Raw genomic sequence first — 230686 nt, 5'->3', positions numbered from 1 at the left:
GCCTTAGATGGTTTCAATTCTTTCTTCGTTTTGAAATATTCACGTTGTTTTGCCTTTTCATCGAATATTAACTTCTGATGATCCAAATCTTCAGCACACTTTTCCACTTTCCATACATCCTCGATGATCGTATCTTTTTCATAATCTGGAATAACGACGATACGTGGAATATACGGAACTGGCTGTGCCGCTGAACGACTCACACCTAAGGCTGCTTCCCACTTATGGATATTGGTGAGTGGTGGCATTTTACGGAGTGTAATGCGTCGATACAGATCAGCAACATATTTTTCTTGGATAAATTCCGTTCGCTGTGTACGTCCCATGGCAGGTGACTTGATCGAACGGACATACTTCCTTCCATTATAGTAGATGCCCTCTCGTAACATACGTTCATACAAAGCAAGTTGAGATGGATCGTCTTCGTCAATTTGATCAGCTTTGAGCATAAAGATGACTTCGGTAGCATCGCTGGAAGGATCACGTTCTGCTACGACTCGCTTGAGTTGGTCGAGATAGATGCTGTTTGATACAGTGATAGTGCGAGTGCTGGATTGTGGAGCACAAAGTTGGTCGCCTGCAATGGTGATCTCGTTAAAGTGGAACAGTTTGATTTGGTATTGATTTCGTGTTGGATTACTGGACAAGTTTTAACCTCCTGTTTAATGGATTGGGTTATATGGTTGTGAACGTTCCATTCTGATGCTTCTCGTTTTCTGTAATTAATGGAAACTGATGTTCGTATATATTATAACGAATATACGTTCGTATTGCAAGAGTTATGTTCAGAGAATTGTTTATAAAAGAGGAGTAACTTTCAAAGACAATAGGAATAAAAACTATCACAATATTTTCTGAAACTAATCAGCACTATACCTATGTGCACCTATAACAACGTGAAGGACACCACGAAAAGACCCAGCATAGCAGCTGAGCCTTTTTACTTATTATAAATAACTTTAATTTAATTATATTTCCCTTGGCATTTTCGAACCATTACGAGAGCTATAATCTCATTTTCGTTTCTTGGGGTCAAATATATCATATAGCAATGATATCATCTGTTTGAGCAATATTGATATCATTACAAATACATTCTTCAACTCCTAAATCATCGGACAACGAGCTGGATGATCTAAGACCTAATTGCTTCAACAGGCATTCGGCAATAGCTTGCCCCAATAAAGGAGGTACTGCATTTCCTACTTGTTGATATTGGGAATTCTTTGATCCGTAGAATACAAAGCTATTTGGGAAAGATTGCAACCTAGCAGCTTCTCTTATACTCAACGCTCTGTCCAATGTTGGATGAATCCACATAGATTTCCGTACATTGAGCACAGTCCCTGATGGCTGATCATATCGCAAACGAAGATAAATCGTATTTTGTGTTCTTTCAGGAAGAGAGTACGTAGATTTCAGTGACTTGTCGAGTTTATGAAAATTGTCCCCTTGTGCCAATGCCTTAAATCTTTTCATGGCCTCTTCTCCCGTGTCTGTAACTACATGATTAGCAATTGAGTCTCTGTTATTGAGGAGATTTGCCAATTTTGATCCCCCTAAAAAAACATTCTGAATTTGAGGGGCATTTGCTTGAATTGATGGTTCTAACTTTTCCAAATCTTCAATTGCATCTCTGACAGTAAAATAACTTTCCGCTTTAAATATAGGAGATGGTAACTCGACCCCACTTTCTCCTACTTTTTCTGATTTGATACCGATAAGGATAAAACGTTCCCTCGTTTGAGGAACGCCAAAATTAGCAGCATTCAATATTGCTTTCCTTGTTTGATACCCAAGAGCTTTAAATTTATGTTCAAGATAATCTTTAACAGTAAAAGTATCCACAGAGGCAACTGTACGGATTTCAGATGATTGAATCTCAAACTCAATACGATTCTCTTCCAATTCATGTATACGTTCAAACGCTTGTTCAACTTCAATAAGTGTTTTTAACCTTTCAAAATATTCCAAATAATTCCGTCTTTCATTTACATATCCTAGGATTATTTCTCTGGTCTCACCGTAAAAAGCTTCCCAATTACGATTCCCAAAACCTTGATGGAAGCCATCCCAGTTTTCCAAAAGTTTATGCAATTTATCTTTTTTCTCTTCAACGTACTTTGTTGCTCGTTTTTCTGTCCGCGAAAACTTTATTAAAGTGCTGAGCATAGCATATCCTTCTTCAGCCATTCGAAACCTATCTATTGGAACGTTATTTTCAACTACACCTATAACTAGAGCCGTCGCTTCTTCACCTGAGCATAAAACAACTTTTTCCTTTTTAGTGGGTATTCCCAATATATGAACCTCTTCTCTATTACCAATACCAACAAAGAAAAAGTGTTTGCTGGATTCCAATGTTTTTACATTTTCAAGAACAAATGCAGTTGGATCCAATTCCTCAATGGCTCGAACATACTCCTGAACCAACTGATTATTACCGCTGATTAAACTTGATTTCTGCCTGTTTGCATTTGAAAATCCTTGGCATGGCGGTCCACCGATAACAACATCTATATTGCTGTATTTTTCTTTAATTTCCTGCTTAAAGGAGATAGTTGTTGCATCCTTTTGGAGGACTTCCACACCTTCGTGATTTTCAGTATATGTCCTTGCCGCGTGCTTGTCATATTCTACTGCTGCTTTAAAATCAAACTGGCCTGTTCTCATAAATCCAAGGCTCAGCCCACCTGCACCAGCAAATAAATCCACTGTATTAAGTTTCATTTTCATCGTCCTCCTCATTCGAAGCAATTTGTAGCCCTTGACGCTTGAGCAGGAGGTTCCAACACTCTTCACGCTTGCACCATTGGGTAATATTAGTTCCTTCTACAATCGGACTTGTAATATGTCCCCATACTTTTAGAGCCAAATCTTGAATCGTCAACTCAAGTTTCTCATCAATATCTTGCTTCGCCCATATTTTATCCAAGTCGATCCCATCATCAAAAAGACGATATGCTAGAGCAATTGTATATGCCACTACATTGGCCTTATAATCTCCCAATTGCAAGCTTTTAACGATTTTATCGCATCTATCAAAAAGAATTACATTTGCCACCATATGCTTATAATACTTTTCATTGGGAAATGGAGCTTTCCCAGTCTCGACTAATTCCATAAACTTCACAAAATTGGTTTCTGATCCTTTGCTGACAACATGCGGCTTTTGCATTGCACACATCATGCATTTTGCAGCAAGTGTTTTGGTGACAACGAAACTCTTAGGATTCTCACTCCTAAATTTCTTTTTCCGAGTCTCTGTGTTTTGCCTACTGAGTTCAACAAGATATTGTCCTCGAGCACGTTCATAGAACCAGCGAACTCGCTGCCTTGAAGGAACCCATATCCTCCGTGACAACTTCTCCATTTCAACCTGCCAAGGATTATTGGCGCTAAAATCCGACATTGTAATTTTGTTCTGACTATTGGCATGCTTGGATATATACGAGATTATTCGATCTTTGTTTTGATTGGATTTTAGAATTGTCAATTTTATAGGTACAAATACCTGACTTAAATCCAGCTTTTTTTTGTATGCATTAGCGAGAGATGCTGTGGTTTGTCCCCCATTAACAATCTGCCAGCCGTGCAATGCATGCACTGAAACAGCGCCATGATTTAATTCATCAGCTTCTATCCATGTTGCAACCGTTGAAATCCCATTGTTGTATGCCATAAACATTTCCGGTTGGTCTCGAACTGTATCTCGAATGCCCTTGTTGATCGCATTCTTTGCTTGAAGAAACGAACGCACATTTCGCTCGATTAATTGCTGCCCATGTTCATCATATATTCTTGCCAGCAAGTTCCCAGGTATTATTCCAACATAACAGTCATACTGTTGATTCTCTGCCTGCATTTTCATCATGCAAATGCTAAAGTCGTATTGATCACGCAAATGAATGACGTTTTCTGCTGTGTTGCCTGTCTGTCCAACAAGTCTGAAGATTCTGTCTATGTCCCATACATCATATGAAAAAAGTGTATCCTCGTCTTTTACATCCGGTGGAGGCTCAATATTGACAACAGCATTCGAGATAAGATAGATGCGGACTGTTGAAATAAAAGACTGCCATTCATAAATCATCTGTGCTAATGTATAGGCACTGTCTGTCTCCTCCATTTCTTTATACATGCCCATTTTAGCATTTCTATAGAAACGACGCACCATTTTAAACATTCGATTCGCATCATTCCTGCTCACTTTCACAAGGCTATTGCTCCGTTCCCATTTAACAACAAGCAAACTGAGAGTTGCATTTTTCTCATCAAAGGCATGAGCGCTTACTTTCATTGCTTGTCGGCTGGAGTTGGTTTTTTGGTATGGACTAAGCTGCATGTCAACGATAATTTGCTCCTCTTCCAAATAACCGCACAGTATGCTCTCTACAGCCTCTTCCGTCGTCCGAAAACGCCCATATTCATGTTCTTCTCTTGCATCTTCAGAAATCATCGCATGAAAATCTTCTAGTATCATGCGGTGGCCTCCTTCGCATGATGCTTGACTATCTGCCAAAATTGCAGTTCATCCATTTTATAGTCGAAACAAGCTCCTATGTCTAATGAATAAGAAATATCGCCCAGGCCAATAGGCATATCTTCACTCAAAATACGTGGAAATCCTTCCTGTACGTTAAAAAAAGCGTATTCTTTAACTATATATTTAGTTGTATAACTATCAATATAAGGATTGCCAAGCCCAGATCCGAATATTTTATCTCGAAACAAACCGTACACTGCTTCATCTTTATTTATATACTCCTCGATGCTCTTTATTACATCTCGTAAAGTTTCTCCTGATGAATCGTTTGGTTGAACTGCTATAAAGCCAAGCACAAGAGTGCCTCCCGCAAGCCGATCACTAAGTTGCACTTCATTACTAATGTAAACTTTGTAGGGCATTTTTGAAGCTGTTGTCTTTATTTCAACGCCCATGTTTTGTAAAGAAAAATCGAATACATTCTGGTAAGGTCCTTTCCAAAAACCTATCGTCTGCATTCCAATGTCATTTTGCAGCATACTGCGTATCATCCAGAGTTCTCCATACAAACCTATCTGCTCTTCCTGCGATAATTTAATGCTTCCACGAAACGAAAAAAATCGGCTCCAGCGTTCTAATGCAGAAGAAAGCTCTTTGCGCAGATGAGATCTTTCAATGCCTAGAAGGCAAGAACATAAATCATCAACAACAGCAAAGTACACTTCGTCATCGCTCTCCTCGTTTTGTTCAATACGGACATAATTTCCTTCCATGCCTACATTGTCAAAACCAGTAAAGTCGATGGAAATCCCTTTCCAAGCTGGATATTTGTTTCCTTTGGTCACATCTTCAGGAGTGCATTGCAAAAATAAAATATGTTTTCCGTCTGATTTCTTTACGGCAAATATAGCCAATATATCTTGGCTTAATTTCATTTGTCGGGATAGGAGTGAATCGCTTCCAGACCATTTTTTTGAAAGGAACTCCTGATCTAATACATAAAAGATCTCATGAGCTGAAATTATATTTATGCTCACTCCTGCTCATCCTCCTCTTCCAAGACACGAAAGACATTATTAACTTTATAGTTCACAGGAGTCGAATGGTGGCTTGGCGGGAAAACTAAACCAATGCCCATCGGAATAATGTCATCTGGTAAACTCGCGAAAACACTATCATCAGAATTCTCAATAGGATATATTAACATCAATCCTCTATGTGGTTGAGCTTTTCTCAATTCACTACGTATATACACAGCAGACTCCCAATCAGATCCCAAACTGTCCATAATAACTTTTGAACGTTTCCCCTTTTTACGAGTTGCTTGAGCTCTCAACTCAACGACCCTTTCCATTTGAGCATCATTAAAGTCCAAATATTCATGGTCCTGTGAAAGCAATCGTCCAAAAGCCTTTGCCCCTCTGTTTTCACCTTTGGCTCTTCTTACTGCCCTCTCTATTGGCAGCCCTCCAATCTCAAATCCCTTGCTTTGAAACTTATCATTTTCATCCGCATTGATCAGACATATTGTCCATTCTGTTAATCCTCCATGCTTAATCTGCTTCCTAATATACTCCCTCAAACGAAAACTATTTGCTCTCGGCGCATTATGTGCAGTTTTATATTCAGACAAGAAATCGCAGATATTAGAACCATCAACCAGTTCCCAAAAGTAGTGCTTAGGTAAATTGGCATTATTCACGTATTTCTCAGGACGTTTTCTGTAAAGATAATTTTTATCAGGAGCGCCAAGTTGCCGGATAAAATGATCTACTGCATTTTGATTCTCTCTGAAAAAGTCTTCATTATTTTCAAATTTTGTAGTTTCACTCACGCTGTTACTGTAATCCTCCTGTCTATCATAAGCTGACTGCATCTTATTTGTTGCGGCAATAAACAGGTCTGGATGTGTTCGAACTTTGAGTCCATATTCTTTAGGCAATGCGCTGCGCTGATCCATATTGAACAATTCGCCGCGTAATTCTTCAGTCGCAACCGCAATATGTGCAAACCATTCAGCTAAGGTTGAAGTGGTATACAGTCTGCACAAATCAAGATAGCCGGGTCTATAGCCAAACCATCTGCCCATTTGCATCAATGTATCATAGAATGTAGAAGCTCGAAGAAAATAACTTATAGATAGCCCTTCTAAAGTCAACCCCCGTGAAAGCTTGTCTCCACCTACAGCTATCACAATTCGCCCATTCGGGTAATCCTTGTACTTCAATTCATCATCACTAACTCCGTTGACCTCAAGAACTTCAAGCTTGTCCAAAATATTCGAAATTCCACTCAATATCACCGGCCATTCTGGCATATCGCATTCACCAGCCAGATCAAAAAAGTATTTACGCAAATGGAAGGTTGTTTCAACAAAATCATCTTCCCATAATTTTTTCAGCCGAGTCTCAAAAGAAAAGGGATCTGCTGGATCTTCGTATCTTAGATGATTTCGGATATCCTTGATTTTTCTACCTACAAGATCTTTGATCTCACCATGAATATTGGTAAACCGTGCCGCATGAATAAGCATCGACATGTGCTCATTCTCTTGTTTTCGAGCTAAACGAATTGATGACGAAATTAAAAAAGCACCAATAGCATCTACCAATGTTTCAGGCAGGCGTTCAGGGATATGACCATTTTTCGTTTTTGCAGGAACGAATAATGGATCATATTGCACTTTTCTAATCAATCGCATGGTCTCACCATCAGCACGGTTAAGGCCAAAAAACTCTGCTGGACCAATATAGTTGCTAGGTTTTGGGAGACAAAGAATAAAATCTTTTGGGAACAGTTCCTTTCCATAATGTTCTGTTTCTGCCTCATCATGAATGAAAATATTAGCATAGGGTGTAGCCGTGTACCCCACATACGCTTTGTTAGAAAACAAATTGTAAATTCTTCTAATTTCAGCGTTGACACGGGAAGGCTCATATTGAGGCAAAATGTTGCCATTAGCATCACTTATCGCTCTTGTGTTGACGGATGCTTGATCGGCCTCATCGTCAATCATCAGCATTGAAATATTGGCAATTACCGCTTTTCCTTGCTTAAGTAAATGGTCTTTTGTCAAATTTCCTGTTCTAAAAAATTGATATAGATTCTTTAAAATAGTTGCGTTTTTCTTGACAATAAATACAGACGGACGTCCACCTAATAATTGAATTTTATTTGCTTGACTCTTCTTGAAATCTCCTTTTTTACTCCTGTCAGTGTACATATTTACCATGAGTTGCTCAGAAAACGTTAGCTGACCCACCCCTACTTGTTCTCTAAACATGCCATTTTTTATTGCCAGCTCAATACTCGAATCACATCCAAACACTTCTTCATCTAAACGCGACTGGGTCTGCATTCGAAGACTATCATGCATACCAGCAAGCACAATGATAAGCTGGAACCCAGCATCAAGAGCCTTGTTAATTAAGCCAGTATAATGAGCTGTTTTACCTGATTGAACATATCCTAATACAAGACCCCGGCGGTCATTCAATAGTGAACTTTGTTTTGGATCATCAATTGCATCAAGAATTTTATCAGTCGTTTCATCTAAGCTGTCTATAATTGACGGACTCCATTTTTTTTCGTTTGTTAAATACCTCCGCCAACGATTCCAATGTCCCAAAGAATTTTCATTTTTCTGTTCCGTCCACCATTTATGCTTCTCTTTCTGCTGCTCCTCTCCTTGAAGCATCAAGTAATCTGAAACCTCTTGTGTTATAAATAACCGGAGATGCTCCTTAAGCCATTCAGCATCAACATCCTTACCACCCGGCAAGTTGGTTTTTACAAATTGAACAGTTTGAGTAACTGCCGTTTCAAATTCCACTTCTTTTTCTTTTAGGGACCAGCAGTATTCGACAGCAATTCTAGCAACTGCATCTCTATCCATAAGCGACTCCTTTCAGTGCTTGAGTTTTCCTTTAATAACCTCCGATAACCCTTCATATATGCTAATCTGAAGCACTTTGCCTAGTGCTTCAGACGAGCTATAGCCCACATTCATCAAGTCATTGTAAAATTTCATCGCGCTATTAACTAGTTCCTCTGAATAATTCATCTCATTTGAAAAGGGTCTCATCAGAGATACATTCATTGGTGCGAACCCCTCGACCAAGCTAAAATACACATTCAGCTTCTTTAAAGAGTCTTCAGGCAACTCTGAGCATACATCTTTTAGCAGTGCATAATGGCGATTCAGCTTAAAATACGTTCTTCCTCGAATGGATGCCTGCTCCCATATTGCCTCATTATCCTCTGTTTTGTTTTTTTGATTAATGGTCGCCCCTCTGAAAAAATAAACCTTGCGCGATGCTTCCTGAGTTGTTCTAGCGATTCGCCGGATACTCTCTCTAAGCACTGATGGCGGTGCCGCTGAGGATTTCTTAACATCAATTTTCCATTCAAAATCCATATCTCCTGTTAAATCCAACTGAATTCTAGCGAGCTGACCCGGCTCATTTTTTCGCAGCATTTTGAACCATGTGCCTGGAACAATCAGACGCTTATTTCTATATACATAGAACCCCTGCTGCTCCATCCATCCACTGATTCCACCAATTTCTTCATATTCTGACAATGACATTTTAGAATGATGCGGCAAGATGAACCCATGTACCCGAATGCTCCCCCCATTACATTCCAAATACTCCTCTCTAAACTCTTGGGTTGCGAGTGATTGCCGCATAAATGGATCCCATGGCTCAATTCTTTTTCCATTTATAAAAATATGTAATGCTTGTGCACCAATTAAGAATCTATGGAATACCATGGATAAATGTTTCTCCATCTCAGCAATCCGTTGCCAAAAACGACTAATGGACTGATTACTGTAATTCTCAGTGATTAGTCTATCTAGCTTCTCCATCACCACAATTGTACCTTGTTTATAATTACTTAATCGATTTAAAGCATGCTGCCAAGCTAACGTTAAACTATCATCAAACAGCTCCCAACGGTTTGAAATCATAATATTGTCTATATCCCAGACCCTAACACTCATCGCACTCGTAGCAAGTTTGCTTCCTACAGTCAATCGTTTACATAATGAAAAAGCTGCCGTTTTTAAACCCATGCCAAATCGTCCTAAATCATCCCGATCTCTTGAATCCATTGGGTTTTTCGAACCAATTTTCATTGCCTGGTGCAAATCTTCTTCATTCATTCCATACCCATTATCACATACACTTATATAAGCAAATTCATTACTCCATTTGACGTCAATGTAAATCTCGGTTGCCTTAGCAGTGATGCTATTATCGACAATATCAGCAATCGCAGATTCTAAAGTGTAACCTACTGATCTCAAGGAAAGTACTAGCGGAGCTGCATCGGGAATTGCAGTCTTTATATTCATCGTTGCTCCTTTCATAATACGACTTATTTATTTACTAATAGATAATATAGCTGAGATTTAAACAATATTCGACATGTGGGGCTTTGTTACCTTTTAAAAATACAATTCCTGACCGTTTAAGTTAGATTTAAATGTATACAATTACAACGTTCAAGTTAGAAGCGATTTCAGATTCTTTCTTGTACAAAATATGCGTAGACTTCACTTAATTTTTACTTAATAGTGTATTTATCTAAAATACGAGAAATAATGATTCTTTACTCGTGATTGCTACCAGTGAAAATACCAGTCTAGCTTGATTTTAGACAAATTATGCTGGTTTATGATAATACAATAAAAAAATACCCATAACAATATGGGCATTTTTAAAAAAGCAATATATTCGCTTGCCATGAGTCCTCTTTCCGAAGTATCTACTCATGCCTCTTCAACGTATCATCCCGATATATTACTACCACGCACTCCACGTGTGTCGAGACAGTGGAAGGGATATATTCCTTTTTATTATATATATTACCTATCATATCAAAAGCCACTCCTTCTCACAACACCCCCATTTTCCAGATGATACCTGTTTTCCCTTCACTTCTATCGATCCCACTAGTTCCATATGAGCCTGTATTTAATTTACCCGAATCCTTAATCACAATTAAATTAGCCCCGTTCCTAACTTTGGAAGGCAATTGCTCAAAATTACTGTCAGCTTTCTCTCTTCCCATGTCTCTCCCTTCCAATAATACACATTGAAAATCCCCCAATGAATGGGTCATTCTGTAAACTAAATCTCTCTTTTAACCGATAAATACATATGCTGGGTTGTTTATTAAATATCACCTCTAAACCTTTATAGCGCACAAACCTTGTAATACATATCTATCTTGACTGACAGTTGTACTCATCTGCGTATTCTTTAATCAGAAGCAATTTCAAGATGACGTGCTTTACTTGGAAATACCCATCGCATCTAGAAAGGAGTCTTGAACTCACTTGAGCGTATTATCAGATGGGATCGGATATGAAAGCCTACGCTTTTATGGTCCCTTTCAGCCACTACACATTGAACTACTTCAAATAACACGTGCCATCAACGATCATGCCTATTTACACATCAGTGGCATGCTCTCCGAAGAACAGGGAGCGGCTTGTATTGGTCAAAATATGGAGCAAGAGCCGATTGTGATTCGTCAGTTGAATGATCAGGGACAATCGCTGAGAAGGCTGTTCCATGGGATTGTTACACGTATGTCCGTACACTGCGTACGAGGCGTGTATACGTTTGAATTGGAGGCCGCTTCTCATTCATATCAGATGGATATTAAACGTAAAAGACGCTCCTATCAAGATATTCACCGTACCTATGATGATCTGGTCACTGCGCTGGTTCGAAAATATCAATACGGAGATGCCATTGATACGGTAAGCAACCATGCCAAACTGGAGACATTTGTTTTACAATATGAGGAGACGGATTGGGCGTTTTTAAAACGCCTCGCTTCTCGCTTTGGTTCCGTACTTGTGCCAGAGGTAACCGCAGCCTCGCCCAAGGTTTTCTTCGGGATGCCCGAAGGCAAGCAGCATAAGGTGGAGCGAGATGTATTTTATCGAGTTCGGAAAACGTTTCATGAGTTGGATGCGGAAAAGCCCGGAAAACGTGCTAGCTCGTATGTCACCTATATGATCGAAAGTCTGCAATACTATGCGCTGGGCGACCTCATCACGTTACCCATTGGACAAGGCAAAGAACTGGTCGTGGTTCGGGCAGTGACCACATTAACGGATGGCTTACTGCGTACCCGCTATGACCTTCAAGCCGAGCAGGATATCCACTATGCCCGGTATGAAAACGATCAGGCCACCGGGATTTCGCTGACAGGGACGGTGCTGAAGGTACAACAGGATTTTGTACAGCTTCAACTGGACATTGACCCGAAGCAAGATCCTGCCAAAGCGTACTGGTTTCCCGTAGCCACCCGTTATGTCGCTGAAGAACATAGTGGCTGGTACGATATGCCTGAGATCGGGGAAAAGGTGGAATTGTATCTGCCTACACATCGCGAACAGGATGCCTATGTCACGGATTCACTGCGACAACAACGCCACACAAATGGTCAGCCGAATGTGAAGGTATGGCAACATGTGCAAGGTAGCGGCGTAGAAATGTCTGAGCATGAGCTGACTCTATCCACCTCCGGTGAATTTTCCATTACACTGCATGAAAGTAGCGGCATTACCATCGACAGTCCGGGGAATGTGCAGATTCAGGGTGGTCACGTGAAGCTCGATGCTGGGCAGGAACTTTCGCTCGAAGCTGGAACGGCGCTGTATCTAAAAGGCGGGTCCAGCAGCATGGTACTGGATGGTGAGACGGATACCAAAGCTCCGGTGATTTATCAGGAAGGTACGGTGAAAGCACCTGTTTTCGTAGCCGACCTCCCTCCTGTGCCTGAGCCACCATTGATGAGCATCAAAGCATACGAGGCGGCGCAAGCTCCATCAGCTACTAAGACATCAAGCAGCACTCCTACCGCCAAAGTGACAAGTCCGGCTGCACTTCAACAGGCCAACTCTTTGTTGGGTACGGTGTCCAAGCTATTAGGCTCCATTCCAGTGATGGGAAAAGTGGCTGGCGTTGTTGCGGGAGCTTTAGGTGGACCTGCGGCGGGTGTCATTCTGAAAGCAACCGCAATGATCCCTGTTCGGAGCAAAGGAACTGCTACGATTGGAGGCGGAAAGGGGATCGGTATTCATCCGTTGAAACACTTGGCTGGTCTAGCACTCCAAGGATTGATTAACCAGTATGAACATGATCAAGCGAGACAAGCCTACTATAGCAAGTGGATTCTTGGGAAAGTGTTTACGAGTGCACGTCATATAGCGCATTCCGGTGGCCCACTGGAACTGGTTCAAAACCTGCTGAAAGAGTCTAATGCCATGGTTCATGCGTATCAGCAGATTCCTATAGATCTGAGACAAAGCTGGAGAGCCAATTATGACAGCTACATGGCAGCTGAAAAAGCCAAAGTATCCTATAATTTTGATGAGTATGATAAAGAATTTATGGGTACTATGTGGGTCCTCAGTAAAAATGGAGTTACCGATCAGAAAGCAGCCCAAGCCACTCTTGCCTATAACGAAGCTATTAAAAATGGAGAAATCAAATTACATCACGAACCAGAAAATGTGGATATTTTCGTAGAACAGATTAAAGCAGCTAAAGAAGGAAAGAACTATTGGACAGGCGAAGAAATACCAAAATGGCAGGCAAATGCTATTATTATTAGCAGTGTATTTTCTGAATTTCAGATGGTTGGAAGTTTATACGGCGCTAAATTTGGTAGGAATATAAAGATACCTTCTAAATCAATTAAAGCTCCAGTATCTATCGTTGAAGAACCAGGAATCGTAAAGCCTCCGCCTTCTAAACCTATTGAACCACCCAAAACTGAAGGAACGATTAATGGTAAACCTAAGTTACCTTCTGATAAAAAATTACTTGATGCTGTTACTGATTGGTCAAGCATGCAAAAAAAGCTTGCTCCTTCAAAAAGGAAAATGGATAATTTCAATACAGCTGCTGTAGCTTATGACGCAAAAACAGGGAAGTATTATTATGGAATGAATAAAGGTATACAACTTAGTGGAGATAAAAAGAATACAGTGTTATTTGGAAGCAAAGACAAAGCAGGATTATTGCCAAAAGATTCTCTTAATGAATATGCAGTGGGAAATTGCGCAGAAGTAGATGCAGTGAATCAAGCGCTAAATCAAAAGGCTAATGTGAATGATTTATATATATATACTATTAAAACAACTCCACACGAATTTGGAGCAGCAAAAATAGCTTGCGAAAACTGCACATTTACTTTTAAAGGAAATGTTGCTGACGCACTCACCGGATGGTATAAAGGAGACTAACGATTATGAACATGGAAAAATTTAAACATACTTCAATGAGGGGTAGAGTTGCATATGGTGTTAGCTGTTTTGAGAACGCTATTATAGCCTTGAAATATGATGTTAATGATTGGAAGATCGTTTTGAATTATTTATGGGAATTCACTAATATACAATACTTGGATGATTGGAATGATATAGTCGTTGAATTAATTCCTGAGAATTTAACAGAATTCAAAACATACGAAGAGGAAGAGTTTGAGAAGTTGAGTAAAGATGAATTCATATATTTGTATAGCTTATATCAAAATATTGATGGATCAGTCGACGCCTTACTGCGAGGTATTTATGACCTTGGTATCAGTCATGCGTACACTGTAATCGAAGGATACGGCGAAAGCAGTTTGAAATCTTTGGAGAAAATTGTAAAGCTCATGATAGATTACAATTTTCCATTGCCAAGTATCGAACCATTTCTAAAATTTTCTATAGAAGAAAATAAAGGATGGGGTGACAAGTTTGATGGCACAAAATTATCTAAAATTCTTTAACATAGAAATTGATTAGTTTAAGTGTACCTAAACAGTAAAATTCCAGAAGCTTATTCCAACTTAAATCTATGAGTAGGGATAAGCTTTTTTTTCTAAAGATCTAGCTGAATTGTATACACACAGTTAGCCCTATAACAGATTTTACAAAAATATTGTCGTGATCACGATCACGGTTTAGACTGTAAATTTAAGTTAAAATACAAACAATTTTAAATTTTATTTCATCTAAAACCAAAGATACTGTGATGGATCACAAAGAAAAAACAAGGAAGTGTACAAAGATGAAAAGAACTGATTTACCTCTTGTCTATTCATGTTCTGGATGTTCCTCCGCAGCACAAACCGCTAACATGATCGCTATACAAATGGATCGAGAAAAAGTCGCTGAAATGTCCTGCATTGCTGGGGTTGGTGGTGATGTCAAACCCCTTGTCAGAACAGCAAAATCGGGACGTGACATCATTGCAATTGACGGCTGTCCCTTGTCCTGTTGCAAGAGTTGCTTAGCAAGGCATGAAGTTCAACCCAAACACTATTTCCTGCTGTCTGACTTTGACGTACCCAAGATAATAGGAGAAGATCCTAACCCCGATCATTATAGGAATGCTTACACACAAATCTTAGAACAAATTGGACAATAATTCTTAGTCAAAATTAAGGTGTGTATCGAAAGATGGCTCACCCATTTTTTTATTCCTTTGAGGTGTTGGTACAATATACAGTAAAAGTATAGTTGGCTCTTATTAACAATATAAGTAAATTAGTTTTTACTGGTGGCTCCTATCGCATCTTTAAGGGGCACCAGTATTTTTTTACTCCCAGTTTAATGCAGAGTCATTTTTTAAATTTTTAAGTAGCTCATTTGCAACATCTGGCAAAGCGTTTTCGAACACTTTTCTTACAAGTACTATACATTTATTCTCTTTTTTTAATTATTTTCAGATAACTAAGGTTCCCCCTCCTATATTACAAGCTCCCCCGCTCCTTGCTGCCTTGTAAAATTACTCGTCGTTACCATCCAAGCAACACAGCAACTATGTACCTGCTTACCAGCCTTGAGTTGGAGTAGTATACCATTCTCAACATCACGTTTCCAGCATTTGCACTGAACGGCGATTTTATAGCTCTCTTTGCCTTTGAGAATTACTTTGCGTAATAGCGAAGAGCCTAAAAATAAACGTAATGATGAAATCGGTGAATATCACAATATGACAACAGATGTTATATTATACTTGATTGAAGTTAAGCAAAGGAGATGCTTATAATGAATCAAGAACCAAGTCAGCAATTAGGTGAGATTATTGAGCAGTTCATACATTCATTTATAGCAGAAAATAACAATATTCGATCCCGAAAAGTAATCAACACTGCAGATGGGGATACAATAGCTCATTTAAGGGGAATTGGTTTTCCGAAAAAAGGAAGACCGATACAAGAGGTCGTCGATGAAATGAGGAAAAACGTCTATCCTCACCAAACCTTCATGCAACACCCTCGCTTTTTCGCATTGGTTCCTGGTCCAATGTCTCTTTACTCGTGGTTAGGAGATATCATGACCAGCGCTTATAATACCCATGCCGGAAGCTGGATGCTGAGTTCGAGCGCAAGCCTTTTAGAGGGGGAAGTGATCCGGTGGATGTGTGACCAAGCAGGATATCCCAATACTGCTGGAGGCTTATTTCTGTCGGGCGGATCGCTGTCGAATTTGACCGCTTTAGCGGCTGCACGCAATGCAAGGTTATCCGAGCAGGAATATGCCATTGGAACTGCTTATGTTTCAGATCAAACTCATTCATCGGTCGCCAAAGGGTTACGCATCCTCGGATTCCGTGGTGATCAAATCAGAAAGATTCCAAGTGATAAAAATTTTCGTATGGATGTTTCAGCCTTAGAAAAAAAAGTAATGGATGATCAGGCGGCTGGCATGAAGCCTTTTGCGATCATTGCCACGGCAGGCACAACCAATACGGGAAGCATTGACCCGTTGAACGAAATTGCTGACCTATGTGAAAAACATAACATTTGGTTACACGTGGATGGAGCTTACGGTGCATCGATTTTGGCTTCTTCGAAATATAAGCCCCTTTTGAGCGGGATATCGCGTTCAGATAGCATCACCTGGGATGCACATAAATGGTTAATGCAGACATACTCCTGTAGCGTAGTTTTAGCCAAAGAAAATCAACAGCTTAGAAACTGCTTCAGCACACATCCAGAATATTTGAAAGATGCCGAGACTAATGAAGAATATATTAATTATTGGGATCTGGGCCCTGAATTAACGCGGCCTGCTCGAAGTTTGAAACTATGGGTGACACTACAGGCTTTAGGAACTAATGCTGTCGGTGAAGCCATAGAGCATGGAGTTCAACTCGCAGAATGGGCTGAAGATGAAATCAAAAAACATCATCATTGGGAAATTGTATCCCCCGCACAGTTAGCGATTGTTAATTTTCGATATGCGCCAACTGGATTATCTGAGCAAGAATTAGATTCACTCAATAAAAAGATCTCCCAAGAAATGATGACAAACGGATACGCCTCTGTGCTTACGACACAACTTAATGGAAAAACTGTTCTCCGAATCTGTGCAATTCACCCAGACACTACGGAACATGAGATAAGGAATACAATTCAGCTTTTATCGAATATAGCACGCTCATTGAATGAGACAAAAGCCTTTTTGTGATGAAAAATTGTGAAATGAAATGCTACACTTTCTGTAAATGAATAAAAATGCTCAACATCACACAAATAAGAGGGGCTCGCCGCCCCTCTTTACTGTTTCCTAAACATCTTCCAAATTATTTGCCATTGTGCAATGCAGTAACAATGAACAGCACTCAACCCTGAAACGTTTTTTGGATGCAGAAATATATTCAAGTTGCTCTTAAACTCTCGTACATCAATGCTTTTCATATCGCTATATTACTACCCCGCATTCCACATGTGTCGAGACGATGGTAAGGATATACCCCCTATTACCACCTGAATTTTCATAAAGCAACCTGTTCTGAGAAAGAACCAATGTAGTATACATTCGAGATGATGGAGAGATTCTTGCAAACAAGCCCGAATTATTGGAGCAGTGGTCTAATGCAGAGCAAGTAGGAGAAAATTTATTTAAAACTAAAGAAGGACAAACTATCACTGCTCCAAAGCAAACATGCGACCTAACACAACCTATCTCAATTCACGGAGGGTGAAAAATGAAACGAAAATATTTTTATAGAACGGCTGTATTATCCCTTGCAGTTCTTGTGAGTTCTATATTTGGAACCTCTTCTTATAACGCTAATGCAGCACCGATTAATCACTCTATTCATGTCAATGGAACCTCTTTGCTCAAAGTGAATGATTATGACGTTTTGTACTGCACGCCGATTGGTCCCTACGTTAATGAAGAAAAACGTCTCATGGTTCCGCTTCGTTCCGTTGCCGAGCTTCTTGGCGCAAAAGTTGATTATAACGGTAAACTTCAGGAAGCAAAAATCAGGTGGAGGTCAAATGAAATTGTGTTTCAAAAGGGAGCGAAAACATATAAACTGAACGGTACTCCAGCACAGATGGACACTCAGCCCGAAGTGATTCAGGATGCCTTTGTCATTCCGCTTGGGGTATTAGTGAGAAGTATGAATATCCCGTTTGAGTACATGAACAACAAAGTAATTTTAAAAGATCTTGCTTTTGACCAAAGCAAGATTTTTCAAAAAGTAATAGAACTGGATCGAGGAAGATCCATTGTTGACAATCCTTCTGCACTGGATATTCAAAATTTCAATCTTGTGGAAGAGAAAAACTCAGCAAGCGAAACCAGAGGGAGTATCACAGTGAGTGGGTTAAATCGGACAGGCTCCACGATTAAAGAAGGGAAAGAAGATTTGCACATCATTGGCTTCTTTAATCAAACGGTGGAAATGGATGCAGATTTCGCGTCTGTAGATATCCCGGATCGAAAACGTCCAAAAGTTAATCAGGAAGGTCGCGTGTCTCAAAGTCTGTCGTATCTTAAAATAAATGACCCTTTGCAGTATATACTAGCTGCCGGAAGAACATTACAAACGAAGAATGAACGAAAATAGTAATATTCCATTGGACTGAGGCCTTTTAGTTTTGCCTGCAACCTCATTATTTTAAATAATAGATGTATAGGCTTCAATATCCTTCTTCAGTTCCTCAAAGGTCCACCCTATGCCTTGAATTTTTCATATCTACATTAGGTCTACAATTAAAAGTGATTAAAAGCAAAAACCCACTCAGTGAGCGGGTTTCAGTATAGAGACGTGGAGAGTTGAACCCCTGTTCAAAACTTTCTCTGCTATTCATTAAAACATTGCTCCTCAAGCCTTATGTACCAGACTTAAGGAGCAATTAGTTTGTTACCCATTCCCAAGCAATCAAGTATTATTTCTTAATGTCAACATGTAATGTTCCATTGATCTTAGTTGTATTTACTGTAGCCCCCAGAACTTCTGAAACAAATCTAAGAGGAACCATAACCCGATTTGGATATGGCGGCATAATGGGAGCACTCGGCATCATCTTTTCTTCATCGTTCATGTATGCAACTTTGTGCCACCAGAATTTCTATTACATCATTTTAGCAGATAGTCACTTTAACACTTTTCATCAAAAAAAGTTATTGCATTTATTCTCCACTAAAGCTTTTAGCCCATTCGGCAACCCTACGACTACTTTCTTCTTCTGACAAATCCTCGATTCTGGTCATAATAGACCATCTTACTCCGCAAGGATCCAATATACTTCCGAATCGATCACCTGAAACAAAGTTTGTAACTGGTTCCCTTACTTTCGCTCCTCTTGCTACCGCATTTTCAATGACCTGATCAGCATTCATGACGTAAATTCCGAAAGAATAACACGCATTCTCTTCATCTGGCGGCAAGACCAATTGATATGCCGGATTCGCTGCTCCCAGCTGCAAAAAACCATTTCCAAAATCTAATTCAGCATGAACAATTATTTTATTGCCATTCTCATCAGGATATTCAGTAATATCCTTAACCCTTGCATTGAAAACCGTTTTATAGAACTCTATTGCTTCCGAAGGATTCTTCACGGTAATAAAAGGGGTAATAGATGTAAAGCCGTTGGGCATCCCCTTCTTTGTATATTTACCTGACACTCCCATATATTCTCTGCTTTCAGTCATTTTGACTCCTCCTTTAAATGATCGTAATAGTTCAATTTTATGCTTATACCTTCATTGGATTGAATTCATCAACTCATAGTAATATTTGGATTCACGAGTTTTGTTAAGACTATACCAGGCTTCTAATGTTTTTGAAGAAAACACACTCAGAGCTTTTAAGACATGTACAGAAAACTCCAACGGAGCTGTTCCAGATGCAGTGATCAGTTTTCCATCCGTTACAGCAGACTCCACTTTGTAATAATTTTCGCCCGTGTAGTTGGGACAGATCATTTTAAGGTATTCCAGATCATTGCTTGTATGCCAACGTGAATTCAGCAATCCTGCCTGGGCAAGTCCCATGGTAGCACCACAAATCGCTGCAACCCATATCCCTTCCTCTAAACACCTCTCAGCTATTTTTAAGATGGGTTGGTGAATGGTTTCTGTCCATGTATCTCCACCGGGTAAAATCAATGTATCTGTGCTTTCAATTTTGCACTCATCCAGTTTGATATCTGGCAGGATTTTCAATCCGCCCATTGTAGTTACAGGGGTCTTTTCCATTCCCACGGTAACTATTTTGGATGGGACCAGCCCCTTTTTATAATATCTCCCCGAGTTCAGTTCGGCAGTTAAGTAACCGATCTCCCAATCTGCCATGGTGTCAAACACATAAAGATATACTGTATTATTCATTTGCAAATTCTCCTCATTTTATAATTCATCGAGTGATACCAATCATCCTTCGGTAATCAATGATTATCATCATTATAAAAAAGCTTCACTGACATCTGCTGTCAGTGAAGCTTTTAACGTTGATAATATTCCATTAACTCCGACGCAACAGCAACAAGTTTTCCCTTCAAACTCTGTGGTTCGATGACTTGAATGGATTTCCCATAGGGTAAGAGTAAATAAGGGACATATGTATGAAGTGATTTTTCCTCAAGCAAAAAGATGGCTTGATTGGATGTCCGCTCTTTCAGATGATGCCCCAAAAACCAATGCAGACATAAGTCATCCAATGCCTCTGACCTGCCTCCGATAGTTAAAGAAATTAAACTGTCCTTGCCCACTAAATCAGGTAATAGATTTTGCATAAAAAATTCACGGGCTGAAAAAGCTTCAGAACGCTTAAATATGATTGGAGTACGCTTGATTTGTAGAATTCGATCTGCCCGAAAGCAACGGATCTCATTTCTTAGGTGACAAAATGCAACAGTATACCATTTATTGTTCCAGTAGACCATTCCATAGGGGTCTATCACCCTATTCTTGGGTTGTTCTTCATGGCTTGTGCGATAATCCATTTCTACAGAGAATTCGTTGGCTACAGCCTGCTCTAATTCCGCCAATACCGGCTGAAGAGAAGGGTCTCCCATGCGGTTAATAACTTCAAATCCGGCTAAATGACGGCTAAGTATACTTTCCTGCTCTTGATTCGAATACATTTTCAATTTTGATGTCGCATTGTCTAATGCCTCACTCAAAGGGTATCCAGCTTCTTTTGCAAAAATAGCAGCATGAAGTAGTGCTTTTTTTTCTTCAATATCAAATAGTAAAGGTGCTCTGATAAAATTATTCAGCAGGCTATACCCGCCATTATGCCCCGCGTCAGATATTATAGGCACTCCACTGGCACATAGTGCATCAATATAACGATAAACTGTCCTTATATTTATTTCTAACTTTTCGGATATTTGTTTTGCAGTCATTTTCACACCCGAATTCAGCATCCATAGAATGGCCAGCATATTATCGTTTTTTGGCATAACATGAACCCTCATCTTTCATTTAAGCTCAATCTTATATATATCTTTTTATACTCCCTCTTACCACCTATTATATACTTTTTTCCACCTTATACTTCCCTCTCATATCTTCTAATTCCAGATTTACACATAGTAAATACCACTTCCAATGGTTCATTCTGTAAACTAAATCTCTCTTTTAACCGATAAATACATATGCTGGGTTGTTTATTAAATATCACCTCTTATTTCTTAATATCAAACAATCCCCTTAATACATTACATATCTATCTTGACTCACAGTTTGTACTCATCTGCGGCTTCTATAATTCAGAAGCGAATTCAAGATGACGTGCTTTACTTGGAAATACCCATCGCATCTAGAAAGGAGTCATGAACTCACTTGAGCGTTTTATCAGATGGGATCGGATATGAAAGCCTACGCTTTTATGGTCCCTTTCAGCCATTACACATCGAACAACTTCAAATAACACGTGCCATTAATGATCATGCCTTTTTACATATCAGTGGCATGCTCTCCGAAGAACAAGGAGCTGTATGCATCGGACAGGATATGGAGCAAGAGCCCATTGTGATCCGTCAGTTGAATGATCAGGGACAATCGCTGAGAAGGCTGTTCCATGGGATTGTTACGCATATGTCCGTACACTGCGTGCGAGGCGTGTATACGTTTGAACTGGAGGCCTCTTCCCATTCGTACCAAATGGATATTAAGCGTAAAAGGCGCTCCTATCAAGATATTCACCGCACCTATGATGATCTGGTCACTGCGCTGATTCGAAAATATCAGTACGGAGATGCCATTGATACAGTAAGCAACTATGCCAAACTGGAGACTTTTGTTTTACAATATGAGGAGACAGATTGGGCGTTTTTAAAACGTCTCGCTTCTCGCTTTGGCTCCGTACTTGTGCCAGAGGTAACCGCAGCCTCGCCCAAGGTTTTCTTCGGGATGCCCGAAGGCAAGCAGCATAAGGTGGAGCGAGATGTATTTTATCGAGTACGAAAAACGTTTCATGAACTGGATACGGAAAAGCCAGGCGAACGTGCTGGCTCGTATATCACCTATATGATCGAAAGCCTGCAATACTATGCGCTGGGCGACCTCATCACGTTACCCATTGGACAAGGTAAAGAACTGGTCGTGGTTCGAGCCGTGACCACATTAACGGATGGCTTACTGCGTACTCGCTATGATCTTCAAGCCGAACAGGATATCCGATATGCCCGTTATGAAAACGATCAGGCTACCGGGATTTCGTTGACAGGAACGGTACTGAAGGTACAGCAGGATTTTGTACAACTTCAACTGGACATCGACCCGAAACAAGATCCTGCCAAAGCCTACTCGTTTCCCGTAGCCACCCGTTATGTCGCGGAAGAACACAGTGGCTGGTACGATATGCCTGAGATTGGGGAACAGGTGGAGTTGTATCTGCCTACCCACCGCGAACAAGATGCCTATGTAACGGATTCACTGCGACAACAACGCCACACAAATGGACAGTCGAATGTGAAGGTATGGCAACATGTACAAGGTAGCGGCGTAGAAATGTCTGAGCATGAACTAACTCTATCCACCTCCGGTGAATTTTCCATTACACTGCATGAAGGTAACGGCATTACGATCGACAGTCCGGGGAATGTGCAGATTCAGGGTGGTCACGTGAAGCTCGATGCAGGCGAGGAACTTTCGCTCGAAGCTGGAACGGCGCTGTATCTAAAAGGCGGAGCCAGCAGCATGGTACTGGATGGTGAGACGGATACCAAAGCTCCGGTGATATATCAGGAAGGTACGGTGAAAGCTCCTGTTTTCGTGGCCGACCTCCCTCCTGTGCCTGAGCCACCATTGATGAGCATCAAAGCATACGAGGCGGCGCAAGCTCCATCGACAGCTAAGACATCATCAAGCAGCACTCCTACCGCCAAAGTAACAAGTCCGGCTGCACTTCAACAGGCCAACTCTTTGTTGGGTACGGTATCCAAGCTATTAGGCTCCATTCCAGTGATGGGAAAAGTGGCTGGTGTTGTTGCGGGAGCGCTAAGTGGACCTGCGGCGGGTGTGATTCTGAAAGCAACCGCAGTGATCCCTGTTCGGAGCAAAGGAACCCCTACGATTGGAGGCGGTAAGGGGAACGGCATTCATCCGTTGAAACACTTGGCTGGTTTAGCAGTGCAAGGGTTGATTACTCAATACGAGCATGAGCAAGCGAGACATGCCTACTATAGCAAATGGATTCTAGGAAAAGTGTATACAAGCGCACGTCATATAGCCCATTCCGGTGGCCCATTAGAGCTGATTCAAAACTTGCTGTCAGCATCAAAAACTATGGTTCATGCCTATCAACAGGTACCTAAAAGTGTTAAAGATAGAATGCTGAGGGAATATAAAGAACAAGAAAAAGCTAGAACTGAAGCTGCCCTTAAAGCAAAAAAAGAAGCTGCGCCACCAGAGCTGACAGAAGAAGACTACGAAAGAATCTGGCAGGATTATCTTAGGGCAGCATATACCGAAGACTTTACACCCAAACTTAAACCGGGGAGTTATCGAGGAGAAGATGGTCTTGTACGTACTCGTGACGGTAAACCGGATCGCCAATACTATAGTGAATGGAAACATAATTATCCCGGCGATTTCTTCATGCTAACTAGGAAGCAAGGAGTATCTGAAGAAGAGAAGAAATGGATGTTCTATGCTATTATCACAGAAAACCCTCTTATGTTTGGTGGTCGAGGGGGGATAGACCATACTAAAGAATTAAAGGGGATACTTTCAAAACTGGGTAGAGGAAAAGGGTTCTTTAATATTTCTTCTGGAGTAAGTGCAAAAGTAAGAGTCCAGGAATTATTAGCGAGACAACAAATAGAAGCTAGAGAAAACATAGCTAACCCAAAAAATAACCAAACTCTTGAAACCAAAGGCTACAAACCACAACCAAATGAAAGGTTAACAACGAAAAACCAATATAAACAACAGGATCAACAGGCAAGGAAAACGCTACGAGAGACTGCCTCCAAGGCAACTAGAGAAGAAAATAGTAAAATTCAAAAGAAGGTCATATATAATGTAGCTAAGAGTACAAATACAAGAAAATCCTCAAATATAAAAGAATATTTAAAAAAGGAAAAAGAAATTGTTAAATCGCAGGACACTAAGGAGACGTCACAAGCTCCTAATGCTAGAGTCAATTATAAATCAGGTTATGATGATCATTTAATTGAAGTGAAAGGGTTTAAAGCAAAACCAACTATAGGAATAAAAGGTGGCCACAACCTTGAAAACTTTGAGCGGTATATTTTAGACAACTTTGGCGATCAAGTTAAGAATATTAATCAAGCTGCGATAAAAACGCCACATCCAGATATTCCGGGAATTTATGAGGTTAAATACAAACTCCCTGTTTATGACGGAATGAGCTTAGCTAATGGTGGAAAAGGAAACTTTACTGGTCAGTGGAAAGAGTATAAGAATCCAAAAACTGTATACGATCCGAAACTACTCTCTGATGAACAGATGCTTAAGTTGGGGAGAGAGGCAATGGAAGAGGGAATTCAAAATAATAAAATAAAAATAGACACACGACCAAATGCTGTTTCTGATGAAATTGTTGGATATGCTGAAGTTGACGGTAAAAAACTGGAATTTATAGGTTACAGGGATAAAGCTACTGGAGAAATAACAAACTTTTTTCCTGTGATTCCGAAAAATTAATTAATAGATAGGGAATGAATAAGATGGATGATGAAATATATTATGTAGAAGATGTTCAGGAAAAAATTAAGAATATGGAGGCATACTACGGTACTTTAGGGGACGGTTATTTTTTAGAAGCTCTAAATGAATTTACAAAGGGTAAAGGATTTGGTATTGGTTATACTAGCTGCTATTTTGCTACTGAATGCACTCCAAATGATGAAGAGTACTTTGGAGATAGTGGAGTAAATTTCACAACAACTCCGCCAGTAACTAGTGTAGAAGTGTATGCAATTGTGGATTATGAGATGTTTTTTGAGTATTTAGTTAAGGTAGCTCAGGAGTATCTTTCAAGACATTCCCAGAATGTCGCTAAAGTTGAAAGTTGTTTAGCTCAAATCAAGGAGAAGTTAAATTTATACGCTTAAAACAATAGGATGTTTACACACCCAACAACAAGATCGCACAATACAACAAACCAAACACTAAAAACTTAACACAAACTTGATAGCCTTTTTAAAAGCACAGTCCCACTTGAGATACGAGTAGGAATGTGCCTTTTTATGCTAAAAATAAGCAGTCAATTAGCAGAATAAGTCCCAATTCCTATATAAATAATACAGCTTTGCTATCCCCCTATCAGAGTTACCAACCACATCATAATCTCTGATGGATTCACAATTGGTCGGCATCATAAATATCAACATGTTTGCTCATCATTTATTTTCTGAAAAAGCTTAAATTTCTGGATTTTCTATTTTGATTTATGTATTTCCCATCGACTCAAACTAGACTCGCATAAAAAAGCACCTCCTAGCATTCATCGGACAAACCAAGAGGTTTGTTCCAATGTCTACACTAGGGGGCACTCTTCTAATCTGGGGAATTTGTTTTATCCCTTAACCGACCCGGCCGCGATCCCTTCCACAATTCGGTCACTCATGATGAGAAACACGAGCAAAATGGGCAAAATGCTGATCATCAACGTAGCTCCGATAGCTCCCCAGTCGGTCGTATATTGTCCAATAAAGTTTTGGACGCCTACAGTCAGTGTTTTGTTTTCGTCCGAGCTGATGAACGTATTGACGAAAATAAACTCATTCCAGTTATAGATCATGTTAATAATAGATGTCGTTGCCATGACGGGGGTTGTCATGGGCAGTATGATCCGAAAGAACATCCGGTTGACGGAGCAGCCGTCCATAACGGCCGCTTCTTCCACTTCACGGGGCAAAGCGTAATAGAAGCCCAGCAAGATCATCATCGTTGTCGGTAGATTAAAAGCAACATACGACAGGATGATGGAGAGTGAAGTGTCTGTTAAATGCAGTTTGAGAAACATACTGAACAGCGGGATCAAGGTGGAATGGACTGGAATCATCAGTCCGACCATAAAGAGTCCGAGAACCAACTGACTTCCTTTCCACCGCATACGCGTAATGGCAAACGTTACAAAGCTGGCTAGCAGCACCGTCAGCGCCACGGATATGACCGTAATCCACACACTATTGAAGAAATACCGCCCGATATTGCCGCTGGTCCACACATTCATATAGTTCTCCCAATGCGGCTGGGACGGGAGTGCAAACGGCGGAAGGTTAAACACTTCCTGATTATTTTTAAGCGAGAACAGCATCAGCCACACCAGCGGTAAAAGCTGCGTCACCGCCAAGATGATTAAAATGATATACAAAGCGGCATAACCGACCCGAGTTAACATTTTGCCGCGGCTAGCGACTCCAAGCGGATAGTTGGCGGCTGCCTGGGTTTTCATATCCGTTCCTCCCTCTTCCTGTCCTTTGTTACCCTCATCTGTTTGCAAGACTGGATTATGAATACTGGATGGTTTCACTTGTGGCCGTAACCTTACGGATCAGCCACGTAGCGATCAGACAGATGAGCAGCAGGGCAAAGGCTGTAGCGCTGCCGTATCCAAAATCAAAGCTGCGGAATGCCTGGTGGTACATGTAAGAGGCCATCACTTCACTGGCTCCATTCGGTCCACCGTCCGTCATGACGTAGATAAGATCAAAATATTTGAGCGAACCGACAATGGACAATATGATCGTAACGTTAATCACCTCGCGCAGCAGGGGCAATTTGATACGAGTCGCAATCTGCCAGGCACTGGCCCCGTCGATCCGGGCAGCCTCCATCAGCGTTTCAGGAATGTTTTTCAGCCCGGCATAATAGATCAGGATATAAAAGCCTGCATATTGCCAAATAATCGGAATGAACAAGGCAAACAGCACCAAGGACGGATTAGCTAACCATTCAGGCGGATTATGGACTCCGACCGACGCCAGTATGGAATTGAACACTCCGTTCGTTGGATGATACATTTTGAGCCACAGCTGTGCGATCGCTACAGATGACAACAGCATGGGAATCAGATAAATTTTCCGCAGCAGATTCGCTCCCTTGATTTTTCCTGACAAAATCATCGCAATGACCAGATAACCGATCAGACTGATGCCTGAAAACAAGGCCAACAGCAGCGAATGCCAGGCACTTTGCCAGAATGCACTGTCTGTGAGCAAATGTTGATAATTGTCCAGTCCCACAAAAGTCATAGAGCCGATTCCATTCCACTGATTCAGGCCGTAATAGCCGGTCAGTACGATGGGTACATATATTACGGCGAATAACAGCAGCAGAGAAGGCAATACATATAGAGCAATGACAAGCTTATTGGACATGACCTTTTCCACGTTCGGGCCTCCTTAGGTGTTCAATTTCAATTTCCTTTCTCGATGGCAGCCTTATGCTGCTCGGCAAATTGTTGCGGTGTCACCGCTTTACCAAACAACGCCTGAATCATGTTCAAATGCACCTGCGCTGCATTCGGCTTCATCTGTACATCAGCGAACAAGGTAATACTGCTGGCTTGATTCAGTCCGTTCAGCAAATCGACATACAGCTTGGGCAATTTTTCTTTGGAGGTGTCCACTTTCGTCGCCGGAATTACGCCCGCCTGTGTGACCGATTGTTCTCCCCATTTGACTACGAAGTATTCAACGAACGCTTTGGCCTCTTCTTTTACCTTGGAATTTTCCGAAACGAACAAGCCTACTCCCGGACCTCCTACCCAACTGTTCTCGTTCCCCTTGCCGCCTGCAACCATCGGAAATTTAAAGAAGCCAATTTGATCTTTAAATGCTTGCGGGATTGCGGGATTGGTCGTAAAATTCGGCAATTCCCAAGTAGCCATTAAATACATAGCCGCTTTGTCGTTCATAAACTCGGATTTTCCCTCATCATTGGACAAGCCGTTAAATCCTTTGTTAAAGGCATTCATATCCACAAGCGTCTGGACTTCGGAGGCCGCCTGAATTAAACCAGGGTCATCGAACGATCCTGAGCCGTCAATCGCTTTTTTCAGCGTTTCGTTACCTGCTATACGGTCCGCCAGATACATGTACCAGAGTGAGCCGGTCCAGCGGTCTTTATTGCCCAATGCAATCGGTGCAACTCCATGATCCGTAAGTGTTTTCACAACCTGCTTAAACTCGTCAAATGTCGCAGGTACCTTCAAGTTGTATTTTTGGAATATGGCTTTGTTGTAATAAATAGGTGTTATGTTCAATTCAATCGGAAGCGCATACGTTTTGCCATTAAGCGCATAAGCTTCGGTCGTTCCTGGTACAAATTTGTCCTTCAGCTTGGAACCATTCAACAGGTCATCCATCGGTGTAAATAATCCACCTTTAACGTATGGCTCCATAAAGCCCGCTGCCCAGGTGATTCCGATATCCGGCAATTCATTGGAAGCTGACAGCACTTTGAGTTTGTTTTTATATTGTTCATTTTCCAGCACTTCCTGCTGAATGACGACATTCGGATGATCCTTTTGGTATTGATCTATAATCTGAGTCACAAGCTTGCTCTGCTGTGCCGAGCTTCCCTCTGGCCACAGGTGCATCATTTTGAGTGTAACCTTTCCCCCTTCTCCACTGGAACCGCCTTGACCATCCTTACCAGCACCGCAACCGGATAGCACCAGCATGAATGACAGCAGCAGGGTCAACCCAGCAAACCATTTTTGATGTGAGCGCTTACGTAAACCATACTTGTTGGACATCGTTAGACCTCCGTTTGTTGTATTTATATTTTTTTGTAACCGTTATCATTTGTAAGTTTAGCACTCCATTCCTGCTTCCAACAGGGTACGCTCATTGGGTATAATTCCACTTTTATTGGGTTTGATCTGCCTATACGTCAGTCGATATTCTCCGGCCCTGTACGCATCTGCTGCCTGTAGCGGCTGGGACTTACCCCCTCGGTCGCTTTGAATACTTTAATAAAATATTTATCTGTTCGGTAGCCTGATCGCTCGCCGATTTGGGCAATCGTTAACTGGGTATGCAACAGCAACTCCTTAGCCCGTTGGATCCGTAGCCGATGCAGATATTCGCTGAAGGACAAACCACTTTGCTCCTTGAATAAAACACTAAAATAGCTGGCATTCAGGTGTGAATGCGCGGCAGTCTGCGCCATCGTAATGGATTCGTGAAGATGCTCCGCCATATAGGTGAAGGCACGTCGTACCGGATCACTAAGAGTAGTTGCCTGGAGATCAAGCTCTAGCAGAACAGGGTCAGCCAGCTTGTCCAGCTTCTCGTACCGCTGCCGCTCCTCTTCCAGCCGAAGCGCTTCATTGACCGCATTCAACAGCTCCTGCTTATCAATCGGTTTGAGCAAATAATTGACGGCTCCCAGACGAAGAGCCTGCTGGACATAATCAAACTCCGCATAACCCGAGATGACAATGATCGCTGGTCGTCGTGAATCCCGTTCCAGAGAGCGGATTAAATCCAGCCCACTGAATTCCGGCAACCGGACATCCGTAATCAACAGATGAACTGTCTCCGCTCGCAGTATATTTAATGCTTCCAAACCATTATCGAATGTCACAATCCGGTATTTCCCGGCGGCCCATTGCTCCAATGTCTGGTGAATCCCCTGACGTGTTCGCTGTTCATCGTCTACAATGACAATGGTTTTGGATGAAACACTCATTCCTACCGCCCTCCATATTCATCAGGAATTTCAAAAGTGACCACAGTTCCTTCCTGCTCAGCACTATGTATCAGCACACCGTCCGTTGGATAAGATGCGCTGTCATAATAAAGAGCAAGCCTGCGCTGCACATTCACTAGTCCCATACCAGTTCCCTTGCTCTGGCAGGCTGCTCCCCCCATCAACGCTGTACGCACAGCTGCAAGTTCTTCCAGTGTCATTCCAGGTCCGTTATCTATGACCGCGATCTTGGTCCAACCCGATCTGGTCGAAGGAGTGACACTGATTTCAACGCGGCCGTTGCCGATGCGATTTTCGACACCATGCAAAATGGCATTCTCTAGAATAGGCTGGATCAACAGTTTAGGAAGCGGAATTCTGGCTGCCTCCGAAGGCATATGAATTTGCCAACTCAGACGTTCACCCAGACGCATCTCCATCAGTTCCAGATAACGACGGATTTGCGCCATTTCTTCCCCGAGTGTCACCCAAGAGTCATGGTGAGCCGGTTCGATAACATAACGAAACAGCCGCGACATGGACACCATCAGCCCGGCAAGCTCCTCCTCTCCCTTCTCCTGTAGCGACCAGTTGAAAGCATCTAGCGTATTAAAAAGAAAATGCGGATTGATCTGCGCCTGCAGAGCTTTAAGCTCGGTTTGGCTTTGTAAAACCTCTTTCTCGCAAATAACACGGATCAATTCATTGATATCGACAATCATTGTGTTGTACTCTGCGTTCAATTCTCGCAGCTCGACCGCTGCTGCCGGTTCTGGATTCAGGGCCAATGCCCCTTCCCGTGAACGACGCATCGCCTGAATCAAGTGACCTATCGGTCTGGTAATCAACGTAGACAACATAAAGGACATGAACAGGAATAGCACGGCACCAAGAGACGCAGAAATGATAAGTGTAGTCCGTAAAACCGTAATTCCGTCTGTGACGACACTAACCGGAATCAGGATCAGCAGCGACCAGCCCGTCCGCTCCGACTGCTGAACTGCCTTCACATATTCCCGCTCCCCAATATGAACCGTCTGTGTCTTGCTATGCAGTACACCTGACAAATCCGTCTGGTTCATTGGTTCACCCGACAGCAGCTGGCCTTGTCGATCTACAAGCAGCATAGTTTCATCCGCTTCTTCATTGACCGCTGTCGCACCATTCAGCCCAAAATAACTTCGCTCCATACGGGTAATCAAGTACCCTCCACGTGAGAACCAGCGATCCACCAGGCTCACCTGCCGAATTGCCAGCAGTGACCGGGAGTCTTCGGGATCAATGCCGATCCAGACCAGTCTTCCTTTCATCTGATTCGCTTCCCGGATGTCTGCCTGTCCAATACGTTCCTCCAGACTGCCCTCTCTAATCGGAAACAACATCTTTCCTTCGGCGGTATACAGCTCCAGTGAGCCGACACTCGGCATATATGCCTGATAGCTATGCATCACTTGCAGTAGTGATTGACGCTGTCCGAAATTCACCTTGACCCCGTTGCGCTCCTCCAGCAGAATATGCTGAACAGACGGGTGATTCGCGACCTGCTCCGTCAAGCTATCCATCTGGCCGATTAATGCATCCAGCCTACCGCTTGCTTGTACCGCAGTCTGACCAATATGCCGCTCGGCACTGTCTTTTAACAGGTGAGACACATTGAGATAAATGAACGCCCCCGCCACACTCATCATAATGAGCATCACCAGTATAAATCCGATAAAAATCTGATTACGTAATGTGTTTAATGGCTGAAACCTTGACCTTGAACGCATAAGCCTTCTCCCCCTGAACCATCGCAGAAAAATGGGTGATGATAACGCTTTCCTTTTCCTATTCTATCGCATCGTTCGTCTTTGTTGGCATATTTTCAGCAGAGATTAATCAAAATGGGCAGGAATGCTATGAAATAGAAAGGTCGTAGGGTAAACGAAAAAATGACTCCCGACAAATGCAGGAGCCATCTACTGACCAGTTACACCGAAGCTTCTTTCAAATCATCCAAACTAAGGTACCGTCCAGGCCCGAAGCTTGTATATGAAATGGGTATCCTATTGGAGCGCAGCCAAAATGCGGTCGCACAGCTCCATCGTTTTCACGTTATCCCGTCCACTTGAATCAGGCATCCGTCCTTCTTGGCAGCAGTTCATGAAATGTGCGATTTCACCAACAAAACCGCGCAAGTACAAATCACGGTATCCACCCGACATCGCGGAGGCTGACGGTGTCAGAACCGTATCGTTTTCCGCAAGGGATTTCCAAGGAAGCTCTGTATGACTCTCCGACTTGTGAATGATCAGTGTATTCACTTCATCCGCGTTCGCAAAACCGTGATCAAAGGTTACCGTGAACCCTTCACTCTCGCGTGTCCATGCTGTCATACCTGCGAAGTATAGGCTACCCACTACACCATTTTCAAATTTCAGGGCAATCGTATGGGAAATACACTCGCCGTTATCGTTCGCAAATCCGGTAACCTGCGCCACTTCTCCGAACAAATAACGTACCAGATCGACCATATGAACCGCCGCTAGCTTCATGAAATCTTCGCCGGTTTTACAAAACAGGGTACTGTCCACGAGGAATTTCGCCTGAAACGAGCGTGCGGCTCCAAGCGAGCCACCCTCAATCAATTCTTTTAATTTTATGTATACAGGCGCGTAGCGCTTCATGAAACCGACCATCAGCACGACACCCGCTGCTTCTGCCGCATCTGCAATTTGGGCCGCCTCCTCGGCATTCCAGCCCAGTGGCTTGTCTACAAAAACATGTTTTCCAGCCTTAATGCAGTCCAGTACGAGCGAAGGATGATCTGCCGCTTGTGCAATCACGACAACTCCATCACAGTCTTCCTGCTCCAGCATAGCCTTGTAATTGTCATAAGGTGTGCCACTGCTTCCAAACCGCTGGAGTGCCGTCTTCGATCTGCTTAGATCTCTAGTCGCAATCGCCTGAATTTCAGCACCTGCCCCAATAACAGCAGGATATATATTCGTTGAAGCGTGAAAGCCAGCCCCGATAAAACACAGCTTCGCCTTGCTCATGTTAGTCCCTCCCATGTACACACTAAAATAATCCGATCCCATCGTACCATATTGCCGAAGTATATATACAGTGGCATAAAGATAAAGGACATGATTCTTAAGGAGAACAAGATAAAAAAACCTTAACAAAGATAATCCCTTATCCTTGTTAAGGCTCTGTCTGTATCACCAGCAACAATCCTTAAAAATACATTCAATTACAGGGTTCAGACATTACCTTGTAGATAACGAAGCCCATTTTCGCTCCAGCCACTGATCAAATTCAGCACCCTTGTCACCTTCATAGATGTCATAAATATCGACTCTCATCTTGTGCAGCTTCTCGCGAAAATCGTTATAGGTATGGTCGGCTGGTAAGCTTTTTTTAATCCGCACCAGAATCTTCGTCAGGCCCTTAACAAGCTCACCCTCTTTGCGCACAGGCGGCTGTACATTCTCGCCCCATTCCTGAAGTCTGCGGTAAGCGGCTTCCTGAACGGCATATACCGTATCATTATTCAAACGGTGTGTCAGCAAGTCAATCGTCTGCTGGTTCTTCCATGCACCCAGATCATTTACCGCGGCTAGGCGTGTTTTCCAATCGGAGGTTCGGTTTGCAGCTACTTTAAGCTGCTCATATACATCTGCAAATTCTTGCTGAGTTTCGTTGTTTTCCAAAATCATCTCATCCTTTTCTAAAAATCACTATATTACTGTTCATCACGATTGCCGTTTGTTAAATATAACATACTTGCAGGTCTTCTTCTAAAAAAAGATAAAAAGAAATGTATCGGACATAACATGGTCAGAAGGCATTCATTCGCCTCTGTTGTCTGCCGCTGAAAGGCATCGTAAATTCCTCCAGATATCGGGGTAGATAAACCGTATTTTGAAAGGGGAATTTACAGAAAATCTGCACGTGCTGGTGTAAATGCATCTAGCAGAATACCGCCATCCTCCAGTGGGATACAGCCATGAAGAGTATCGGATGGAAAATGGATGCTGTCTCCTTCTTTGACAGTCTGCACTTCCTTTGTTTCGCCATTATCGATCATGAACTTAAAGCTTCCCTTTATTACATAAGTGACTTGTTCATGGACATGCTTATGCAACAGGATCTCCCCTGTTTGGGCTTTAGCAAACATCACTTTGACATACATAAGCTGGTCACTGTGGGCCAGCACTTTCCGGGTGGTATTACTGTCAACGATATCAATTTGAATATCTTGATCGTTAAAAAACATGGATAATTCCTCCTCTTTTTAAGGCACAAATGATTTAGATAAGTTATTTTGGAAAAACTCATAAATCGATTTAGTTTAAAACCAGCGAAAAATAAGCCAAAGTACTCCAGAAAGAGTAGTAAAGTCGGGATCGGCGAACGTTACCCCTTCGGCACCCAAAAAAGAAAAGAGCGGCAAGGTGAGAGCCGGCAGCAGACAGAGCAAGAATCCATTAAGACAACTGGAAATAACAGCTCCTCTGAAACCACCGCTGGAATTGCCGAATATCGCGGCTGCACCACCAGCGAGGAAGCAGGCCATGATCCCTGGCACAATGACAGGCAATCCGATAAACGGGAAAAGAAAGACGCAGGCAACGCCTGTGAAGAAGCTGACCAAGAAGCCTACCAACGCGGAATTGGGTGATTTGTCGAACAGTACCAGAACATCCACACCAGGGATTGCTCCAGGTGCAAACACTTGGGAGAAACCTTTGAAAGCGGGTACAATTTCAGTTGTGAACAGCTTAACACCTGCTTTTGCGATATACAAGCCGGCAGCAAAAATAGCTGACTGTTCGAGGATGAAGACGATATATTCTTTGCCATCCGATAATTTGCTGACATAATCAGAACCAGCAACCAGTCCAGATACCAGTAAAAGCACAAGCATCGTCAAGGTCGTTGCAACATTGGGGTCGCGCAAAAAACTGATGCGGTCATTAATTTTTACATTTTCGGTGTCATTTTCACGGTTGCCAAAAACTTTCCCTAAATAGGTACCTAGAATGTAAGAGGTCATGGAAGCATGAGCAATCGTATATTCATCCGATTTAATAATGTTTTTGCTGGCATTCCGGAGTAGGTAAGGAAACACCGCCATATAGCTCCCAATTACCAAAGAACCGACGATAATCGTAGTTAGCGAACTGAGACCCAGACCTTTCATAACGGCTGTAGCGGCAAAGCTCATAAACAAAATCAAGTGAAGAGACAAATAAATGTACTTGAACTTGGTCAGGCGTGCAAGCACGATGTTAAGGATCATGGAAAAGAGCAGAATGAGTGCAGCATCCGCCCCGATCTGATCAATGGTCAGTGCCATAATGGCTTCATTGCTTGGTACGACACCTTTAAGGTTGAAGGCATAAGAAAAAATTTGGCTGAAGTTAGTGAGAACGCCACCTAAAATTCCGCCGCCGACCTTGATCATGGTGAAGCCCATAAAAGAAAGGGTAGTTCCCGTAATGATCTCTGATACTTTCTTCCTCTGGAATATAAGGCCGAGTAATGTCACAATCGCGATAATGATGGATGGCTCCCTGATAATGCTCATAAACATTTCCATAGTGATCTCCGACTTTCTTTTATTTATTTTCCATTCTTACTAAATCGATTTAGTAATACTCGAAAAAAATTTCCCTCTCGGGAATGTAAAAAGAAGTAGAATCATTTTTTTGTGAATTAAATCACAACTTATTCCATACATTATTCGTTTAAGTTTCCATTCCTCCCCTCTCTTCAATCGCAATCATCACTAAAATCAGGACATACATAAATGAAAGGGTATTCATGACTCGAATCATAAGATCATTATAGCTCTTTATTTTCTTTTTACAATAGAATTTATAAAAACGTTTTCAAAAAGATGAAAAGGACTTATTCAATCATTCAGTTCAGTTTTTGGACAGATTCTCTGTGGTTAATGACCGGATTCATTCGGATGATTTCTGACAGATCCTCATGATCCTGTTCTTTTTGATCAATTTTCTCCAGCAGTAGCCTGGCACTTCTTTTCCCCATTTCAAAACTCGGCTGGGAAACGGTTGTGATCGGCGGATTATAAAAAGATGCAAAGGATACATCATCTATGCCAATCAAGGAAAAATCATTAGGTATGGTCAGATGATTATTTTTTGCATAAATCAGCACCTGCTCCAAAATCATGTCATTCGTAGCAATGATTGCGGTGGGCGGATGCTCCATATGGAATAGTTGTCCAATCAGATTAGGCATTTCATCCAACCTGCCGCTTTTGATATAGTTTTCATTCACTGATATGTCATGTTTGCCCAACGTATTTCGATAACCTGACAGCCGCTCACTTCGTGTGGTGATCGCTTTTTTGCCTAAGGGGAACGTGATAATCCCAATGTTGTTATGACCATGCTCAATGAGTGCTTCAACCGCAAGCTCGCTGGCCTTTTCATTATTCAACAGCACTGTGTCTACACTGATTTCATCGATTTTTCGGTCCACAAACACGAAAGGATAGCCATTCTTGGCAAGGGAAACATATAATTTCTTGTTCTCTTCCGTCGGGAAAATGATAAGTCCATCCACTTGCCGAGCAATCATCGACTGGACATACTTTTTCTCTTTGAGCGAATCATCATCGGTATTGCAGACAATGACCTGGACATTTTCCAGTTGGCATTCATCTTCAATTGCACGCACGACTTCTGTTGTAAATCTCGATAAAATGGTTGAAGAAATAACCCCCACAATGAAGGTCTTCTTCTGCTTGAGACTACGTGCCACCTCATTAGGTATATAACTGAGATCCTCAATCGCTTGCTCGATCTTCTTCTTAGTGTTTTCACTCATATAGTTGTATCTCTTTTGCAGAAACTGCGAAACTGTACTCTTCGACACCCCGGCACGTTCTGCAACTTCCTTCATCGTTGTTACCATAATTACCCTCCTTTCTTTTTCTGCATGTCAGGCGTATTAATTTTCAAATATATATATTCTGCAACCTGTATGTAAAGTGAATTTCACTTTATTATATACCTTCTTTTACAGCAGGAAAATATAATAAATGAGGAGTTAGAGCGTGCCCTCCACCTCATATATAACCGCCCCCACAAATGCTGGACACTTAGCTTAACCATCCGTTGTTACGAATCTATTGAATTCGAACGAAATCTTAGAAATATACGAATTTTATGAACTTGTTTGATGGAAGATTTGAACATAAAATGAGAATGTAATCGGTTACAATTTCTTTTAAATAAAGGAGGAAGCAGAATTATGAAGAAAAAAGGACTGAAAAAAACATTTTTCATCATTACCTCCCTCGTAATGGGCTTCACACTGTATGGCTATACTCCCGCTTCAGTAGATGCAGCCAGTGTGAAAGGATATTATCACACCCAAGGAAACAAGATTGTAGACGAATCCGGGAAAGAAGCGGCATTTAACGGCCTGAACTGGTTCGGTCTGGAAACTCCTAATTACACCTTGCATGGACTGTGGAGCCGCTCAATGGACGACATGCTGGATCAGGTGAAGAAAGAAGGCTACAATCTGATTCGTCTGCCTTACAGCAATCAGTTATTCGATTCCAGTTCCCGTCCAGACAGTATTGATTATCACAAAAACCCTGACCTGGTCGGATTAACTCCGATTCAAATTATGGACAAGCTGATCGAAAAAGCTGGACAACGCGGTATTCAGATTATCCTTGACCGTCACCGTCCAAGCTCAGGTGGGCAATCCGAGCTGTGGTACACATCCCAGTACCCTGAGTCTCGCTGGATTAGCGACTGGAAAATGTTGGCTGATCGTTATAAAAACAACCCTACCGTCATTGGTGCGGATTTACACAATGAGCCACACGGTCAAGCAAGCTGGGGCACAGGCAATGCCTCCACAGACTGGCGTCTGGCGGCACAACGTGCAGGGAATGCGATTCTGTCCGTGAATCCGAATTGGCTGATTCTCGTAGAAGGTGTAGACCACAATGTACAAGGCAACAATAGCCAATACTGGTGGGGTGGCAACCTCACAGGTGTAGCCAACTATCCTGTCGTTCTGGACGTACCGAACCGTGTCGTATATTCTCCTCATGATTACGGCCCTGGTGTGTCTTCGCAGCCATGGTTCAACGACCCGGCCTTCCCGTCCAACCTGCCAGCGATCTGGGATCAAACCTGGGGCTACATCAGCAAGCAAAACATAGCTCCGGTGCTGGTCGGTGAATTCGGCGGTCGTAATGTTGATTTGTCTACTACTGAGGGGAAATGGCAAAATGCACTCGTAGACTATATTGGTGCCAACAACCTGTACTTTACGTACTGGTCCCTGAATCCGAATAGCGGCGACACAGGCGGTCTGCTGCTGGACGACTGGGTTACCTGGAATCGTCCGAAGCAGGATATGCTGAGCCGGATTATGAAGCCTGTTGTTTTCGTAGCAGAACAAGCGAAAGCAACCGCCGAATAGGCACAGGGCTTCACTTCACTTATTGAAAAAGCCGATTTTCCTCCTTCAGGCCAGATTATGCTGGGCTATGAAGATGTGGAGAAACGGCTTTTTTTTGTGATACCTGCAAACCTCCAGGATTACACTCCACGTGTGTACATGTTTTCCTCCCCTTCTTGACGCCTTCTATCCAGTTTTATACATTGTAAATTTCCCATCGAATGGGTCATTTTGTAAACTAAATCTCTCTTTTAACCGATAAATACATATGTTGGATTTGAACTCAGGAAGGAAGATTTCATGTGATTGTTTGGAAGGGTTTTGGTATTTTAAACATCGTTGTTCCAGGGATTTTATTTGTTATAGTCGGGAGTTTAGTATCCGCTCTAGGGCTTGACTCCATAGATTCCCGGCTACCGATGGCTTTTGTGTTCATTGTGTCGGGGGTTATTATCTGGTACTTGGGAAAAGCGCTTAACGCCGACTCGGACAAAGTGCTAGTTGATATGGAAACGGGGCAACGCTATCGAATGGGAACCCAGCACAGTCTGTTTTTTATCCCTATGCATTATTGGGGCCCTGCCGGTCTAGCGATCGGATTTATTTTAATCGTTGCATCGATATTTATATAACGTTGATTTCAAAACATGAGCTATCCCGAACACCACAATGCGAGTCAGTTGCTCCCATTGTGGTCTTTTTCCTTTTCGCAGGTCAATTATGATCAGATACCACCATGATTTACCTGTAGGCCAATGAATTTGGGGCAGGCAGGTGAAAACCTAGCTCATATTTCGCCCCAGCTGCTCCACCTTGCTCAGCCAATCGTTGCGCTGCTGATCCGATAATTTATTCATGAGATCAATCGCAGTAGAATGCACCGGTTTGACACCACATAGATGCAGCGTGGAATCCTTCATCATCCGATGTCCAGGCTGTCCCTGGAAAAATCGGTAGTACCAATGCGGACCGTCCATCGTTGTAATGAGGCGGGCCGTTCTTCCTTTTAGAAGCTTGTCAGGCAGGGGTTTTCCTTTTTGATACTTAAACGCAAATCCCGGCATAAAGGTACGGTCAATGAATCCTTTCATTAATGCAGGCAAGCTGCCCCACCAGATCGGAAAGACAAAAACGAGATGTTCTGCCCATTTAATCGACTCCTGTGCTTGGATCAAATCAGGTTCCAGCGGTAATTTATTACGATATCCACCTAGTAGATTTGGATTAAAGTCCAACGCGGATAGCTGCAACAAACGAACCTCCGCCCCTGCAGCCTTCGCTCCTTTTACATAGGATTGAGCCAGCGCTTCCCCATAACTGCCAGCGACCGGATTCCCTTGAATCACCAATATTTTTTTAGACATATAAACCACTTCCTACCTTCATATTATGATTTTAGTTAGAAGACACTAACTTTATATTTAAAAAGAAAAGGTCACTACTGACCTTTACTTAATAAAGCAGTTAAACGTTGTTTGACCTCTGCTGCAAATGGAACCAACTGCTGTGGAAGTTCACCTTCCAGGCTGGAGACGGACAAGCGTGTAATGGCTCCAATGATGAGCACACCGGATAGCAGAGCATCCTGCTTCGGCAGTTCACCTTGTTGAATCCCCTGTTCGATGAATTCAGTCAACGCCTCCAGCGGCTGACGCACATTCTGGCTCTGGCTTGCTTCAACATACAGCTCATGATGTTGTGATAGTAGAAGCAAACCATACTGGTCCTCATCATGCATATCCAGCACTTCATCCACCAGTTGATGGAAACGACTAACGAAGTTCCCACTCTGCTTGCGATAGAAGTCAATTAATGTGGTGTAGCTATTACAATACTGCCCGAATACTTCCAAGGCCATCGCATCTTTACTCTTAAAATGCTTATAAATCGCGGCATCCGTCACACCAGCAGCCTCTCCAATTTCTTTGACTGAAATCCCGTCAATTCCTTTGGTTGCAAATAAGCACATTGCTGCCTGCAGAATATCTTTCTTTTTGCTGTCTACATGTGTTTTCTTATTCATAAGCTTATAGTAAGTGATAACTAACTAAAATGCAAATTATATTTATGCAGGCTCATTCTGTCTTCATACTTTCATTTGAAATATATTGAATTAAACCTAAAAACCATGTTTTATAAGCGATTAATCATAAATACCCTAAATAATACGTGCATCATCCCATTTTATTCATATAAAAAAGATATGTAACCGAATAAAACGGGCGCTAGGATAGGTGGGACTAATTATGCTTGAGGTGCATGCAGTCACCCAGCAGGGAAAAGACTCAGGCAGTCTTGGATATGGAGCGACGAGTACATTTCCCCGCTGCAAAAAGTCGTACAAGCCATCCATGACCAAGGCCCCAAAGCCGATCTTCAGCTTTGGCGTGTCGGGCGCAAAGGCTCGTTGCCCCAAGAAACAGCTGTATCTGCCTCTGGGTTGCCTCACCGCAAACAGTATCATCCACTGGATCGCACACTAAATTGGACAATTTCCACAATAATAGGTGTGCCGGAGAGAATTGCCTCTCCTTCGTTAAGGCGAATCGTCAGCGATAAAGGTGTCAGGCTGTACAATGTGCTTTCTTGTATCATTCCATTAATGTATAGATTGGCATAGCTGTTGCTTCCGACATTAAAACGCTGAAAGGCCTCATGTACACCATCTACAGAAAATTGATCCGCCATAATCGTGATTGAAGATTCAATTGTAGCAGGTGCAAGATAAAAATACCGCTCAGCCGTAGGAACAATTTCAATATTTGAAATGTCAGCTGCCGGGCCGGTTGGCCCTGTTATACCTCGGGCTCCAGTAGGACCAGCTATGCCCTGCGCTCCAGTAGGGCCGGGTACTCCTGTTGCACCTGGACTTCCTTGGACTCCAGCCGGACCTGGCACTCCTGGCACTCCTGGCGCTCCCCGCGTTCCTGCTGGACCCTGTATTCCTGGTATTCCTTGGACTCCCGGTGTTCCCGCAGTTCCCGATATACCTTGGGCTCCTGCTAAACCTGGAATACCTTGTACCCCTGTCAAACCGGGAATGCCTTGTGCTCCTGCCGAACCCGGTGCAGCTCGCTTTCCCGTCTGGCTCATGCTCCTCCTCCGCTTGCTAGGAGTATTTCTGCACCTCCGTTGCATGATTAGCTTTGGATGCTTTTTGGCATGGAACCCCGTTTTTGTTCTACCTTTGAATGAATAACTTGTTTTACACTTTTTACGTTTGTTGATCTTGTAATGTACGGTCCTCTTTCCTAGCCTCCTTAGTGATGAATCGCGTCTCCTCATACCAGCCGTATACACCTCCTTCTCACATGCTTATTTATGTAGTGTATGCACATCCCCCTTTAGGGTTTTAGGCATTTGTAACCTTCAGATTCCAAGTATTCGCTTCCATCTATATTTGTAGCAAAATAGGGCCTTCTCCATTTACCCTATTATTAATAGAAAGGTTAATATGCCGTTTCCGAATAGGTTGAACAATCATTTATTGATTAAGAGCCAGCGAATGCAAATGGCTCATTACCAGTAAAGAAAGGAGATGAGAACTATGCCAATCATAAAACCTGTGTTTACAGCAGTAGCTACTGCTCCCGTATCAACGGGTGGCGCCATAGCCACGACCGTAGCCCCAGCCACGACTCGCTTTTTTGCAACGATTACAGCTGGAATGATCGGAACAACAGAAACAACCGTTCCTGCTGCAAGCTTTGTAGATGACGCCGATGCTCCAGTTGTTGCTTTGCCGACATTAGCAGCTACTGATTCTTCTAATTTTTATATTAACGGAGTTATTCAGCAGAGCTCCTTATTCACCCTCACCACAGCAAGTCTGGTCATTGCCTCCGTAGATATTACACCAGGTGTCCCAGTTGTTATAGAAATAACAGATTTTAGCGGCACAACTTCCATTATCGCGACTCAGCCTACCATCTCTGCGCCTACCGTCACTATTATCACTTAACACTTTTCATATTTTTGATTCAAGTTGGACTGAACGGTCATTCACGCTGTACATTACCCCGTATAAGCTAGAAAAGACCGATTCAGATGTCGATATCTGAATCGGTCTTTTAGATTATATAATCGTTTTCAAATGACTGGATACTGTATGATTAAGGCAAAATAGCAAAGGAGCGCACCGGAAATCCAGGGGAATCTTGAATGCTCGGAACGATATTATATATGACCGCGCCCGTCGGGGGCAGCTTGTCCAAATTCGTCAGCACCTCAACTTGATACCGATCCTGCTCCAATATGTAATATTCCCCTACCAGCTTGCCAGCTTTGCGATAAGCTACAGAGGAATCGGTATCTAGCGTTTCATGCCCAATGGCAGCCACATTCCGTTCTTCTACCAAAAAGCGCAGCGCCTCCAGCGACCAGCCCGGGCAGTGTGCATCTCCGGCGTCGTCCTTGTTCGAGAAGGCATCTGAATCAGGCCAACGTTTGCTCCAATCACTGCGAAAAGCGACAAAGGACTGATCAGCAATGCGTCCATGCTCTTTCTCAAAGTCCAAAATATCCGCAACCGTAAGTTCATAGTCAGAATTGGCTGCAACGGCTGCTGAACGGTCAATGACAACTAGCGGCAAAACCAGCTCCTTCAACGAAAGCTCATGCAAGTAACGTTTGCCCTTCACAAAATGAACGGGTGCATCAATATGAGTCCCATACTGACCGGGAAAGCAGTATTGTTTTACAAAAAAGCCATCATCGTGGGTAAACAGGGTATCCACCTGAACATTATCGAATACTGGAAAATGAGGGATTTCAGGATAAAAAGCGTGGGACAAATCCACCCACTCTTTTTGCTTCAACAACTTCAAGATATCTGCTAAATGCTCTGCCATGATGCCCATTCCTCCTCAGCTTTATTACAAGCCATTTTACCTGAGGATTCTGCAAAAATCTATAAATCGATCTGCTCTTCTAATATATAGAAAGAAATCTATTTTGTGCGACGGTATGGACGAAGAAGCTGCCATCCCAGTCTACGATGAAATGAGCAATTTATTAACATTTGATATTCATGAATGGCCTGTATCAGGCAAGAACTCCTCCAGCGACTTTTTAAGCCTCCCTAGAGATCGGTTAAGCGCGAGCCAGCTTCCCGTCTATTCAAATGCTGATCAGCTCTATCTTGTACAACAGCAAAAAAAAGACGTTTCCAGTTTATACTGGAAACGTCCTCTCGTGCCGATCTGAGCATCAACAAAATTGTACCTCTCTCTAATACTGACAGCCTCATACTTTCCATTCCTAGCACGTATATTTTCGCAAAAACGAACGAATACTGTTAATTTTCAATGTGCTATTTTATTCAACTCCTGTGCTTTTTGCGGGCTGTCTGCACCTTTACCGTTCATTAATTTGAAACTATCCCAAAAGGGGAACCTCTACTTAAATCAAGCTCTTTTGCTTCGGTTTCTCATTCGTGTAACGACTACGATCAAGAGTAAGGGAAGAACATATGCCAGATTATCGAATAAGGTCCAAGCCATGTATCCGTCCTCGTTGAAGGACGCCTGATCATGGTACATGGTAACTGAAAGAAGCAAGCAGATATATGCTATCGGAAACGTTAAAATACGGTAATTTTTTACTCTAAAAAATCGCGAAAATAAATTCGTCAATATAAATACCATGATCGAGGTTTTCATGTACGAACCGGCAATTAATGAAAATCCGATTACAGGCTCAATTCTTTCGATAATCTCCTGTATATAGATTAATCTGGCCAGCTGATACATGGAATAATTCATCTCGCCTGCTAAAGGTCCTAGAGCCAGAATGGTGCAAATAATAGATGCAATTAATGTGACTCCGTTCATTATAATAGCAAAGTACATATATTTTCCGAGCATTCGCTCTTCGCCTTTACGTGCAAACGGAAGAAGTGAAGAGTACAATACGACTTCTGCGAATGGAAACCCATAGGTGATATAGGCTCCATGAAGAATCGGTTTCATTCCGTCCGGCATGATCGGCAGTAAAAATTCTGGATGGTAGTTGGCAGAAGCCAAGACCAAAACCAATAAAATAAACCCATACATCATAATCAATAAAATGAAAAACATTCGGGCCATAACTTCAATTCCAGCCCGGGCTGTCAGTGCAGCCGTCACAAAAAACAAGGTATGGACAACAGTTACAGGCGTTTTTGTCATTATAGTACTATTGAAAAAACCGCCAACTTCAATAATTATGGCGGCGTTCTGCCAGAACAGGGCACAAGTAAAAGGAATGATCATTAAGAGGGTCAACCATTTTCCCAGCGCTTTACGGCTGTATTCGACGAAGAGCAATCCGGGATATTGGCTGTGCAAATAAAGGACGCAGGCCAATAGACACATCCCCATTACCCAAGCTATTAATAAGGAAATCCATGCTCCGTTTTTAGCAGCGCCGATTACTGAAGCAGGGATCAGAACGATGGCCGATCCCGTCATTCCGGCAAGAAACAACACCGCTGTCTGGAGCGCACTGATACTCTCTTGATTTTTCATGAGATTCCTCCGCTGATATGAAGTGAGTTCAGGTCGGGAGCCTGAACCATGCGACGATGCGTTTGGCCGGAGCGAGAAGAAAGAAATCAATAAGCTCGTCAAGATTTGGCCACGGGAGATTCGTAATATAGAGTAAGCCAAGATAGGCTATAGGCAGCATAAGCGATAGATACAGGATACGTGCTCTGCGATTTGTCCGTTTCCACTTTGGAATATCAGTGATCAGCATTGCAGCATTACAAATCATAAAAAACAAAAATTTAGCAAACATGGCTATCTCCTTTTCTAAAATGGTACTCCTATCCCCATTCCCGTACTCACAATATTAACTTCAACGGCTACATTAAACTCAGCCTTGGCAAACCGTTCGTTCCAGGTTGGCTTCCAGCGTTTCCATAATGCCGAATTTTTTTGAAAAATCTGATTGCCGATTCCTATTGCATCTAATCGTTCCTTCTGAAGAAGGGAAATCGTTTCCCTCAATTTCTCCTTAATCTCGGCTTCGAGTCTGCCTTTAAATTTATTTTGCTCCTCTCTGGTCATCACGGAAGAGCTATGCAGCTCGCCGATTGCCCCTATGATTTTGATATGTACACGAGCAACGACATCCTCTCCTTCGATAAAAGGTACTATCTTCGTTTTTAAGGAGATAACCTGGAGGCTTTCTTTGGTTTTCTTTTTTTCAGACTCTGCATCCTTATCCGCAATATCGATAACTCCGCTTTTGAATTTTCCAAGCAGCATCAATAATGGTTGGGTATTTGTCGGGCTGATAACACTTTTTACCAGCTTTCCTTCTTTAAGCAGCGCAACTCCGGCAATGGAAATCTCATCGAGGGGCTTGTCTTTGAACACATTAGGAAGCGTTGTGACTCCGGTTTCGTTTTTTAGTTGAATCGCCAGATCAAGTAACGGAACTCTGGAAGTTTTGGCAGAAAACCGTGCTGTCGTTTCTTCAATTTTCCGTAATTGCTGACCTATGGTGTTCTCAATATACGGCTTGGTTTCTAAATAGTCGCTTGCTTTCCCCCGAGCAATCAGGACAAGTATGGTTTTTCTAGTTTCAGGATCTCTCATGAAAAAATCAAGAACGTCTTCTAAACCTCGTTGTCGGGACATTTCTTCCCCGATGATAAGAATGCGCATGTGATCCAATTTTGCCCTTCTACCAAGGTGGATGGGAATGTCTTTTATCGCTTCATTCATGTTATCTCCTTTTGTTAGGATATTAAATGCTTTTGAGGACTGCTTGGGGGCTCCTCCCATCTCCTGCGAACCCGAGGGATTGTAAAAATGGGTAGTGAGATATATTTCTTCACTTTGGTCCAGGTCAACCGCTATCGCTTGTGCATACCCGAATTCCACCAGCTCCGCCTTGTCCCAGCAGCCCGCGAGCAGGATGACAGCCAATATACAGAAACCAATGGATATTCGCGTTCTCATGTTTTCCCCCCTTTTCTTTTATGCAAATGGCGGTTTCGCGGTTGGTGAAGCAGTATTTTTCGCGGGGCAACAATGAATACATCGCGCAATTGATTGATTCTAAGCGGCCCCAGTGGTGCAAAATAGGGTTGACCCAAAGAGCGCAAGCAAACTAAATGCAAAAATATGAGGAGAAGTCCGAACATAATTCCAAGTCCTCCCAAAGTGCTAGCAAGGATCATTAAAGGGAATCGCAGCATGCGGATCGATATGGCCATACTGTATTGAGGCAGTGTAAACGATGCGATACCGGTCAGAGCGACGACTATGACCATTACCGGCGAAGCAATCTTGGCTTGAATCGCAGCTTGACCGATGACAAGCGCTCCGACAATGCTTACAGCAGAGCCTATCGGACGGGGCAACCTGATTCCAGCTTCCCTAAGAAGCTCGAAAAAAACCTCCATAATCAGTGCTTCCACGAAAGCGGGAAACGGAATCCCTTCTCTCGTATCCAGAATGGCTAGAAGCAGAACGGTCGGAATCATCTCAGAATGGAAGGTTGATAAGGCAATATATATGCTTGGAAGCAGGAGTGCCATCACGAATGCACCAAATCTTAGTATACGTATCAGCGAAGCGAAGATGGTTTGCTGATAGTAATCCTCACTGGAGGCGAGGAACTCAAAAAAAATTCCCGGACATATCAATATTGTTGGAGTTCCATTCACCATTACGATAATCTTTCCATCCAACAGGGCAGACACAACGGTATCTGGCCGTTCCGTGTAGCGCACCTGAGGAAAAGGAGAATAGACAGAGTCGCTGATCCATTCTTCCAAATAAGATGTTTCAAGAATCTCTTCCGTGTCGATGTCTGCAATTTTTTGTTTAAACTCTAATAGCGATTCAGGATTGACGGCCCCATCCAAATATCCGTAAGCAATTTTTCTCTGACTTATTTCTCCTACCGTGAAATACTCAAATTTAAGTTTGGCTGATTTGAGCAAGCCACGAATGATGCCTATATTCACATTCAGTTCTTCAATTGTACTTATATGAGGCCCTTGAACGACCGGTTCTGTGATCGGCTCACTAACTTGTCTAAAGGGAAGCCCACTAGCAGCATAGCTAATTGCTTCCTCCCAATGATCAAAGAATATAACTATGGCTCCACTTAATATCTGTTCATTAACTTGATCAATGTCTTTCAACAGCTTGGGAGAATGGCCAGTTATTCCATGTTTTTTGAAGAAACGCATCACAGCTTTGGGAGTGACCGCCTCCGCCGAGCCAGCTTCATAAGTGATTAGATCCTCCATAGCAGATTTCATGTATTTTAAATGTTCATTTTGAATCATTGTCTCAAAGTAAACAGAAAGAGCATTATGTTCAAAACTCGAACCATAACTCCAAGGTATGAGAACAAGATCGGTACAATCGGAAAAGCTGTCCTGAATTTGTTTTAAATTTTCGGCCAAGCATTTCGATATCATCACCGTTCCCACCTCTTAGCTATCCTTTATTTAAACTATTTTTAATGTGCTGATTAGTATCTCTTTAAGATGAATCTTTTATGCAAGGCTATATCTAGTTTCTCACGAACAAATCAGCCTCTCCATATGGCAAACCCCGCGATAAATGGGTGAGGGGAACACTCCATTTTTTCTATGGCCACAGGGTCGTTCTCAACATCTCCATAGATCCGTCTCTCCAGATGAGGTCTTAAATTTTGGCACCATGCTATCATCACCGACAAGTGTACCGTCAATGTCGATAAACACAAATGACATGATTGTTGTTATGTACTACATTTACACCGTAATTAGTGTAACGCATTACAGGTCAAATCTTTTTTTGAGAAACTGATACGTTTTAAAAAAAAGCCGCCAATATGGCGACTTCCTATATGACTAAAACCTGCTTGGAGTGTAATTGCTGTTTTTTAAATACTCGATTACGAATTTGTCTAAAAATAAAAACAGATTTTCATTCATCACTTTGTAGTCACTATTTCTCAGTAGTTCTGGCTGCTGAATGAATCTGTGGCTACTACGTTCAGATAGTCCGGCTTCCGAATTCTCGATTAGAAGCTCTACCAATTCATGTTTAAACTCCATATGGCATTGAAAACCGTAGACAAGCTTCCCGTATTCTCTATAATCTGCCTCGGACAAGCTTCACTGTAGGCTATTATTTTGCAATTTTCAGTTAATCCAGGCTTATCATTTATGCCAGTGTCCAACAATACTAGTATTGTCAAAATAGGCAAATTTATCATTGCATTTTCCTTCATCTGTGAAGATTATGAAAAAAAATCCTGCTTCTAACTTTTTCAGTGTACGATTGTACGGTTATGTGTTATCCAATGTTTTTAACATTCCGCTTCGGGCGTTGTAAGATCCAACACATACTTTCTGAAAGTACAATATTCGCTAGCTCCATCAGGGTTTTTATTTCAAAGGTTGGTTGAATTGCAGATGTGTTTATTTTCCCGGTAGGGTTGAACCAACAGCTATCAATTCCGTTATTGTTCCCTCCCTGAATATCCTAAGTCAGTGAATCACCGATCATGAGAGCCTTCCTTTTATCCGAAATGACCCGCTTTGTAAATACATAATCAAAAATAGCAGCTTGTGGCTTTTGGTAACCTACTTCTTCCGAAATAATCACCTGTTCAAACACATCACGCAGTGTTTGATCTCCCAGCTATTATACAGAAGCTGGTCGTGCCATCAAGATACGATCAAGAATTGAAATCGTTAACATTCTGATAAAAATACAAAAACAATTCCATATATTCATATATACATTTCCTATTCCGTGTGATTGTTAACGTTTTCATTATTACATATACGTCTTGATTGGAAAAAGAAGGGGTCTATTGAATTATATAAAAAATTCGACAAAAATTTTAGTATGTAACTTTTATTATATTAACAAATACTGGAACAGAAAGTATGATAGAAAATGTAGAAACCACAGGAGCACCCGGGACTCCCTTCGTTCATCTACTCCATTAATCCAATATACGGAGGTATTTTATGAAAAAGAGATTTTCACTCGGAATCGCAGCGGCTCTACTGTTCACTACTCTGGCTCCTATAGGTGCACCTGCTCATGCAGCCAGCGATATTGGCAAGGAGACGCTCGGCAGCAAAAACGGATGGGCAGCCTTTTCTACAGGCACAACAGGTGGAGCTACGGCGACTACCTCCAATATTTTCACCGTAACGAATCGCAAGCAACTTGTCGATGCTTTGGGCAAAAACAGCAATAGTACGCCTAAAATCATTTATGTCAAAGGCACGATCAACGCCAACGTCGATGACAATAATAAACCGTTAGGATTGAACGACTACAAGGACTCTAAATATGAGTTTGACGCCTACCTCAAAGCGTATGACCCGTCCACATGGGGTAAAAAGGCCCCGTCTGGCACATTGGAAAAGGCACGTGAGGCTTCACAAAAAAATCAGGCCAGTCGTGTCGTCATTGAAATTCCGTCCAATACTACGATTGTCGGTCTGGGAAGCGACGCGGTCATTAATGGCGCAAACTTCCAACTAAAAAAAGGGACAGACAACGTTATTATCCGTAATATCGAATTCCAGGATGCCTACGATTATTTTCCTCAGTGGGACCCAACGGACGGCAGTACAGGCAATTGGAATTCGGAATATGACAGCATTACAGTTAACGGCGCCACACATGTATGGGTAGACCACAATACCTTCAATGATGGGTCTCACCCCGATAGCCAAAATGGCACCTTTTACGGCCAAGAATACCAGCATCATGATGGACTTCTCGATGTGATTAACCAAGGCGATCTGGTTACGGTTTCTTACAATCATTTTTACGATCATGATAAATCATCGATTATTGGCAACAGTGACAGTAAAACAGCAGATGAAGGGGCTTTACGTGTAACTCTGCATCACAACTATTATGAAAACACGGTACAACGCACACCACGCGTGCGGTATGGACAAGTCCATCTGTACAACAATTACTATACTGGTGATGTAAAACGCTCCGAATATCCTTCACTATATATATGGGGCGCAGGTAAATCCTCCAAAATCTTCGCCGAAAACAATGTCATTGACGTTGCTGGTTTAACTGCAGCTAAAATCGTGACTGTCTTTGGAGGAACTGCCCTGTCAGATACGGGCACAATCCTGAATGGACAAGCTGTTAACGCAGGCTCCAGCGCGGGTCTTAGCTCCTCTGTAGGCTGGAAACCATCGCTGAACGATAAAATCTCCCCATCCGCCAGTGTGAAGGCAGAAGTCACTTCCCAAGCCGGTTCCGGTAAGCTGTAAACACTGCCCGCTAACACAAATAACCACAGGCGCATACAACCTGCGATTTTACACCAAAAAGGCTGTTTCCTCCGTAGAATGATTCCACACGGAGAGAACAGCCCTTTTTTTATTTTTCATTTGTTTAATTACAATTATAAAACGCCTTAACTGCCGTATTGTTCTACCAAAACCGGCTTTTCAAATGCGTTATCCAGCTTGCGAAGTTTAGCCTTTACCGCTTCTGGTGGCTCAACCGCAGGCGCATCTGGATGCAGCAACCATGATTTCACAAAGTGCGTATCGGATAATTGAAAGAGTGGAGGCTCTTTCTCAAAGTCAATTTTCATAGCATAAGAACTGCGGGCTGCAAAAGCATCCCCTACAGGTGGGTGAAGCAGATCCGGAGGTGTTCCCGGAATAGCTGCCAGCTTCTGACCATGGCTGTCCAAACTTGGCATAGAAGCGAGAAGGCCCCATGTATATGGATGTTTCGGGTTATAGAAAATTTCATTAACCGTACCTGTTTCCACGATTTGTCCTGCGTACATAACGGCAACGCGATCAGCCATCTTCGCCACAACACCGAGGTCATGAGTAATAAAGATGATGGAAGTATCGATCTTTTTCTGAAGATCCTTCATTAGCTCCAAAATTTGAGCTTGAATCGTTACGTCCAACGCAGTCGTCGGCTCATCGGCAATCAGAAGTTTCGGATTAGCAGCCAATGCCATCGCAATGACGACACGTTGACGCATACCGCCACTAAATTCATGCGGATATTGGTTAAAACGCTGTTCAGGATGTGGAATACCTACCAGATTCAGCAACTCAATACCCCGCTTGCGAGCAGCATCCTTGGATATTTTTTCATGCTTGAAAAGCACTTCCGTGATCTGCTTGCCCACTTTCATCGTCGGGTTAAGCGAAGTCATTGGGTCCTGAGAAATCAGACCAATTTCCTTACCACGAATTTTTTGCATCTGCTTCTCTGTTTTATTAATCAGCTCTTGTCCGTCAAACATAATTTGACCCTTTTGATAAATGCCCGGAGGGGTCGGAATCAACTTCATAACAGCTTGTGAGGTTACGCTTTTGCCTGAGCCGGATTCGCCCACAATCGCCAGCGTCTCTCCTTTATTGACATGAAAGTTTACGCCACGAATGGCCTGCACTAGTCCCTGACGGGTCTTGAAAGATATCGTTAAGTCCTTCACTTCCAAAAGGCGGTTCATCTCATCACTCTTTCATTTATTATTCATCACTATTATTGACCACTATCTAAAAAAACGACGTCCATGAGTCAAGGTATATACGATTAATTTTACTCAGTTTAGTACCTACCAGTCAAGCTATATCTAAAATATCATCAAAAACCTTTCACACCATGTTATATAAATGGAATGTTTGTCCGAAAAAACGATCATTTTTAACCATTTCTGTACTCATTTATAACATGCGCTGGATATAGCTGAAGCGTGCTCCACCCCATGGCGAACGTGTGCAGAGTAGTTCTCCGTTCAATCGGGTAGCAATTTGACGACAAATAGCCAATCCAAGACCTGTGGCACCATTCGAGCCCGCATAGAATCTTCCAAATACCTCGGCTGCCTCTTGTTCAGTCAGCCCTTCCCCATCATCATCCACATGCATAACCCATACAACCTCCGGTGTTGTCCCTGTCTCCAAATGAATGACAACCTCCGTAGAGGTGTGCCGAACTGCATTTTGCAACAAATTCAATATCATACGGAACAATTGCTCGGCCGGAACGGCCACATGCAGGCCCTCTCCCTCCACTCGAAGCGAGATAGAACGTTCAGCAGCCACCGGCATTAATAGATGAACAGCATCCTCCGCCATGCTTCTAAGATCAACCAGAGAGACAGGCCATTCTTCATTCAGCGCCTCCAACCTCGATAGCTGCAGCAGCTTTTCCACCATATCAATTAACCGCTGGGACTGCACTTTGATGATACTCAGCCCCTCGTCCTGGGATACCACTTGATCCTGAATGGCATATACATAGCCTTGAATCGACATTAACGGTGTCCTTAGCTCGTGAGATACATTTTGCAGGAATTCAATTTGACCGTGGTGATGGTGCTGAATACGGGCGGACATGGAATGAAAGGTGCTGATCAGCTCGCCAATCTCACTTTTATCCGCCTGCGGAAAATCACTATCCTGCGGCTGATTCGGTTCGTAGTTGCCTACCGCCTCCTTCAATCGTTTGAGCGGACGCACCAGACGTGAGACAACCATCAGACCAATGACGAGAATCACCAAAAAACCCGCGATGATAGACAGTAATGTGGTTCTCATTAACGGTACATACAGTGCTCGTAAAGAAGATAAGGGTGAGTATACAAAAATACGAAAAGGTTGTCCGGGCAATTCTTCATTCGTAAACAGTACCTTTTTACCTTGAAGCACAGCCACCCCTTCATGTGTAGCGGTCAGATCCTGGGCAGACGGATGAACCGATGCAAAAAATCCTTGGCGGATCAAAAGCAAACGCTCTATCTTTTTGCCTTCCATTCCAGAGACGCTTGAGTCGATGATGCGGTTATCCGTGCTTAAAATAAAGTAATCAGCAGATAAAAGCACGCCCTTGATAACATAGTTAAATTCAGCATTATCCAGTCGATCAAAGCCTCCGTCGCTCATAATATGGACGGCTTTGCGTGCCTGCTCATGAAGCTTGGATTTGGCCTGATTCACCAGAATGTCGTCGATAAGCCTGATGAATAAGACCACCGTAATACAGACGGTAATAAGCATGGCGATGGTCAGGGAAAGCAGTATTTTAGCTCTCATCGTACGCATGGCTACAACTCCTGAACTGTTGCTTTATATCCGAAGCCCCATACGGTGTTAATGACGAGCGTAGAGTGATATTCAGCTAACTTTTTACGAATCCGCTTGACCAAATCATCCACGACTCTCACATCACCTATAAAATCATAGCTCCACACCTGCTGAATCAGATGTTCCCTGCCGAAAGGTCTTTCCAGATGATTCGCAAGAAACAGCAGCAGGTCGAATTCACGTGAGGTCAAATTTAGCTCTTGTCCGTCCACTGTGACTTTACGAAAGTCAGCAAAAATACACAGATTGCCCGCATGGCATATATCTGCGCTTTCTGCCGCTTGCCTATCGTCTGATGCAGACATTCCGGCCTTGCTCAGTCTCAGCATCGCTTTGACCCTTCCTACCAACTCCCTTGGATTAAAGGGCTTAGTCAAAAAATCACTGCATCCCAGCTCCAGCCCGTGAATACGGTCGTTTTCTTCTCCACGGGCAGAGATCATAATGATCGGCATTTCCGTAAACTCACGAAGCTGAGTCAGTAGAGAAAGCCCATCAATGCCAGGCATCATAATATCAAGAACGAGACAATCCGGACGGTTCGTACGGATATGCTCTACCAGTGTTTTACCACTGGAAAAGGAAGTGACCTCGTAGGATTCTTTTTTCAAATATTCAGATATTAATTGCAGAATGAACACATCGTCATCCACTACTACTATTTTTGTCATGACCTTAACCCCTTGCCGTTGTTCTGGATGCTTCCATCCTCTCTTTAAGCTTAACAGAAGCCCAGCAGAATAGACAAAAGACGGGTATACCGTTCCCGGTCCCGTCTTTCTTATCATGAATCGCTGCTGTATATGCCAGGCGAGCTGAATGCTAACTACATATCAGTCTTATTTCTTGGTTGTTACTGTTTTTGGAGCTGTTTTGACTGTTTTTGGAGCTGCTTTGGCTGGAACTGCTTTTTTAACTGGAGCTTTGTGGGTCACTTTTTTAGCTACGACATGATGTGCACGAGTTTTATGAGTTGTTGCTTTGTGTTTAACAACATTATGTTTTTTTGCATGATGTTTAACTGTACGGTGCTGCACTTTCACTGCTTTTGTTTTGTGGCTTGCCACTTTTTTCGCAACGGATTTTTTGGCAGGGGCTTTCTTCGCTTTGGTTGTTGTTTTATGAGCTGTTGTAGCTTTTTTAACGGGTGCTTTCACCACAGGTGTTTTCGTCACAGGTGATTTTGCCGGTGTTTTGGTCGGAGTCGTAACCGCAGGAGCTTTGATTGCTGGTGCAGTGCTCGCTGGAGTCGTTGTTGCTGTAGCGGCGAATGCGCTGCTTGCTCCTCCCAATACACTTACTACGGTTAATACGGCTGCTGCATTTTTAGTCCATTTTTTCATGATTGAATCACCTCTCCTTTAAAGTATCTTTAGCTTATCAGGAGAATTCGGGATAATTGTGGAGCAAATGTGTGAAAAGTATATGAAAAAGCGTGCAGCCCTGTATTTAGAAAATACATGAGTCTGCACGCTATGAGTTTTACAATAACCATCTTCACTAACCAATGGCGATCCAGGAAATAATACCGTAGTTATGCGCGGTTTCGTTCCACTTGGTTACGACGATCACTGCTCCATTCGGCGTCTGAGATTTCAGCGTCGCATGAAAGAGAGGGTGGTTCGTCATCGCTACCAACGTGTAGTCCGGGTTTACAAAAGGCTCCCCGAATACAATGGTCACTTCCGTCTCTCCTTCACTGCCTTTCAAAAGAAACGGCGCTCTGCCAAACTGCTGCAATGCTGGCTGATTCGCACAAGTACGGACCGGAGTGATGCTCAAATGCTCCGGCTTCACTGCGTTCAGCTCCAGCTCACGTGAGCCTACCGAGCCTTCCACCAGATGATGACCTTCAATGCTCTGCTCTGCCACATGATGGCTTTGTACCGCAGCCGCTTGCAGATGCTCTGGTCCCACGGCTTCTGGGCTCAGCACCTCGCTGTCGACGGCCTGAGCTTTCAGATGGCTGCGAGATACACTGTTTGCCTGAAGTCTGTCGCCACTGACGCCTTCCTCTGGCAAAAGTCCCGAGAGATGTATATCTGTGGACAGCTGAGCCAGTGTCACCGAGCCCGGCTTTAGGTGATGCGAATCAATAACTTCCTCTCCAATGTGGTGGCTTGCAATAGCCTCCTCAGCCACATGGCGGGACTGTACCGTTCCATCTGCCAGCTTGCTGGACGTCACCGCTCCTTCCTGTATAGCATCCTCAGCCACCGCCTGCCAGCCTACATGCTGGGGCTGAATAGCCCCTGCTTGCAGATGCTCCGACTGGACTGAATCCAGCGCGATATGCCTAGACTGCACCACGCCCTCTGCCAGTGCGGACCCTTGGATCGCCCCATCGGCCAAATGCTGAGCGTGTACGGCATGCTCCGTCAAATGGACGGAGTTTACGCTGGCTTCTGCCAGATTCGAAGCACGCACCGCCCGAAGCGCAAGCTTCTCAGCGTTCACGCTGCCTGCCTGGAGCGCGTGAACCGATATACTCCCTGGCGCAATATGCCGAGTCATCACTGCCGAAGCCTGCAAATGGGCAGAGGTGACGGATTCCGGAGCCAGATGGCTCGACTGGACGGCCTCTTCTGCCAAATGATTGGCTTGCACAGCTTCGTCCGTAATATGCCACGGCTGGACCGAATGAGGAGATATTTTGGCAGCAGTCACGCCATCATCCGCCAGTTTGCCGGACGTAACCGACTCATCCTGCAAAGCATCAGTTGATATTGCTTGGGATGCGATATGCACACCCTGAATGGTTCCAAGGTGTAGATGGTGCGGCTGAATGGACTCCGGTGCGATATGCACGGACTTCACTGCCCCCTCTGCCAGCGCTCTGTCCTGTACTGCGCCAGGTGCCAAATGTCGGGGGTGTACGGCATGCTCAGACAACTGTGAAGGACCGACGCTTCCTTCCGCGAGATTCGTCGCTTGCACCGAGCGTGCCGCCAGCTTTTCCGAGGTGATGCTTTCTGCTTGAAGCGCACGACCTGACACACTGTCAACGGCCAGATGTCTCGCAAACACCGAGGAAGCCTGTAAATGATCAGAGGTGACGGATTCCGGAGCCAAATGGTTCGACTGGATGGCCTCTTCTGCCAAATGATTGGCTTGCACCGCTTCGTCTGTAATGTGCCACGGCTGGACCGAGTGGGCAGACAGCTTGGCGGCAGTCACGCTCTCATCCGCCAATTTGTCGGACGTAACAGATTCATTCTGCAAAGCATCGGTCGATATCGCCTGTGAGGCGATATGCACACCCTGAATGGTTCCCATTTGCAGATGATGCGACTGGATGGACTCCGGTGCGATATGCACGGACTTTACTACCCCTTCTGCTAGCGCTCTGTCCTGTACTGCGCCAGGTGCCAAATGCCGGGGGTGTACGGCATGCTCAGACAACTGTGAAGGACCGACGCTTCCTTCCGCGAGATTCGTCGCTTGCACCGAGCGTGCCGCCAGCTTTTCCGTGGTGATGCTTTCTGCTTGAAGCGCACGACCTGACACACTGTCAACGGCCAGATGTCTCGCAAACACCGAGGAAGCCTGTAAATGATCAGAGGTGACGGATTCCGAGGCCAAATGGTTCGACTGGACGGCCTCTTCTGCCAAATGATTGGCTTGCACCGCTTCGTCTGTAATGTGCCACGGCTGGACCGAGTGGGCAGACAGCTTGGCGGCAGTCACGCCCTCATCCGCCAATTTGTCGGACGTAACGGACTCATCCTGCAAAGCATCGGTCGATATCGCCTGTGAGGCGATATGCACACCCTGAATGGTCCCCGTTTGCAGATGATGCGACTGGATGGACTCCGGTGCGATATGCACAGACTTTACTGCCCCTTCTGCCAGCGCTCTGTCCTGTACTGCGCCGGGTGCCAAATGCCGGGGGTGTATCGCCTGCGTGGACAGATGTGAAGGGCCGACGCTTCCTTCCGCGAGATTTAACGCTCGCACCGAGTGTGCCGCCAGCTTTTCCGAGGTGACGCTTTCTGCTTGAAGCGCACTACTGGATACGCTATCCGAGGCCAGATGGCTCGCAAGCACCGCCGAAGCCTGCAAATGGGCAGAGCTGACGGATTCCAGGGCCAAATGGTTGGACTGGACAGCCTCTTCTGCCAAATGATTGGCTTGCACCGCTTCGTCTGTGATGTGCCACGACTGGACTGAGTGGGCAGACAGTTTGGCGGCAGTCACGCCTTCATTCGCCAATTTGTCGGACGTAACGGACTCATTCTGCAAAGCATCGGTCGATATCGCCTGTGAGGAGATATGCAAATCCTGAATGGTTCCCGTTTGCAGATGATGCGACTGGATGGACTCCGGTGCGATATGCACGGATTTCACTGCCCCTTCTGCCAGCGCTCTGTCCTGTACTGCACCCGTTGCCAAGTGCCGGGTGTGTATCGCTTGCGTGGACAGATGTGGAGGGCCAACGCTGCCTTCCGCGAGATGCGTCGCTTGCACCGAGTGTGCCGCCAGCTTTTCTGAGGTGATGCTTTCTGCTTGAAGCGCACTACTGGATACGCTATCCGGGGCCAGATGGCTCGCAAGCACCGCTGAAGCCTGCAAATGGGCAGAGGTGACCGATTCCTGGGCCAGATGATTGGACTGAACGGCTTCTTCTGCCAAATGTTTGGCTTGCACCGCTTCGTCTGTAATGTGCCACGGCTGGACCGAGTGGGCAGACAGCTTGGCGGCAGTCACGCCCTTATCCGCCAGTTTGTCGGACGTAACGGACTCATCCTGCAAAGCATCGGTCGATATGGACTGTGATGCGATGTGCTCTCCCTGAATGGTTCCAATTTGCAGATGATGTGGCTGGATGGATTCCGGTGCGATGTGCACGGACTTCACTGCACCCTCTGCCAGTGCTCTATCCTGTACTGCTCCAGCTGCCAGATGCCGAGTGTGCACCGTTTGCGCAGAAAGATGTGAAGGGCCGATGCTGCCTTCCGCGAGGTTCATTCCTTGTACCGAGCGCGCTGCCAGCTTTTCCGAGGTGACGCTTTCCGCTTGAAGCGCACGACCTGACACACTATCCGGGGCCAAATGTCTCGTGAGCACCGAGGAAGCCTGTAGATGCACCGAGGTGACCGCTCCTGCAGCCAGATGTGCCGAATCCACGGCCGCCACAGCCAAATGGTTGCTTTGTACAGCTTCGTCCATAATATGTCCGGACTGCACGGCATGGGCAGACAGTTTCGTGGGAGTTACGCTTCCCTCCGACAGTTTGGCAGAGGTGACCGATTCATCCTGTAAGGCCGGAGTCGCTATAGCCTGCAATGCGATATGCTCTCCCTGAATGACCCCGCTTTGCAAGTGCTCCGATTGGATGGATTCGGGCGCAAGATGTGCAGACTTCACAGCATTCTGGGCTAATTCCGTCTCCTGTACTGCTCCTGCTGCCAAATGCCGAGTGTGTACGGCTTGCGCAGCCAAATGTCCGGGACCCACGCTATTTTCCGCCAGATTGGGAGCCTGCACAGCACGGGCCGCTAGCTTCTCAGAGGTGACACTTTCCGACTGAAGCGCATGACCGGATACACTGTCGGGGGCGAGGTGTTTGGTTTGGACCGATGCAGATTGCAAATGATTAGAGGTGACTGATTCCGGAGCGAGATGATTCGCCTCCACCGCTTCAACAGCCAGATGGTTACTCTGCACCGCTTTATCCGTAATATGCCACGGCTGCACGGAGCGAGCAGACAGCTTAGAGGAAGTAACACTACCCTCAGCTAACTTAGGAGCCGTAATCGCCAAATCATTGATTTTATCCGTGGCCACACTTTCCGGCGATAGTTTCAGCGAAGTAACAGCATGATCCTGCAAATGATGGGAGTACACCGCTCCGCTGGCCAAATGCGCGGTTTGAACAGCGCCTTCACCTAGTATGTCCGCGGTAACGGACTGTTCTTGCAAAGCCGAGGTTCCAACACTGTCTTCCCCAAGATGTTTGCTCAAAACAGAACTCTGGGCCAGATGGGTCGAATCGACGGATTGAGCCTGCAATGCCTTTCCACCCACACTGTTGTCGGCAAGGTGGTTTTCACGAATTCCCCCCGTTGCAATGTGTACGTGTGTAATGGCTTGAGAGGCAATCTTATTTCCGGTTACCGCCCCTTTGCCAATTTTAGGTTCTGTCACTGCTTCGTCAGCGATTTTGTCAGACTTAATCGCGCTCGAAGCAATGTGATTTTCCTTGACAGCCTGATTCGCCACATGGTGTTCCAGAACTGCTCCCTTCCCTAATTTCTCGCTCGTCACAGCCCCGGAATGCAAATGTTGCTCCGTAACCGCCTCCGATGCAATATGATTCTTTCGAATGATTTCGGACTGGAGATGCAAGGAAGAAACTGCCTCCGGAGAAATTTGTGGACCTTGTATGGCTGCTGTAGCAATATGTCTGGTAAGTACCGCCTCATCGGCAATTTTGTGTGGTAATATGCTCTGATCCGATATCTTGGATGAAGTGACGGATTGATCGACAATTTGCAATGAGCCTACAGACTGATCTGCCAGTTTATTGGACTGAATACTCCGATCCGCCAGATGGCGGGCTGTCACTTGGCCCGTTCCAAGCTGCTCTTCCCCAATGCAGCCAGGACTCAGATGCTTTCTTTCAATCGCTCCAGCCTGAATGTGTACACTGGTAACTGCCTCCGACTCCAGATGACGCCCGCTGACAACGCCTTCCTCCAACTGTTCCTTGCCCACAATTCCATTGGATAGCTGCTTGCGATTAATCGAACCGGGGGCCAGATGCCTTGCATGAACGGCATGCTCTGTCAGGTGTGCGCTCTCAATGCTGCCAGCTTGGATTTTAGCCGCATCCACAGCCCCATCCCGCAGTTTGGAAGTGGTCACAGATTGATCGCCCAGCTTGGAGCTATCGACAGCTTCATTAGCCAAATTGTTCGATTGAATCGTACCACTGCGAATTTTATCAGATGTAACCGCCTGATCTTGAAGCATATCTGAAGACACGATCCATTGCTTGAAGTGACGGCTCTCAATGGAGCCATTCGCAATATGATCGCCGCTGATAATCTTATCAGCCAGCTTTTCTGGAGTGATGCTACCATCTCGAAGTTTTTCACCACCGATAGAGCGATCCTGCAATTTACTACCTGCCACCGATGCGTCCGACAGATGTTCCACCGTAATGGAGTCCGGGGCAATCTTCGAAGAAGTCACAGCACCGTCGGCTATCTTAATCGTTTGAACGGCATAATCCGCCAGAGATTCCGTGTGGATACTCTCTTGCTTCAGCTTGCTGGAATCTATGGAAGCGGGAGCGATCTTCTCACCCGTTACAGCGAGATCGCTCAAATCGTCTGTATAAATGAAAGCGTTGTTTACATGCGGAGCCTTCTTATTGCTCAAAATTTCCTCCACATCAATTGGATCAGGTTCTGGTTCTGGTTCTGGCTCCGGCTCTGCTTCTAGCTCTGGGGGTTCCTCCATCGACACTTGAGTCTCCTCTGCATCCGCAAATTCAACCTCCGTCTCATGCGAAGCCTCGACTTCAGGTTCGACAACAGTCTGTAGCTCCGGCTCCTCTTTGGTTGGGGGAGGCGGAGAAGCAACTTGATGAAGTCTTGCTTCTGTCTCCCTCTCCGCAGGCTGTGGCTTCACGCGATGTATCATACTTAATTCATTCATATCCGGGTCAATTACACTATAGAGCGGCTTTTTGTTTCTTATGGTTTTGCGGCTCTTATTCTTCAAGCAGCTCTCTCCCTTCTCATATTTATCGTTACAGCATCATATGCAGGCACTTAGGCACTTGCCACCCCGTGCAAGGATACACTTTTGGGTAAAAAGGATACTTACTAAAATCCACGTTTGAAAAAAAATAGTTAAAAGTTAAAATAGTAAGGGGGAAGATCGCTACAAGAAGAGAGGAATTACAATAACATGATTATCAAACCAAGAACACGTGGCTTTATCTGCACCACTGCTCATCCGGTGGGCTGTGCCCAACATGTTCAGGAGCAAATTGACTATGTACAGGCCCGTCCTGCTATCCAAGGACCCCGTAATGTACTTGTGATCGGGGCATCTGCCGGATATGGGTTGGCCTCTCGCATTACTGCCGCCTTCGGTGCGCGTGCCAATACAATTGGTGTATATCGCCCTAGTAATGCTACCGCCACACGTACAGCATCGGCAGGCTGGTACAATTCTGCTGCATTTGAAAAAGCTGCTCAGGAAGCTGGGCTTAAATCCTTAAGCGTAACAGGCGATGCCTTCTCGGATGAGGTCAAATCCAAAACGGTGGAAGCCATTCGCGAAGAACTGGGACAAGTCGATCTGGTGATTTACAGTGTCGCTTCAGGTCGTCGTACAAATCCCCGCACAGGCGAAACGTTTAATTCCGTGCTCAAACCTATTGGTAAGCCTTACACAAACAAGACCGTTAACTTCCACACCGGGGAAGTCAGCAGCGTGACGCTTGAACCCGCAACAGAAGAAGAAGTACAAGCAACTGTAGAGGTTATGGGTGGTGAGGACTGGAAATTGTGGATTAACGCCTTGCGTGAAGGCGGTGTATTGGCTGATACTGCAACAACCTTTTCCTTTTCGTATATTGGTTCAGATATTACGCAAGCCATCTACAGAGAAGGCAGTATCGGAAGTGCAAAGGATCATTTGGAGGAGACAGCACATCAGCTGAACGATCAGCTGAAAGTTACAGGCGGACGCGCCTTCGTCGCAGTCACCAAAGGACTCGTTACCCAATCTAGCTCCGCTATCCCTGTCGTTCCTCTGTATATTTCTGCTTTATATAAGATAATGAAGGAAAAAGGGCTGCATGAAGGGTGCGTAGAACAGAGCTACCGCCTGTTTGCTGAGCGTCTGTACGCACCAGAAACTCCTGTAGATGAAGAAGGACGTATTCGTATTGATGATTGGGAACTGCGCGAAGACGTACAGGCAGAGGTTGAGAAGATATGGGAGGCGCTGACGACCAACAATATCTACGAATTGTCAGATCTTGAAGGATATCGTCACGAATTTTTCCAACTGTTCGGCTTTGAGTTTGAGGGCGTAGACTATGATGCTGACATCGATCCCATCGTAAATATTCCTAACGTGCGCTAAGTCTTTTCATATCGTCATTATGTCAGAAAAACAAAAAAAGCTGTTCTCCAGCAGAGAAACATTTCGTTCTGCATGGAGGACAGCTTTTGTTTTTTAATTAAAAGGGACACTTGTGTCCGCTTCGAACTGCAAAAAGAAGCAAACATTGCAATTTTAAAATTCATTTGATATTGTACAAGTAGGCATAGCAAAGTCCCTCTTCCTAACAAGAGGGTAAACACAGTTGGACAAGTCCTACCTTGACTGACCGTGATTATATTTGCTCAGCCCACCACATCCATATAAGGAGGTGTACAACATGGCAAAAGACGTTCTGTGTGAAGTCAATTCATGTACGCACTGGGCCCAAGAGAATAAATGCAGCGCTAGCTCCATTTACATCGTAAGCAACAGACCTGAAGACACTCACAAGTCTGAAGAAACAGACTGCAAAACCTTCGAAGCCAAGTAAATCTTTGATTTCAAGCCTAGTTTTATAATGAAGGAGCCCATGCCCGGGTTCCTTCTTTCTTATGATATTCTAACAAGAATGATAATTATTATCAAGTCCTTTTTCGGTACAGAAAAACGCTATTCGCTTGTATACAATCATTTCTCTGCTACTTTATAAATCCAAGCCGAAAAGGACACTGCTGTTCTCTCTAAAGACAAAAAAAAGAAGCGTCGCTCTGAACGATTCGCTTCTTGTGCTTGATCTTCTGTAATTGTTCTTGCTTGGTCGGCTTCATTCGTATGTGCTGTGAAATCTCGCCATAATGGTCATTCGTTTTGCGGCTTTGTGCCGCGCAATAGATTCCAGCGCGTTTTGCCTTGCTCAACGCTTTTTGTGTTTGAGTACGTGCCATATGGCTTCACTCTCCTTCATTGGACTCCTTTTATCATAGCATCCAATCGTCAAATCGTGAATGGTTTGTCTGACTCAAGCATTCTTCAATTGATTAAATGTCTGAAAAAATATCCGGATCGCCACTGGAGGCCGCTACAATAAAAACAATAACTATAAAAATGATGATCAGTGTATAAATCAGTGTACCGATAATACTACATACCAATCCAGCAATGGCCATACCTCTGCCTTGCTCGCCATGACGGTTAATTTCCTTCAGGGAAAGGCTGGACAAAATAATACCCACAATTCCGATAATCAACCCAATATAGGGAATGACAACAGATAAAATCCCGAGCACCATCGAGGCAACAGCTTTACTATTTGTAGGTGGAACTACTGGGGGCGGGTTAAATGGGGCGTTATAATCGTTCGTCTCCTGAAAAGGATCGGAAGATCGAGGCTCCTTGTACAAATCACTCATCTGTTAAATTCAACTCCAATACGAAAAATAGCAATTATATAAGTTCTAGGGTACCACAATCTTACAAATCAGGACAGTACTTATTTCGAATTTTTAAATTAGAACGTTAAAAAGAAGAAACCTAGCGATATTAGCACTTTTTGAGGTAACCGGGCATACAGTATTGTACCTGTTACAGATCAATTGCGCTCCATGAGAGCATCCTGCCAAGGAGGTCGGAGCTATGCTATATCGTGCAACATCCCGCAGAAAGGGCTCGCCTCACAAACGTTTAAATGCAAACACACTTAGGATAATTTCCACTGCCATGCTGCCATTTTACAAAGCTATTGCAACTCGCCGTGCGTTTGCAGTTCAATGGTCACGAGCTGTCGTTCAGGGCAATTTGGATCGGATGAAATCCCTTCTCTGCTCAGTAGCACCATTTGCCGCCAAACAAGGCTTAGGCACGAATGGCATCGGCTACTTTATTTCCTTTTTAGCTCAGCCACCGATGCTCTATTATACGAATGGAACGACGATTCCACCGGGGACTGTGCAGTTTACGTTTGAGCCGAGAGTTCATCGCGCCATTGCAAAAGCCGTTTTTCCGCTGTATCGCGAATTGGCACGCAATCCATGTTTTGCTTCTGCCTTTGCCAAAGCGATCAACAGACAAGACCAGCGTGCAGTTCATGTCATGATCCGTAGTTTGATTCCATCCTCTGCGCTGAAATCTGTACAAATTGAGGATGATGGCTTTGCATTGCTTTTTAAGTATCCCTTTAGTAAGTACCCATATCGCAATCTGCTCTTTCGGGAGTTCACTTAAAAAGGTCGCTACTAGCGTTCTTGCTTGAGTTCTCCAATGAGCTCTTTCCCCAGTTGTATAGCCATATCTGTCAGCACTCGGATTTCATCCTTGGTTGCATGATCCAAATGTGCCCCGCAGCAAATGGCAAAATTGCCTGCAAACTCTTTTCGCAAGCGAACTGCAATTTCTTCGGTAATATAAAACTCCTTGTGATTTTGCAATTGCACAGTTTGAATAGGCTCGAGTCTGGCCCCTGCTGTAATCGTTCCCAAATGAGGCTGATCACCGCCTGAAATGAGTACAATGATATCTTCCCCCATAAAATAGGCATCCAGCACAAGACGGATACGTCCGCTTTCTTTTTGCAAATGAATCAATAGGATCCTCTCCTGCTAAAAAATATTATTCAGGATTTTGCAAAATTCGATTCCAGTCGCTCCAAAGTGCAATATATAGACGAACTAGACCATTTCGATCTATATATCGTTTATTGAAAATCGCTTATTAGATTTTTGCAAAATCCTCTATTGTGAAACGATTCACTTTATAGAGTTCTACTCATTGTACCGCTTCTTGAACGGTTCGACAATTTAAAAATGGCCCACAGCAGCCTCTATAAACCGTGGCTTGCTGTGGGCCTTCATTGTTATTCTAAAAGAAGCATTTCCTTTCCTACTGGCTGCTAACGGATCGTGATCGTATGCACAGTCTTACCACTTGCGCCGTCATTATCCGTCACCGTTAGCTCTACGGTATACGTTCCAGCTGTGGTGAATTTATGCTTCACCTTGGAACCGACCGCCGTATCGCCATCGCCAAAATTCCAGCTGTAACTAACGATCTCACCGTCTACATCACGGGAAGCTTTGGCGTTAAATTGTACATTTTTGTTCTTCTTAGCTGATTCATTAGCCTGAATAATGGCTACCGGCTTCTCATTGGATGGATTCGGATCAGGGTTCTGTCCTCCACCATTGGCTACATACAATCTTCCCGGTGCCTCCGTCTCCACTTCATTTCCCGCTGCATCCCTTACCCGGATCACGATGACTCCGCCTTCCAGATTCAGAGAAGATGAAGTGAAATAAGTACCTTCATAGTGGCCTGACGAAGTTTCATTTAATGGAATATCGTTGCGGCCCAAAGTGGACAGGTTGAAAGGCAGCTCCACATGGAAGGACGCCTCCAAACCGGATGCACTGTCAAAGGATACTCGTACCGGCTGCCCTGGAGTAATACGCACATCCTCAGCAGGGCTAATGTTTTCAAGCTTCGGCAGAGCTGTATCGACATACACCGAGCGCGTAACACTTGTTTCGTTTTCGGCAAGATCCTTGGCCGTCACCGTAATTTGATTTTCACCTTCGTTGATAAGCAACCGCTTGTTAAAGCTGCCGTCACTTCCAAATTCAGCGGGCTCACCATTAATCGTCAATTCGGTGAGGAACTCGTCATACACGGTACCGACTACACTGACTACACCCGCGTTTGTACGGGCCCCTTCATCAGGTGAAGTCAGGATCAGACCCGGTTTAGTCTGATCGAGTGTCACAACCACCGTTTCGGAACGATCCGTTAATTTGCCGTATACCGCTGCTTGAACACTTAGCGGATTAGCTCCTGGTTGAAGATCAACCGACAAACTGAAGTGGCGATCCTTCACTTTCGTTGTGCCAGCCAGCTCCTTACCGTTAAAGAGCTGAATATCGGCTCCTTCTGCCGGGGAAGTTCCTGTTACGGTAATCGACTCTTCCTGCGTATACGTAGCCTTCGTAGGAGTCGTAATCGTTGGAGCATTCACCGGATATCTGACGATAGCCCGGATCATGTAATTCCCTTCCTCCTCAGGTGATTGGCTCCATGCGCCGCTTACACCTTGCCAGCTGCGAAGTGCATTCGGGCCACTCTCATCTGTAGCAAGACCCGGCGACTGTGTGCCTACAGCAGACTGTGTATATACGATGTAGAAGTCACCTTGAACCGTCACCGGCTCTGGAAGCTGCACCGTCGTCCATTGTGACTCGTCCCGCACGGCAGTCCCGTCGAATGGACCAGCCAATAATCGTCCAGGCGCTCCTGCCGCACCGGAGGCGTCATAGACAGAATATTGGAATGCCGTTCCTCCCGGATTCGGGAAGGCAGAGTTCCAGAACAAAAGCGATGCTCCTGTCACTTGAGCCACTTCCGACTCAGGCGTCATTCTGACTGCCCATGAATTGCCTGCCGCGTTAAAGGCTCTAGCATTTTCTCCTGTCCCGTCATCGTAGGCAATGCCTCCCTGGAACCCGATGAAAGGTTTCAACGTGACATTCGCTTCCACACTACCGTTCGCAGGAGCAGTAACGGATACACTGTCACTATAATAATTCTCAGCTGAAATGGACAATGTGTATGTTCCTTCCAGCACGTCCAGCGTAAATTCTCCAGCCTCATTCGTCTCTACCGGAGCAATACGCGCATCCTCCAGCACCAACACTTTCGCTTTTTGGATCGGTTCACCGGATTGCTTGTCGGTAATGACCCCGTGAATCGTACCGTGAGGTACGGCCTGAAGACTAAAGTTTGCTCTGATGACTTTGTTATTCTCAATCGTGACTGCTTTCGTTTGAGGCACATAACCATAGGCTTCAGCCTTCAGCGTATAGTCGCCCGCTACATGGGTGAAGCTGTATTTGCCCGTGGTCGGATCCGTTTTCACCGAACGTCCGGTTTCCAATACCGTAACCGTAGCGCTGGCTGGAAGACTGTCGAGCCCGACACGTCCACTATCCACCGTTGTTTCTGCCGGCTTCACTTTCTCCTGGAATTCACTCTTTTCAGTGCTTGTAATTTTGTACAGCGGGAATTGTTCTTCCGCTTTTTCCAGCTTGATATTCGACTCAGGTACGATGTCCTTGGTCACTGTCGTAGCTGGAATGCCCAGCACACGGAAATCGTCAATGTACCAGCCGTTCTTGTTCACACTGTTATCCGATTTCAAACGGAAGCGAATTTGAATCTCATTGCCGGTGTAGCTATCCAGATTGTAATAAACTGGAGTCCACTTTTTCCCGTTCGTGTTGTGAGAGAACTTGCCCAGCTCGCTCCACGTGTCGCCATTGTTTTTGGACACTTCCACATAACCGTAATCATAGCCGGCCTCAATTTCAAACCAGTGATTGAAGGTCAGTGTTGCGTTGCGTACAGCCTGCAAATTAATTTTGGGAGAAACCAGCGAAAATTCAGCTCCGTTCTCATAATTGCTATCAAGATCGGTTGCCCACACATTGGGTCTGGACGCTGCGCTCTCTGGTCCTACTTCCTTGGGAATGCCGCGTTCCCACTCATCCTTGGTACCGGAATGAGTCCAGCCATTATCCGAGCTGCCGTCAAAATGATCGCTATACAGCGTATCCGGCACGTCTACTCTCAGAGAAGCCTCATTCGACTTGATTCCTTCATTGCCACTATAATCCTCAGCCGCCACTGCATAATGATAGGTTGCTCCACCGACCGTGATGGTATCTGTGAGTGTCAGTGCTGAGGTTGTACCGATGGAAGTATAATTTTTGCCTGATTGGGTAGAACGATACACCTTGTACTGCTTTACATCCTCATCGGAGGAAGCATTCCATGCTAGTGTAACGTTGCCCACAGTATCTGCTTCAGCAGTCAAATTGCTCGGCGCAGCAGGTGCAACGGTGTCTGGCTCCTGAATCGACAGATCGTCAATATACCAGCCATCTTTCACAACCGTATTGTCACTCGTAAAGTTGAACAGGAGGTATACCTTTTGACCCGCGAATGCCCGCAAATCAAGATATTGTGTTTTCCAGCCGTTGCTGGTGCCGGTAAACGATAATACCTGCTCAAACGCATTCTGATTGTTTGTGGTTGCTACGTACACTTTGCCGAAATCAGAATTGTTTTCAAGATCGTACCAATGCTTGAAGCTGACCAGTGCCCCTTTTGAGCTCTCGGTCAGATCAATCGGAGGGGCCATAAAATAACTGTTGGAGTTGGCCTGATATTGGCCTTCGAGATTAGTCGCGATGACCTTTGTACCCGAATGTGCGTTTTTAGGGCCGCTTGTCGGAGTTCCCCATTTCCAAACACTGCCCTGTCCACCGATATTAATACCGGCAATGTCTTTTTCGAAGTCTTGTGTGTAGCCTGGTTTTACGCCTTTGGAGATTTTAACCTTGTATACTTCAGTTTCAAATCCATTATTACCATAATCATTTACACGAATATAGTATTCCAGACCAGCGCTGTCCACCAAAAAAGTCGGGATAGACGCTTGATATGTACCATCTTTGCTGTCGCCGGAGGTCCGTTCTAACGGAATATATACATAGTTTGACGTACCTGCTGTTTTGGCAAATGCCTCAACGGCTGTCACGCCGACATCATCCGTTACATGAGCAGTCAGAGGTATATCAATACCCTCGAATGCCGCTGCGGGCGGTGTATGCTCGAGAACAGGTGCTTCCAGATCGTCGCCCCCCGTTACAACTTTACCAGACACGGAGCCCAGACCTTGCATGACCGAACCGACTGCATCCAGCGCATTAATAACACCATGTCCGTAGCCATTATTTGGCGAAGTAGGATATGTGCTGTCCGTGCGCGGTGTAGCTGTGTTCATCAAAATTTCCTCAAGCTGATCTACGGTAAGCGAATGATTCGCTTGCAGCAACAGAGCTGCAAGGCCCGCAACATGAGGTCCCGCCATGGAAGTACCGTTATACCCGCCTTTATAGGCGCCACCAGCGACAGATGACCGGATATTAACACCCGGTGCGGAAACTTCTGGCTTCACCTCACCATAGGGTGATGGTCCTAACAATGAGAAGCTGGCCAGATTATCATTGCTATCCGTGGCTCCAGTAGCGAAGGATTCCGGATAGTTTGCCGGATTGGCTACCGAGGCAGGTCCGCCCGGATTGGAAAGAGAGGTATTACCTGCGGAGAATTCGGGGAAGATTTGAGCATCCCGCCATGCCTGAACCACAGGCCGGAACCATTCATCAAGACCCGGTCCACCTCCCCACGAGTTGTTCACTACGTCTGGAGCAAGCTCGGGATGAAGATTCCCTTGGGCATCTTTTGGCGCAAGCAGCCATTGACCGCCATCCAGTATAATTGCATCCGTCGTTTCCGGATTAAAAATCCGAACCGCAATCCACTTCGCACCAGGAGCAACGCCAACTCGGTTCGTTCCGTTTTCCTCAGAGCCGACCATCGTGCCCATCGTATGTGTACCATGGGAATCGTCTTCCTGATCGACCGGAAGCGTCGCATGACTATGCGGATCGTACCAGCTCAGCTCGGGATTCACGACATTGCCTGCCGCGTCCAAACCCCGCCATTTACGATGAAGGGCCGGATGTGTATAATCTACACCTGTATCCAGATTGGCAACCACGATTCCGGTTCCGTCAATTCCCTTTTCCCACACTTGTGGTGCGTTAATATGGGATATGTTCCATTCCACCGTAGATGGGTCTACAGCGTTCTTACCTGCATTGCCAGGCTTAGCCGATGTTTTGCCATCGTCCTTCTCCAGCTCTACAGCCTTCTCTACCGTTGCAGACTTCGCCGTTGCTGCTGTGGCTGTTTCAGCCGTTTTGGCATTTGCTCCCTCTGCTTGCTTGTCAACCGTCACCTTTTGCAGATAACGCGTTTCATTCGGCAAGACTTTATCGACCTCAGGCAACTGCGAAATATGATCCAGCACCTCCTTGGTGCTTGTTACAGCCAATGCATTCACAATAAAAAAGCTTTTATATTCCTTCACTCCGCCGCTCTCTGATTGCTTATCCAAATAATTTTCAAGCCCATATTGGGTTCTTGAAGCCGTTTCACGCAGAGAACTGATCACATGGCTGCGCGCAGCCATTTTGGCAGCGGAAGGTGTTATTTTCTCAAGTGAGGCCTTTTGGAGTGCATTTTTGGAAACCTTGTTGGTGTCTACCTGTTCTTTTAATTTGACCAGATAGGTAACATAGTTATTCTCCTCAAACTGTTTGGTCAGTTTCGGGGATACCTTCGCGGTCGTGACCTTGTGCGAGGCGGATTTCAGCTCCAGCTTGGAGCCATCCGGTGTGTTATTCGCCAAAGCAGGTTGAACAAAGGAAAAGGCCATTAGCAAAGATAGTCCGATAGATAGTGGTTTCTTGAATCGTTTAGGTTTAATCAATTACTTCTCCACTCCTTTTACTAGGTTTAATGTTTCTGGAATAACCTGTACAGAGTAAGACCTCATACCTTACACATCAAACACACGGGTTGCGCAACACGATGTGGTTGGCGACCACCTCCTTCATAGAATATAGAGGCACAAAAATATTTGGCTGTTCATAGGTGTTGGTACTTCATAGGTGAGTTTACAATCCCAATAGGAAGCGATGAAATTCAGTAGAAACCAAGGAGAAAAAGCAGGAGAACTTCGAAGAAAAACATGTTATATCATTACAGTTTATATTAAAAATTGATATATAATCATATATTATGGAATAGTATAAAGTTATCAAAACAGATATACAAGTCATTTTTTTGCATTTTTCTTGAAATTCTATGACTTTTATATTCTTTTATGTACGAAAAGCCCTTTTTTGCGGCTACGTAATAGTGCATTACACGGTTAACAGGTGTATGCAATCTCTGTACGAGCCGCTCAAAGGGATTTTGGGGGTCTTTCTTAATCCTATCTTTCGCTCTATATCTTGTTCATTGGAAGTCGCCTATGGGATTTTTGCAAAATCCTCACTTAAGTACGGAGTTCACCGCAGCAAGCGCGTCGATCAGACCATATCCGTAACCATTGTTCGGTGAAGTCCGATACTGGCTATCTGTCAGCGGCGTCGCTGTTTTTGAAATAACATCCTCCAGTTGATCCACAGTCAAAGATGGTTTGGCCTGAAGCAGTAATGCTGCTAATCCAGCAGTATGCGGGCCTGCCATGGAGGTACCGTTCCATCCCCCCTCATACACTCCGCCCGGTACAGAAGAACGGATGTTGACACCAGGAGCCGAGATTTCAGGCTTCACTTCGCCATAAGGAGAAGGACCGCGCAGCGAGAAGCTGGCCAGCTTGTTGTTAACGTCGGTGGCTCCTGTCGCATAGGCTTCCGGCAGATTTGCCGGATTGGCTACAGACCCAGGTCCGCCCGGATTGGACAATGTTGTGTTGCCTGCGGAGAACTCAGGGAAAATCTGAGCCGCTCTCCACGCCTTGGTGACTGGTCGATACCATTCATCCAGGCCAGGTCCACCGCCCCAAGAGTTATTCACCACATCCGGTGCAAGCTCAGGGTGCTTTTTACCGTTTTTATCTACAGGAGCAAGAATCCACTGTCCACCGTCCAGTAAGATGGAGTCGGTCGTATCTGGATTGAATACTCGAACCGCAATCCATTTGGCGCCAGGGGCAACACCGATTTCATTCGTACCGTTGCTGTCCGAGCCAACGCTCGTACCCATTGTATGTGTACCATGTCCATTTGAATCAGTCGGCAGCGATGCTCCATCAACCGCATCATACCAGCTCAGTTCTGGATTAACGACCTGACCGGAAGCGTTCAGACCACGCCATTTTCTTTTCAACGCCGGGTGAGTATATTCAACGCCTGTATCCAGATTGGCGACTACAATGCCTTTGCCGTCGATGCCTTTGGCCCAAACCTGTGGTGCTTTGATTTTAGAGATATTCCACTCGACACGGCTTGGCGTTACCGCATCCTTATACACGGATTCTTCCACCGATTTTTGCGCATTCTCTTCCGTCACAGCCGTATCTACAGCGGCCTGATCTGCAACCGCTTGGTCAGCTGTAGATTCCTCAACTACGGGCTGGGCATCCTTATCTATTTCTACCTTTTGCAGTTCCCGCTTTTCATCCGGTAAAATTTTGTCGATCTCAGGAAGTGTGGCGAGATTATCCATGACCTCTTTGGTGCTGGTTACCGCAAATGCGTTCACGATAAAGTAACTCTTGTACTTTTTGACGTTTCCGTTATTGACTTCCTTCTTTAAGTATTCCTCCACGGATTGTTGCGTTTTTTCTGCTGTATCCATGAGAGAGTTCACAACCGTTGTACGTACAGAAAGCTTAGCAGCAGCGGGTGAAATCTGCTCTGCAGAGGCCTTTTGGAAAGCATGCTTGGCAACTGACTCCGTATCCACCTGATCTTTTAATTTAACCAGATAGGTGACATACTCACTGGCACTGAATTGTTGGTTCAGCTTGGCAGAAACCTTGGCGGAAATCGTCGATCCTCCTGCTGAGGTGGTTGTGCTGGAATCACCATATACCGGAGAAATCAGAGAAAAAGCAAGAAGAGCAGTAAAACTGACCGACAGCGTCTTTTTGATATTTTTCGACTTAATCAATACCTTCCATCTCCCTTTACTTGGTTTTTTAATTCTCAAGGACAGCCTCCGAGTAGCTACGTCAAAAGCTCACAAAATAGCCTCTGGTACTCACCTCCTTTAAAAAATATAGATTCCGCTGGGGTGAAATCCATAGGTCATCATTCTGAGGTGAATAACCCTTGGTGCAGACCGCAAAGAACGAGCATCGGGTAGGAACAGGTGGACAAGTTTGAAAATAGTAAGTGAAAAAAATGAAGAAAAAGGTAGGGTAAGAAACTAGAAGTGATCGAGGAGGTTGATAAGCAAATATTAAAATACAATTTAAAACAAAAGAATGAAACATATGGTATCTTTTGAATCTAGTATAGTGTCATAAAATCAGATATTCAAGCATTTTTTTGAATTTTATTCCTTTTTTTTCTTTAAGAAGAGAAAAATCTCTTCCATTTTCGAAGCAAATGCAAGTCTTCATTGTGCACTTGGTTTCGGAGATTAGAAGAGATTTTTCGGCATTCAGCAACAAATTTAAAAGAGTGTTATCTGCCGCTATTTACTGGTAAGGGAACCGAAATGGCTCCGTCTGGAAAGGAAGATTTGGTTTGCTGCGATCTGCGGCACAGACTCGTACATTCTCGGAAAGCCATTTGCCTGCATCCACAGCAATGATCCTGATTCACCAGCGCAAGTGCAGCCGTAAGGGCCTCTCCTGTATGTTCGAAAAAATGCTTTTGTCCAATCATGTCGTAGCATCCGGTTTTCTGTAGTAATGCCAGCGGTTGAGGCTGGAGTCCGGAAACAAGCACCGTCCCGCCAGACTTCCGGTATTTCTGAATTAATGCGGTAAAGTTACCTTCTCCCGTCATATCCATAAAAGGGACCTTTCCCATACGCAACAACAAAATCCCTTGTAGGTGGTCAGTCTGACCTCCCACACCTGAGTTTTCCAATACCGAAGCTGCACCGAAAAATAGAGGGCCTTCCACATTGTAAATAGCCACCTGTGGACAATCATGCTGATCTGTGACCATATGCGCGCCTACTTTTTCATGTTTTACAGAAGGATCAGGAAGTACCTTGTCTACTGAAAGTGTATTGCTCATACGTTTAACAAACAATACAACCGCCAGAATTAAACCCACCTCCACAGCCGTTGTCAGCGTCGTAAAAACCGTCAGCAAAAAGGTGACAACCAGTACGATAGAATCCGCTGTCCGCGTTTTGAGAATGTGCGCAAAATGCTTGCGCTCACTCATATTCCACGCTACTACCATCAGCACCGGAGCCATACTGGCCAACGGAATATTAGATGCATAAGGTGCAAAAAGCACCAGAATGAGGAGCACCACGAACCCATGTACGATGCCTGACATAGGAGAAACAGCACCGTTACGGATATTTGTGGCAGTGCGGGCAATTGCACCTGTCGCAGGAATACCGCCGAACAGCGGTGTCAGCAAATTAGCAATCCCTTGTCCAACCAGTTCACGATTGCTGTTATGCCGAGCTCCCGTCATACCGTCAGCTACCACCGCTGAAAGCAGAGATTCAATAGCTCCCAGCATTGCAATAACAAGTGCTGGCGGCAAGAGTTTCACGATCAAATCCCACGTCATCACAGGAATATGTAGCTCAGGTAAAGATGCTGGAATTGCGCCATACGCAGATCCAATGGTAGCCACCTGCCCTGGAAAAAGTAAAGCTGCCACCAGCGTTGACAAGAGTAGGCCAACCAGTGAGCCGGGTATCTTGGGCCATTTTTTTGGCACCAAAATAAGCGCGGCAAGACAGATACAAGCCGTCAGGATACTATATACATTCAGTGAAGGAAGTCGATGGATGAGCTCTGCCATGGAAGGCAGAAAAGTTTCATGCCGCTCTACCCCGCGCAAGCCGAGAAAGTTAGCAATCTGACCGCTGAATATCGTCACGGCAATTCCGGCCGTAAAGCCAATTGTTACTGGCTTGGGAATAAACTTAATCAGTGCCCCCAGCCTTAGCACACCCATTAAAATGAGCATAATGCCCGCCATAAAACCGGCTATGAGTAGGTTCTCATAACCGTATTGCATGACAATAGCCAGCAAAATCGGAATAAATGCACCAGTAGGTCCTCCGATCTGGAATTTGGACCCTCCCAGCAGCGAAACCAAAATCCCCGCAACAATGGTCGTATACAGCCCATATTCCGGCTTTACTCCTGATGCAATGGCAAACGCCATACCGAGCGGAATCGCCACAATTGCTACAATACTTCCGGAAATTAGATCCTTTCGCAAAGCCCCTGCGTTATAGCCTTCGAACCTTCCTATCCACTTCATTCCTATAACCCTTCTTTTCTGTAATAGCATTACTTCTCGTTACGTATACCTTCCAGCAACGAGATAGCTTCGACCAAATGATTGTCAAAAATCCGCCGCGCCACCGCAAGCAGCTCCGTCAAAAGCGGATCACGTAGTGAATATACAACCGATGTACCTTCCTTGAAGCTGTTCACCAAATTTTTGGCCCGTAAAACGGCCAATTGCTGCGATACGGCAGAACCTTCGGAACCGAGCGCAGTCTGCAGCTCGTTCACATTCCGTTCCCCTTCACTCAGCACCTCCAAAATGCGGATGCGCAGAGGGTGAGCCAATGCTTTGAAAAAGTCGGCCTTAAATTTCTGGAGATCTCCTTCCATGCCTGCTCCGTCCCCCTCACAGAATTGTCCTATAAACGATCAACAATATCTGAATATTTGAATATTCAGTACAATAACAGCTTTGGGCCAATTGAACTATGATGTTACTCACACTTCACCATGAGTAAAGTCACATTCTCCCACACTTCTACCTTTCAGGGGTTGACAGCTTCCACAGGTTTCCATTAACATAGCAATTAACTTTAAGAAAAGGGGGCCGACAGACATGACCGAGCTTTATATGATAACGACAGACAGGCAGCACGATACAACCACATATTTGAGTTTTTGTCTCATCGGCCCCGTTCGGGCGACATGATGGGCGATATCACGCTGTCTGACGGCGTGATTAGCCAGGCTTTTTTATTTTCTTATGCTATTGGAAGAACAAGTTATTTTACGTATTTATGATGTGTTGATCATAAAATGTAATGACACTTTCGGTGCAGGAAGCCGTAGACGACAAGTCTGCGGTTTTTTTTGTTTTTTAAATCTTTTTATGCAAGTATTTATGAATTTACATGAAGAAGGGAACTACCCATTTATATGAATATACAACATACAACCAACTCGTCCTTGCATGAAGGACCATACAGCCATCTGATGAAGCTTCCAGCAGGTGATCTAACCGTATATGCTTCTCAGCAACTTTTCTCCTCCCTGGATTACAAGGTGTTCGAGATGGCTAATAACAATTTACAAATTCCTGGTATCCGCTATATGGGATACACACCAGATGTACATGTAGGCGTCGGAACCTGCATCGGTACGACTGCTGTATGGGGAATGGAGGACGGCTATGTATCCCCCTCCATCGTCGGCAGTGATATTGGCTGCGGCATGCGCGTACACCTGACCAATTTGCACAAGGATGCTTTGAAGGAAACCAAGCTACGCCGCAAGCTGGTCAAAACCCTCGACAAATACTTGCCCATGGAAGCCCACCAGCGCGGGCATTATTCGGATATCCGACTGGAGCATATTGTACGCAAGGGTCTACACGGCTTACCCAACAAATATATTCCGGACAGCTACACTCCTAAGAAATCCACCTCACTCACCCATGTAGAGCACAGTAAGTTCTCCTTTGACGAGGAGGTGCTGAATCTTGTCGAAGACCGTACATGGCATCGGGCTCACCGACAGCTCGGCACACTGGGTGGAGGCAATCATTTCGTCGAAATTCAGGCGATTGAAATCGCGGAGGAAAACCGCGAAACAGCTGAAGCGTGGGGTATGTTCGACGGTCAGGTGGCTGTGATGATTCATTCTGGATCGCGGGCTTGGGGTGGAGCAGTCAGCCAGGCCAGTTCATCTGCTATTGCCAAGACGATGAGCCGTCTCGGACTCGGTACCTCTGACCCGAGACTGGTATTCGCACCGCTGGACCATCCCGAGGCTGCACATTATGTCGATATGATGTATTCGGCGCTGAATTATGCCGTGGTAAACCGACATCTCATCGCATACTCGGTGCGTGAAGCCTTCCGCGATGTCTTTGGTACAAAGTGCGAGTTGCGTACTTTGTATGATCTAATGCACAATTATGCTTGGGAGGAATCCCATCCGGATCACGGCAGCGTGTTTGTGCATCGTAAAGGTGCTACGCGTGCTCTTCCAGCAGGACACCCTGACAATCCGCGGCCTTATCAGGCGACAGGGCATCCGGCCCTGATCCCCGGCTCTATGGGGACAGCCTCTTATATTATGGTAGGTTTACCGGGCGGTCAGGATAACTTCCACTCCATTTGTCATGGAGCAGGCCGTATTCGTTCGCGTTCTGCGACCAAACGACTCGTCAGTGTGGACGATTTTGCAGGGGCCCTGGGTGTAGGGACAGACGACGAAATTGTGGTCAATCAGGCATCACTGGAAAGCATTATCGACGAATCTCCGCTAGCCTACAAAAATGTAGATGAGATTATCGAAAGTGTCACCGGGGCAGGACTCGCAGCAGTTGTAGCCAAATGCAAGCCGCTAGCCGCCCTGAAAGGAGCCAAATAATTTGAGTATAGACATCCCAGCTATTTACGAATTTGATGAACGTACAGATGGACGCATTACCGGTTATGCCGCTTATGCCCGTCTGATCGACGGTATCAGTGAAGCACTCTATAACCGCTACGGCGTAAAATACGTGCTGTATGCCAGCGATGATCCCAATATTGAGTATTGGGATTTACTGGAGGAGGACATTCGTGCAGGCAGTCCCGATCTGGAGCATGTAGCACGGGTCTTCGATCGTCTGGAGGAACGCACCATCCAGTATGACGATGACGGGCCGACTCCTGAATATGGCGTGCATCTGTCGATGCGTAATAATGTATTCGCCTATCCCAAGTGGGGCATCGCGCTGGCGCGAGTTCCCTTTTTCCGTGAGAATGGCGTGTACAATGAAGATTACGTATTTGCGATAGGCGACCAAGAGCTGCAAGGCTTCCTCGCGGGAGTACGCGGTCGTGAACGTAAGCAGAATATGAAGCGTGTCACCGTTTTTACCGACACAAGCCGTGGGCTTTCTCGGCAGGCAGAGCCGATAACCCGCGCAATTACGCGGGATGACGTGATTTTGAAAGCGGAAATCAAACGGGATATTTTCCGATCACTTGATCAGTTTTTTGAAGCGGATCGTACCTTCTATCAGACTTATAACATTCCTTACAAGCGTGGTATTCTGCTATACGGCCATCCGGGCAACGGTAAAACAACACTTGTAAAATCAATTGCCAGCAGTGTACCGGGTCCGGCAGCCTACTGGCAAATTACGGAGTATACAACCAGTGAATCGGTCAAAGAGGTGTTCGAGGCGGCTACTCGCCTGGCTCCGATGGTACTGGTTATTGAGGACATTGATTCCATGCCTCAGGAGGTGCGTTCTTTTTTCCTGAATACCCTCGACGGTGCTACATCCAAGGAGGGCATCTTCCTGATCGGAACGACCAATTATCCCGAAAAAATCGACCCAGGTCTGATGAACCGGGCAGGGCGTTTCGACCGGGCTTATGAAATCAGTTTGCCTGACGAAGCGCTGCGACTGGCGTATCTCAAGCTGCGCAACTTCCTTGTTTTTGCAGGGGAAACAGGTACACAGAAGGCGGCAGCCATGACTGACGGGTTTTCGCTGGCACAGCTCGGAGAACTGTATGTCAGCACTGCTCTGGAGTGGCATGAGCAGGGAAAAGCCGATATTGAACTGATTATCAAAGGTATGCGAGGCGAGCTCGATAAGAGCCGTAAGCAGGACTGGTTAAAAAATGTGGCCGAAGGACGAGTCGGGTTCTTCTGAGTTATCCTTTCATTGCCTTATCAAGAAATTTATGTTACGTTTATAAATAATAAAGTATCGAAAGGGTGACCTTAAGCCAATGATCTACTAATCCTATTCCACCGAAGAAAAAAATCGTAATCTTACGAATTTTCTGGATAGGATTAGTGTAGGCTTTGGGTATTCACGATAAGAGCATTGCTTCTTTGACGGGAGCAGTGTATCTTCTTGTTCGCACGTCTACCTCCTATCCAGAAACCAATGGATAAGGAGGTTTTTTGCATGAAAAGAATACTTGGAATCCTAATGATTAATATCTTCATCGTTATGGTGGGCGTTGGTTTAATTACCCCCATCCTGCCAGAACTGATCATTGAGTTTGGAGCCAGTGGACGGGCGATCGGTTTATTGGTAGCAGCCTATGGCATGACACAATTCCTGCTCTCTCCCCTGACTGGACAGCTGTCTGATCGATATGGGAGAAAGGCATTCATCGTCGTAGGTGTCATTGTTTTTGCTGTGGCTAAATTTATCTTTGCTATTGGAGATGAGCTGTGGATGCTGTATACCTCAAGACTTCTGGAAGGAATGGCAGCAGCCCTGATTGTTCCACCCATGATGGCATATGTAGCGGATATTACAACAACCGAAGAACGCGCCAAAGGAAATAGCCTGCTAGCCGCAGCCATGTCATTCGGATTTGTTATTGGACCTGGACTGGGTGGTCTTCTTGCAGGATATGGAACGAGAGTGCCGCTTTACGCAGCGACAGGTGCTGCTATGGTTGCTGTAATTTTTTCAGTGTTTTGTTTGCCTGAAAGTTTATCGAAAGAGCAAATGAAAGCAGCACGGGCAAGAATGATTCAGAAAGAATCTATTTACAAACAATACGCGAGATCGTTGAAGTCAAAATATACGATGCTCTTTGTACTTGTCCTGGTGATGACCTTTGGACTCGCTAATTTTGAATCTGTTCTTGGTTTATATGTAACGAACCGCTTCCAATTCTCACCTCAAAATATTGCTGTCATTCTGACCGCAGGTGCTGTGATCGGAGTCGGTATGCAAGCATTAGTTGTTGCTAAAATAATCAATAAGTTTGGTGAACAAAGGGTGATCAAAGGATCGCTTCTTTTCACCTCAGTTGCTTATATTTTATTTCTCTTAGCCAAGGATTTTTGGAGTATCTTCCTTGTCACTTCCCTTATTTTCTTTGCCACAGCTATGCTTCGTCCAGCTCTTAATACACAATTATCGAAGATGGCCGGGAATGAGCAAGGATATGTAGCGGGTATGAATAATGCCTATATGAGTGTCGGGAATATTTTAGGCCCTACTCTAGCGGGATTTTTATTTGATGCAAATCTGTTCGCTCCATTCATAGCAGGCTGTTGTATTCTGTTGATTACTTTTTTACTTACATTAAAATTGAAATAAAAGAGGACAACTGATGAGCAAAAGGCAGCTACGGGTGCGAGGCTTATTTTTCAATGCCCGGCTGTAGCTGCCTTTTTATTCAGTCTAAACGCTTATTTTAATAAATACTGTAATTCCCTTTATTCCGCTTCCCCGCTCAGACGATTCAAAAACTGAATAGCCCGTGGACTGGTGGGCTGCTCCAGAACCTCATGCGGCGTACCCTGCTCAACGATTACACCCTGATCCATCAAAATCACATGGTCCGCGACCTCAGCTGCAAATTTCATTTCATGGGTGACAATGACCATGGTCATTCCTTCGGCGGCCAGTTGCTTCATGACCTTAAGCACCTCGCCTACCAACTCGGGGTCAAGCGCAGAGGTCGGCTCGTCAAACAATAGTACCTCAGGTTCGACCGCCATTGCCCGGGCAATACCGACCCGTTGCTGCTGTCCTCCCGATAACTGATGCGGATAGGATTCCGCTTTATCAGCCAACCCCACTTTTTTAAGCAACTCCAATGCACGTTTGCGCGCCTCATCCTTGCTCTTTTTCTGAACCGTGACTTGGCCCTCCATCACATTTTGTACTGCTGTCATATGCGGGAAGAGATTGTAGGCTTGAAATACCATCCCTGTCCGCTTGCGCAGCGCCAAAATGTTTTCTTGCCGGAGCTTCGTTCCTTTCGCAAAATTCAGTACAATATCCCCTACTTGAATCTCTCCTTGGTCAGGAATTTCCAGCAAATTCAAGCAGCGTAAAAGCGTTGTTTTACCAGAACCTGAAGGACCGATGATAACAAGCACTTTCCCCTTACCCAACGTCACGTCAACACCCTTAAGCACTTCCAGCGAGCCGAACGATTTGTGTATATTCCGAATTTGGATCACCGGTACAATCTCCTTTATCTGACGGAAAAACGGCCTAGTCGCTTCTCCAGGTAATTTTGCAGCACAGTCAAAATGGTGCTAAACAGTAGGTAAATAATCCCCGCCTCGGTATACACCAATAGCGGTTCGTATGTGGTAGCTACAATCTGGTTAGCCGTTCTGAACATTTCCACATAGGTGATGGTCGCAGCCAGTGAGGTATCCTTCACTAAGCTGATGAATGAATTAGCCAACGGAGGTACGGACACACGGGATGCTTGCGGAAGCACGATACGCCGCAATACTTGCCAGCGCGTCATACCCAGAGAGTATCCCGCCTCCCATTGGCCTTCCTGAATGGATATGATAGCCGCACGCATAATTTCAGAGCTATAAGCCCCTACGCTGAGGGTAAAGCCGATCACTGAAGCAATAAACGGGTCCAGTGTAATACCCACGGAAGGTAAACCATAGAAAATAATATACAATTGCACCAGCAAAGGAGTTCCTCGAATCACCCATACATAGAAGCCGAAAATCAGCTTGAGTATTCTCCATTTGGACAGCCGGGCCAACGCTGTAATCAGCGCCAGCACGAGTCCCAGAGCAAAGGAGATAAGCGTGAGCGGAATCGTAAAAGAAACCCCTGCTTTTAGCAGAGGCAATAATGAATCGATAATGATTTGTATTTGACGATCATCCATTGTACAGACATCCTTTGAAAAGATAGGTTTGGGAAGATTCGGTTCGACTTGGCGAACGTTGGTCTTCATTTATTATTTGGATACGTCAGCTCCAAAATATTTCTCGGAAATTTTCAGGTACGTACCATCAGCCTTCATATCAGCCAGCGCTTTGTTTACTTCCTTGATCAAATCTTCGCTGCCTTTATTGAATACAGCTGCGCTGTGTGAAGCATCTGGAGATTCGTCCACCTTTTTGATGGGTGCGTCAGGCTTTTGCTTTTTCAGATCAAGATAGGATAATCCATCATTGACGGTCGCATCCACCCGTTTGGAAGTGAGGAGGTCGATAGCTTGGTTGAATCCCTCTGTTGCCACAATTTCCGCACCGTTGCTTTTCGCGATTTGAGTCAGGTTACTGGTCAGGGACTGCCCAGCCTTTTTTCCTTTTAGATCAGCAAATTTCTGGATGTCTGTATTGTCTTCGCTTACGATCAGAACTGCCTTGGAGACAATGTACGGATCGGAAAAATCATATTTTTGCTTGCGCTCATCTGTAATGGATACTTCATTGAACACCGTGTCAAACCGCTTGGAGTTCAACCCTGCGAATATGCCGTCCCATTGCGTCTCGATAAACTCCGGTTGTACCCCCAGGCGTTTACTCACTTCAGTCGCAATATCGACATCGAAGCCTGTCAGTTTACCAGCAGCATCATGGTAGGTAAACGGAGCATAGGTACCTTCCGTGCCAATTCTTAGCTTGCCGCTCGCTTTTACAGATTCAAGAGTAGCTGTAGCAGTAGTATCTGCTTTTCCATTATTAGATCCGTTATCTCCGGTAGATGCATTATTGGTACTGGCGCCTTTATCGTTGTTACCGCAGGCCGAAACCAGCAATGCCATCACGATGAGTACAATCGGCAAAAAACTAAATTTTTTCATGGTATCCACACTCTTTCCCTTTTTCTTGATAACCTAGCACGCGGCTGGTCATTGAATAGTACATCATTCATTTTCACGCGTCAATGCTTTTATCCAATAATCCCTATGCAAAAGGTAAGTTATATATCTTTGCAGCCTAAAGTTATTCTAGGTTGACTCTTTCATTGGCAGGCTATTCATTACAACTCCCCTCACAGCAACTTTTTCTGTACCCTTACGTTAGAGATTTCGTATAATAGGTTTTAATATGCAGTTTAGAAATATACCGGAGTGTGATCATGGATACCCAAAATTCAACCTTATCCTCTACATCACCTGAAGGAAGTCACTCGGCCTGGGCTACCTTCACTTCACCTTTAAAACAATCCAAAGCGTTCACCCTGTTGTGGCTTGGACATTGGATCGCAATGTTGGGGAGCTCAGTCACCACAGTCATTTTGCCACTGGTTATCTATTCCCTAACAGGCTCAACTACTATCATGGGACTGGCGATGACTGTTTATATGCTGCCTAACGTACTTATTCTGCCTTTCGCAGGAATGATCGTGGACAGAATTGACCGAATTCGTCTCCTTCTGTTTACGAATATCGCCCGGTTTGGACTGATGTTCATTGCGGCGGTGCTGATGTTTACAGGCGGGATGAAATTGCCGGTTCTATTCGTTGGCCTAGCGTTGTACGGATTGATGGACGGCATCTTTAATCCTGCTTATTCTGCATTACGCGCACAGGTGTTCACACCGGACATACGTAATGCAGCTAACGCGCTTAGTCAGATCAGTATACAAGCCGTCCGTCTATTTGGCCCTCCGTTAGGAGGCTTCATTGTATCTTTTTCCTCACCGGGTGTCGGCTTTGGACTGGATTCCATCGCCTATCTGATATCTTTTGCCTGTTTTTGGATGCTGAGCGCTCATTTGGCCTCCATCATCGGCAAAGGTCAGGTAGATCCAGAACAGCAAGATCAGGGTGGACAGCATTTTCTCAAGGATTTTATCGCAGGCTTTATCATTCTCAAAAGCCACCCCTGGCTATGGATTACGATTCTTGCCTTTTCCTTCATTAATATTTGTTATTCAGGCATTATCGCTGTACTCATTCCGTGGCTGTTCAAGGTTCATCATGGCTACAATCCAGTCGTATACGGCATTGCGATGGCAAGTAGCGGCATTGGCGCCATGCTGGGGGCCTTTGTGTATGGCTCACGTAAGCATTGGAAGCATCGCGGCCTGCTCGCTTACTTAGGAGCTTTTGTCAGCGGCCTTGCTTTACTACTGTTGTCCGTAGTCACTTGGATGCCAGGACTGATTATGAGCATGATGCTCGAAGGATTTGGCATTATGATATTTGCGATTATCTGGGAGACAAGCCTTCAGGAATTAGTCCCAGCCGAGTCTTTTGGACGTGTAGCTAGTCTGGATCTAATGTTTTCCTTTGCCCTGCTCCCTGTCGGCTATCTGGCCGTAGGTGCTGTAGCGGATAAGCTTGGTGGTATGTTCACAATTGGCATGTTTGCAACCATCGGCATGTGTATCGTGCTTGGCGTTCTAAGTGTTCCTCATATCAGACGTTTTCAATAGGAAAAATTCGTCACTTTTCCTCAAAAAAAGCTGCTCCCACAGGTTCATTTTCGAACCTTGCGGAAGCAGCTTCTTTCCATTTTTATCCTTGTGCCCCATAGGGACTAGTTTATTCAATGATTCGTAATGTTAGCCTCTACTCCGTCCAACGGAACGGAAGATCAAGCTTACAATCACGACCAGCACAATCGCACCAATTAATGCAGGAACGATGTAGAACGATCCGATTTCCGGACCCCAGTTTCCCAGAATCAAGCTACCCAACCATGCGCCGATAAAACCAGCGATGATGTTACCTATCACGCCACCCGGAACATCACGACCTGCAATAATTCCTGCCAACCAACCAATAATACCACCAACAATCAATGCCCATAACCAACTCATTTTGCGTCACCTCGTTTAAGTTTTTATCGTTGTGTTCTATTATTAACCACTCGAACTCCTTTTGAACACACAAAAGACGATTGGTTAATATTACCACAGAACGGAACACTGATTTAGGGACTTGATACCATCTTACGTGCCTCTACGACTATTTATACCCCTTGTGTGAAAAGTGTGTCTAATATGCGTTCATCCTTGTATTCCTGCTTTTTTTGTGCCATCCTCACATTATGGCTTCATTAATGTCACTTCATGCATAAGTTACAAAAATAACAGATTTTAAGGAGTGACCCCAACTGGAGTGTCGAGTAGGATGTGCCGCGTGCTGTATTGCCATTACGATTTCTTCCCCTATTCCCGGCATGCCAGATGGAAAACCAGCTGGTGTTCCTTGCCCTCAGCTCACTTCCGATTACCGTTGCCGATTGTTTGGCAAACCTGAGCGCCCAGTTGTATGCAGTGGATTCCATGCTGATGAGGATACGTGTGGAAGCACTAATGAAAGAGCATTTGAACTGCTGAGAGAGCTGGAGGAGTCAACTTTACCGGGTAAAGCTTAAGGAGAAGTTCATTCTATATGAAGGAGAATTTTAATTATGAATGTTATTGAAAAAAGAATTGCCGAATTAAAGCAATATCGGCCCGATCTTACCGCCCCGAAGGATATCGATTTATTCTGGGCCAAAACATTGGAAGAAGTACACACCAAACCTGTACGTGCGTTCAAAGCTCCCGTAGAAACACCTTATCCTCATATCCTTGCCTACCGGGTTACTTTTGAGGGTGTCGATGATACGCCTCTGCATGCCTGGTATGTACGCCCCCGATTTGCCGGAGATCAAAAGCTGCCGTGTATCGTTCTGTTTCATGGCTATACAGGCGGAAAAGGCTATCCTGAAGATTATTCCTCTTGGCTCATGCTTGGCTTTGCTGTATTGGCAGTAGATGTACGTGGTCAGGCAGGAGAAACGGGAGACCGTCTGGGTGATCCTCACGGTACGGTTAAAGGCTGGGTAACGAAAGGAATATTGGACAAGGATACCTGCTACTACAAAACGATTACAACTGATGCCCTTAGAGCCGTAGATTGGGTAGCGGAGCAGTCGGATGTCGATTCGGCTAAAATCGCAATCAGTGGCGCCAGCCAGGGCGGCGGACTTTCATTAATGGTGGCTGCGCTCAGCGATAAAGCTGCTATTACGGTAGCGGATATCCCCAATATGTGTCATATGGATTTTGGTATGATGAATTCTACCAGTTCACTGACGGAAGCAGCTGAATTCGTCAACCGATTTCCGGAGCATTTGGAGCAGGTACTACATACATTAAGTTATTTTGACGTGATGAATCTTGCTCATCGCATTCGTACCCCGATCATGGTATCGGTAGGGTTCAAGGATACTGTGTGTATGCCAGAAACGATTTTCGCCGCTTATAACCGTATTGAATCACCGAAAACGATTGAAATTTATCCGTTTACCGGACATTGGGTTGAAGGCTTTCAAAGACGCAAAACGGCAGAATTTTTAGTTCAGTATTTTTCATAATTCCTCCGGTGCACAAAAAAAGAACACCACGCATCAAACTGCGTAATGTTCTTTTCTACTGCATCGGGGTCAGTCCCGCTTACGCTAGACAAACTCTTCGGCACTTCACACGAAAAAATCTTCTAAGATTACGATGCAGCTCGCTGTTCTGCTGCCGAATCCCCTGTCCATTTTCGCACCCAAACAAAATCCATAATCATCAGACCAAACGGGATGAAGGAGGCAAACATAATAAAAAGAGGCCGCCGTATAGACCAGTGCAGTGCTGTTTTTCCATAGATTAAAGCAACGAGGAGCAACAAAAAGCTCACCCGGTATATGTTACCAATCACCATAACCGCCTGGGTCATGCCCGCAGCTTGCAGCGGCTGGTGGGTGAATAGTATCGCCAAATAAGCTATAGCTTGAAGCCAAAGCATGAGTCGGACACGCCCCAAAGGTGTTCTTAACACAAATTCAATCCCCTCTCCATAAGCAAGGATGTTCTCTCATCCTTTACACATCCTTTATTATAACGAAAAGGTCCCCAAACTCCAACCTATCCATTTTTGAGTTTTGACCTAATGAGTTGTGTCTGATACAGTTGTGTAAGAGGTGATTGCAAAATGCTTAAACTGGGTATACTGGACCAGTCTCATATTCCTGAAGGCGGTAATGCTCAGGATGCATTATCCAATACAACAGATTTAGCGCGTGAAGCTGATCAACTGGGATATAGCCGTTATTGGGTATCCGAACATCATGCGTCCAAAACACTAGCGCACTCCAGCCCTGAGGTGCTGATTGCGCATTTGGCTGCTCACACATCACGCATTCGTGTAGGTTCAGGCGGTATTATGCTGCCACACTACAGCGCGTATAAAGTCGCCGAAAACTTCCGCTTGCTGGAGGCACTCCATCCAGGACGCATCGACCTGGGAATAGGGCGTGCTCCCGGTGGTTTACCGCTGGCTACTCGTGCTCTGCAGGAAGGCAAGTACCAATCTGTCGAACAATATCCACAGCAGATTCTCGATTTAATCGACTACTTCCATGATTCGGTGCCTGACAATCATCGATTTGCCGGTCTTCATGCCTCCCCGATGATATCGACCGTCCCTGAATTATGGTTGCTTGGCTCCAGCGGAGAAAGCGCTAGATTGGCTGCGATGATGGGTGCCTCCTATGCCTTTGCCCAATTTTTCGGGACTCCAGGTGGTGTAGAAGCTACCGCACGTTACCACGAGCAATTCCAGCCTTCGATCCTGGGTGATAAGCCCCATTCCATGGCGGCAGTTACGGTGGCCTGCGCGGAAACCGAAGAAGAAGCTGAACAACTGGCGTCCAGTGCTAGTTTGTATTTCCTTTTGCTTATGCAAGGTAAAGAAATGAGTTCTCTTCCGTCGGTGAAAACAGCAATGTCCTATCCGTACACGGAGTTGGATCGTGAGCGGCTGCGTCAATCCGCAGCATGGCGTGTTGTTGGTACCCCTGAACAGTGTAAGGAACAGCTGCTAAGACTGGCTGAGCAGTATCGTACCGATGAGTTGCTGATCGTTTCATCCATACATGACTTTGATAAACGTGTTCAGTCCTACCGTCTGCTGGCCAAAGCTTTTGATTTGGTATAGACACAGTTGAACGGAGGCTGAGCTTCAGAAACATAAAAACCCCCGCCTGCCTATAATGGCAACAGCGGGGGTTTGTCGTAGAGAAGGGTCCATTGGAACCAACCCCTCTGCACTATAGAAGTAATTCAAGCACCACAAAAGTCGAATATCATATGGTACTTTAGTAGTATATACACCGAAACTAAAGTGTCAGTCGTTACCTTCTAAAGTTCCAGTCCTCATATACAAAAGGCGCATACTCTATACTCCAAACCTTGGCAAGATTGCACCCAAAAGTCCCATATCTTTACTCATTCCGATAAAGTTAGTAACGATTAAATTCTAAGGCTCTATCCCCCAAACCAGCTTACCCTGCTGATATACAGTACCATGGTCCCAGTCTGCGAATGCTGTTTGGGTAGCACCATAGGAGTAATCGTTGGTCTCATCAAAATTGCTCCAATTTGCAGCATGAATCCGGGGTTGAATTTCTCCGCTTTCCCCTCCGGGCTGAATCGTTCCCGCTCCATCTGTGAAAGAGATCTCCATATATTTATCAGCCTTAGCCTTTGGATTCGGCAATGTTACAAATGTTGCTTTTACCTTTTCATTGCCAATCCTGGCCCAGTCTACAAAAAACTGCTGAGCTTGTTTGCTTTCATCTGTGTAATAGTAGCGAATTTTTAGATCACTCAACTTCACAGCTGTTTTCCCTGTATTTTTGATATTAAATTCAGGACGGATTGCGTTATCCTTGGCGTTCGTGTCACCGGTGCGATACTGAAGCACAATCCCTTGATCGTTACTGCCTGGTGTACTTCCTCCGTTACCGTTATCGCCGCCGTTGTTGCCACCACCGTTATTACCGCCAGTGTTGCCGCCATCTCCGCCGTTATTCCCACCGTTGTTTCCGCCTCCACCATTGTTGCTGGAGCCTTCCAGAATCGCCTGTTTTACGAATTTGCCGGAAGCGGATAATTGTGAATCAGGCCATCCTCCCTTACGGTCAGCACCAGGCAACAGCGCAGCAGAGGTCTCATTTTTATCTGCCAGCGACCAGTTAGCCCAACTGATTCCACGGCTTGCCAGAAAATCAGTCCATACTTTGGATTCATTCAGGAACGGACCACCGTTACCCGAAGCATCGCTTGTACCCCACTCGGTAGCAAATATGCCCACGCCTTTGTTCAGCGCATAATCGACCCGATCGCGCAAGTACTGTCCATGCGTACCCGCATAGAAATGTACGGTATACATTGTATTCTTGTCTGGAAGTGGATGGTCTGCTGCATCATGTACATCCTGACTCCATGTGCCTGTTCCTACAATAATAATATTGTCCGGGTCCTTAGCACGAATAACCTGAGATACCTCAGACGCATAAGGTCGGATTTGATTGTTCCAGTTCACATTCCCATTCGGCTCATTGGCAAGCTCATAGATTACATTAGGCAAATGGCCGTACTGAGTCGAAAATTCATTAAAGAAAGCTTTGGCTTCATTTTTATGAATGTTCGGATCGCCATCTGAGAGAATGTGCCAGTCAATTATGACGTACAAGCCCAGTTTCTGTGCTGCCTCAATCGCTTCCTTCACTTTATTTTTCAAAGAAGGATTGGCGATATAACCATCTTCTTCAGTGTACAGTGCAACCCGGAATACGGAAATGCCCCAATCGTCCCGTAGCCATTTCATAGAGTCCTGATTTACCAGATCCCCAAACCATTGGACGCCGTGAGAGCTAATACCTTTGAGTTGTACAGGTTTACCGTTTTTATCCACCAGTTTGCCATTCTTTACTGAAAGTTGTCCGTAACGTTCCACAGGGGTCGTCCCAGCAGCCTCTGCTGTTTGCGTATTCCAGTTGAATCCGTTCGTTAACGTTAACAGTAATACTGCTGTTAGCATCACTGCTACTCTTTTTGCGATCCTTGGCAGGATCCATTGCCCATTCATCATTTACACATTCCTTCCTTTTTATAAAGTAGATGAGACTTATCAGTACGTTGTTCTCCGCTCTTTTGCCCCCTCCTTCATACAACAAGAGGATCAGGTCCAAACATAGATGTCACTTACCTGTATATGGATGATACTACTATTATAGTTAGTTTCATGTTACATTTCGACTTTATGATAGAAAATGAACAGGAAGTCACGGTTTTGGGATGTGTTCTGCTTAGTTGACTACTATAGAGTACTAAAGGGACAAAAGACTCATTTTCCAAATGCAAAATTTGGAGAATTTTAGTTGTTTAATAAAAAAAGACTGCTTCCCGATGCTTTAGCTCGGTATAGCAGTCTTATAGATGATCTTATATGTGATCGAATAATGTTACAAATATCGTCTTAACGTATGATCTCCCTATTACCCCTGAGCGGTTGCTTGAGGCTCTTTGGTCGTCTGATCTTCCTTCATATCGCCGCCATCCGTCGCTTGATCTGTCAGTACAGTCTCAGATGAGTTACCTATTACCTTGTCTATAAGTTGCAGCCAAGGTTCTTCACTACCTCCACAGCTCTCAATATCACCGAGCAGGGACTCTAGCGTGGTTCCTTCTTCTGGCAAATCAATAACTAAACTGTCTTCGTCAACTTGGATGGTGCAGCAGGTTTTCATTGTAAATCCCTCGCTTAATTCATATTTGAGCATGCAGTAAGCTAGCTCAGATGGGATGAACTCCCATGGATTCCGGGATAAGCCCTTTGAATCCGTCTGAAATTATAAACCTAATGCACATCAATTGCAATGAACAAAACTTGAATTTTTAAGAATTAGCGAGTATTACAGAATGGATATCTAAACGAAGTGTTCGCTACAGTAATTTTGGATATATAGAGAATCATTTCAAACACTCAGCGAGCTCCGTAAATATCACCCCAAGCGCATAAGCCCCCGCATCTGGATAACCGAGGCTTCTCTCTCCGACCGTTCCGGCACGACCCATGCGCGCCACGATGTCTTCCGTCTTTTTGGCCCCTGATACAGCGGCTTGAGCACCACTTACAAAGGCTGCCTTCACATCAAAATCTAATTTTACGCTCTCCAACCAGCTATCCGCACATGGCACTAATGCATCTATAAGCGTTTTATCGCCAACGACGGCTCCTCTGCCGAAAGAACGTTCGCCTGTTGATTGTATGCCTTGCACCGCAGCCTGCATCATATCCGCGAATTCGGAAACGGTGAGTTCGGTTCGTTCGCCCGCAGATCGTGCCGCGGCGCGAAATGCTGAACCCCAGATCGGACCCGAAGCGCCACCGCAATATTCCATGATGACGAGCGAGCATGAATGAAGAAAGGCTCCCATCGTCAAAGAATCTTGATTCAGGATGTCTCTCCATTCCCGTTTCAGCTGACGAAATCCCTTAGCAACGCTCATGCCAAAGTCGCCGTCGCCTGCATGAGAGTCAAGATCGCAGAAAGGTACCTCATTCTTGATGATAACCTCGCTCATCTTATCGACTAAATAGATAAGATTGTTCAACGTAACTTTGTTGTTCTCAATAACCGCGAAGGCAGGGTCCGTTTCCACCTCAAAGGATACTTGCCGCTTTTCGTCTGCTACAGTTGAAATATCCGTGAATACGACATGATCAACAGGTCCAGCCACCTTGAACGCAGGTGCGTTGCTTTCATGGGAAAGGAGCGTTTTCAGTTCGTTGTCCAGCTTCATGATGGAAACCGAGATGCCTGCCATATCGATACTCGTCATATAATTGTTGACAAAAGTGCGATCGATCGTGATCCCCTTCGCTGCTAGTTCGCGAGTGACCGAATGATTGAAGAGGTACAGTTCTTGCAGAGGGGTGCCGCCGAAACCATTGATCAACAGGGCGATTTCTCCGCCGAATCCAGTTTCAATCTGCATGTCTCGAAGGAGATCGGTTACCATTCTGCCTGCCAACGTATCCGCATCCGTCAGCTTCTCACGGCTGGTCCCAGGCTCGCCGTGAATGCCGACGCCGTACTCGATTTCATCATGCCCGAGCTCTAATGTTGGCGTACCCTTCGCCGGCACGGTACACGAAGTCAATGCGAATCCGATACTGCGTACATTCGCAGCGGCTTTCTCGGCCACTGCTTTAACTTCCGCCAGACTCCGGCCCTCTTCCGCCGCTGCACCCGCAATCTTATGGACGAGTACCGTTCCCGCCACCCCGCGCCGTCCGACTGTATATAGGCTGTCTTCTACAGCGATGTCGTCTTCAACCTTTACATAGTCCACTTCCAGACCGTCTTCAGTGGCCAGATGGGCGCCGTTTCTAAAGTTCATAATATCGCCGCTGTAATTTTTAATAATCAGCAGCGCACCTTTTTTCCCGGTTGTCGCTCGGATGGCCTGATATACTTGAATTTGTGAGGGAGAGGCGAAGACATCACCGCAGACCGCGGCATCGAGCATCCCTTTGCCAACAAAGCCGGCGTGGGCGGGCTCATGACCACTGCCACCGCCGCTGATGAGCGTTACTTTCTCCGCGTTCAATTCCTTTTTTTTGAGCACTTTGTATTTTGGCAGAAATTCCAGCTCGGGATGCGCGAGCGCAATACCGCTGCACATCTCAAGGACCAAATTTTCCGCACGGTTGATGACCTTTTTCATGCTACTTTACCTCCGCTTTGTACTGGCTCCCGATACGGTCGGCCGCAGCGATTGCCGCTGCAACCTGCTCCACTGTGACCGAAAACGGCATGGAATGAATCGATTCCTCCAGAATGCAGGCCTTTGCAGCTACTTCCATGAGTTCTTCCTGGCTGATATGATCGACGCCAATATCAGCCAAGCAGACCGGTAAACCGACGGCTAAACAGAAATCAAGTACCTGATGTAATTCTTCCGTCGGTGCGTTTTCGAGCACCAGCTGTGCGATCGTGCCGAATGCAACTTTCTCTCCATGATAATAATGATGCGTGCCTTCCAAAATCGTGAGTCCATCATGAATCGCATGGGCCGCCGCAAGTCCGCCGCTCTCGAAGCCGAGGCCTGAGAGTAAAATATTAGTTTCAATGATATTTTCGAGTGCTTGCGTAACTTGGTTTTCATCACATGCCGCTTTTGCTTTGGTACCGTCTTTCAACAGCATTTCATAACATAGCGTTGCAAGTGCAATCGCCGCATTCGTACCTACTGCTGGCGCACACTGTCCTTCGCGTACTCCGTTAGGCAGTCCGGCATTGACCCTGGAGTAAGAACGGGAGGTCGCACGGGCTTCAAAGTAAGTCGACAGTGCATCACCCATGCCTGATACGAGGAATCGGGTTGGTGCATTGGCAATTACGGTGGTGTCGACTAATACGACACTCGGACTTTGCTTAAAATAGGCGTAATCGTCGAAAGCGCCTTCCGGGGTGTAAAGAACGGCCGAGTGACTTGTCGGTGCATCCGTCGCAGCAATCGTCGGACAGATGATAAGCGCTTCCCCTTGGGCCACGCATTTCGCCGCGTCGATCGCTTTCCCACCGCCGAGACCTACGATACAATCGCATCCATTCGCAGTAGCAATTTCCTGAAGTCTAGACACTTCCTGTCTGGAACACTCACCCATAAAACCGCTTTCAATAAAGGTTACGTTATATTTACCCAAAGTGGAATCAAGCTTATCTTTTACCCGCGCCACATCGTCAGGATGCGCAATCAGTAAAGCGGATTTGCCGAAAGTGCTCACATAGTAACCCAAATTCAACAATTCGTTTTCACCTTGTACATATTTGCTTGGGCTGATAAAAGCTTTTCTCATCTATAATTCCTCCTTATGATTGTGTTGGCTTCGTTCTGATTAAAACTATAACCGAACCATGTAAACTTTACATTGGAGGAATCAAGGAATATATTATAATCTACAATCGTATTTTTTTGCACTGAAGATCACAAATTGTACTTTTTTGTTATCGCTTACAGGATAATTTACCATTAAGGGATGAGAATCTTGATACGTGAACATTTGAGCATCCAGAAAATCTTTGATTTGAAAAAGTGGGAGCAGTTGCAGGATTCATTAGCATCCGTTACCAAATTAGCCATTCTCACCGTCGATTATAAAGGGAATCCCGTAACTAGCCACAGCCAATGCCAATCGTTCTGCAAGAAGGTTCGCCAGGATGAGAGTCTCCTTCCCTACTGCCAAAAATGTGACTCTCGCGGTGGACTTGAAGCGGTGCGTTCCAACAAACCTTATATTTATCTCTGTCATTATGACATCGTCGACATCGCGGTACCGATCATTATTGACGATAAGTACATCGGCGCCGTCATGGCAGGTCAGGTCCGCTTAGCCGATCCTTCGAGCGCCTTACAGCTGGAGCAAATCCTCACGTCAAAAAATGAAAAACTGTACAGTTCCAAATGGGAGGAACTTAAGAACGACTACGCCGATCTGCCATCCATGACCTATCAGGAAATTCAGACGATCTCCAACATGTTATCCTTATTGTGTAATTATATTGTTGAAGAAGCCATGAACAAAAATCTTCTCGCAGAAATGTTCGAGAAGGCGTCAGCCACACAGTCCACTATGCAGTTGTCCGAGATCCTTCCTGGCTACTCGCTGGAGCATATCGAAAGCCTTAAGAAAGAAATGAATAATTTCTTAGCAGATGCCTATCTGAATTCCTCAGGAGATGTGGATATTCCGTGCGGAAATCCCGTACTAAAACCCGCCTTTGAATATATTTTTGAGCACAAGGGTGAAACTTTTTCTCTCAAAGCCATGGCTGACTTGTGCCACATTAGCCCAAGCTATTTTAGTCGGCTGTTTGCCAAGGAAACGGGGGAGAACTTTTCCAGCTATCTTTCCCGCCTGAAGATTAAATGGGCGAAGCAATTGCTTGAAGCTACAGATATTCCTGTATCTCAGATCAGTAGCGAGCTCGGCTTCAATGAGCCGGGATATTTCATTAAAATATTCAAAAAATATGAAGGCACAACGCCCGCGGTGTACCGAAAGTATTACAAGGGATAAAATAAACGAAAAACAGATGATTCACGGGTCTAAGGTCACCATGATCATCTGTTCATGTAAATTAGTTCTGCTCAGCTACTTATGTCCTGGTGTGCTTCTCAAGCTGCAAGAGATGGTGATTTGCGCTCAATCACCATCCCCTTTTTATCAGCAATTTTATGTTGGAGTGTTCTTTTTCTTTACTGTAGTGTTTCAGACTGATCCTGAGCGTTCGTTTCATTGTGCACGGATTCCGATTTTTTCTTGCGAAATAATTTGGCGAAAAACTTGCCTATTACACCAAACATACCTGCACAAGCAGCACCAATAAGTATGATAACCTTAATTCCCGCGCCCTTAAAAAAAGCAATACTTGAGATTGGCAAAATTACTTTTACTATCGCCATTTCTTCTCCATGTAGTTCCTTTCCATTTTTATTTTGGGTATACAGAAAAAAAGCCTATTCCCCCATTGATTCAAAACGGAATAAGCTTTAAAAGTTTATTAAAACTGAAGTTATTTATTGCTTAGTTGACTTTGTTAAATACTTAGCTTCATTCCTCACTAATTACCTTTACTTCTTTACTCTCACATAAATTATTCATAGCTTCATATATATTATTGCCAAATTTCCAAATATAATAATCGTCCATGATACCGTATACTTTTCCTGTCTTAGACATAAACATAGTTGCATTATCGTCATATGCCAATCCGATTACAACTAGCTCTTCTCCAATTATCGTTTCATACCTGCGATAGTGTTTCCTTTCGATTCCTTCCCTTAAAAATTCAGGACCTATCTGAAAGTCATCTGATTCGTCACTAGGCACTGAATACTCTAGTCCTCCGAAATGTTCAAATGCCTCTTTAGCAGGATCAAATACTTCAAATCCTTTTTTTTCTAAAAAGTTTATTGTTGAGCTGGTCTCTACTTTTCTTTCAGAATACCAACCAGCATCTTTTAAAACATTAATAGTTCTTTGCGAAAAAGTCATATGTTAACCTCACTCAGTTTATTTATCATTTAAATTACCATTATCAACCACAAAGTCCTTGAATGTTTCCTTGCATTTTTTAAGTATCTAGTGCTTCATAAATGTTATCTCCGAACTCTAAAATGAATATTCATTTTCCCTACATAAAACACTATAATTAGAAATAAATATTATTAATTTTGTACTATGCGCCTTGTCTAACTACAAGTTTTGTTTATACTGTATATTTACTGACAACTCTCGCAGCAACACTCTAAAAGCCTCAGTCTATGAAAGTATGCCTTTATCCATTTTCGCAACTTTCGCTACTAAATTGTAATCGATTATTTCTCTGCTACTTCTAGCTTTTGATACGGTTTGCAAAAAAAGACTTACCTCAACTCAAATTTCGAGTGGAGTAAGTCTGTGGCTAAGTTATTAGCTTTTATTAATCGTATTAATTCAGTATATTCTACTTTCGTGGTAGTACGTAGGCTATTTTATATTTGATCTACAGTACTATAAATTAATCCTCAGGAAATAAATTAGGGAATTTATCTTGGTCTAGATATTCCTTGTTAAAATAAACTTCTAACATTTCATAAAAATCGAAACCTATAAAAACAATATACATAAATTCATATGAACCAGCAAAATAAAATTTATCTGAGTCTGAAATATAAATATCGAGTGTACTTCTAGGAAAGAAACCTAAAGGTGTCAACTTCTCACCAATTATTTCTTCAAATTCTTTTAACTCTTCGAATGTTACCTCGCCTTCACTTGGATCAAGTATTAAAGATGTATAATAATTCGAGCCTTTGGATGGTAATTTCAAATTTATACCTCCAAATTCCCCCAATATATTTAATGCTAAGGGATTTGGCGTAATATTGTACTTTTGATACATGTCCTTATAAAGTGATATATCAATTTTCCTTCCTTCATACCAACCATTTTCCTTGAAGTATTTTTTAATCTTTTCGCTCTTAAAAATGTTTCCCTCCATTATTTATTTTTTCCTTAAATACAATTCAAATAAATAATCCATAGTGCCAAATCCTCTAGATTTAATTCTTTTATCAACAGATGATTAGTTGCATTAAACTCAACACAGTTCTTATCTATCTACGCAATAGGTTAGATACAGGAATTTTACCGTGTTCTTTAATTGTTTGCTTTCCCAACCCTTTCTGTCCCGATTTCCCACTAAATCTAATATCAATGCTACCTATTTTTCTATCGACGGTAACAGCTTGCTATCTTTAGAGCACTACTTTGAATCTTTATGAACTTTGACAAGACCTTTTTAGCAAGCTAATCCGCTTCTTCTTGCGTAAACTTATAACTCATGACCTTATTGTAATTCTTCTGCATATCTGTCTGTGGAAGTCGTACGCTGTCCATCTTATTAACGTGTGGAACCGATGGAACAGAGGCTCTGTTGTCCATTTAAATTTCTGACCCAGTTAGCTGCCGGTCTGCTCCAGCTTGTTTACATCTTTGCCAAAGCTCGCTCCGAGGCTGGGACAGATCACTTGTCTAACTTTAGCGATATCACTATTTCCTTCACTGTAGTGACACCATTTATGGTCGTGTTGTGACTGTAATCGGAGCTACCGTTGACATTGCGCCATCTCCTCACCACCCCCAAGGTAGCAGCTAGAGTAAAAAAAAAAGCCCTAAAGGGAATTTTGGACTTTAGAGAGTCCTATTCCATATTAGGGACTTACTATATTTTAGAATTAATCTGGCTTGAAGAGTGAATTTACAAACTCGCTAAAACTTTGGGATACTAATTTAATAAATTCTTGCTTTAACCCGTTGTCCTCCTCAATATAATCCAAATCGCAGAAATAGACTGTTCCTTGGTCCTCTCCATTTATAGAAAGACATATAAGACTATCTGCAGGATCTACACCAAAAGGGATAAAATTAGAAGGAATTATTTTCCCAATATTATATTTTTCATAGTAATATTCTAAATTATTCTCCGTTTCTTTACTTAGTGGAAGAAATAACATAATTGACGATGTTATTGTCTTATCTTTTGTTTCAAATCTTCTTCGAACAGTCTTACCTCCATTATGACACAGTAAAAAATTCTTATAATCATTTGGCAAGATAAGATTAAACGTTTCTTCAAAAGTTTCTAATTCTTGATTTTTAATTGGTTTAAATGAAAATTCAAATTCTATATTCATAAAATCCCACCCACTATTCTATAGAATACAATTTATCAAGTAACTCCGTAAAAGTATCACAGACAGGTGTTATAGCTTCTTCCCCTATCTCTTCATGATCAAAGAATATAATTAACGGAACTTCTTTATTAAAGCGATAATCAAAACCAAGTAAGTTGCCAAATGGGTCTCTCCCAAAAGGAATAATTCCTTTGGTGAAAGAATCCTGTGCAAACTCACGAAACATTGTAATATTTAGCTCGCTATTGGTAAAGCTAATCAAATCATTAAATACTCCTTGTGCGCCGTTATCATAATCAAAGTTATTAGGTACGGGATAACCACCATTAAAATTTTTAACGCATTCCTTATAATCTTGAGGGAAAGTCACTTGAAAAAGTTGCTCAGTTGCAGCTATAGTAGCGTCATCGACTGGCCCCTCTGCAAAAAGCCATTTTTTCAATCCCATATTAACATCTCCAGTATTTTATTTTTCAGTTTCCCCGTTCTACCTGGTTTTCCGCCACCCCAAACCGCTCTTCCACCGGTATGTCCTGCAGCTTGATGTTCAAAATAATCAACTACTTGCATTTTTCCTGGATCTTGATGATGATGCCAAGTTAAAGTTTTTGGAACTTTGCCTTCTTTTAATAAGGCTAATTCATCTGCGCTGAATTTTTCAGCAAGTTTTGGATTTTTAGCTATATCATCATATAGCTTTTTTGAAAGATATTCAAATTGTACACTATCCGGCTCTAAGTAATATTTTTCAGGTAAAGAAAGATCATATTTTGAATCAAACATAGGGAAGCCTTCTTTATCATACGCAACTAGGTAATTATTACCATTTTTTACAGAAGTAAAAGTGTAAGAGGTTGTACCATCCTCATTGCGAACTTTCTTTTTATAGTTTCTTGGCGTGTTAGGTTTCCTAGTATATGGAGGTTGCTTTCTAGCTGCTTCTTCCATAGCCTTCTCATAAGCTTCTTGCTGTTTAGCTTGGGATACTTTCCCCGTTCCCTCAACCTTTTTCGCCGCGCTCTCTTCCATTTCCTTCATGACCTTGTTGTAATTCTTCTGCACATCCGTCTGTGGAAGTGGTCCGCTGTCCATCTTATTAACGTGCGGAACTGGCGCTCCGTTGGCTGTGGCCAACTTCCCGGGGCTGAGGCCGTCTGCCATTTTACTTAGTTGCTCATTGAACTTCTGACCCAGTTTACTGCCGGACTGCTCCAGCTTGGTTACAGCTTTGCCAAAGCCTGCCCCGACTGCATCTACACCTTTGCTAATCCATTGCGGTGTAACCTTGCTGCCTACCTTTTCCGCGAATCCGCCGATGGCCTTGCCTACTTTGGAATCCAGTACGCCCACGGTGACAAAGCCCAGTCCTGCGTCCTTTGCTACTGAGCCCCAGTTGATCTTCTCACCACTTAGCACCTGACTCGCCAGATTTTCCGCGGCATTTGTCACACCACCGATCGCTGCTTTTCTTAGCAACGTTCCTCCTACACCGAGTGGACCAAAGATCGCTCCAGACACTGCCCCGATCCCCGCTTCTTTTAAGCCGGTCAGGGCATAGTCACTAAAGTCGCTCACTTCCCCTCGGGCGATATCCGATGCCGCCAAACTCGCTACGCCCAAGCCGCCTGCAAGCAGTGCTCCTCCGGCTACCGCCGCAATGACCACCGTACCCGCTCCAAGCGTCGCTACCGTAATGGCTGCTACCACGGCTACGGCTGCCACAACCGCCAAACCGCCCAAAATATTCATCCCCAGCTTGCCCCAGTTAAACGGTTCAGGGGGTGGCGGCGGTGGAGGTGGCTCACCTTCCTTCGGTTCATCATCAAACGGCGGGTATGCAGTTCGGTCGCTACCGTCCGCCCAGACGTTTCCTCCCAACACGTGGTATTCGTTTTCTACCGAAAGCCCCGTGCTTCCTCCCGTCTGATACGCCATGACCTGACTGGTTCCGTCAATAATGATTTTCTTCGGCGTATTCAGAATGATTTCCTGCTCTGCTTCTAACGATAACTTCTTGGGACTAGTTATTTCAATCCCAGTAGCATCGTCCAGACTCATTTGCAATGTCCCACCCGGATCACCCATGATATGGATGCGACCCGGTGCCATTTTCAGCTCACTTCCATGCTCCGTACCGAAATATCGATCATTGGGATTACTCGTTTTCGCACAACCGTCTCCATTTGTACGAACCGCACCCAAAATCATTGCTCTGGAACCAGACGCATCTGGAAAATACAGGCTTGCCTGTGTTCCCACCTTCGGCATACTGTACATCGCACTTCCCGTTGGGGGAGCGAACGGGTACCAATGCGGCTCAGATACCCCGTCATCCTTATCAATCGCCAGCCGAAGCTTCACTTCCTCTCCCCGTACCGCCAGAACCTCTCCTTCCAGAGAAATTCCGATTGTTTTGGGATTGGGGATGAAATCGCTGCGAATACCCTCCGCGCGGGCCAACACATAACTGAATAGCAAATGCCCCTTTTCCATGCGGCTTCGCAATTCAGTTACAATCATTGATTTCTGGCGAAATTGCACCTCGTCTCCAAGAGCATACCGTTCTCCGCTTTCGATCTCGTATTTGAAAAAGTCGGTATCATGTAGCCCGGCTGACGTTCCGCCTGCCCGCTGATAGCCCTTTAAATCTTTAATTGCCGTATAAGGCGTATCCTTCCGAATCGTTCGCTGGGTGCCAGCTGGCATGCCGAAATACAGCTTCGGCGCTGCGGACTCCCATATGTCGCTGACCACCACTGTATGTAAACGGCTCGCCATCCGTTTCATAAGCTCCCAGTCGGTTTCATCATATTGTAAAATGGCTTCGCCTACCGACTGCTCTCCGGTCTGGAACAAGACATCACTTTGCTCATAGCCTTGAGCAAGCTTATGCACTAACTGTCTATATGTTTGTTTTTCCTCAGGAAAAGACCGCTTTCTTTTGACAATATCCAGCTCAAATGAGCCACTGATTCCTTCCAGTGTAAGTGTATATACTCCATTATGGTTCTCAACTTCCACCGTATGGACGACACCCTTAAACAAGCTGATTTCTTCTTGTCCATTCTGCGCATACACATGTAGCTGATCCTCTGAGGTCGCATCTAGCGCAGCCGTGGCATGACTCGACTCCTTACAAATGCCTGTGAGTGTAATACGCCCATGCTCACTCGGCTTCCACTCGATCTGAACATCCTTTAAGACCTGAATGGGGTAGGGGGAATCTATTCGAATCTGATCATATCCTATCATGTTTTCAAACCTCCCTTCCAGCTACTCCTCCTGCTGGCCATTCGTATGAAATTCGATAAATCCATGATATAAACAAGTCTGAAATGAAGAGGTCGTCAAGGCTGGCTGGCCTTCCACCTTTGTCTGTTCTTTTGTGTTTTTCCACTTATCCGTCAGCATCGGCAGGCATGGCTTTCCAGAAATAGTGGAGCCATCTTCGGCGATCAGATAAATAGTTTCGGCACTCGGCTGTTCCGGACTATTACAAATTCCAAAATGAGGAACATTTTCAGGAGAATAATCTCCTTCATTCATCATGGGTTTACCATTAACAAAAGCCCCGTGGCTGTTCGGCAAGTTGATCTTTCGAGGATGGGTCCCGCAAGTGCAACGCATACAGGCCCCCCGTACGACATAATACTCATTGTCTGACATGTGCCCTTTCCCTCCCTATTTCACCTCGACTTGCTCCAAAGCGATCCCTGTGTAATCACGCCGCAATATACTTTCCGCCACGTCTAAACGGACGATGATCATCGGGATAGCACTCTCCTGGATTGTAAATATCTTGTGGCTCCGAATAGCATCTGCTTGTAATACCAGCTTTCGAAACACACTTTGATCCAAATTCCATTCACTTTCCGGATGTACAGCTGTGAGCCGCTCCACAAAAGGAATATAGTAATTCTTCTGTATCCTCTGTTCGATCTGAGTAAGTATCGTTAATTTCATAGGCATCTCCGGCACATAGGCCTGGACAAGACGCTTTAAAGCATCTGAAATAAGAGGAATGGGACCTTCTAAATAATCAATAAAAATACTTTCTGCATCTGCCTTCACGTGAAACATCAATGGCTTGACAATATCCTCCGGCTGCAAATCATACAGCTTCCACGGATCAATCGTTTCCATCACCTTTTGTAGCGTAGGAACATTGGTATACCGCACATCCTGCTTTAAGAGGAAATAATCCATGAAGATTCCCCCTCTCGTGTCTCGGCTCCCTCACTATGCGTAAAACGGCACAATATTTCGCTATCATCTCGATACTCTCCGGCAAATATCGTGCATATGTCAGCTTTCGGCAACCTTTCTAGTGAAGGGGAAGCAACGAAGGCGGGCATCTGACTTTTCAGAAACTCAACGGTGAGCAGATGGTATTTAACCGCTTCAATTTGTTGAATTTGCTCAATATCCATCGTCGTAATCTTACGGGCATAATCGGACTTGAGCTTTTCCAGCTTAGCCATGCGATTGAACAGAGGCTCGAAAACAAAGTTTGCCGACCATTCCACAGCGCATTCAGCCTCATCCAGAAACCAATTCTCATCATAGGCATCTATACGATAAACCGCTCTATTTTTCATAACACGGGTTCTGAGCAAGGAGATATAAATATATCGAATATCCCCCTTGCGACCTTGCTCGTGCTGAAGGGTAGCGAGCTGGCATAGCGACTCTAAAGCTGCTAAAAGCTCCTCTTCAATGGCTTGCTGCCGTGCCAGAAAGTTGTTTTCAATAAGTGCCAAATCATGTAGCCATTCCGTAAATACGTGCTTTTCCAGCAAATCCTGCAACGCAGCATCCCGATCCATGAGCTTCATTCAATGTTCACCTTACCCCCGGTAAATCTCACATCGTCCATGATGTCGAGTTTGGCTCCGGATTGAATAAAACTTACGCCTTCTTTCCCCTCCATAATAATTTTCGCTCCCCCTGTAATTTGGATATCTTCCTGAGCAGACAGGGTTATTTTTTTGTTACTATTAATTTCAATCCCGCCTTCATCCGTGAGACGCATGAGCATTTGCCCACTGTTGATAATTTCTACTGCACCAGGCTTGAAAACGACTTGTTTGCCGTACTTGGTGCTGATACTTTTGACCGCAGGATCACTCCTTTTAACCGGATCAGAGGAGGCAAGATCGACAGAACTGGCGGCAAAAGCATGCTGCTCCCGTTCATCCGGAAAGTACAGACGAATTTGATCCCCTGCTTCTGGCATAACATACCAGCCGCTGCCATCAGGAGAAGAATAAACCGTAGAATAGGGAAACCACATAGCCCCGGATGCAGTCGAGTCTTGATCAATTTCCAGCTTGATTTTCACTTTTTCTTTGGAAATATCAATCACCTTGCCAAACAGAGAGGCTCCTGACAGATCATAGGCATAGACGGTTGGGCATTTTAACCCATGTGCATCTCGTAAAATGTAACGATTCACGATCAGATTTCCTTCTGTGGTCGTTTCCGCCTTGGCTATGTAAAGAGTTCTTTTATGAAAAATGACGGAACTACCGAGTTCTAGCACTTTGTTGCTGGTCACTTCATAGCTCAAGCTGTTAGACTCGCCATATTCCGGCAGTCCGTTGCGGGACATGAGCTTGTGCTCCTTCAAGTCTTTTTTTATGGAATAGTTATGTTCGTTCAGCGGTTGAGGGGCACTAGAATGGGGGACACCAATCACATATTTCAGTCCTTGTTGCATCGTAATTGGAATTAAAGCAGCATGTAGCCGAGAAGCAATTCTTTTGACAAAAGCCCAGTCCGTTTCATTGTATTGCACTAATAATTCACCGATAGCTGCGCCATGAGAAGCCTCATCAATCACTTCTGCATCAGTATATGAACTTGTAACATGCGAAAACAGTTTGTTATACGACTCTCCTGTTTTTTGGAATGAACGACGTTTTGGGCGAATATCCATCATTAAGGTTTCACTGCTAGCCTCAATCGTAAGCTCGCGTACTCCGTTTACAGCTTTTACAGCAATATTCGTGACGATTCCCTGAAAAAACCGGATCTCCTTGCCTTCACTTTTTAAGAAGACTTCAATGTGCTCATCTTCATCCGCTTTTTCTACGTATTGATCCAGCTTGTCCTCCGAAACAATTCCACGTATGCAGAAGCTCACATGTTCGTTTAACTGTTTAATGAGATGGATACTTAATACACGCTGAAACTGATAAGGGGCCACCTGAACATCTGCTGTGGTGTAAATGGGGTTACTCATTCATATCCCTCCTTTTCTGCCTCGTCAACCGTTTGAATGGTACGAATCATCTGCAGGGCGACATCCCGCCATTCAGCATACTGCTTATACGGACAACAAAATGTTCCCATGACCGTCTTTCCTTCCAGCTCAAAGTAGAACATATTGTGGTAGATGGGCTGGTCCAGCGCAGGACTTTTAAAGTCAAAATAGCCAATCTGCTTACCATGTATCTCTTCTATTTTTTCTTCATAAAATACGTGGGCAGGATTCATATTTTTCATCATGGCCTTCATGCCAGAAGTGAGCTGCTCCACCCATTCATCTTGTAACGTCTGGTCCACCCGATTCAGGGTAACATCCACACTGCCCAAATCATTCGTCAAAATCATTTCTGGACGTTGCTCATGAGGATATTTGATCTTTTGTAAATGCTTGGGCATTGGAGTAAAGATAGAGGGGACATGCATTTTCAGTCGATCCTCAAAAAAAGATCGCTCTTCAAACACATAGGATTGACCGTTAATGATTATGGGTCCTGCTAAAATATTGTTAGACCTCTTCAGCTTCTCCATCTCACGGAGCCGATCCAAAATCTTTTCATCCTCATATTTCATAATGCACACTCCTCTACCTGATTTTCTAATCCACAATCATCCGTCCTGCTCCGCCGCCCTGCCAACGGCCTGCTGTTCGTTTTCCACGTCCGGCGCCTTCTAGAATAAGAACTAGCTGTCTATGCAACTGAGCATGAGAATAATCTCTGTATTCCGCACCATTTCGGTTTGCAATGTAATGCTGGATAGATTCTCTGTCCACGGCTTCCAGGTTCAGGCACATAAGCGCAAACATACAATCCATCGGATCTGTGGCACCACTTTTAAGCAGTTCGGATGCGAAGTAGCGCATCGTTTCCGGGCGCAATGTACTCTGCTTCAAACCCGCAAAAGGAGCATAAATATCGCTCCATGTATTGAATTCGGTAGCCATGTCAGCAAAATCCTGATAATCCGAGCGAAGCACGGCTCCATCTTTGAGCTTGAATCGGCCCAGCTCCATCTCATCCAGACCGATCTCTGCCTCATCCTCCAGCACGATATCTGCATGATGGGCTGTGAAATCCGGGCGATCTGTTTGTTCCAAAAAGAGCAGCTTCAACACCGACAGCCGCCCCGTGGCCGCATACGGCACTTCCTGCTCCTGCTCCAGCAGGTATAGTCTGTCCTTGTGCTTCACGATGCCTCTACCAATGGTCAGCGTGTACTCCCCGACAGTTACGTTCATTCCGGTAATAATGCCATCCGAAAAATCCTGATACCGGATATCCAGAAAACTGCGAGGGTAGTCTCGCAGGTTCTCTAGCATCTCGGTTTTAAGAATACGGCCCTTCTCAAACTTCGGAACGATATGCGTTAACATGGTACTCCCCTCCTTTCCCTATTCTTCTTTATTTAGGGGAACAGATAGCCGATTCACACCGGGTGCAGGAGGCGGAACAGGAACTGCATCATCGATGGGTTGAGCTTTACTTACTCCAAGTAGTCCAGTAAATAGGCGAATATTCTTTTCTAAAAATCTGCGTATATCCATCGTGCTCCCCCTGATTGAAAACTGCGGTTCATAATAATCTTAGAATCTATTTATCCACCTTTACATCCCGGCTCCCCGTTGAGCCTGCTCACGAAGGATATAGTCCAGCTCGCGTTTGTCCACAACATAGGTACGGGCAATTAGATCGTGGAGGGCCTGTTTTCTCTCCGTAAAGGCTGCCATGATAAAGCCGACGAACAAAATGATGACCGATATAAGCTTACTCCAGTAGCGGGCACTTGCACGTCCAAAGCTGAGCTTGTGATTAAACTCATCTACCACAACGATGCCGAGAGCCAGCTTGCCCACCGTGGCTTTGCATTTGGATGATTCCATAAGCGCATAATATAGCCATATAGCCCCCCAATTCAGCAAGGTCTGTCCTAATAATCGCATTGTAAAAATAGCAGACGGCCCGTCTGTCAGCATAGAGTTTTCTGCTGGGGACGGTATCCAATCCCCTAAGGCCCGAATCACAATCCAGATCAATCCAATTATTAAAAATACAAACCATAGAATAAGACTATCGATGATATAAGCTAAGGTGCGTTTCCAAAAACCCGCATACAGCATGCTGTCCCCTCCAAATGTGTTTACTTTTCTTATTCAATTATTTCGTGCCGTCAAAGAAATCCAGCTCGGAGAGATCATTTTCGAAGGCAAAAAAGCGTTTGGGACCCAGATGCAACAATTCATCTCGACGGGTAATCGGGACCACATAAAAGCCCCAGCGGCTATCCCCGACAAAAACAAAATATTTCGTTTCCTCATTGCGGATGGAGTCCGTATCATCTTGCGGGATATCCCGCCCATACAACACGGCAATTTCCTCATACGGCATGGGTTCAAAAGCTTCTGGCCGACTACGATACACATGCCGCTGACGCAGCTTGCCACCGTCGGCCGTCAGGAAGAACTCCACCTCAGCCGCATGGGACGGCCGGGAAATAGAACCGCGTACCCGGTTGCTCTCCAAACTCGCAATCAGCTCCTTCTCGCGTCCCGTATGTGTCCATGCGCTGACCGTATACGGAATAGCCGGAATATGATTGGTAATGACAGGCTCAATCGTGCCCATTTTTTTAGCGTTCAGGTAACGGATAGCCCCGCGCAGACAGGCCATTTTCAACTCAGGTACCCGGCTGAGGTCCTCTGCCTTTTGACGAAACTCAATACTGCGCCCTGGTACAAATTCCTTGAGTGCTTCGCGAAATACGTCAATCCGGCAGGACTGCCCGGTTAGCTTGATAATCGAATAATCCTGCAAGCGCCCCTCCAGATAAAAATCATCCAGAAACTTGCGCACAATATTGTAGATGTCTGCCTTAAGAAGTTGCTGTATCTCCCGAATGTTAAACACCACATCAGGCAAACCATATTCATCACGAAACCGTCCGTTCTCGATGACTGAAACCAGCCAACGATCCATCACTGCAATGTTCAGGTCGCTTTCAGCAGATAATACCTGCTCGGATTCGAAGCGGCTGCGCAAGATCCCCGTACGTAGAAAAAATTCCTTTTTCATATTTTCTGCCGCGCTCCACAACAGATGAAAATTACTCAGTACCCGCTGATATTCATCCCGTGTAGCATGCTCATACTGTTTGAATGCGGTAGGCAAGATGGCCTCTGCCTCACGGTAGCGTTCCTCCAGTCCCGCATATACAGCATCTACACCAAACTCATCCACATGACGGTACAAATCTCCCGAAGGAATACCGATCAGGGCATCAATATCGGTGTCAGGCAAACGAGTCTCCGCAGCATAATAACCTGCAAATACAATTTTCATAAACTGCATAATCCGATACGTCAGATTGTTTCCGCCAAAATTGGTATCCCCATTTTCATACGTTGTGTGAATATCCAGCTTGTAAGCAATACGTCCGTCCTCAATTCGGAATCGGCAGGAAGACAAATCTGTCGTGCCTCCACCACAATCAATGACAAGTGCCTGATACTCCTCACCGTCCGCAAAAGTCCCTCGTTCCATCTGGTCTGCCAGCGTGTTGTACAGCACCGCCAGCCCTTCGTCCAACGCATCCTCCGCTTCAATCCGGTAATCAGGCAAAATATCGCTAAACATCTCTATAAACTGGGGCTGCAGCTTGACCGGAGCAGAAAAGTGCAGATTGCGGAACCGACACTTAAATTGCTGCTCGGCTGTAGCAATCACATAACGGATAAAAGCAGCTAAAATATCGCTGCGGGAGGCAGTTGCTGTATTCCCTTCGGAATCCATTAATTCCTCGATTCGCTTATAATCGTTGACCCAACGCTTGATTCCCCGTAATACTGTCGCACGGCTGCCTGCCACGTCAGATCCACGTAGTGCATCCTCCCCAAATACATAAAGGATATGTTCTGGATTGGAGCAGTCTGCGACGCGAATAGCAGTCGGCAATACTTCGATCCAGTCGCCTTCTGCCCCTTCTGGGCCGGGGAATGACACATAATTGATGGCGTTCAGCCTTACTGTGCTGCTCATACCTGTATCAGGGGCCGTAACGTAGGAACTATCCAAATAAGCACCTGCTGTGGTGTTAGAGGTGCCAAAATCAATCGCAAGTACCGCATCTGTAGTTTCCGTGCCTCGAATGATCAGCTCTGCCACCGGAACCCGGTGACCTTGAAGCTTCAGCGGCAGCATCGGCTTATCTCCATAGTAGAGGTTATAAAAATATTCTGATTCCTGTCTTCGCAGAAATAGCAGGCTATAACTATGATTGGACGTCTCTCGCAGTTCAGCGTCGCGATGACGAGAAAGATAATATACGCCTGTTCGTCCCTCATCCTTCACCAAATTCAAAACACCGCACAGTTCTCCTGTCGCATTCACCAGCAGCACATTAGATGAGCTCAGCCAGGGCAAATCGGATTCGATCCGGTAGTTGTCCATGCGACCTGTGCGTACACCCTGATACAGCATGATTTTAGCGGGAACCCGGATACCGCTGCTCTCCTGCCGACGGTCGTTCCAGTTTCGCTGTAGAGCCGATTCCATGCGTTCAAAACCGCCAGGGTTCGGCCTTGTGATGAGTAAATGCTCTTCCGCGCTCCGAAAACGCAAAATCACGCGAATCAATTCTTCACGTGCCAGGCGATTGGCAAAGCCCTCGACCAGTCGTTCCTTATCGCATATTCCGCGTAACTGAAAGGTCGTCATTTGTTCCAATTCCGCCCGCGTGTATTTCGCCGTGAAGCGTATGCTTTTTCGATCGGTGAGCGGGTCTAGCAACCTGTATGTATAGGGTCCGTTCATCGTTCACATGTCCTTTCTTAGCCATTTAGCCTTAATAGAGGGCGATAGCGTCTATTTTCATCGTAGGATCTTCCTCTAAAATGCCGAAATGACTTGTCCAATACAATTCCGTCGTAAAACGTGCCGGAAGAAACAAATCCAGAATCAAATCCACTTTAATCCGTGACAACGGTGTCTCCTCTTGGCCGATATAGATGAGCAGTTCGTCTTTTTCCTCACAATTGGTGTAAATGATTGAGCGATGAAAGACGCGCCGCATCGTTTCTTTTAGCAGATGTACGGCTTCTCCCGTCTCATACAGGCGCAGCAGTCCTTCAGCAATCGCGTCCTGATCCTCACGGTTTAATTGTCCAAAGCCTTCCTTTACCTTCGGGCCAAAAATGCCCTCTGCAATATCACGCCGAACAAACCGGATATGGTACTCCCGCCGATTCATCCCTTGATACAAGTCCATTTCCGCCAGAAAATGCATCATAATATCAAATAGCGATTCTCTCAGCTCCAGATACTCTTCAGCATCCGGTGGAAACAGATCCCGAAAAATAGAATAAAAGCGGTAGTACGGATTTATTTCCACTACCTGCTCCAAATGGGAAGTATTCAACTCTGCCAGACTAAGCTCCATATACGGAGAGTAGCTGACAGCGGGTACGAAGCGGAATTTATCTACATCCAGCCCCTGTTCCCTCGCGCGCATGAGCAAATCCCAGACGTAATTCACACCCATTCTCCTTCACACTTGTACTCCGGAAAATACATCTGCACTTCCGATACCAGAAAGCTCATTAAATCGGATAAAATATAAGCAGGCGCGGTGGGCAAAACATCGTCAGAACCACGCCTAAACCCCAAACGCATGATCTGCTTGCCTTCCTCTGTCCGTACGTTATCGCTGACAAACGGATTTAATGGATACGTCTGGGTTTTGGTTAACAGGTTGCTTACATCATTTCTCCCTGCACCTCCCCAGATGTCCACACGTTCCAGCTCCAGCCCCTGCGCTGCTTCAAACGAGTTTACGATGCGCATGATTTCCGCTTTGGCACGGACAATCACGGCCTGTTTTCCTGCATAGCGGCCCAAAAAGCTGTCCTGTCGCCGATTGGACAATAACGGATAAGTCTGACGACTAAGTCTCGTTGTAACAGGCTTCGTAACCTTCAACACATTCCATTCGCCAGACTTATCACGTGGTGTGACAATCGTCAGTTCCTCTTCTGTACGCTTGATATACCGGATATCACCTTCAGTCCCGTCAATCAAATAACCATGCTCAGGACCTGTTTTTCGCAAAGGCAGCACATGCTCATAATTCACACGATCCATAGCGGGTATAGGAAAACCGCTGTTCTTTAGAGATAGCCTTTCAATGTTCCAAAGAGGAAAAACGTCGCCCTTCTTAAAAACATCGAATTCCTCCAATGAAATTGTAATTTCATGAATTTCTTCATGGGCAGCCGGCTCGCCGTCTCCACCAATCAATACACAGTCCACAAACTTATAAGCATATGGGTGATTAATTGTTTTCCACGGCATGCCATTTTGCATAAAGGTATGATATAACTGCTCAATCTCCAAAATATAAGAACGGTTATGCTCCAGACGAAAACGAATCGGATAATTGCCGGTTTCCGTGACCAACACTCCTGAGAAAATTCGCTTGCTGCGCACCAGCGCTGAGATTCGTTCGGTCTCCATCTCAAGAAAAAGCGTAAACAGCGGCATCGCACCGCCTTCGCGTACCACCTCTGCCACACGGCTGATGTCCATCTGCTTTTCCTCCGTATCAGACGGTAACACAGGATATAAAAATTCATGAATCGGGTCATAGTCCTCACGCGATGTCAATGACACGTACACATCAATCTTTTCTTCCGTATTCTCAATTTCCTCAAATACCCGCCGTTCTAGCTGGCGGGTCATTTCTTCCTGATATTCGACGAGGTTCATAAATACCCCCGCCATCATATTTTTCAGTAAACGTCTCTGCTCTAAATCGTCCATCTTGCTCAAACGGTCCTGTACCAGCTCTTTCACGACGTCTCACTCCTTTCCGGCTCCAGCTTCATTGAACATGAAAAACTTAACTTCCGTTCGCAGCAGCCCGATCTTGCTTCTCTGAATCAGACGCCCCTGCTGCTTTAGAAGCGGAATCAGCAGTTCCTTGCTCTTTGTTGGTATCCACCTTGGCCGAAGGGGCAGTTCCATCGCCTGTACCCATGCTCTTTGCAGCCGAAGAGGCTTCCTTCTTCGCAGGTGTAGTTCCCGCTGAAGCCGTTGGCGCAGCCTTCGTTTGCGATTCTGCAGCAGGGATTGCAGCAGCGGAAGATGAAGCTCCACCCGCTGCGTCCCCTGCGTCCGTGTCGTTCAACGCTCCGTCAGACAATCCCAATGCAGCAGGAAGCTGACCGTTTTTCTGCTGCTCCGCGCTCTGCTTTTCCTCCGCCTTGGCAATGCTCCGCTCCAATGCCAGAACACTTTCGAGCTTATCAATCTCCTGATAAATCTCCTGTGCCCCGCTATAGGCATCAATGGCTCCTTCATAATCGAGATCCTTCATCATCCGATCCCCTTTGGCCTGAAGTTTGCCAGCTTGAATCTCCTTGAGCTGCTGCTGAATAGCAGTCAATTTATCGTTGGTCTCGGTAATTTTCTTCTCCAGTTCTTTTTGCGCGGACGTATAACCGGATTCCATCGCAGCCTTGTTTGCTTTCTTGTACAACTTAAGCGCATTCGTGTAATCGCCGCCCTGAAATTTTAAATCTCCGTCCTTCATCCAGCTCGCCGTCTCAGCATAGCTGTCCAATTGGTCGATTTTATGCTCAATATCCTTCACATTAAATGGTGGATATAGCCCGGCACTTTTCCGTGCTTTAGCGTAGCTGGCTTCAGCTTTGGTAAAGTCCGCCTTTTCCACATAGCCATCTCCATCAACCATTAATTGAGACAGTTTCTGCTCTGCAGTATACAGTCGCTTGTGAATCTTATCGTTAATTTTAACCGCCGCGTTTTTCGCTTCGCTGTAAGACTTAAGCGCCTTCGCATAATCTCCTGTCCTTGCATAATCGTCTGCGGCTTGGGCTGATTCGATCATCGTTTCCAGCGCAGCTGCCTTATTCGCAGCCATACGAGCCAGCGTAATCCATGCTCCCCCGCCCACAACAATAAAGACAAGCAACGCAATCAAAATCCGTTTGATCAGCTTACGGCGGTTTTTAGGCTTTTCCTGAAAAACTTTATTTACATAAATGGCCGCTGCCGTGTAATTATTCACCGTCCGGTGCTGTTTGCTTAGCAGAACCTCTTCCAATGTGTCCGTCAGCATGACCGGGTCCTTCGCTTCCTCCAGCGCCCCCAGCATTTCCGCCAGCTCGACGTCCTCCCACATCCCTGACGTAGCGAGCAGGATTACATCTCCATCTGCAAGCTGCGTCTTTTTGGCGTAATGGGCATGAACTCCATTGGGATTTCCCAAGTATTCCAGCAGATTGCCTCGTTCCTCATGTGTGCTGGTCGCTTCGTCTGGAATGCGTCCATCATCTGCCAATGACTGAGCCAGGCTATGATCCTTACTGCGAAAATTAAGCCTTCCATTGCGAAAATGATATAGTCGCACATTACCGCACGAAACATACACCATTTTGTTGTAGTTGGTCACTACCATCAGCAGACTGGCTTTGAGCCGAACACGACGGCTTTCAAATTGCAGCCATTCCTGCGCTTCACGCAGATCTCTCATCAAGCGCCGTTTGGACATGGAAGGCTTCTCCATGAAGTTTTCCAGCACCGTTTTGACAACCATTTCTGCGCTGCGCAGCTCCTGATCCGAATCCAGACCGTCTGCGAGGACATAACAGGCCATGTCGTCCGTCTCCATGAATGCAAAATAGTCCCGGTTGTCTATGTAAGAGCCCGCTTCCGACACAAAGGCGGTACTAAAATCGCTGTTGTCCTTGCGCATCGCTACCCCCGTCTTTCTTGTTTCATCCTATCGCCAAAATAAGTACTGTAGCATTATCCTGACTTTTAAAGCCTTTATCATTAATGGCGTCGATCATGGCATCCGCTGTTTCCTGTGGTGTTCCACCCTTGCGCATAATCTCTTCCAGTTCAATCTCCGTCAGCGCCTCCTGAATGCCATCGCTGCACAGCAGCACATGATCGCCCGAATACAGACGAATCGGTGCCCTACCCAGCTCCATGCTCTCAAAGCCCTCATAGCCCAAGTAGTTGACCAGTTGATTACGCACTGGACTCGTTTTGGCTTCCTCCGAGGTCATTTGTCCAGCAAGCACTCGTTCCTCCAGCAGTGTTTCCGCTGTATGCTTGGAATTGACTGTTTGGAAATGACCATTGCGGTAAATCGTAATCAGGCTGTCGCCCACCGCTCCGTAATACAGCTGATAGCCGCACACAATGACCGCAGCCAGCGTCGTTCCTCCGCCCTGTCCATTCAAATTTTGCAAAATGCCGCGATTGCTTTGAGTTGCCGCCTTTGCAAAATATCCGTTCAAATTCGTTGCATCTTCCAGCTTGGCAAACGCCTTCGTAAAAGTCGTCACAGCCAAGGTACTGGACATACGTCCATTGGCCAGTCCGCTAATACCGTCTGCGACAACAGCCAGCGTACCGACAGGTGTCGTCATACTGGAGAAATAATCATCCTGCTCGCTCCGGCTCCCGATCGTTTGACCATTTCCGATCTCAATTCCACTCACGGTACGGCTGCCGGAAATTCGCGTCAGTCGTATACGGATCATGAGCAGAACAGCGAATAGTACCGCAGCTCCACTTACAACAAAATAAGGCTGCATATCGTTACCTCCCTGCACCATTGCCCAATTCCGTCCTAGTTTTCGTTATCCCACTCAAAATGGGCGCCACACAGCGGGATAAAGATAAATTTGCTGTGTCCCAGCTGAATCACGTCATAGGCAGCCAGCTCTGCTGGTGAATATACCGCTTCGTTATTGTGGTACGCCAAACCTGATGAATCGCCTGGCAGCAAATAAAAGTTACGTTTCTTCGGATCATACACAATGACCGCATGATTTCTACGGGAAATCGTGTTGTCCCCGATAATGCGGACATGCATTTCCTCTGCGCGCCCGATAAAGTTTTTCTCCGCCATAATGCGATAATCTTGACCCACTTGTGCTCCTTCGATGCATACCAGCCATCCAGTTACTGGATGAATGCCTACTGTCTCACCCAAATAAGGCATTGTTTTGTCGTTATCTCCTGCGACGTTTGTTTTCGCTGCTGCTGGCTCTACGCTCTTGGGTGCAGCTACATTTACTACCGTGTTGCAATATGGACACGTATTTCCGTGCTTTCGTGTACTGAACATGTGTCCGTTCGGGCATCTTGTCAAACTCATAGTCGGTTCCTTCCCCCATTGTCATGATTGTCTTTTCAGCGATCTAAGGATTTTGCAGCATCCTCATCTATTTAACGAGCAGTCTCGTATTGGCAATATATAATAAGTCACCTGAGTAAATCCGGTATGGCTCACCGCTTTCCAACTTCTTGGTTACACTTTCGTTGGCAGACCGCAAGCCTGTACCATTACCGGAATCCACATCCTCCACAAACCAGTCGCTGTTCACCCGGTTGAGTACCGCATGCTCCACACTTACCAGGGAGGCATAGTCTGTACCTACCAAATCAATATCCGCCTCTGAACGTGACGTTGTTTTACCGATTAAGAGCGACGTTTCGCCTTCGATATACCATTCTTTAATGGACTCGCCCTCTTCATCAATCAACACCAGCTTGGCAATCCGATGACGTTGTGCCTTTGGCTTGGCCACGGGTACAACGGACACCAGATTGCGCAATATGTATACAAGCACGCCGATTCCAATACCTATCGCGACCACGGTTTTCAAACCGCTGTAGCCTGTACGATTAAACACATAAAAGGCGATCGCCAGCATCAGCCCGAACATGGCAACATCTATGATGAAAACCCATCTGTTCTGCGCCGTTTTCACTGCTTGCTTCCCCCATTTCTATCCTGAAATCATCACTTTTTACGAATACCGAAAAATTGGTTAAACATCGCTGAGGTATCCGTCGGATCACCGGGTTTTTTCGTTTTTTTCCCTGGTGAGCCCTCCTTCGTTTTCGGATGAAAACCAAAAAATTGCTCAAAATCAGTACCTATATCAGCCGGATTGAATCCTTTGGCTGCCGTACGCGCACCGCCGGAGGATGCAGCCCCTCTGCCTCTCTCTCGCTGTTCCCCGCCAGCTCCCTCAGTTTTTCGGATGAGCTCGGCATCGTATGCCTGCCGCAATGCTTCGTCACGCAAGGTATTGTAAGCCTCGTGAATTAGCTTGAACTTGCGCGTTGCTTCCTCGCTTCCCTGGTTGGTATCAGGATGATACTTTTTGGCCAGTTTACGGTAAGCCTGCTTAATCTCTGCCTCCGAAGCATCCCGGCTGACACCGAGCAGCTCATAGTAGTTGGTCATTGTGTGATGTTCCCCTCTCCGAAAAAAATAAATATTAAGAGACCCGTAGGCCTCTTAATATTTATCCACCTTGCACTTGTGTGCCAGGTGAGTGTGTGTTTAAGCTGCACTTAACGTGAAGACGTTAAGCTTAAACCGGATATCCGCCGTCGATTGTAGCCAGCTCGGTTTTGTCTTTCTTTTGTTTGATGTAGAGTGTAAATGCACCTACACCTTCTGTGTCGCCGAAGTGCTCGTTGTAGTCTACAACGAAAGCATTCGGGAAGTGGATTTTACGCACAACTTGATCAGCTGCGATAACTTCCAGTGTTACTTTACGGTAGCTGTCTGCTTTTTCAGCAGGAACCAGAGACCACAGAGCCAGTTTCAGCGTGTCATCCGCGCTGTCACCGTCTACTGCTGTGATGATTTTGCCACTGATGCGCAGCGTGGAGCCTACGTCAGTGGAGCGTGCATTGGAATCGTCCGGTGTATCGGTGTCATAAATAACCGTTTGGATGTTATCCAAGCCCAGCTCGATTGTTTCTTGTCCTTCTACTTTCAATCTGAATCCCATGTGTGTTGCCTCCTTGAAATTAGGTAATATGATGGCGGGAGATGCAGAGCTTCTCCGCGATTTATGTATAAAGGCGGTTCTGGATAGAAACGCCTCTAACATCTTTCGTAGTGCTCGGATCATGATTTGACCGAGCTGGTTCCCTTAGTGATCATGACTTCCAGGTTTTTCACATTACCGTTGAAGACCAGATCGATATGGCACATATTGCTTTTCTCATCAATAATGAAGCTCATATCGTCTCCGTCCTGAATGATCGAGTTAACAGATCCTCTGCTGCTCAGCCACTTGCTCTTCTGACTGCTCGGATTGTTACTGAAGAAGCGGACGATATTTTCGTGTTTGAAGTCCCCTGTCTGGTAGCGCAAAATACGTTCAATGTACGTGCTGACCAGCGTCTTGTATATGGAGTCAAAACCGTCCTCGGACATCGCCATGCTTCTCGCCTTGTAGACGGTAATCCGGCGGATATCCTTATCCTGAATCTGAGCATTCTCCGACGAGAATACAAAGCCGAAGTTTTTACGGTTGATGGCATCCTTGATCGTGTTGGTGAAACCGGTGATTTCCTTGGCCATCGTCGTCACCGTGCGCAGACTGTTGTCTCCCGCTTCAATGTCGAAGCGTACGCCAGGGAAGTTCTTATTGACCGTTTTGAACGTCTCACGCAGGTATTCAGGACACTGATAGGAAGCGACCAAGCCGGCGGCAACATAGGCTGCACCCACATAAACGCCCTCGATCCACAGCTTGAGAATATCCTCTTTCTCCTTAGAGAGCTGTACACCGTCTTCGGTCTGTAGCATTTTGCTGTCGATAATGACACCCGATTTGTCCTTCGGAATAATCGTAAAGTTCGGTACACAAGGAATGGCAAATTCGCTATATTCTCTGCGAACGAGACTGGCACATTTATCGACATATTTGTCGATACCTGCTGTCGCCATACTGTTGAAAGTCGTTTCTTCACCGGATTCAAAGTTAAAGAACATTTGAATTTTGTAATCCTTCACGACTTGCAGCAGCATCGAGAGCGATTCCATAGAATTTCCGCCCTGCTTAACGACCTTCTCGTTACCCTTGAAGCGTTCACGTGAAACTTTTACCTTACCGGCTGCTTCCAGCTCGACGGATGGAACGATACCGAACCAGATCGTGTCGCTGAATTCATTCTTAGCATTCACAGTGTTCAGGTATGTTTCCAGGCGCGGGATATTGCTGCTTTTCACCAGCATGTCCAGCTTGTTGTTCGCCACCAGCATTGTCGGCAGCATGCCTTTGCTCTTCGTTGCATATTGATCGAAGAACATTTTGACACCGAGAATTTTCTCCACAAGCGGCTTAACCGCCTTTACGAAATCGTCCTTGGCATTTTTATAGAACTCCAGATACGTGTTGTAGTTTTGAACTTCAACCGCTGTATCCACCTTGGTCTGAACTGCCGGCAGTGGCACAAACGTGCGAACCACCAAATCCTTCACATAGTCAGAAGGCGTATCTGTGATGGAGTTATAATCCTCTTCGAATACTTGGGAGAGATCGCCAGTGCTGTTCTCATCCAATAACATCAGCTCAGTACTGTCGCTCTTCGGCGCTTCAATAATTTTCAGTTCGCCGCTTTCCCCAATGGAGAGCATACCCACCTGAATCAGCTCGCCGGAGTTTTCCTCTTGGGCGCCACCGAGCAGAAGGCGGGTTTTGATGTCCTCAATTGCCAGTGGGAGCATAGCCATAACGTTGTTATAGTTCTGACTCGCTTCCTCGAACATTCCATTCAGCTTGTCACCCATGTCGAGTTTCTTTGGATCGCCATCATCCAGCTTGTCGTATTCACCATACATATAGTGAATCTCTTTGCGGACTTGACGAATATCATCCATGACCTTTTTCGGTGAAATCATATCCAGCAGATTTTCAAATTTGAAATCTACATTTGTAATTCCTTGACTGCGCTTGGTATCGATGAGCGTAAACAACATTTTCAGAAAGTCATTACTTTGATTTACACGAATTTCAGAAATGCTATCCTCATCAATTCCCTCTGGCTTTTTAAGGGTGTAGACGACTTTTTGATTGGCCGCGTTAAAAAACGAATACACGGTTGGTGAAAACTTATCCAAAAATTCGTCAAAGCTGCGCACCAGAAGGTGCTGATTAATTTCCTTGATCTTTTCATCGCTCAAGCTGTCAATACCCTTCACATCACCTACAATGGTGATCAGGTCCAGCTTTTCCGGGTTAATCTCTTCAAAAAGCATTGTACGGTTGGTTTGATAAATGATTTCCATCGCTGTCGGCAAATGAATAAAGTATGAGTTATAGGTCCATTGCTCCATATACGAACACGGGATGTCCAATTTGAAACGGACGAATACTCATTTTTAGTTCTTTTGCCTCCTCCCCCCTACTTAACATTTAAATTCGTCAAAGGATTGAGCTTATACCACATTTACGGTACAGGCATGTAACCTCGAAAATCGGTCCGAAGCGTTATTCGGCTTTTAACGGCAAAGCATACAAATGAGATGTTTTTCAAATTCAAAAGTCAGATAACACAGAAATTTTAAATTTATGATTTCGTATTCCTAACTTCAATCCCAATTTTTGCCGTTGATACGAGAGCTATCATACAAAGTACCCTTCAGTTTTGTCAATTTCTGTAGTCTCAGATTGAAACAGGGCATTTTGACTCATTTTATGCGTGAATACGTAATTTTCATGATATGTTAGACCTGTTTCTTCAGGGAAATATTCACAAATGGAACCCAATTACCGATAGAAGTCCATTGGATATTTCTGATAAGCGTAAAAGAATCAAATTCATGGCTAATGTGAGGTTTATCAGCTGTTTTGATCCTTTATCCCTTATATCCCAAGGATTAGGAGAGTTGATCCCCCCATGTTGGTCTCGACGATGGAGGAGCTTATGTTCAGAATAAGGAAACTAGGGATTATTGTTTTCATGACTTTTGTACTATTTTTACAAATGGGCTTAAATGGGGGCATTTGCACTGTAAATCAGGCTAATGCAGCATCTTTGGGTGCTGTCCCGATCGAGGGTTATGATGCCGTTTTTGTATTGGATACCAGTTATTCCATGAGGGATACTGATCCTGAGGGCATTGCTGCCGAAGTCATCAATATGTTTATGGATTTGAGTGATGCAGACCGCACACGCGTAGGATTCGTTGCCTACAATCACAACGTGGTCGCCTCGAAACCACTGACTTCGATTGCCGTGGCAGCGCAAAAATCCCAAATCCAGCAGGATATCAGAACGCTAAACCGTTCCGGTTATACGGATTTGGGACTTGGGTTGCGCAAAGGCTCGGAGCTGCTAGCGGCAGGAGCATCCCAAGGGCGTCAGCCTTTTATGATTCTATTGTCAGATGGAGAGACTGATTTTGGTGCCTCCTCTGGTTCCCGATCTAAAGGTGACTCCAATAACGATGTGTCCTCTGTCATCAAATCTGCACAGACCAAGGGATATCCGGTGTACACGATTGGTCTGAACCATGATGGCACAGTGAACCGACAAGAACTCGAACGGATCGCTTCTCAAACGGGTGGAGCTTCTTTTATTACGAGTAGTGCCGAGGATCTGCCGGAAATTCTGAACCGGATTTTCGCCAGTCAAATTCGCTCCAAGCTCGTTCCAATTGCTGCAATTACGACCACTGGCGAGATGCAAGAATTAACTGTAACTCTACCTGATTCTAGTATGGAGGAAGCCAATCTGGTGCTTTTGTCGGAGCATCCCCTTCTGGAAACACAGCTATATTCCAATTCAGAAAATGTCCGCAGGTACAAGTCGAGCCGATATGCGATTTTAAAAATCGAGCATCCACAGGCAGGTAAAGTGAAGTTGAAACTACGGGGCATACGCGGGGATTTGGTAAAAATTAATTTACTTGGCAGCTATCGACTGGAAGCCGAAGCTACCATGGGAGGAAAGCAAGCAACGGCAACTCATGGCGACAAGCCTGTGCAGTTGCTGAAAGGTCAAGCCACACCGTTTCAAGCTCAGCTCCTGTTACCCGACAGTCAAAAGCTTACGGATGAAGCCGTATATACGTCTCTCCAAGCCCATATTATAGTTACTCCAAAGGGGGGCACAGCCAAAAAGGTGCCTATGACCTATAAGTCAGGAGCCTTCCATACCGAATATGCGTTCCCTCAAACCGGGGATTATACATGGCAGCTATCCCTGGATAGTCCGCAATGGTACCGTAAGGGAACTGTACATAAAGTTCACGCGGCCAATGCAGCGCCACAAGTCTTGAAAGACCTGACGATTCGCCTGGTAAAAGAAGACGGCGATTCCCGTCGAAGTTTATCGGATTTTATCATTGACCCGAATCATGACAAGCTGAACTATAAGCTGGATTCAGAAGCCTCTGGGGATGCGGTCCATGCTGAGATTAACGGTAATGATCTGCTGCTATCCGAGCTCCACACAGGTGACACTCAGCTAAAGATTACCGCTACCGATCCGGAAGGCGCATCCAGCAGCGCTACACTAACCGTTTCCGTACAATCCCGGTATACAGCCATTAAATGGACGGTAGCCATCAGTGTCGTGGTAGCCGCTTTTCTGTATTGGTTCTTGCGGCCGAAGCCGCAGTTTGCCGGAAGAATCGAAGGATATTTTCTCGCTACAGCAAGTGGACAGGAGATTCCGGTAAAATCTTGGCCGCTCACCTCCTTTCCGGGTCGTAAGGTCAGCTTACAGGAGTTGTTCCGTACGCTTGACGTTCACGAACCGTTGCCAGAAGCGGAACGGATTCTATTTTCCGCAGGCAAAAAAGGGAGCCTAATCGTGAAACATGATACACGCTGTGCCTTACAGCATGGAAAGATCAGATTAGCCCGCAACAAAAAAGCGGTCATGGAGTACAGCGACAAACTGTACATTACATTCGAGGATGGTGTGACTGAAATCGAGCTGCGATACAAAGCGATTAAACCGAATACTTCAGTGTACACCGACCATATCCAAGCTCCGACAGGATAATGTCCGTCACAACGTAAAAAAGAGAAGCACCGTCTCTTACGATTAACGAACCGTAAGAGTAGGGCGCTTCCCTTTTTTTATCCAATATTCCGCACGTAGTGCGGCTTTAAACCATCGAAGTGAGCGGCAACGCTTGTTAGCCTGTACCTCCAGACCACGCCGAATGACATACGGCAGCAGAGAAAGTCCCGCATTTTCAATCTGAATCCGCTCGGAATGATCTGCAAACAATCGGCCTGGCACATCTGGCGGAGGTGTTCCTTTTCGGCAATAATACAGCGTGGCGGCCAAACTATAGATATCCGATACAGGCCCCTGCTGCGAACGATTAGAGTAAAATTCCAGCGGAGAATAGCCCGCTGTGGTGAAGATCGGATGCTCTTTACCTTCAAAATGCACAGCCGAACCAAAATCAATCAGCTTGATCTTGCCATTTTCCCCAATCATAATGTTACCCGGCTTAATATCCCGATGAATAATTCCTTTGTCATGAATGTACTCCATGGCATCAATTAAAGGTAGCAGCGTATGGTACAAAAAAGTGGGATCATACGTTGGCACAGCCTCTTCTTTCATCATTCGATCCAGTGTCTTGCCTGCACAGTATTCCATGACCAGATAGGCAGTTCCATTTTCCTCAAAGTGATCTATATAACCGACAATTCCCGGATGACTTAACTCCTTCAACATTTGCCCTTCACGCAAAAAATAATGCATAAACTCCACGTATTTGGATTGCATAGAAGCACCGCAAGTGACCGTTTTTCGATCCATCCCCCGCAAAGCCAGTGCATTCGGAAAAAATTCCTTCACAATGACCTTTTCTCGGTTATCCAACAGCCTTGCCGTATACACGATGGCCAGCTCACTGCGGGACAAGGCGCTTCGAATTTGATATGTATTTCGCAGCTTCGTATTGCGGGCAAGCAGATTCCCGCTTGTGTCCACGATCATGACTCGTCCTCCTGTCAGGTTCTTAGCTTATGTCTTTTGTATATATCGGCTTATTACACATCTTTTTATTATACCGTAAAATAGATTATTGGAAAAACAAATAACCTGCCATAATCTCCCTTAGAGAAATGATGACAGGTCTTTTGGCATTCATCTGGTTCTTTTTTCTCAAATCGTTTAACCCAGTTTCGTTCCAGGCTTCATGCTGCGCACACTGTTGGTATTTTTCTTCCGTTCACTGCGCAGTTTGCCTTTGCCTTGTTCTGGAGTGCGAATGGTGAGGGCAATCAGGAACGATACGACACACAGCACAGCAATCGTGGTAAAGGTAGGGATGAATCCACCGAGCAAGGCTGCGATAAATGACCCCGCCAGCGCACCGAGGCCAAAGCCTTGATACACAATACCATAGTTTTTGCTTTGATTTTTCAGGCCGAAGAAATCAGCTACGATGGCAGGAAAGACTGTAATGTTGCCGCCGAAGCAAAAAGCAATTCCTGCTACACAGGCAAAGAATAAACCATAATTCAGCGGTACCAGACTCAGCACTGTGACTGCGACCGCCGTTGTCAGCAACGCACCCGCTACTACTTTCAGACGACCTACTTTATCCGATAGTGCACCCAGTATGATCCGGCCCGCCGTGTTGAAAATTGCGACCATAGCGACCGCATTAGCAGCTGTTGCTACATCTAGGCCGGCCATCCGTACGCCGATATCTTTGACTACCCCAATCAGGTAGAGACCACTCATACAAGCGGTAAAGAACATTACGAACAGCAGGTATGCCTGCTTGGTGCGCAGCATTTCTTTAACGGTGTAGTCCCGCTGTACAACCCCATTTTGTACCGAAGGCTTGTTCACGACTACAGCTTCTCTTACCAGGAAAGAACCACCCACAATCATGATCAGCACGATCATTCCCCAATATAAAAACGCTTGTGATACGCCAACGGACTGAATCAACGAACCATTAATATACTTGAATATAAGACTGCCTGTTCCATATGCCCCAACCGAAATACCGGAAATAAGTCCTTTTTTCTCAGGAAACCATTTAATCAGATTCGACAGTGATGTAATATATGCCGTTCCATCTGCAAAACCTACGACAATACCCGCCAAAATGTAAAGCAGGGACAGCGATGTTACCTGCGAACTGAGCATGAGCCCTGCTCCTAACACGACACCTGCACACAAAATCAAACGACGTAGTCCCCATTTATCCTGTAGTTTGCCTGCGAATAATGTAGCAAACGCCAGTGCAAAACTGGTAATTGAAAATGTAATGGCAACCGAACTGAGGTTCCAGCCAAAGCGGTCCACCAACGGTTGATTAAATAAACTCCATGTGTAAATGGTTCCTAATCCCATCTGGACAATTATCGTTCCAAGCACGACAAGCCAACGATTTCCGCTGTTTGTTTTCATATAAATCTCCTCTTTTCATTCCGGCTCTACAGCGTCAGTTTGTTATCATGATAACCGGGAATCCAGTACGCTTTGCGCCTGTGGAGGAGCAAGTCTGTAAGGATTCTCTCTACATGGATTATTATAACCCTGCATGTTAGCCAGAAATCGTTTGAGGAATGAAATGCACATATAGCGGAATGAAATGCCTTTAAAGTCGCATAATTTGCCGGAATTCCTTGGCTTTACTACGGCTCACAGGAATCTCTGCTTCTAGTCCACGCAAACGCAGGAGATACGTATGGTTGAACCAAGGTACAATTTCACGGATCTGCGATAGATTCACCGTGTATGAACGGTGACAGCGGAAAAAGTCCTGCTGCGGCAGCCGGGCATGAAATTCCGAAATGCTCATCGGCATCGTATATTCTTCGTGCCTTGTAAAGACACGGGTCACCTTTTCCTGCGCACACGCATAGTAAATATCGTTCGCATCCGTCACAATGATTTTGTCATTTTTCAACAAATTAATACGACCTGGCGCAGCAACAGTACTGGCTTCAGCAGCTCGGGATTGTGCAGTCTGGACAGGCTCCTGTATTGGAACATTCTGCTGCTCATAAGCATTTTCCAGCTTGCGTAGCATAGATGCGATCCGTTTTTCGTCATATGGTTTGAGGATGTAGTCGAACGCCTCCAGTTCAAAAGCCTGCGCCGCATGTTCTTTATAGGCGGTCGTAAAAATAATATAGGGCTTTTTGGCAAATTTGCTAATGTTCTGTGCCAGCAGCATCCCGTCCAATGAAGGAATGTTAATGTCCAGAAAGATCGCGTCCGTCTCCTGATCTTGCAGAAACCGAAAAACATCTAGCCCATCCTCGAAACTATCGGTCACCTCAATGTTGCTATGAGTCTGAATAAGATACTCCAGCTCTTCACGCGCCGGAAGCTCGTCTTCTACAATTATGGCCTTCATGACTTCTCCTTTGGTATGTCAAAATAGACTTCGGTGCCCGGTTCATGCTTCAGAATAATAACTCCTTCGCCGTACATAAGCTTGAGTCGTCTGTGCACATTGTACAAGCCGATCTGTTTAGCCGGAACCCGATCATGATACAGGTTATCCACAACATCATCCCGTATACCTACCCCGGTATCTGCTACAGAAATACGCACCATTTCTCCACGATCCTTTACAGAAATAGTTACTGTACCTGTCCCCTTTTTCTTGAGGATTCCGTGATTAATCGCATTCTCAACCAGGGGCTGGATAATAAGACTTGGAATACGCACAGACACCTCATCCATTACATACTCTACCTGAAGTCGGTTGCCGAAGCGTGCTTTTTCAATTTCCACGTAATCAGACACCTGCTGAAGCTCCTTATGAATTTCGATCAAATCATCATTCAGCTCCAAATTATAGCGCAGATAGCCTGATAAATTAATGATCAGCTCTCGTGCCTTATCCGGCTTGGTGCGTGTCGTAGAGGCAATGGCGTTCAGCGCGTTAAACAGAAAATGGGGATTAATTTTCGTTTGGAGCGCCTTTAGCTCGGCTTTATTCGCTGCTTCCTTAATTTGCTCCACACGTGACACTTCCATTAACGTGGAAATGATTTGAGACAAGCCAATCGCCATCGTCTGCAACGGATACGTAATTTTATAAGCTTTGCGATAATAAATCTTCAACGTTCCGGTTACTTCTCCCCGCTCCTCTAACGGGATAATGAGCAGAGACTGGATTTGGGGTGTTTTATCGTCTGCAATATGGTTGCGGATCGTGATTTTACCGCTGCGGATCGTCGATTTAGTCACATCGCTAATGATCTCATCTCCGATGTGATAACGCTCTTCGCCAAAACCGACATAGGCCAGCACATCTCTGGTATCCGTAATCGCCACCGCGTCTGCCTTGATATCTTCTTTTATGATCGAACAAATGGTATGCAAGGATTCCGCATTAATGGAGCGAAAATAAGGCAACGTCTTATTGGCAATATCCAGCGCCAGCTTGGCCTGTCTGGCCGCGATATTCTCCTTTTCCCCCTCCACACTCTGGATCAACAGAACGATTAAACCGATACTGACTTCTCCGATAATCATCGGTAGACCAATCTTGGAAACGATGTCCACTCCAAGGTTATGGGGTTGTGCCATCACCAGAATGAGCAGCATCGTTAATGCTTCGCAGACCATACCTGCGGCGATACCGACTAGCCATCTCTTGGAACGGTTGACCCGGCGGCCAATGTATCCTGACACCACACCTGCCAAAATACTCGTAATCAGACACGGAATCGAGGTCACTCCCCCGATATCAATTAGATAACGGTGGATACCTGATACAATACCTGTAACGATCCCAACCCATGGTCCGAACAAAATACCGCCTGCCATAATTGCAATGATTCGAACGTTAACAAGCGAACCTTCGACTTCAATCCCGGTGTAGGTGCCGAACAGCGCAAACATACAAAAGATCAATGTTAATATGGCCAGCTCTGCCGGAGAATGGCTGTTCTTTTGCAAGGTTTCCTTAAAGCGCGGGATACGTGTAATAAAAAATAAACAAATCAGTAACAACGCTGCGCGCTCAAATAGCTGCATCAGCATTTCCAACAAGGCGTTCACCTGCGTTCCTCCCAAATAAAAACGGATATGCCTACATAAGTTGTGTTAATTATTCACATATTTCAGTACTCACCCTGCCATTACGGGCATGGATGCTAGCCTTCCCACCAATCGGATATGTAAACTGCGGCGTAGTATGACCAAAATCAGCATCTGCAATCACTGGAATGGAGGCCAATTCTCTTTTCGAGCTAATGATTTGCCGCAGCAATTCTTCTGTCATATGCGACGCCTGCTGAAATCGTCCTATGATGATCCCCTTAACCTGATCAAATCCAGGCTGGTGCAACAGTGATTGCAAATCCCGATCAAACGTAGCGGGAGAGCTTTCGTAATCATCCTCAACAAATAGAATGCTTCCTTCCAGACTCGGCATATACGGAGTCCCCTGCAACAAATTCAGGGTACACAAGTTTCCGCCCACAATCGTACCCGTTGCTTCACCTTCATGAATCGCATACGGACCCGCATTGCGGTAAAAGCTTCTTTGATCCTGATCTAGATACCAAGTATCGTCACTCCACTCCGACGAAGACTGGATTTGAATGCTGCCCTCTTCCAACATCAACCTTTGAAAATACGCCGTCGTATAATCATTTCCTCGCAACATGGCAAACGTCAAAAAATGAGGTCCTGCATACGTGATAAGCCCCGTTTTTGCATAAATCGCATGGCTTAACGCTGTTATATCCGAATAACCACATAATCGTTTAGGATGAGCTCCAATCAGTTCATAGTCAAGATGGGTAAGGAGCTGATTGGCATTATAGCCCCCAATTGAAGTCAGAATGCCCTTTACCGTTGGATCGACAAAAGCTTCGTGCAAGTCTGCGACTCTGGACTCTATCGAGGAAGATGTAAAATCATCATTTTCCAGCACATGTTGCGAAAAACTCACTTTAAACCCTAGCTCCTCCAGTCTTTGCTGGGCAATCAAGCGATTTTCCTCAGAAACGATCGACAAGCTTCTGGACGGCGAAAGAATGCGTATCTCGTCTCCAGCTTTTAATTTGGGTGCTTGCTTTCCTATGATCATGGTCATCCCCCCTTAGTTACAAAGCATTTAAACTGCCACAAATTATACCATCAACTTCCATCTAATTATAGCTTCTAGAAATCCCCTCTTCATTTCCCTTCTTCAAACACAGTAAAAAACCGGAGAGTACCGCTAGATAGCGATAATCCCCGGATCTCTAGTCCGAAAATGAAGCATTTCGGTTATTTGCTTTTGCTGATTTCGGTAGGAATGTTGTCCTCCTTCTGATCATGTACCAGTTCTTTTAATTGGATAATCAACGCCTCCAGCTCACTAAACCCGGTCACCATATTGGAGGTTATATTTCGTTGCTCCTCTACTCCAGCCAAAATTTGTTCTGACGCTGCACTCGCTTGTTCCGTTACACTTGAAAATTCCGTCATTTCTTGAACAACCTGAGATGAGTATTGCTGCATGCTATTCGTACTGTTTTCCACATCTACGGCCTGCTGCAGCACTTTATTGGCATTTTGCAGGATATCCTCCAGTACAATTTCGGTCGAATGTGCCGATTCCATACTTTGCTGTAGCCTTTGCTGTCCCATGTCAAATTGACTTACGACAGAATCCATCTGAGTTCTCAGTTGAGTCAAGATACCTTCCATCGCCACCGAGGTGTTCCCTACCATTTCAGCCAAATTACGCACTTCTCCAGCCACGATGGCAAATCCTTTTCCATGTTCTCCCGCTCTGGCGGCCTCAATGGATGCATTCAAGGACAGCAAATTAGTTTGTTTTGAGATTTGAGTAATATCTTTAAGCATGGCAGACATGCTATCACTTTGTACTTTAAACTCATCCAGTTCTTCTTTGGTACGACTCATGACCTGACCCAAATCCTTGATTTGAGACGTTAATGCCAGCAGTTGACTGCTCCCTCTATCCCCGGCATTTTTCGTATCTTCGGAAAGCTGCTTCAGTTCTCGGGAATGATCAGCTACCTCTCGCACGTGCCGGTCAGATTGGGCCAAGTTATCCGTAACCTCGGTGATATTCGAAGCTTGCATTTCTACCCCTTTGGCAACCTCCTGAAACCCGATAGCGACTTCATGCGTCACGCTGCCCGTAGCATCCACTTGATTCCTGAATCGTTCTGTAAAGTTATGCAATCCAGCCACTGCTTGTTTAACTTGCTCAAACAGAAATTCAATTCGTTGCCTTGTAGCATCGATATCTTTATTTTGCTCTTCACTTTTCTTAAACTGCTTTTGATTTAACACTGATACCACTAACAGTAGCAAACCAATGAGTAAAACAATAATAAACTCATGCACATAGCGCAAAGAACCGGTAGCCGGGGGGATTGCGGGCGTACCGATTGTTATTTGCACAAAAATATTACAGAGATTTAAGGTCATAGCTACCAGAAAATATCGGTAAGACGGATACAGCAAAAACAAAGAGCAAATTAATATGGTGGTCACTACCTCGACGCTAGATAAGTTCAAAAATATACACATTAATACGCTAAAAAACGTAGTAATCCACGGAATAAGGCGGATTCCTTTCTTTTTCATATTCAGAATCGTTAAAACTGCCGCGACGACAAATCCTACACCATTAGATACCCACATCGAGGGATTAGATAATGCCGGGACGATGCCGCTCAAGGCCATAATCCAAAAAATAATGATCACCAATTTGTTTCTTTGCCACAACAATTCACTCGTTCTGTCCATGATTGTGTACGCGCTCCTTAGATATATATTAGGTATTTATAAAATAAAAATGTAAATGCCATACTTTATATATCGTCATATCAGAACACGTAGTGAATGAAAATCGTACAAACACTCCACATTCCCTTTAATTTCCAAATTACAACAGAACAATTTTAAAGGGAAAGAGTATGTAATCGTAAATAAATGAATGAATGCAAAAAATCGCCCCCAGACAGGGAGCGATTTTGAATTCATTTTTGATGACTTCGCAATTGGAAAAGGTTCATATACCAACTGACAACATTAGGATTCCTTGTTTTCGGAAGCCTCTTTAGCGCCTTCGGTTGCCGCTGCATCACCTTCCACAGCAGCATTTTCCACTTCAACTGCACGCGGAACGATAATAGAAGCAAGCAGTTCTTCTTCAGGGACGTGCAGTGTTACTCCTTTAGGGAGTTTCAAGTCGCTAGCGCTCAGCTTGTCGCCAACATCCAGTGCGGATACATCCACCTCAATGGTAGATGGTAAATCAGCCGGAAGACCTTCGACTTCTACTTCCGTTTCCTGAACTTGCAGAATACCGCCTGTTTTTGTACCTACAGGTGTACCCTGATAATCAATAGAAACACGCACGCGAAGCGGTTTATTTTTGGAAATTTTCAGAAAATCCGCATGCAACCATTGGTTGTCACGCTGTTGATAATCTTTAATAATAACTGGAATGGTTTCTCCACCCTCTACAGTGAGGTTGAACACCTCTGAACGTCCGGTTCTGACTACTTTATTAAATTCCTTGGCATCGACATGTACAGGGGTTCCTTCAAGCTCAGAGCCGTAAACCACAGCTGGAATCCGTCCTTTTAACCTCAATTCACGAATAGCCGAACCCTTCTTCTCTGTTCTCGGCTGGGCGGTCAGTTGAATACTTCCTCCATTAGAACTCATGATATACAACCTCCTTCAGGTTACCTTACAAATGATTTTCCTCCAAGAATCTTGCCTGTTTACCAGTCGTACTACAGGATATAAGCCAGCAAGCTGGCAAAACTAAACAAGTCCATAATTCTATTTTACCCCTTTTTTCTGAAACTGACACACGTTTGCATAAAAAAATAGCATTTCTCGAAATGATCGAAAAATGCTACTTGCGTGTATATAGCGACCAAGCATACAAGTCTATCCGGCCCGATTATCATTTACCAGTAGCAAATATTCTTCTCTGCCACTATGAATCAATACGTGCATCACAGACTGGTTCGGGTCTATATCAATATATCGATCTGCCTCCACATCCTTGGCATCCCAGTGATTAAGCCGGACAATGTAGCCGATTCGCTGTATATCAGGAGCCACCTGAATACGCGCTACTGCACGACCATCATCCAAATCACGGAATTCGACATGTCCGTCGCGGTGCCCCGTTCCCCATACCCATACCCATACATTCCAGCCAGTGTATTGCCGATCTGCACGCTCGTAGATCAGTTCAATCGTGCGAAATGGAGCGACTTCACTATCTTTTCCAAGCTGGACATCTGTCAACGCTATGGCTGTACCTGCAATTTCTTGATCTGTCCCTTCATCCGAGTCTTCCAATTCGTTCTCCGCCTGACGATTAGCCTGATCTTGTTCAGTCACAAATGAGACTCGTGCAGGTTCTTCCTGATCATATAACACCATCATCGACCAGCGTGATACGGTTACACGATGGCCTACGACTTCATACCGTGTCTCATTACCAGCCCCGTGTGCGTCCACGACCACATGCCAACGATCCGATTCCGCAGGCAATGCTATCGTCTGCTCTGCATCCGAGCCGTTATAAATCACCACAATATGATTCCAGGCATCACCGTTAGCATGGTGCCTCAAAGCAAAAGCCACCACATGCCCACTGCTTTGCAGCACTTCCATGTGCTGCTCCACCAGCTCACGATGATCCATTCGGAATGCCGGGTGGCTGCGTCGCAAAGCAATTAAGCCTTGGTAGTAATCAAACACTGGGCGAAACCTCGCCTTGTTATCCCAACGGATGGCATTGACTACATCTGAGCTTCGGTAGCTATTATGGTCTCCACATTTGGAGCGCAGCAGTTCATCCCCTGCATGAATAAAAGGAATACCTTGAGATGTGAGTACCATGCCGTTAGCTAACAGGGACTTGCGTACGGTTTCGTTCTCTAGCAAGTTATTTTCATCCAGTTCCCAATACGGGTCTGCTTCGGCAACAGCTTGTTCAGGTGTCCTCCCATCCTGTGGCTTCCCCTGCTCCCATTGTGGAAAACGACAATGCTCCCGCAAATGTCTTACCGTCAAAATTTTATCCCACAGATTGAGATTATCGTGGGCAGTTACATAATTGACGGTCTCCGATGGCTGAGCTGTGAAATCATGAATAGCCCCAAAAGCACCTTTAAGCACCTGTTCCTCCTGATGTTCTGCCCCTGTGGCAAACCCGCTCCCAGTACCGTCGCTATCCCCCTTAATAGCAGAACGGTAGTTGTCGTTAAAAACAGCAAAGCCTTTGTCCCGTTGCGTTCCTTTTAGCGTAAGCAAGGGTTGCGGAGATTCTCCTCCCGTCCAAGGCTCACCATAGATAAGCAGATCCGAACGCACTTCAGAGCGAAGTTCTTGCGTAAGCTGCACCACGGTTGGGGTATCAATCAGACCCATCAGATCAAATCGAAAGCCGTCTATATGATATTCCTCTGCCCAATAGCGTAGTGAATCCTTGATATACTTGCGCACCATCGGACGTTCGGTTGCTACCTCATTACCTACACCTGATCCATTGGTGAGCTGCCCTTGTTCATCTGTACGGTAATAATATCCAGGTACAACAGGCTCAAATGGCCCCTGTTCCACCGAATAAGTATGGTTATACACAACGTCCATAATGACACCGATGCCGGCAGTATGCAAAGACTGTACCAGCAGTTTCAGCTCTCGTATGCGTGTCTCCGGATCAGCCGGATTGGAAGAATAAGACCCCTCCGGCACATTATAATGCTGCGGATCATAGCCCCAGTTATATTCAGTATCTAATTCCGCAAAGTCATTTACCGTATGAAAATCAGCTACTGGAAGCAAATGAACATGTGTAATGCCCAGCTCCAGTAGATGATCCAGCCCGATGCTGTTCCCCTCAGTATCCTTCAATCCCGTATACGTAAAGGCCTCAAACCGTCCCTGAGCAGCAGATAAGTCTTTTTCCCCCGTATTAAAATGGGTATCCATCGAAAAATCACGTACATGAAGCTCATAGAGAATGGCATCCGTCGGCCGCTTAAGTGGAGGCCCCGCATCCAATTCCCATCCGTCCGGGTTGGTTTGAGCCAAATCAATGATCGCTGTACGCTGCCCGTTGGCTGATACCCCTGTGGCATATGGATCGGCAGCATAATGAATGGTGTTGTCCGCCCACTCCAGCCTGTACATGTAATAATATTTGTTCCAGTTCCCTTCCAGCTCTATAGACCATACACCTTGATCATCACGGCTCATGAGAAATTCCTGACCACCGCTGTGCTCCTGAACGTTCCCCTCCTGATCGTACACCCCCGCATCGTTATACAACGCTATATGGACCTGCTGCGCAGTCGGTGCCCATACCTTGAACTTGCTGCCCACAGGCTTATAAGTAAGACCCAAATCATAGCCTTCATATATGGGATATGTTGTGTGCTCAAGCTCTTTGAGCTGATTGAAATCTGACATTCCTGTTCACCACCCATTTCTGTACATCGGCATACAGCCTCTGTTCATCCATCATTTATGATGTTTATGACTTGTCAATATACCTCAGGATTTTGTAAAATCTTCACCTAATAGGCTATCAAAATAAGACAAGCTTGAAAAGCTGGATGATTTAAATAAGGATGACGCTTCCATTTCAACGCACACTCCATTTTATGACAAAACCATGAACAGGCTACAGCTTTTGCCCTCAAGCATAACAATAATTTCCTAGATTTCATCACTTATCGCTAAATAAGTACGTTAAAAAACACGTTAGAAAAGTCAGGACAATCTACGGTTATCCATTTCAAAAATATCGTCTGCAATCCGCATGGTAGAACTTCGGTGCGAAACAAGGACAACCGTTTTATCTTGCTGCTGTTCCTTTAACGATTTTAAAATAATTGCCTCGTTCAGGCTGTCCAAATTGCTGGTAGGCTCGTCGAGCAGTAAGAGAGGCGCATTATGGACAAAGGCTCTCGCCAGTCCCAAGCGTTGGCGTTCTCCACCGGACAGCCTGTCCCCCAATTCTCCAACTCGGCTGTCATACCCTTGAGGCAAGGTCATAATAAAATCGTGCACTGATGCCTTACGTGCTGCTTCCACAACCTGCTCATGCGTTGCATCAGGCTTTCCGATTTTGATATTAGCTGCAATTGAATCATCAAACAGGAACGTATGCTGGTCTACATAGCTCTGTAAGCCTCTCAAATGTCGGGTTCCAATTTCCTTCAAATCGTGCCCGGATAGCAAAATTCCACCTTGCTGCGGGTCCCTAAATCGCATCAGCAACTTTAGCAGCGTAGACTTGCCAGAGCCGCTTTTACCCTGAATGCCTAAAATCCGCTTATGCGGTATCGTGAGACTTACATCATTCAGCACCGTTTGACCATCGTATGCAAAAGTCACCTTGTCTACTCGTGCCCCAGTAAAGGCAACACTTATCCCTTCGATATTTTCCTCTACCTCCGGGGCTTCCTCCAATAGACTCAATACTCGTTCCCCGCTCGCCAGCGTTTGAAGCAAATTGTTGGACAAATTGCTCAGCGCGACGACAGGACCAAATGAACTAAACAGGGCAATGACAGAAATTAGCATACCTGTAAAGTCAACGTGACCATTAGACATACCGTACAATCCAGCCAGCAGCATCAAGAATGAGAATCCAACTACAGCCGCATCTGTGATGGCTCTTGTGATACCTTCATGATGCTTCAAGTCCTTCTGCTTGGCATCCAATTGATCCGTACGACGGTTAATCTCATTCAAACGTTGTTCTCCTTGCCCATATTGCACAATTTCCTTCATACCCCGTAAGCTGTCCAAAAAATAACTGCTCAGCTTGCCAAAGCTACTTCGGTATTCCATCCCCTGACGTTTGCCCATACGTGACGTGAGTAAAGGAATAAATAAACCGACAGTTAGGTAAGCAAGCGCAGCAAGCCAGCCTAATAGAGGCTCATAAGAACCGATAAAAAACACCATGAGTAGTGAAGTGATGATGCCGATCATAACAGGCGCTATCGTATGCGCATAAAATACTTCCAGTAGCTCAATATCACTCGTAATGAGTGAAATCAGATTCCCCTTGTCCTTGCCTTCCAATTTGGCTGGAGCGAGTCTGCGCAGGGCTTGAAGTACCTTATCACGCAGTACAGCCAGCAGCTTGAAAGCGAGATAATGACCACTCATTTGCTCGCCATAACGGAATACGCCGCGTAGTACGGCACAAACCACGATCGCCGTCAGCAAAAACGACATGGTGTAGCCTGTCGTGATGCCTGTTGCTGTAAGCAGAGCTAGGGCTCCAAACACTATAATGCCAATAGCACAAACAAAACCAAGCACTCCTGTAACAATCGTGATGAGTAGCACAGGTAAAAGAGGCCCCGCCAATACCAATAATTGGCCCATGATCCGTAATCCATGTCTACGCATATACAGCCCCTCCTTTTACAAACTGCTCTACCCGGTGTTGACTGAGATACATCTCCGCATAATGTCCCTGCTGGCTCAACAGCTCATGATGCGTTCCCGATTCTGCCACCAAACCGTTTTGCAGCACATAGATACAGTCGGATTGAACTACGTTTTCCAGTCTGTGAGAGATAAGAATCACTGTTTTTTGACCTGCCAGCGCATGTATAACCTCCATAATGCCTTCCTCACTTTCACTGTCAATGTTAGAGGTGGCCTCGTCAAAAATGTACACACGACTATCATGCAGCAATGCTCTGGCTAGTGCTAGCCGTTGGCGCTGTCCTCCTGACAGATTTGCCCCTTGCTCCTCCAGTTCTGCTTCCAGTCCTCCTTCTGAAAGGATAAAATCATACAGCTTCACTTGTCGCAAAGCTTCCAGCATTTGTTGCTCATCCGCGTGCTCATTGCCCATTTTTAAATTTGCTTCCACTGTGCCTTTAAAAATATAGCTGTTAAAACCGATCCAGGTCATGTGACGCATGCGGCTTCCTTCTGAAATATCGGTAAGCTCTTTTCCTCCAATCGTCAGACTTCCTCGATACCCCTCGTGGTGCCCAACGATCAATCCGGCTACCGTACTTTTACCAGAGCCTGATTCCCCAACAATTGAAACAAAGCTGCCCTGGGGAATATCCATGGATATATTTCGTAAGGTATCTCTTTCGTCGTAGGCGAAACTCACCTGTTCCAGTCGAATATCTGTGTTTTCTATGCTTTCTTGTCCTTGTATAAGATCCTCAGTACTCAACATTTGAAATATTTTGTCGCTTGCTGCCATTCCGTTCATGGCGATATGAAAGTAAGAACCCAGCAGACGCAGAGGAATGAAAAATTCTGCCGACAGCAAAACAATGATGATTGCTCCTGCCAAGCCAATATGGCCTGAAGAATATTCGCTTACCGCGACCAGTACACCCGCAGCGGCACCACCAAATGCGATAAGATCCATAATGGCCACGGAGTTAAGCTGCATAGTCAGCACTTTCATCGTCATTTTCCTAAAATCCTCAGCTGCTGTGTTCATTTCCTGATGTTTATCCTGGTCTGTTCCGTACATTTTGAGCGTAGTCAGACCTTGTACATTCTCCAAAAAGCTGTGGCCCAGATTGACGTAACTGCCCCAATATTTCCGAAAAAGCTTTTTAGCCATCCTCATAATGACAATGATCGACACTGGAATTAAGGGAACGCAGATCAATAGTATAATGGCTGCTTTGAAGCTGACAAAAGAGAGGGTGATGAATAACGTTACGGGGGCAAGCAGACTGTAAAATAGCTGAGGCATGTATCTACCGAAATAGGTTTCAAGCTGCTCTACCCCTTCTACAGCAACCTGTATAACCCCCGAGGTGGAGGTATGATCTGTATATGCGGGTCCCATTTTGAGCAACTTGCCGTAAATTTGCGAGCGCAGCGTTTTTTTAGCATTTACCGAAGCACGATAGGATAACATACTGGCTGCATAATTGCTCAGACAGCGAACTGCAATAGCAGTAATAACAATGACCGTCATAGATAGAATCAGCTTGCGAGTCACTTGTCCTTCCCATGCCTGCTGCATAACAAAGGCCATAGACAACACAGCGGCTATACTCCCCAAAAGACCGATCCACTGCACAAGCACACCCAATACGATATATTTCCGAGAATGTTCCACTAGACCGAGCAGACGGCTGTCGACCATTTTAGACCTTTTTTTCGGAGTAGGGGCAAGTGAAGATGAAGGCGTTATTTCTGCTGCAGCGTTTCTCACTGTTCCGATTCGGAATATAAAGTAATAATATTTAAAAAGGATGACCAAGACGATGAGCGCTTTGCCCCACACATTAGGGGTGAAAATAAAGCCTGTAATCAGCATCGCTGACGCTAAGCCCAATGTGGTGATTTTCGTAGACAGCTTCAACGACCTTGTTTGAACAAAACTCTCTAGATGCTTTTGGTACAGAGCGGTATTCGAAAACCACTGGTGAATCCTTTCGGATCCCCGCATAAAGAAAAAGGTCGCTAGCAGCAGAAACGGTGTAGTCGGTAGCAACGGTAGCACTACACCAATAACTCCAAGCGCCAAAAATAAAAACCCTAAGGTAATATAGATCGGTTTCACTATAATCCTCCCTAATACTTATAATAGTAATGATTTCATTTTATAGATAATGATAATCATTATCAATATAAACAATTTAAGCAGGTTGTTATGTGATGTAAATCACGCATATAAAAATCCTCTTGAAGCACATCTCTACAGAACACGTTAGTGTTGATGTGGATGCTTTATCTTCAAGAGGATTATCGAAAGTAGATGTTGATAATTCGTTGTTTTATGAATTTATAATATCATATTGCTCCAATATCTGCCGATGTAACGGGTGATCTGCGGTTATGGAAGTATAACGCGTCAGCGCCACACCCAGTCCTTCACTGCGGATCACCTGCTGAAGCTCGACTGCCTCGGGGTCCTCCGTAATATCAAATTTACAGGCAGCCGCCATTCCTAACGCCAGATGATCCGTCGGGATGCCATACTCCTGCGCTTGGAGCGCGGGACGTACAAGACGATCATTGGGAGACAGCTTGCGCAACGGTGAACGTCCGACTCGAGTAACATCGTCTGTCAGATTAGGGTTGCGGAAGCGATCCAAAATTTTAGAGATGTACTTCTTATGCTCCCCTTGATCCAAACCGAAGCGCTTCACAAGCACTGCTCCTGTCTCCTCCAGTGACCCTTGTATCGAATCCACCACCTTGCTATCCTTCATGGCCTCCTGGATGGTAGCATAACCTGCGGTATAACCAAGATAGGCTGCCACGCAATGCCCCGTATTCACCGTGAACAGCTTTCGTTCAATGTAAGGCTCTAGATCCTGCACGTACAGGATGCCTTCGATTTCTTCATGCTCAGGTGCCATTTGTGAACGATCCACCACCCACTCGTAAAAAGGCTCTACCTGCACATGTAACGGGTCCTCGTGGTGTTGGATCGGCACAATCCGGTCTACAGCAGCATTGGGGAAATATACCGAAGCCTCTGCCTTGGCACGAGTCGCCTCATCCAGTAGCGCAAAAACATGCTCTTTCAGTTGGGCGCTGCCTCCGATTGCATTTTCGCAAGCAATCACATGCAGCGGGCCTGCCCCTCGCTCCACCCGCCTCGCTATTCCCTCGGCAATACCTGCTGCAATATGCCTGAGGATGCTAACCCCTACCGCGGTCGTTACCAGATCAGCATGGTCTACCGCATCCGCTACAGCGGATGCATCCTTGCCGTCAATCGCCGTCACATTCGTGACCAGCTCCGTATCCTTTGTATCATTGGCTAACTCTACGGTGTATTGTTTACGACGACGTAACTCGGATACAAGGGTGTCGTTGACATCTGAAAAGACAACCTCATAGCCTGCACGCGACAGAATCAATCCGATAAAGCCGCGACCGATATTTCCTGCTCCAAAGTGGACGGCTCTCATAGCTCCATCTCACTTTCGAACAGATCTATAATTTCCTGTGGGGTCACCGCGTTGCGAAGTTTATCCATATTTTCTTCCTCCGCACACACCACAGCTATACTCGTCAAAATCTCCATATGATCGCCGCCTTGTGCTGCAATGCCGATTACCATGTATGCTTTTTCTTCCCCAAAATCTATGCCTTGCGGAAACTGAACGATGGAGATGCCTGTGGATTGAATAAGTATCTTGGATTCCTTGGTGCCATGTGGAATAGCCAGCCCGTTCCCGATATAGGTGGACACGATCTCCTCGCGTTCCAGCATCTTGTCAATGTACTCACTTGAAATATGTCTTGCATCCAGCAGGATTTGTCCAGCCATACGAATCGCCTCATATTTGTCTTTGGCGGTTGCGTTCATTTTTACTTTGTCTATCGTCATAATACTCACGGTAGGTTCCTCCCTGTCCCTAATTTACTGTGGAAAAATTCAGCTAGTTCACTCGATATATAATTGACAATATGATCCCTGCTACCGTGTTCCAGTAGCGTAACCATGTCTTCCTGCAAGAGTAATGCACTAATCTCGCTCAATACCTCCAAGCTTTCTCTCGGCAGCTCACGAGGTCCCAACATGAGTAGCACGCATTCTACCTGTTCGCCTGTATCCGCCAACAGCGGCTCTGCCAGCTTATACAAGGTAAGCGAAGGCTTGCGAATATAGTGGCTGCGCGTATGAACTAAAGCAATGGAGGTATCAGAGATCACCTGACTACCTTGGCGCTCTCTTTCCATGAGCTGTGCAGCAACCGCAGAAGGCTCTGTAACATTCCCCCGCCCCGCCTCCAACATGCATATAGCCTCTACGGTCGCCGCCATATCCATCCCCTGATTTTCCAGCGGATACACTTGAAATTGCTGTACAATGTGTACAATTTCCTCAAGACTTTTCCGCAGACCGGTAAGCCACTCTATATTCTGACCAGGCTGAACAGCCTGTTCCTGCTGATGGTCATTGGAATGATTGAGTGTAATATGCTGGATGAATTGACGCAGGCGATCACTCTCCTCCTGCGTCAGCAACGGGCTGATCTTAAGATACCGATCTGGTTCAAGCGGTAGCTCTACTGTCGAAATGATCAGATCATAATCCTCCTTGGGAATCCGCGCCGCCTCGTACCATGAAGCCCTATCCACAATATTGATCTGTGGGAGCTCTTTGGCGAGCCTTGTTGCCAAAAGTCTGGATGATCCAATGCCGCTCGTGCAGACTACGATGGCCCGCACCTCCCGCCGCAATTGTCGTAGCCGCTCCAGCGAAGCGCCAAAATGCATGACGAGAAATCCGATCTCTTCATCTGGCACTTTCATTTCTGTCATGCCCGCCGCAGCCTTTTTCACTGAGTCGAATAAGCTGCTGTAATCCTTGCGGATTTGCTGAAGGAGGGGGTTACGAATCGACCTGCCTTCCTTCAAACGTTTGAACACCGGGGCCATATGGGCAATCAGTCCTTCACGCAGAACACGGTCCTCTTCCAATGGCGTGCCTGTCTCTTCCTCCACACGACGAATCAACTCATGAACCGACTCCAACAGTACGAGATCATCCAACGGCAGTAGTCGGGTAGAGTGATCCTCGGCATCACGAAATAGCAGCCTGAGATAAGATCGTTCCGGCTCTGGAAATTCAATATCCAGCGCCTCTGACAACTCCGTGCATATGCGTTCCACCATAGCTGTGCGAAGCATGATATTTTCATCTGAATCTGTTTTTAAATACGAGAGAAGAGGATCTATAACATACCCGAGTCGCAGACGTACCAGCGAAACGCAAATTTGAATCAGCAGCTCCATGTATTTGCTTTCCACCATGTTTTCCAACCATTTTTCATGGGGCTGCCAGAGGGCCTTTTCCACAATCAGCAGGTTATCTCTGCCAATCATCTCCAGCAACTTGTCGGCGACACGGGTCACAGAACGAAGTTCTTCCCGGGCTGAAAACAGATCGGATTCATCCAAATATTCGAGAGCCAGCTCGGAAATCGCCCGTCTTTTGTCTGTCTCCCGTCCTGTAATCTCGACGCCGTACCCCCGTCTGCGGACAAGCACGAGCCCCCGTTCCCCAATCCAGCCTTGTAATTCGTCCAGATCATGACTGACCGTAGTTACCGTGACTTTCAAGTCTGAAGCCAGCGCCAGCAGCTTGATCGGCTCCTGTGTATCCAGCAGCATGCAGAGAACCACGATCTTTCTCTCCTCAGCCGAATATTCGTCTGACTTTGTATGCAGCAATTGCCTTCGCAGGCATACAAGCTGAGCTGGGTCAGCATCTATACAGATACCAATCCCTGACTTTTTCTCCAGCTTCACCTCATGAGCAGCCAGCCAATGCTCGACTGCGCCCAGTTCCCGATGAACCGTCCTTGTGCTGACATTGATCTTCGTGGCAATTTCCCCGGCTGTAACCTCTTTGGACTGCTCCAGAAGATATTCCACGATGTCACGTTGTCGTTTCGTAATATTCATAAGCGCATACCGTTCCTTCCCAAGCTCATCCCTCCAGCAGGAGACGTACACTGCATACAGTCCGCCTGACTACGACGGGGATTAAGAATCGGATTTCAGACGTTCAACCAGCGCTTCGTATTCAGGGCTCTTCAGAAAATTGTCAATGGAAATGTGCTCAGCATTCGGGGCTACTGTTTTAGCCCGGTCTGTCAACGTTTTTTGCGTAATGACAATATCCGCATCCTGTGGAATTTCACTGATTGCCGTATTCGTAACTGTTACGCCTACACCCGCCTGCTTCATTTTTTTGCGTAAAATCGAGGCGCCCATAGCGCTTGAGCCCATACCTGCATCACAGGAAAAGACGATCTTATTCACTTCGGATTTATCCTTGAGCGTTCGAGCTGCGGCAATCTCAGCAGCACGTTCAGATTCGTGGTTATCTTCCATTACAGTGGCGTTAGCACTTGCACTCTTGCTTTGATTTTTCATATCTTTCAGGCGGGATGCAGCTTCCTCCAGCCCCTCTTCTTTTTGCTTACTAGTCTTGAGTAACACTGCGGCAACAGCAAAGGATACGACCGCAGCAGCGATCACCCCGCTCAGCATTGGCAAATATCCGCCTTTTGGCGTCATTAGAAAATAGGCAATGATGCTGCCCGGTGAAGGAGCAGCAACCAGTCCGGCACCTGTCAACATAAAACAGAAGGTTCCCACAACGCCCCCAGCTATAGCAGCAAGAATCAAAATCGGCTTCATCAAAATATAAGGGAAATAAATTTCATGAATCCCGCCGAAAAAATGAATGATGACCGCTCCAGGAGCCGATGACTTCGCAGAGCCTTTGCCGAACAGGCAGTAGGCTAGCAAAATACCGAGCCCCGGCCCAGGGTTGGATTCCAGCATAAACAGTACGGATTTTCCTGTTCTTGCAGCTTCCTCTAACGCAATCGGACTCAATACTCCGTGATTCAGCGCGTTGTTTAAAAATAATACTTTTCCGGGCTCAATAATGAGGTTGACAAGCGGCAATAGCCCTGCGTTCACGAGGAACTGTACCCCTGCCGACAACACTTGACTGATCATTTGTACAATCGGGCCAATCGCCACATGGGCAAGCAGCGCTAGAATGGCACCGATAATTCCGGCCGAAAAGTTATTGACCAGCATTTCAAAGCCTGATCTGACTTTGCCTTCAATGGCCTTGTCGAACTTCTTCAATATCCACGCAGCCAGCGGACCAGCTACCATCGCGCCCAGGAACATCGGGATATCGGCTCCCACTATGACACCCATCGTCATAATGGCACCAATCACACCTCCACGCTGTCCGTGAATCATCGTGCCCCCTGTATAACCGATCAGTAACGGCAACAAATAATTTTTCATCGGGTCAACCAATTGTGCAAAACCTTCATTCGGGAACCATCCGGTCGGAATAAAGAGTGCCGTAATCAGCCCCCACGCAATAAAGGCTCCCATATTGGGCATAACCATACCGCTAAGAAAACGGCCAAAACGCTGTACGGCGACACGAGTGCCTCCTTTTGAACTTGGCTTTGCGTCCAATGTACTCATATTCAAATCCTCCTTGTAGGTAAGCATCACTACCTTTTCTTAAAATTCATACTAAATGACAGCGCTATCTTCATCAACGAAATGAAAACGTACTTTCGTCATGAACGTTGATGACAACATTTAAATTTAAATTATCCGGGAAGGTATTATACCTGCATAATTCTTCTTAATATGACCTGTAGCTATAGAAATTAGTCGAAAAACCGTGCTGGATTATGTATGATTCTTATATGGGGACAACCCTCTAAATCAGAATAAAACACGTAATTACGTTTGCAAAAAGACAAAAAAATAGCCGCTACGTCAAATCATAGCGACTATTTTATACAAAAATCGAGCAGACAAATAACCCTCTTACTCCATACTACAATGCTCCATTATTGCTCATCGGAAATCAACTGCTCATACTGATCCGCAGACAGTAGCTTGCCCAAGGCTTCCTCCACATCTTTATCCATCTCTACTTCGATCATCCAACCTTTTTCATAGGGAGATTCATTCACTAGCTCAGGTGTACTTTCCAGCGTTTCATTCACTTTTAGTATGGTTCCCGTCACCGGAGCAAAAAGGTCGGATACTGTCTTCACCGATTCAATCGTACCGATCTCCGCTCCCTGCTCAATCGTTGCTCCCGCCTCAGGTAATTCTACAAAAACAATATCACCCAGTTGATGCTGTGCAAAGTCTGTAATACCAATTCGTACCGTTCCATTCTCTGTCCGCTGAACCCACTCATGTTCGTCTGTATACCAAAGTTGCTGCTTTACTTCACCCATTCTGTTCCCCTCACTTCCATATGAATAAAATCGCTTTTGCTCACTGTACTAGACAGGTTAAGATTATGACAACAAGAACACTCATGTCAATAATACTAACAAAAATACTTCATATCACCTCATATAGCGTACTATATAAAAATATGATAGCTTATAACAAACGCTTACATATCCTTATTTATATATTAAATGTTTTTTCTATTGTTTTTGATGACATTTTTATTGACATTTTGAATGAATTTGCGTATTAATGGGTTATAGCAAATGCTTTGGGAAACACCCCGACAACTGCAAACGCGGATGAACGCGGAGGGAGAGACTGCCAAAAAGATTCGCATAGCTGTTGCCGCTTGTGAGACATAAGTGCACGCGAATCGGATCAAGTTGTTATCTGCAAAGCCAGGTAATATACCGTTGATCCCGAAGGTAGCGCCGAAGGAGTAAACCTGCATTGCAGGTGAATCTCTCAGGCAAAAGGACCTCTGCCGGACGCATCTCTGGAGAGCATTCGCTATTGGAGCGGATCACCCAAGGGGAAACCCGGTACATACCGGGGTAACTTTCTGGTATCAAGGACAGAGCTGAAAAAAAGAGTGTAGACTGCCGTCTATACGTTTTTTTCGGCCTGTCTTTTTTGTTTAGCCGATCACACCGGATAGGAGTGGAATAATGACTAATTTGCGAAAAACACCGCTATATTCGTCCTACGGGACGCAGTCTGGGGTTCGTTGTATTGACTTTGGCGGCTGGGAGCTCCCGGTTCAGTTTAGCGGCATTCAAAAGGAGCATGAGGCCGTCCGGCAACGTGCGGGTTTATTCGATGTATCGCATATGGGCGAATTTTTGGTTGAAGGCAAAGAAGCCGAAGCTTTTCTGCAAAAGGTGACCACGAATGATGTCAGCCAGTTGGAACCAGGTCAGGCACAATATTCACTCCTGTGTTACCCCGATGGAGGGGTAGTAGACGACCTACTTGTTTACTGCAAAGGACCGGAACGCTACATGCTCGTTGTGAACGCATCCAACATCGATAAGGATTGGGATTGGCTAATGCGCCATATGCCTGCATCCGTTCACATGGAGAATGTGTCTGATGCGATAGCATTGCTAGCGTTGCAAGGACCGGAGGCAGCACGTATTGCCGCAGCCGTGGCAGATACGGACATTACGAATCTGGCATCTTTCCGCTTCCATGAGAATGTGCCATTGTTCGGAGCAAAAGCACTGGTCTCACGAACCGGATATACGGGCGAAGACGGTTTTGAATTTTATATACCTGCTGCGGAAGCACCAGCCGTATGGGAGGGTTTGCTTCGTTCCGGTGAGTCGTATGGGCTGATTCCCGCTGGACTTGGTGCTCGGGATACCCTACGCTTTGAGGCACGGTTGCCGCTATATGGTCAGGAGTTATCTGCCACGATTTCACCACTCGAAGCTGGTCTAGGTTTCTTCGTCAAGCTGAATAAAGGAGATTTTATCGGTAGAGAAGCACTGCAACGTCAGAAAGAGCAAGGGATTCCTCGCAAATTGATCGGGCTGGAAATGATTGATCGCGGTATCCCACGCGCCCATTACCCGGTATTCGCAGAAGGACAACACATTGGTGAGGTCACAACGGGGACTCAGTCGCCCACCTTGAAGCGTAATCTGGGCCTCGCCTTGGTGGACAGTCGTTTTAGCGCCCTCTCCACACCGTTGGAGGTTGAGATTCGTGGCAAACGCCTGCGTGCCGAGGTGGTGGCAGCACCCTTTTATAAACGCCCGCGCTGATCTTAAACTCTTTTTATTTCTATAAAGCAAATATGTCAGATATGAACTTCTGGGTTTTTCATCTCACACACTTTTTTATTAGCTAATTTACGATCTAAAATCTTGCTTTTCGAAAGGAGTCAGAACCTATGAAGCAGCATCGTTATCTCCCTATGACTGAACAGGATCAAACCGAAATGCTGCGTGTGGTGGGTGTATCATCTATTGATGATTTATTCAGTGACATTCCAGAGGCCATTCGATATCAAGGGGAACTGCCTCTCTCTTCTCGACTCGATGAGAAAGCCTTAACCCGCCACTTGGCCGAGCTGGCCGGACACAACGCCAATACAGACACACATGCCAGCTTCCTTGGCGCAGGAATTTATGATCATCATATTCCGTCCGTCATCCAGCACATCACTTCACGCTCGGAATTCTATACAGCCTACACCCCCTATCAGCCGGAAGTAAGCCAAGGCGAGCTACAAGCCATTTTCGAGTTTCAGTCGTATATTTGCGAATTGACGGGCATGGCTGTAGCTAATGCCAGCATGTACGACGGAGCGACTGCACTGGCGGAAGCGGGCTCACTGTCCGCCGCAGCTACCCGCCGTAAACAGCTTATCGTATCAAGGTCCGTCCATCCGGAGGCACGTCAGGTATTGGCAGCCTATGCACGCGGATTGGATTTGGACATCGTGGAGATCGGCTGTTCGGACGGCGTAACGGATGCTGATGCGCTAGCGGCAGCCGTATCGGAACAGACCGCGGCTGTTTTGGTCCAAAGCCCCAACTTTTTCGGAGCCGTGGAAAACCTGAAGCCGATGGCTGACCTCATCCATGCGCACAAAGGTCTTTTGGTCGTCAGTGCCAATCCACTAGCACTTGGCTTGCTGGAAACACCCGGCAAACAGGGCGCGGATATTGTGGTAGGAGACGCACAGCCACTTGGCATCTCCTCTTCTCTCGGCGGTCCGACCTGTGGATACTTTGCCGTTTCTCAGGCACATATGCGCCGTATCCCTGGCCGTATTGTGGGTCAGACCACAGACCGCAACGGTAAACGCGGCTTCGTGCTGACCTTGCAAGCGCGGGAACAGCATATCCGCCGCGAAAAGGCCACCTCTAACATTTGCTCCAACCAAGCGTTGCTAGCTTTATCTGCATCTGTATACTTGTCTGTCATGGGTAGACAGGGGATCAAGGAAGTAGCCGAGCTAAATTTGCATAAAAGCCGTTATGCTTTAGAGCAATTGCTGAGCTTGAAGGGCATAACTGCCTCGTTTAACGCACCAACCTTTAATGAGTTTGCCCTTAGACTGCCTGAGGGTACGGATATGAGCAAACTCCAGGCCGAGCTGCTAGCTGCTGGATTTATCGCTGGCTACGATTTGGGCCGGGACTATGAGGAACTTGCTGGTCACATGTTGATTGCCGTGACGGAGCAAAGGACCAAAGAAGAGATTGACCAATTTGTACACACCTTGGGGGGATTGCTATGACACACACCGGACAGGATCAGAAACAAGGGCTGTTGAAGGAACACGATCAAGCGCTCATTTTTGAATTGAGCCGTCCGGGTCGCATCGCCTATTCCCTTCCCGAGTGCGACGTTCCCCGTCGCCCGGTGGCAGAGCTTTTGCCAGATTATGCGCTGCGCAGCGAACCTGCGGCATTACCCGAGGTATACGAAGTAGACGTTATTCGGCATTATACTGCCTTGTCCCGGCGCAATTTCGGCGTGGACAACGGATTTTATCCGCTCGGCTCCTGTACGATGAAATACAATCCGAAAGTGAATGAGGATGTCGCCCGATATACAGGTTTCGCCAAAATCCATCCATATCAGCCCGAGGAGAGCATCCAGGGTGCCATGGAGCTGCTGCATACGCTTCAAAATGATTTGGCTGCGTTAACTGGCATGGATGCCGTCACGCTTCAGCCCGCCGCGGGCGCCCATGGCGAATGGACCGGGCTGATGATGATTCGCTCATACCACGAAGCACGTGGTGAGCGACGTACCAAGGTGCTCGTGCCGGATTCCTCGCACGGAACGAACCCCGCCAGCGCAACCGTCGCGGGCTTCGAAACAATCACCCTTCCCTCCACCCCTGAGGGGCTGGTGGATCTGGATGCGTTGCGTCAAGCCGTAGGCAACGACACCGCGGCGCTCATGCTGACCAATCCGAACACGCTTGGGCTGTTCGAGAAGCAAATCACTGACATTGCTGCCATCGTGCATGAAGCGGGTGGTCTGGTTTACTATGACGGGGCAAACTCCAACGCCATCATGGGGATTACCCGTCCCGGAGATATGGGCTTCGATGTAGTGCATCTCAATTTGCACAAAACGATGAGTACCCCGCACGGCGGCGGTGGCCCCGGCGCTGGGCCTGTCGGCGTAAAGCAACGGCTCATCCCTTATTTGCCCAAGCCGCTTGTCGTACGGGATCCGCAGGGGGTGTACCACTGGGACCGGGAACAGGGAGATTCTATTGGACGGGTTAAAGCCTTTTACGGCAACTTCGGTATTCTCGTTCGTGCCTATGCCTATATCCGTAGCTACGGTCCTGACGGCTTAAAGCGTGTATCGGAATGCGCTGTGCTCAATGCCAATTACATGATGCATCGGCTCGCTCCACATTTTGACCTGCCCTACCCTGGACATTGCAAACACGAATTTGTCATGTCAGGGCGAGGCTTGAAAAAATTTGGAGTGCGTACGCTTGATGTAGCCAAACGGCTGCTTGATTTCGGCTACCATCCGCCTACAATTTACTTCCCTCTGAATGTAGAGGAGTGCATCATGATCGAGCCCACGGAGACGGAAAGTAAGGAGACACTTGATGCTTTTGTTGACACTATGATTCATATTGCGCGGGAAGCAGAAGAGAACCCTGAGCTGGTGCTCAATGCACCATATACTACTCCAGTCACACGATTGGACGAAACTACCGCAGCTCGCAAACCTGTACTGAATTGCTCATGCAGTTAAAAACAAATTCTACTTAAAGCATGCAAAAAAGCCGGTATCTATTAGATACCGGCTGCTGTATGTACACAGCAATTTTTTTGTTGGAAAAAGATATAACCTTTGAAATGTAATACCCTTCCTTAACCTTCGATGCTTTGAACCAATTCAACAACCTGTTCTGCTGTTTGCATGTCCAGAGCTTTTGTAGCCAGTTTTTCCATGTCCGCACGGGACAACTTGGAGATTTGACTACGTGCTGGCAGAATGGAAGTTGCACTCATACTGAACTCATCAAGTCCCAGACCCAGCAGCAACGGAATTGCTGTTGTATCTCCTGCCATTTCGCCACACATACCAACCCAACGCCCTTCACGGTGAGCGGCATCAATAACCATTTTCACCAGACGCAGAATGGATGGATTGTATGGTTGATACAGGTAAGAAACCCGCTCGTTCATGCGATCCGCTGCCATTGTGTATTGAATCAGATCATTTGTACCGATACTGAAGAAATCCACTTCTTTTGCGAATTGATCAGCCAATACCGCTGTAGAAGGAATTTCTACCATGATGCCCAGCTGAATTTCTTCAGATACGGATACACCCTCGGTTACCAACTTTTCCTTTTCTTCCAACAAAACAGCTTTAGCTTCACGGAATTCGTTCAGCGTAGCAATCATTGGGAACATGATGCGCAGGTTACCATGCACACTCGCACGCAACAAAGCACGCAATTGAGTGCGGAAAATATCCTGGCGATCCAGACACAGACGAATAGCACGGAATCCAAGGAACGGATTCATTTCTTTTGGCAGGTCCAGATAAGGAAGTTCTTTGTCGCCACCGATATCCAAAGTACGGACTACAACCGGTTTACCTTCCATTCTTTCCAGAACGGTTTTGTACGCCGTATACTGTACTTCTTCGGATGGAAGCTTATCGCGTCCCATGTACAAGAACTCCGTACGGTACAAGCCAACACCTTCACCACCGTTGTCCAGAACACCAGCTACATCATTAGGCGTACCAATATTGGCTGCCAGTTCGACATGGACACCATCGACAGAAACCGTAGCTTCGCCGCGCAGCTTACGCCACTCTTCGCGTTGCTTGTCGTATGCCACCTGTTTAGCACGGTATTCCGCAACAATCTCTTCGGTAGGGTTCACGAATACGTGACCATCCAAACCATCAACGATAATCAAATCACCGCTTTTAGCTTGAGACAATATATTTTTCGTTCCCACAACTGCAGGAATTTCAAGTGAGCGAGCCATAATAGCCGAATGCGAAGTACGTCCGCCGATGTTCGTTGCAAAACCTTTAACAAATTCACGGTTCAGCTGAGCTGTGTCGGAAGGTGTCAAATCTTCTGCAAGCACAATCGTTTCTTCGGCAATTTCTGCAGGACTAACAAAATGAACACCAAGCAGGTGATTCAGGATCCGCTTGGTTACGTCACGCATGTCCGATGCGCGTTCTTGCAAATAGGCACTTTTCATGTTTTCAAACATGGAAATGAACTGTGTAGCTACTTCATTCAAAGCATAGTCAGCATTAAGCTGCTCGTCTCTGATTTTAGCTTTAACCGGATCGATCAATTCAGGATCATTCAGGATGAGCAGGTGAGATGCAAAAATTTCTGCTTTTTTCTCTCCCAGCTCCTGAAGCGTTTTCTCCTTAATCGATTCCAATTCGGTTTGAGATTGTGCCAAAGCCGCATCCAATCTCGCGATTTCAGCTTCAACATCACCAACCGCGCGTCTCTCTACAGCGTAATTCGGATGCTCCAAGATAAACGCCCGGGCAATGGCTATGCCTGCCGAAGCGGCAATCCCGGAAATTTTAAGCATGAACTTCGCCCAGCCCTTCGTTAACGATTACATTTTCAAGAGCTTTCAGTGCTTCGGCAGCTTCAGCGCCTTCGCAGATAATGTTAATAGTATCGCCTTGTTCCAGACCCAGGGACAATACACCCAGAATGGATTTCAAAGTTACTTTTTTACCGTTAGCTTCGGCAAAAGATTCAGCACCGCTGAATTTGTTAGCTGTATTTACCAGCGCAGTTGCAGGACGTGCATGGATACCGTCTTCATCCGTAATTCTAAAAGTTGTTTGCATAATTTGTTCCTCCCACTTTCCTAAAGATAATATTTGTTTACACGCAGTATACCAGATCATTGATCAGACGGCCTAAGCCGCCTAATCAACTAATCCGAAACACATAGAGTTTATTTTATCGTAATTATACCATCTTCGCCAGCCTTCAATACTCCAGTTTTGTTTAAAGTTACCGAAGAACCTTCTGGAAGGTTAGTAAAAATGACAGGTGAGATGATGGATTTAGCGTTTGCCTTCACGTATTCCAGGTCTACTTTCATAATAGGCTGGCCAGCTGACACAAGATCGCCTTCGTTCACCAAAACGTCAAATCCTTGGCCTTTAAGCTTCACAGTATTCACCCCGATATGAACAAGCACTTCTTTACCGCCATCGGATTGAATACCAATCGCATGCTTGCTTGGGAATACATTGAATACTTTACCATAAACAGGGGACACAATCGTTCCATCATTTGGCACGACCGCAAAACCGTCACCTGTCATACGTTCTGCAAATACCGGATCGGGAACCGTCGAGATATCAACCAATTCGCCGTTAACAGGCATTACAATATCTTCTACAATAATGGTTTGTTGTTCTTCTCCAGCTTCCTTCTCCTCTTGTGGAGCAGGTTGCGCCGGAGCTGGTGCAGGTGTACGTCCAGCCATGATATCAGCCATTTGAGATTTAATGGTGTCGGAACGTGTACCGAAAATTGCCTGTACGTTGTTACCGACTTCAAGGACACCCGATGCGCCAAGTTGTTTCAGACGAGCTTTGTCAACGTTCGATTTCTCATTAACCTCGATCCGAAGACGTGTGATACAAGCATCCAGATGCTTGATATTCGATGAACCACCGAAAGCTGCCAAAATGTTGTGCGGGAGCTCATCACTACTACCGACTGCTGCGCCATCCACATTATCTGTAGCTTCTTCACGTCCTGGTGTTTTCAAGTTGAACTTCCGTATGATGAACCGGAATCCGAAGTAGTAAATAACTGCCAAAATCAGACCGACGATAATTACATACCACCAAGGCGTACGGGTTGGAATAATCCCGAAAATCAGGAAGTCAATAAATCCGCCTGAGAAGGTCATACCGATTTTGACATGTAAAATTTGCATGGTCATAAATGACAGACCTGCGAATATACAGTGTACTGCAAACAGCAGTGGAGCTACGAACAGGAAGGAAAATTCCAGTGGCTCCGTAATACCTGTCAAGAACGAAGTCAATGCTGCTGAACCCATAATACCTGCTACATATTTTTTGTGTTCTGGTCTTGCTTCATGGTACATTGCAAGCGCTGCTGCCGGCAAACCGAACATCATGAATGGGAATTTACCCACTTGGAACGTACTTGCTGTCAACGCCACTCCGTCGCGAAGCTGGCTGAAGAAGATCTGCTGGTCACCGTGAACGGTTTGACCTGCCTTGTTAACATATTCACCAAACTCAAACCAGAACGGTGAATACCAGATGTGATGCAATCCAAATGGAATCAGCGCGCGTTCGATAACACCGAACAGGAACGCCGACAAAGTCGGGTTGGAATACACCATAAAGTGAGATACTGCGTTAAGTCCTTGTTGAACTGGAGGCCAGATCAGAACCAGTGCAAGTCCGACAATCAGTGAGGATACCGCCGTTGCAATTGGAACGAAACGCTTACCCGCGAAAAAGCCCAGATACGATGGAAGCTCAATTTTGAAAAAGCGGTTGTACATGGCCGCGGCCAGTATACCGATGATTATCCCGCCGAACACCCCGGTTTGAAGCGTTGGAATCCCCAACACGTTTGCATAACCCGGTATTTTTTGAGCAATCAGACCAGGTGTGACACCCACGGCTGTACCCAGAGTAATGTTCATAACGAGGTAACCGATGATGGCAGCCAAACCTGCTACACCCTCACCGCCCGCCAGACCGACGGCTACGCCGACTGCGAACAACAGTGCCAGATTATCAAAAACGATTTGTCCGGCATTCATCATGATCGTCGCTACCGATTGAACCCAGCCCGCATTTAATGCCGGAATGTACTGGAGAAAATCAGGATTGACCAGCATGTTACCGATACCCAATAAAAGCCCCGCAGCTGGCAAAATCGCTACAGGAAGCATTAATGCTTTACCGACACGCTGTAAAACGCCGAAAAGCTTTTTAAACATACCTTCCACATCCTTCTCTGAAATTTAGAACAGAGGCAAAACAACAAAAAAGGCATGAGCCGATTTAAGTATGTTTGAAAACAACCTTGGGATATAGCTTGCCCCAGTAGGCTGTAAACAATCATAACTTAAAACAACTCATGCCTGATCGAATCAGTAACACGTTAAATGTTCAGTTGTTGTCTTCCTCATTGCAAAATTGATTATAGCACCCCACTAAATGCGAGGCAATACTTTTTTATTCCGGTTTTATCACTTTTGTTGCTCCCCCTGCTCTTTGCGTTGGGACAACCGCTGCAGATGCATTGTCAAATAACTAACCTCAGCTGGATACACAGATTTACGGAGTCTTTTCTCCATAATTTTCGTGAGCTTCCAGGCCAGCATATACATTTCCGGGTACTCCTCATTCAAAAGCTTGTCCAATCGATAAATCTCCTGCACAATTTCTCCCCGGCGCACACGTTCAATCGCAAACCTCAGATGAGTCAGCAGTCGAGAATAATCAAGAGATTGGAGAGGAATACGATAATCCAGTGTGGTCTCGACAACCTGAACCATATCCGCAATCAGACGAGAATCCTTCCTCACCTCGGAGATATGCTGGTTTGTCATGGCGCTATAAATATGCAGGGCCACGAATCCGATTTCATCTTCTCCCAGATCTACATCCATCTTATCCCTGATTAGAGCAACAGCCTGCTCAGCCATCTTGTATTCCTGAGGATATATTTCCCTAGTCTCATACAAAAACGGATTATGAATCGTAATTCCCTGTTTATGACGGTTGATGGAAAAAGCGATATGGTCAGTTAAAGCAATCAGTATGTGCTCATTTAGAGGCTTCTTTGCTTGAAGCTGAACAAGATGAAGTACCTCACCGATGACCTCAATGAGCTTTTCATCCAGCTCAGGAAGCAACCGTTTGTATTGCTCCTGTTCTTCATGGCTTTTTAATATAAATAATTTTTCAACTGAATCCAACGGCATAAGATCACCGGGTCTGCGATTGAAACCGATTCCTTTTCCAATCACAACAACCTCATCATGCTCGGGATGCATCCCTATAATCACATTGTTATTCAGCGCTTTGGCCACTTTTAGGCTGCTCACATCCGCACCTCTTTTATCAGAACCTTGATCCTAAGAATTATAGCATGAAGCTCAGAGGAATCCACGTTAAAGTACCAAATATTCGGCTAAAGGTCAATAAAAAGAAAACGCTTTTCATCACATTGCCGGGAAATGCTGTGATGAAAAGCGGTCTTTTGGTTAGGGGTAGATGCTCCCTAAAGACTTACCGTTATTCTTTATCTGTTAGTGCTGCCTCCACCGAGGCTGGAAGATGCTGCTTATTCCCTTCACCGGAGGACGGCACGGAATGAAGGCCTTTTTTCCCAGTCGTCAGCCCCTTGATTAACTGCTCCACATCAATGCCGGATACACTCTTCAGCATCTCAGGTGCCGTAGCCATCAGTTCGGTGACATAATTGCTGACACGCGCTGCTCCTTCTCCTTTTCCCGTATCAACTACGGTGAGTTTATCAATGGACGCAATCGGTTCGGCAATACGTCCAGCCAGATCAGGCAACATTTTTACGATAATATCGAGCACGGCGGCCTCTCCAAACTTCTGGAACGCCTCCGCCAGTTTTTCCTTGGCCTCCGCTTCTGCAAGTCCACGCAAACGGATGACATCTGCGTCTGCCGTACCTTTGGCGCGTTCGGCATCCGCTTCTGCTTGCCCGTTGAGACGTTTTTGTTCAGCTGACGCTTTAGCCTGTGTCTCAATCGAGTATTGCAGCGATTCAGCCTCACGCATTTTACGCGATTTATCTGCTTCCGCCGCTTGCTCGACCGCATACCGATCAGCTTCTGCCTTCTTTTTCACTTCCGCATCATATTGCTTTTCACGTACCTGTATTTCCTTGGATTGAAGATCAATTTCCCGTTCTTTGCGCACCAGCTCGACTTTCATCTGCTCCTCGACAGCAGTCTGCTTGGCACGGGCCTCCTGAATGTGATAAGCCTGATCGGCTTCTGCCTTCGCTGTATCCTGTTCTTTCTTAAACGAAGCCACTTTCAGTTCCTTCTCCTTGGCTGCCTCCGCAATGTTGGTATCCCGCAGCAGTTCGGCCTTCTGGCCTTCCTGTTCCGCACGCGCCTTCTGAATCCGGGCATCCCGCACAGCCTCGGCTTCTGCAATCTCAGCATCCCGTTTCACAGCGGCAATTCTCGGCTTACCAAGCGCATCCAGATATCCGTGCTTATCACGCACATCTTTGATGGTGAATGAAACGATTTGCAAGCCCATCTTTTTCAGATCACGAGCAGCCACGCCCTGTACTTCCTGCGCAAACCGATCCCGATTACGATAAACTTCTTCCACTGTCATCGAACCGAGGATTGCGCGCAAATGTCCCTCCAGCACTTCCTGAGCCTCTCCCCTAAGAGCCTCCAGTGGCTTCCCGATGAACTGCTCGGCTGCTGTAGCTACATCCTCAATAGAACTGCCGACCTTGATGATCGCCACACCATCCGCAATCACAGGAACTCCTTGTTCCGTATACACTTCCGGTGTGGTTACGTCCAGTTTATGGGACAACAGAGAGATGAATTCGGACTGCTGAAAAATAGGCCAAATGAAGGCCCCCCCGCCGCGTACAATTTTAATTTTTCGTCCAGAGTCATCCTCGGAAATATTTTTATTTCCTAGAAAAGAACCCGTCACGATCATTCCTTCATCCGGCCCTACCGTTTTGTAACGGGCCCAAAAAGCGATCCCTAATATAACGATAACGATGACAACAATCCCAGGGACCAACACAATATCTTGCAAATTTGACACTCCCGATCACGCTCCCTTCAAGTTAAGCGAATGCGCCGTCTATGTGTCCAGGTACGCTACGCGGACGACGCCCTCTGCGACCTCAACCACGACGATACGGGTTCCCGCAGCAAGCGGTTTGTGATCGAAGCTAGATGCTGTATGTATGGTGTTGCCTGCACCCAAACGGATCATAACCTCCCCGTAACCAACCTCAGGTACAGGAATGGTGACCTCACCGATCCGGCCAGTCAGCTCACGCATGGAGAAGCCGCTGGATACCTCCGAATTCGCCATGGGTTTGATAAACGCAAAGAACACGAGTATTCCGATGACAAACGCAATCCCTAAAGCAAGCACGACGACCCACCCCATGCTCAGCCCGGTATACTTTGTCAGCAGTACTCCAGCTCCGCCAAAAGCGGTCATGGCTCCAAGTAAAACGACAGGTCTGAACCAATCGAGGCCCGGTAGCTCCAATGCACCATCCAGCCAACCACCGAGTACATCTCCAATCAGCACACTGACTACGGTAAAGATAGCGCCCCCTGCCAATAACCACCAAAATATGGTTTCCATGCGACTCCTCCTTCCATGTACCTTTTCAGTCTGGTTTCCAGTCTATAACTATGTTTACGTATTCAACCTTAAAAAGTTTCAAAATTTTCCTCCAAAATCCCAAATCAAACCCAAAAAAGCACGTTCGTACGTCTAATGACGCACAAACGTGCTTAAAATGATACAAATGTCGGTTTACAGAGATGCTTTGTAAATTTCGACTACATCTTCGCGATTGAGCTTGTTAAAGCCACCAAAAGATCCAAATTTCACAGCTTTATCAGCCATAACATCGATTTGGGACGCATCAATATCGTAATCAGCCAGACGGCTTGGTGCACCAATCGAGTTCCAGAAATCACGCAGCGCCTGAATACCTTCCAGCGCCACTTCTTCATCACTCTTGCCTTCTGGGTTTACATGGAACACATTGACGGCCAGTTGTTTGAAGCGTTCAGGCTTCACATGCAGATTGTGTTTCATCCAGTTCGGGAACAGAATAGCCAGTCCTCCACCATGTGGAATATCATAAACAGCAGACACAGCATGTTCGATATTGTGAGTAGCCCAGTCACCTGTCAGCCCCATGTTTAGGAAGCCGTTCAGCGCCATCGTACCACAATACATAATCGTTTCACGTAGCTCGTAGTTTTCCAGATCGTTGACCAGACCTGGAGCCGCATCCATGACCGTACGCAAAATCGTTTCGCACCAGCCAAGTTGGACCGGAGTATTGGATTCCAAATGGAAATAATGCTCCAGTGTATGTGACATCATATCTACGATTCCGTAAACGGTTTGATTTTGTGGCAGTGAGTATGTGTTCACAGGATCAAGAATAGAAAACGCAGGGAACGCAAATACGCTGCCCCAGCCCAATTTTTCCTGTGTTTTTTCATTTGTAATAACAGAACCCGCATTCATTTCAGAACCGGTAGCTGCCATGGTCAAAACCGTACCTAGTGGCAATGCTGCCTGTGGTGCCGCTTTACGCTCTGCAAAATCCCACATGTCGCCATCATATTTTGCACCAACAGCAATGGCTTTGGAGCAATCCAGCACACTACCACCGCCTACAGCCAGAACGAGGTCGATTTGATGTGTTTTACACAATTCAACGCCTTTATGTACTGTAGATAAGCGAGGATTCGGTTCTACACCAGCCAGTTCCGTTACCTCTGCACCGATTTCACCAAGCAAACTTATTACATTATCGTACAAACCGCTGCGCTTAATGCTGCCGCCGCCATATACAAGCAGTACACGTTTACCATATTTAGGAACTTCACGCTTGAGAGCCTCCAATTGTCCTTTACCGAAGATCAATTGTGTAGGATTATAAAATTCGAATGCTTTCATCGCAAACGCTCGCCTCCAATAGTTCTAAAGTTTAATGTTAAGAAACTACTCTATTATAACCTTTTCGGTTACAGGAAACAAATCTGCTTTATTTTCAGAAAAAAACCACACTCCTTGAGGAGCATGGTTCCATGTCATATCTTGGGAGGGTTCTCGTAGAGTATTATGTGCTGCGCAAGCAATTTTATTCTCCCAAAGTATATCCCAATTGTTTCATAAAACGACCAAAGGCCTGATGACCGGACGGATTTCGTTTATACACTCCTGCATGCTCTAAAATTTCACTGAATTTCAGTCCAACCTCATTTTGTACGGTACGAACAGCCGTCTCCTTGTCAGGCAAACGACCGAACCGGGTGTTTAACTGATAAATCCAGTCTGCATGCTTAAACAGTGGATGTCCTTCCTGCTGCATAGCCACAGCCAGCTTGTCATCCCCACACAAAATATCTGCAATTCCATCCAGTTCATCCTTGAGCCGCCCCGGTAATATGGCAAGTCCCATAACTTCGATCAGACCGATATTTTCCTTCTTGATGTGATGCATCTCGCGGTGAGGATGGAAAATACCTTCCGGATACTCTTCACTCGTTCGGTTGTTACGCAGTACGAGATCCATCTGGTACCTGCCTTCGGCATCACGGCGCACAATCGGCGTCACGGTATTATGCGGAATCGTTTCCCCTTCCTGCTCTGTATGAGAGAGGACATCAGCTACAGGATCACTATAAGCTTTCCAGGCTTCAAAAGCAGCATTTCCCGCTTCCAACAACGCCTCGGCATCTGTTGACGTAAAACGGATGACCGACATCGGCCAGTTTACAATCCCTGCTGTAACCTGCGGGAACGATTCATTATGGTATATGCCGTCCACACCCGCTTTTTCAATTGGGAATGTATGACGACCACCCTGAAAATGATCATGGGTCAGAATCGATCCGCCGACAATCGGCAGATCCGCATTGGAGCCAATAAAATAATGCGGAAACGCTTTCGTAAAGGCCAGCAATCGGCGCAGTGTATCCTTCGTAAGCTTCATCGGTACATGATCATGATGGAACACAATGCAGTGCTCGTTGTAATACACATAGGGTGAATATTGAAAAAACCACGGTTCCCCATTCAATTCCACCGGAATGATGCGCAAATTTTGACGGGACGGATGATTTACTCTTCCTGCATATCCGACGTTTTCACGGCATAATTGACACTTGGGATAAACAGGCGGCGGCAAAAGCTTCGCCATCGCAATTTCCTTGGGACTTTTTTCTGGCTTGGACAAATTAATCGTGATTTCCATATCTCCGTAAGATGTCGACTGATTCCAGTACACATTGCTGGCAACCCGATCCATTCGAATGTAGTTCGAATCGATGGATAATTGATAAAAAGCATCTGTCGCCGCCTCTATGCCACGTTCAGCCTCCGTTTGATGAAAGTCACGGATGACTTCAGACGGTCTCGCCATCAGCAGTCCCATGATTTTGGAATCAAGCAAATCGCGATACGTATCTGTGTTTTCAGGGATAAGTCCTATGGCAAAACCATAATCTATCAATACATTAAGCACAGGCTGGAGAGCTTCGGGGGCCATAACGCCCCCTGCTTCCCCACCTGAATAAGGCTCCGAAAACCCAAACTGCTCCAACAGCAGATTACGGCTGTAATCTGTATCTTGCGGACCGATCAAGCCCTTGTTTTGTGCGAATGCAACCAGTTGCTCCACCGCATATAGAGCCGATTGCTGCACAGTTTCGTCGATGTCATGGGCCAGATGCCGGGAAAGTTCCCGGCCTTGGCCTTTATCTGCGGATTGGCGCTCGCTCATATGTCATCGTCTCCCGTCTATTCGTCGCCGTAGCCGTGAGGGTGCGACTGATGCCATCCCCATGCTCCGCTAATAATATCCTCTAGTTGGGTACGTGCTGGACTCCAGCCCAACACCGAACGAGCCTTGTCAGAAGATGCAACCAATATCGCTGGATCGCCTGCGCGGCGTGGCTCTGTCACAACTGGAATGTCGAGTCCAGTGACCTTGCGTGCCGTCTCAATAACTTCTTTCACAGAGAAGCCCTGTCCATTGCCCAAGTTGAATACGTTGCTGTCATTGCCTTCGCGCAAGTAATTTACTGCACGCACATGAGCATCCGCCAGGTCACTCACGTGAATGTAATCCCGAACACACGTGCCGTCAGGTGTCGCATAATCCTCACCAAACACAGCGATGTGTGGACGCTGTTTCAAGGCTGTCTGGAGCACTAACGGGATCAGATGGCTTTCTGGTCGGTGATCTTCACCGATCTTGCCGCTCTCATGCGCACCAGCCGCATTAAAATACCGTAAAGACACATATTTGATGCCTAAAACTTTGTCAAACCACGACATCATGCGCTCCATCATCAGCTTTGTTTCACCATACACGTTGGTTGGCTCTGTACGGTCACCCTCTTCAATCGGCACCTTTTCCGGTTCGCCGTAGGTAGCCGCAGTAGAGGAAAACACGATTCGGCGCACTCCAGCATCCTTCATTGCCTCCAGCAAGCTCAGCGTGCCAAATACATTGTTGTCGTAATATTTACCAGGATTTTGCATACTTTCTCCAACCAGCGAGTTGGCTGCAAAATGGATAACTGCATCGATACTATTTTCTGAGAACAATTTGGACAGTAGTTCTTTATCCCTCAAATCCCCTTCATACAACTTGCCTCCAAGCAATGCTGCTTTGTGCCCGGTTTGCAAATTATCCAGTACCACAACTTCTTCTCCCAGATCCAACAGTTCTGCTACGGTATGTGAACCGATATATCCAGCTCCACCTGTGACTAAAATGGCCATGTTATTCGTCCTCCTTCAGTTCTTTAACTCCGTCTCCTGCCTTGCATACATAAAAGCTGGCTTCCAGCCCTGTGCGGGTCTGATAAGCTTCGCCGACTTCCTTCACAAAACGTTCCACATCGTTCTCATGAACCAATGAAACCGTACAACCTCCAAATCCGGCTCCTGTCATACGAGCACCCAGCGTGCCAGGAATGCGCCGTGCTTCTTCAACCATGACGTCCAGCTCCGTGCAGCTGACCTCATACAAATCGCGTAATGAATCATGAGAAGCATTCATTAACTGACCAAAAGCTGCAAGTTCATTCGCCGCGAGAGCATCAACAGAGGCCAACACACGAGCGTTTTCCTCCACCACATGCTGTGCCCGCCGACGCACTGTTTGGTCCGCGATGTGATGCTGGAGCTCTCCGAAACGTGCCTCATCCAGCTGAGCGAGGTATTCCAGTGACGGCTCCTGCTGCTGCAAAATGGACAGTGCTTCGGCACATTGACTACGACGCTCGTTATAGGCCGAGTCCACCAAACCGCGACGCTTGTTTGTATTGCCGATCACCAACTTGTAATCTCCCGTGCGGAATGGCACTTTACGGTAATCCAACGTATCGCACATCAGTAGAATTGCATGATCAGCTGCTCCGTTCGCTACAGCGAACTGGTCCATAATGCCGCAATTGACACCTACATAATTGTTTTCTGCCCGCTGGGACAACAAAGCGATTTCGACCGTATCTGTTTTCTGTTTTTCGATCGTGAGGAACGCGTATCCTGTAACAACCTCAATGGAGGCTGAGGAGGATAATCCAGCGCCATTGGGTATTTCTCCGTGAAAGAGCAGGTCATATCCGTTAGACGGATAAACTCCCTTATCAGCTAGCTCCACCAGCACACCCACCGGATAGTCCACCCACTCATCCGTTTTTGTTTTACCTATTTCTCCGCGGGAGATAGATACTTCATACGACAGGTTTGTTGAAGCAAAATGAATTTCATCATCATTGCGCGCACGAAGGATTAGCGTCGTTCCGAATTCCAGCGCAGCCGGGAGTACATAACCACCGTTATAGTCGATATGCTCTCCAATCAGATTGACACGTCCAGGTGCATGAAATATCTGCAGTTCATTGCTGCTTTCACCATATTTTTCAATAAAATGTTTCTTTAATTCAGTAGAGTTCATATCCGCATCCACCTCATATACCGTTAGTAAAGGCCCTCCTGATTTCCCTGTAACATCTTAATCAGGTTGACATCTCTTATGATTTCAGTATAAATGAAAGCGTCACACGATGTAATGCATCCATGTGTTTAAGCTATGGATAAATGTGACTTGGATATGTACAATGTAAGTATACCGCATCCGCTAAACCATTCACAAATGCAGGAAGGATGACCCTATTTTGCAAGCGCATTCATATAGTTATGCCGTTGCCTCTAATCCGGTGTTTTATGAAAATAGCCCGCTGCATGTGCTTTTTGCAGGAGAGAGCCAAACCAAATCCGGTCATGCCGTGGGGCCGAAAATCTATGATTACTATCTGCTACACTTTGTAGAATCGGGCAGAGGTATCTTCCGAACGGAACAGCACACATATCAGCTTGAAGAAAACGATTTTTTCCTTATTCATCCCGGTCAGCTGGTGAGCTATACCTCTGATGAAGAGAAACCGTGGCGTTATCGTTGGTCTGCGTTTACCGGGCACCATACTGAGCAGGTGGTGCAGGAGGCCGGGCTACGTGTTCACCAGCCTGTCTTTCATGCTTCCGATCAAAGTCCCATCCCCGGTTATTTGGAGCAAATGCAATTGGCCTTTTATAGCAGAAAATCTAGTTCTCATCTATCAGCCTTGGGCTATTTGTATCTGATTATGGGGGAAGCAGGCAATTACCTGAGTGACTGGACTGATCCGTCCGGGGCGGATTCGCAAATTCAACGTACAGTCAAGCAGATGGTGCAATATATGTCCACTCAGTACGCACATCCCGTTTCCATTGAGCAAATGTCTGAAGGACTTGGTTATAATCGTGCATATTTGTCACGGATATTCAAAAAGGAAACGGGCATCTCCCCCGTCACCTATCTGCTTAAGCTAAGAATCGACAAATCACGTCAACTGCTGCGTGAGCGTCCTGAATTATCGGTAGAGCAAGTGGCCGCTTCGGTCGGACTAACCGATGCCTTATATTTCTCACGTCAATTCAAGCGCTTCTGCGGTCAGTCTCCAACCGAGTACCGAAGCAAGGTTAAGCAATACCCACAGTCGTAAAGCAGGCTTAAACAGCCCGCATCCTTCAAACGGATGCGGGCTGTTGGTTATATATTGTATAAAAGGATGCGAAATTAGGCCGATGACTACAGATTAACTTTCACCATTAGGCTGTGCCGCCGTCCTGTCAGTTCCCGGCATTCAGAATCGAATCAATTCGATCCAGTTCCTCCTGAGAAAAGTCCAGATTGGATAAGGTAGCAACATTTTCTTCAATTTGGCTTACACGGCTTGCCCCAATCAAGACAGAGGTCAGACGTTCGCCGCGCAGAGCCCAGGCCAGCGAGAATTGAGCCAAACTTTGTCCGCGTGCAGCAGCCATCTGATTCAGGGCGCGTACCTTGCGAAGTGTCTCTGGCGTTACATGGTTCTCATTCAGGAAAACCGATGTACTCGCTGCACGTGAATCCTCGGGGATTCCGTTCAAATATTTATTGGTCAGCAATCCCTGAGCCAGCGGGCAAAAGGCAATGCTGCCTACCCCGTTTTCGTCCAGTACATCTTGTAATCCGCTTTCAATCCAGCGGTCGAGCAAGGAGTATTTCGGCTGATGAATCAGAAGCGGTGTTCCCAGCTCCTTCAGAATGCGAGCTGCTTCTGCTGTTTGCTCCGCACTATAATTGGACACACCCACATACAGCGCTTTGCCGGATCGTACGATATGATCCAGTGCTCCCATCGTTTCTTCCAGCGGCGTATTAGGATCAAATCGGTGAGAGTAGAATATATCGACATAGTCCAGCCCCATCCGCTTCAGGCTCTGATCCAGACTGGATATCATATACTTGCGAGATCCCCAGTCACCATAAGGCCCTGCCCACATATTGTAGCCCGCTTTGGTGGAGATGACCAACTCATCCCGGTACGGTTTCATATCACTGGCTAAGACTTGTCCAAAAAATTCCTCAGCTGATCCCGCAGGAGGGCCATAGTTATTAGCTAAATCAAAATGCGTAATTCCTAGATCAAAGGAGCGGGTAATCATGCTACGGCCATTCTCCGCGTTGTTAATCCCGCCAAAATTGTGCCACAAGCCCAGCGAAATAGCCGGCAGTTTTAGACCTGATCTCCCTGTACGGTTATATTTCATACTTTCATAACGATCTTCGCCAGCTAAATAAACCATGCTATCCCAGCCTCTCTCGAAACATTGTAATGTCCATCACAACATCATCATAGCGCTTTTATCCAGGCGTTGACAAGAAAACGATTACAGACCTAATTGATGAGCAATTTTTTCCATAACTTTACCGATTGGATCGGTGATCAAAAGATCCGCCTTATGATCATACGAGGTGGGATCTGTATTCAGCAGCACCGTATGTTTACCACGAAAATAAGTAATCAAGCCCGCAGCAGGATGTACTGTCAGCGACGTTCCTCCAATTAACAGCAAATCAGCCTGCGAAATAGCCTGAACGGATTGAATAATGGTATCCTGATTCAGCTCCTCCTCATATAAAACGACATCCGGTTTGATAATTCCTCCATCTATCGGACATTTGGGTACAACCTCAGAGCTGTTCATCACTTCATCTAGATTGTAAAAGCGTCCGCATTCCATACAGTGGTTGCGATGCACCGAGCCATGAAGTTCTAGTACATTCACACTACCTGCCGCCTGATGTAATCCGTCAATATTTTGTGTCACAACCGCTTTTAGACGGCCTTGCTTTTCCAATGACGCGAGGAAATGATGACAACCATTCGGCTCCGCATCGGGATGCAGCATTTTGCTACGATAGAAGTCGAAGAACACTTCAGGATGCTTCACAAAAAATGAACGGCTAAGCATAACCTCAGGGGAATAAGGCAATTTCTCCTCACTTTGATACAGGCCTGCTGCCGAACGAAAATCCGGAATACCGCTTTCCGTCGATGTCCCTGCTCCGCCGAAAAAAACAATATTCTGCGATTGCTGTATCCATTCCGCCAACGTATTAACTTTCATACCCTACGCACCTCCAGCTCTTCATATCCACGAACAACCTTATCCGCATCCAGCAAATGACCAGAACGTTCTGCTTCTGGCGCAAATCCAATAGTGAGCCGTACTCCGGCACGCTTGCCCATCTGCATATCCCCATTGCTGTCTCCGATGACTACCACGTCCGCCGGCGACAATCCTAGTAACGCGCAGGCTTTTTCAGCCATTTCCGGGTCAGGCTTGCCGTATGTAACCCTATCATGTCCGATAATCTCGTCAAAATAGGATGTCAGCCCCATCCACTCCAAATGCTCCTGTGCAGCCTCTGTACTGTCAGAGGTCACAACCGCCAGCTTCAGCCCGGCATGGCGGCTTTGCTCAAGCAACGTCCGCAACCCTGGAAACACCTTCGCTGCCCGATGTCGCCGAATATCAGCCATCGCCGTTTTATTAAAGTCGCGGACAAGCCGCACAGCTTCATTCCACGGTACACCAGCATTATAAAGCTGCCAAGCCAGTACCCCCGTACTTTCGTCCACCGTCCCCATGGCCAGCGGGCCAGAAGGGTCGTAACCGATCACACGTCCCTCTTGATCGTGAACAGTACCTAGAACGGTACCTTTTTCCACCGTAAAACCGGCACCCGCCACGGTAAGATGCTGCTCCATCATATCCAGTATAGAACGAGCCCAGGGGCCCCACAACTGAATAAAATCCAGCAACGTTCCATCTTTATCCAATAAAATACCACGGCATGGGTACCGCTCCCCCTGCACGATCAGCTCAGACATGCAGCACACCTCCTTTACTGATTCTTAGAAGCCACATCCACACTCTCTTTCATCCAGTCCTGTAAAGCCGTTACCGTCTGATTCCATTGCTCGGCAGCGCTAATTTTTGCAGGATTATCCCCTTTTTGGACACCATAACTGCCGAATTGGGCATGATTTCCCCCTTCGACTGTAAAATACAGCGTGTTGGCTGGTAAATAAGTTCTTCCACTTTGGACATTTTCCATCTGGACGACTCCATCATCACTTCCCAGTAGAGAAATAACGGGCAGATTTTTATCCTTTAAATTACCCTTGTTATCCGGGTAGGAGGCGAGGAAAAATACACCTTTGACCTGATCAGGATGTGCAGCTGCATATCGGGCCGCCATCACACCGCCTAACGAATGGCCTCCAATAACAAACGCTTCTTTCGGATATGCCTTTAGCACTTCATTCGCTAAATCCGGGGAGATCAATGCAAGGTTCAGTGGCATTTTTGCAATGATCACATGATGACCCTTTTCCGCCAGACGGCGTGCCAAGGGCGCATAACTTTCGGGCTTCACCAACGCCCCTGGATACAAAATGACTCCGGCTCCGCTTCTTTTTACAGGCTCAAAACCAACCCAATGTTCTTGTTCATTTACTTTCACAGCATCCGCTACTTCAGCTAATGCAGCAGCAGCCGTCTCGTCAGGCTGATAAGGCGTAAATACCTTCCATGCTCCCCACCCTGCGATCAGTACAATGACAATCAGGATGCCTAAGAGAATTTTCCATATTTTCCGAGGACCACGTGTCCCATATGAATTGTATGATCTTCTTGTTCTTCTTCTCATTGTAAAAGTTCCTTTCGCCTTTCGTACCTCGTAATTCGTAATTTGAATATAAAATGTACCGCTGTATTCATCAGCGTAACTAGCCTTGTTAGGGTAACATCGTTGCACATACAGGGTCAAATCAGCATACATTTCCACGTCTTAGCCCATCTTTGTCCGGTGTTCAAGCTTTCGCCACACAATAAGGTTATGATAACGCTTACTATTGTGAATAAAATCACAATGATAAAGTCCAGAGTATCGTACCTTGTTCCTTGTAAAGAATTATTTTTTAAATAGTTTAGTCGGCAGAAGCCGTTCGGAGGGAAACACATGACGACAAGCCATGATGTACAAGGGGAAAGCTTCTTTCTCAATTTGCGATTTCTGTTGATCATATGCGTATTTGCAGGGAATGCTCTGGAGCCTCTAGTCGGTTCACTTCATATTGCCCAACAATGGTTCAGCTGGATATTCATGTTTCATATGCCGTTGTTTGTACTCGTTACAGGCTACTTTGCCCAAACTTCTTTGACCGGATCAGCAGGCCGAAAAGTTCTGCTTCAGATCGGTATGCAATATCTTATTTTTCAATCGCTCTATTCGATCTTGGATGTTGCACTCTTCCACGTTCCCCATATCCATCATTCGTTCTTTGCTCCTTATCTGCTACTCTGGTTCCTTGCCAGCCATATCTGTTGGAGACTGCTGATGCTGTCTTTTCAGAAAATACCACCTGTCCTCCAATTGGGTATATCCGTGCTGCTGGGTATCCTCGTCGGGTATCTCCCTGTGGATGGTATATGGCTGAGCGTATGCAGAACCTTTGTTTATTTGCCTTACTTTGTAGCAGGTTATCATTTGAATTATGCAGACGTTCGACGGTTCTTCACAGCTCCAGTCCGCATAATCGCTGGCGTTGTATCTCTTCTGCTTATGGTACTGGCGGGAACGTCGTATTTCGGCATCCCAGCAGGCTGGCTGTATGGCAACATGACTTACGGTGAATTGGGCCATACCGAATGGTACGCAGGAATTTACCGCATCGGCATTTATGGAGTTCAATGGATAGCATCCATGGCGTTCCTAAGCTTTGTTCCAGCTGTCACAGGACGTATAACCGAGATGGGGAGACGGACACTATATGTCTTTTTACTCCATGGTTTGATCGTCCGTACCGTCGTTGCAAAGGGAGTCTACGAATATATAGATACTCCAGTGGAAGTCATGTTGATTGTAGTGTGTGCTGCAGGTCTGTGCTGTATGTTGACCATGCCTTGGGTTCGAACTGCAACACGACCTCTGATTGAGCCACAGGTAGAGTGGATGCTAAAGCCAGCTCCTTATCCTTTTAGACGGTCCGCGTAATCTTTTTATCCATTTTTTATTTAACATTGAACACGCGACAACCCACTCACAGACGAACATGTAAGCGAGTCTACCCCCTCTTTACTCCACTTGGAGCCTGTTTCATACAGGCGTGATGTGGTAAGTAAAGGATGCGCGCAACAAAAAACAACTTTTTTATTAAGGAGTGATTTGTAATGGCACGTAATCAAAATCAGGGGAAAATGAGTCGCGAAGAAGCAGGTCGTATGGGTGGAGAAGCTACTTCCAAGAAGCACAATAAGGAATTTTATCAGGAGATTGGTAAAAAGGGCGGGGAAGCAACCGCAAACTCTCACGATAAAGAATTTTATCAGGAAATCGGCAAAAAAGGCGGCGATGCTACAGCTGAGTCGCATGACAAAAATTTCTACAGAGACATCGGTCGTAAAGGCGGCAGAAATTAAGGTGTAATATCATATTCCGCCCTCCTTTAACATAAAACAAGCTTGAGCCCATCCGCTTTATTGCAGAATGGGCTCTTTCATATTTTAACTGATACGCAAACATGTCAGTATACATATTTCTAATAGAATCAAATTCTAACTCTTCTAAATGCAATATATAGACAAATAAAACTGCTCATGTCTATATATTGTTGATTACAGAACCCTACTATTACTTTTTCAAAATCTTCATATATGTAGAAAAAAGCTCACATCTATGATAGACTCTTTAGAAAACATCTGCGCTATTACGGCGTCCATTGAACGCCATACTATTTTTATACTTTGGGGGGAAACCAGCATCATGACAGCTAAGACGAAAATGCGTTCCGATATGATTAAAAAAGGCTTTGACCGCGCTCCTCACCGCAGCTTGCTGCGCGCAGCGGGTGTCAAGGAAGAAGATTTTGACAAACCGTTTATTGCGGTATGCAACTCGTATATTGATATCGTACCGGGCCACGTCCATTTGCAGGAATTTGGCAAAATTGTCAAGCAAGCCATTCGTGAAGCAGGCGGTGTACCTTTCGAGTTTAACACCATCGGTGTAGATGACGGCATTGCTATGGGACACATCGGTATGCGTTATTCTCTGCCAAGCCGCGAAATTATAGCTGACTCTCTGGAAACTGTCGTTTCCGCTCACTGGTTTGACGGCATGGTTTGTATTCCTAACTGTGATAAAATTACCCCTGGCATGATGATGGGCGCATTGCGCGTTAACATTCCAACTATTTTCGTCAGCGGCGGTCCTATGAAAGCTGGTAAAGACAAGAACGGACGCTCTATTTCCCTGACCTCCGTCTTCGAAGGCGTAGGTGCATATCAGGCTGGTAAAATCGACGATCAAAGCTTGCTTGAATTAGAACAATATGGCTGTCCGACATGTGGCTCCTGTTCAGGGATGTTCACAGCGAATTCCATGAACTGTCTCGCAGAAGCAATGGGTCTGGCTATGCCGGGTAACGGCACCATTCTCGCAGTAGCAGAAGAACGTAAAGAATTCGTTAAACAATCTGCACGCCAATTAATGGAATTGATTAAGTTGGATCTTAAACCACGTGATATCGTGACTAAAGAGGCTATTGATAATGCATTTGCATTGGATATGGCAATGGGCGGTTCCACGAATACAGTATTGCATACATTGGCACTTGCCCATGAAGCAGAAGTTGACTACCCTATCGAACGTATTAATGAAGTCGCAAACCGCGTACCTCATTTGTCCAAATTGGCACCTGCTTCCGACTATCATATTGAGGATGTCCATAATGCAGGCGGCGTAAGCGCAGTGCTGAATGAATTGTTGAAGAAACCGGGCGCACTGCATGGAGACTGTATTACTGTGACCGGAAAAACCATTCGTGAAAACGTAGAAGGTCAGGAAATTCTGGATACTAACGTCATCCATAAACTGGACAACCCTTATTCTGAACGTGGCGGCCTAGCTGTATTATTCGGTAATCTGGCACCGCAAGGCTCCATCATTAAAGTCGGTGCAGTTGATCCTTCGGTTGGTGGTTATCACAAAGGTCCTGCTATCTGCTTTGATTCACAGGAAGATGCACTGGCAGGTATCGCCAACGGTAAAATTAATGAAGGACACGTTGTTGTTATCCGTTATGAAGGTCCAAAGGGCGGACCTGGTATGCCTGAAATGCTCGCTCCAACTTCACAAATCGTGGGCATGGGGCTTGGTGCCAAGGTGGGTCTGATTACAGACGGACGATTCTCAGGTGCTTCCCGCGGTATCTCCATCGGTCATATTTCCCCTGAAGCCGCAGAAGGCGGACCTATCGCTTTTGTTGAGGACGGCGATATCATCGAGCTGGACTTAAACAATCGTAAGATTGAGCTCCACATTACGGACGAAGAATTTGAACGTCGTCGCGCCAACTGGAAAGGCTTTGAGCCGAAGGTAAAAACGGGTTACCTGGCACGTTATTCCAAGCTGGTAACGAACGCAAGTAACGGCGGAATTATGAAAATCTAAATGCGTTGCCAAGATAGGATTACTTTATAAACAGCTAAAAGTCCTCTCGACCCTAACAAAGGATCGAGAGGATTTTTTTATTAGGTCATTAGGTTTAGCCTATTCAGTCATTTCGCTGTTGAGTGTATGGACATCATCTCGCTGTGCTGTTTGCTCAAGAGCTTCGTCTGAGCGGTGTAAGCCTCCCTGATGAAAACGGTCAAACAAGGTATCCATTGGCATCACAATCAGTTTCGGTACCATTACATCTTTTTTTTCACTCAATTGCTCTGAACCCAAAGGATGGATAACACGAAATAACAGCTTTAGATATACAGTGGACACATGCTTAAACAGTCCTTTGGGAAGCTCCCGAACTTGAAATCCCAACTTCTCTGGTCCCCGATGAATCATACTTACTGCGTATATCGCCTTTACACCCTTCATTTCAGAATCATGTACAATGCGTTGGGCCAGATCAGGAAGTTGTTTTTTTACAATCCGAATTAATTGAATAGCTAGATGTACCATCGACTTTGCCGTCGAACCCAATTGAAATAACTTTCTATTATCAAAATGAAGCTCAATTATCGGGTCCCCTTTTTCTAACCACCTGCTGTTCTCCATATTTACATTTGGCCCATGATAGATACGGCGACGATAATAAAAGATCGTATCCTCCTTGCTTACGGGACGAAGACGAAACAAAACATGGAATAGCCGCTCATACTGGAGCCATCCAAATACCAGCGTTCTTTTTAACCAGCCCGTACTGGACATCTCGGAGGCAGTAGGTTTATTGACAGACTGACGGCAAAACAATGTATCCACCCGTACGCTGCGTAATTGTCGTTCTTGGGCGACCCTCAGCAACTTCTCCAGTGCGATTAGCATATTCTGGGGCGCTTCCACGTCTGCCCCCAATGTCGTACCACAGTCATGGAGCAGCATCACCTCGCCACCCCTCAGCTTTTTGAGCATTCTCTCCGCTAATTGTTTCGCTCCGATGCTGGCCTTCCAGTCCCCGAACATGGAGGACCATAATACGATTCGACGACCATGGGTGTTGGAAATATCAAAAAAGTTCACTATCCCCCAAGGTGGGCGATAAAAGGTCGTTCCCTCGCCAGTTACCCGACGAATGACTGACTCTGTCTGAGCAATTTGTCTTCTGACGGTAACAGGCCTCATAAGCCAATTCGATTTGTGCACATAATTATGAATACCGATTAGATGACCTTCATCATGCATGCGTTTCAGAAGCTCAGGGTGTTTTTCTGCATTCATCCCAACAACAAAAAAAGTAGCCTTGGCATCAAAACGCTTCAGTAAATCAAGCAGCTGTGATGTATACACTGGATCAGGGCCATCATCAAAGGTGAGTGCATATTCTTGCTCACTTTTGCCGCGCCTGAACACCCGGAAACCAAATATACGACTAACCAGCGCCGGAATAAAAGCATAAAAAGTTGAAATGTAAAACATCCATAACAGCAAAGTCTGCACGTTTTATCCCCACTTTTCTATTCTGAACTCCCCAAGCAGGCTTCCTGAGGAAAACTCACTTACTTATATATTATCACAATGAAGCAAACATGCCGAGATTTCGCTATTGCATATGGTCAGCATTGAGGTCCAATTTAGTGTACAATAAATAAAAATCTAAAAGGAGTCGTTGTATACATATGCTTCCCTTGTACAAAAAATATTGGCGTACCGTTTTTGATATCGGTTTGATCGTATTAACCGTGTATTTAATTATGTTCGTATCCAGCAAACTGTATCAACTTGCCGCACCTGTGTTCCTTTCGTTCGTCGTGTTCTGGTGCATTGAACCTGCTGCCCGTTATTTTCATCGGAAAGGAATGAAAAAGCCTTTTGCCTCCGCACTCTCCGTATTGCTATTTATCATCCTCTTACTTGCTATTTTTTTCGGATTGGGCCTGATTCTGGTTACGCAATTTACGAAAGTCGCGCAAAACCTCCCACAATATACTCAGATTATCCAAGCGGAATTCACGCGATATCTTCATCTTTCTCAAGATAAAATCGCTGCTTTACCTCCGAGTGTTACTGAACGTGTGAATGATTATTTTGCGACTGCCACCACCATTGCTACGAAGTGGGCACAGCTAGGATTATCCTTTTTCATACAGTTCCTCAGTTCTTTCACTGTTTTTATGGGCAACTTTGCCATTGCCATCATTTTAGCGTTCTTTTTAAGTATGGAAATTAATCTTTGGAAGGGCATTGCTCGTAGTAAAACACCCAAGACACTAAAAACTGCTTACCTTTTTCTAAAAAATCACGTACTTAAAGCTATCTCCGCTTTTCTCAAGGCTCAAGCTCTACTGGTAGGGATTACCTTTGTTCTCGTATTTATAGGTTTACTCATTTTGCAAGTGGATAATGCCCTCTCATTGGCGCTCGTGGCAGCTTTGTTTGATATTCTGCCCTTGCTGGGTGTGCCTGTTATTTTTATTCCGTGGGCCGTGTATCTGTTCATCACAGGCAATACCGGCCTGGCTGTAGGCCTGCTTATTGTCATGGCTGTGACGGTGATCGTCCGCCAGCTGGCAGAGCCTAAAATCACTGGTAATTCCATCGGTGTTTCATCTGCCTATCTGATGCTTTCCTTTGCCATTATATCGTTGTCCATCTTTGGACTGGCCGGATTAATCCTGTCTCCCATTCTGATCATTTTGCTCAAGGAATTGTGGCAGCAAGGCTATCTGCAGAAATGGATTCGGTTTCCGACAGAGGAATTTGACGAGCCCCCGTTTATCGTAAAAATCCAGGAGGAAGATCGTGAAGCTACTCGTGGTACTCAAGAGGATTGAGCTAACAGATCCATTACTTGACCAAACAGTGCTGTAGCTTGATTTGCAGAATGTGTTGAAGCATTTTGCACAAGGACGGCGACCGCATAACGAGGCCGCTCTATCGGACCATAGCCTATAAACCACTGGTGATTGATAGGTTGACCGTTCTTTAAAGCTTGGGCCGTACCCGATTTGCCGGCCAGAATCCATGATTTATTACGCAAGGAGGCACCAGTTCCCTGTGTCACAACCTTTTCCATTGCTTCACGAAGCGTGCGAGCCGTCGATGTGTGAATCGAGCGGCTGCCCTCGGGTGAAGATGCAGCATGAGCAGGTAGTTCCAGTAAGGTGCTACCGTCTGCGTAGCTAATGCGTTTGACAATGCGTGGTGCATGTACTTGACCCTCGTGCAGCAAGGTGACGATGAGATTGGCAGCTTGGAGAGGCGTTACCAGCACATCGCGCTGACCGATAGCTGTCTGTACACGTACGCCCGGATCATACGCGTTCGTATGGGAGCCGAATACGGCTCCCTTTTCTTCTTGATCCAGCGGTCTGAATTGAGGTAGTCCTGCAAGATTCCGCTCCTGCCAGCCCACAGTTCGGCTCAATCCCAGTGCAGAGGCTGTGGCCTGAATTTGCTCAGGATTAAGCCGTTCGCCGAGATGAGCGAATACACTATTACAGGATACGGCAAGCCCTTCCTCCAGGTTCAGGGTACCGTGTCCTTCTTTTTTCCAGCAAGCCAAACCGTACTTGCCATAAGTTCCATGACAATGGAATTGTTCCTGCGGTTGGACAACACCTGATTCAAGTGCAGCAGCAGCCGTAACCAACTTAAAAATGGATCCAGGCGTTATCGCCTTGAGGGCACGATTAGACCAGTCTGTTTTTTTCTGGGGATCAACATGACCGGGATTATAAAAAGGGCGAGACACCATCGCCAGTAAATCCGCGTTGCCTGCATCGAGCACTACCACCGCCCCTTCTGCCAAATGACTAGATTCCGTCAGCTTTTCAATCTGTTCCTGTATAGGTAGATCAATTGTAGTCTGCACTTGTAAAGGATAGTGACCATTGGATGGAGCACTGACACGCAACGGTATATGAGTCAATGGACGACGCTGCGCATCTACAAATCGGGAGACGAACGTTTCACCGACGCCGCTCAGCAGCGGCTCCAGCGTTCTTTCCAGCCCGGCTGCCCCCATCGGCAGTTCACTCGCTCGGTCGGCACGTTCATACAGAAAGCCAAGCCATTGCCTGCCATTGGGCAAATCCCTGTAACGTTTCGCATAAGGTACAAGCTCAATAAGCGAAGGGGCTAGCTTCAGCAGCTTGCCTGCTTCATTCGGATTGATTTGTACGGGCTCTCCGCGCCCATCTCGCCATATGAGCGGGGATTGCAGCCCTTTCCATCGTGTCAGTAGTTGCTTTTTATTCGTACGCAGTAGCTTGGCCAGTTCTTCGCCATGTAAAGCCGCTTTGCCATCTACATCGGGAAAAAGCACTGGCGCCCATACGACTCCGCCAGTCAAGGGTTGCCCATGCCGGTCCGTAAACTGTCCACGTCCAGAGTCGATAGAAATGCCCTCCTGTCGCTGACGTGCTGACATTTCCTTAAGCGAATGCCCCCCATAGACGGACATATGAATGCCCGCTGTCCCCTGAATCCAAGCCAGTCGGAATAATAAAATCAGCAGTAGCGCCATCACCCCCAAGCCCATATATGCAATTCGACGTTTTCGTATGAAACTGCTACCACGCCTCGGCACACCCATCCTTCTTTCATCTTTTTTCCAGTAGTATGTCCTGTAGTTGAAAAAGAAAACCCACTCAACTTTTAACGTGAATGGGTTTCCGAATTTATTTGTATCTTGTGATGTCTGCTTCTGGGCTCCAATTTAAAAACTCGTCTAACGAATAAAAAACCGTAATAAAAATGGTAATGGCCAGTACAACCCAAGCTACCTTTGTGTTTGTATTCATCTTTTGCTTTCCTTCTTGAGGGATTTTTAAGCACATCTACTAATAAAAAGTACAAAACCACGGAGATCAGTGACAATCCTGATTTCCATGGTTTTGTTATATCTACACCGTAAACCGCGAAAGCTGTTCCTTCAAGTTCACTGATACTCCTTCCAGCTTATCCGACAAACCTACCAGTTGATTACCAATATTAGCCTGTTCAGTGCTGAGCGAAGCGACTTCCTGCGAAGTAGCTGAGGATTGCTCGGCTACCGCACTTACATTGGTCATTGCCTCGGACAAAGTGGTCTGCGATTCACTCAGATGATGAATGGAGGCAGTGACCGTTCCCAATCGTAGCGCGAACTCTCCCATTTGCTGCTGAACCGATTGGAAAATGTCCGTTGTTTCCTGCACGGCTCCCATCTGTTCCCGGAACAGCGGGTACACCTCAGATAATGCCTGTACCGTTTCATTCATTTCATTGACGATGTTGTTAGTAATGCCTGTAGCCGTACGAATAGCTTGACGTGATTGTTCAGCCAACTGCCGAACCTCATTAGCTACCACCATAAAACCACGCCCAGCCGTCCCCGCTCGTGCTGCTTCAATCGTCGCATTCAGTGATAGAATGTTCGTTTGTTTAGCAATATCCTGTAATACGTCCAGCACCTTAAAGACATCGGAAGTTGTCTTCTTCAGTTCATCTACTTTGCCCACCAGAGCATGCGTAGTTTCTTCCGTAACCTTAGTCTTGCTCAATAGATTTTTCAGCTGAATGGTCCCTTGTTCACTGGATTGTTCAACTTCTTGTGCGACCAGACTCATTTCATGATTGGAAGCCATAACCGTATCCATTTGCTGAGATATATTCCCGGTAAGTCCGCTGCCACGTTCAGCCTCTGTTGCCAAACTGGCGGCGCCATGAGCAATCTCTTCCGTTGCTGCTGCAATTTCTTTGGCTGAAATGGCTGTCTTCTTCGAGGCATCGCCTAGTTCCGTCGCTGTATTCAGAACCTCCTGAGCTGAGGCATTCGTCTGTTCTACCAGCAATGTAATTTGCTCCATCATCGTATCAAAGCTTTCTGACAACTGCCCAATTTCATCCTGAGCCTTATAGTTCGTTCGGATTTGCAAGTTGCCTTTGGCGCCTTCGACCATTAAATCCTTCAGATGTGTCAATGGACGAGCCACGAGACGCACGATCCACAGGCCAATGAACAATGCAATGAGTGCAGCCACTGCGGCAAATATCCAGGTTGTAGTTAGTATCCCCTTAGCGTCTTTCACCAGCTCAGATACAGGTACTACACCCACGAGAATCCACTTGGAAGTTCCCAGTGTATTATGAACCGCAAGCACACTTTGCTTTTTGCCGTCTGCTTCCTGCTCCATAATTTGATTTCCTTCGATCCCTTCAAGCTTGGACACGTAATCCAGCTTTGTCTTTCCTCCTGCCAAGCCCTCATTGTTAGAACCTACAAACTCACCCTTGTCTGTCACAAGACTAATCATACTGCCTGAACCCAAATTAATACCTTTTAACTCGTCCTCCACCGCACTGGACTTTAAATCCATAACCAGAACATAAGTCCCTCCCAACCCGGACATGCTGTTCATGGAGCGTGCCAGACGAAAGGTCTTGCTACCATTGTCATTCACCTGCGTAGGTAGCCAAACAATTCCTTTGTTTTTCAAAATATCCTTAAACCACTCTTCCTGCCGTACATCCTTTTGTGTTCCGGTGCCCATAGCAGCTAAATTGGTTTCTTCCGGGTACAAGTACATTGAATCAATCGCTTTATTCGTAAAAGCAAGATTCGTTAGCTTCTTATTCACTTCGCCCATAGCAACAAAAGATGCAAAGGGATTTTTATCTTGCTTTACTGCCTTTTGCAACTGATCACTTAATTCAGTATCGAAAAATACCTGTGTCGACGTGTCTTGAAAGCGCTCTAGAATAATATCAAGCTTTTCTGAAGTTTGCTGGACGGTCTGCTGATAAGCCGTAGCTGCATTTTGCTCAATCGTACTTTTAGCCTTGTAGTATGAGAGCATCCCCAAGCTGACCACAAATAACATAATTGCCGCAAAAAAGATCAGAAACAACTTCATTCCAACCGAACGTATCGGATTATAGTTTTTGACCAAATGCATGAAATCTTTACTGTACCTTTCCGGCTTAAGTAAACGCTTTAAATTGTGTGTACCTTTACGAGTTGCCTTAGCTACCCAGGGGGCAACCTTCGAAGACACCGCAACCTTTTGTTCCTCTTTATCCGTTGTCACTTTACTGCCTTTCAAACCCTGCATTTGATCCGTTTTCTTGGGTTGCCTTTTTGCTGTATTCCCCTCTTTTTTCCGTAAACCCATTTCTCTCACCTACCACCATATAATTAGTTTCTAATTCCACGTCATCCATTATGTATCTATTATCTATATAACTTCTATCGGAACTATTCGACAAGGAATGTAGCTTTCCTTTGAGTATCAACTAAATTTTGTGAAACTTTTTTCCTAGAAAACTATTCAAAAAAAAGCCTCTCCAACCGATAGGAGAGGCTTTTGAATCTTTTCACCTGTGACTTAAGGCTTATTTACTTCTTTTTACGCATCATATCAAAATACGATACGGGCTGATCTACCTTCATTCTAATTCGTTGAAGCGGGTGACGAGCAGCATCCAATTCGTTGCCTTCCTCATCCCAGATCGTTCCGACCGTTTGTTTAAAGAATGTTCCGTTCGGACCGAAAAATTCGATTTCATGCCCTGGTTTAAAATGGTTCCGTTGTTGAATGGTTGCAATGCCACTCGCGGCATCGTAGTCCATGACCAGTCCGGCAAAATCATAAGGGACTGCCTTTTCTTCCGGCTCATAAATATGATCTTCATGATCCGGTGTATCGTAGAAAAACCCTGTATTCAACGGACGATTGGCTGCCTTGTTAATTTCTTCAATCCATTCTGGTTTGAGCACATAATTTTCAGGATCTGCCATGTAGGAATCAATCGCTTGACGATAGACATTCACGACGGTAGCCACATAGTGAATGGACTTCATACGTCCCTCCACTTTAAAGCTGTCTACACCTACATCAATCAGATCAGGGACATTTTCAATCATACACAGATCCTTGGAACCCATAGAAAAGGCATTATCGCTCTCTTCGAACAGTGGAAGCTGGTTAACACCAAGCTGGAACTGTTTCAGTGCATTGCTCTCCTGTGCCTCTTCCTCAGATATCCAAACCTCACCTGGGCGGGCATCCTCAAACAAATCGTATTTCCAGCGGCAAGACTGACAACATCCTCCACGATTGGAATCACGGTCTGTAAAGTGATTGGACAACACGCAGCGGCCGGAAAATGAAGAGCACATCGCACCATGGACGAATGCTTCGATTTCGATGTCCACATGCTTTTTAATTTCTTCGATTTCCTCCAGACTGGTCTCACGTCCCAGTACCACACGCGGTAGTCCCTCGTTTTTCCAAAACTTTACCGCTTGCCAGTTCAGTGTGGACTGCTGTGTACTCAAATGCACTTCCAATCCAGGAACAGCACGCAATGCCACGGATACAATAGCCGGATCAGCGACGATAACGGCATGAATTCCTGCCTCGTACAGATTGCGCAAGTATTCTTCGATTCCGGCAATATCCTCATTGTGGGCATAGATATTGGTGGCTACAAGCACCTTAGCACCGTACTTGTTAGCAAATTCTACACCTTCGCGCATTTCTTCAAAACTGAAATTATCGGCGTTAGAACGCAGACCATATTTTTGTCCACCAATATATACAGCATCCGCGCCATAGTGAACGGCAAACTTCAGCTTTTCCAGATTTCCGGCAGGAGCCAATAGCTCCGGCTTATCCAGACGATTCCGTTTACCTATATATTTTCTCGTTTTGGTTATCGTCCCCATGACGTTCCCCCCTCTGTGAATTCATTTTAAAATTAATAAACCTGCTCTTTATAGAAAAATCCGAAGGAAAGTTCCCGTTCCGGATCTTGAAGACGGCGAACTTCATCCAGCCAGCTTTCATCATAAGCATAAGCATCCGGGTCAGCTGTATAATTATCTATGGCTTTACGATAAGCACGAACAACCGCCTCATTGTAAGCCGTAGGTTTCAATAAGCCCTCGATCTTAAAACTATGCACGCCCGCCTCCATCAGAATATGCAGGTCCTCCATGATACAAAAATCATCTGAACTCATAATATGTGTCCCATTAATATCCTCGTAGATGGGGAACTTCTCTTCCTTCCGCTCTGCTTCAATCAGAAACAAGCCGCGCCCTCTACCCAAATCGCCTTCCACATTACGTCCCTGGTGCAGCATATAACTTTGAACAAGCTTACGCTTGGAGTGATAAATATTGGTCATGCCATGTACCTGAACCTGTGCTTCTATGTTCAACTTTGGTATCATTTCGGTAATTTCATCCATACTGAGCTCACGAGCCAAAATGACCCGGGAAGCTCCTTTTTCACCCCAATAGTTGGCGGTTGCGAAGTTGGTGGAGATCATCTCACCGTTCCAGAACAGCTTAAGATGCGGGGCGTACTCCTTCACGGCCATGAGCACTGCGGGATCATTAAACTCAATGGCGTCTATGCCGCATCCAGCTAGGGTCTGCACATATTCGGGAAGGAGCGGCAATAGCTCGTTCGTCATCAAATTCGTCATGGATACGTATACCTGCGCCGTATGCTTCCGTGCCTCTTCCACCACTTCACGGATTTGGTCCGGTGTAAAATGTCCCGGCAGCCGCATTCCAAAGCGGTCATCTCCAATAAGTAATGCAGTAGCTCCAGCCTCCAGCATATGGCGGGCATCCTCCGGAGAGCTGGCAGTTGCCAGTAGTTCGGGTTTGTAAGCCATAGGCTCACCTCCTAATTTGTCTTACGGTTACTTACCTGAATGTTATGCAAATGTTCTTTATACGTTTTGGCAAACAAATGTTCATGTGTCCCATCTTTTTTGGTCACGTAAAACAAATAATCTGTAGCTTTCGGCTGTAAAGCCGCTATCACTGATTTCAGACTGGGACTTGCAATCGGCCCTGGTGGAAGTCCCTGATGCATATACGTATTATAAGGGCTTTCCACAGCCAAATCCTTGTAATACAGCCGTTCCTTTTGCTTATCCAGCATATATTGAACTGTAGCATCAATTTCCAGCTTCTTATCCTGTTTGAGTCGGTTATAAATGACGCCAGCTACTACAGACCGCTCATCTTCCACAACCACTTCGCGCTCTACGAGAGAAGCAACTGTCAGCAGTTGATGCAGCGTTTCACCCCGTTGTTTTAGCTTGGCATCCAAATCAGAAACAGTCTCCAGCCGTTTTTGCGTCTGTTCTAGCATCGCCTGTATAATATCTTTGGCCGTACTACCCTTTTTCAGCTCATAGGTTTCCGGGAAAAGATAGCCCTCCAGCGCATAGCGAAGCCCCGCCTGCTTTGGAATGTCCCGCACTAGCGCGACGTCAAAAGCGGACGGATCGTTGGCCAGCTGCAAAAATTGCTGCCGGTCTGCCAGTCCTTCCTTTTGCAGCTTATCAGCCATCTGTCTAATCGTAAAACCTTCCGGGATTGTAAAACGAATCATTTCCTCTTTGACAACATCTCCAGCCGATAACTTAGTAATCAACTGATCAAAGGTTGCGCCAGGCTTCGCCTCATATTTTCCGGCCTGAAATCCGCTTCCTTGCTGTTTGAATTTTACATAAGCCTTAAACACGAGCGCATTACGTATAAGTCCCTTTTGCTCCAGCGTATCTGCAATAGCCGATGTTCCTGTTCCCTGCACCACCGTAAAAGCAACGGGTTGTGTTTGGGGCTGAACAGGCTGCATGGCATTCCAGATATAGAGGGCTGCACCTCCTGCTATAATGATAAGCAGTAGAAATAACGTAAACATCCTTGTCCTTCGCTTCACATCCACCCAACTCCTTCACAGCCAAAAAGGGCGGACTGGTCCGCCCTTTCAGGTTTGATCTCATCGTTATCCAGACTTACAGTTCTTCCGGCAACGTACATTCGTCGTACAGCTCGGAAATATCTTCCCACTCATCATCATCTTCAATGGTGGTGATGGAGATTTCGCCGTCTGTGGATGAGCTTACATGGTAAAGTTCATGTTCGCCAACAGCAGCCCCAGGTCTACGCAATACGGCGTACCGTTGCTCACCTACCTTGAACTCTGCTTCCAATTCCATGCGAATCGCATGGCCCTGTTCATCCTGCAGCTCTACATCGCCGTCGAACGTTTCCTTCAAATCAGAGGTCCAACTCAGGTCTTCACGTGAATAGCTCGTCATTTCCCGTCTTCCTCTTCATCTTCTTCTACAAATGTATTAAAGGTCTCTTCGACGATTTCCCATTCGGCATCGTCTTGGATCACAAACAATTTAATATCATCGCCTTCTTCCTCGTAACGGAAGGCGTACACATCGGACTCATCAGCTTCAGGGTCCACTGGCGCAACCATCATGTACTTCGCTTCGGAACCATCTACCTCAAACTTCATAATGACCTCGAACTCTTCCTCGTTGCCCTCGTCATCGGCAATATAAATAATTTCCGGCTCTTCTTCCATACCCACTTGATTTTCAGCCATTACGAAATCCCCCTCACCTTGTACTGTGTGCGTCCAAATAGTTTTGCAAGATCAGGCTTGCGGCCAGTTTATCTACCACCTGCTTGCGTTTTTTTCGGCTGACGTCGGCCTCCAGAAGCGTACGCTCCGCCGAACGCGTCGTCAGCCGTTCATCCCAAAGGTGAACGGGTAAACCCAGTAACTCCTTGAGTCGGTTCGCAAACTCGATGCAAATCTCACCGCGTGGACCCACGGTTCCGTTCATGTTTTTTGGCAAACCTACAACAACCTCGCCCACCTCATTGTCACGAACTAAATTTGCAATTTTACCGAACTCACTGTCGTCACCGCGTCGTTCTATGACTTCCAATCCTTGGGCGGTCCAGCCGAAGGCATCACTTACGGCGACCCCAATTCGGCGATCCCCGTAATCCAATCCCATTACTTTCATGCCTGTCTCCTAACGGTGCTTGGCGAGATAGAAACGAACCAACTCTTCAATCAACTCATCGCGCTCTTTTTTACGTACCAGGCTTCTGGCATTATTATGCCGTGGCACATAAGCCGGATCACCGGATAGCAAATAGCCGACGATTTGATTGATCGGATTGTATTCTTTTTCCACCAGCGCATCATATACGGTCAACAAAATCTCCTGAGCAGAAGCTTCCTTCTCATCTGCCTTGACATTAAATTTGACCGTTTTGTCCATGGAATCCATTGTTGACACCTCGCTTCCACAAAACATGTGTACATGTTTATGCCAGCTTATTCTTTTACATCATACCATAAGCAAAGCCCTACAAGGAAATATCTAAGCCCGTTTTTTCCCAAAAATCCGCAAAAATTATCGAACTTTATCCTTGTGAGGCTGCCGACACCAGTTCATGCGCACGTTGAAGTGCTTCGTCCAGCTTGCTGGCATCCTTACCACCGGCTTGCGCCATGTCAGGTCGTCCGCCACCACCGCCACCGCATACGGCAGCAATTTCTTTCACGAGCTTGCCTGCATGAAGTCCAGCCTTGGTATGCTCTGCCGGAACTGCTACGACAAAATTAACTTTGTCGTCCATTGCAGCGCCGAGCACCAGCACAGCAGCCGGAAGTTTCCCTTTCAGTTCATCAGCAATCGCACGCAACGCATCCATGCTGGAAGCCTGCACACGTGCAGCCAACAGCTGCACCCCGCCTACTTGCACGACCTGATCGGTCAGCTGGCCCGCCTCAATAACGCTCAGCTTGCTTTGCAGCGATTCATTTTCACGACTGAGGTCTTTAATTTGTTGCTGCAAAGATTCGATACGCTTTGGCACCTCAGACAGCTTGGATTTTACAAGCCCAGCCGAAACCTTCAACAGCTCTAATTGACCTTCCATATATTCAAAGCCAAAACGTCCGGTCACCGCTTCGATACGACGTACACCTGATCCAATGCCGCTCTCGCTGACAAGCTTGAACAAGCCAATTTGCGAAGTATTGCTGACATGACAGCCACCGCATAGTTCAATGCTGTAATCGCCTACCTTAACGACCCGTACGATATCTCCATACTTTTCACCGAACAGCGCCATTGCTCCGAGAGCCTTGGCTTCATCAATCGGTTTCAATTCAATATTAACGTCCAGTTGGCTCCAGATGGCACGGTTTACACGCAGTTCAATATCCGCCAGCTCTTCTGGTGTAATGCTTCCAAAATGGGAGAAGTCAAAACGCAGACGCCCAGGCTCAACCAAAGAACCCGCCTGATTGACATGGTCACCCAGCACTTCTTTAAGCGCTTTGTGAAGCAAATGTGTAGCCGTATGGTTTTTCTCAATTTCTCCACGTGAAGCTTGATCTACTTCTGCTTTCACCGTATCGCCCACGTTCAACTCACCGGCTTCTACAACAACCTGATGCACATGCTGACCTTGTGGCGCCTTAAACAGCCCTTCGACCTTCGCAGTTACCGTACCTCCACGCAGCAAGCCTTGGTCACTGACTTGTCCTCCGCTTTCGGCATAGAAAGGAGTCACATCCAGCACGACCTGACAAGACTGCCCTTCACTAACACTGTCCACCAGTACATCTTCATATACAATCGCCACTATTTTAGACTCAGTTACGAGGTCATTATATCCAACAAATTCACTTTTAACCGCCAGATCGGACAAAGCTCCGCCCTGAATCTTCATGCTCGCGCTGTCCTGATGAGCATCACGGGCACGTTTTCGTTGCTCCTGCATCGCTTCATCAAAGCCCTCACGGTCTACTTTCAAGCCCTGCTCGTTCGCATAATCCTCTGTGAGATCGAATGGGAACCCGTACGTATCATACAGTTTGAAAGCATCTGCTCCGCTAATGACATTGCGACCTTCGGCCTTCGCCTGAGCACTGATATCGGACAAAATTGCCAATCCATCTGTCAGTGTTTCATGGAAGCGTTCCTCTTCCGTTTTGATCACTTTGATGATGAAATCACGCTTGTCCACTACCTCAGGGTAATACACACCCATGACATCCCCAACGGTTTCCACCAGCTCAAACATAAATGGACGGTTCATGCCCAGCATTTTTCCATAGCGCACAGCCCGGCGCAGCAAACGGCGAATCACGTAACCCCGTCCTTCATTAGAAGGCAGCACACCGTCACCAATTGCAAAAGCTACGGTGCGGACATGGTCAGCAATAACCTTAAGAGCCACGTCACTGTCCACATTTTCGTTATATTTTACTCCCGCCATCGCCGCTGTTTTTTGGATTAGTGGCTGGAAGATATCCGTATCAAAGTTGGAATCCACATTTTGCAAAATGGATGCAAAACGCTCTAATCCAGCCCCTGTATCAATATTTTTGTTTGGAAGCGGCGTATAGCTACCGTCTTTGTTATGGTTGAATTGTGAGAATACGAGGTTCCACACTTCCAGATAACGCTCATTTTCTCCCCCCGGATACATTTCAGGGTCCGTCATGTCGCTGCCGTAGGCTTCGCCACGATCATAAAAGATTTCCGTACAAGGTCCACAAGGGCCTTCACCGATATCCCAGAAGTTATCTTCCAATTTGATGATACGCTCGGCAGGAAGTCCAACTTTTTCGTTCCACAGCTTGTACGCTTCCTCATCCTCAGGATACACAGTTACAGCCAGACGTTCTGGATCAAAACCAATCCATTTTGGATCCGTCAGAAACTCCCATGCCCATGTAATGACTTCTTCCTTAAAATAGTCACCAATGGAAAAGTTGCCGAGCATTTCGAAAAAGGTGTGATGACGGCGCGTTTTGCCGACATTCTCAATGTCGTTCGTCCGGATACATTTTTGCGAATTGGCAATACGTGGATTTTCTGGCTTCACACGTCCGTCAAAATAAGGCTTAAGCGGTGCCATACCCGCATTAATCCACAGCAGGGAAGGATCTTTATGTGGAACAAGCGGCGCGCTTGGTTCAATCACATGTCCCTTGCTTTCAAAAAACTCCAGCCATTTGGAGCGGATTTCACTAGCTTTCATATAAGTAGCCTCCTAATTATGGTGTCACTGGTTCCTGGCACAGGCCATAAAAAAACAGAAAAACGCCCCTGAACGGATCAGGGACGATTGTATCGCGGTACCACCCTGGTTAACGCCGTCCCCTCTGTACGAAATGCCCATGCGCAAGCTGCACACCAACATTTGCTTAACGGACGATCGATCGCCTTGTTTTCACTGGTAACGGGAGCATCCCGGCGGGTTCAGCCCGCACTTCGAAATGAGCTTTCCCTACTGGATAAACACATTTAAACATACTCAACTCAGTATATCCGTGTCATTTAGCCGTGTCAACGCGATTTCAGACAAGATACATACGGTGTATGGACAAAATCAGATTGTTTTCCGCTTCACGTAATAAGCAAAAAAATGCTGAAGTCCTACCTTTAAAACTGCCATCACGGGAACCGCTAAAATCAAGCCGGTAATTCCCGCAATTTCCCCACCCACTAGCAGAGCGAAAATAATGGCTATCGGATGCAGATGCAACGTTCGTCCCACCACCTGGGGAGAAATGACATTGCTCTCCAACACTTGAATACAGGTGTTAACGACCACGACCAAAAGCACCATTTTTAAGGAGACCGTAGAAGCCATGACTACTGCCGGAGCGGCTCCCAAAAAGGGGCCCAAATACGGAACGATGTTAAAAATCGCAACCACTCCTGCCAGCAACAGCGCATAAGGCATGCCAATGAGCATATATCCGAGATAAGCCATCACTCCAATAATGACGCATACCAGTAATTGTCCCCTGACATAGTTGCCAAGCGCCTGATCAATTTCCTTAAGTACCGTTACAATCGCCTTGCGACGAGAACGCGGGAGGTAAGACACAATCGTCCGCTCGAACACATCAAAATCCTTCAAAATATAAAAAATGAGGAACGGTACAATGAACACATTGAACAGCATATTGATCATCCCGCCGATGTTATCCATAAAGTTAGAAATCCCTGTTGCCATCCGATTCTCTAGTTGGAAAAACCATTGATTCATACCCGTTCGCACCCCTTGGGGCAAAATGCCGCTATCCATATTCGTCATTAATCCTTGTGCATGCATGGTCAGCTCAGGCAGATGCTCATTCAGCTCATCTAGTTGTTCAATGAACATCGGAATCAGGTTCATCAGAATCACAACGAGACTGGCTAAAAACACAGCATAGATGAGCAGCACAGCTACGCTTCGAGGCACCTTGCGACCGCCCAGCATACTGACAACCGGATTAAGTACATAGGAGATGATCATCGCTACCGCAAACGGAGCAATGATTGTTTTCAGAAATTCATACAAATGCAAAAACAAAGGTCGCAGCAGCCAGATAAAATATAGAATGACAAGTCCCAGCAGCGTCCATATTCCGTACCGGAACAGTCTACTTTTCGTTAATTGCTCCATTTCGTGCCCCCTTACTGGACTAGCCTCCTTTAAGTATATGCCTGTACCTCTACTTTAATCCTTCCCGCGAGTCTGGAATGCCCCATAGATTACCATTGTAAAAAAATGATGAAAACGGATGAAAACAATTAACAAAGTCATTCCATCTGACGATATAAGTACAAAGCACTACTTTAAGTTTTCACATTTCTGAAACATCGGGGGTCGTTACATGAACTTAAAAATCAAGCTTATTCTCCTTTTCACTTGCATTGTTATCGTTGCAGCTGGGCCATTGTCGATCATTAGCATGACAAGCGTTAAAAATCAGGCCAATCATGATATCCAAGAGCTTATGAACAGCAAAACCTCCGAAACCGTCAATCAGCTCGACGGATGGATAGGTGGTAATGCCAAAATTATTGAAACATTGGCTGCAGGTCTGGAATCCAGCGATATTTCATCAGATGCCAAAGCCGTATCTCTGAAGGCAGCTTTTCAAAACTATAAAGATCAAAATATTTCCAATATTTACGCAGGCTTTGAAGATGGAGCCTACTGGGATGGATCTGGCTGGTTTGAAGCAGGTTATGATCCTCGCGCTCGACCGTGGTACAAGGATGCCAAAACCAAGGGAGAAATGTATTACTCGTCCCCGTACATTGATGCAAATAGTACGAATTTCACCATTTCTATTGCGAAGCCTCTCAAAAATTCGAATGGCTCCGTCACTGGTGTGGTCAGCGAGGATATAATGCTCAACGATATGACAAAAATAATTAAAAGCATAGACCTGAACGGATTGGGCTACGCATTTTTGATTGACCAAAATGGAGCCGTGATCGCGCACCCAGACAACAAGCTGGCTGGCAAAAACCTCAAGGACAATCCCGAGTTGGGTTCATCAACCGCGGCCCTGCTGAGCGCAGCTTCGGGAGAAACAGACTATAGCTATAATGGTAGTGACCGTCAGCTTTATTTTAAAAAGATGCCTAGCACAGGCTGGATTGTAGGGTTGTCCATTTCCAAAGATATTGCTTTTCAGGAGTATTACTCCACTCGTAATATGTTGATTATAACGGTTGCTATCATCTTGGTTGTCGCTATGCTGCTGGCGATCTGGGCGGCAAACAACTTTATTAAGCCGATTCGCAGACTCCAAGCGAATGTCAAACGTATAGCTGAAGGCGATATGACCGCTCGTGTGGATGTTAAAGGTAAAGATGAAATTGCCAGCCTGGGGACAGATTTTAATATCATGTCTGATAATCTCTCTCACCTGTTGCGCAAGGTATCAGATACGGCGGGCGATGTCAGCTCAGCTTCCCATGATATGCATCAGCACGCTAAGGATACTGGAACCATCGCGTCACAAATCTCCAGTGCAGTTCAGGAGCTTGCCCAAGGAGCGAGCGATCAGGCTGAAGCTGTATATTCCGGCTCTGAGAAGCTGACTCACATGACAGGCTCCATCGACCAGATTGGCGAAAGTGTTAAACGGACCCAAACTGCCGTTTTCGAAACAGATTCTGCCGTGCTTGCAGGGTATGAAACAGCAGAACGTCAAGCGAAACTGGCCGCCGAGTCCAGACAAACGACGACTGCGGCAGGAGAAGCCGTAGATTCGCTCGCGCTGAAAACTCAGGATATTGAGCGGCTGGCCGGGGCCATCCACGATATCGCCGCACAAACAAACCTGCTGGCCCTCAATGCATCCATCGAAGCGGCACGGGCCGGAGAACACGGACGAGGTTTTGCCGTCGTCGCGGGAGAAGTGAGAAAGCTGGCTGAGCAAGCGGGCAGTTCCAGTGACAGTATCATGAGTAAGCTGGAAGAAATTAAAATTGCAGGAGTACAAAGCGCGGAGGAAATGAAGAAGGCTCTTGCTGTAACTGTAGAACAGGAGCATGCTGCCATTGCAACGAGACAGGCGTTTGAATCCATTCGTGGGGCTTCTCAGCATATGCTTGCCCAAATTGAGGACGTTACCGCCGCTACAGATCATCTCCGTGTGAATGCTGGACATATTTCCGATGTCATTTCCAGCGTTGTCGCTGTTTCTGAACAAAGTGCAGCATCTACAGAGGAAGTGGCTTCCTCTGTGCAAGAACAAGGTCATGCCATGAACAATATTGCCGACCTTTCTGCCAAACTCGATTCTCATGCAGATCTTTTATTGGAAGAGGTCAAACGCTTTAAATTGTAGAACTAACCATCTTCACAAAAACGGTATACAAAAGAGGGTGCCCCAGCCAATATGGCCGTTCGGGGCACCCTCTTCGTTGTTTTTATCAAGCATTATCCAACCTACTAAGCGTATGTAGATCACACCTCTTAGCAAGCAGCCTGTCCACTTTCGGTGTCAAGCTTAGGAAGAAGCATGAATTTGCGGCAAGTCCTGTTGTGCCATCTCATCTCCAAAGAATAGGTCGTCCAGCGAACTGAGCGTTCCATCCTCTTCCACTTGGTAGACAGACATTTTTTCACCATTCACCTGAAGTTCGATAAAGCATCCCCAGCAATAAAATTGATGGGAGCCGATTTTGCCGATATCTTTGGAATTACAATTCGGACATCTCAATAAACTCACCCTATCCATTAACAGAATATATGGCTTTTTCCAGACGCTGCTCGCTTAACGGGGGAACCATAACAGCATTTTCCCCGATGGACATATCTTCGGTGCAGGGCAGCCATTTCCGCCCCTCTATAATATCCGATACAAAACCATCGCTGATTTCCAAGCCTATTATGTTATTGCCCATTTCCTGGTCAAAATAAACATCCGAGATGTGCCCGAGCATAAGCCCTTCCTCTGTTAGCACGGATAGATCCTTCAGTTTACCGGGTCCAAGCAAGTACGTATGTTGTATATCATGGGCCTCCGTTTTACGGACAGCCTGCTGATTGCGAATCATGATCGCATCCTCACCGTAAGCAACGATGTCATCCCAAGCAACCATTTTCACGTGAGAAGAAAAAAGCCCTTTTCCTTCCAACTCGATCCCTGTGATCCGCCAATCAGCTGTCACCATAAAGTCATGTATTTTACCAATCTGCTTCCCGTCCTCCACATCGAAAACGGCAAGTCCGATCATATCTTGAAGCTTCATATATAGGGTACCTCCTCATTCTGCAATCCGAACGAAGGTGCGGTCCTTTTCCTACATGCCTGTCAGACCTTGCTTCCGTTCATGCAATGAAATGGAAAACCGCCCCTCCCTTCTTATTAAAATGCGGAGAAATCCCTAGTACCTAGTACGCAGCCGCTTCCATATGGTTTCAATTTTCTTGGCCGTGTATTCCATTTCTTCCGTAGTATTACCCAAACCGAAGCTAAACCGAATCGCTGAATGTAAAACATCTTCAGGAAGATCCATCGCCTGCAATACATGCGATAGCTCTAGAGATCCGGAAGTACAGGCTGATCCGCTTGCTACTGCGATTCCTTCCATGTCAAGGTTCATCAGCATGGTCTCTGTACCAATGGCCGGAAAGCTAACATTAAGGACATTAGGTAAAGAATGATCAGGATCACCGTTAATTACAAAATTTTGGCTACCCAGAGTGTCTTCCAACCCTTTAAGTAGTGTCTGGCGAAGAACCGTATCGTGCACCCCACGCTCCTCAATGGAAGCATTAGCTAGAGTTGCGGCTTTAGCCAGACCCGCAATACCGGCGATGTTTTCTGTCCCGGCACGGCGTTTCTTTTCCTGAAGTCCCCCATGCATTAGCGGCTGAATGCGTGTACCTTGGCGGATATATAATGCACCCACCCCTTGTGGTCCGTTAATCTTATGACCCGACACACTCAGTAAGTCAATTGGGAGATTCCAGCAGTCGATGGATATATGACCGTAAGCTTGAACCGCATCTACATGGAATACAATGCCATGTTCTCTCGCAATCTGCCCTACTTCTGAGATCGGCTGAATGACGCCCACCTCATTGTTGGCATACATCATGCTGATCAAAAAAGTGTCCGGACGAATGGCAGCCTCGATATCCGCAGGGTTCACGCGTCCAAAACCGTTGACCGGGACATAAGTCACCTCATACCCCGCTTTTTCCAGCTCATCACAAGCATGAAGCACTGCGTGATGTTCAACCGCGGTTGTAATCATATGCCCGGAAGTACGGCCGTCTGCCGTAGCCGTCCCAAACAGGGCCAGATTATCGCTTTCTGTCCCTCCGCTCGTAAATATAATTTCTTCAGGCTTGCAGCCCAAAGAGGCCGCAACGGCATCCCGAGCAGCGCTGACGGTGCGCTTGGCATCGCGGCCAAAGGCATGAACGCTCGAAGCGTTGCCATATTGGCCGGTCATGATGTCCATCATAGTCTGCGCAACCTCAGGATGCATAGGAGTCGATGCGGCATGATCCAGATAAATTCTGTTCATGTTAATCCACCTCAAATATAGAACATGTAATTGTCCAATTCATCATGTTCTTGGTATGTGATCAAGTCCTTAAGTGTAGTAGAATCCAACACTTCAGCGATGCTGTCACGAATCCGCAGCCACAGCTGACGTTTTGCCGGATCGTCTTCTTCCGTGAAATCTACCGGAGATATCGGACCTTCCAGTACACGAATGATGTCTCCCGCTGTTACTCCTGCCGGTTCATTCGCCAAAATATAACCGCCGTAAGCACCACGGATACTTTTTACCAAACCTGCATTACGCAAAGGCGCGATGAGCTGTTCCAGATAATGCTCTGACAGCTGATTTTTTTCGGCAATACTTTTCAAAGAAGTTGGACCTTCGCCAAACCTGGCTGCAAGTTCCATCATAATGGTCAGGCCATAACGGCCCTTCGTTGATATTTTCAATTGTGCCACCTCACTTATAGTAACAATTCCGTTAAACACGCGGAATAACTGGTGTTGTAAACCTCTCTATTCCGATCCTAACCCTCAGCTTATGTTAACATATTAGGGCAGGTAAAGGGAAACATTACGGTAACAATCTTAAAAAAAGTTGCTTTCGAGCCATTTGGAACAGCTTTAGCCTATTTTATATAGCTTTCTTCCATCGTTCGCCGTGTCGTTTGATCGTCCAAACATCGTATCTTATTATCGTTTATGTTACAATAGGTGGGTTCTACAACAATATTGAAAGAATTGGGTGATGACCATGGCTAAAGCCAATCATGAAACCCGTGTCGTCGTCGGGATGTCCGGTGGCGTCGACTCATCCGTTACCGCGCTGCTGCTGAAGGAGCAGGGCTATGACGTAATCGGCATCTTCATGAAAAACTGGGATGACACGGATGAATTTGGCCGTTGTACGGCTGAGGAGGATGCGGAGGATGTGCGCCGTGTCTGTGAACAGATCGACATTCCTTACTATACCGTCAATTTTGAGAAAGAATACTTCGATAAAGTATTCTCCTATTTTCTTGATGAATATAAAGCTGGACGCACACCCAACCCGGATGTCATGTGTAACCGTGAAATTAAATTCGGCGAGTTTCTAAATAAAGCGCTGGATTTGGGAGCAGATTATGTTGCTACTGGACATTATGCACGGGTTGTGGAAGAAGACGGCCACTTTACTTTGCTGCGAGGTGTGGATAGCAACAAGGATCAGACTTATTTCCTGAATGCATTAAGCCAAACACAGTTGTCCCGAGCGATGTTTCCCATCGGTCATCTGCCGAAACCAGAAGTACGTAAAATTGCGGAAGCTGCGGGACTGTATACGGCCAAGAAGAAAGACAGCACAGGCGTATGCTTTATCGGCGAGCGTAATTTCAAGGAGTTTCTGAGTGGATATCTGCCTGCAAAAGGTGGAGACATGGTGGATATCGCTACTGGTGAAGTCAAAGGACGTCACGATGGTCTGATGTACTATACACTGGGTCAACGACAAGGCTTGGGCATTGGCGGATCGGGTTCAGGCGAACCGTGGTTTGTAGCGGATAAGGATCTGGAGAAGAATATTCTGTATGTGGTACAAGGTGATCGTCACCACAGTCTGTATTCTACCAGCCTGATTGCAACGGACGTGAACTGGATTGAAGGCGCAGATACTCGTCCGACCAGCGAATTCCGTTGCACAGCCAAGTTCCGTTATCGCCAACCTGATCAGCAAGTAACTTTACAATGGCTTGCGGATGGAACCGTGCATGTCATATTCGATGTACATCAAAAGGCCATTACGCCTGGACAAGCTGTTGTATTTTACGACGGGGAACGCTGTCTGGGTGGCGGAACCATTGATAAGGTTGAAAAACTTCAGCCTGAAACAGTTTAAATAAAATGACCATTTTGCATTGATATAGCAGGGAATTAAAAAAGTCGTCTCTCCAGATTTGGGAGGCGACTTTTTTAATGAAAGATGTTTTTAGTAATGGCTTGTAAAGAATTGATAATCTGCTCTTTATGATGTCTGTCATGCTGGACAAACATTCCTTGCAAAAAATTTTCCATGGTGTATGCACGTCCCTTTTTTAATCCATTGGTATGCTTCCCATTTAAAATAGGAACCGTCATATTTAAATAAGATCGCTACAATGGACTTCTAACTTCTTCCCTATGTAATCCTTTTCGAATTAACTTGAAAGACCATTAATACATAAGGAACTTTTGATAACATCCTCATTTGGGTATATGATGTAGACAAGATCATACTTCAATTGAAAAGGAGCGTGCCTTTATGTCTGATTCATTAGGAATGCTGACACCGGGTAAAAAAGTTTCTTTGAAAGAATGGGACCCCAAGGATACAAAAAATATCAAAAATAAAGAAGAAATCCGACTGGAAACAGATCAATTGAAGGAACGCTTCACGGAATTACAAAGCAAATTATTTACAGAGAAAAAACAATCCGTTTTGTTTGTATTTCAGGGTATGGATTGCAGCGGCAAAGATGGCGTCATCAAACAGGTATTTTCCAACCTTAACCCTGCGGGGGTGACTGTCCACAGCTTTAAATCACCTACGGCTGAGGAATTAAGTCATGATTTCTTGTGGCGTGCTCATAGCGTTACCCCAGGACGTGGATATATTGCAGCATTTAACCGTTCTTATTACGAGGATGTGCTGATTACACGTGTTCACGGACAGATATCCGATAAGCAGGCCAAACGGAATATTAAGCATATCAAGCATTTTGAACAGTTGTTGCTGGATAATGGTGTAAAGGTGGTTAAAATCTTTTTACATATTTCAAAGCAATTTCAGTTAGAAAAGCTGATCGACCGGATTGAAAAGCCTCACAAAAACTGGAAACTCGATCCAAGTGACTTGCAGGAACGAAAATTTTGGAAGCAATATACCCAGTATTATGAGGATGTATTAGAGCTAAGCGCAACCAAACAAGCTCCTTGGTATGTCGTTCCTTCAGACAACCGTTGGTATAGGGATTATACTGTGCTACGGATTGCCGTCCAAACGCTGGAGGAAATGAAGTTGTCTGATCCTGATCCAAGACCTGAACTTGAATCCCTTTTACCTGAATTGTACAAAGAACGAGATAAAAAATAGCTGTATAGGTACAGCACTAAGCTTCCGAAACCTTATCACGGCTGAAAATGCCTTGAGTACGGGATTGGAAGCTTTTTATTGCATTTTTACGTGTTATTTCGAAAATGTATAAAGCTTAACTGACTCTGTACCCGATAGCCGCAGCTACAACTCCTACCACGACAGAGGACAGTACATACGTAGCCATGCGTCGGTATTCTTTACGCTCCATCAGTTGAAGAGATTCATAGCCAAATGTGGAAAAGGTGGTGTAGCCGCCACAAAAGCCTGTTCCTAGCAGCATCCAGAGTGCAGGAGACAAATGGTTTTGCGTAAACTCGCCATAGAGCCAGCCTAGCAGCAATGAACCGCTGACGTTAATGATCCACGTCCCCCACGGAAATGCGGTACCAAACCTCTTTCCGGCCCACATGCCAAGCCCGTATCTCGCCAGTGTACCCACGATACCGCCTGCCGCTGCCCACCAGATCATAAGCGTTCCTCCTTGGGAGCAGCCTGCGTCATTTTTGAACCTAGGCGGATACCTGTCCATGTCAAAAACAGCCCTCCGCCTACGCTAAGCAGCAGGTACAACACAGCCGTCAGCATACGATCGTGAACCGTGAGGCGGACAGCATCCACTGCAAAGGTGGAAAAGGTGGTAAAGCCCCCTGTAAAGCCTGTTCCGATGGCAAGTCGCAATCGCGGCTTGATCCGCCATGATCGCAAGGTTACCGTAAAGAACCAACCCAGAAACAGGCAGCCGATCCAATTGATTAGCAGCACACCAAGTGGAAAATCCGCACCCGCCGCAGGCAGCAGCGATTGCAGACCATAACGGGTAGAGGTTCCAAGCGCTCCGCCCGCAGCAACGAATAGCACGTCTTTCATCTTTTTATCCCCTTCTTCGCTCTTGCACGATCATGGTGTAACGTGACGATATCGTACACACTCTGTATATGAAGTCGCACATATATTAAGACTGTGAATCCCGCCACCGCTGGTTTTGCCTGATTTTGGACTCATTCCCCTGCTCAGTAGCCTGATAGAAGGTTTGGTCTGCTATCGAATCGGGCAAATATTGCTGCTTCACATAATGATTCGGATAATTATGTGGATATTGATAGCCAACATGACCGAGCTTTTCCGAGCCTTTGTAGTGTGCGTCACGCAAATGGAGTGGCACCTCGGCCGATTTGATATCGTCCATAGCCGACATGGCCCGTGAAATCGCCGTATATACGGCATTCGATTTGGGGCTTTCCACGGCGAACAAAATGGCCTGTGCAATGTTCAGTTTGGCCTCGGGCCAGCCGTTATTGCGATAAGCTTCAAGCGCACTCACCGCTTGCACCATTGCCTGCGGGTTCGCCAGGCCAATGTCCTCACTGCTCGCCGCGATGAGGCGGCGGATAAAGGTCATCGGGTCCATGCCGAGCTTTTCTACGGCGTACAGGAACCAGAACAGCGCGGCGTCGCTAGAGCCGCGAATGCTTTTGTGAAAGGCCGACAGCACGTCATACTGCGTGGATTCATCTGCTTTGACAATCGGGCGGCGAATGGATTCCTCTGCGACTTCCAGTGTCACGTGAATCGTGCCGTCTGCCAGCGGAGGCGTCGTGAGCGCCGCCAGTTCTAGCGCGTTCAAAGCGCGGCGGATATCACCGTTCGCCATGGACGCGATGTGAGCCAGTGCAGCTTCATCTACCTGAAGCTGCATGTAGCCGAGCCCTTTGTCCGCATCACTCAAGGCGCGGCGCATAGCAGCCAGCGAATGCTCCTGCGTTAGCGCTTCAAGCTGGAACAGCGTAGAACGGCTCATTAAAGCGCCGTTGACGTAGTGAAAGGGATTTTCAGTCGTGGCGCCAATAAACACGATCGTGCCCTTTTCCACCGCAGGCAACAGTGCATCCTGACGTGAACTGTTAAACCGATGTACCTCGTCGAGAAACAAAATAGTTTTTTTGCCATACATCGATTTATTCGTCTGTGCACGGTCAATGACTTCTCTTACGTCTTTCACAGATGCTTCTACAGCATTCAGACGTACAAAATCGCCTTGCGTGTGTTGCGAGATGATATGTGCCAGCGTTGTTTTGCCGCACCCCGGTGGTCCGTACAACAAAATAGAAGAGACCTGATCTGCCTCTATAGCTCTTCGCAGCAGCTTACCCGGACCCACAACATGCTCCTGTCCAATATATTCATCCAGCGAAGTCGGACGCAAGCGATCCGCAAGCAACCGATTGCTTGGCGTTGACTCTTGGGAATATGAAAATAAGTCCATTTCATTCACTTCCTTATGGTTTATGAACGAACACTTTCTCTTTTTCTTCGAAAACCTACTATATTATGTTCGCTCATACGGTTAAAAATCATGAAAATTCAAGTCATCTATAATCCTGATACAGTGTAAACCGCCTCTTATTCTACCATATCCGTTAACAAGTTGCAGATAGCATGGTCACGGCACAGCTGTAGATCTCCAAGTCAGTCGCCCACAAAAAAAAGAAAGAACAGCCTTAGACGAAAGATGAATTTCGTGGCTGTTCTTCGACTGACATGACTTCCTAATTTCCATCACTAAGATAAACAGTAAACAAAAAGGAATACAACAACTCAGGCGATGCTTTACAACGCTTTTCTGTTTACTCCGTCTGTGCCTGTACGTAACTAGGAAGTGAGCCATCATGCAATAGCCACAGCTCATGCAGCGCACGGGTACATCCTACATACAGCAGCTTGGCATCCCATGCCCGTTCTCCATAATGCTCATGGTCGGCATCCGCCACAATAACTGCATCGAACTCCAGACCTTTGGATAGGTACACAGGCAGTACCGACAATCCGCCTTCATATTGCTTTTTACCACCGTCAATCAAATTCACATCCAACCCCGTGCTTGTGAAAACCTCATGTAGCTCCACAGCCTCTTTTAAGGTACGGGTCAGCACAGAAACAGTACGATACTCCTTGGAGGACAGCTCTTTTAGAGCGGTGAGCAAACTCTGCTCACGCACCGATGAGTCGTAAGACATCGTACGCACTGGATCGCCACTACGAAATACCGGAACTGCCGTAATGCCGCCGCGAACTCCCTGCTCCAAAATCGTGTTTGCAAATTCTATAATTTCCAAGGTTGATCTATAGCTCCGCGTAAGTGCAAAATACCCTGTATGTTCCGGCGCAAAAAGAGAACTCATTTCCTCCCACGCATGTACGCCACGGTATTCATGAATGCCCTGCGATAAATCGCCCAATATAGTAAAGGAATGCCCTTTCACGAACAAATCCAGCAATGCGATATGAAAAGGTGAAAAATCCTGCGCTTCATCAATGACCACATGGTCAAAACGTTGAGATGACTCTACCTCATGAATCAGTACGTGAAGATACACTAACGCAGTCAGATCTTCTTCACGGATAATCTGTTTTCGCAGATCCGACTGTGTGGTCTTAAAAATAGCAGTCGGCAGAGAAGCCTTCATCTCCGCAGCCGTATCTGCGGGTAACCCTTTAGCTGCCTGAAAAAGCTGCTTATAGAGCGTCAGTGCGTCATATTGTGGCCATTTTTTAGCATATGCCTTTTCCCGTGTCCCTGCCTTTTTCTTGCGTTCCTTGAGCGCTGCCGCCGAAGGCGACTTTTTCAGTTCCATTTCAATCCAGCGGTGCACTCTTGCCAGCACACGCTCCTTCCGCTTCGCGAGCGGATAAGGCTTATATTCCTCATTAAACCAATTCAAAATCTCAGCTTGTGGCAGCACCGCTCCATCCCATGGTGAAAAATCCCCCTCGGGCACGGAGATGGGCTCCAGTCGTTCAACAAAAGCTTGAAGCAACTCCATAAAGTGAACCGATCCCTTGAATCTTCCCGGCGCCTCATCCATGGATTCCTTTCTCAGACTGCCACTCTCAAACCAATAAGATAATGTTTCGGCAGGATCAGCCAAAGGTAAATCCAAACCCAATAAGTCCAGTGCCCAGTCTGCAAATGTACTTTGCTGAATATTCCCGACCCCCAGCTCTGGAAGTACATCTGAAATATAGTCAAGGAACATATGGTTTGGTGCGAAAATTACCATTTTGTCCGCTGATACCTGATCCTTGTATTGATACAGCAAAAATGCGAGACGATGCAGCGCTACCGTCGTCTTGCCACTACCCGCTACCCCCTGAATAACGAGGGCTGTATTTTTGGCCGCGCGGATGATCTGATCCTGCTCCGCCTGAATGGTAGATACGATATCCCGTAAACGGTTATCCTTGTTTTCTCCCAAACGATAAACGAGAAACTCATCGGAAACGGCAGGCTCGTCGCTTTCACGATTATATGTATCGGCTACCCGTTCCAGGATTTTTTTCCGAATGACAACGTTACGCTTCAGGTAGACCAAGCCCTCAATGGTTCCCTCAGGAGCTTCGTAGGACGCGGTTTCTTCACCACCTGTAAACGAATAAAACAAGCTGGCAATCGGTGCACGCCAATCAATCACCAGCGGATACGCTGACGTTTCTTCACGCTCCACTCCAATTTTACCGATATAAAGTGGCTTCCGCTGCCCTCTACCACGCTCGTCAAAATCCATACGACCAAAATAAGGCTCCTGCGAGCTTTTGGCCAAAGCCTGACGTTTTTCCTCCCGTGCCGATTCCAGCACTTGCTCCGTAAAATCATGCCCGGTGTACACCGGCGTATTGCGAAGCCGTTCCAATCTCCGATCAATTTCCTCCATAGCAAGCGACAGCCTATGCTGTTCTTCTTGATAGGCACTTTGAAACTCATTCTCCATTTCAGTTACCTCCTAAGAATATCAAGTCTCGATTTCTGCATCGCATTCACTTGCTCCGACACAAAAAAAGGAAAGTAAGCGTAACACATTTAACCATAAAAATCCAACCTTATTTCCTAATACCCCTTTTTCCCTACTCTTTCACAAAAGTATGAAGCTTTGCTGCGGCACCAGTGGAGCGGGTGATTTGAATCCGAAGAAGCGGAGCGATCGGAGGATCAAATCACACGCGAAGCGGCCTCTAATACTCCATACTTCTTTCCCCCATCTCCACAAACTGCTTTTGAGCCAGCTCACGGTACACCTGATGGGACTCTAATAACTCAGTATGAGTTCCTGCACCGGTCACCTTGCCCTTGTCCAACACGATAATCTGATCGGAGTGAACCACTGTAGACAAACGATGAGCAATGACAATCGTCGTGCGTCCCTCCATCAAGTTCGCTAGGGCCTTCTGTACCTCATGCTCAGATGAGCTGTCCAGACTAGATGTAGCCTCATCCAGCATGAGAATGTCAGGGCTACGAAGAAGCGCACGCGCAATAGCGATCCGTTGACGTTGCCCTCCAGACAGCTTCATTCCCCGTTCTCCCACCTCAGTGTTGTAGCCTTGAGGCAGATCCATAATAAATGTATCCGCATACGCCATCGTGGCTGCTCGTCTCACTTCTTCCAAGTCAGCTTCGCGCCCCAAGCCATATGTAATGTTATCTCTGACCGTTCCGGTCATCATTGAGCTTTCCTGCGATACATAACCAATTTTGGAGCGCCAGGAGGAAAGTGTATATGACGATATCGGTTCGTCTCCATAACGAATTTCCCCTGTATCTGGCACATAAAAGCGTTCCAACAATGAAAACAAGGTGGACTTCCCACTTCCACTCGGTCCCACGAATGCTGTCGTCCGGTTAGCCGGGATGACCAAGTTCGCATTATGAAGGACCTCTTCACCTTCAGTATAGGAAAAGGCAACATCACGAAGTATAATATCTCTGCTCTCTTTTGCCGCTTCCTGCTTCAACTCGAGCGGTTCCTCTTCATGATCTAAAATCGTCTGAATCCGTTCAGTAGCCCCAACCACCTTTTGTAGACGTGAATACAGGGTCGTGAATTGTGCCATCGGTGTGATCACCTGAAACAGCAGCAAAATAAAAGCCACCAAATCCCCAGCGGTCAGCACACCCGATGCGACACGAACACCACCAACACCCAATATAATGACCAGCACTGCAGTCAACAAGAAGGTAGAAATGGGACCTACAAGGGCTAGGATGCGTGACTCTTGCAAACCGAAGCGGAACATCCGGTAAATACGATCCTCACCGGCCTGAGCCTCTCTGCTTTCGGTTCCGTAGGCCTTCACCAGTCTGATTTCGCCGATAACCTGACTCAACACTGAGGTCAGATCTGCCATCTCATCCTGCTGTTTTTTGGAGATACGGTACATTTTTCTGCCTACCGGAAATAAAATCAGGGCTGTTAGCGGAACAATTGCCATAATAATGAGCGTCATCACCCAATCCAGATAAAATAACAATGCAATACCACCAATAATTGCAATCACATTAGAAATCAGATTGACTAGATACTCCGTAATTAAGTTCATAATCAGGCTTGTATCATTGGTGACACGACTCATCGTATCTCCTGACCGATTTCGATCAAAGTAAGGGATAGGTAGAGATAAGATTTTATGCCATAAGCGTTTGCGCAAATTAGCCACAATCTTATGCCCAGCATAGTTCAACATATAGATAGAAACCGCCGAAGCCACCGCTTGAAGCACAAAAGCGCCAAGCAGACCAACAATGACCATACGGTTTAATGAAGAAAAGGTCAAGCCATCAATCAACCCTTTGGTCATCATGGGTACGATTAAACCAGCAGTGGTCTGAATCAGCGTCAGAATCAGGGCGATGATCAGAATGGCCTTGGGCGGATGCGCACTCGCAATCAATTTGATAAACCGCCCCATGCCAGCCTTATCGGGTCTTTTACCCGGCTTTTCCTTCATCCGGTCCTCCTGCTCATCTCGGTGTATATGATGTTCTTTTTCCATATACCATCAACCTCGCTTCCTGTCTGACCATTCTTGTTCAAACAACAACACCCGCGCTCTGCGCGGGTATGAACAGTACAATCTATCTTCGAGTTTACTACACCAGAGAATGAAGCACAAAGTTAGCCACAAACAGTACAGAAATGATATATAATGCGACAGGCACTTCCTTGCCCCGTCCTGCTGCCAGCTTGGCTACGGGGTATGCAATAAAACCAAATGCCATCCCGTCTACAATACTGTAAGTAAAGGGCATCATTACCATGATCAGAAATGCGGGAAACGCTTCAGTAAAATCACTGAAATCCATCTCTCGCACATTTTGCACCATTAGACCCCCAATGATGATCAACACGGGCGCAATGGCACTGTCAGGAATATAAGCCAACAGTGGAATAAAGAAAAACGTCGCCCCGAATAAAATAGCAGTTACCAGCGGTGTCATTCCCGAGCGTCCCCCCGCTGCAATACCAGCCGTCGATTCCGCAGCGGCTACCGCCGGACTGCTGCCCAAAATACCGGCAAAGATATTGGTTACAGCCAACACACGCAAGCTGTTTTTAAATAAATCCGGTCTTCCGATCATGTTGGTTTGTGCAGTAATCATACCAATATTCTCGAATAGTACAATGAGTAGGAGCAAAAAGACAGCGATCCAAAAAGCTACCGAGACAATGCCTGAAAAGGAAAGCTCTCCAAACAATTGCCCATACTGTCGCACCGTTTCAGAGGTTCGTACCGTGCTTGTAGGCTCTACAGCTCCCAGTATATAAGCAAGCCCAGTTCCCGCCAAAATGCTAATTAGTAAACCTCCCTGAACGTTACGCACAAACAATACAATAGCGAGCAGCAACGTTACACAAGCCGTAATTACCTTGGGATCATTAAAATGGCCAATAGCCACAAAAGTCGTCTGATGAGCAATCACGATGCCGCTTTTTTGCAATCCGATAAAGGTTAAAAACAAACCAATGCCTACCGTAATTCCGTGCTGCAAATTATGGGGAATCGCTTGGCTAATCAGCTTGTACAATGATGTAAAGGCCACAATGGCGAATAAGATCCCTGTGATGGCAACCACCATCAACGCTTCCTGCCAACTCAGCTTCATAGAATGTACGAGCGTATAAGTGAAAAAGGCATTAATCCCCATCCCTGGTACAACGACCATTGGAGATTTCCCACCAAAAGCCATAAGCAGGCAGCCAATCATTGATGTCAGCAGTGTCCCGAGCATCGCCCCTTGGAGAGGAATCCCGGCATCTGCCAAAATAGTTGCATTAACCATAACAATGTATACAACGGAAAAATAAGAAATGGCCCCAGCGGCTAATTCCTTTTTCCAATGATGCTCGGGCTTGAAACCGAGACTTCTGGACCACAGTCCATCCTTCATACCAAAACCCTCCAGCAAGTTGTTCAATCTGTTTGCAGTAAGCTGCGCTTTTTCAAAACAAAAAAGAGCTGTAGCAACTGTGACACAAAGGATGTGATGCACAGAACTACAGGTCTTAAAGTGAATACATACTGATGTAAATCTACGAATGCACTGCCATGCTATTTTTGCAACTTACACACCAGCATGTTCTAACAAATCCTTCACGGCTACACTAACCATGATCAGTCCTGCTACCGGAGGTACAAATGCATTGCTTGCAGGCGGCTGCTTCGCCTTCCGGATTTCAGGTGCGTTTGCAGGTACAATTTTTTTTGTAATTTCTTCACGTGGCTTCATTGGTTCTTCATCGGAGAATACAACCTTGACGCCTTTGGTAATACCTTCCTTGCGCAACTTGGTGCGGATGACACGGGCAATCGGGTCCATTCTCGTCTGGGAAATATCTGCAACTTGAAAACGACTCGGATCCATTTTGTTCGCAGCCCCCATACTGGAGATCATCGGAATCCCCCGTTTCAGGCATTCCTTAATCAAATGAATTTTGTAAATAATCGTATCCGAAGCATCCAGCACATAATCCAGTTCGTACTTGAACAGCTCCTCATATGTTTCTTCCGTATAAAACATGTTCAGTGCAATCGCTTCACATTCAGGATTAATCAGCTTCACACGCTCTACCATCAGATCAGCCTTTTTTTGGCCTACCGTCGTTGTCAACGCATGTATCTGGCGATTAATATTGGTGATATCTACAACATCTTTATCAATCAAAATGATACGTCCAACACCCGTGCGCGCCAGCGCTTCCACTGCAATCGAACCGACACCGCCGATACCCAGCACGGCCACCGTGCTATTTTTCATAACCTCTAGACCTTCAGTTCCGATGGCCAATTCCGTTCGTGAAAATTGATGCAACAATATGGTATATCCTCCCTCACTGATTTAAACTCTATGCCTGAACTCCAGCATACAAACCACGAACCCATTATCCATATGAGGGTAACGGGTTCATGGCATTCTATAAGCTATCTCATGCCAATGGATGGCACTTGCAAACGTCTTAAGCTTTAGGAGCAACAGGCTTCGGAGCAATACGGATATGAAGCTGTTCCAATTGAGCTTGATCTACTTCGGCTGGTGCATCCATAAGCAGGTCTGTCGCACTAGCTGTTTTCGGGAATGCAATCGTTTCACGCAGGTTTGTACGACCTGCAAGCAACATCACGAGGCGGTCAAAACCGAAGGCAATACCACCATGTGGAGGCGTACCATATTCGAACGCATCCAACAGATAGCCGAATTTATCAGTAACTTCTTCCGGCGCCAGGTTGAGAGCTTTGAACATTTTCTCCTGAACATCACGTTTGTAAATCCGCATCGAGCCGCCGCCCACTTCGTAGCCGTTCAGTACGATGTCATAGGCTTGAGCACGAACTTGACCTGGATCGGTATCCAAGAGGCCAAGGTCTTCGTCCTTCGGACGGGTGAACGGATGGTGTTCCGCCACATAACGTTTTTGTTCTTCGTCATAGCCGAGAAGCGGGAAGTCTACAACCCAGGCAAATTTGAATTTGTTATCGTCGATCAGTCCCAAATGACGGCCAATTTTCAGACGAAGTGCGCCCAATACATCAGCAACTACCTTTTTATTATCCGCAGAGAAGAGTAACAGATCGCCTTCTTCGGCTCCTGTGCGCTCCTTCAAAGCTTCGATTTCTTCCGGTGTGAAGAATTTAACGATAGGCCCCTTGAATTCGCCTTCCTTCACTTGAATCCAAGCCAAGCCTTTAGCTCCATAGCGTGCAGCGTAAGGACCCAGGTCATCAATCTCCTTACGACTCCAAGTGCCACATCCTTTGGCATTGAGGACTTTTACTTCGCCACCCTTTTCAATTACGGAAGCGAATACTTTTACACCACTAGTTGCCACGATATCATTGACTTTAATCAACTCAAGGCCAAAACGCAGGTCCGGCTTGTCCGAGCCGTATTTGTCCATCGCATCAGCATGTGTAATCCGTTGGAACGGTGTTTCCAGTTCTACCCCAACGGTTTCTTTGAACAATTTCACCATAAGACGCTCCATCATTGGCAGCAAGTCATCCTGTTGCATGAAGGAGGTCTCGATATCGACCTGCGTAAATTCAGGCTGACGGTCAGCACGCAAATCTTCATCACGGAAACAACGTGCAATTTGGTAGTAGCGCTCCAGGCCACCCACCATCAGCAATTGCTTGTACAGTTGTGGCGATTGCGGCAAGGCGAAAAACTCACCTTCATGCACCCGGCTAGGTACCAGATAATCACGTGCGCCCTCTGGGGAGCTTTTCGTCAAAATTGGTGTTTCCACCTCGACGAACTCTTCTCCGTCCAGGAAGTCACGGAATATTTTTGCTGCTTTGGAGCGCAGTTTCAACGTCTGGTACATTTCCGGACGACGCAGGTCCAAATAACGGTATTTCAAACGCAGAGACTCGTCCACTTCTACACCATTTTCAATGAAGAACGGAGGTGTTTTGGACGCATTCAATACTTCAATTTCAGTGACACGCACTTCAATTTCACCTGTAGGCAGGTTCGGGTTAATCGTTTCTGCATCACGCTTAACAATAGTACCGGTAACCTCAAGCACGTATTCACTACGAACACGATCCGCAATTTGCAGTGCGTCACCGGAATATGCCGGATTAAACACAATTTGTACAATTCCGCTACGGTCACGCAGGTCAATAAAAAGTACGCCCCCCAAATCACGACGGGTTTGTACCCAACCGTTCAATGTAACTGTTTCTCCGATATGCGCATGGGTCAATGCGCCGCACTCATGACTCCTTTTCATAATACACACTCCTGTTTATGTTTAGTAGTTAATGCTATATGACAACCAGAAGAAGCTCCACTGATTGATGTTACATCATTTTGCTTATCCTAATTCTTCCACCAGCTGATCCAGCTTAACGGTACGCTGCTCGCCAGTTTCCATGTTTTTCAGTGCAATTTCACCTTGAACCAGCTCATCCTCACCCAGAATCGCAGTATACCTTGCTTTAAAGCGATCGGCTGATTTCATCTGTGCCTTCATTTTACGCCCCAGATAATCTCGTTCTGCGGAAAATCCGGCTTGACGCAACTTGAATAGTTGTTTGGTCACTTCTGTTTCTGCTGCTTCTCCCAATGCTACCATATAGATATCTAACGGCTTGGCTTCGTTCAGTTTGACACCTTGATGTTCCAGGATCAGCTGAATTCGCTCCAGTCCAATGCCAAAACCAATGCCCGGCTGATCCGGTCCGCCCAAATCTCCAACCAATCCGTTGTAGCGGCCGCCTCCACCGATCGTATCTATGGCACCAATTCCTTCAGCTTTGAATTCGAACGCTGTCAACGTATAATAATCCAGCCCCCGTACCAAACGCGGGTTAACTGTATATTCCACGCCCATGGCATCCAAATTTTGCTTCACTTTCTCAAAGTGTGTGCGAGATTCCTCGTCCAAGCTATCCAAAATCGAAGGTGCACCTCCAAATTTGTCCTGGTCATCTTTGCTATCCAGCACTCGCAGCGGATTACGCTCAATGCGTGCTTGGCTCTCCTTGGTCAACGTATCCTTAATTGGCATCAAGAAGTCCACCAGATGCTGACGATAAGCTGCCCGGCTGGCTGCATTACCGACGGAGTTAATCTCCACCTGTACTCCTTTCAAGCCCAGCTCACGGCAGAATTGATACCCAAAAGCAATAACTTCTGCATCCAGCGCCGGATCGACCGCCCCAAATGCTTCAATTCCAAATTGGTGAAATTGGCGCTGACGCCCAGCCTGTGGACGCTCATACCGGAACATCGGGCCGATATAATACAGCTTAGTTACATCCGGCTCCCCGTATAGTTTGTTCTCCACATAGGAGCGGACAACCCCTGCTGTTCCTTCCGGACGCAAAGTCATGCTGCGCTTCCCTTTATCCTCAAAAGTATACATTTCTTTTTCCACCACATCCGTCGTTTCACCCACACCTCGAACGAACAAATTCGTTTGTTCGAACATTGGCGTACGAATCTCTCGGTAATTAAAGCGGCGGCTAATCTCACGGGCTTTTTCCTCGACAACTTGCCACTTTTCTACACTGCCCGGCAGCAAATCCTGTGTTCCTGTCGGTTTTTGAAAGGCCATTAACGTATCCCCCCATCGTTGTATTTCGTATTGTGCACTTTCTTCTTGCTCCACTTTCAATATAAAACAAAAAATCCCTCGTCCTGTTAACATTAACAGGGACGAGGGATTGTCGTTTACAATCACCCGTGGTACCACCCACATTCCGGAGTTTGCCCAGACAACCAGCATAAGAATCACTCATTGCCCGTCAGTATTATACTGACTCCGCTCATACGTATAACGCCCGTAACGCGCAGTACGGCTATTATGCAGGACCATCCACTGTCGGTACAGTTGCAATGCACTTTCAGTAGGGTTTCCTCAATTGTTCGCCGCCTGTTCTCGGGGAGGTCATTCATCCGCTCATCAAGGGAATTTTTACAGCCTGGAAATTCCTCTCTGCGCTTGTGGGTTCGGAGTACTTGGTCCCGTCATCAAATCATTTTTCATTATTTTATGATTTTAATGAACCGCCTCGACAAAGTCAAGACATTCTCCCTATAATCGGACAAATAAGGCTTATAAAAAGAAAATAACCTGCGGAAACGGTCCGCAGGTTCAAAAAGATATATCAAAAGGGGGTCATGCTGTTATTATAAACAACGAATATTAAGGAATGATGTTTCGAATATTACATTTGTATTACAGTCACTCTTTTGCGGCTAAATCCCTCAAGTATCGACAATCTTGTGGCGCGCTCTCAGCTTTAATCCAACTGCGATACATATCCACGATTGGAACGTAGCTTATAAATGACCTCATCATAATCGGCATCATTCACCTTTGCTGATAATACATACCGCAATTCATCTTGATCACCGTTAATATACACATCTGTCGCACGGAGCAACCCTCCGTCATGATTCGTTGTTCCGTTCCGATCTTCATCCAGGTCCCTTTGGGCTGAGCCAGAGTTAATCTGGTCATCCTTCGCATCTGGTAGAATATTCTCGCCATAAGCACCCGCCGCAGGGATTGCCGCACCCGCAGAGCCTCCTGTGCTCACAGAGCCTGTATTGTTATAGGGGACCAGCGGAATTAAAACTCTCGTCTCCCGGCCGAGCGTATCACCCAAAGCACCTACTTCCAAATGTTCGGTTCTATAAGCTTGAAGCGAAGCTCTGGCACCCTCAGCTTCATCTTCTGTGCGAAAATAAGCCTGAATCTGTTTTGCCATATCAAATCCTCCTCGTTTGGGAATTGTACTGGCATTAATCTAAAGAAATATTCGCGTTCAGATTACAATACTTTTAATAACTCACGCACAAAGGCAGGCTCATCCTTAGGGGTCCGAGACGTAATAAAGTTATCATCCACAACCGCCTCTCGATCCTCAAAATGAGCACCCGCATTAATCAAGTCATCTTTCAATGGAGGATAAGCTGTAATCGTCCGGCCTTGTAACAAATCAGCACTCGCCAAAATTTGTGGTCCGTGACAGATAGCGCCTATCGTTTTTTTGGACTCATTAATTTCAGTCACAAATTTCAGAACATTTGCATCCAGTCGTAGATTTTCCGGGGAGGATCCGCCGGGAATAACAACTGCATCATAGTCACTTGATTTCACATCTGCAATGGCTTTTTCAATAGTGTAGCTTGCTTTACCTTGCTTACCGCTCACTTTTTCACCTTGCTTCAGCCCAACAATATCTGCCTCATGTCCAGCCTTTTTTAATTCATCATAAGGTACCTTCATTTCGGAATCTTCAAATTGGTCAGCCAATAAAAATGCAATTTTACTCATTAATGTTCAGATCTCCTTTCCGGTTATCCTCAAAACAAGTTTAAAATTAAGTTTGTTTGTCTATCACGCTTTGTTATTACCCGCTTGATTAGTTTTTATAACAATTCGCAGCGGTGGAAAAGAAAAAGGAGCCTTTCGGCTCCTGCACTAATTCAATGCTACATATTTTGTTTTTGACCTCTTTGTGCTGCTTTCGGGTAGAACCTCATTAACGCTCCATTTAACCCGATGTTACCTGCGCGGCAAAGCACCGCGTCCCGGCTTGTCGATGGCTGTTGCAACATGCTGCAATAACGTATCAGCATTACGAGTAAGGCTGATTGCCTCCTGCATACTACCGGGAAAAAGCAGCACAGTGCTTCGATGCCCGTCCATTTTTGGGGTTTGACGCATAGCTTCGTCTCTCCTGTCACCCTTAGGCTATCCGCCTGGCTAATCACCAATCAGGATGACATTATGGTCCCTCTGAACAGCTATTTTATTCTACTCAGATCACGCCATGAATGCATAGTTACGAACGTTCGGTATCCAAAATCAGTGTCACTGGGCCCCAGTTCGTCAATGAAACATCCATCATAGCCCCAAAAATTCCCGTTTCTACCTCCAGGCCCTTGGCTCGAAGCTGACTGTTGAAGAAATCATACAGCTTCTCCGCTTCCTCTGGTTTGGCCGCCCCCATAAAGTTAGGCCTTCTTCCTTTACGGCAGTCACCATACAACGTAAATTGAGAGACAGACAAAATGGCTCCACCGACATCCAGAACGCTGTCATTCATTTTACCTTCAGCATCCTCAAATATACGTAATCCCGCTGTTTTATCCGCCAAATAAACGGCATCGGCTGCTGTATCTCCCTGACCAATACCAACCAGCAGCATTAATCCGGTTCCAATCTTGCCGACCACCTTTTGATTCACCGTCACCTGAGCGTCTTTACAGCGCTGAATAATGATCTTCATCGCCTATCCGATATCTCCTTTAACCTTCCCTTTTAAAAGGTGCTCACAGCCGTATTACGGCTCTTTTAGCAGCCTATGGGTCTTTCTACCCAAGATGTGTTACAAAGGCTATAAACCTATCTGTACGCTTAATAAGGTTATTGCATAATCCGATGCACAGTGTATACATCCTTCACCCGTTTAATCCGTTCGACAACAGAATGCAAATGATCCGTGTTGCGAATGAGAATCGTGATGTGAATCATCGCCATTTTATTTTTATCTGTACGACCTGTAACGGCCGAGAAGCTGGTTTTGTTCTCAGAAATGGCCTGAAGCACTTCATTCAGCAAACCGTTGCGATCATGCCCCGTAATCTCAATATCGACGCTGTAATTGACTTCCGCTGCTTCTTCCCACTCCACTTCAATCACGCGCGCCTGATCTTCGCCCGTACCCGAAGGAATATTCGGGCAATCCGTCCGGTGAACGGATACGCCGCGTCCACGTGTTACATAGCCGATGATGTCATCTCCCGGTACGGGATTACAACATCGTGCAAAACGAACGAGTAAATTATCGACGCCTCTGACGCTGACACCGTTAGTCGGTGTTTTTTTCCGTTCGCCCTGCGGCTTGTACTCCTTGACCTCAGTCGTCAATTCGATCAACCGTGCCTCTTCTTGTTCCTTACGCAGCTTCTCTGTCAAACGTGTACAGACCTGCGCTGCGGTTATACCACCAAAACCAATCGCAGACAGCATATCTTCGGAATCGTTAAAGGAGAACTTCTGTGCCACTTCCTGAAGCTTGTCGTCGCTCATCCACACCGATGGCTCGATATCACGTTTTCTTAGCTCACGTTCCAGATTTTCGCGGCCTTTTTCAACATTCTCCTCACGCTTTTCTTTCTTGAACCATTGTTTGATTTTACTGCGCGCGTGAGAGGACTGAGCAATTTTGAGCCAGTCCTGACTAGGTCCATAAGAATGCTTGGACGTCATAATTTCGACAATATCACCGGTTTTAAGTCGATAATCCAAAGGTACGATTCTTCCATTTACCTTAGAGCCAATCGTTCGATTGCCAACTTCGGTATGAATACGGAAAGCAAAGTCCAGCGGAACGGATCCGGCCGGCAACTCAATGACCTCTCCCTTAGGAGTAAACACAAACACAAGGTCTGAGAAAAAGTCCATTTTGAGCGATTCCACAAATTCCGACGCATCCTTCGCCTCATTTTGCAGCTCCAGGATTTCTCGAAAAAAGGTGATTTTATCCTCAAAGTTAGTGTTGTTTGCTCCGTTGCCTTCTTTATAGGCCCAATGGGCCGCAATCCCGAATTCAGCAGTACGGTGCATATCCACTGTGCGAATTTGTACCTCGGTAGGCTCCCCGTTGGGACCTACTACTGTCGTATGAAGGGACTGATACATATTGGCCTTAGGCATAGCGATATAATCTTTAAACCGCCCCGGCATTGGCTTCCACAACGTATGGATAATCCCCAGTGTGGCGTAACAGTCTTTAATGTTATCCACAATAATTCGAATCGCCAGCAAATCATATATCTCATTGAATTGCTTGTTCTTCGTCGTCATTTTTTTAAACACACTGTAAATATGTTTAGGGCGTCCAGACAGATCAGCCTGAATGCCCATCTCTTCCAGCTTCTCTCTGATACGCTGTATGACATTATCAATAAACTGCTCCCGCTCGGCCCGCTTCTTATGCATCAAATTAGCGATGCGATAATACTGCTGAGGATTCAGATAGCGTAGAGCAATATCTTCCATTTCCCATTTAATGGCTGAAATACCCAGTCGATTCGCAACCGGACAGAAAATCTCCAACGTTTCATAAGCAATCCGACGCTGGCTTTCCTCTGACTGATATTTCAAAGTACGCATGTTGTGCAGACGATCTGCTAGCTTAATGACGATGACACGAATGTCCTGCGCCATAGCAATAAACATTTTTCGATAATTTTCGTTCTGTTGTTCTTCCTTGGAACGGAACTGGATACGCTCCAGCTTCGTCAGACCATCGACAAGCATCGCACATGTATCGCCAAAATGCTCGCGAATCTGCGCCAAAGACACCGTCGTATCCTCCACAACGTCATGTAAAAGAGCGGCGATAATGGAGATGGTATCCATCTGCATATTAACGACGATATCAGCAACCGCAAGCGGATGCAGAATATAAGGTTCACCGGACTTACGAGTCTGGCCGGAATGGGCCTGCTCGGCAAAATCATAGGCGTCCCTGATGCGGATAAGATCTGCTTCTCTGGTATAGGCCCCGGCCTTTTTAAGTAATTGCTCTATCCCCATTCTGCTCTATTCCGTGTCCTTTCTATGCAAAATGGAACCCGCCGATCAATGTCGCGCAAAGGTTCCCTTTTAAAAGTGATTTCCTACAATTATGACGGTTAGCACGTCGCACGTCAACTATTACAGGTTTGGCATTGTCGCATTATTCTGTCACACATGGATAAGTAAAATGAGGATTGTTGACGAAATGAAACGAATTATATTGAAAAAATTACGAAAAGTAATTAATGTATATAAGAATAATTGAAAGAACTAAGGAGTGAACTGCGTTGCAACGCGAAATTCAAGTTAATGAAAAGCTACCGGCAGGACCCGGGTTCCTGCTCAGCGTACAGCATTTGTTTGCCATGTTTGGCAGCACTGTGCTGGTGCCGAATATTTTCGGCGTCGATCCCGGCATGATTTTGCTAATGAACGGTATTGGCACATTGTTGTACATATGGATCTGCCGCGGCAAAATTCCCGCCTATCTCGGCTCCAGCTTCGCTTTTATCGCTCCCGTCAGTCTTGTGCTTAAAAACAATCCCGGCGGCAACGGCTATGCTATGGCCCTCGGTGCTTTCATCGTTACAGGTATTATTTTCTGCCTCGTCGCACTGGTAATTAAATATGCCGGAACCCGTTGGCTGGACGTCGTTTTTCCTCCAGCTGTTATGGGCTCCATCGTAGCCTTAATCGGTCTGGAACTGGTTCCGGTTGCAGCAGGCATGGCAGGCATTATCAATGCCGATCCTACTAAAGCCTGGACTCCAGATCCCAAAACGATTACTCTTTCGCTCGTTACACTCGGGGTCACTGTTCTGGGTGCAGTGTTGTTTCGCGGGTTTGCCAAAATCATTCATATTCTGATCGGTATCGTAGTGGGCTATGTGCTTGCTTATTTTATGGGCATGGTCAATACACAGGCCATTGCAGACGCTCCTTTTTTCGGACATCCTGCAATTACCACTCCCGTTTTTAATACCTCTGCTATGCTGACGATTCTTCCTGTTGCTCTGGTTGTCATCGTAGAGCATATTGGTCACTTACTTGTGACTAGCAACATTGTCGGGCGCGAGTTGTCCAAAGATCCTGGTCTCCATCGCTCTCTGCTAGGTAACGGTATTTCCACCGTCATTTCCGGTTTTGTTGGTTCTACACCTAATACGACTTATGGTGAAAATATTGGTGTCATGGCATTAACTAAAGTGTACTCTGTATGGGTCATTGGCGGAGCGGCTGTCATTGCCATCTTGCTGTCCTTCTCAGGCACGTTCTCAGCGATTGTTTCTAATATTCCAGCTCCAGTTATGGGCGGCGTATCCTTACTATTATTCGGTGTCATCGCTGCCTCCGGTCTAAGAATCTTCGTTGAGCAAAAGGTTGATTTCGCCAAGCCAACCAACATGCTGCTTGCGACCATCGTGCTTGTTGTAGGAATCAGCGGTACTACGCTCACTTGGGGCGCTGTAACCTTGAAAGGTATGGCATTGGCTACAATCATCGGCATCATCCTCAGCTTGTTCTTCAAGCTGATTGACGTGCTCGGCTGGTCCAACGATAAATCGCAGGAACCTTTAACCGAGAAAACACCAGATTGATATCTGTTTTTAAACTTTAAAACGCTGCTCCATGAGTCACGGATCAATACGCTTGAGCTGTTAAGATAAGCGTGTAAGGATCCGTCTCCCATGGTGTCGGCGTTTTTTTATGCACGGCCTTTTTAAAATAGATACTCCTTCATCCATCTTCAGAGCACCCCATCCAAGTCAGTTGCAATAACTGCTTTAACCCTAGATAAGCAACGAGCAGCATTTTTGACTTATTTCCGTATCTAGCTTCTGCTTAGCAAAAAATAAAACAAAAACTGATTGAAATCAGTATGACCACTATGCTCCTTATGACCACCTCTGCTCCTTTTTTTATTGTTCATAGACATTTACGAAATTTTTTCATACCTATTTTCCAACAAAGAAACAAAATAGTCCGATGGAGCAACTCTTTAGATAAAGAGATGTTCCATCGGACTATTTAGGCGATCCGCACATAATTATTTCCCGGGAAACCCGGGTTTCGAAATACTTAATACGTAATCAGGGTGAATACATCTACATCAGGCAGTTTCGCCCGACCGTTTAAGTCAGACAGCTCGATAAGAAAAGCAGCCCCTGCCACATTACCACCAAGCTGGCGTACCAAGTTCACGGATGTAGCAATAGTTCCACCTGTAGCAAGCAGGTCATCAGCAATCAAAACATTTTGGCCTGGCTCTATAGCATCCTTATGCATCGCCAGCGTATCTTTACCATACTCCAAACCGTATGCTTCCTCAATGGTTTCCCCAGGGAGCTTGCCACTTTTACGGATGGGAATAAAACCAACACCAAGCGCATAAGCCAAAGGAGCACCAACAACGAACCCACGTGCTTCTGGCCCTGCAATCAAATCAATTTTCAAATCCGATACCAGTTCCTTCATATCGTTGATAGCCTTGCGATACAGTTCACCATTTTTCATCAGGGTCGTAATGTCCTTAAAACTAATCCCTGGTTGTGGAAAATCGGAAATCACCCGAATATATTCTTTGTAGTCCAACTTAGTTCCTCCTACTGTAAACTTCAAATTAGTATATACATTTTACAACATAAATTGCGAAATAGTATCTCAAGACGCACCCTTCATAAGCGACATAATCCAGCTCGTCATCTGGGTAGTGTCCGCATCCAACAAGTACTTCTCCATCTCAGCCATATTATACAATTCCTGATAGCGTGGAGAAGCTGTTAAATCCCGCTTAGGCGGATTGGATACAAAACAGAATTGACCATCTGTACGCGTCATAAACTCAAGTTCTTCGAAGATGTCCAACACTTTGGATAACATGCGTACTGAACAGGAACACTGTCGGCTAAGAGCAGGCAGCATTGCCTTTTCATCAATAGGCTGTGTCCCCATTCGGGAAAGCACAACGTAAATACGCTTGAACAGCTCTCTGTCGGGGCTTACGAGTCGACCGCCACGCTCACTGACCGAATGAAGGAGAAATACGTTCTCTACATTCTCAAAGGTAGACCATAATGCCTGAAACTGATCCGGTGTATCCGGCGGCTCTAGTACGAACAGCGACTTTACAGAGTGCTGTGCATCTCTTTGACCATCACTGGGAATAACGCTGCCATCTTTATCGTACAACCATAAGGATTCAGCATCCACGGAGCCCGAGGGACGAAGCCTAGATGACGGGTGGATCAACACCGCAACGTCTTTCTTTCTTTCCTCTATGCGTGGATGAAAGATCTTGAGTCCCCGCTCTAATTCGGCAAAAGGGTCCGACACTCCACGATAATCAAAAATTTGCGGCTCCTGCACTCGAATGTCCTGCATCATTAGCTGGAGAGACCTTTTACCGTTCCATTCGTTAATTGACAATTCACCCAGCAGATCTATCTCCGTTTGTTGCTGTAAAAAATCAGCCAAATCGCCACGACGGAAGGCAATCGCGTCCAGCGATAAACCGTTCTGCTCCAGCAAGAGCTTCACATGATTTTTCTCACGTCCCATTTTACGAGCTTCACGCAATTGCAGTCCCTGTAATACGAATCGTGGAGAAGGATTCCCCATACCAAAAGGCTGAAGCAACTCCAGTTCTTCAACCACTTGCAAAGATACCTCGTCCAAACGACAGACCATATCAGCTTCAGCTACAGGAATGAGATCTTCTGGTGTCAGAATGGAACCCGCATAGCGGTTCAGCTGCTCTTCAAACAATTCCAGATTGTCACGGGACAGCGTCATACCCGCAGCCGAAGGATGACCCCCAAAATGCTCCATAAGCTCATGGCTGTCCGTAAGAGCACTGTAAATATCCAATGCAGGAATAGAACGGGCAGAACCTTTGCACATGCCTGTCTCAGCATCTATACCAAGAATAATGGTCGGTCGATAATAACGATCCAATAGCTTGGATGCCACAATTCCGACAACACCGACATTCCAGCCTTCACCAGCCAACACAATAACTGACGGCAGCTTGCCTCGATTCAGTTTGGATGCCAATTGTTGCTCGGCTTGCTCCACAATACGTTCGACCACCTGTTGACGCTCACGATTGAGCAGGTCCAGCGCATGCGCAAGTTGATCTGCTTCTTCCTCTTTTTCTGTCGTCAGCAGAGAAACTGCTCGTCCCGCATGATCCAGACGCCCGCTGGCATTAATCCGCGGAGCCAATGCAAATGCGATGTTGACTGAAGTCACTGTAGATATATCCACGCCCGCTACATGGAGCAACGCACGAATACCCGGAAATGCAGAGTTTCTCATGGATTGAATCCCTCTGCGTACCATCGTCCGATTTTCACCATGTAGTGGCATCAGATCGGCTACCGTGCCGATAGCGGCGATTTCAAACCATTCCTCCGGCACCTCACCCAACAGCGCCTGGGCGAGCTTCAGGGCAACACCAACACCTGCAAGACCTTTAAATGGGTATGGGCAACCGGGTAGCTTCGGATTAATCAAAGTATATGCCTCGGGAAGTACAGCAGGCGGCTCATGATGATCCGTCACAATAACATCTATCCCCAAGGAAGTTGCATAAATAATTTGCTCTACTGCACTAATTCCCGTATCTACCGTAATGACCAGCGTAACTCCCTGCTGATGAGCCCAATCAAGGGCATGGTTATGCAGACCATATCCCTCATTAGAACGATGGGGAATATAAATATCATAAGAAGCCTTCAGAAATCGCATGAGCTGAATCATCAATGATGTACTGGATACGCCGTCCGCATCATAATCGCCATAGATTAATATATGCTCGCCACGTTCCAGAGCCTGGCGAATTCTCGGCACGGCTTCTTTCATGCCAAGAAGCAGAAAAGGGTCGTGTACATCGTCCACACTTCCGTACAAAAAGCGGTTTGCTTCCCCGGCGGTAGTGACGCCCCGGTTCACTAAAAGCCGGGACAACAATGGTGAAATCCCCAGTTCTTCTGTCAACAGCTGAGCCGCTTCCAGGTTAGCCTCTGGGGTCTTCCATCTGTACTGCGAATGAAGCAATCCTATTCACCTTTCTTTCATAGTCGTCCTGCCCTATTGAAGCAAAGACGACACATCATTATCTGGCAGTTCATGATTGGATTTGTAAGGATACCCGGCTTGATAAGAAATGAACTGCATTTGTACATGGGTCACCTGTGGAAAACGGGCTAACAGTAAATTTTTTGCTCGATCGGCAATTTCCTGCGCTTCCTGTACCGTAATCCGCGGGTTCACACTTATCGTTACATCCACTGTTATGAAATGGCCTGTTTCCTGGGCATGTAAGTGTTCAACCGTTACAATACCATACACCCGTTGAATCGTCTCCATAAAGCGTCGGGAGTCTTCCTCCTGCAAGGGCTGTGCAGGAACCTGGTAAGCGGTATTCATTACCATCAAATATCCTTTACGCAGCACCAGACAGGCTACCAGCAAAGCTGCGGTTGGATCAAGATATAATAATGCAGGCCATTCCATTGCTTCGCCAGTCATTGCACCGATCATGCCGATCAATGCAATCAACGATGCATACAGCGAGTAACGTTCATGGTTAGCGTACCGATCTGCTTCCGCTTTATGACCATGTTTAATCGAGTAGCGATATTGAAACTGAAATAGCACTTCTCTCAACACCAACGCAATAAATACGGTAATTAATGCATACAGACCGGGAGCCTGCGGTTCCGAACTGCTTAATGAACGAACCGCCGAGATAGCTAGCTGAAGACCGCTCATCAGCACTAAAATAGCCAGCACCACAGATATGACCGTCCGAACCTTTTCACCGTTCCGCAACCGTGCCAGCATTCCGTGCCCTGTAGCACCCTTGGAAAACAGAAGCTCCTGCAAACGGGAAGCACTATCCGCAGCCGTGTGCAGTGCATCCCCCAACAACGCCTTGCTGTTTGCAGCATAACCGACGGTTCCCTTTAGAACAGCCAGCGCGAGATTACCTACAATCCCGCTCAACGCCGCAGTTTCCAATGATCGGCTGCGTTCGCTATTCACAACGTTTCCCCCTCAATCCTGAACTAACCCTTTCCCAATAAAGCTCATTCTAAAATAACCGAATTTCTCAAAACCAAAAACCATTCACATTTAAGTGCCACTACTGTGCCTTACTCAAGGTAAATCTCAAAACCTTAGAAAACCGCGCCCAAGCAGACGCGGCTTTCTCTTTAATTTATACTACTGGTATTTGCGTAACTTAAGACTTTGCAGTTTTGACCGCGCCCCCGCCAGCTGTCGGGGATTTTTGTTTTCCTTTCAATGCCACCCACAGCGGGCTGGCAATGAAAATGGAGGAATAAGCACCAAACAACAAACCAATGACCATTGCAAGTGAGAACATACGGATCGATTCGCCGCCAAATATGAACAAACATACGGAGGCAATAAACACCGTAAACACGGTTGCAAGTGAACGAGTCATTGTCTGCGCAATACTGTGATCAACTACCTGTTCTAAGTCGTCTCTGGACTTCTTCTTCGCAAATCGTAGATTTTCCCGAATACGGTCAAAAATAACGACGGTGTCATTAATGGAGAAACCAACAATCGTCAGAATTGCCGTAATAAAGGTCAAATCCACCTCAAGCCGGAAAATCGAGAAAATACTGATAACGAGGAAGGCATCATGCAACAACGAAACGATGGCTGCAATGGCAAACCGCCATTCAAACCGGATCGAAATATAGACCGCGATGGCTACACATGCTAGCAAAATCGCCCATATTGCATTCCGCTCCAGTTCTTGTGCCATTTCCGTATCTACTGTATTGACCTCAAAGGAAGCCTTTGGATCAAGCTCTTTATTAAAGGAAGTCTTAAAGTCATTCACTTGCTGATCCGTCAAAACCTGTGAGAAGCGAATGCCGAAACGCTCTTTCCCCGGTGTATAATCCACCTCTTTACCGATCTTCTGCTTGTCCAGCAAAGTTTGAATCTGTTCCTGTGTAACGACTTTAGTCAAATTGACATCCACATTGGAACCGGAACGAAAGTCTACCCCGTAATTCAAGCCGAATATCGACAAGCTCAGAATACCAAGCAGTGTGATAATAATCGAGAACGTGTAAAACCACTTGCTCATCTTGATATATTTATAGTCCCAATTAAAGCGCACTAATATCACTCTCCTTCACACCAAAATACTTGGGCTTCTTCACAGCATCCGCTTTAACCAGCAGATTGAGCAAGAAGCGGGAGAAGAAGATATTCGTCAAGATACTGGTGACAATATCAACGATAAGCACCAGAGCGAAACCTCTAACGGAGCCTGTTCCGAGACCAAACATAACCGCTGCCGCTATAATTGTCGTAATATTGGCATCCATAACGGTACGGAACGAAGCCTTACTACCTGCGATAACGGAAGAACGAATCGTTTTGCCCGTCTTGATTTCTTCTTTAATCCGTTCATACGTAATAATATTGGCATCGACTGCCATCCCGATCCCGAGCACGAAGGCGGCGATACCTGGGAGCGTGAGCACGAATCCACCCAAGTAGAAGATCGCAAGCACCAGCCAAGTATGAACGATGAGACAAAAACTGGCCACTAATCCTGGTATACGGAACATCGCAATCATAAATACCAGAATAATGATTGAGCCGATCAACCCAGCACGAATCGTCTGATCCAGTGACAATTGACCCAGCGTAGCACCTACACTCTGAGAATATTTTTCCGTCAGTTTGAGCGGAAGGGCACCCAGATTAATCGTATCCGCCAGTTTATTCGCTTCATCACGAGTGTAGCTACCTGTGATTGACGCGCTACCGTCCGTTAATTCCCCACGTACTGTAGGTGCAGACAGCAATTCCTGATCCAGGAAAATAGCTAATTCTTTATTCAGAAGTCGCTTTGTGATTTCTGCAAATTTAGCTTTGTCCTTCACTTTGATACTAATCTCAGGTTGATTCAGCTGGTCATAGCCTACAACAGCGCCATTCTCCACAAAATCATTACCGCGGAGCTCAATTTTGCTGTATTGGCCTGGCTTTTTAGCATCTGCAGCCGTTGCACTGCGGAACGTTAATTCTGCAGGCTTTTTCAGCATGGAGCGGACTTCTGCCTCATTAGTGACACCAGCAAGCCGCACGCGAATACGGTTGCTCCCCTCTGTTGTTACTTCCGGCTCAGTCGTACCGAGCGCATTAATCCGTCTCTCCAGACTTTGAGCTGTTTGTATAAGAGACTGTCTGGTTACACTCTGCCCGGCTTCCAAAGGCTGGGCTTCATATAAAATCTCAAAGCCTCCCTTTAAATCGAGGCCTAATTTTAAACTGTTCAGTAGGCCCGGGCTTGTCCCGATCATAACACCAGTAGTTATGAGCACGACCACGATGAAACTTAGAATTCTCTTCATTCCGTCCCATGTTCCCCTTTCATTCTCAATATTCCTATTATAGCTACCCCTCAAAAAGCAGTCAATTTGAACGCAAAAAAAGACCCCCTTCTATTCGAAAGTGGAGCCCCGTAATGCGGACATAGTCAAATAGTTCATAAAGCTCGTCGCTTTAAGGGAAAGTATATCGTTAACGAGCTTGTGCAGCGGAGGGATACCCTCCTTTTCATATTTATGGCTGACGCAATTCCACACGTCCTTACTTGTGACATGCTCATAACCTACGAGAATCAACTCGTCCGCCTTACTTTGACAGAGCATCTCAATTGCGTCATCCCAATCCTGCTCATCCAGCTCTTCCATACCCACGATGGCCGTTCCTCCTCCCAGCGACTACCGGTTCCGCAGATCAGCAATTAGCGGGGTTATTGACTGCTTTGTAGAACATTTCTGTCCTGATCCTGGAAAACCCTTCTTTTCGTTGAAAATAGCCTTAAATCAACAATATATGCATTCATTTCGCTCGTCAATAGCAGAATTCACCACTCTCCCTCTTGTTGTCTAAATCACTTTGTTTCTGAACGGAAAAGCTTGTCATGAAGATGGACAGGTCCAGCATATCTTCTAAAGTAATGTATAGACGCAGAATTACATTTTGGGGAAGAGGGAGTTGCGATTGAAAAAGCAGACATTCATCCATGGAGCAATTATTTTATTGGCAGCAGGAATTATCAACCGGATACTAGGTTTTATTCCCCGAATCGCACTCCCGCGTATCATCGGCCCCGAAGGAGTTGGCTTGTACCAACAGGGGTATCCCTTTTTTATCGTTCTGGTGACGCTTATTACAGGGGGAATCCCTCTTGCGGTAGCCAAGCTAGTAGCCGAAGCCGAAACGGCGGGACAGCCCGAAATGTCGCGGCGTATTTTGCACACCAGCCTGCGCTTCACCATTACACTCAGTCTGATCGCCATGGTGCTCTGTCTTGTGTTCGCGCCTTGGATCACAAGCCATCTCCTGACCGACAGCCGCGTGTATTATACATTCGTGAGCATGAGCCCAATGATAGTCATTGTAGCTGTTTCCTCAGCTTATAGGGGCTATTTTCAGGGAAAGCAAAATATGATTCCTTCTGCCACCTCCTCCATTGCGGAGACCGTTATGCGCATTTTTTGTGTCATTTGGTTTGCTTACTTGTTACTTCCTCATGGGGTAGCCTACGCTGCTGCAGGTGCCATGCTCGGTGCTCTGGCGGGCGAATTCATTGGCATGATTGTGCTGCTATGGCAATACGTGTGTAACCATCGAAAAGATCGCATCCTTCAGCCGAAGTCGCCTATCCCCTCCTCTGAGGTTCAACCCGAGCAATCATCCGTTTTGTCACGTCTTATGTCTATATCCGTTCCCGTTACTGCTGGAAGGCTTGTTGGTTCCTTATCCTATTTGCTCGAATCTATCTTGTGCATGCGTAGCCTCGCCGTAGCAGGCATTGCAACTGGCGTGGCAACCGCACAATATGGAGCCATGCAGGGCATGGTCATTCCTGTATTATTACTACCTGGGGTTCTTACCAGTTCGCTAGCAGTTTCACTCGTTCCTTCGTTATCCGAAGCAGCAGCCAAGGGGCATATTACAGCCATTCACAAACGTCTACATCAATCGCTTCGGCTCGCTTTGGTTGCAGGAGCCCCCTTTGCCGTAATCATGTATGTTTTGGCAGAACCTCTGTGTCTGCTACTCTATAATAATGGCGATATTGCAGGCATGCTTAAGCTCATGGCACCTTTTGCTCTTTTTATGTACATTCAGGCCCCGCTTCAGGCAGCACTTCAGGCATTAGACCGTCCTGGAAGTGCCTTATTAAATACCTTTATCGGAGCCGTTATCAAAATTGCGCTAATCGTCTGGCTTGCTTCCCAACCTCAGTACGGTATCTACGGAGCTGTCATCGCCATTTGTATTAACAGTGCCATTGTTACACTCCTTCATGGCTTCAGTGTCAGCAGACTGCTTCGCTTCCGCGTACGTTTGCTCGATTTCTGGAAGACCGGGATAGGTATGATCATCATGGCAGCAGCAGTATTATATACCTACAGACATCTAACGATGTTCAACCAAATGTGGCTTCAGTTTATTTTTGCCGCAGGTTTGGGAATTATACTGTACCTTTTCCTAATGACCTTGATCAAAATGATTGATTGGGACAACCTTACACGCATTCCAATCCTGAGAAGATGGTTTAAAGCATAGGAAATCTAATCCGAAGATTTTCCATAGGCCGGTGGTGTAATATACACATCACCTCTATGGTTAACCGAGCATAAAAAAACATCCTTAAAATCTTTGTGTCCCTTTGCTTGAATCTGATTTTTAAGCCAAAAACGGTTCATATCCATCCGTTCCAAATTTCGATCCAGCACCTTGCCATCCATGATTAATGGAATAGGCAGTCCCTCATATCTAAACTTTCCACCGATTTGTGGAGAAGGATGGACCTTATTCACCTGTTGCTCTTTGTTTATCAAATCTGTTCCGTTTAATTCTTGCTTCATTTTTCCGTGTTCCACTCCATCGTTATCATCCTTACCTATAACCGTTAGCTTACCTGTCGTTTCCAAAATAACATATTCGACTTCATCCAGACTTTCTATATTTTGTTCACGAAGTTGTAACAGCAAGTCATCTAAATTGTAACGTTGTTTCACCATTTCGTCCTTGTTTAATTGTCCATTGGAGTACAATACACTGGGCCTACCATCAAATAGTAAGCGCAGTCGCCGACTTTTCAGACTGAAAAATGAAATCCCGATTTGCAAAATTAACAGCACTCCTAAAGGAATCAGCCCTTCATAAAGTGGACGTTTTATATCCTCCAGGCTGAATACAGCAATTTCTGCAATCATAATGGATATGACGAGATCGAAAACAGACAATTTGCCGATTTCCCTTTTACCCATCAAGCGCATCACCAGATATACAATAAAATACATGAGCAGCGTCCGAAAAATATGAGCAAAAATATCGTGACTCAATATGTTCGCCTCCTCCCCTGTACTTGCAATAAGACATTAGTCGTTCATTGTACACGTATTCTGACCGTTCCTCACTTGGCTCATACAAAAAACAAAAGGCTAAATTATTGAAATAAAGAGAAAGACTGCTTGCGACTTGGTACTAAGCAGGGAGGCTTGGCCATAGAATGATAATAGTTCAAACCTTGGTACAGGAGGAATTATCAATGGAGCTCATTCGCCGCTGGTGTTCGTTTCGTCTGGCCCATCCCATTTTATCCGGCTTATTTTATGCTTTTGCATGGATGCTGCTTGGCGCATTGATTCTTACACTACTCTTGTGGCTGACACAGATGCAGGAACAGGACTTATCATTGTATACGTACATCGTCCACGCATTCGCCATGCTATCTGGCGGCTTCGTCGCCGGTAAAAGATCCACAAACAAAGGCTGGTATCAAGGCGGTATTACAGGCATACTGTATGGACTAATCGTTCTTCTGGTCGGTTTTCTGGCATTGGATGCGGGCATGAACGGCAAGGACCTGTTACACTTAGCTTTCGCGTTTGTCATAGGTGCAGGTGGTGGGATGTTTGGCATTAATCTCAGCAAGTAATCAAAATGTTTGTATCCATGTAATAAAACAACACAAAAAAACCGAGCCTCCTCAAAGGCTCGGTTTTTGCATAACGGTCAGAAGCATTTTACGATTTGGAAACAACTTCCTCAGATGCCGTGTCTTTTGCAATCGCATTACTAATTGCACTGCGGTCAAAGGTCAGCTTCGTGACATCATTCACACGCAAAACTACTACATCATCCGTAATCTCCACAATTGTACCGTGAAGACCTCCGATCGTAATTACTTTATCTCCCTTTTTCAAAGCTTGAAGCATCGTTTGACGCTGCTTTTGTTTTTTCTGATTCGGGCGAATCAGCAAGAAATAGAAGATTACAAACATCAGAGCCAGTGGCCAGATCATTTGAAAAAGTCCGCCAGTTCCACCGGGTGCAGTAGCGGCTGTAGCAAAATGAAACATGTTAAATCCCCCTTTCGTATACTCTCCCTAAAACTTAAAAGCCTTTATCATTATCATGAAGACCGTACTGCTCAAAAAATTCATCTCGGAAATCAAGCAGCCTGTCATCCATAATCGCTTGTCTGACATTACGCATCAATTGTATCAAGAAATGCAAGTTATGATACGTTGTCAGTCGGAGCCCGAAGGTTTCATCCGCTTTGATCAAATGTCGCAAGTAAGCACGTGAATAATTGCGACAGGTATAACAATCACAAGCGGGATCGAGCGGGCCAAAATCACTTGCATATTGGGCATTGCGAACGACAAGACGACCTTGGCTGGTCATCGTTGTCCCGTTGCGAGCAATTCGCGTTGGAAGTACACAATCAAACATATCCACACCACGGATAGCGCCTTCAATCAAGGCATCTGGAGAACCTACACCCATCAAATATCTTGGCTTGTTGGTGGGAAGCAGAGGCAGCGTGTAATCTAGCACTTCATACATCAAATGCTTCGGTTCACCTACGCTCAGTCCACCAATAGCATACCCCGGGAAATCCATGGAAGTCAAATCCGCAGCGCTTTGCTTACGCAGATCTTCATGCATGCCTCCTTGAACAATGGCAAACAGCCCTTGATCATGAGGACGCGCGTGTGCCTCCAAACAACGCTCAGCCCAACGGCTGGTACGTTGCAGTGACTTTTTCACATACTCATATTCAGCCGGAAATGGCGGGCATTCATCGAAGGCCATCATAATATCTGAGCCAAGCGAGTTTTGTATTTCCATCGCCACTTCAGGCGAAAGAAACTTCTTATCTCCATTTAAATGAGAGCGAAAATGAACACCCTCCTCTGAAATCTTGCGCATTTCACTTAAGGAAAACACCTGGAATCCACCGCTGTCCGTTAAAATAGGGCGATCCCAATTCATAAACTTGTGCAGTCCACCTGCTTCACGAATAATATCGTGGCCAGGACGAAGAAACAAATGGTACGTGTTACTCAAAATAATTTGAGCATCCATCGCTTTCAGTTCCTCAGGACTCATCGTTTTAACAGTAGCTTGAGTTCCCACAGGCATAAAGGTTGGTGTCTCAATAACTCCATGAGGTGTGTGTACACGCCCAAGACGGGCTCCCGATTGCTTGCAGGTTTTAATATGTTCGTATCTTATTGCTGGTGCCATATTTTCTCTACCATCCTTAATTAATAAATGAACATTGCGTCCCCGAAGCTGAAAAACCGATATTGTCGGTCAATCGCCTCCTGGTAAGCATGCATAATATTCTCCCTGCCCGCCAGTGCGCTGACCAGCATAACCAAGGTGGATTTAGGCAAATGAAAATTCGTAATCATCGCATCCACCACACGGAATTCATAGCCTGGATAAATAAAAATCTGTGTCCAGCCACTACTGGCCTCTAATACTCCATCTAGGAATTTATTGCCCACCGTTTCCAGCGTTCGGCAACTGGTCGTCCCCACCGCCACGACTCTTCCGCCGCGCGCCTTGGTTTCATTGAGTACATCCGCTGTTTCCTGTGACAATGAATAGTATTCTTCATGCATCACATGTTCTTCAATCGTATCCACAGACATCGGTCTGAACGTCCCTAAGCCAACATGAAGTGTGATAAAGGCAACGGTAACGCCCTTCTTTTTAATCTGGTCCAGCAATTCTTCTGTAAAGTGCAGCCCTGCCGTTGGAGCCGCAGCAGAACCTTCATGCCGAGCATAAACTGTCTGATAACGCTCGCGGTCATCCAGTTGTTCCTTGATATACGGCGGAAGCGGCATCTGCCCCAGACGGTCCAAGATCTCCTGGAAAATACCGTCATATGAAAATGAAAGTACCCTTCCGCCCATATCTCCTTCTTCCTCAATTACTGCTTTCAGCTCATCACCGAAAACGATAACAGCACCCTTTTTCAGCTTTTTACCGGGTTTCACCAGTGCTTCCCATCGATCCCCTTGCAGTTGCTTAAGCAGCAAAACCTCAGCCTTAGCTCCCGTGTCTTCCTTGATGCCAAACAAGCGTGCAGGAATCACTCTCGTATCGTTTAACACCAGCGTATCCCCTGGTTGAAGATACTGCACAATATCCGAAAACGTATGATGACCCACTTCACCATTATTTTTGTTTAACGTCAGTAATCTGGAAGCACTCCGATCAAGCAAAGGTGTCTGTGCAATTAATGTTTCAGGCAGTTCAAAATCGTAGTCGTTTACATTCATATATTGGTCAGTCCTTAACTATATCCACATTTTTGTAATAGTGTTGCAAAATTTTCTTGTAATCATACCCCTGCTCGGCCAAACCGTTGGCACCCCATTGGGATAAGCCCAAACCATGACCATTTCCTTTACCTGTAAAAATAAAGCTTTGTGTTTTGTCAATGACCCGTGCATGACGATCTTCATTCATGACGATCACCCCGTTACCACTTGAAGTACTACTGCCAGATGCGGACAGGATTTGAGTGCCTTGTGTACCACTTACATGAGAAGTAGCCCCATCAGCGCCTAATACAGTATAACTTCCGGTACTCGCAATATCAAACAGTGTGCTTGGGAGTCCGCCCATCGCTGAGCGAAACATATCCGGATATTTCACTTTCAAAGGGGATCCGTCCGCTTCAACCTCCAACACTCGCCCTGATGGACCACGTTTGGTGACATCAAGGTGATTAATAGAGGAAGGCACTGTGCCCGTGACTTTCCCTTGCAGGGATTTAGCAAGCTGAGCTGACGTAAAGGGCCCCCGCACCCATGCATAGTCTCCGGACTGAGGCACCTTTTCTAATACAATTATCTCTTCGCCCGGCTGCGCCTTGGCTATTGGTGTAACTGTCGATTGGATTTGGGGAATAGGACGCACATTTGTATTTTCCGCAGTGACGGTGATTTTGTCTAACCCCGCTTCTGTGACACCCTCCAGTTCCTTAGCATTATCCTCACGAATATAACCTGTCTTGCCACTGGAGAGAAGTACATGATACCATTCCTGTGCTCCTTTTTGTGCCGAAGTATCCCCCGAGCTGTCTACGCTGGCAAAGGCTTCGCCACCACTGTTCCACACTTCGGAAGCATCTGCTGTCACACCGCCCGCATTAGATGAAAATACAGCTTCGACCACTTTGCCGCCACTTTTAATGACTTCACCAGCTGTTGCATCTACAGCCTCATTGACATTGGCATGTTCCGAGCTCTTACCGTTGTAAGCCTGGCTTAACGTACCATCTACTACATTGCCGATCTGAAACCGATTGCCTTGGGCAAGCGCGTAGCTACGAGCCGCTACCGCTTGAGCCTTGAGCGCTTCATCTGGCCATGAGGAATAGACCTCTGCTCCTACCACGGAATACAAATACTGCTCCAAAGGAACTTCGTTCACAAGCGCCAGCTGGCCTGACGTCATGCCGATCTCCATCTCGCCGCGATATGTACGCTGGGATCTTTCGACCACTTGTATTCCATTATTACCGCCGTTAACAATTACCTTGCTATTATCAGAACCACTTAGAATGTAATGAGACATCACCTGCGAGCCAGTCGTGACTCCTGCTTCCTGTCTTATAATGAGGCCAGTTTGAGTAGCATTAACTTTAGACAGCGTGAGTCTTGGTTGCTTGCTCTCCAGCTCTGTTTTCAAAGCCGACAGCTTGCTGTCATTACTTTCTTCTCCAACCCATACAGCATACTGGCCTCTTGATTGAATCACAGTAAAAGCATCAAAGCCTGCCGCAGCAATTGTCGTTCGAACGAGATTAGCTTCCTGCTCGCTTCCGTAGCTTCCTGTGGACCAATGCTTGTTTCCCTTAACCTCGGGCTGCGCTCCGGTTGCGGAGGAAATCCGCTGTACAGCAGCCTGCGCAGACTGTTCACTAGCATATATTCCCGCGTACACTTGATACACAGAGCTACCATTTTTTGAACCGATAAAAACCGTAGGTTTATCATTAGTCTTTTGCAGGGCTTGGGCCGCTTTTATCGCCGCTGCTTCATTTCCTTCAAGTACCTTCACCCGATAGCTGTCTACACTAAAACGAACCGTACTGTCTGGCAGTCCCATCCAAGTTTGAAAACTGCCTCCACTGTTCTGTCCAACACTCAGACCTCCTGATGATTTCAAGGTTACAGCGGGAACTGTCGCTTTATATTTGCTACCTAGATCCGCAAAAATCACTACACGAATATCCTCTTGGGCGGCAGCAGCGTGAACGCCCGAAGACCAAGGTATGCACACTGTAGCTAATACCATAATCGCTGCTGCTCGTTTGGCCCGGCCCATCCATGCACCGAAAATACTTTTTCGGTTAAATGCTTCTCCACTCATTTCTGGCTCCCCCAATCTAGCTGTCTAGCACTTATATTGCGTAATTTATCGGGATCTCGACCCTTGTCTGTCCCTTTAAATACATCGGCGGAATAAACCAAAATATGAACCCGCTCGAATCTCACTTACATTCTCACTTCCCTCAATCATCCGTCAGCCGATATCGTATTCACCATACTTGCGTGTAACCATGCAATGATTTTTTTAAAAGTGCTTCATGTTTCCTAATCACCGTGGATCCGTTGGCATTGGGATTCCAAGGTGGCCATATGCCGCCGGAGTCACTGTTCGTCCCCGAGGTGTTCTTTGTAAAAGGCCAATTTGTAACAAATAGGGCTCGTACACATCCTCAATTGTCTGGCTCTCCTCCCCAATGGTCGCAGCAATTGTGTCCAATCCTACAGGCCCGCCCCTGAATGAATGAATCATGGCCTTAAGCATTTTATGATCAATTTCATCAAGTCCGAGTGGATCTATTTGAAGCCTCTTTAGCGCCTCTGCAGCTAACTCAGAATGAATAATACCGTCTCCAGCAACCTGGGCAAAATCACGCACCCTTTTTAACAGTCGGTTGGCAATACGCGGTGTCCCCCGTGAACGCAATGCGATTTCCTCTGCCGCATCCCCGACAATTTCAATCTCCATAATATCCGCGTTCCTGGACACGATGTAAGCCAGCTCGTCTGTCGTATAAAACTCTAATCGACTAATAACACCAAACCGATCACGCAATGGCGCAGAGAGCAGCCCAGCGCGCGTAGTGGCCCCTATAAGGGTAAAGGGTGGCAAATCCAGACGGACCGAGCGTGCACTCGGGCCTTTACCAATCATAATGTCCAGCGCAAAATCCTCCATTGCAGGATACATGACTTCTTCCACCGTACGATGAAGGCGATGAATCTCATCAATGAACAAAACATCACCCTCTTGAAGATTGGTCAGCAATGCTGCCAAATCTCCCGGTCTTTCAATTGCAGGACCTGAAGTTGTACGCAGATTAACCCCCAACTCATTGGCAATAATGTTAGCAAGAGTTGTTTTACCCAACCCCGGCGGTCCGTACAACAGTACATGGTCCAACGCTTCTTTACGCATTTTGGCCGCTTCAATATATACTTTCAGATTTTCCTTAACCTGATTTTGGCCGATATATTCATTTAGATAACGGGGGCGAAGGCTTAGCTCCGCCGTCTGGTCTTCCATCATCAAATTGGCGGAAATAATCCGGTCATCCATATTCCATCGCTCCTCTTTTCACCAGACATTTGTTAACGGACATCAGCGTCCTATCCGGCAAACAACAGTTGCAAAGCCCGCTTCATCAAAATATCAGCAGATTCATCAGGTTTCGCATCTTTCTTCATTCTGCTCCATACCTTATCCAACTCAGCATCAGTGTAACCCAGCGCCTTGAGCGCCTCACGGGCCTCGCCCCAATATGAACCTTCGCCTTCTTCTACGACAGGCTCAGCAAACAATCCGGTTGCCATCCCCAACGAGCCAATACCGTCGAGCTTATCTTTCAAATCCAGAATCATACGTTGTGCCGTTTTTTTACCGATCCCCGGTAACTTGGTGAGAAATGTGATATTCTCCTGATAAATCGCCGTTACCACATGAGCAGGCGTACCGCCTCCTAAAATACCAAGCGCAACACGCGGTCCAATACCAGATACATCAATCAGTTTACGGAACAGCTGCTGCTCCTCACGAGTCGCAAAACCGAACAGTAAAATAGCATCTTCCCTTACATGATGGTGAATGTAAATGACCACTGAACCTTCAGTTTTGGCGAACGCGTAAGGATTCGGACAAAATACCCGGTACCCTACACCCTGCACATCTAAAACGACATATTCATTTTCCAAATGGGCCACAGAACCACGCAAGAAATCTATCATTTTCGCAATACCTCATTTAATTTTGAATTTAGTCCATAAGAATGCGCATGACAAATAGCCACCGCCAAAGCATCCGCTACATCGTCCGGTTTGGGCACAACTTGAAGCTTTAGAAACATTCTAACCATTTCTTGTACCTGTTTCTTCTCAGCCTTACCATACCCTACAATAGCCTGCTTTACCTGCATCGGCGTGTATTCACCTATAGGCAAATTACGTTGTTTTGCAGCTAGTACCAGCACCCCACGTGCCTGACTTACAGACATAGCGGTTGTAACGTTGCGATTAAAAAAGAGCTTTTCCAGTGCTACCGCATCAGGCTTATATTTATCTATTAATTGCAACATGCCTTCATACACATGAAGCAGCCTTTCTTCTTCCGGTGTATGGGCCTCCGTCTGGATGCAGCCATACTGTACAGGAACCACCTTGCTGCCAATCTTGTCTACAAATCCGAAGCCCACAATGGCAATGCCCGGATCAATTCCTAAAAAACGCAAAAAAATCTCTCCCCTATCGCTCAAACATGGCTTAACTAAACAATAGCCAGACGTTATCCTTAATATAATCATGGCCAAATACCATATAAAGCGAACATATGTGTCGTTCTTTTCATTATAACAAAACTTTGTATCTAATAGAGGAAAAAATTTAAACGTGAGTAAAAACATAAAAAGAGACGCTTCAAGCCTCACCTCATGGGCAATGCCTAACGTCTCCGTAGTTGTAATCAATAGTGCTGCTTTAATACCCTTTGTGTTCGCTCCACGGCAAAGTCACTAAAAGTGGAGATTACACTGTTATACTCATTTATATCCTGTACACGGATCCCCTGCTGAAGTTGTTTATACACCCCTTCTGGCAAGGCCGTCTCCATGGAACCCACATCCAATTGAAAAAAAGTGCGGATAACTTTTTCTCTTTTAGGTAGCCCTTCATACAATGTAAGCTGGCCGTCAGTGCTCAAACCCATGTATCCACGCTCTTTGCATGACTCTGACAAGTCTTCCACCCTGCGCTCCAGCCACACCTCTCCTTTGGTATTAAGTCGCCCCTTCCAATCGGGATGTTGCTTCAGTAAGGTCTCTAGCTGCTGTGAACTTAGTGTTCCCAAGGAAAGTGTTTCCGTACCACACACGTAGGTGGTTAATAGACGGGTCTTCCTGCTTATACCGGAAGCACGAATACTTTGCAGTAGTTGCATCTGTGAGGAGTGATCTTCAGTTGGGCTCAGATGTGAAGCCTCCTCCATGCTCTCCTCAGCCATGACGGTAGTAGCGAGTGGCTGTGACAACATAGCCTGCAAATAATTCGAAAACAGAATACCCAACCCTGCCAGCAAACAAGCCGCACCAAAAATGCTAAAAGCCCACACTGTTCTTCTCCACTGTTTCCAGCGCCGTTTCATCTGTTTTTTCCAACTTAATCGCTTCACAGTAATCCCTTCCGTCCCACTTTTTGTGTTAGTGTGACCTGACGATTACTGATTTATACAAAAAGATATGAATATAACAAAAAAGCCGCTGCTTCCAGCGACTTTCCTTTTGAATCGGGATGACACGATTTGAACATGCGACCCCCTGGTCCCAAACCAGGTGCTCTACCAAGCTGAGCTACATCCCGAAATAGATGCCGGTGAGAGGACTCGAACCTCCACGGTTTCCCTCACGATTTTGAGTCGCGCGCGTCTGCCAATTCCGCCACACCGGCTTATGAAGTT

The 230686-nt window shown here is 45.8% G+C and carries 187 protein-coding genes, 2 tRNA genes, 3 pseudogenes and 1 riboswitch (1 of these 193 cut by a window edge); of the genes and pseudogenes, 39 read left to right on the top strand and 153 right to left on the bottom strand.

The features are described 5' to 3' along the window. From NSS66_RS14065 to NSS66_RS14035, 7 genes are all read right to left on the bottom strand, one after another. On the bottom strand, positions 1-647 hold the start of the coding sequence (locus NSS66_RS14065; protein WP_340959160.1) for an RNA dependent RNA polymerase. 2749 nt of this gene lie to the left of the window's left edge; only the first 647 of its 3396 coding nucleotides appear in the window; it begins with the start codon at positions 645-647; its stop codon lies beyond the left edge, outside the window. Between the two features lie 394 nt (positions 648-1041). After that, on the bottom strand, positions 1042-2730 hold the full coding sequence (locus NSS66_RS14060) for a DNA cytosine methyltransferase (RefSeq protein ID WP_340959158.1): 1689 nt from the start codon (positions 2728-2730) through the stop codon (positions 1042-1044). After that, a complete protein-coding gene (locus NSS66_RS14055) occupies positions 2720-4483 on the bottom strand; it encodes an AIPR family protein (RefSeq protein WP_340959157.1) in 1764 nt (587 codons plus the stop codon). Before NSS66_RS14055 ends, NSS66_RS14060 begins: the two co-directional genes overlap by 11 nt. Further along, positions 4480-5523 (bottom strand): PD-(D/E)XK motif protein, encoded by a 1044-nt coding sequence (locus NSS66_RS14050; protein WP_340959156.1) that lies wholly within the window; start codon positions 5521-5523, stop codon positions 4480-4482. Before NSS66_RS14050 ends, NSS66_RS14055 begins: the two co-directional genes overlap by 4 nt. Next, positions 5520-8381 (bottom strand): Z1 domain-containing protein, encoded by a 2862-nt coding sequence (locus NSS66_RS14045; protein ID WP_340959155.1) that lies wholly within the window; start codon positions 8379-8381, stop codon positions 5520-5522. The genes NSS66_RS14050 and NSS66_RS14045 overlap by 4 nt, the downstream gene beginning before the upstream one ends. A gap of 12 nt (positions 8382-8393) precedes the next feature. Next, the gene (locus NSS66_RS14040) at positions 8394-9845 is read right to left on the bottom strand and encodes an ATP-binding protein (protein ID WP_340959154.1); all 1452 of its coding nucleotides are present in this window, start codon (positions 9843-9845) and stop codon (positions 8394-8396) included. A 542-nt stretch (positions 9846-10387) separates the two neighbouring features. After that, a complete protein-coding gene (locus tag NSS66_RS14035) occupies positions 10388-10564 on the bottom strand; it encodes a hypothetical protein (RefSeq protein ID WP_220030009.1) in 177 nt (58 codons plus the stop codon). Positions 10565-10832: 268 nt separating this feature from the next. Between NSS66_RS14035 and NSS66_RS14030 the strand changes: the two genes are divergently transcribed. The 3 genes from NSS66_RS14030 to NSS66_RS14020 all read left to right on the top strand — a co-directional run bounded on the left by NSS66_RS14030 (position 10833) and on the right by NSS66_RS14020 (position 14931). Then, a complete protein-coding gene (locus NSS66_RS14030) occupies positions 10833-13760 on the top strand; it encodes a contractile injection system protein, VgrG/Pvc8 family (protein ID WP_340959153.1) in 2928 nt (975 codons plus the stop codon). A 5-nt stretch (positions 13761-13765) separates the two neighbouring features. Next, a complete protein-coding gene (locus tag NSS66_RS14025) occupies positions 13766-14290 on the top strand; it encodes a hypothetical protein (protein WP_028542224.1) in 525 nt (174 codons plus the stop codon). 281 nt (positions 14291-14571) lie between these two features. Continuing rightward, the gene (locus tag NSS66_RS14020; RefSeq protein WP_013372447.1) at positions 14572-14931 is read left to right on the top strand and encodes a putative zinc-binding protein; all 360 of its coding nucleotides are present in this window, start codon (positions 14572-14574) and stop codon (positions 14929-14931) included. Between the two features lie 320 nt (positions 14932-15251). Here the strand turns inward: NSS66_RS14020 and NSS66_RS14015 are convergent, their stop codons facing one another. After that, positions 15252-15407 carry a restriction endonuclease gene (locus tag NSS66_RS14015; protein WP_256253383.1) on the bottom strand — a complete coding sequence of 52 codons (156 nt, stop codon included), beginning with the start codon at positions 15405-15407 and terminating at the stop codon, positions 15252-15254. 147 nt (positions 15408-15554) lie between these two features. Between NSS66_RS14015 and NSS66_RS14010 the strand changes: the two genes are divergently transcribed. Together NSS66_RS14010 and NSS66_RS14005 are read left to right on the top strand one after the other, a co-directional pair. After that, positions 15555-16979, top strand: a complete 1425-nt coding sequence (locus NSS66_RS14010; protein ID WP_340959151.1) for a pyridoxal phosphate-dependent decarboxylase family protein — start codon at positions 15555-15557, stop codon at positions 16977-16979. Positions 16980-17499: 520 nt separating this feature from the next. Further along, positions 17500-18372, top strand: a complete 873-nt coding sequence (locus tag NSS66_RS14005; protein ID WP_340959150.1) for a copper amine oxidase N-terminal domain-containing protein — start codon at positions 17500-17502, stop codon at positions 18370-18372. Positions 18373-18694: 322 nt separating this feature from the next. Here NSS66_RS14005 and NSS66_RS14000 read toward each other — a convergent pair whose 3' ends face one another. From NSS66_RS14000 to NSS66_RS13985, 4 genes are all read right to left on the bottom strand, one after another. Continuing rightward, positions 18695-18850, bottom strand: coding sequence for a stalk domain-containing protein (locus tag NSS66_RS14000; protein WP_071558401.1), 156 nt, complete (start codon positions 18848-18850; stop codon positions 18695-18697). 88 nt (positions 18851-18938) lie between these two features. After that, the gene (locus NSS66_RS13995) at positions 18939-19463 is read right to left on the bottom strand and encodes a VOC family protein (protein ID WP_069080742.1); all 525 of its coding nucleotides are present in this window, start codon (positions 19461-19463) and stop codon (positions 18939-18941) included. Positions 19464-19514: 51 nt separating this feature from the next. Beyond that, positions 19515-20141, bottom strand: coding sequence for a type 1 glutamine amidotransferase family protein (locus NSS66_RS13990; protein ID WP_340959149.1), 627 nt, complete (start codon positions 20139-20141; stop codon positions 19515-19517). A 113-nt stretch (positions 20142-20254) separates the two neighbouring features. Beyond that, positions 20255-21217, bottom strand: a complete 963-nt coding sequence (locus NSS66_RS13985) for a helix-turn-helix transcriptional regulator (RefSeq protein WP_340959148.1) — start codon at positions 21215-21217, stop codon at positions 20255-20257. Between the two features lie 382 nt (positions 21218-21599). Here NSS66_RS13985 and NSS66_RS13980 point away from each other — a divergent pair, with 382 nt between their 5' ends. Next, positions 21600-24929, top strand: coding sequence for a contractile injection system protein, VgrG/Pvc8 family (locus NSS66_RS13980; protein WP_340959147.1), 3330 nt, complete (start codon positions 21600-21602; stop codon positions 24927-24929). Between the two features lie 23 nt (positions 24930-24952). Further along, positions 24953-25339, top strand: coding sequence for a ribonuclease toxin immunity protein CdiI (cdiI, locus tag NSS66_RS13975; protein ID WP_076157516.1), 387 nt, complete (start codon positions 24953-24955; stop codon positions 25337-25339). 464 nt (positions 25340-25803) lie between these two features. Here the strand turns inward: cdiI and NSS66_RS13970 are convergent, their stop codons facing one another. The 10 genes from NSS66_RS13970 to NSS66_RS13925 form a co-directional block, all read right to left on the bottom strand. Further along, on the bottom strand, positions 25804-26685 hold the full coding sequence (locus NSS66_RS13970; RefSeq protein ID WP_028542212.1) for a carbohydrate ABC transporter permease: 882 nt from the start codon (positions 26683-26685) through the stop codon (positions 25804-25806). 55 nt (positions 26686-26740) lie between these two features. Continuing rightward, complete coding sequence (locus NSS66_RS13965) at positions 26741-27622, bottom strand: carbohydrate ABC transporter permease (protein ID WP_340959146.1); 882 nt, start codon at positions 27620-27622, stop codon at positions 26741-26743. Between the two features lie 26 nt (positions 27623-27648). After that, positions 27649-28992, bottom strand: a complete 1344-nt coding sequence (locus NSS66_RS13960; protein WP_264454688.1) for an extracellular solute-binding protein — start codon at positions 28990-28992, stop codon at positions 27649-27651. Positions 28993-29129: 137 nt separating this feature from the next. Beyond that, positions 29130-29930: a response regulator gene (locus tag NSS66_RS13955; RefSeq protein WP_023989783.1), complete on the bottom strand. Its 801-nt coding sequence runs from the start codon at positions 29928-29930 to the stop codon at positions 29130-29132. Positions 29931-29932: 2 nt separating this feature from the next. Beyond that, the gene (locus NSS66_RS13950) at positions 29933-31699 is read right to left on the bottom strand and encodes a cache domain-containing sensor histidine kinase (protein ID WP_076264780.1); all 1767 of its coding nucleotides are present in this window, start codon (positions 31697-31699) and stop codon (positions 29933-29935) included. Between the two features lie 276 nt (positions 31700-31975). Beyond that, the gene (locus NSS66_RS13945; protein WP_340959145.1) at positions 31976-32968 is read right to left on the bottom strand and encodes a Gfo/Idh/MocA family protein; all 993 of its coding nucleotides are present in this window, start codon (positions 32966-32968) and stop codon (positions 31976-31978) included. Between the two features lie 213 nt (positions 32969-33181). Continuing rightward, positions 33182-33625, bottom strand: a complete 444-nt coding sequence (locus NSS66_RS13940) for a HEAT repeat domain-containing protein (protein ID WP_264454687.1) — start codon at positions 33623-33625, stop codon at positions 33182-33184. 224 nt (positions 33626-33849) lie between these two features. Then, entirely contained in the window at positions 33850-34191 is a 342-nt protein-coding gene (locus NSS66_RS13935) for a cupin domain-containing protein (RefSeq protein WP_023989787.1), read from the bottom strand. Positions 34192-34266: 75 nt separating this feature from the next. Continuing rightward, on the bottom strand, positions 34267-35511 hold the full coding sequence (locus NSS66_RS13930) for a PTS ascorbate transporter subunit IIC (RefSeq protein WP_226887745.1): 1245 nt from the start codon (positions 35509-35511) through the stop codon (positions 34267-34269). Positions 35512-35840: 329 nt separating this feature from the next. Beyond that, complete coding sequence (locus NSS66_RS13925; RefSeq protein WP_340959144.1) at positions 35841-36863, bottom strand: substrate-binding domain-containing protein; 1023 nt, start codon at positions 36861-36863, stop codon at positions 35841-35843. A gap of 339 nt (positions 36864-37202) precedes the next feature. On the opposite strand from NSS66_RS13925, the gene NSS66_RS13920 reads away from it, so the two are divergent. Together NSS66_RS13920 and NSS66_RS13915 are read left to right on the top strand one after the other, a co-directional pair. Further along, entirely contained in the window at positions 37203-38396 is a 1194-nt protein-coding gene (locus NSS66_RS13920; protein ID WP_068942084.1) for a glycoside hydrolase family 5 protein, read from the top strand. A 281-nt stretch (positions 38397-38677) separates the two neighbouring features. Beyond that, the gene (locus tag NSS66_RS13915) at positions 38678-39007 is read left to right on the top strand and encodes a hypothetical protein (RefSeq protein ID WP_023989791.1); all 330 of its coding nucleotides are present in this window, start codon (positions 38678-38680) and stop codon (positions 39005-39007) included. Positions 39008-39157: 150 nt separating this feature from the next. Here NSS66_RS13915 and NSS66_RS13910 read toward each other — a convergent pair whose 3' ends face one another. Both NSS66_RS13910 and NSS66_RS13905 read right to left on the bottom strand, forming a co-directional pair. Next, a complete protein-coding gene (locus NSS66_RS13910) occupies positions 39158-39739 on the bottom strand; it encodes an NAD(P)H-dependent oxidoreductase (RefSeq protein WP_025723258.1) in 582 nt (193 codons plus the stop codon). Between the two features lie 74 nt (positions 39740-39813). After that, positions 39814-40398 carry a TetR/AcrR family transcriptional regulator gene (locus tag NSS66_RS13905; RefSeq protein WP_023989793.1) on the bottom strand — a complete coding sequence of 195 codons (585 nt, stop codon included), beginning with the start codon at positions 40396-40398 and terminating at the stop codon, positions 39814-39816. A gap of 276 nt (positions 40399-40674) precedes the next feature. Here NSS66_RS13905 and NSS66_RS13900 point away from each other — a divergent pair. Next, a pseudogene (locus tag NSS66_RS13900) lies at positions 40675-40752 on the top strand (transposase); the annotation flags it as partial. 83 nt (positions 40753-40835) lie between these two features. On the opposite strand, the gene NSS66_RS13895 reads toward NSS66_RS13900, so the two are convergent. Beyond that, positions 40836-41468 carry a DUF4183 domain-containing protein gene (locus tag NSS66_RS13895; protein WP_076264783.1) on the bottom strand — a complete coding sequence of 211 codons (633 nt, stop codon included), beginning with the start codon at positions 41466-41468 and terminating at the stop codon, positions 40836-40838. 454 nt (positions 41469-41922) lie between these two features. Here NSS66_RS13895 and NSS66_RS13890 point away from each other — a divergent pair, with 454 nt between their 5' ends. Continuing rightward, a complete protein-coding gene (locus NSS66_RS13890; protein ID WP_023989796.1) occupies positions 41923-42336 on the top strand; it encodes a DUF4183 domain-containing protein in 414 nt (137 codons plus the stop codon). A gap of 151 nt (positions 42337-42487) precedes the next feature. Here the strand turns inward: NSS66_RS13890 and NSS66_RS13885 are convergent, their stop codons facing one another. From NSS66_RS13885 to NSS66_RS13855, 7 genes and pseudogenes are all read right to left on the bottom strand, one after another. Further along, positions 42488-43225, bottom strand: a complete 738-nt coding sequence (locus tag NSS66_RS13885) for a cyclase family protein (protein ID WP_023989797.1) — start codon at positions 43223-43225, stop codon at positions 42488-42490. A gap of 555 nt (positions 43226-43780) precedes the next feature. Further along, a complete protein-coding gene (locus tag NSS66_RS13880; protein ID WP_028542198.1) occupies positions 43781-44881 on the bottom strand; it encodes a GerAB/ArcD/ProY family transporter in 1101 nt (366 codons plus the stop codon). A 28-nt stretch (positions 44882-44909) separates the two neighbouring features. Then, entirely contained in the window at positions 44910-45152 is a 243-nt protein-coding gene (locus NSS66_RS13875) for a hypothetical protein (protein WP_023989800.1), read from the bottom strand. A gap of 14 nt (positions 45153-45166) precedes the next feature. Then, on the bottom strand, positions 45167-46324 hold the full coding sequence (locus NSS66_RS13870) for a Ger(x)C family spore germination protein (RefSeq protein ID WP_023989801.1): 1158 nt from the start codon (positions 46322-46324) through the stop codon (positions 45167-45169). Further along, positions 46321-47811, bottom strand: coding sequence for a spore germination protein (locus NSS66_RS13865; RefSeq protein WP_226887746.1), 1491 nt, complete (start codon positions 47809-47811; stop codon positions 46321-46323). The genes NSS66_RS13870 and NSS66_RS13865 overlap by 4 nt, the downstream gene beginning before the upstream one ends. A 94-nt stretch (positions 47812-47905) precedes the next feature. Further along, positions 47906-48035: pseudogene (locus NSS66_RS13860) on the bottom strand (Cof-type HAD-IIB family hydrolase); the annotation flags it as partial. A 629-nt stretch (positions 48036-48664) separates the two neighbouring features. Then, positions 48665-48997 (bottom strand): annotated as a pseudogene (locus tag NSS66_RS13855) (HAD-IA family hydrolase); the annotation flags it as partial. Positions 48998-49347: 350 nt separating this feature from the next. Between NSS66_RS13855 and NSS66_RS13850 the strand changes: the two are divergent. Then, a complete protein-coding gene (locus NSS66_RS13850) occupies positions 49348-50631 on the top strand; it encodes a pectate lyase family protein (RefSeq protein ID WP_028542196.1) in 1284 nt (427 codons plus the stop codon). Between the two features lie 146 nt (positions 50632-50777). Here NSS66_RS13850 and NSS66_RS13845 read toward each other — a convergent pair whose 3' ends face one another. From NSS66_RS13845 to NSS66_RS13825, 5 genes are all read right to left on the bottom strand, one after another. Then, entirely contained in the window at positions 50778-51845 is a 1068-nt protein-coding gene (locus NSS66_RS13845; RefSeq protein ID WP_013311421.1) for an ABC transporter ATP-binding protein, read from the bottom strand. Between the two features lie 214 nt (positions 51846-52059). After that, positions 52060-53439, bottom strand: a complete 1380-nt coding sequence (locus tag NSS66_RS13840; protein ID WP_340959142.1) for a HAMP domain-containing sensor histidine kinase — start codon at positions 53437-53439, stop codon at positions 52060-52062. Between the two features lie 2 nt (positions 53440-53441). Next, positions 53442-54152: a response regulator transcription factor gene (locus NSS66_RS13835; RefSeq protein ID WP_023989808.1), complete on the bottom strand. Its 711-nt coding sequence runs from the start codon at positions 54150-54152 to the stop codon at positions 53442-53444. 168 nt (positions 54153-54320) lie between these two features. Next, entirely contained in the window at positions 54321-54824 is a 504-nt protein-coding gene (locus NSS66_RS13830) for a hypothetical protein (RefSeq protein ID WP_340959141.1), read from the bottom strand. Positions 54825-54981: 157 nt separating this feature from the next. Continuing rightward, positions 54982-61212, bottom strand: coding sequence for a WIAG-tail domain (locus NSS66_RS13825; RefSeq protein ID WP_340959140.1), 6231 nt, complete (start codon positions 61210-61212; stop codon positions 54982-54984). A 189-nt stretch (positions 61213-61401) separates the two neighbouring features. Here NSS66_RS13825 and fabV point away from each other — a divergent pair, with 189 nt between their 5' ends. Both fabV and NSS66_RS13815 read left to right on the top strand, forming a co-directional pair. Beyond that, the gene (gene fabV, locus NSS66_RS13820) at positions 61402-62589 is read left to right on the top strand and encodes an enoyl-ACP reductase FabV (protein ID WP_028542496.1); all 1188 of its coding nucleotides are present in this window, start codon (positions 61402-61404) and stop codon (positions 62587-62589) included. A gap of 298 nt (positions 62590-62887) precedes the next feature. Continuing rightward, positions 62888-63040, top strand: a complete 153-nt coding sequence (locus NSS66_RS13815) for a DUF1540 domain-containing protein (protein WP_023989813.1) — start codon at positions 62888-62890, stop codon at positions 63038-63040. A gap of 190 nt (positions 63041-63230) precedes the next feature. On the opposite strand, the gene NSS66_RS13810 is transcribed toward NSS66_RS13815, so the two are convergent. Both NSS66_RS13810 and NSS66_RS13805 read right to left on the bottom strand, forming a co-directional pair. Beyond that, positions 63231-63434 carry a hypothetical protein gene (locus tag NSS66_RS13810; protein ID WP_279835797.1) on the bottom strand — a complete coding sequence of 68 codons (204 nt, stop codon included), beginning with the start codon at positions 63432-63434 and terminating at the stop codon, positions 63231-63233. 93 nt (positions 63435-63527) lie between these two features. Then, positions 63528-63899, bottom strand: coding sequence for a DUF4190 domain-containing protein (locus tag NSS66_RS13805; protein ID WP_025720792.1), 372 nt, complete (start codon positions 63897-63899; stop codon positions 63528-63530). A 223-nt stretch (positions 63900-64122) separates the two neighbouring features. Here NSS66_RS13805 and NSS66_RS13800 point away from each other — a divergent pair, with 223 nt between their 5' ends. Beyond that, positions 64123-64710: a hypothetical protein gene (locus tag NSS66_RS13800; RefSeq protein ID WP_028542494.1), complete on the top strand. Its 588-nt coding sequence runs from the start codon at positions 64123-64125 to the stop codon at positions 64708-64710. Positions 64711-64721: 11 nt separating this feature from the next. Here the strand turns inward: NSS66_RS13800 and lpdD are convergent, their stop codons facing one another. From lpdD to NSS66_RS13775, 5 genes are all read right to left on the bottom strand, one after another. After that, entirely contained in the window at positions 64722-65069 is a 348-nt protein-coding gene (lpdD, locus tag NSS66_RS13795; RefSeq protein WP_279835801.1) for a prenylated flavin chaperone LpdD, read from the bottom strand. A 305-nt stretch (positions 65070-65374) separates the two neighbouring features. Beyond that, complete coding sequence (locus NSS66_RS13790; protein ID WP_340959136.1) at positions 65375-70873, bottom strand: S8 family serine peptidase; 5499 nt, start codon at positions 70871-70873, stop codon at positions 65375-65377. Between the two features lie 566 nt (positions 70874-71439). Further along, positions 71440-73065, bottom strand: coding sequence for a S8 family serine peptidase (locus NSS66_RS13785; protein WP_340959135.1), 1626 nt, complete (start codon positions 73063-73065; stop codon positions 71440-71442). Between the two features lie 518 nt (positions 73066-73583). Then, positions 73584-75365, bottom strand: coding sequence for a SulP family inorganic anion transporter (locus NSS66_RS13780; RefSeq protein ID WP_023989820.1), 1782 nt, complete (start codon positions 75363-75365; stop codon positions 73584-73586). Between the two features lie 29 nt (positions 75366-75394). After that, a complete protein-coding gene (locus tag NSS66_RS13775; RefSeq protein ID WP_013311437.1) occupies positions 75395-75724 on the bottom strand; it encodes an ArsR/SmtB family transcription factor in 330 nt (109 codons plus the stop codon). 546 nt (positions 75725-76270) lie between these two features. Here NSS66_RS13775 and NSS66_RS13770 point away from each other — a divergent pair. The 3 genes from NSS66_RS13770 (at position 76271) to NSS66_RS13760 (ending at position 80426) form a co-directional block, all read left to right on the top strand. Then, the gene (locus tag NSS66_RS13770; RefSeq protein ID WP_340959134.1) at positions 76271-77728 is read left to right on the top strand and encodes an RtcB family protein; all 1458 of its coding nucleotides are present in this window, start codon (positions 76271-76273) and stop codon (positions 77726-77728) included. Between the two features lies 1 nt (position 77729). Beyond that, positions 77730-79010: an AAA family ATPase gene (locus tag NSS66_RS13765; protein WP_023989822.1), complete on the top strand. Its 1281-nt coding sequence runs from the start codon at positions 77730-77732 to the stop codon at positions 79008-79010. 261 nt (positions 79011-79271) lie between these two features. Next, positions 79272-80426: an MFS transporter gene (locus NSS66_RS13760; protein WP_034095079.1), complete on the top strand. Its 1155-nt coding sequence runs from the start codon at positions 79272-79274 to the stop codon at positions 80424-80426. Between the two features lie 119 nt (positions 80427-80545). Here the strand turns inward: NSS66_RS13760 and NSS66_RS13755 are convergent, their stop codons facing one another. From NSS66_RS13755 to NSS66_RS13745, 3 genes are all read right to left on the bottom strand, one after another. Beyond that, positions 80546-81298: an amino acid ABC transporter ATP-binding protein gene (locus NSS66_RS13755; RefSeq protein ID WP_028542489.1), complete on the bottom strand. Its 753-nt coding sequence runs from the start codon at positions 81296-81298 to the stop codon at positions 80546-80548. A 14-nt stretch (positions 81299-81312) separates the two neighbouring features. Beyond that, positions 81313-81981, bottom strand: coding sequence for an amino acid ABC transporter permease (locus tag NSS66_RS13750; protein ID WP_028542488.1), 669 nt, complete (start codon positions 81979-81981; stop codon positions 81313-81315). Positions 81982-82053: 72 nt separating this feature from the next. After that, entirely contained in the window at positions 82054-82905 is an 852-nt protein-coding gene (locus NSS66_RS13745) for an amino acid ABC transporter substrate-binding protein (RefSeq protein WP_023989826.1), read from the bottom strand. A 278-nt stretch (positions 82906-83183) separates the two neighbouring features. Between NSS66_RS13745 and NSS66_RS13740 the strand changes: the two genes are divergently transcribed. Beyond that, positions 83184-84485, top strand: coding sequence for an MFS transporter (locus NSS66_RS13740; RefSeq protein ID WP_340959132.1), 1302 nt, complete (start codon positions 83184-83186; stop codon positions 84483-84485). A gap of 129 nt (positions 84486-84614) precedes the next feature. On the opposite strand, the gene NSS66_RS13735 is transcribed toward NSS66_RS13740, so the two are convergent. Continuing rightward, on the bottom strand, positions 84615-84872 hold the full coding sequence (locus NSS66_RS13735; RefSeq protein ID WP_023989828.1) for a GlsB/YeaQ/YmgE family stress response membrane protein: 258 nt from the start codon (positions 84870-84872) through the stop codon (positions 84615-84617). Between the two features lie 296 nt (positions 84873-85168). Here NSS66_RS13735 and NSS66_RS13730 point away from each other — a divergent pair, with 296 nt between their 5' ends. Continuing rightward, positions 85169-85432 carry a YkgJ family cysteine cluster protein gene (locus tag NSS66_RS13730; protein ID WP_013311446.1) on the top strand — a complete coding sequence of 88 codons (264 nt, stop codon included), beginning with the start codon at positions 85169-85171 and terminating at the stop codon, positions 85430-85432. A 36-nt stretch (positions 85433-85468) separates the two neighbouring features. Continuing rightward, the gene (locus NSS66_RS13725) at positions 85469-86419 is read left to right on the top strand and encodes an acetylxylan esterase (protein WP_340959131.1); all 951 of its coding nucleotides are present in this window, start codon (positions 85469-85471) and stop codon (positions 86417-86419) included. A gap of 128 nt (positions 86420-86547) precedes the next feature. Here the strand turns inward: NSS66_RS13725 and NSS66_RS13720 are convergent, their stop codons facing one another. After that, entirely contained in the window at positions 86548-86871 is a 324-nt protein-coding gene (locus NSS66_RS13720; RefSeq protein WP_053325928.1) for a DUF3817 domain-containing protein, read from the bottom strand. A 153-nt stretch (positions 86872-87024) separates the two neighbouring features. On the opposite strand from NSS66_RS13720, the gene NSS66_RS13715 reads away from it, so the two are divergent. Beyond that, entirely contained in the window at positions 87025-88029 is a 1005-nt protein-coding gene (locus tag NSS66_RS13715) for an LLM class flavin-dependent oxidoreductase (protein ID WP_023989831.1), read from the top strand. Positions 88030-88350: 321 nt separating this feature from the next. Here NSS66_RS13715 and NSS66_RS13710 read toward each other — a convergent pair whose 3' ends face one another. The 4 genes from NSS66_RS13710 to NSS66_RS13695 form a co-directional block, all read right to left on the bottom strand. Beyond that, entirely contained in the window at positions 88351-89967 is a 1617-nt protein-coding gene (locus NSS66_RS13710; protein ID WP_023989832.1) for a cellulase family glycosylhydrolase, read from the bottom strand. A 406-nt stretch (positions 89968-90373) separates the two neighbouring features. Beyond that, complete coding sequence (locus tag NSS66_RS13705) at positions 90374-90625, bottom strand: hypothetical protein (RefSeq protein WP_025723818.1); 252 nt, start codon at positions 90623-90625, stop codon at positions 90374-90376. A gap of 223 nt (positions 90626-90848) precedes the next feature. Then, positions 90849-92609 carry a dihydroxyacetone kinase subunit DhaK gene (gene dhaK / locus NSS66_RS13700; RefSeq protein WP_068942057.1) on the bottom strand — a complete coding sequence of 587 codons (1761 nt, stop codon included), beginning with the start codon at positions 92607-92609 and terminating at the stop codon, positions 90849-90851. Between the two features lies 1 nt (position 92610). Beyond that, positions 92611-93744, bottom strand: a complete 1134-nt coding sequence (locus tag NSS66_RS13695; RefSeq protein ID WP_340959129.1) for a glycerol dehydrogenase — start codon at positions 93742-93744, stop codon at positions 92611-92613. A gap of 189 nt (positions 93745-93933) precedes the next feature. Between NSS66_RS13695 and NSS66_RS13690 the strand changes: the two genes are divergently transcribed. Continuing rightward, positions 93934-94965 carry a PocR ligand-binding domain-containing protein gene (locus NSS66_RS13690; protein WP_340959128.1) on the top strand — a complete coding sequence of 344 codons (1032 nt, stop codon included), beginning with the start codon at positions 93934-93936 and terminating at the stop codon, positions 94963-94965. Positions 94966-95144: 179 nt separating this feature from the next. Here the strand turns inward: NSS66_RS13690 and NSS66_RS13685 are convergent, their stop codons facing one another. The 3 genes from NSS66_RS13685 to NSS66_RS13675 all read right to left on the bottom strand — a co-directional run bounded on the left by NSS66_RS13685 (position 95145) and on the right by NSS66_RS13675 (position 96931). Further along, positions 95145-95351 carry a hypothetical protein gene (locus tag NSS66_RS13685; RefSeq protein WP_340959127.1) on the bottom strand — a complete coding sequence of 69 codons (207 nt, stop codon included), beginning with the start codon at positions 95349-95351 and terminating at the stop codon, positions 95145-95147. Between the two features lie 148 nt (positions 95352-95499). Continuing rightward, positions 95500-95943, bottom strand: a complete 444-nt coding sequence (locus tag NSS66_RS13680; protein ID WP_028542481.1) for an SUKH-3 domain-containing protein — start codon at positions 95941-95943, stop codon at positions 95500-95502. A gap of 505 nt (positions 95944-96448) precedes the next feature. Then, positions 96449-96931, bottom strand: coding sequence for an SUKH-3 domain-containing protein (locus tag NSS66_RS13675; protein ID WP_028542480.1), 483 nt, complete (start codon positions 96929-96931; stop codon positions 96449-96451). Positions 96932-97349: 418 nt separating this feature from the next. On the opposite strand from NSS66_RS13675, the gene NSS66_RS13670 reads away from it, so the two are divergent. Beyond that, on the top strand, positions 97350-97526 hold the full coding sequence (locus NSS66_RS13670) for a hypothetical protein (protein ID WP_340959126.1): 177 nt from the start codon (positions 97350-97352) through the stop codon (positions 97524-97526). 141 nt (positions 97527-97667) lie between these two features. Here the strand turns inward: NSS66_RS13670 and NSS66_RS13665 are convergent, their stop codons facing one another. The 21 genes from NSS66_RS13665 to NSS66_RS13565 all read right to left on the bottom strand — a co-directional run bounded on the left by NSS66_RS13665 (position 97668) and on the right by NSS66_RS13565 (position 118523). Beyond that, the gene (locus NSS66_RS13665; protein WP_028542479.1) at positions 97668-98126 is read right to left on the bottom strand and encodes an SMI1/KNR4 family protein; all 459 of its coding nucleotides are present in this window, start codon (positions 98124-98126) and stop codon (positions 97668-97670) included. A gap of 13 nt (positions 98127-98139) precedes the next feature. Further along, the gene (locus tag NSS66_RS13660; protein ID WP_028542478.1) at positions 98140-98574 is read right to left on the bottom strand and encodes an SMI1/KNR4 family protein; all 435 of its coding nucleotides are present in this window, start codon (positions 98572-98574) and stop codon (positions 98140-98142) included. Further along, positions 98565-101378 carry an HNH endonuclease gene (locus NSS66_RS13655; RefSeq protein WP_340959125.1) on the bottom strand — a complete coding sequence of 938 codons (2814 nt, stop codon included), beginning with the start codon at positions 101376-101378 and terminating at the stop codon, positions 98565-98567. Before NSS66_RS13655 ends, NSS66_RS13660 begins: the two co-directional genes overlap by 10 nt. 21 nt (positions 101379-101399) lie before the next feature. Then, positions 101400-101792 (bottom strand): DUF4280 domain-containing protein, encoded by a 393-nt coding sequence (locus tag NSS66_RS13650; RefSeq protein ID WP_023989844.1) that lies wholly within the window; start codon positions 101790-101792, stop codon positions 101400-101402. A 15-nt stretch (positions 101793-101807) separates the two neighbouring features. Then, positions 101808-102332 carry a hypothetical protein gene (locus NSS66_RS13645; RefSeq protein WP_028542476.1) on the bottom strand — a complete coding sequence of 175 codons (525 nt, stop codon included), beginning with the start codon at positions 102330-102332 and terminating at the stop codon, positions 101808-101810. Further along, complete coding sequence (locus tag NSS66_RS13640) at positions 102314-102961, bottom strand: hypothetical protein (protein WP_023989846.1); 648 nt, start codon at positions 102959-102961, stop codon at positions 102314-102316. Before NSS66_RS13640 ends, NSS66_RS13645 begins: the two co-directional genes overlap by 19 nt. After that, the gene (locus tag NSS66_RS13635; RefSeq protein WP_103744867.1) at positions 102958-104370 is read right to left on the bottom strand and encodes a phage tail protein; all 1413 of its coding nucleotides are present in this window, start codon (positions 104368-104370) and stop codon (positions 102958-102960) included. The genes NSS66_RS13640 and NSS66_RS13635 overlap by 4 nt, the downstream gene beginning before the upstream one ends. After that, entirely contained in the window at positions 104367-104966 is a 600-nt protein-coding gene (locus tag NSS66_RS13630; protein WP_023989848.1) for a hypothetical protein, read from the bottom strand. Before NSS66_RS13630 ends, NSS66_RS13635 begins: the two co-directional genes overlap by 4 nt. A 25-nt stretch (positions 104967-104991) precedes the next feature. Then, complete coding sequence (locus NSS66_RS13625; protein ID WP_023989849.1) at positions 104992-105768, bottom strand: hypothetical protein; 777 nt, start codon at positions 105766-105768, stop codon at positions 104992-104994. Between the two features lie 18 nt (positions 105769-105786). Continuing rightward, on the bottom strand, positions 105787-105939 hold the full coding sequence (locus NSS66_RS13620) for a hypothetical protein (protein WP_023989850.1): 153 nt from the start codon (positions 105937-105939) through the stop codon (positions 105787-105789). Positions 105940-105999: 60 nt separating this feature from the next. Then, positions 106000-106512: an RDD family protein gene (locus tag NSS66_RS13615; protein ID WP_340959123.1), complete on the bottom strand. Its 513-nt coding sequence runs from the start codon at positions 106510-106512 to the stop codon at positions 106000-106002. Positions 106513-106549: 37 nt separating this feature from the next. Continuing rightward, entirely contained in the window at positions 106550-109201 is a 2652-nt protein-coding gene (locus NSS66_RS13610) for a molecular chaperone (protein WP_071558383.1), read from the bottom strand. A 31-nt stretch (positions 109202-109232) separates the two neighbouring features. Beyond that, positions 109233-109922, bottom strand: a complete 690-nt coding sequence (locus NSS66_RS13605) for a hypothetical protein (protein ID WP_028542472.1) — start codon at positions 109920-109922, stop codon at positions 109233-109235. Next, positions 109919-111238, bottom strand: a complete 1320-nt coding sequence (locus NSS66_RS13600; protein ID WP_340959122.1) for a normocyte-binding protein — start codon at positions 111236-111238, stop codon at positions 109919-109921. The genes NSS66_RS13605 and NSS66_RS13600 overlap by 4 nt, the downstream gene beginning before the upstream one ends. A 46-nt stretch (positions 111239-111284) precedes the next feature. Further along, positions 111285-113162, bottom strand: a complete 1878-nt coding sequence (locus NSS66_RS13595; RefSeq protein ID WP_340959121.1) for a PP2C family protein-serine/threonine phosphatase — start codon at positions 113160-113162, stop codon at positions 111285-111287. A 22-nt stretch (positions 113163-113184) separates the two neighbouring features. Continuing rightward, positions 113185-114015, bottom strand: coding sequence for a PP2C family protein-serine/threonine phosphatase (locus NSS66_RS13590; protein WP_340959120.1), 831 nt, complete (start codon positions 114013-114015; stop codon positions 113185-113187). 35 nt (positions 114016-114050) lie between these two features. Further along, positions 114051-114581 (bottom strand): FHA domain-containing protein, encoded by a 531-nt coding sequence (locus NSS66_RS13585; protein WP_023989857.1) that lies wholly within the window; start codon positions 114579-114581, stop codon positions 114051-114053. 67 nt (positions 114582-114648) lie between these two features. Further along, positions 114649-115197, bottom strand: a complete 549-nt coding sequence (locus NSS66_RS13580; RefSeq protein ID WP_028542469.1) for an FHA domain-containing protein — start codon at positions 115195-115197, stop codon at positions 114649-114651. A gap of 32 nt (positions 115198-115229) precedes the next feature. Continuing rightward, positions 115230-115679: a J domain-containing protein gene (locus NSS66_RS13575; RefSeq protein WP_025720823.1), complete on the bottom strand. Its 450-nt coding sequence runs from the start codon at positions 115677-115679 to the stop codon at positions 115230-115232. A 130-nt stretch (positions 115680-115809) separates the two neighbouring features. After that, positions 115810-116235: a hypothetical protein gene (locus NSS66_RS13570; protein ID WP_013311475.1), complete on the bottom strand. Its 426-nt coding sequence runs from the start codon at positions 116233-116235 to the stop codon at positions 115810-115812. Between the two features lie 119 nt (positions 116236-116354). Continuing rightward, complete coding sequence (locus NSS66_RS13565) at positions 116355-118523, bottom strand: hypothetical protein (RefSeq protein WP_023989860.1); 2169 nt, start codon at positions 118521-118523, stop codon at positions 116355-116357. A gap of 638 nt (positions 118524-119161) precedes the next feature. Between NSS66_RS13565 and NSS66_RS13560 the strand changes: the two genes are divergently transcribed. After that, positions 119162-121249: a vWA domain-containing protein gene (locus NSS66_RS13560; protein ID WP_233903761.1), complete on the top strand. Its 2088-nt coding sequence runs from the start codon at positions 119162-119164 to the stop codon at positions 121247-121249. A gap of 42 nt (positions 121250-121291) precedes the next feature. Here NSS66_RS13560 and NSS66_RS13555 read toward each other — a convergent pair whose 3' ends face one another. The 15 genes from NSS66_RS13555 to gcvH all read right to left on the bottom strand — a co-directional run bounded on the left by NSS66_RS13555 (position 121292) and on the right by gcvH (position 142968). Next, positions 121292-122203, bottom strand: a complete 912-nt coding sequence (locus tag NSS66_RS13555) for a serine/threonine protein kinase (RefSeq protein WP_028542467.1) — start codon at positions 122201-122203, stop codon at positions 121292-121294. A 177-nt stretch (positions 122204-122380) separates the two neighbouring features. Next, positions 122381-123634, bottom strand: coding sequence for an L-lactate MFS transporter (locus NSS66_RS13550; RefSeq protein ID WP_023989863.1), 1254 nt, complete (start codon positions 123632-123634; stop codon positions 122381-122383). A gap of 190 nt (positions 123635-123824) precedes the next feature. Next, complete coding sequence (locus tag NSS66_RS13545) at positions 123825-124589, bottom strand: LytR/AlgR family response regulator transcription factor (protein ID WP_023989864.1); 765 nt, start codon at positions 124587-124589, stop codon at positions 123825-123827. After that, the gene (locus tag NSS66_RS13540; RefSeq protein ID WP_023989865.1) at positions 124586-126247 is read right to left on the bottom strand and encodes a sensor histidine kinase; all 1662 of its coding nucleotides are present in this window, start codon (positions 126245-126247) and stop codon (positions 124586-124588) included. The genes NSS66_RS13545 and NSS66_RS13540 overlap by 4 nt, the downstream gene beginning before the upstream one ends. A 49-nt stretch (positions 126248-126296) precedes the next feature. Continuing rightward, positions 126297-127283 carry a S66 family peptidase gene (locus NSS66_RS13535; RefSeq protein ID WP_339200702.1) on the bottom strand — a complete coding sequence of 329 codons (987 nt, stop codon included), beginning with the start codon at positions 127281-127283 and terminating at the stop codon, positions 126297-126299. A 182-nt stretch (positions 127284-127465) separates the two neighbouring features. After that, entirely contained in the window at positions 127466-128962 is a 1497-nt protein-coding gene (locus tag NSS66_RS13530) for a methyl-accepting chemotaxis protein (protein WP_340959118.1), read from the bottom strand. Between the two features lie 285 nt (positions 128963-129247). Further along, entirely contained in the window at positions 129248-129889 is a 642-nt protein-coding gene (locus NSS66_RS13525; RefSeq protein ID WP_340959117.1) for a 50S ribosomal protein L25, read from the bottom strand. Between the two features lie 231 nt (positions 129890-130120). After that, positions 130121-132661, bottom strand: coding sequence for a type I pullulanase (gene pulA / locus NSS66_RS13520; RefSeq protein ID WP_340959116.1), 2541 nt, complete (start codon positions 132659-132661; stop codon positions 130121-130123). Positions 132662-132964: 303 nt separating this feature from the next. Further along, on the bottom strand, positions 132965-134620 hold the full coding sequence (locus NSS66_RS13515; RefSeq protein WP_076157624.1) for an amino acid ABC transporter ATP-binding/permease protein: 1656 nt from the start codon (positions 134618-134620) through the stop codon (positions 132965-132967). After that, positions 134613-136766: a DUF454 family protein gene (locus NSS66_RS13510; RefSeq protein ID WP_209943334.1), complete on the bottom strand. Its 2154-nt coding sequence runs from the start codon at positions 136764-136766 to the stop codon at positions 134613-134615. Before NSS66_RS13510 ends, NSS66_RS13515 begins: the two co-directional genes overlap by 8 nt. Before the next feature lie 214 nt (positions 136767-136980). After that, the gene (locus NSS66_RS13505; protein ID WP_076265314.1) at positions 136981-138126 is read right to left on the bottom strand and encodes a mannitol-1-phosphate 5-dehydrogenase; all 1146 of its coding nucleotides are present in this window, start codon (positions 138124-138126) and stop codon (positions 136981-136983) included. After that, positions 138123-138557 (bottom strand): PTS sugar transporter subunit IIA, encoded by a 435-nt coding sequence (locus NSS66_RS13500; RefSeq protein ID WP_340959114.1) that lies wholly within the window; start codon positions 138555-138557, stop codon positions 138123-138125. The genes NSS66_RS13505 and NSS66_RS13500 overlap by 4 nt, the downstream gene beginning before the upstream one ends. Continuing rightward, positions 138554-140632: a BglG family transcription antiterminator gene (locus tag NSS66_RS13495; protein ID WP_340959113.1), complete on the bottom strand. Its 2079-nt coding sequence runs from the start codon at positions 140630-140632 to the stop codon at positions 138554-138556. The genes NSS66_RS13500 and NSS66_RS13495 overlap by 4 nt, the downstream gene beginning before the upstream one ends. An 81-nt stretch (positions 140633-140713) precedes the next feature. Next, a complete protein-coding gene (locus NSS66_RS13490) occupies positions 140714-142192 on the bottom strand; it encodes a PTS mannitol transporter subunit IICB (protein ID WP_023989875.1) in 1479 nt (492 codons plus the stop codon). A 377-nt stretch (positions 142193-142569) separates the two neighbouring features. Then, on the bottom strand, positions 142570-142968 hold the full coding sequence (gene gcvH, locus NSS66_RS13485; RefSeq protein WP_023989876.1) for a glycine cleavage system protein GcvH: 399 nt from the start codon (positions 142966-142968) through the stop codon (positions 142570-142572). A gap of 393 nt (positions 142969-143361) precedes the next feature. Next, a riboswitch (glycine riboswitch) is annotated at positions 143362-143460 on the top strand. Between the two features lie 177 nt (positions 143461-143637). Between gcvH and gcvT the strand changes: the two genes are divergently transcribed. The 3 genes from gcvT (at position 143638) to gcvPB (ending at position 147715) form a co-directional block, all read left to right on the top strand. Next, on the top strand, positions 143638-144738 hold the full coding sequence (gene gcvT, locus NSS66_RS13480; RefSeq protein ID WP_264454662.1) for a glycine cleavage system aminomethyltransferase GcvT: 1101 nt from the start codon (positions 143638-143640) through the stop codon (positions 144736-144738). 128 nt (positions 144739-144866) lie between these two features. Continuing rightward, positions 144867-146222 carry an aminomethyl-transferring glycine dehydrogenase subunit GcvPA gene (gene gcvPA, locus NSS66_RS13475; protein ID WP_023989878.1) on the top strand — a complete coding sequence of 452 codons (1356 nt, stop codon included), beginning with the start codon at positions 144867-144869 and terminating at the stop codon, positions 146220-146222. Next, positions 146219-147715, top strand: a complete 1497-nt coding sequence (gcvPB, locus tag NSS66_RS13470) for an aminomethyl-transferring glycine dehydrogenase subunit GcvPB (RefSeq protein ID WP_340959111.1) — start codon at positions 146219-146221, stop codon at positions 147713-147715. Before gcvPA ends, gcvPB begins: the two co-directional genes overlap by 4 nt. Before the next feature lie 119 nt (positions 147716-147834). Here the strand turns inward: gcvPB and ptsP are convergent, their stop codons facing one another. From ptsP to NSS66_RS13420, 10 genes are all read right to left on the bottom strand, one after another. After that, positions 147835-149547 carry a phosphoenolpyruvate--protein phosphotransferase gene (gene ptsP, locus NSS66_RS13465; RefSeq protein ID WP_023989880.1) on the bottom strand — a complete coding sequence of 571 codons (1713 nt, stop codon included), beginning with the start codon at positions 149545-149547 and terminating at the stop codon, positions 147835-147837. After that, a complete protein-coding gene (locus NSS66_RS13460; RefSeq protein WP_013372579.1) occupies positions 149540-149815 on the bottom strand; it encodes an HPr family phosphocarrier protein in 276 nt (91 codons plus the stop codon). The genes ptsP and NSS66_RS13460 overlap by 8 nt, the downstream gene beginning before the upstream one ends. A gap of 110 nt (positions 149816-149925) precedes the next feature. Next, on the bottom strand, positions 149926-151971 hold the full coding sequence (ptsG, locus tag NSS66_RS13455) for a glucose-specific PTS transporter subunit IIBC (protein WP_023989881.1): 2046 nt from the start codon (positions 151969-151971) through the stop codon (positions 149926-149928). A 252-nt stretch (positions 151972-152223) separates the two neighbouring features. Further along, positions 152224-153084 carry a glucose PTS transporter transcription antiterminator GlcT gene (gene glcT, locus NSS66_RS13450; RefSeq protein ID WP_023989882.1) on the bottom strand — a complete coding sequence of 287 codons (861 nt, stop codon included), beginning with the start codon at positions 153082-153084 and terminating at the stop codon, positions 152224-152226. A gap of 190 nt (positions 153085-153274) precedes the next feature. Next, positions 153275-154810, bottom strand: coding sequence for a flotillin family protein (locus tag NSS66_RS13445; protein WP_028542452.1), 1536 nt, complete (start codon positions 154808-154810; stop codon positions 153275-153277). A gap of 48 nt (positions 154811-154858) precedes the next feature. Continuing rightward, positions 154859-155377, bottom strand: coding sequence for a membrane protease regulatory membrane protein (locus NSS66_RS13440; RefSeq protein WP_023989884.1), 519 nt, complete (start codon positions 155375-155377; stop codon positions 154859-154861). Positions 155378-155551: 174 nt separating this feature from the next. Then, on the bottom strand, positions 155552-156715 hold the full coding sequence (locus NSS66_RS13435; protein WP_028542451.1) for an iron-containing alcohol dehydrogenase: 1164 nt from the start codon (positions 156713-156715) through the stop codon (positions 155552-155554). A gap of 184 nt (positions 156716-156899) precedes the next feature. Then, a complete protein-coding gene (locus NSS66_RS13430) occupies positions 156900-158543 on the bottom strand; it encodes a UDP-glucose--hexose-1-phosphate uridylyltransferase (protein WP_340959110.1) in 1644 nt (547 codons plus the stop codon). Between the two features lie 17 nt (positions 158544-158560). Then, positions 158561-159550, bottom strand: a complete 990-nt coding sequence (galE, locus tag NSS66_RS13425) for a UDP-glucose 4-epimerase GalE (protein ID WP_023989887.1) — start codon at positions 159548-159550, stop codon at positions 158561-158563. A 1-nt stretch (position 159551) separates the two neighbouring features. Further along, positions 159552-160730 (bottom strand): galactokinase, encoded by a 1179-nt coding sequence (locus NSS66_RS13420; protein WP_340959109.1) that lies wholly within the window; start codon positions 160728-160730, stop codon positions 159552-159554. A 220-nt stretch (positions 160731-160950) separates the two neighbouring features. On the opposite strand from NSS66_RS13420, the gene NSS66_RS13415 reads away from it, so the two are divergent. Further along, positions 160951-161817 carry an AraC family transcriptional regulator gene (locus tag NSS66_RS13415; RefSeq protein ID WP_023989889.1) on the top strand — a complete coding sequence of 289 codons (867 nt, stop codon included), beginning with the start codon at positions 160951-160953 and terminating at the stop codon, positions 161815-161817. Positions 161818-161944: 127 nt separating this feature from the next. Here the strand turns inward: NSS66_RS13415 and mgrA are convergent, their stop codons facing one another. From mgrA to NSS66_RS13395, 4 genes are all read right to left on the bottom strand, one after another. Continuing rightward, positions 161945-162943: an L-glyceraldehyde 3-phosphate reductase gene (mgrA, locus tag NSS66_RS13410; RefSeq protein ID WP_068941994.1), complete on the bottom strand. Its 999-nt coding sequence runs from the start codon at positions 162941-162943 to the stop codon at positions 161945-161947. Between the two features lie 84 nt (positions 162944-163027). Further along, positions 163028-163768: an NAD-dependent protein deacylase gene (locus tag NSS66_RS13405; protein ID WP_338532748.1), complete on the bottom strand. Its 741-nt coding sequence runs from the start codon at positions 163766-163768 to the stop codon at positions 163028-163030. Next, complete coding sequence (locus tag NSS66_RS13400) at positions 163765-164535, bottom strand: HAD family hydrolase (protein WP_028542444.1); 771 nt, start codon at positions 164533-164535, stop codon at positions 163765-163767. The genes NSS66_RS13405 and NSS66_RS13400 overlap by 4 nt, the downstream gene beginning before the upstream one ends. Positions 164536-164549: 14 nt before the next feature. Further along, on the bottom strand, positions 164550-165356 hold the full coding sequence (locus NSS66_RS13395; protein ID WP_028542443.1) for an alpha/beta fold hydrolase: 807 nt from the start codon (positions 165354-165356) through the stop codon (positions 164550-164552). 312 nt (positions 165357-165668) lie between these two features. Here NSS66_RS13395 and NSS66_RS13390 point away from each other — a divergent pair, with 312 nt between their 5' ends. The 3 genes from NSS66_RS13390 (at position 165669) to ilvD (ending at position 169160) form a co-directional block, all read left to right on the top strand. After that, a complete protein-coding gene (locus tag NSS66_RS13390) occupies positions 165669-166703 on the top strand; it encodes an acyltransferase family protein (RefSeq protein ID WP_023989893.1) in 1035 nt (344 codons plus the stop codon). A gap of 176 nt (positions 166704-166879) precedes the next feature. Further along, positions 166880-167128 carry a KGG domain-containing protein gene (locus NSS66_RS13385; RefSeq protein ID WP_023989894.1) on the top strand — a complete coding sequence of 83 codons (249 nt, stop codon included), beginning with the start codon at positions 166880-166882 and terminating at the stop codon, positions 167126-167128. A 343-nt stretch (positions 167129-167471) separates the two neighbouring features. Continuing rightward, positions 167472-169160: a dihydroxy-acid dehydratase gene (gene ilvD, locus NSS66_RS13380; protein WP_023989895.1), complete on the top strand. Its 1689-nt coding sequence runs from the start codon at positions 167472-167474 to the stop codon at positions 169158-169160. 99 nt (positions 169161-169259) lie between these two features. Here the strand turns inward: ilvD and NSS66_RS13375 are convergent, their stop codons facing one another. Further along, complete coding sequence (locus NSS66_RS13375) at positions 169260-170645, bottom strand: polysaccharide deacetylase family protein (RefSeq protein WP_338532749.1); 1386 nt, start codon at positions 170643-170645, stop codon at positions 169260-169262. Positions 170646-170824: 179 nt separating this feature from the next. On the opposite strand from NSS66_RS13375, the gene NSS66_RS13370 reads away from it, so the two are divergent. After that, positions 170825-171979 carry an AI-2E family transporter gene (locus NSS66_RS13370; RefSeq protein ID WP_023989897.1) on the top strand — a complete coding sequence of 385 codons (1155 nt, stop codon included), beginning with the start codon at positions 170825-170827 and terminating at the stop codon, positions 171977-171979. On the opposite strand, the gene NSS66_RS13365 is transcribed toward NSS66_RS13370, so the two are convergent. From NSS66_RS13365 to NSS66_RS13315, 11 genes are all read right to left on the bottom strand, one after another. Next, the gene (locus NSS66_RS13365; protein WP_340959107.1) at positions 171967-173742 is read right to left on the bottom strand and encodes a peptidoglycan D,D-transpeptidase FtsI family protein; all 1776 of its coding nucleotides are present in this window, start codon (positions 173740-173742) and stop codon (positions 171967-171969) included. The two genes, NSS66_RS13370 and NSS66_RS13365, sit on opposite strands and share 13 nt — an antisense overlap. Before the next feature lie 310 nt (positions 173743-174052). Beyond that, positions 174053-176302 carry a methyl-accepting chemotaxis protein gene (locus NSS66_RS13360; RefSeq protein WP_069079959.1) on the bottom strand — a complete coding sequence of 750 codons (2250 nt, stop codon included), beginning with the start codon at positions 176300-176302 and terminating at the stop codon, positions 174053-174055. A 224-nt stretch (positions 176303-176526) separates the two neighbouring features. After that, positions 176527-177858, bottom strand: a complete 1332-nt coding sequence (locus tag NSS66_RS13355; protein ID WP_013311519.1) for a peptidase U32 family protein — start codon at positions 177856-177858, stop codon at positions 176527-176529. 32 nt (positions 177859-177890) lie between these two features. Next, positions 177891-178820, bottom strand: coding sequence for a peptidase U32 family protein (locus NSS66_RS13350; RefSeq protein ID WP_023989901.1), 930 nt, complete (start codon positions 178818-178820; stop codon positions 177891-177893). An 11-nt stretch (positions 178821-178831) separates the two neighbouring features. Next, a complete protein-coding gene (gene mltG, locus NSS66_RS13345) occupies positions 178832-179860 on the bottom strand; it encodes an endolytic transglycosylase MltG (RefSeq protein WP_076265324.1) in 1029 nt (342 codons plus the stop codon). 94 nt (positions 179861-179954) lie between these two features. Then, positions 179955-180260, bottom strand: a complete 306-nt coding sequence (locus NSS66_RS13340; RefSeq protein ID WP_013311522.1) for a DUF1292 domain-containing protein — start codon at positions 180258-180260, stop codon at positions 179955-179957. Beyond that, entirely contained in the window at positions 180257-180559 is a 303-nt protein-coding gene (locus tag NSS66_RS13335; RefSeq protein ID WP_023989904.1) for a DUF1292 domain-containing protein, read from the bottom strand. The genes NSS66_RS13340 and NSS66_RS13335 overlap by 4 nt, the downstream gene beginning before the upstream one ends. Before the next feature lie 13 nt (positions 180560-180572). Further along, the gene (gene ruvX / locus NSS66_RS13330) at positions 180573-180989 is read right to left on the bottom strand and encodes a Holliday junction resolvase RuvX (RefSeq protein WP_014282932.1); all 417 of its coding nucleotides are present in this window, start codon (positions 180987-180989) and stop codon (positions 180573-180575) included. A gap of 9 nt (positions 180990-180998) precedes the next feature. Next, positions 180999-181259 carry an IreB family regulatory phosphoprotein gene (locus tag NSS66_RS13325; RefSeq protein WP_007431624.1) on the bottom strand — a complete coding sequence of 87 codons (261 nt, stop codon included), beginning with the start codon at positions 181257-181259 and terminating at the stop codon, positions 180999-181001. Between the two features lie 136 nt (positions 181260-181395). Continuing rightward, positions 181396-184029 carry an alanine--tRNA ligase gene (gene alaS, locus NSS66_RS13320; RefSeq protein WP_023989906.1) on the bottom strand — a complete coding sequence of 878 codons (2634 nt, stop codon included), beginning with the start codon at positions 184027-184029 and terminating at the stop codon, positions 181396-181398. Between the two features lie 351 nt (positions 184030-184380). Further along, the gene (locus tag NSS66_RS13315; protein ID WP_023989907.1) at positions 184381-185448 is read right to left on the bottom strand and encodes an AI-2E family transporter; all 1068 of its coding nucleotides are present in this window, start codon (positions 185446-185448) and stop codon (positions 184381-184383) included. Between the two features lie 211 nt (positions 185449-185659). Between NSS66_RS13315 and NSS66_RS13310 the strand changes: the two genes are divergently transcribed. Next, on the top strand, positions 185660-187633 hold the full coding sequence (locus tag NSS66_RS13310; RefSeq protein ID WP_023989908.1) for a methyl-accepting chemotaxis protein: 1974 nt from the start codon (positions 185660-185662) through the stop codon (positions 187631-187633). Between the two features lie 162 nt (positions 187634-187795). Here NSS66_RS13310 and NSS66_RS13305 read toward each other — a convergent pair whose 3' ends face one another. The 4 genes from NSS66_RS13305 to cymR all read right to left on the bottom strand — a co-directional run bounded on the left by NSS66_RS13305 (position 187796) and on the right by cymR (position 190258). Beyond that, positions 187796-188008: a hypothetical protein gene (locus NSS66_RS13305; protein ID WP_013311529.1), complete on the bottom strand. Its 213-nt coding sequence runs from the start codon at positions 188006-188008 to the stop codon at positions 187796-187798. A 10-nt stretch (positions 188009-188018) separates the two neighbouring features. After that, positions 188019-188540 carry a PRC-barrel domain-containing protein gene (locus NSS66_RS13300; protein WP_013311530.1) on the bottom strand — a complete coding sequence of 174 codons (522 nt, stop codon included), beginning with the start codon at positions 188538-188540 and terminating at the stop codon, positions 188019-188021. A 135-nt stretch (positions 188541-188675) separates the two neighbouring features. Continuing rightward, positions 188676-189827 (bottom strand): cysteine desulfurase family protein, encoded by a 1152-nt coding sequence (locus NSS66_RS13295; RefSeq protein WP_023989909.1) that lies wholly within the window; start codon positions 189825-189827, stop codon positions 188676-188678. Between the two features lie 11 nt (positions 189828-189838). Then, positions 189839-190258: a cysteine metabolism transcriptional regulator CymR gene (gene cymR, locus NSS66_RS13290; RefSeq protein WP_013311532.1), complete on the bottom strand. Its 420-nt coding sequence runs from the start codon at positions 190256-190258 to the stop codon at positions 189839-189841. A 304-nt stretch (positions 190259-190562) separates the two neighbouring features. Here cymR and mnmA point away from each other — a divergent pair, with 304 nt between their 5' ends. Both mnmA and NSS66_RS13280 read left to right on the top strand, forming a co-directional pair. Further along, positions 190563-191684: a tRNA 2-thiouridine(34) synthase MnmA gene (mnmA, locus tag NSS66_RS13285; RefSeq protein WP_023989910.1), complete on the top strand. Its 1122-nt coding sequence runs from the start codon at positions 190563-190565 to the stop codon at positions 191682-191684. Positions 191685-192086: 402 nt separating this feature from the next. Beyond that, a complete protein-coding gene (locus NSS66_RS13280) occupies positions 192087-192917 on the top strand; it encodes a PPK2 family polyphosphate kinase (RefSeq protein WP_023989912.1) in 831 nt (276 codons plus the stop codon). A gap of 115 nt (positions 192918-193032) precedes the next feature. On the opposite strand, the gene crcB (NSS66_RS13275) is transcribed toward NSS66_RS13280, so the two are convergent. The 14 genes from crcB (NSS66_RS13275) to NSS66_RS13210 form a co-directional block, all read right to left on the bottom strand. Beyond that, the gene (gene crcB, locus NSS66_RS13275; protein WP_069079957.1) at positions 193033-193389 is read right to left on the bottom strand and encodes a fluoride efflux transporter CrcB; all 357 of its coding nucleotides are present in this window, start codon (positions 193387-193389) and stop codon (positions 193033-193035) included. Continuing rightward, on the bottom strand, positions 193386-193787 hold the full coding sequence (gene crcB, locus NSS66_RS13270) for a fluoride efflux transporter CrcB (RefSeq protein WP_069079956.1): 402 nt from the start codon (positions 193785-193787) through the stop codon (positions 193386-193388). The genes crcB (NSS66_RS13275) and crcB (NSS66_RS13270) overlap by 4 nt, the downstream gene beginning before the upstream one ends. An 85-nt stretch (positions 193788-193872) precedes the next feature. Further along, positions 193873-195183: a replication-associated recombination protein A gene (locus tag NSS66_RS13265; protein ID WP_023989915.1), complete on the bottom strand. Its 1311-nt coding sequence runs from the start codon at positions 195181-195183 to the stop codon at positions 193873-193875. A gap of 361 nt (positions 195184-195544) precedes the next feature. After that, positions 195545-197686: a HelD family protein gene (locus NSS66_RS13260; RefSeq protein WP_069079955.1), complete on the bottom strand. Its 2142-nt coding sequence runs from the start codon at positions 197684-197686 to the stop codon at positions 195545-195547. A gap of 241 nt (positions 197687-197927) precedes the next feature. Continuing rightward, positions 197928-199745 (bottom strand): ABC transporter ATP-binding protein, encoded by a 1818-nt coding sequence (locus NSS66_RS13255; protein WP_023989917.1) that lies wholly within the window; start codon positions 199743-199745, stop codon positions 197928-197930. Between the two features lie 97 nt (positions 199746-199842). Then, the gene (locus NSS66_RS13250; protein WP_023989918.1) at positions 199843-201141 is read right to left on the bottom strand and encodes an NCS2 family permease; all 1299 of its coding nucleotides are present in this window, start codon (positions 201139-201141) and stop codon (positions 199843-199845) included. 174 nt (positions 201142-201315) lie between these two features. Then, entirely contained in the window at positions 201316-202065 is a 750-nt protein-coding gene (locus NSS66_RS13245; RefSeq protein WP_013311554.1) for a tRNA threonylcarbamoyladenosine dehydratase, read from the bottom strand. Between the two features lie 142 nt (positions 202066-202207). Beyond that, entirely contained in the window at positions 202208-203986 is a 1779-nt protein-coding gene (gene aspS / locus NSS66_RS13240) for an aspartate--tRNA ligase (protein WP_023989919.1), read from the bottom strand. 84 nt (positions 203987-204070) lie between these two features. Further along, on the bottom strand, positions 204071-205315 hold the full coding sequence (gene hisS, locus NSS66_RS13235; protein ID WP_023989920.1) for a histidine--tRNA ligase: 1245 nt from the start codon (positions 205313-205315) through the stop codon (positions 204071-204073). A gap of 688 nt (positions 205316-206003) precedes the next feature. Then, a complete protein-coding gene (locus NSS66_RS13230; RefSeq protein WP_028542430.1) occupies positions 206004-206474 on the bottom strand; it encodes a hypothetical protein in 471 nt (156 codons plus the stop codon). 62 nt (positions 206475-206536) lie between these two features. Next, a complete protein-coding gene (locus tag NSS66_RS13225; protein WP_069079954.1) occupies positions 206537-207043 on the bottom strand; it encodes a type 1 glutamine amidotransferase domain-containing protein in 507 nt (168 codons plus the stop codon). 231 nt (positions 207044-207274) lie between these two features. Next, positions 207275-207436: a hypothetical protein gene (locus tag NSS66_RS13220; RefSeq protein ID WP_023989922.1), complete on the bottom strand. Its 162-nt coding sequence runs from the start codon at positions 207434-207436 to the stop codon at positions 207275-207277. 118 nt (positions 207437-207554) lie between these two features. Next, positions 207555-208001 (bottom strand): D-aminoacyl-tRNA deacylase, encoded by a 447-nt coding sequence (gene dtd / locus NSS66_RS13215; protein ID WP_023989923.1) that lies wholly within the window; start codon positions 207999-208001, stop codon positions 207555-207557. Positions 208002-208138: 137 nt separating this feature from the next. Then, complete coding sequence (locus NSS66_RS13210; protein WP_025720225.1) at positions 208139-210316, bottom strand: RelA/SpoT family protein; 2178 nt, start codon at positions 210314-210316, stop codon at positions 208139-208141. A gap of 269 nt (positions 210317-210585) precedes the next feature. On the opposite strand from NSS66_RS13210, the gene uraA reads away from it, so the two are divergent. Beyond that, positions 210586-211896, top strand: coding sequence for a uracil permease (uraA, locus tag NSS66_RS13205; RefSeq protein ID WP_061829372.1), 1311 nt, complete (start codon positions 210586-210588; stop codon positions 211894-211896). Between the two features lie 481 nt (positions 211897-212377). Here uraA and NSS66_RS13200 read toward each other — a convergent pair whose 3' ends face one another. From NSS66_RS13200 to NSS66_RS13175, 6 genes are all read right to left on the bottom strand, one after another. After that, on the bottom strand, positions 212378-212890 hold the full coding sequence (locus tag NSS66_RS13200; protein ID WP_023989926.1) for an adenine phosphoribosyltransferase: 513 nt from the start codon (positions 212888-212890) through the stop codon (positions 212378-212380). 69 nt (positions 212891-212959) lie between these two features. Further along, positions 212960-215356, bottom strand: a complete 2397-nt coding sequence (gene recJ / locus NSS66_RS13195) for a single-stranded-DNA-specific exonuclease RecJ (RefSeq protein ID WP_068941965.1) — start codon at positions 215354-215356, stop codon at positions 212960-212962. A gap of 33 nt (positions 215357-215389) precedes the next feature. Then, complete coding sequence (locus NSS66_RS13190; RefSeq protein ID WP_340959104.1) at positions 215390-216346, bottom strand: cation diffusion facilitator family transporter; 957 nt, start codon at positions 216344-216346, stop codon at positions 215390-215392. Positions 216347-216545: 199 nt separating this feature from the next. Next, positions 216546-217463, bottom strand: coding sequence for a protein translocase subunit SecF (secF, locus tag NSS66_RS13185; protein WP_023989929.1), 918 nt, complete (start codon positions 217461-217463; stop codon positions 216546-216548). After that, positions 217453-218709 carry a protein translocase subunit SecD gene (gene secD, locus NSS66_RS13180; protein ID WP_023989930.1) on the bottom strand — a complete coding sequence of 419 codons (1257 nt, stop codon included), beginning with the start codon at positions 218707-218709 and terminating at the stop codon, positions 217453-217455. Before secD ends, secF begins: the two co-directional genes overlap by 11 nt. Positions 218710-218799: 90 nt before the next feature. Continuing rightward, on the bottom strand, positions 218800-219057 hold the full coding sequence (locus NSS66_RS13175; protein WP_013311570.1) for a post-transcriptional regulator: 258 nt from the start codon (positions 219055-219057) through the stop codon (positions 218800-218802). A gap of 307 nt (positions 219058-219364) precedes the next feature. Between NSS66_RS13175 and spoVB the strand changes: the two genes are divergently transcribed. Then, positions 219365-220939 (top strand): stage V sporulation protein B, encoded by a 1575-nt coding sequence (gene spoVB / locus NSS66_RS13170; RefSeq protein WP_023989931.1) that lies wholly within the window; start codon positions 219365-219367, stop codon positions 220937-220939. 5 nt (positions 220940-220944) lie between these two features. Here the strand turns inward: spoVB and NSS66_RS13165 are convergent, their stop codons facing one another. Continuing rightward, complete coding sequence (locus NSS66_RS13165) at positions 220945-221721, bottom strand: DUF421 domain-containing protein (protein WP_025720234.1); 777 nt, start codon at positions 221719-221721, stop codon at positions 220945-220947. A 206-nt stretch (positions 221722-221927) separates the two neighbouring features. On the opposite strand from NSS66_RS13165, the gene NSS66_RS13160 reads away from it, so the two are divergent. Then, the gene (locus NSS66_RS13160; protein WP_340959103.1) at positions 221928-222317 is read left to right on the top strand and encodes a TIGR04086 family membrane protein; all 390 of its coding nucleotides are present in this window, start codon (positions 221928-221930) and stop codon (positions 222315-222317) included. A gap of 88 nt (positions 222318-222405) precedes the next feature. Here the strand turns inward: NSS66_RS13160 and yajC are convergent, their stop codons facing one another. From yajC to NSS66_RS13110, 10 genes are all read right to left on the bottom strand, one after another. Beyond that, on the bottom strand, positions 222406-222741 hold the full coding sequence (gene yajC, locus NSS66_RS13155) for a preprotein translocase subunit YajC (RefSeq protein WP_023989934.1): 336 nt from the start codon (positions 222739-222741) through the stop codon (positions 222406-222408). Between the two features lie 34 nt (positions 222742-222775). Further along, on the bottom strand, positions 222776-223915 hold the full coding sequence (gene tgt / locus NSS66_RS13150) for a tRNA guanosine(34) transglycosylase Tgt (RefSeq protein ID WP_340959102.1): 1140 nt from the start codon (positions 223913-223915) through the stop codon (positions 222776-222778). A gap of 20 nt (positions 223916-223935) precedes the next feature. After that, the gene (gene queA / locus NSS66_RS13145) at positions 223936-224964 is read right to left on the bottom strand and encodes a tRNA preQ1(34) S-adenosylmethionine ribosyltransferase-isomerase QueA (RefSeq protein WP_028542424.1); all 1029 of its coding nucleotides are present in this window, start codon (positions 224962-224964) and stop codon (positions 223936-223938) included. 7 nt (positions 224965-224971) lie between these two features. Continuing rightward, the gene (locus NSS66_RS13140) at positions 224972-227065 is read right to left on the bottom strand and encodes a SpoIID/LytB domain-containing protein (protein ID WP_023989936.1); all 2094 of its coding nucleotides are present in this window, start codon (positions 227063-227065) and stop codon (positions 224972-224974) included. 228 nt (positions 227066-227293) lie between these two features. Continuing rightward, the gene (gene ruvB / locus NSS66_RS13135) at positions 227294-228301 is read right to left on the bottom strand and encodes a Holliday junction branch migration DNA helicase RuvB (protein WP_023989937.1); all 1008 of its coding nucleotides are present in this window, start codon (positions 228299-228301) and stop codon (positions 227294-227296) included. Positions 228302-228351: 50 nt separating this feature from the next. Continuing rightward, a complete protein-coding gene (gene ruvA / locus NSS66_RS13130; RefSeq protein ID WP_023989938.1) occupies positions 228352-228966 on the bottom strand; it encodes a Holliday junction branch migration protein RuvA in 615 nt (204 codons plus the stop codon). Further along, a complete protein-coding gene (ruvC, locus tag NSS66_RS13125) occupies positions 228963-229466 on the bottom strand; it encodes a crossover junction endodeoxyribonuclease RuvC (RefSeq protein ID WP_013311580.1) in 504 nt (167 codons plus the stop codon). The genes ruvA and ruvC overlap by 4 nt, the downstream gene beginning before the upstream one ends. Before the next feature lie 230 nt (positions 229467-229696). Further along, positions 229697-230401, bottom strand: coding sequence for a BofC C-terminal domain-containing protein (locus NSS66_RS13120; protein ID WP_023989939.1), 705 nt, complete (start codon positions 230399-230401; stop codon positions 229697-229699). A gap of 114 nt (positions 230402-230515) precedes the next feature. Next, positions 230516-230589: transfer RNA gene (locus tag NSS66_RS13115), tRNA-Pro, on the bottom strand. A gap of 7 nt (positions 230590-230596) precedes the next feature. Further along, positions 230597-230676: transfer RNA gene (locus NSS66_RS13110), tRNA-Leu, on the bottom strand. Between the last annotated feature and the right edge of the window lie 10 nt (positions 230677-230686).

The sequence above is a fragment of the Paenibacillus sp. FSL R10-2748 genome (assembly GCF_038005565.1).
Taxonomy (GTDB): Bacteria; Bacillota; Bacilli; order Paenibacillales; family Paenibacillaceae; genus Paenibacillus; species Paenibacillus polymyxa_B.
This window is presented reverse-complemented; position numbering and strand designations above follow the sequence as displayed.

Coding starts and splice junctions, on each gene's coding strand:
- NSS66_RS13435 (WP_028542451.1), bottom strand. CDS start 156,715: ATGAAAGCATTCGAATTTTATAATCCTACACAATTGATCTTCGGTAAA.
- NSS66_RS13395 (WP_028542443.1), bottom strand. CDS start 165,356: ATGAGAAGAAGAACAAGAAGATCATACAATTCATATGGGACACGTGGT.
- NSS66_RS13695 (WP_340959129.1), bottom strand. CDS start 93,744: ATGAGAAAAGCTTTTATCAGCCCAAGCAAATATGTACAAGGTGAAAAC.
- gcvPB (WP_340959111.1), top strand. CDS start 146,219: ATGACACACACCGGACAGGATCAGAAACAAGGGCTGTTGAAGGAACAC.
- NSS66_RS13960 (WP_264454688.1), bottom strand. CDS start 28,992: ATGTCCAACAAGTATGGTTTACGTAAGCGCTCACATCAAAAATGGTTT.
- NSS66_RS13805 (WP_025720792.1), bottom strand. CDS start 63,899: ATGAGTGATTTGTACAAGGAGCCTCGATCTTCCGATCCTTTTCAGGAG.
- yajC (WP_023989934.1), bottom strand. CDS start 222,741: ATGTTTCATTTTGCTACAGCCGCTACTGCACCCGGTGGAACTGGCGGA.
- NSS66_RS13885 (WP_023989797.1), bottom strand. CDS start 43,225: ATGGCAGAGCATTTAGCAGATATCTTGAAGTTGTTGAAGCAAAAAGAG.
- NSS66_RS13505 (WP_076265314.1), bottom strand. CDS start 138,126: ATGAGAGCCGTCCACTTTGGAGCAGGAAATATCGGTCGCGGCTTTATC.
- NSS66_RS13575 (WP_025720823.1), bottom strand. CDS start 115,679: ATGACCAACTACTATGAGCTGCTCGGTGTCAGCCGGGATGCTTCGGAG.
- gcvT (WP_264454662.1), top strand. CDS start 143,638: ATGACTAATTTGCGAAAAACACCGCTATATTCGTCCTACGGGACGCAG.
- dtd (WP_023989923.1), bottom strand. CDS start 208,001: ATGAAGATCATTATTCAGCGCTGTAAAGACGCTCAGGTGACGGTGAAT.
- NSS66_RS13390 (WP_023989893.1), top strand. CDS start 165,669: ATGACGACAAGCCATGATGTACAAGGGGAAAGCTTCTTTCTCAATTTG.
- NSS66_RS13350 (WP_023989901.1), bottom strand. CDS start 178,820: ATGGCTTACAAACCCGAACTACTGGCAACTGCCAGCTCTCCGGAGGAT.
- NSS66_RS13225 (WP_069079954.1), bottom strand. CDS start 207,043: ATGAGTAAAATTGCATTTTTATTGGCTGACCAATTTGAAGATTCCGAA.
- NSS66_RS13725 (WP_340959131.1), top strand. CDS start 85,469: ATGAATGTTATTGAAAAAAGAATTGCCGAATTAAAGCAATATCGGCCC.
- NSS66_RS13895 (WP_076264783.1), bottom strand. CDS start 41,468: ATGAGCCAGACGGGAAAGCGAGCTGCACCGGGTTCGGCAGGAGCACAA.
- NSS66_RS13250 (WP_023989918.1), bottom strand. CDS start 201,141: ATGAAGGATGGACTGTGGTCCAGAAGTCTCGGTTTCAAGCCCGAGCAT.
- NSS66_RS13925 (WP_340959144.1), bottom strand. CDS start 36,863: ATGGTAACAACGATGAAGGAAGTTGCAGAACGTGCCGGGGTGTCGAAG.
- ruvB (WP_023989937.1), bottom strand. CDS start 228,301: ATGGATGACCGGATTATTTCCGCCAATTTGATGATGGAAGACCAGACG.
- NSS66_RS13845 (WP_013311421.1), bottom strand. CDS start 51,845: ATGAACCGCCTTTTGGAAGTGAAGGACTTAACGATATCTTTCAAGACC.
- NSS66_RS13530 (WP_340959118.1), bottom strand. CDS start 128,962: ATGGACAGAACGAGTGAATTGTTGTGGCAAAGAAACAAATTGGTGATC.
- NSS66_RS14045 (WP_340959155.1), bottom strand. CDS start 8,381: ATGGATAGAGATGCAGTTGCTAGAATTGCTGTCGAATACTGCTGGTCC.
- ptsG (WP_023989881.1), bottom strand. CDS start 151,971: ATGTTTAAAAAGCTTTTCGGCGTTTTACAGCGTGTCGGTAAAGCATTA.
- NSS66_RS13955 (WP_023989783.1), bottom strand. CDS start 29,930: ATGAGTGTTTCATCCAAAACCATTGTCATTGTAGACGATGAACAGCGA.
- NSS66_RS13705 (WP_025723818.1), bottom strand. CDS start 90,625: ATGAAAACCTGCTGCACCATCCAAGTTGACGAAGACAGTTTAGTTATT.
- NSS66_RS13400 (WP_028542444.1), bottom strand. CDS start 164,535: ATGTCTGAGCTGATCGTGCAGGGGGAGCGGTACCCATGCCGTGGTATT.
- NSS66_RS13630 (WP_023989848.1), bottom strand. CDS start 104,966: ATGAAATATGAGGATGAAAAGATTTTGGATCGGCTCCGTGAGATGGAG.
- NSS66_RS13995 (WP_069080742.1), bottom strand. CDS start 19,463: ATGACTGAAAGCAGAGAATATATGGGAGTGTCAGGTAAATATACAAAG.
- secD (WP_023989930.1), bottom strand. CDS start 218,709: ATGAAGAGAATTCTAAGTTTCATCGTGGTCGTGCTCATAACTACTGGT.
- hisS (WP_023989920.1), bottom strand. CDS start 205,315: ATGGCCTTTCAAAAACCGACAGGAACACAGGATTTGCTGCCGGGCAGT.
- mgrA (WP_068941994.1), bottom strand. CDS start 162,943: ATGGTTTATTTAGCTGGCGAAGATCGTTATGAAAGTATGAAATATAAC.
- NSS66_RS13715 (WP_023989831.1), top strand. CDS start 87,025: ATGCTTAAACTGGGTATACTGGACCAGTCTCATATTCCTGAAGGCGGT.
- NSS66_RS13870 (WP_023989801.1), bottom strand. CDS start 46,324: ATGAGAACGCGAATATCCATTGGTTTCTGTATATTGGCTGTCATCCTG.
- ilvD (WP_023989895.1), top strand. CDS start 167,472: ATGACAGCTAAGACGAAAATGCGTTCCGATATGATTAAAAAAGGCTTT.
- mnmA (WP_023989910.1), top strand. CDS start 190,563: ATGGCTAAAGCCAATCATGAAACCCGTGTCGTCGTCGGGATGTCCGGT.
- NSS66_RS13620 (WP_023989850.1), bottom strand. CDS start 105,939: ATGGATATACGCAGATTTTTAGAAAAGAATATTCGCCTATTTACTGGA.
- NSS66_RS13650 (WP_023989844.1), bottom strand. CDS start 101,792: ATGTCAGACAATGAGTATTATGTCGTACGGGGGGCCTGTATGCGTTGC.
- NSS66_RS13685 (WP_340959127.1), bottom strand. CDS start 95,351: ATGGCGATAGTAAAAGTAATTTTGCCAATCTCAAGTATTGCTTTTTTT.
- NSS66_RS13535 (WP_339200702.1), bottom strand. CDS start 127,283: ATGATCATAGGAAAGCAAGCACCCAAATTAAAAGCTGGAGACGAGATA.
- NSS66_RS13265 (WP_023989915.1), bottom strand. CDS start 195,183: ATGGACTTATTTTCATATTCCCAAGAGTCAACGCCAAGCAATCGGTTG.
- NSS66_RS14040 (WP_340959154.1), bottom strand. CDS start 9,845: ATGAATATAAAGACTGCAATTCCCGATGCAGCTCCGCTAGTACTTTCC.
- NSS66_RS13660 (WP_028542478.1), bottom strand. CDS start 98,574: ATGGGATTGAAAAAATGGCTTTTTGCAGAGGGGCCAGTCGATGACGCT.
- NSS66_RS13615 (WP_340959123.1), bottom strand. CDS start 106,512: ATGCTGTATGCGGGTTTTTGGAAACGCACCTTAGCTTATATCATCGAT.
- NSS66_RS13545 (WP_023989864.1), bottom strand. CDS start 124,589: ATGAAGGCCATAATTGTAGAAGACGAGCTTCCGGCGCGTGAAGAGCTG.
- NSS66_RS13295 (WP_023989909.1), bottom strand. CDS start 189,827: ATGAACAGAATTTATCTGGATCATGCCGCATCGACTCCTATGCATCCT.
- NSS66_RS13365 (WP_340959107.1), bottom strand. CDS start 173,742: ATGGGTGTGCCGAGGCGTGGTAGCAGTTTCATACGAAAACGTCGAATT.
- NSS66_RS13555 (WP_028542467.1), bottom strand. CDS start 122,203: ATGATCGTGGACACAAGCGGGAATCTGCTTGCCCGCAATACGAAGCTG.
- NSS66_RS13260 (WP_069079955.1), bottom strand. CDS start 197,686: ATGGAGAATGAGTTTCAAAGTGCCTATCAAGAAGAACAGCATAGGCTG.
- NSS66_RS14025 (WP_028542224.1), top strand. CDS start 13,766: ATGAACATGGAAAAATTTAAACATACTTCAATGAGGGGTAGAGTTGCA.
- fabV (WP_028542496.1), top strand. CDS start 61,402: ATGATTATCAAACCAAGAACACGTGGCTTTATCTGCACCACTGCTCAT.
- ptsP (WP_023989880.1), bottom strand. CDS start 149,547: ATGCTTAAAATTTCCGGGATTGCCGCTTCGGCAGGCATAGCCATTGCC.
- NSS66_RS13335 (WP_023989904.1), bottom strand. CDS start 180,559: ATGGCTGAAAATCAAGTGGGTATGGAAGAAGAGCCGGAAATTATTTAT.
- NSS66_RS13985 (WP_340959148.1), bottom strand. CDS start 21,217: ATGCCAAAAAACGATAATATGCTGGCCATTCTATGGATGCTGAATTCG.
- NSS66_RS13945 (WP_340959145.1), bottom strand. CDS start 32,968: ATGAGCAAGGCGAAGCTGTGTTTTATCGGGGCTGGCTTTCACGCTTCA.
- mltG (WP_076265324.1), bottom strand. CDS start 179,860: ATGTTTACGTTATTTCTACTGCTTATCATTATAGCAGGAGGTGCAGCC.
- NSS66_RS13430 (WP_340959110.1), bottom strand. CDS start 158,543: ATGAGCGAGCGCCAATCCGCAGATAAAGGCCAAGGCCGGGAACTTTCC.
- NSS66_RS13255 (WP_023989917.1), bottom strand. CDS start 199,745: ATGGAAAAAGAACATCATATACACCGAGATGAGCAGGAGGACCGGATG.
- cdiI (WP_076157516.1), top strand. CDS start 24,953: ATGGATGATGAAATATATTATGTAGAAGATGTTCAGGAAAAAATTAAG.
- ruvA (WP_023989938.1), bottom strand. CDS start 228,966: ATGATAGATTTCTTGCGTGGTTCTGTGGCCCATTTGGAAAATGAATAT.
- NSS66_RS13640 (WP_023989846.1), bottom strand. CDS start 102,961: ATGAAGCTCATGGATCGGGATGCTGCGTTGCAGGATTTGCTGGAAAAG.
- NSS66_RS13760 (WP_034095079.1), top strand. CDS start 79,272: ATGAAAAGAATACTTGGAATCCTAATGATTAATATCTTCATCGTTATG.
- NSS66_RS13635 (WP_103744867.1), bottom strand. CDS start 104,370: ATGAGTAACCCCATTTACACCACAGCAGATGTTCAGGTGGCCCCTTAT.
- NSS66_RS13665 (WP_028542479.1), bottom strand. CDS start 98,126: ATGAATATAGAATTTGAATTTTCATTTAAACCAATTAAAAATCAAGAA.
- NSS66_RS13560 (WP_233903761.1), top strand. CDS start 119,162: ATGTTCAGAATAAGGAAACTAGGGATTATTGTTTTCATGACTTTTGTA.
- NSS66_RS13525 (WP_340959117.1), bottom strand. CDS start 129,889: ATGAGTTCTAATGGAGGAAGTATTCAACTGACCGCCCAGCCGAGAACA.
- NSS66_RS13360 (WP_069079959.1), bottom strand. CDS start 176,302: ATGGGTTTACGGAAAAAAGAGGGGAATACAGCAAAAAGGCAACCCAAG.
- NSS66_RS13910 (WP_025723258.1), bottom strand. CDS start 39,739: ATGTCTAAAAAAATATTGGTGATTCAAGGGAATCCGGTCGCTGGCAGT.
- NSS66_RS13140 (WP_023989936.1), bottom strand. CDS start 227,065: ATGAGTGGAGAAGCATTTAACCGAAAAAGTATTTTCGGTGCATGGATG.
- NSS66_RS13300 (WP_013311530.1), bottom strand. CDS start 188,540: ATGAAGCTTCAAGATATGATCGGACTTGCCGTTTTCGATGTGGAGGAC.
- NSS66_RS13930 (WP_226887745.1), bottom strand. CDS start 35,511: ATGTTTATGAGCATTATCAGGGAGCCATCCATCATTATCGCGATTGTG.
- NSS66_RS13590 (WP_340959120.1), bottom strand. CDS start 114,015: ATGCAGCCTTATTTTGTTGTAAGTGGAGCTGCGGTACTATTCGCTGTT.
- NSS66_RS13745 (WP_023989826.1), bottom strand. CDS start 82,905: ATGAAAAAATTTAGTTTTTTGCCGATTGTACTCATCGTGATGGCATTG.
- NSS66_RS13490 (WP_023989875.1), bottom strand. CDS start 142,192: ATGAGTACATTGGACGCAAAGCCAAGTTCAAAAGGAGGCACTCGTGTC.
- NSS66_RS13570 (WP_013311475.1), bottom strand. CDS start 116,235: ATGGGATTCAGATTGAAAGTAGAAGGACAAGAAACAATCGAGCTGGGC.
- NSS66_RS13735 (WP_023989828.1), bottom strand. CDS start 84,872: ATGAGTTGGTTATGGGCATTGATTGTTGGTGGTATTATTGGTTGGTTG.
- NSS66_RS14000 (WP_071558401.1), bottom strand. CDS start 18,850: ATGAACGATGAAGAAAAGATGATGCCGAGTGCTCCCATTATGCCGCCA.
- NSS66_RS13325 (WP_007431624.1), bottom strand. CDS start 181,259: ATGGATTCCATGGACAAAACGGTCAAATTTAATGTCAAGGCAGATGAG.
- NSS66_RS13515 (WP_076157624.1), bottom strand. CDS start 134,620: ATGCGTAGACATGGATTACGGATCATGGGCCAATTATTGGTATTGGCG.
- NSS66_RS13770 (WP_340959134.1), top strand. CDS start 76,271: ATGAATATACAACATACAACCAACTCGTCCTTGCATGAAGGACCATAC.
- NSS66_RS13990 (WP_340959149.1), bottom strand. CDS start 20,141: ATGAATAATACAGTATATCTTTATGTGTTTGACACCATGGCAGATTGG.
- NSS66_RS13385 (WP_023989894.1), top strand. CDS start 166,880: ATGGCACGTAATCAAAATCAGGGGAAAATGAGTCGCGAAGAAGCAGGT.
- NSS66_RS13565 (WP_023989860.1), bottom strand. CDS start 118,523: ATGGAAATCATTTATCAAACCAACCGTACAATGCTTTTTGAAGAGATT.
- aspS (WP_023989919.1), bottom strand. CDS start 203,986: ATGAAAAGGAGTCATGAGTGCGGCGCATTGACCCATGCGCATATCGGA.
- queA (WP_028542424.1), bottom strand. CDS start 224,964: ATGAATGTAAACGACTACGATTTTGAACTGCCTGAAACATTAATTGCA.
- NSS66_RS13880 (WP_028542198.1), bottom strand. CDS start 44,881: ATGAAAAATCAAGAGAGTATCAGTGCGCTCCAGACAGCGGTGTTGTTT.
- NSS66_RS13950 (WP_076264780.1), bottom strand. CDS start 31,699: ATGCGTTCAAGGTCAAGGTTTCAGCCATTAAACACATTACGTAATCAG.
- NSS66_RS13315 (WP_023989907.1), bottom strand. CDS start 185,448: ATGGAGCAATTAACGAAAAGTAGACTGTTCCGGTACGGAATATGGACG.
- NSS66_RS13160 (WP_340959103.1), top strand. CDS start 221,928: ATGGAGCTCATTCGCCGCTGGTGTTCGTTTCGTCTGGCCCATCCCATT.
- NSS66_RS13670 (WP_340959126.1), top strand. CDS start 97,350: ATGGAACAGAGGCTCTGTTGTCCATTTAAATTTCTGACCCAGTTAGCT.
- NSS66_RS13800 (WP_028542494.1), top strand. CDS start 64,123: ATGCTATATCGTGCAACATCCCGCAGAAAGGGCTCGCCTCACAAACGT.
- NSS66_RS14055 (WP_340959157.1), bottom strand. CDS start 4,483: ATGATACTAGAAGATTTTCATGCGATGATTTCTGAAGATGCAAGAGAA.
- NSS66_RS13740 (WP_340959132.1), top strand. CDS start 83,184: ATGGATACCCAAAATTCAACCTTATCCTCTACATCACCTGAAGGAAGT.
- NSS66_RS14005 (WP_340959150.1), top strand. CDS start 17,500: ATGAAACGAAAATATTTTTATAGAACGGCTGTATTATCCCTTGCAGTT.
- ruvX (WP_014282932.1), bottom strand. CDS start 180,989: ATGAAAGTAATGGGATTGGATTACGGGGATCGCCGAATTGGGGTCGCC.
- NSS66_RS13920 (WP_068942084.1), top strand. CDS start 37,203: ATGAAGAAAAAAGGACTGAAAAAAACATTTTTCATCATTACCTCCCTC.
- alaS (WP_023989906.1), bottom strand. CDS start 184,029: ATGAAAGCTAGTGAAATCCGCTCCAAATGGCTGGAGTTTTTTGAAAGC.
- NSS66_RS13815 (WP_023989813.1), top strand. CDS start 62,888: ATGGCAAAAGACGTTCTGTGTGAAGTCAATTCATGTACGCACTGGGCC.
- NSS66_RS13220 (WP_023989922.1), bottom strand. CDS start 207,436: ATGCGTCAAACCCCAAAAATGGACGGGCATCGAAGCACTGTGCTGCTT.
- NSS66_RS13875 (WP_023989800.1), bottom strand. CDS start 45,152: ATGTTTGCTAAATTTTTGTTTTTTATGATTTGTAATGCTGCAATGCTG.
- NSS66_RS14010 (WP_340959151.1), top strand. CDS start 15,555: ATGAATCAAGAACCAAGTCAGCAATTAGGTGAGATTATTGAGCAGTTC.
- NSS66_RS13750 (WP_028542488.1), bottom strand. CDS start 81,981: ATGGATGATCGTCAAATACAAATCATTATCGATTCATTATTGCCTCTG.
- NSS66_RS13850 (WP_028542196.1), top strand. CDS start 49,348: ATGAAAAAGAGATTTTCACTCGGAATCGCAGCGGCTCTACTGTTCACT.
- NSS66_RS13440 (WP_023989884.1), bottom strand. CDS start 155,377: ATGGAAACCATATTTTGGTGGTTATTGGCAGGGGGCGCTATCTTTACC.
- NSS66_RS13355 (WP_013311519.1), bottom strand. CDS start 177,858: ATGGGGACGATAACCAAAACGAGAAAATATATAGGTAAACGGAATCGT.
- NSS66_RS13550 (WP_023989863.1), bottom strand. CDS start 123,634: ATGAAAACAAACAGCGGAAATCGTTGGCTTGTCGTGCTTGGAACGATA.
- NSS66_RS13280 (WP_023989912.1), top strand. CDS start 192,087: ATGTCTGATTCATTAGGAATGCTGACACCGGGTAAAAAAGTTTCTTTG.
- NSS66_RS13810 (WP_279835797.1), bottom strand. CDS start 63,434: ATGGCACGTACTCAAACACAAAAAGCGTTGAGCAAGGCAAAACGCGCT.
- NSS66_RS14060 (WP_340959158.1), bottom strand. CDS start 2,730: ATGAAACTTAATACAGTGGATTTATTTGCTGGTGCAGGTGGGCTGAGC.
- NSS66_RS13370 (WP_023989897.1), top strand. CDS start 170,825: ATGCTTCCCTTGTACAAAAAATATTGGCGTACCGTTTTTGATATCGGT.
- dhaK (WP_068942057.1), bottom strand. CDS start 92,609: ATGAAAAAGGTCATCAACCGTGCGGAAAATTTGGTCCTTGAGATGTGC.
- tgt (WP_340959102.1), bottom strand. CDS start 223,915: ATGGCACCAGCAATAAGATACGAACATATTAAAACCTGCAAGCAATCG.
- NSS66_RS13710 (WP_023989832.1), bottom strand. CDS start 89,967: ATGATGAATGGGCAATGGATCCTGCCAAGGATCGCAAAAAGAGTAGCA.
- crcB (WP_069079957.1), bottom strand. CDS start 193,389: ATGATCTGGTGGGCAGCGGCAGGCGGTATCGTGGGTACACTGGCGAGA.
- NSS66_RS13495 (WP_340959113.1), bottom strand. CDS start 140,632: ATGAATATTACGAAACGACAACGTGACATCGTGGAATATCTTCTGGAG.
- NSS66_RS13310 (WP_023989908.1), top strand. CDS start 185,660: ATGAACTTAAAAATCAAGCTTATTCTCCTTTTCACTTGCATTGTTATC.
- galE (WP_023989887.1), bottom strand. CDS start 159,550: ATGGCCATTTTAGTCACAGGTGGAGCTGGATATATCGGTTCACATACC.
- gcvPA (WP_023989878.1), top strand. CDS start 144,867: ATGAAGCAGCATCGTTATCTCCCTATGACTGAACAGGATCAAACCGAA.
- NSS66_RS13840 (WP_340959142.1), bottom strand. CDS start 53,439: ATGCGTACGATGAGAGCTAAAATACTGCTTTCCCTGACCATCGCCATG.
- NSS66_RS13420 (WP_340959109.1), bottom strand. CDS start 160,730: ATGAACTCTACTGAATTAAAGAAACATTTTATTGAAAAATATGGTGAA.
- NSS66_RS13830 (WP_340959141.1), bottom strand. CDS start 54,824: ATGAAAAAATGGACTAAAAATGCAGCAGCCGTATTAACCGTAGTAAGT.
- NSS66_RS13340 (WP_013311522.1), bottom strand. CDS start 180,260: ATGACGAGCTATTCACGTGAAGACCTGAGTTGGACCTCTGATTTGAAG.
- NSS66_RS13835 (WP_023989808.1), bottom strand. CDS start 54,152: ATGACAAAAATAGTAGTAGTGGATGACGATGTGTTCATTCTGCAATTA.
- gcvH (WP_023989876.1), bottom strand. CDS start 142,968: ATGGGTGAAGTAAAGCAGCAACTTTGGTATACAGACGAACATGAGTGG.
- NSS66_RS14035 (WP_220030009.1), bottom strand. CDS start 10,564: ATGGGAAGAGAGAAAGCTGACAGTAATTTTGAGCAATTGCCTTCCAAA.
- NSS66_RS13210 (WP_025720225.1), bottom strand. CDS start 210,316: ATGGGGATAGAGCAATTACTTAAAAAGGCCGGGGCCTATACCAGAGAA.
- NSS66_RS13675 (WP_028542480.1), bottom strand. CDS start 96,931: ATGGAGGGAAACATTTTTAAGAGCGAAAAGATTAAAAAATACTTCAAG.
- NSS66_RS13585 (WP_023989857.1), bottom strand. CDS start 114,581: ATGAGTTTGACAAGATGCCCGAACGGACACATGTTCAGTACACGAAAG.
- NSS66_RS13905 (WP_023989793.1), bottom strand. CDS start 40,398: ATGAATAAGAAAACACATGTAGACAGCAAAAAGAAAGATATTCTGCAG.
- NSS66_RS14020 (WP_013372447.1), top strand. CDS start 14,572: ATGAAAAGAACTGATTTACCTCTTGTCTATTCATGTTCTGGATGTTCC.
- NSS66_RS13405 (WP_338532748.1), bottom strand. CDS start 163,768: ATGAAAGTTAATACGTTGGCGGAATGGATACAGCAATCGCAGAATATT.
- NSS66_RS13780 (WP_023989820.1), bottom strand. CDS start 75,365: ATGAAGTGGATAGGAAGGTTCGAAGGCTATAACGCAGGGGCTTTGCGA.
- crcB (WP_069079956.1), bottom strand. CDS start 193,787: ATGAAAGACGTGCTATTCGTTGCTGCGGGCGGAGCGCTTGGAACCTCT.
- NSS66_RS13645 (WP_028542476.1), bottom strand. CDS start 102,332: ATGGATTATTTCCTCTTAAAGCAGGATGTGCGGTATACCAATGTTCCT.
- NSS66_RS13230 (WP_028542430.1), bottom strand. CDS start 206,474: ATGGCAAAACAGATTCAGGCTTATTTTCGCACAGAAGATGAAGCTGAG.
- NSS66_RS13625 (WP_023989849.1), bottom strand. CDS start 105,768: ATGTTAACGCATATCGTTCCGAAGTTTGAGAAGGGCCGTATTCTTAAA.
- NSS66_RS13655 (WP_340959125.1), bottom strand. CDS start 101,378: ATGATAGGATATGATCAGATTCGAATAGATTCCCCCTACCCCATTCAG.
- pulA (WP_340959116.1), bottom strand. CDS start 132,661: ATGTCAGATTTCAATCAGCTCAAAGAGCTTGAGCACACAACATATCCC.
- NSS66_RS13610 (WP_071558383.1), bottom strand. CDS start 109,201: ATGAACGGACCCTATACATACAGGTTGCTAGACCCGCTCACCGATCGA.
- NSS66_RS13970 (WP_028542212.1), bottom strand. CDS start 26,685: ATGAAAACCCAGGCAGCCGCCAACTATCCGCTTGGAGTCGCTAGCCGC.
- NSS66_RS13935 (WP_023989787.1), bottom strand. CDS start 34,191: ATGTTTTTTAACGATCAAGATATTCAAATTGATATCGTTGACAGTAAT.
- NSS66_RS13460 (WP_013372579.1), bottom strand. CDS start 149,815: ATGCAAACAACTTTTAGAATTACGGATGAAGACGGTATCCATGCACGT.
- NSS66_RS13680 (WP_028542481.1), bottom strand. CDS start 95,943: ATGACTTTTTCGCAAAGAACTATTAATGTTTTAAAAGATGCTGGTTGG.
- NSS66_RS13775 (WP_013311437.1), bottom strand. CDS start 75,724: ATGGAAGGAGATCTCCAGAAATTTAAGGCCGACTTTTTCAAAGCATTG.
- NSS66_RS13595 (WP_340959121.1), bottom strand. CDS start 113,162: ATGCGCAAGGACAACAGCGATTTTAGTACCGCCTTTGTGTCGGAAGCG.
- NSS66_RS13890 (WP_023989796.1), top strand. CDS start 41,923: ATGCCAATCATAAAACCTGTGTTTACAGCAGTAGCTACTGCTCCCGTA.